General features: G+C 53.8%; 221 protein-coding genes, 4 tRNA genes and 3 pseudogenes (1 of these 228 cut by a window edge). 136 read left to right on the top strand and 92 right to left on the bottom strand.

The window, feature by feature from the left end; translation table 11 throughout:
* Window positions 1-195, top strand: partial view of a quaternary ammonium compound efflux SMR transporter SugE gene (gene sugE / locus O9K67_RS22435; protein WP_061498522.1) — the 3' portion only. 123 nt of this gene lie to the left of the window's left edge; only the last 195 of its 318 coding nucleotides appear in the window; its start codon lies off the left edge, out of view; the stop codon is at window positions 193-195.
* Here sugE and O9K67_RS22430 read toward each other — a convergent pair.
* The 5 genes from O9K67_RS22430 to frdA all read right to left on the bottom strand — a co-directional run bounded on the left by O9K67_RS22430 (window position 192) and on the right by frdA (window position 4,091).
* On the bottom strand, window positions 192-713 hold the full coding sequence (locus O9K67_RS22430; protein WP_061498519.1) for a lipocalin family protein: 522 nt from the start codon (window positions 711-713) through the stop codon (window positions 192-194). The genes sugE and O9K67_RS22430 overlap by 4 nt on opposite strands.
* A gap of 84 nt (window positions 714-797) precedes the next feature.
* Window positions 798-1,157, bottom strand: coding sequence for a fumarate reductase subunit FrdD (gene frdD / locus O9K67_RS22425; protein ID WP_061498516.1), 360 nt, complete (start codon window positions 1,155-1,157; stop codon window positions 798-800).
* Between the two features lie 10 nt (window positions 1,158-1,167).
* Window positions 1,168-1,563, bottom strand: coding sequence for a fumarate reductase subunit FrdC (frdC, locus tag O9K67_RS22420; RefSeq protein ID WP_061498513.1), 396 nt, complete (start codon window positions 1,561-1,563; stop codon window positions 1,168-1,170).
* 10 nt (window positions 1,564-1,573) lie between these two features.
* On the bottom strand, window positions 1,574-2,308 hold the full coding sequence (locus tag O9K67_RS22415; protein ID WP_061498510.1) for a succinate dehydrogenase/fumarate reductase iron-sulfur subunit: 735 nt from the start codon (window positions 2,306-2,308) through the stop codon (window positions 1,574-1,576).
* Window positions 2,301-4,091 (bottom strand): fumarate reductase (quinol) flavoprotein subunit, encoded by a 1,791-nt coding sequence (gene frdA / locus O9K67_RS22410; protein ID WP_061498508.1) that lies wholly within the window; start codon window positions 4,089-4,091, stop codon window positions 2,301-2,303. Before frdA ends, O9K67_RS22415 begins: the two co-directional genes overlap by 8 nt.
* A 306-nt stretch (window positions 4,092-4,397) precedes the next feature.
* Here frdA and epmA point away from each other — a divergent pair, with 306 nt between their 5' ends.
* Window positions 4,398-5,375: an elongation factor P--(R)-beta-lysine ligase gene (gene epmA / locus O9K67_RS22405; RefSeq protein ID WP_061498506.1), complete on the top strand. Its 978-nt coding sequence runs from the start codon at window positions 4,398-4,400 to the stop codon at window positions 5,373-5,375.
* Window positions 5,376-5,478: 103 nt separating this feature from the next.
* Window positions 5,479-5,817, top strand: a complete 339-nt coding sequence (locus O9K67_RS22400; protein WP_061498503.1) for a YjeO family protein — start codon at window positions 5,479-5,481, stop codon at window positions 5,815-5,817.
* Window positions 5,818-5,941: 124 nt separating this feature from the next.
* Here the strand turns inward: O9K67_RS22400 and mscM are convergent, their stop codons facing one another.
* The 3 genes from mscM to rsgA form a co-directional block, all read right to left on the bottom strand.
* Window positions 5,942-9,274, bottom strand: a complete 3,333-nt coding sequence (gene mscM / locus O9K67_RS22395) for a miniconductance mechanosensitive channel MscM (protein WP_061498501.1) — start codon at window positions 9,272-9,274, stop codon at window positions 5,942-5,944.
* A gap of 21 nt (window positions 9,275-9,295) precedes the next feature.
* Window positions 9,296-10,264: an archaetidylserine decarboxylase gene (gene asd / locus O9K67_RS22390; protein ID WP_061498499.1), complete on the bottom strand. Its 969-nt coding sequence runs from the start codon at window positions 10,262-10,264 to the stop codon at window positions 9,296-9,298.
* 101 nt (window positions 10,265-10,365) lie between these two features.
* Window positions 10,366-11,421 carry a small ribosomal subunit biogenesis GTPase RsgA gene (rsgA, locus tag O9K67_RS22385; protein WP_061498497.1) on the bottom strand — a complete coding sequence of 352 codons (1,056 nt, stop codon included), beginning with the start codon at window positions 11,419-11,421 and terminating at the stop codon, window positions 10,366-10,368.
* A gap of 94 nt (window positions 11,422-11,515) precedes the next feature.
* Here rsgA and orn point away from each other — a divergent pair, with 94 nt between their 5' ends.
* The 4 genes from orn to O9K67_RS22365 all read left to right on the top strand — a co-directional run bounded on the left by orn (window position 11,516) and on the right by O9K67_RS22365 (window position 12,676).
* Window positions 11,516-12,061, top strand: a complete 546-nt coding sequence (gene orn, locus O9K67_RS22380; protein ID WP_061498495.1) for an oligoribonuclease — start codon at window positions 11,516-11,518, stop codon at window positions 12,059-12,061.
* A gap of 251 nt (window positions 12,062-12,312) precedes the next feature.
* A tRNA-Gly gene (locus O9K67_RS22375) sits at window positions 12,313-12,388 on the top strand.
* Window positions 12,389-12,451: 63 nt separating this feature from the next.
* A tRNA-Gly gene (locus tag O9K67_RS22370) sits at window positions 12,452-12,527 on the top strand.
* A 73-nt stretch (window positions 12,528-12,600) separates the two neighbouring features.
* A tRNA-Gly gene (locus O9K67_RS22365) sits at window positions 12,601-12,676 on the top strand.
* 268 nt (window positions 12,677-12,944) lie between these two features.
* Here the strand turns inward: O9K67_RS22365 and queG are convergent.
* Entirely contained in the window at window positions 12,945-14,084 is a 1,140-nt protein-coding gene (gene queG, locus O9K67_RS22360; protein ID WP_061498492.1) for a tRNA epoxyqueuosine(34) reductase QueG, read from the bottom strand.
* Between queG and nnr the strand changes: the two are divergent.
* The 26 genes and pseudogenes from nnr (at window position 14,083) to O9K67_RS22230 (ending at window position 40,407) form a co-directional block, all read left to right on the top strand.
* A pseudogene (gene nnr / locus O9K67_RS22355) lies at window positions 14,083-15,610 on the top strand (bifunctional ADP-dependent NAD(P)H-hydrate dehydratase/NAD(P)H-hydrate epimerase). The gene queG and the pseudogene nnr overlap by 2 nt on opposite strands.
* Window positions 15,603-16,064, top strand: coding sequence for a tRNA (adenosine(37)-N6)-threonylcarbamoyltransferase complex ATPase subunit type 1 TsaE (gene tsaE, locus O9K67_RS22350; protein WP_061498475.1), 462 nt, complete (start codon window positions 15,603-15,605; stop codon window positions 16,062-16,064). Before nnr ends, tsaE begins: the two are co-directional and overlap by 8 nt.
* Window positions 16,065-16,080: 16 nt before the next feature.
* The gene (gene amiB / locus O9K67_RS22345) at window positions 16,081-17,421 is read left to right on the top strand and encodes an N-acetylmuramoyl-L-alanine amidase AmiB (protein ID WP_061498472.1); all 1,341 of its coding nucleotides are present in this window, start codon (window positions 16,081-16,083) and stop codon (window positions 17,419-17,421) included.
* A 10-nt stretch (window positions 17,422-17,431) separates the two neighbouring features.
* On the top strand, window positions 17,432-19,294 hold the full coding sequence (mutL, locus tag O9K67_RS22340; RefSeq protein WP_061498469.1) for a DNA mismatch repair endonuclease MutL: 1,863 nt from the start codon (window positions 17,432-17,434) through the stop codon (window positions 19,292-19,294).
* A complete protein-coding gene (gene miaA, locus O9K67_RS22335) occupies window positions 19,287-20,237 on the top strand; it encodes a tRNA (adenosine(37)-N6)-dimethylallyltransferase MiaA (protein WP_061500221.1) in 951 nt (316 codons plus the stop codon). Before mutL ends, miaA begins: the two co-directional genes overlap by 8 nt.
* Window positions 20,238-20,334: 97 nt before the next feature.
* Window positions 20,335-20,640, top strand: coding sequence for an RNA chaperone Hfq (gene hfq, locus O9K67_RS22330; RefSeq protein WP_061498466.1), 306 nt, complete (start codon window positions 20,335-20,337; stop codon window positions 20,638-20,640).
* A 74-nt stretch (window positions 20,641-20,714) separates the two neighbouring features.
* Window positions 20,715-21,995 (top strand): ribosome rescue GTPase HflX, encoded by a 1,281-nt coding sequence (gene hflX / locus O9K67_RS22325; protein WP_061500219.1) that lies wholly within the window; start codon window positions 20,715-20,717, stop codon window positions 21,993-21,995.
* A gap of 87 nt (window positions 21,996-22,082) precedes the next feature.
* Window positions 22,083-23,339, top strand: a complete 1,257-nt coding sequence (gene hflK / locus O9K67_RS22320) for an FtsH protease activity modulator HflK (protein WP_061498463.1) — start codon at window positions 22,083-22,085, stop codon at window positions 23,337-23,339.
* Between the two features lie 2 nt (window positions 23,340-23,341).
* Window positions 23,342-24,346, top strand: coding sequence for a protease modulator HflC (gene hflC, locus O9K67_RS22315; RefSeq protein WP_061498460.1), 1,005 nt, complete (start codon window positions 23,342-23,344; stop codon window positions 24,344-24,346).
* Window positions 24,347-24,424: 78 nt separating this feature from the next.
* Window positions 24,425-24,622 (top strand): DUF2065 domain-containing protein, encoded by a 198-nt coding sequence (locus O9K67_RS22310; protein ID WP_061498457.1) that lies wholly within the window; start codon window positions 24,425-24,427, stop codon window positions 24,620-24,622.
* A gap of 102 nt (window positions 24,623-24,724) precedes the next feature.
* On the top strand, window positions 24,725-26,023 hold the full coding sequence (gene purA, locus O9K67_RS22305; protein WP_061498454.1) for an adenylosuccinate synthase: 1,299 nt from the start codon (window positions 24,725-24,727) through the stop codon (window positions 26,021-26,023).
* A 151-nt stretch (window positions 26,024-26,174) separates the two neighbouring features.
* Window positions 26,175-26,600 carry a nitric oxide-sensing transcriptional repressor NsrR gene (gene nsrR, locus O9K67_RS22300; protein ID WP_061498452.1) on the top strand — a complete coding sequence of 142 codons (426 nt, stop codon included), beginning with the start codon at window positions 26,175-26,177 and terminating at the stop codon, window positions 26,598-26,600.
* Window positions 26,601-26,638: 38 nt separating this feature from the next.
* Complete coding sequence (rnr, locus tag O9K67_RS22295; RefSeq protein ID WP_061498449.1) at window positions 26,639-29,074, top strand: ribonuclease R; 2,436 nt, start codon at window positions 26,639-26,641, stop codon at window positions 29,072-29,074.
* Window positions 29,075-29,258: 184 nt separating this feature from the next.
* Window positions 29,259-30,275, top strand: coding sequence for a D-cysteate sulfo-lyase (gene cuyA, locus O9K67_RS22290; RefSeq protein WP_061498446.1), 1,017 nt, complete (start codon window positions 29,259-29,261; stop codon window positions 30,273-30,275).
* The gene (cuyB, locus tag O9K67_RS22285) at window positions 30,268-31,020 is read left to right on the top strand and encodes a cysteate racemase (protein WP_061498442.1); all 753 of its coding nucleotides are present in this window, start codon (window positions 30,268-30,270) and stop codon (window positions 31,018-31,020) included. Before cuyA ends, cuyB begins: the two co-directional genes overlap by 8 nt.
* A gap of 63 nt (window positions 31,021-31,083) precedes the next feature.
* A complete protein-coding gene (locus tag O9K67_RS22280) occupies window positions 31,084-32,091 on the top strand; it encodes a taurine ABC transporter substrate-binding protein (RefSeq protein WP_061498440.1) in 1,008 nt (335 codons plus the stop codon).
* On the top strand, window positions 32,088-32,858 hold the full coding sequence (locus O9K67_RS22275) for an ABC transporter permease (protein WP_061498437.1): 771 nt from the start codon (window positions 32,088-32,090) through the stop codon (window positions 32,856-32,858). The genes O9K67_RS22280 and O9K67_RS22275 overlap by 4 nt, the downstream gene beginning before the upstream one ends.
* Complete coding sequence (locus O9K67_RS22270) at window positions 32,858-33,637, top strand: ABC transporter ATP-binding protein (protein WP_061498434.1); 780 nt, start codon at window positions 32,858-32,860, stop codon at window positions 33,635-33,637. The genes O9K67_RS22275 and O9K67_RS22270 overlap by 1 nt, the downstream gene beginning before the upstream one ends.
* A gap of 107 nt (window positions 33,638-33,744) precedes the next feature.
* Window positions 33,745-34,479 carry a 23S rRNA (guanosine(2251)-2'-O)-methyltransferase RlmB gene (gene rlmB / locus O9K67_RS22265; RefSeq protein WP_061498431.1) on the top strand — a complete coding sequence of 245 codons (735 nt, stop codon included), beginning with the start codon at window positions 33,745-33,747 and terminating at the stop codon, window positions 34,477-34,479.
* 117 nt (window positions 34,480-34,596) lie between these two features.
* Window positions 34,597-34,998, top strand: coding sequence for a YjfI family protein (locus O9K67_RS22260; protein WP_061498428.1), 402 nt, complete (start codon window positions 34,597-34,599; stop codon window positions 34,996-34,998).
* A 19-nt stretch (window positions 34,999-35,017) separates the two neighbouring features.
* Window positions 35,018-35,716, top strand: coding sequence for a PspA/IM30 family protein (locus O9K67_RS22255; RefSeq protein ID WP_061498425.1), 699 nt, complete (start codon window positions 35,018-35,020; stop codon window positions 35,714-35,716).
* Window positions 35,716-36,375, top strand: a complete 660-nt coding sequence (locus tag O9K67_RS22250) for a DUF2491 family protein (RefSeq protein WP_061500216.1) — start codon at window positions 35,716-35,718, stop codon at window positions 36,373-36,375. Before O9K67_RS22255 ends, O9K67_RS22250 begins: the two co-directional genes overlap by 1 nt.
* Window positions 36,376-36,389: 14 nt before the next feature.
* The gene (locus O9K67_RS22245) at window positions 36,390-36,788 is read left to right on the top strand and encodes a DUF350 domain-containing protein (protein ID WP_061500214.1); all 399 of its coding nucleotides are present in this window, start codon (window positions 36,390-36,392) and stop codon (window positions 36,786-36,788) included.
* Window positions 36,789-36,798: 10 nt separating this feature from the next.
* A complete protein-coding gene (locus O9K67_RS22240; RefSeq protein ID WP_061498423.1) occupies window positions 36,799-37,434 on the top strand; it encodes a DUF1190 domain-containing protein in 636 nt (211 codons plus the stop codon).
* Window positions 37,435-37,436: 2 nt separating this feature from the next.
* Window positions 37,437-38,600 (top strand): glutathionylspermidine synthase family protein, encoded by a 1,164-nt coding sequence (locus O9K67_RS22235; RefSeq protein ID WP_061498411.1) that lies wholly within the window; start codon window positions 37,437-37,439, stop codon window positions 38,598-38,600.
* Between the two features lie 187 nt (window positions 38,601-38,787).
* On the top strand, window positions 38,788-40,407 hold the full coding sequence (locus tag O9K67_RS22230; protein WP_061498409.1) for an isovaleryl-CoA dehydrogenase: 1,620 nt from the start codon (window positions 38,788-38,790) through the stop codon (window positions 40,405-40,407).
* Here O9K67_RS22230 and O9K67_RS22225 read toward each other — a convergent pair.
* From O9K67_RS22225 to bsmA, 3 genes are all read right to left on the bottom strand, one after another.
* Window positions 40,404-42,338 (bottom strand): methyl-accepting chemotaxis protein, encoded by a 1,935-nt coding sequence (locus O9K67_RS22225; protein ID WP_061498406.1) that lies wholly within the window; start codon window positions 42,336-42,338, stop codon window positions 40,404-40,406. The two genes, O9K67_RS22230 and O9K67_RS22225, sit on opposite strands and share 4 nt — an antisense overlap.
* 168 nt (window positions 42,339-42,506) lie before the next feature.
* Window positions 42,507-42,794: a DUF1471 family protease activator YjfN gene (yjfN, locus tag O9K67_RS22220; RefSeq protein ID WP_061498404.1), complete on the bottom strand. Its 288-nt coding sequence runs from the start codon at window positions 42,792-42,794 to the stop codon at window positions 42,507-42,509.
* A gap of 124 nt (window positions 42,795-42,918) precedes the next feature.
* Window positions 42,919-43,248 (bottom strand): biofilm peroxide resistance protein BsmA, encoded by a 330-nt coding sequence (gene bsmA, locus O9K67_RS22215; protein ID WP_061498401.1) that lies wholly within the window; start codon window positions 43,246-43,248, stop codon window positions 42,919-42,921.
* Window positions 43,249-43,436: 188 nt separating this feature from the next.
* Between bsmA and yjfP the strand changes: the two genes are divergently transcribed.
* Window positions 43,437-44,186 carry an esterase gene (gene yjfP, locus O9K67_RS22210; protein WP_061498397.1) on the top strand — a complete coding sequence of 250 codons (750 nt, stop codon included), beginning with the start codon at window positions 43,437-43,439 and terminating at the stop codon, window positions 44,184-44,186.
* Window positions 44,187-44,269: 83 nt separating this feature from the next.
* On the opposite strand, the gene O9K67_RS22205 is transcribed toward yjfP, so the two are convergent.
* Window positions 44,270-45,463 carry an MFS transporter gene (locus tag O9K67_RS22205; RefSeq protein WP_061500211.1) on the bottom strand — a complete coding sequence of 398 codons (1,194 nt, stop codon included), beginning with the start codon at window positions 45,461-45,463 and terminating at the stop codon, window positions 44,270-44,272.
* Between the two features lie 153 nt (window positions 45,464-45,616).
* Window positions 45,617-45,889: a DUF1471 family protein YjfY gene (gene yjfY / locus O9K67_RS22200; RefSeq protein ID WP_061498394.1), complete on the bottom strand. Its 273-nt coding sequence runs from the start codon at window positions 45,887-45,889 to the stop codon at window positions 45,617-45,619.
* Window positions 45,890-46,232: 343 nt separating this feature from the next.
* On the opposite strand from yjfY, the gene rpsF reads away from it, so the two are divergent.
* The 5 genes from rpsF (at window position 46,233) to O9K67_RS22175 (ending at window position 48,755) form a co-directional block, all read left to right on the top strand.
* Complete coding sequence (rpsF, locus tag O9K67_RS22195) at window positions 46,233-46,628, top strand: 30S ribosomal protein S6 (protein ID WP_043955435.1); 396 nt, start codon at window positions 46,233-46,235, stop codon at window positions 46,626-46,628.
* Between the two features lie 6 nt (window positions 46,629-46,634).
* The gene (priB, locus tag O9K67_RS22190; protein WP_061498391.1) at window positions 46,635-46,949 is read left to right on the top strand and encodes a primosomal replication protein N; all 315 of its coding nucleotides are present in this window, start codon (window positions 46,635-46,637) and stop codon (window positions 46,947-46,949) included.
* Between the two features lie 4 nt (window positions 46,950-46,953).
* Entirely contained in the window at window positions 46,954-47,181 is a 228-nt protein-coding gene (gene rpsR, locus O9K67_RS22185; RefSeq protein WP_000135199.1) for a 30S ribosomal protein S18, read from the top strand.
* 41 nt (window positions 47,182-47,222) lie between these two features.
* The gene (gene rplI / locus O9K67_RS22180; protein WP_017459146.1) at window positions 47,223-47,672 is read left to right on the top strand and encodes a 50S ribosomal protein L9; all 450 of its coding nucleotides are present in this window, start codon (window positions 47,223-47,225) and stop codon (window positions 47,670-47,672) included.
* Window positions 47,673-47,825: 153 nt separating this feature from the next.
* Window positions 47,826-48,755 carry a DMT family transporter gene (locus O9K67_RS22175; protein WP_061498388.1) on the top strand — a complete coding sequence of 310 codons (930 nt, stop codon included), beginning with the start codon at window positions 47,826-47,828 and terminating at the stop codon, window positions 48,753-48,755.
* Between the two features lie 21 nt (window positions 48,756-48,776).
* Here O9K67_RS22175 and O9K67_RS22170 read toward each other — a convergent pair whose 3' ends face one another.
* Window positions 48,777-49,415, bottom strand: coding sequence for a LysM-like peptidoglycan-binding domain-containing protein (locus O9K67_RS22170; protein ID WP_061498385.1), 639 nt, complete (start codon window positions 49,413-49,415; stop codon window positions 48,777-48,779).
* A 264-nt stretch (window positions 49,416-49,679) separates the two neighbouring features.
* Between O9K67_RS22170 and fklB the strand changes: the two genes are divergently transcribed.
* Window positions 49,680-50,300 carry an FKBP-type peptidyl-prolyl cis-trans isomerase gene (gene fklB, locus O9K67_RS22165; protein WP_061498382.1) on the top strand — a complete coding sequence of 207 codons (621 nt, stop codon included), beginning with the start codon at window positions 49,680-49,682 and terminating at the stop codon, window positions 50,298-50,300.
* Window positions 50,301-50,601: 301 nt separating this feature from the next.
* On the top strand, window positions 50,602-52,014 hold the full coding sequence (gene cycA, locus O9K67_RS22160; protein ID WP_061498375.1) for a D-serine/D-alanine/glycine transporter: 1,413 nt from the start codon (window positions 50,602-50,604) through the stop codon (window positions 52,012-52,014).
* A gap of 58 nt (window positions 52,015-52,072) precedes the next feature.
* Here cycA and ytfE read toward each other — a convergent pair whose 3' ends face one another.
* Window positions 52,073-52,738 (bottom strand): iron-sulfur cluster repair protein YtfE, encoded by a 666-nt coding sequence (ytfE, locus tag O9K67_RS22155; RefSeq protein ID WP_061498372.1) that lies wholly within the window; start codon window positions 52,736-52,738, stop codon window positions 52,073-52,075.
* Window positions 52,739-53,011: 273 nt separating this feature from the next.
* Here ytfE and O9K67_RS22150 point away from each other — a divergent pair, with 273 nt between their 5' ends.
* The gene (locus O9K67_RS22150; RefSeq protein ID WP_061500208.1) at window positions 53,012-54,667 is read left to right on the top strand and encodes a methyl-accepting chemotaxis protein; all 1,656 of its coding nucleotides are present in this window, start codon (window positions 53,012-53,014) and stop codon (window positions 54,665-54,667) included.
* A 45-nt stretch (window positions 54,668-54,712) separates the two neighbouring features.
* On the opposite strand, the gene O9K67_RS22145 is transcribed toward O9K67_RS22150, so the two are convergent.
* The 3 genes from O9K67_RS22145 to O9K67_RS22135 form a co-directional block, all read right to left on the bottom strand.
* Window positions 54,713-55,681, bottom strand: a complete 969-nt coding sequence (locus O9K67_RS22145; protein WP_061498369.1) for a DMT family transporter — start codon at window positions 55,679-55,681, stop codon at window positions 54,713-54,715.
* A 75-nt stretch (window positions 55,682-55,756) separates the two neighbouring features.
* Window positions 55,757-56,581, bottom strand: coding sequence for an AraC family transcriptional regulator (locus O9K67_RS22140; protein ID WP_061498366.1), 825 nt, complete (start codon window positions 56,579-56,581; stop codon window positions 55,757-55,759).
* Window positions 56,582-56,664: 83 nt separating this feature from the next.
* The gene (locus O9K67_RS22135) at window positions 56,665-57,513 is read right to left on the bottom strand and encodes an SDR family oxidoreductase (protein WP_061498363.1); all 849 of its coding nucleotides are present in this window, start codon (window positions 57,511-57,513) and stop codon (window positions 56,665-56,667) included.
* A gap of 84 nt (window positions 57,514-57,597) precedes the next feature.
* Here O9K67_RS22135 and O9K67_RS22130 point away from each other — a divergent pair, with 84 nt between their 5' ends.
* Window positions 57,598-57,990, top strand: a complete 393-nt coding sequence (locus O9K67_RS22130) for a winged helix-turn-helix transcriptional regulator (protein WP_061498360.1) — start codon at window positions 57,598-57,600, stop codon at window positions 57,988-57,990.
* 67 nt (window positions 57,991-58,057) lie between these two features.
* Here O9K67_RS22130 and O9K67_RS22125 read toward each other — a convergent pair whose 3' ends face one another.
* Entirely contained in the window at window positions 58,058-60,001 is a 1,944-nt protein-coding gene (locus tag O9K67_RS22125; protein ID WP_088237279.1) for a bifunctional 2',3'-cyclic-nucleotide 2'-phosphodiesterase/3'-nucleotidase, read from the bottom strand.
* Between the two features lie 191 nt (window positions 60,002-60,192).
* On the opposite strand from O9K67_RS22125, the gene cysQ reads away from it, so the two are divergent.
* Window positions 60,193-60,933 carry a 3'(2'),5'-bisphosphate nucleotidase CysQ gene (gene cysQ / locus O9K67_RS22120; protein ID WP_061498356.1) on the top strand — a complete coding sequence of 247 codons (741 nt, stop codon included), beginning with the start codon at window positions 60,193-60,195 and terminating at the stop codon, window positions 60,931-60,933.
* Here cysQ and O9K67_RS22115 read toward each other — a convergent pair.
* On the bottom strand, window positions 60,923-61,480 hold the full coding sequence (locus O9K67_RS22115) for a YtfJ family protein (protein ID WP_061498354.1): 558 nt from the start codon (window positions 61,478-61,480) through the stop codon (window positions 60,923-60,925). The genes cysQ and O9K67_RS22115 overlap by 11 nt on opposite strands.
* Window positions 61,481-61,804: 324 nt before the next feature.
* Between O9K67_RS22115 and O9K67_RS22110 the strand changes: the two genes are divergently transcribed.
* Window positions 61,805-62,011: a DUF1107 domain-containing protein gene (locus tag O9K67_RS22110; protein ID WP_008501430.1), complete on the top strand. Its 207-nt coding sequence runs from the start codon at window positions 61,805-61,807 to the stop codon at window positions 62,009-62,011.
* Window positions 62,012-62,086: 75 nt separating this feature from the next.
* Here the strand turns inward: O9K67_RS22110 and O9K67_RS22105 are convergent, their stop codons facing one another.
* On the bottom strand, window positions 62,087-63,421 hold the full coding sequence (locus O9K67_RS22105; protein WP_061498351.1) for a hemolysin family protein: 1,335 nt from the start codon (window positions 63,419-63,421) through the stop codon (window positions 62,087-62,089).
* A gap of 180 nt (window positions 63,422-63,601) precedes the next feature.
* Window positions 63,602-64,246 (bottom strand): peptide-methionine (S)-S-oxide reductase MsrA, encoded by a 645-nt coding sequence (msrA, locus tag O9K67_RS22100; protein WP_061498348.1) that lies wholly within the window; start codon window positions 64,244-64,246, stop codon window positions 63,602-63,604.
* 245 nt (window positions 64,247-64,491) lie between these two features.
* On the opposite strand from msrA, the gene tamA reads away from it, so the two are divergent.
* The 3 genes from tamA to O9K67_RS22085 are packed head-to-tail and all read left to right on the top strand — an operon-like array spanning window position 64,492 to window position 70,348.
* A complete protein-coding gene (tamA, locus tag O9K67_RS22095; protein WP_061498345.1) occupies window positions 64,492-66,225 on the top strand; it encodes an autotransporter assembly complex protein TamA in 1,734 nt (577 codons plus the stop codon).
* Window positions 66,222-69,998: an autotransporter assembly complex protein TamB gene (gene tamB / locus O9K67_RS22090; RefSeq protein ID WP_061498343.1), complete on the top strand. Its 3,777-nt coding sequence runs from the start codon at window positions 66,222-66,224 to the stop codon at window positions 69,996-69,998. Before tamA ends, tamB begins: the two co-directional genes overlap by 4 nt.
* A 2-nt stretch (window positions 69,999-70,000) precedes the next feature.
* Window positions 70,001-70,348, top strand: coding sequence for a gamma-glutamylcyclotransferase family protein (locus O9K67_RS22085; protein WP_061498339.1), 348 nt, complete (start codon window positions 70,001-70,003; stop codon window positions 70,346-70,348).
* A gap of 165 nt (window positions 70,349-70,513) precedes the next feature.
* On the opposite strand, the gene ppa is transcribed toward O9K67_RS22085, so the two are convergent.
* The gene (ppa, locus tag O9K67_RS22080) at window positions 70,514-71,044 is read right to left on the bottom strand and encodes an inorganic diphosphatase (protein WP_061498336.1); all 531 of its coding nucleotides are present in this window, start codon (window positions 71,042-71,044) and stop codon (window positions 70,514-70,516) included.
* 400 nt (window positions 71,045-71,444) lie between these two features.
* Between ppa and ytfQ the strand changes: the two genes are divergently transcribed.
* The 5 genes from ytfQ to O9K67_RS22055 all read left to right on the top strand — a co-directional run bounded on the left by ytfQ (window position 71,445) and on the right by O9K67_RS22055 (window position 77,711).
* The gene (gene ytfQ, locus O9K67_RS22075) at window positions 71,445-72,401 is read left to right on the top strand and encodes a galactofuranose ABC transporter substrate-binding protein YtfQ (RefSeq protein WP_061498330.1); all 957 of its coding nucleotides are present in this window, start codon (window positions 71,445-71,447) and stop codon (window positions 72,399-72,401) included.
* Window positions 72,402-72,511: 110 nt separating this feature from the next.
* Entirely contained in the window at window positions 72,512-74,014 is a 1,503-nt protein-coding gene (gene ytfR / locus O9K67_RS22070; RefSeq protein ID WP_061498326.1) for a galactofuranose ABC transporter, ATP-binding protein YtfR, read from the top strand.
* Window positions 74,015-74,024: 10 nt separating this feature from the next.
* Window positions 74,025-75,050, top strand: coding sequence for a galactofuranose ABC transporter, ATP-binding protein YtfT (ytfT, locus tag O9K67_RS22065; protein WP_271044623.1), 1,026 nt, complete (start codon window positions 74,025-74,027; stop codon window positions 75,048-75,050).
* Window positions 75,037-76,035, top strand: coding sequence for a galactofuranose ABC transporter, permease protein YjfF (gene yjfF, locus O9K67_RS22060; protein WP_061498321.1), 999 nt, complete (start codon window positions 75,037-75,039; stop codon window positions 76,033-76,035). The genes ytfT and yjfF overlap by 14 nt, the downstream gene beginning before the upstream one ends.
* A 110-nt stretch (window positions 76,036-76,145) precedes the next feature.
* Window positions 76,146-77,711, top strand: a complete 1,566-nt coding sequence (locus O9K67_RS22055) for a methyl-accepting chemotaxis protein (RefSeq protein ID WP_061498318.1) — start codon at window positions 76,146-76,148, stop codon at window positions 77,709-77,711.
* Window positions 77,712-77,786: 75 nt separating this feature from the next.
* Here the strand turns inward: O9K67_RS22055 and fbp are convergent, their stop codons facing one another.
* A complete protein-coding gene (gene fbp, locus O9K67_RS22050) occupies window positions 77,787-78,785 on the bottom strand; it encodes a class 1 fructose-bisphosphatase (RefSeq protein ID WP_061498315.1) in 999 nt (332 codons plus the stop codon).
* Window positions 78,786-79,064: 279 nt separating this feature from the next.
* Here fbp and mpl point away from each other — a divergent pair, with 279 nt between their 5' ends.
* The gene (gene mpl / locus O9K67_RS22045; protein ID WP_061498312.1) at window positions 79,065-80,447 is read left to right on the top strand and encodes a UDP-N-acetylmuramate:L-alanyl-gamma-D-glutamyl-meso-diaminopimelate ligase; all 1,383 of its coding nucleotides are present in this window, start codon (window positions 79,065-79,067) and stop codon (window positions 80,445-80,447) included.
* Between the two features lie 62 nt (window positions 80,448-80,509).
* Here the strand turns inward: mpl and O9K67_RS22040 are convergent, their stop codons facing one another.
* Window positions 80,510-81,718 (bottom strand): aldose 1-epimerase family protein, encoded by a 1,209-nt coding sequence (locus O9K67_RS22040; RefSeq protein ID WP_061498310.1) that lies wholly within the window; start codon window positions 81,716-81,718, stop codon window positions 80,510-80,512.
* A 319-nt stretch (window positions 81,719-82,037) separates the two neighbouring features.
* The gene (gene yjgA, locus O9K67_RS22035; RefSeq protein ID WP_061498306.1) at window positions 82,038-82,592 is read right to left on the bottom strand and encodes a ribosome biogenesis factor YjgA; all 555 of its coding nucleotides are present in this window, start codon (window positions 82,590-82,592) and stop codon (window positions 82,038-82,040) included.
* Between the two features lie 95 nt (window positions 82,593-82,687).
* Here yjgA and pmbA point away from each other — a divergent pair, with 95 nt between their 5' ends.
* The 12 genes from pmbA to O9K67_RS21975 all read left to right on the top strand — a co-directional run bounded on the left by pmbA (window position 82,688) and on the right by O9K67_RS21975 (window position 93,403).
* The gene (pmbA, locus tag O9K67_RS22030; protein WP_061498303.1) at window positions 82,688-84,040 is read left to right on the top strand and encodes a metalloprotease PmbA; all 1,353 of its coding nucleotides are present in this window, start codon (window positions 82,688-82,690) and stop codon (window positions 84,038-84,040) included.
* 55 nt (window positions 84,041-84,095) lie between these two features.
* Window positions 84,096-84,482, top strand: a complete 387-nt coding sequence (gene cybC, locus O9K67_RS22025; RefSeq protein ID WP_061498298.1) for a cytochrome b562 — start codon at window positions 84,096-84,098, stop codon at window positions 84,480-84,482.
* A 288-nt stretch (window positions 84,483-84,770) separates the two neighbouring features.
* Window positions 84,771-85,106, top strand: a complete 336-nt coding sequence (locus tag O9K67_RS22020; protein ID WP_071890630.1) for a glycine dehydrogenase — start codon at window positions 84,771-84,773, stop codon at window positions 85,104-85,106.
* Window positions 85,107-85,116: 10 nt separating this feature from the next.
* Window positions 85,117-85,479, top strand: coding sequence for an SFCGS family glycine-rich protein (locus tag O9K67_RS22015; protein ID WP_061498291.1), 363 nt, complete (start codon window positions 85,117-85,119; stop codon window positions 85,477-85,479).
* 2 nt (window positions 85,480-85,481) lie between these two features.
* Complete coding sequence (locus O9K67_RS22010) at window positions 85,482-85,778, top strand: DUF4312 family protein (RefSeq protein ID WP_061498287.1); 297 nt, start codon at window positions 85,482-85,484, stop codon at window positions 85,776-85,778.
* A 50-nt stretch (window positions 85,779-85,828) separates the two neighbouring features.
* Complete coding sequence (locus O9K67_RS22005) at window positions 85,829-86,605, top strand: DUF4311 domain-containing protein (RefSeq protein WP_061498284.1); 777 nt, start codon at window positions 85,829-85,831, stop codon at window positions 86,603-86,605.
* Between the two features lie 9 nt (window positions 86,606-86,614).
* Complete coding sequence (locus O9K67_RS22000; RefSeq protein WP_061498282.1) at window positions 86,615-87,256, top strand: DUF4310 family protein; 642 nt, start codon at window positions 86,615-86,617, stop codon at window positions 87,254-87,256.
* A gap of 42 nt (window positions 87,257-87,298) precedes the next feature.
* A complete protein-coding gene (locus O9K67_RS21995; RefSeq protein ID WP_061498279.1) occupies window positions 87,299-88,432 on the top strand; it encodes an amidohydrolase/deacetylase family metallohydrolase in 1,134 nt (377 codons plus the stop codon).
* Complete coding sequence (locus tag O9K67_RS21990) at window positions 88,416-89,534, top strand: DgaE family pyridoxal phosphate-dependent ammonia lyase (protein WP_061498266.1); 1,119 nt, start codon at window positions 88,416-88,418, stop codon at window positions 89,532-89,534. Before O9K67_RS21995 ends, O9K67_RS21990 begins: the two co-directional genes overlap by 17 nt.
* Window positions 89,531-90,271 carry a 2-dehydro-3-deoxy-phosphogluconate aldolase gene (gene dagF / locus O9K67_RS21985; RefSeq protein ID WP_061498263.1) on the top strand — a complete coding sequence of 247 codons (741 nt, stop codon included), beginning with the start codon at window positions 89,531-89,533 and terminating at the stop codon, window positions 90,269-90,271. The genes O9K67_RS21990 and dagF overlap by 4 nt, the downstream gene beginning before the upstream one ends.
* A 57-nt stretch (window positions 90,272-90,328) precedes the next feature.
* The gene (locus tag O9K67_RS21980; protein WP_061498260.1) at window positions 90,329-91,477 is read left to right on the top strand and encodes a lactonase family protein; all 1,149 of its coding nucleotides are present in this window, start codon (window positions 90,329-90,331) and stop codon (window positions 91,475-91,477) included.
* A gap of 15 nt (window positions 91,478-91,492) precedes the next feature.
* Window positions 91,493-93,403, top strand: a complete 1,911-nt coding sequence (locus tag O9K67_RS21975; RefSeq protein ID WP_061498257.1) for a BglG family transcription antiterminator — start codon at window positions 91,493-91,495, stop codon at window positions 93,401-93,403.
* A gap of 165 nt (window positions 93,404-93,568) precedes the next feature.
* On the opposite strand, the gene nrdG is transcribed toward O9K67_RS21975, so the two are convergent.
* From nrdG to O9K67_RS24845, 6 genes are all read right to left on the bottom strand, one after another.
* Complete coding sequence (gene nrdG, locus O9K67_RS21970) at window positions 93,569-94,033, bottom strand: anaerobic ribonucleoside-triphosphate reductase-activating protein (RefSeq protein ID WP_061498254.1); 465 nt, start codon at window positions 94,031-94,033, stop codon at window positions 93,569-93,571.
* Window positions 94,034-94,211: 178 nt separating this feature from the next.
* Complete coding sequence (gene nrdD, locus O9K67_RS21965) at window positions 94,212-96,347, bottom strand: anaerobic ribonucleoside-triphosphate reductase (protein ID WP_061498251.1); 2,136 nt, start codon at window positions 96,345-96,347, stop codon at window positions 94,212-94,214.
* A gap of 378 nt (window positions 96,348-96,725) precedes the next feature.
* Window positions 96,726-98,381 carry an alpha,alpha-phosphotrehalase gene (gene treC / locus O9K67_RS21960; RefSeq protein WP_061498248.1) on the bottom strand — a complete coding sequence of 552 codons (1,656 nt, stop codon included), beginning with the start codon at window positions 98,379-98,381 and terminating at the stop codon, window positions 96,726-96,728.
* A gap of 46 nt (window positions 98,382-98,427) precedes the next feature.
* Complete coding sequence (treB, locus tag O9K67_RS21955; protein ID WP_061498232.1) at window positions 98,428-99,846, bottom strand: PTS trehalose transporter subunit IIBC; 1,419 nt, start codon at window positions 99,844-99,846, stop codon at window positions 98,428-98,430.
* 127 nt (window positions 99,847-99,973) lie between these two features.
* Window positions 99,974-100,921, bottom strand: coding sequence for a trehalose operon repressor TreR (gene treR, locus O9K67_RS21950; RefSeq protein WP_061498229.1), 948 nt, complete (start codon window positions 100,919-100,921; stop codon window positions 99,974-99,976).
* Window positions 100,922-101,099: 178 nt separating this feature from the next.
* Entirely contained in the window at window positions 101,100-101,222 is a 123-nt protein-coding gene (locus O9K67_RS24845; RefSeq protein ID WP_271044622.1) for a hypothetical protein, read from the bottom strand.
* Between the two features lie 95 nt (window positions 101,223-101,317).
* On the opposite strand from O9K67_RS24845, the gene mgtA reads away from it, so the two are divergent.
* The gene (gene mgtA / locus O9K67_RS21940; RefSeq protein ID WP_061498226.1) at window positions 101,318-104,026 is read left to right on the top strand and encodes a magnesium-translocating P-type ATPase; all 2,709 of its coding nucleotides are present in this window, start codon (window positions 101,318-101,320) and stop codon (window positions 104,024-104,026) included.
* A gap of 96 nt (window positions 104,027-104,122) precedes the next feature.
* On the opposite strand, the gene ridA is transcribed toward mgtA, so the two are convergent.
* The 4 genes and pseudogenes from ridA to pyrL all read right to left on the bottom strand — a co-directional run bounded on the left by ridA (window position 104,123) and on the right by pyrL (window position 106,133).
* A complete protein-coding gene (gene ridA / locus O9K67_RS21935) occupies window positions 104,123-104,509 on the bottom strand; it encodes a 2-iminobutanoate/2-iminopropanoate deaminase (RefSeq protein ID WP_061498224.1) in 387 nt (128 codons plus the stop codon).
* A 74-nt stretch (window positions 104,510-104,583) separates the two neighbouring features.
* Window positions 104,584-105,045 carry an aspartate carbamoyltransferase regulatory subunit gene (gene pyrI, locus O9K67_RS21930; protein ID WP_061498221.1) on the bottom strand — a complete coding sequence of 154 codons (462 nt, stop codon included), beginning with the start codon at window positions 105,043-105,045 and terminating at the stop codon, window positions 104,584-104,586.
* Window positions 105,046-105,058: 13 nt separating this feature from the next.
* Window positions 105,059-105,994: an aspartate carbamoyltransferase gene (pyrB, locus tag O9K67_RS21925; RefSeq protein WP_061498218.1), complete on the bottom strand. Its 936-nt coding sequence runs from the start codon at window positions 105,992-105,994 to the stop codon at window positions 105,059-105,061.
* Between the two features lie 35 nt (window positions 105,995-106,029).
* Window positions 106,030-106,133 (bottom strand): annotated as a pseudogene (pyrL, locus tag O9K67_RS21920) (pyr operon leader peptide).
* Here pyrL and O9K67_RS21915 point away from each other — a divergent pair.
* On the top strand, window positions 106,113-106,229 hold the full coding sequence (locus O9K67_RS21915) for a hypothetical protein (protein ID WP_088237430.1): 117 nt from the start codon (window positions 106,113-106,115) through the stop codon (window positions 106,227-106,229). The pseudogene pyrL and the gene O9K67_RS21915 sit on opposite strands and share 21 nt — an antisense overlap.
* Here O9K67_RS21915 and O9K67_RS21910 read toward each other — a convergent pair.
* The 5 genes from O9K67_RS21910 to arcA form a co-directional block, all read right to left on the bottom strand.
* A complete protein-coding gene (locus O9K67_RS21910) occupies window positions 106,203-106,712 on the bottom strand; it encodes an arginine repressor (RefSeq protein ID WP_061498215.1) in 510 nt (169 codons plus the stop codon). The two genes, O9K67_RS21915 and O9K67_RS21910, sit on opposite strands and share 27 nt — an antisense overlap.
* 75 nt (window positions 106,713-106,787) lie before the next feature.
* The gene (locus tag O9K67_RS21905) at window positions 106,788-108,191 is read right to left on the bottom strand and encodes a YfcC family protein (protein ID WP_061498212.1); all 1,404 of its coding nucleotides are present in this window, start codon (window positions 108,189-108,191) and stop codon (window positions 106,788-106,790) included.
* 47 nt (window positions 108,192-108,238) lie between these two features.
* Window positions 108,239-109,243, bottom strand: a complete 1,005-nt coding sequence (gene argF, locus O9K67_RS21900) for an ornithine carbamoyltransferase (RefSeq protein ID WP_061498209.1) — start codon at window positions 109,241-109,243, stop codon at window positions 108,239-108,241.
* A gap of 499 nt (window positions 109,244-109,742) precedes the next feature.
* Window positions 109,743-110,654 (bottom strand): carbamate kinase, encoded by a 912-nt coding sequence (gene arcC / locus O9K67_RS21895; RefSeq protein WP_061498203.1) that lies wholly within the window; start codon window positions 110,652-110,654, stop codon window positions 109,743-109,745.
* A gap of 10 nt (window positions 110,655-110,664) precedes the next feature.
* Complete coding sequence (gene arcA / locus O9K67_RS21890) at window positions 110,665-111,885, bottom strand: arginine deiminase (protein WP_061498200.1); 1,221 nt, start codon at window positions 111,883-111,885, stop codon at window positions 110,665-110,667.
* Between the two features lie 676 nt (window positions 111,886-112,561).
* On the opposite strand from arcA, the gene O9K67_RS21885 reads away from it, so the two are divergent.
* The gene (locus O9K67_RS21885; protein WP_061498197.1) at window positions 112,562-113,014 is read left to right on the top strand and encodes a YhcH/YjgK/YiaL family protein; all 453 of its coding nucleotides are present in this window, start codon (window positions 112,562-112,564) and stop codon (window positions 113,012-113,014) included.
* A 43-nt stretch (window positions 113,015-113,057) separates the two neighbouring features.
* Here O9K67_RS21885 and argF (O9K67_RS21880) read toward each other — a convergent pair whose 3' ends face one another.
* On the bottom strand, window positions 113,058-114,062 hold the full coding sequence (gene argF, locus O9K67_RS21880; RefSeq protein ID WP_061498194.1) for an ornithine carbamoyltransferase: 1,005 nt from the start codon (window positions 114,060-114,062) through the stop codon (window positions 113,058-113,060).
* Window positions 114,032-114,127 carry a putative translational regulatory protein ArgL gene (gene argL, locus O9K67_RS24790; protein ID WP_408612826.1) on the bottom strand — a complete coding sequence of 32 codons (96 nt, stop codon included), beginning with the start codon at window positions 114,125-114,127 and terminating at the stop codon, window positions 114,032-114,034. Before argL ends, argF (O9K67_RS21880) begins: the two co-directional genes overlap by 31 nt.
* A gap of 97 nt (window positions 114,128-114,224) precedes the next feature.
* On the opposite strand from argL, the gene rraB reads away from it, so the two are divergent.
* Window positions 114,225-114,650 (top strand): ribonuclease E inhibitor RraB, encoded by a 426-nt coding sequence (gene rraB, locus O9K67_RS21875; RefSeq protein ID WP_061498191.1) that lies wholly within the window; start codon window positions 114,225-114,227, stop codon window positions 114,648-114,650.
* A 44-nt stretch (window positions 114,651-114,694) separates the two neighbouring features.
* Window positions 114,695-115,453 carry a tRNA isopentenyl-2-thiomethyl-A-37 hydroxylase MiaE gene (gene miaE, locus O9K67_RS21870; RefSeq protein ID WP_061498187.1) on the top strand — a complete coding sequence of 253 codons (759 nt, stop codon included), beginning with the start codon at window positions 114,695-114,697 and terminating at the stop codon, window positions 115,451-115,453.
* 15 nt (window positions 115,454-115,468) lie between these two features.
* On the opposite strand, the gene O9K67_RS21865 is transcribed toward miaE, so the two are convergent.
* Complete coding sequence (locus O9K67_RS21865) at window positions 115,469-115,972, bottom strand: GNAT family N-acetyltransferase (RefSeq protein WP_061498183.1); 504 nt, start codon at window positions 115,970-115,972, stop codon at window positions 115,469-115,471.
* A gap of 191 nt (window positions 115,973-116,163) precedes the next feature.
* Here O9K67_RS21865 and O9K67_RS21860 point away from each other — a divergent pair, with 191 nt between their 5' ends.
* The gene (locus O9K67_RS21860) at window positions 116,164-117,366 is read left to right on the top strand and encodes a YjgN family protein (protein WP_061498176.1); all 1,203 of its coding nucleotides are present in this window, start codon (window positions 116,164-116,166) and stop codon (window positions 117,364-117,366) included.
* 94 nt (window positions 117,367-117,460) lie between these two features.
* On the opposite strand, the gene O9K67_RS21855 is transcribed toward O9K67_RS21860, so the two are convergent.
* From O9K67_RS21855 to pepA, 3 genes are all read right to left on the bottom strand, one after another.
* Complete coding sequence (locus O9K67_RS21855) at window positions 117,461-120,316, bottom strand: valine--tRNA ligase (RefSeq protein WP_061498173.1); 2,856 nt, start codon at window positions 120,314-120,316, stop codon at window positions 117,461-117,463.
* Window positions 120,316-120,759 (bottom strand): DNA polymerase III subunit chi, encoded by a 444-nt coding sequence (gene holC / locus O9K67_RS21850; RefSeq protein ID WP_061498170.1) that lies wholly within the window; start codon window positions 120,757-120,759, stop codon window positions 120,316-120,318. The genes O9K67_RS21855 and holC overlap by 1 nt, the downstream gene beginning before the upstream one ends.
* A gap of 126 nt (window positions 120,760-120,885) precedes the next feature.
* Window positions 120,886-122,397, bottom strand: a complete 1,512-nt coding sequence (pepA, locus tag O9K67_RS21845) for a leucyl aminopeptidase (protein WP_061498167.1) — start codon at window positions 122,395-122,397, stop codon at window positions 120,886-120,888.
* A 153-nt stretch (window positions 122,398-122,550) separates the two neighbouring features.
* On the opposite strand from pepA, the gene O9K67_RS21840 reads away from it, so the two are divergent.
* The 5 genes from O9K67_RS21840 (at window position 122,551) to O9K67_RS21820 (ending at window position 127,122) form a co-directional block, all read left to right on the top strand.
* The gene (locus tag O9K67_RS21840; RefSeq protein ID WP_216848985.1) at window positions 122,551-122,601 is read left to right on the top strand and encodes a hypothetical protein; all 51 of its coding nucleotides are present in this window, start codon (window positions 122,551-122,553) and stop codon (window positions 122,599-122,601) included.
* Window positions 122,602-122,664: 63 nt separating this feature from the next.
* A complete protein-coding gene (gene lptF, locus O9K67_RS21835; RefSeq protein WP_061498164.1) occupies window positions 122,665-123,765 on the top strand; it encodes an LPS export ABC transporter permease LptF in 1,101 nt (366 codons plus the stop codon).
* Window positions 123,765-124,847, top strand: coding sequence for an LPS export ABC transporter permease LptG (gene lptG, locus O9K67_RS21830; protein WP_061498162.1), 1,083 nt, complete (start codon window positions 123,765-123,767; stop codon window positions 124,845-124,847). Before lptF ends, lptG begins: the two co-directional genes overlap by 1 nt.
* A gap of 55 nt (window positions 124,848-124,902) precedes the next feature.
* On the top strand, window positions 124,903-125,394 hold the full coding sequence (locus O9K67_RS21825) for a hypothetical protein (protein ID WP_061498160.1): 492 nt from the start codon (window positions 124,903-124,905) through the stop codon (window positions 125,392-125,394).
* A gap of 87 nt (window positions 125,395-125,481) precedes the next feature.
* Window positions 125,482-127,122 carry a dihydroxyacetone kinase subunit DhaK gene (locus tag O9K67_RS21820; protein WP_061498157.1) on the top strand — a complete coding sequence of 547 codons (1,641 nt, stop codon included), beginning with the start codon at window positions 125,482-125,484 and terminating at the stop codon, window positions 127,120-127,122.
* An 89-nt stretch (window positions 127,123-127,211) separates the two neighbouring features.
* Here the strand turns inward: O9K67_RS21820 and ahr are convergent, their stop codons facing one another.
* Window positions 127,212-128,231, bottom strand: a complete 1,020-nt coding sequence (gene ahr, locus O9K67_RS21815) for an NADPH-dependent aldehyde reductase Ahr (RefSeq protein WP_061498152.1) — start codon at window positions 128,229-128,231, stop codon at window positions 127,212-127,214.
* A 237-nt stretch (window positions 128,232-128,468) separates the two neighbouring features.
* On the opposite strand from ahr, the gene O9K67_RS21810 reads away from it, so the two are divergent.
* The 18 genes from O9K67_RS21810 (at window position 128,469) to O9K67_RS21725 (ending at window position 141,472) form a co-directional block, all read left to right on the top strand.
* Window positions 128,469-128,918, top strand: a complete 450-nt coding sequence (locus tag O9K67_RS21810) for a lysozyme (RefSeq protein WP_061498149.1) — start codon at window positions 128,469-128,471, stop codon at window positions 128,916-128,918.
* 198 nt (window positions 128,919-129,116) lie between these two features.
* Window positions 129,117-129,201 (top strand) — tRNA-Leu (locus tag O9K67_RS21805).
* A 610-nt stretch (window positions 129,202-129,811) separates the two neighbouring features.
* Window positions 129,812-130,714, top strand: coding sequence for a DNA-methyltransferase (locus O9K67_RS21800; RefSeq protein WP_061498145.1), 903 nt, complete (start codon window positions 129,812-129,814; stop codon window positions 130,712-130,714).
* Complete coding sequence (locus O9K67_RS21795) at window positions 130,711-131,709, top strand: XcyI family restriction endonuclease (protein ID WP_061498142.1); 999 nt, start codon at window positions 130,711-130,713, stop codon at window positions 131,707-131,709. The genes O9K67_RS21800 and O9K67_RS21795 overlap by 4 nt, the downstream gene beginning before the upstream one ends.
* A 554-nt stretch (window positions 131,710-132,263) precedes the next feature.
* The gene (locus O9K67_RS21790; protein WP_061498139.1) at window positions 132,264-132,896 is read left to right on the top strand and encodes a recombinase family protein; all 633 of its coding nucleotides are present in this window, start codon (window positions 132,264-132,266) and stop codon (window positions 132,894-132,896) included.
* Between the two features lie 926 nt (window positions 132,897-133,822).
* Window positions 133,823-135,667, top strand: a complete 1,845-nt coding sequence (locus tag O9K67_RS21785; protein WP_038878490.1) for a DEAD/DEAH box helicase — start codon at window positions 133,823-133,825, stop codon at window positions 135,665-135,667.
* A gap of 45 nt (window positions 135,668-135,712) precedes the next feature.
* Window positions 135,713-136,147 (top strand): hypothetical protein, encoded by a 435-nt coding sequence (locus O9K67_RS21780; RefSeq protein ID WP_007870669.1) that lies wholly within the window; start codon window positions 135,713-135,715, stop codon window positions 136,145-136,147.
* On the top strand, window positions 136,140-136,346 hold the full coding sequence (locus tag O9K67_RS21775; protein ID WP_000167710.1) for a hypothetical protein: 207 nt from the start codon (window positions 136,140-136,142) through the stop codon (window positions 136,344-136,346). The genes O9K67_RS21780 and O9K67_RS21775 overlap by 8 nt, the downstream gene beginning before the upstream one ends.
* On the top strand, window positions 136,343-136,519 hold the full coding sequence (locus O9K67_RS21770) for a hypothetical protein (protein WP_168733723.1): 177 nt from the start codon (window positions 136,343-136,345) through the stop codon (window positions 136,517-136,519). Before O9K67_RS21775 ends, O9K67_RS21770 begins: the two co-directional genes overlap by 4 nt.
* Window positions 136,516-137,079 carry a hypothetical protein gene (locus tag O9K67_RS21765; protein ID WP_061498136.1) on the top strand — a complete coding sequence of 188 codons (564 nt, stop codon included), beginning with the start codon at window positions 136,516-136,518 and terminating at the stop codon, window positions 137,077-137,079. Before O9K67_RS21770 ends, O9K67_RS21765 begins: the two co-directional genes overlap by 4 nt.
* A 248-nt stretch (window positions 137,080-137,327) precedes the next feature.
* Window positions 137,328-137,567 carry a hypothetical protein gene (locus O9K67_RS21760; protein ID WP_000047583.1) on the top strand — a complete coding sequence of 80 codons (240 nt, stop codon included), beginning with the start codon at window positions 137,328-137,330 and terminating at the stop codon, window positions 137,565-137,567.
* Between the two features lie 3 nt (window positions 137,568-137,570).
* Window positions 137,571-138,251 carry a hypothetical protein gene (locus O9K67_RS21755; protein WP_061498130.1) on the top strand — a complete coding sequence of 227 codons (681 nt, stop codon included), beginning with the start codon at window positions 137,571-137,573 and terminating at the stop codon, window positions 138,249-138,251.
* Between the two features lie 159 nt (window positions 138,252-138,410).
* Window positions 138,411-138,758: a hypothetical protein gene (locus O9K67_RS21750; RefSeq protein ID WP_061498126.1), complete on the top strand. Its 348-nt coding sequence runs from the start codon at window positions 138,411-138,413 to the stop codon at window positions 138,756-138,758.
* A gap of 67 nt (window positions 138,759-138,825) precedes the next feature.
* A complete protein-coding gene (locus O9K67_RS21745) occupies window positions 138,826-139,821 on the top strand; it encodes a hypothetical protein (protein WP_061498123.1) in 996 nt (331 codons plus the stop codon).
* A 16-nt stretch (window positions 139,822-139,837) separates the two neighbouring features.
* Entirely contained in the window at window positions 139,838-140,347 is a 510-nt protein-coding gene (locus O9K67_RS21740; RefSeq protein WP_061498120.1) for an HNH endonuclease signature motif containing protein, read from the top strand.
* Between the two features lie 18 nt (window positions 140,348-140,365).
* Entirely contained in the window at window positions 140,366-140,791 is a 426-nt protein-coding gene (locus tag O9K67_RS21735) for a hypothetical protein (RefSeq protein WP_061498116.1), read from the top strand.
* Entirely contained in the window at window positions 140,775-141,074 is a 300-nt protein-coding gene (locus tag O9K67_RS21730; protein WP_061498114.1) for a hypothetical protein, read from the top strand. The genes O9K67_RS21735 and O9K67_RS21730 overlap by 17 nt, the downstream gene beginning before the upstream one ends.
* The gene (locus O9K67_RS21725; protein WP_061498111.1) at window positions 141,047-141,472 is read left to right on the top strand and encodes an endonuclease domain-containing protein; all 426 of its coding nucleotides are present in this window, start codon (window positions 141,047-141,049) and stop codon (window positions 141,470-141,472) included. The genes O9K67_RS21730 and O9K67_RS21725 overlap by 28 nt, the downstream gene beginning before the upstream one ends.
* Before the next feature lie 41 nt (window positions 141,473-141,513).
* Here the strand turns inward: O9K67_RS21725 and O9K67_RS21720 are convergent, their stop codons facing one another.
* Together O9K67_RS21720 and O9K67_RS21715 are read right to left on the bottom strand one after the other, a co-directional pair.
* Complete coding sequence (locus O9K67_RS21720) at window positions 141,514-142,416, bottom strand: AbiTii domain-containing protein (RefSeq protein ID WP_061498108.1); 903 nt, start codon at window positions 142,414-142,416, stop codon at window positions 141,514-141,516.
* Window positions 142,417-142,503: 87 nt separating this feature from the next.
* Window positions 142,504-143,715, bottom strand: a complete 1,212-nt coding sequence (locus tag O9K67_RS21715; protein ID WP_061498105.1) for a site-specific integrase — start codon at window positions 143,713-143,715, stop codon at window positions 142,504-142,506.
* A gap of 362 nt (window positions 143,716-144,077) precedes the next feature.
* Here O9K67_RS21715 and O9K67_RS21710 point away from each other — a divergent pair, with 362 nt between their 5' ends.
* The gene (locus O9K67_RS21710) at window positions 144,078-145,331 is read left to right on the top strand and encodes a tyrosine-type recombinase/integrase (protein WP_061498101.1); all 1,254 of its coding nucleotides are present in this window, start codon (window positions 144,078-144,080) and stop codon (window positions 145,329-145,331) included.
* Between the two features lie 365 nt (window positions 145,332-145,696).
* Here the strand turns inward: O9K67_RS21710 and O9K67_RS21705 are convergent, their stop codons facing one another.
* The 5 genes from O9K67_RS21705 to O9K67_RS21685 form a co-directional block, all read right to left on the bottom strand.
* Window positions 145,697-147,304 (bottom strand): type I restriction-modification system subunit M, encoded by a 1,608-nt coding sequence (locus O9K67_RS21705; RefSeq protein WP_061498098.1) that lies wholly within the window; start codon window positions 147,302-147,304, stop codon window positions 145,697-145,699.
* A complete protein-coding gene (locus O9K67_RS21700; protein ID WP_148654723.1) occupies window positions 147,301-148,551 on the bottom strand; it encodes an ATP-binding protein in 1,251 nt (416 codons plus the stop codon). Before O9K67_RS21700 ends, O9K67_RS21705 begins: the two co-directional genes overlap by 4 nt.
* Window positions 148,548-149,795, bottom strand: a complete 1,248-nt coding sequence (locus O9K67_RS21695) for a restriction endonuclease subunit S (RefSeq protein ID WP_061498095.1) — start codon at window positions 149,793-149,795, stop codon at window positions 148,548-148,550. Before O9K67_RS21695 ends, O9K67_RS21700 begins: the two co-directional genes overlap by 4 nt.
* 109 nt (window positions 149,796-149,904) lie before the next feature.
* Window positions 149,905-152,877, bottom strand: coding sequence for a type I restriction endonuclease subunit R (locus O9K67_RS21690; protein WP_061498090.1), 2,973 nt, complete (start codon window positions 152,875-152,877; stop codon window positions 149,905-149,907).
* 589 nt (window positions 152,878-153,466) lie between these two features.
* Window positions 153,467-154,087 carry a YagK/YfjJ domain-containing protein gene (locus tag O9K67_RS21685; RefSeq protein WP_061498086.1) on the bottom strand — a complete coding sequence of 207 codons (621 nt, stop codon included), beginning with the start codon at window positions 154,085-154,087 and terminating at the stop codon, window positions 153,467-153,469.
* Between the two features lie 806 nt (window positions 154,088-154,893).
* Between O9K67_RS21685 and O9K67_RS21680 the strand changes: the two genes are divergently transcribed.
* The 4 genes and pseudogenes from O9K67_RS21680 to O9K67_RS21665 all read left to right on the top strand — a co-directional run bounded on the left by O9K67_RS21680 (window position 154,894) and on the right by O9K67_RS21665 (window position 157,258).
* A protein-coding gene (locus tag O9K67_RS21680; protein ID WP_148654722.1) for an IS3 family transposase occupies window positions 154,894-156,014 on the top strand; the annotation gives its coding sequence in 2 pieces (ribosomal slippage) (window positions 154,894-155,152 and window positions 155,152-156,014; 1,122 coding nt in all).
* Window positions 156,015-156,043: 29 nt separating this feature from the next.
* Window positions 156,044-156,337: pseudogene (locus O9K67_RS21675) on the top strand (site-specific integrase); the annotation flags it as partial.
* A gap of 128 nt (window positions 156,338-156,465) precedes the next feature.
* The gene (locus O9K67_RS21670; RefSeq protein ID WP_061498079.1) at window positions 156,466-156,855 is read left to right on the top strand and encodes a polymorphic toxin type 44 domain-containing protein; all 390 of its coding nucleotides are present in this window, start codon (window positions 156,466-156,468) and stop codon (window positions 156,853-156,855) included.
* Entirely contained in the window at window positions 156,833-157,258 is a 426-nt protein-coding gene (locus O9K67_RS21665) for a hypothetical protein (RefSeq protein WP_061498076.1), read from the top strand. Before O9K67_RS21670 ends, O9K67_RS21665 begins: the two co-directional genes overlap by 23 nt.
* 39 nt (window positions 157,259-157,297) lie before the next feature.
* Here O9K67_RS21665 and O9K67_RS21660 read toward each other — a convergent pair.
* A protein-coding gene (locus O9K67_RS21660) for an IS3 family transposase (RefSeq protein ID WP_271044621.1) occupies window positions 157,298-158,433 on the bottom strand; the annotation gives its coding sequence in 2 pieces (ribosomal slippage) (window positions 157,298-158,187 and window positions 158,187-158,433; 1,137 coding nt in all).
* A 303-nt stretch (window positions 158,434-158,736) separates the two neighbouring features.
* Between O9K67_RS21660 and O9K67_RS21655 the strand changes: the two genes are divergently transcribed.
* Window positions 158,737-159,078, top strand: a complete 342-nt coding sequence (locus O9K67_RS21655; protein ID WP_061498073.1) for a hypothetical protein — start codon at window positions 158,737-158,739, stop codon at window positions 159,076-159,078.
* 7 nt (window positions 159,079-159,085) lie between these two features.
* The gene (locus O9K67_RS21650; RefSeq protein WP_148654721.1) at window positions 159,086-159,448 is read left to right on the top strand and encodes a DUF3592 domain-containing protein; all 363 of its coding nucleotides are present in this window, start codon (window positions 159,086-159,088) and stop codon (window positions 159,446-159,448) included.
* Window positions 159,449-159,545: 97 nt separating this feature from the next.
* On the opposite strand, the gene O9K67_RS21645 is transcribed toward O9K67_RS21650, so the two are convergent.
* A complete protein-coding gene (locus tag O9K67_RS21645; protein WP_271044620.1) occupies window positions 159,546-159,956 on the bottom strand; it encodes a hypothetical protein in 411 nt (136 codons plus the stop codon).
* Window positions 159,957-160,366: 410 nt separating this feature from the next.
* Between O9K67_RS21645 and mmuP the strand changes: the two genes are divergently transcribed.
* The 4 genes from mmuP (at window position 160,367) to O9K67_RS21625 (ending at window position 164,070) form a co-directional block, all read left to right on the top strand.
* Window positions 160,367-161,773 (top strand): S-methylmethionine permease, encoded by a 1,407-nt coding sequence (mmuP, locus tag O9K67_RS21640; RefSeq protein ID WP_061498064.1) that lies wholly within the window; start codon window positions 160,367-160,369, stop codon window positions 161,771-161,773.
* Window positions 161,760-162,704: a homocysteine S-methyltransferase gene (gene mmuM, locus O9K67_RS21635; RefSeq protein ID WP_061498062.1), complete on the top strand. Its 945-nt coding sequence runs from the start codon at window positions 161,760-161,762 to the stop codon at window positions 162,702-162,704. The genes mmuP and mmuM overlap by 14 nt, the downstream gene beginning before the upstream one ends.
* 433 nt (window positions 162,705-163,137) lie before the next feature.
* Window positions 163,138-163,680, top strand: a complete 543-nt coding sequence (locus O9K67_RS21630; RefSeq protein WP_061498060.1) for a hypothetical protein — start codon at window positions 163,138-163,140, stop codon at window positions 163,678-163,680.
* Between the two features lie 3 nt (window positions 163,681-163,683).
* Entirely contained in the window at window positions 163,684-164,070 is a 387-nt protein-coding gene (locus tag O9K67_RS21625) for a putative T6SS immunity periplasmic lipoprotein (RefSeq protein WP_061498059.1), read from the top strand.
* A 188-nt stretch (window positions 164,071-164,258) separates the two neighbouring features.
* Here the strand turns inward: O9K67_RS21625 and O9K67_RS21620 are convergent, their stop codons facing one another.
* Complete coding sequence (locus O9K67_RS21620) at window positions 164,259-164,963, bottom strand: hypothetical protein (RefSeq protein ID WP_061498057.1); 705 nt, start codon at window positions 164,961-164,963, stop codon at window positions 164,259-164,261.
* Window positions 164,964-165,264: 301 nt separating this feature from the next.
* Between O9K67_RS21620 and O9K67_RS21615 the strand changes: the two genes are divergently transcribed.
* The gene (locus O9K67_RS21615) at window positions 165,265-165,678 is read left to right on the top strand and encodes a T6SS amidase immunity protein Tai4 family protein (RefSeq protein ID WP_061498055.1); all 414 of its coding nucleotides are present in this window, start codon (window positions 165,265-165,267) and stop codon (window positions 165,676-165,678) included.
* A 121-nt stretch (window positions 165,679-165,799) separates the two neighbouring features.
* Window positions 165,800-166,420, top strand: coding sequence for a DapH/DapD/GlmU-related protein (locus O9K67_RS21610; RefSeq protein ID WP_061498053.1), 621 nt, complete (start codon window positions 165,800-165,802; stop codon window positions 166,418-166,420).
* A gap of 34 nt (window positions 166,421-166,454) precedes the next feature.
* Here O9K67_RS21610 and O9K67_RS21605 read toward each other — a convergent pair whose 3' ends face one another.
* From O9K67_RS21605 to O9K67_RS21590, 4 genes are all read right to left on the bottom strand, one after another.
* Entirely contained in the window at window positions 166,455-167,804 is a 1,350-nt protein-coding gene (locus tag O9K67_RS21605) for a GntP family permease (RefSeq protein ID WP_061498050.1), read from the bottom strand.
* Between the two features lie 111 nt (window positions 167,805-167,915).
* Window positions 167,916-169,883: a YjhG/YagF family D-xylonate dehydratase gene (locus tag O9K67_RS21600; protein ID WP_061498048.1), complete on the bottom strand. Its 1,968-nt coding sequence runs from the start codon at window positions 169,881-169,883 to the stop codon at window positions 167,916-167,918.
* Window positions 169,884-169,892: 9 nt separating this feature from the next.
* A complete protein-coding gene (locus O9K67_RS21595) occupies window positions 169,893-170,798 on the bottom strand; it encodes a dihydrodipicolinate synthase family protein (RefSeq protein ID WP_061498046.1) in 906 nt (301 codons plus the stop codon).
* 4 nt (window positions 170,799-170,802) lie between these two features.
* On the bottom strand, window positions 170,803-171,591 hold the full coding sequence (locus O9K67_RS21590) for an IclR family transcriptional regulator (RefSeq protein WP_061500206.1): 789 nt from the start codon (window positions 171,589-171,591) through the stop codon (window positions 170,803-170,805).
* Window positions 171,592-171,944: 353 nt separating this feature from the next.
* Here O9K67_RS21590 and O9K67_RS21585 point away from each other — a divergent pair, with 353 nt between their 5' ends.
* Window positions 171,945-172,274: a hypothetical protein gene (locus O9K67_RS21585; RefSeq protein WP_061498044.1), complete on the top strand. Its 330-nt coding sequence runs from the start codon at window positions 171,945-171,947 to the stop codon at window positions 172,272-172,274.
* A 64-nt stretch (window positions 172,275-172,338) separates the two neighbouring features.
* A complete protein-coding gene (locus tag O9K67_RS21580; protein WP_061498043.1) occupies window positions 172,339-173,148 on the top strand; it encodes a toll/interleukin-1 receptor domain-containing protein in 810 nt (269 codons plus the stop codon).
* Window positions 173,149-173,273: 125 nt separating this feature from the next.
* Here the strand turns inward: O9K67_RS21580 and O9K67_RS21575 are convergent, their stop codons facing one another.
* Window positions 173,274-173,822: a flavodoxin family protein gene (locus O9K67_RS21575; protein WP_061498041.1), complete on the bottom strand. Its 549-nt coding sequence runs from the start codon at window positions 173,820-173,822 to the stop codon at window positions 173,274-173,276.
* A gap of 26 nt (window positions 173,823-173,848) precedes the next feature.
* Complete coding sequence (locus tag O9K67_RS21570) at window positions 173,849-174,289, bottom strand: DoxX family protein (RefSeq protein ID WP_061498038.1); 441 nt, start codon at window positions 174,287-174,289, stop codon at window positions 173,849-173,851.
* A 164-nt stretch (window positions 174,290-174,453) separates the two neighbouring features.
* Here O9K67_RS21570 and O9K67_RS21565 point away from each other — a divergent pair, with 164 nt between their 5' ends.
* Window positions 174,454-174,852, top strand: a complete 399-nt coding sequence (locus O9K67_RS21565) for a winged helix-turn-helix transcriptional regulator (RefSeq protein ID WP_061498036.1) — start codon at window positions 174,454-174,456, stop codon at window positions 174,850-174,852.
* Window positions 174,853-174,880: 28 nt separating this feature from the next.
* Here O9K67_RS21565 and O9K67_RS21560 read toward each other — a convergent pair whose 3' ends face one another.
* Window positions 174,881-175,090, bottom strand: a complete 210-nt coding sequence (locus tag O9K67_RS21560; protein ID WP_408612878.1) for a zinc ribbon domain-containing protein — start codon at window positions 175,088-175,090, stop codon at window positions 174,881-174,883.
* Window positions 175,091-175,276: 186 nt separating this feature from the next.
* Here O9K67_RS21560 and O9K67_RS21555 point away from each other — a divergent pair, with 186 nt between their 5' ends.
* The gene (locus tag O9K67_RS21555) at window positions 175,277-176,314 is read left to right on the top strand and encodes a hypothetical protein (RefSeq protein ID WP_061498032.1); all 1,038 of its coding nucleotides are present in this window, start codon (window positions 175,277-175,279) and stop codon (window positions 176,312-176,314) included.
* A gap of 85 nt (window positions 176,315-176,399) precedes the next feature.
* The gene (locus O9K67_RS21550) at window positions 176,400-176,849 is read left to right on the top strand and encodes a hypothetical protein (RefSeq protein ID WP_082794187.1); all 450 of its coding nucleotides are present in this window, start codon (window positions 176,400-176,402) and stop codon (window positions 176,847-176,849) included.
* Between the two features lie 99 nt (window positions 176,850-176,948).
* Here the strand turns inward: O9K67_RS21550 and O9K67_RS21545 are convergent, their stop codons facing one another.
* From O9K67_RS21545 to O9K67_RS21520, 6 genes are all read right to left on the bottom strand, one after another.
* Window positions 176,949-178,271 (bottom strand): ABC transporter substrate-binding protein, encoded by a 1,323-nt coding sequence (locus O9K67_RS21545; RefSeq protein ID WP_061498030.1) that lies wholly within the window; start codon window positions 178,269-178,271, stop codon window positions 176,949-176,951.
* A complete protein-coding gene (locus tag O9K67_RS21540; protein ID WP_061498029.1) occupies window positions 178,264-179,337 on the bottom strand; it encodes an ABC transporter ATP-binding protein in 1,074 nt (357 codons plus the stop codon). Before O9K67_RS21540 ends, O9K67_RS21545 begins: the two co-directional genes overlap by 8 nt.
* A 4-nt stretch (window positions 179,338-179,341) precedes the next feature.
* Window positions 179,342-180,166 (bottom strand): phosphodiesterase, encoded by an 825-nt coding sequence (locus tag O9K67_RS21535; RefSeq protein ID WP_061498027.1) that lies wholly within the window; start codon window positions 180,164-180,166, stop codon window positions 179,342-179,344.
* An 11-nt stretch (window positions 180,167-180,177) separates the two neighbouring features.
* Complete coding sequence (locus O9K67_RS21530) at window positions 180,178-181,065, bottom strand: carbohydrate ABC transporter permease (RefSeq protein WP_061498025.1); 888 nt, start codon at window positions 181,063-181,065, stop codon at window positions 180,178-180,180.
* Window positions 181,055-181,927, bottom strand: a complete 873-nt coding sequence (locus O9K67_RS21525; RefSeq protein WP_061498023.1) for a carbohydrate ABC transporter permease — start codon at window positions 181,925-181,927, stop codon at window positions 181,055-181,057. Before O9K67_RS21525 ends, O9K67_RS21530 begins: the two co-directional genes overlap by 11 nt.
* Window positions 181,928-182,142: 215 nt before the next feature.
* Entirely contained in the window at window positions 182,143-184,302 is a 2,160-nt protein-coding gene (locus tag O9K67_RS21520) for a TonB-dependent siderophore receptor (RefSeq protein WP_061498021.1), read from the bottom strand.
* A gap of 402 nt (window positions 184,303-184,704) precedes the next feature.
* Between O9K67_RS21520 and O9K67_RS21515 the strand changes: the two genes are divergently transcribed.
* Genes O9K67_RS21515 through O9K67_RS21495 form a run of 5 tightly spaced genes read left to right on the top strand, consistent with a single transcriptional unit; the run spans window position 184,705 to window position 189,471 of the window.
* Window positions 184,705-185,532, top strand: coding sequence for an ABC transporter ATP-binding protein (locus tag O9K67_RS21515; RefSeq protein ID WP_061498020.1), 828 nt, complete (start codon window positions 184,705-184,707; stop codon window positions 185,530-185,532).
* Window positions 185,529-186,554 (top strand): FecCD family ABC transporter permease, encoded by a 1,026-nt coding sequence (locus O9K67_RS21510; RefSeq protein ID WP_061498017.1) that lies wholly within the window; start codon window positions 185,529-185,531, stop codon window positions 186,552-186,554. The genes O9K67_RS21515 and O9K67_RS21510 overlap by 4 nt, the downstream gene beginning before the upstream one ends.
* Window positions 186,551-187,603, top strand: a complete 1,053-nt coding sequence (locus O9K67_RS21505; protein WP_061498016.1) for a FecCD family ABC transporter permease — start codon at window positions 186,551-186,553, stop codon at window positions 187,601-187,603. Before O9K67_RS21510 ends, O9K67_RS21505 begins: the two co-directional genes overlap by 4 nt.
* Window positions 187,604-187,618: 15 nt before the next feature.
* Window positions 187,619-188,566 carry an iron-siderophore ABC transporter substrate-binding protein gene (locus O9K67_RS21500; RefSeq protein WP_061498014.1) on the top strand — a complete coding sequence of 316 codons (948 nt, stop codon included), beginning with the start codon at window positions 187,619-187,621 and terminating at the stop codon, window positions 188,564-188,566.
* Between the two features lie 11 nt (window positions 188,567-188,577).
* Entirely contained in the window at window positions 188,578-189,471 is an 894-nt protein-coding gene (locus O9K67_RS21495; protein ID WP_061498011.1) for a MurR/RpiR family transcriptional regulator, read from the top strand.
* Window positions 189,472-189,593: 122 nt separating this feature from the next.
* On the opposite strand, the gene O9K67_RS21485 is transcribed toward O9K67_RS21495, so the two are convergent.
* The 6 genes from O9K67_RS21485 to O9K67_RS21460 form a co-directional block, all read right to left on the bottom strand.
* Window positions 189,594-190,763: a multidrug effflux MFS transporter gene (locus O9K67_RS21485; protein ID WP_061498009.1), complete on the bottom strand. Its 1,170-nt coding sequence runs from the start codon at window positions 190,761-190,763 to the stop codon at window positions 189,594-189,596.
* 46 nt (window positions 190,764-190,809) lie between these two features.
* Window positions 190,810-192,174, bottom strand: a complete 1,365-nt coding sequence (locus O9K67_RS21480) for an efflux transporter outer membrane subunit (RefSeq protein WP_061498007.1) — start codon at window positions 192,172-192,174, stop codon at window positions 190,810-190,812.
* A 2-nt stretch (window positions 192,175-192,176) separates the two neighbouring features.
* Window positions 192,177-195,284, bottom strand: coding sequence for an efflux RND transporter permease subunit (locus tag O9K67_RS21475; RefSeq protein ID WP_061498005.1), 3,108 nt, complete (start codon window positions 195,282-195,284; stop codon window positions 192,177-192,179).
* Entirely contained in the window at window positions 195,284-196,405 is a 1,122-nt protein-coding gene (locus tag O9K67_RS21470; protein ID WP_061498002.1) for an efflux RND transporter periplasmic adaptor subunit, read from the bottom strand. The genes O9K67_RS21475 and O9K67_RS21470 overlap by 1 nt, the downstream gene beginning before the upstream one ends.
* Before the next feature lie 129 nt (window positions 196,406-196,534).
* Window positions 196,535-197,110 carry a TetR/AcrR family transcriptional regulator gene (locus O9K67_RS21465; protein WP_061498000.1) on the bottom strand — a complete coding sequence of 192 codons (576 nt, stop codon included), beginning with the start codon at window positions 197,108-197,110 and terminating at the stop codon, window positions 196,535-196,537.
* A gap of 263 nt (window positions 197,111-197,373) precedes the next feature.
* A complete protein-coding gene (locus tag O9K67_RS21460; RefSeq protein WP_061497998.1) occupies window positions 197,374-198,159 on the bottom strand; it encodes an NAD(P)H-dependent oxidoreductase in 786 nt (261 codons plus the stop codon).
* Window positions 198,160-198,246: 87 nt separating this feature from the next.
* Here O9K67_RS21460 and O9K67_RS21455 point away from each other — a divergent pair, with 87 nt between their 5' ends.
* The 4 genes from O9K67_RS21455 to O9K67_RS21440 all read left to right on the top strand — a co-directional run bounded on the left by O9K67_RS21455 (window position 198,247) and on the right by O9K67_RS21440 (window position 203,723).
* On the top strand, window positions 198,247-199,149 hold the full coding sequence (locus O9K67_RS21455; RefSeq protein ID WP_061497996.1) for a LysR family transcriptional regulator: 903 nt from the start codon (window positions 198,247-198,249) through the stop codon (window positions 199,147-199,149).
* A 137-nt stretch (window positions 199,150-199,286) separates the two neighbouring features.
* The gene (locus O9K67_RS21450; RefSeq protein ID WP_061497995.1) at window positions 199,287-200,240 is read left to right on the top strand and encodes a helix-turn-helix transcriptional regulator; all 954 of its coding nucleotides are present in this window, start codon (window positions 199,287-199,289) and stop codon (window positions 200,238-200,240) included.
* A gap of 150 nt (window positions 200,241-200,390) precedes the next feature.
* A complete protein-coding gene (gene foxA / locus O9K67_RS21445; protein ID WP_061497993.1) occupies window positions 200,391-202,481 on the top strand; it encodes a ferrioxamine B receptor FoxA in 2,091 nt (696 codons plus the stop codon).
* A gap of 312 nt (window positions 202,482-202,793) precedes the next feature.
* A complete protein-coding gene (locus tag O9K67_RS21440; protein WP_245191396.1) occupies window positions 202,794-203,723 on the top strand; it encodes a lysozyme inhibitor LprI family protein in 930 nt (309 codons plus the stop codon).
* Between the two features lie 28 nt (window positions 203,724-203,751).
* Here O9K67_RS21440 and murP read toward each other — a convergent pair whose 3' ends face one another.
* Both murP and murQ read right to left on the bottom strand, forming a co-directional pair.
* A complete protein-coding gene (murP, locus tag O9K67_RS21435; RefSeq protein WP_061497988.1) occupies window positions 203,752-205,191 on the bottom strand; it encodes a PTS N-acetylmuramic acid transporter subunit IIBC in 1,440 nt (479 codons plus the stop codon).
* Window positions 205,191-206,102: an N-acetylmuramic acid 6-phosphate etherase gene (gene murQ, locus O9K67_RS21430; protein WP_061497986.1), complete on the bottom strand. Its 912-nt coding sequence runs from the start codon at window positions 206,100-206,102 to the stop codon at window positions 205,191-205,193. The genes murP and murQ overlap by 1 nt, the downstream gene beginning before the upstream one ends.
* Window positions 206,103-206,566: 464 nt before the next feature.
* On the opposite strand from murQ, the gene O9K67_RS21425 reads away from it, so the two are divergent.
* Window positions 206,567-207,553: a sigma-54 interaction domain-containing protein gene (locus O9K67_RS21425; RefSeq protein WP_061497984.1), complete on the top strand. Its 987-nt coding sequence runs from the start codon at window positions 206,567-206,569 to the stop codon at window positions 207,551-207,553.
* Window positions 207,554-207,704: 151 nt separating this feature from the next.
* On the opposite strand, the gene O9K67_RS21420 is transcribed toward O9K67_RS21425, so the two are convergent.
* Together O9K67_RS21420 and O9K67_RS21415 are read right to left on the bottom strand one after the other, a co-directional pair.
* Complete coding sequence (locus tag O9K67_RS21420; RefSeq protein ID WP_061497982.1) at window positions 207,705-208,175, bottom strand: hypothetical protein; 471 nt, start codon at window positions 208,173-208,175, stop codon at window positions 207,705-207,707.
* Complete coding sequence (locus tag O9K67_RS21415; RefSeq protein ID WP_061497980.1) at window positions 208,147-209,088, bottom strand: transcriptional regulator; 942 nt, start codon at window positions 209,086-209,088, stop codon at window positions 208,147-208,149. Before O9K67_RS21415 ends, O9K67_RS21420 begins: the two co-directional genes overlap by 29 nt.
* A gap of 403 nt (window positions 209,089-209,491) precedes the next feature.
* Between O9K67_RS21415 and O9K67_RS21410 the strand changes: the two genes are divergently transcribed.
* Entirely contained in the window at window positions 209,492-210,190 is a 699-nt protein-coding gene (locus O9K67_RS21410; protein ID WP_061497978.1) for a sigma-70 family RNA polymerase sigma factor, read from the top strand.
* Window positions 210,191-210,205: 15 nt separating this feature from the next.
* On the opposite strand, the gene O9K67_RS21405 is transcribed toward O9K67_RS21410, so the two are convergent.
* A complete protein-coding gene (locus O9K67_RS21405; RefSeq protein WP_061497975.1) occupies window positions 210,206-211,621 on the bottom strand; it encodes an aminotransferase-like domain-containing protein in 1,416 nt (471 codons plus the stop codon).
* A 176-nt stretch (window positions 211,622-211,797) separates the two neighbouring features.
* On the opposite strand from O9K67_RS21405, the gene O9K67_RS21400 reads away from it, so the two are divergent.
* Both O9K67_RS21400 and O9K67_RS21395 read left to right on the top strand, forming a co-directional pair.
* On the top strand, window positions 211,798-211,962 hold the full coding sequence (locus O9K67_RS21400; protein ID WP_071890619.1) for a DUF1127 domain-containing protein: 165 nt from the start codon (window positions 211,798-211,800) through the stop codon (window positions 211,960-211,962).
* Between the two features lie 100 nt (window positions 211,963-212,062).
* Window positions 212,063-212,662, top strand: coding sequence for an ATP-dependent Clp protease proteolytic subunit (locus O9K67_RS21395; RefSeq protein WP_271044685.1), 600 nt, complete (start codon window positions 212,063-212,065; stop codon window positions 212,660-212,662).
* A gap of 59 nt (window positions 212,663-212,721) precedes the next feature.
* Here O9K67_RS21395 and O9K67_RS21390 read toward each other — a convergent pair whose 3' ends face one another.
* Window positions 212,722-213,858, bottom strand: coding sequence for a hypothetical protein (locus tag O9K67_RS21390; RefSeq protein ID WP_134318895.1), 1,137 nt, complete (start codon window positions 213,856-213,858; stop codon window positions 212,722-212,724).
* Between the two features lie 117 nt (window positions 213,859-213,975).
* Between O9K67_RS21390 and O9K67_RS21385 the strand changes: the two genes are divergently transcribed.
* The 5 genes from O9K67_RS21385 to O9K67_RS21365 all read left to right on the top strand — a co-directional run bounded on the left by O9K67_RS21385 (window position 213,976) and on the right by O9K67_RS21365 (window position 218,263).
* Window positions 213,976-215,046 (top strand): DUF1176 domain-containing protein, encoded by a 1,071-nt coding sequence (locus O9K67_RS21385; RefSeq protein ID WP_061497969.1) that lies wholly within the window; start codon window positions 213,976-213,978, stop codon window positions 215,044-215,046.
* 96 nt (window positions 215,047-215,142) lie between these two features.
* Window positions 215,143-215,559, top strand: a complete 417-nt coding sequence (locus O9K67_RS21380) for a FosA family fosfomycin resistance glutathione transferase (protein ID WP_061497967.1) — start codon at window positions 215,143-215,145, stop codon at window positions 215,557-215,559.
* 107 nt (window positions 215,560-215,666) lie between these two features.
* Window positions 215,667-216,134: a MarR family transcriptional regulator gene (locus O9K67_RS21375; RefSeq protein WP_061497965.1), complete on the top strand. Its 468-nt coding sequence runs from the start codon at window positions 215,667-215,669 to the stop codon at window positions 216,132-216,134.
* A 4-nt stretch (window positions 216,135-216,138) separates the two neighbouring features.
* Entirely contained in the window at window positions 216,139-217,206 is a 1,068-nt protein-coding gene (locus tag O9K67_RS21370; protein WP_061497963.1) for an HlyD family secretion protein, read from the top strand.
* The gene (locus O9K67_RS21365; RefSeq protein ID WP_061497961.1) at window positions 217,196-218,263 is read left to right on the top strand and encodes a DUF2955 domain-containing protein; all 1,068 of its coding nucleotides are present in this window, start codon (window positions 217,196-217,198) and stop codon (window positions 218,261-218,263) included. The genes O9K67_RS21370 and O9K67_RS21365 overlap by 11 nt, the downstream gene beginning before the upstream one ends.
* Before the next feature lie 47 nt (window positions 218,264-218,310).
* Here the strand turns inward: O9K67_RS21365 and O9K67_RS21360 are convergent, their stop codons facing one another.
* The 5 genes from O9K67_RS21360 to O9K67_RS21340 form a co-directional block, all read right to left on the bottom strand.
* Window positions 218,311-218,547: a DUF3343 domain-containing protein gene (locus O9K67_RS21360; protein WP_061497959.1), complete on the bottom strand. Its 237-nt coding sequence runs from the start codon at window positions 218,545-218,547 to the stop codon at window positions 218,311-218,313.
* On the bottom strand, window positions 218,540-219,310 hold the full coding sequence (gene yjiL, locus O9K67_RS21355; protein WP_061497956.1) for a putative 2-hydroxyacyl-CoA dehydratase activator YjiL: 771 nt from the start codon (window positions 219,308-219,310) through the stop codon (window positions 218,540-218,542). The genes O9K67_RS21360 and yjiL overlap by 8 nt, the downstream gene beginning before the upstream one ends.
* 9 nt (window positions 219,311-219,319) lie before the next feature.
* Window positions 219,320-220,471 carry a double-cubane-cluster-containing anaerobic reductase gene (locus tag O9K67_RS21350; RefSeq protein ID WP_061497954.1) on the bottom strand — a complete coding sequence of 384 codons (1,152 nt, stop codon included), beginning with the start codon at window positions 220,469-220,471 and terminating at the stop codon, window positions 219,320-219,322.
* 119 nt (window positions 220,472-220,590) lie between these two features.
* Window positions 220,591-220,830 carry a DUF2164 domain-containing protein gene (locus O9K67_RS21345; protein ID WP_061497952.1) on the bottom strand — a complete coding sequence of 80 codons (240 nt, stop codon included), beginning with the start codon at window positions 220,828-220,830 and terminating at the stop codon, window positions 220,591-220,593.
* 20 nt (window positions 220,831-220,850) lie between these two features.
* Window positions 220,851-222,131, bottom strand: coding sequence for a DUF445 domain-containing protein (locus O9K67_RS21340; protein ID WP_061497950.1), 1,281 nt, complete (start codon window positions 222,129-222,131; stop codon window positions 220,851-220,853).
* Between the two features lie 85 nt (window positions 222,132-222,216).
* Between O9K67_RS21340 and O9K67_RS21335 the strand changes: the two genes are divergently transcribed.
* Window positions 222,217-222,489: a type II toxin-antitoxin system RelB/DinJ family antitoxin gene (locus O9K67_RS21335; protein WP_061497949.1), complete on the top strand. Its 273-nt coding sequence runs from the start codon at window positions 222,217-222,219 to the stop codon at window positions 222,487-222,489.
* Window positions 222,473-222,781 carry a type II toxin-antitoxin system RelE/ParE family toxin gene (locus tag O9K67_RS21330; RefSeq protein ID WP_245191397.1) on the top strand — a complete coding sequence of 103 codons (309 nt, stop codon included), beginning with the start codon at window positions 222,473-222,475 and terminating at the stop codon, window positions 222,779-222,781. The genes O9K67_RS21335 and O9K67_RS21330 overlap by 17 nt, the downstream gene beginning before the upstream one ends.
* Before the next feature lie 5 nt (window positions 222,782-222,786).
* Here O9K67_RS21330 and O9K67_RS21325 read toward each other — a convergent pair whose 3' ends face one another.
* From O9K67_RS21325 to O9K67_RS21315, 3 genes are read right to left on the bottom strand one after another with little or no spacing between them, the layout of a single operon-like run.
* The gene (locus O9K67_RS21325; RefSeq protein ID WP_061497948.1) at window positions 222,787-223,410 is read right to left on the bottom strand and encodes a LysE family translocator; all 624 of its coding nucleotides are present in this window, start codon (window positions 223,408-223,410) and stop codon (window positions 222,787-222,789) included.
* A 49-nt stretch (window positions 223,411-223,459) separates the two neighbouring features.
* Window positions 223,460-224,230 (bottom strand): AraC family transcriptional regulator, encoded by a 771-nt coding sequence (locus O9K67_RS21320; RefSeq protein ID WP_061497947.1) that lies wholly within the window; start codon window positions 224,228-224,230, stop codon window positions 223,460-223,462.
* Window positions 224,231-224,272: 42 nt separating this feature from the next.
* Window positions 224,273-225,169, bottom strand: a complete 897-nt coding sequence (locus O9K67_RS21315) for a LysR substrate-binding domain-containing protein (protein ID WP_061497946.1) — start codon at window positions 225,167-225,169, stop codon at window positions 224,273-224,275.
* A 377-nt stretch (window positions 225,170-225,546) separates the two neighbouring features.
* Between O9K67_RS21315 and O9K67_RS21310 the strand changes: the two genes are divergently transcribed.
* From O9K67_RS21310 to O9K67_RS21300, 3 genes are read left to right on the top strand one after another with little or no spacing between them, the layout of a single operon-like run.
* The gene (locus O9K67_RS21310) at window positions 225,547-226,230 is read left to right on the top strand and encodes a nucleoside recognition domain-containing protein (RefSeq protein ID WP_061497944.1); all 684 of its coding nucleotides are present in this window, start codon (window positions 225,547-225,549) and stop codon (window positions 226,228-226,230) included.
* A complete protein-coding gene (locus tag O9K67_RS21305) occupies window positions 226,223-226,690 on the top strand; it encodes a YjiG family protein (protein WP_061497942.1) in 468 nt (155 codons plus the stop codon). The genes O9K67_RS21310 and O9K67_RS21305 overlap by 8 nt, the downstream gene beginning before the upstream one ends.
* A gap of 24 nt (window positions 226,691-226,714) precedes the next feature.
* Window positions 226,715-227,818 carry a M20 peptidase aminoacylase family protein gene (locus O9K67_RS21300; protein WP_061497940.1) on the top strand — a complete coding sequence of 368 codons (1,104 nt, stop codon included), beginning with the start codon at window positions 226,715-226,717 and terminating at the stop codon, window positions 227,816-227,818.
* The last annotated feature ends 283 nt before the right edge of the window (window positions 227,819-228,101 follow it).

Here is a 228,101-nt window from a genome sequence, read left to right as displayed (position 1 = left end):
AGTATTGTGCTGCTCTCATGGGCAATGAAAACGCTGCCAGTTGGTACAGCCTATGCTATCTGGACCGGAATAGGTGCCGTCGGTGCGGCGATTGCCGGCATCGTATTGCTTGGTGAATCAGCCAGTCTGGCGCGCGTTTTCAGTTTGTGTCTGATCGTGGCGGGGATTGTTGGTCTGAAACTCAGCGCTCATTAAGGCGCATGTTTAATCCAGAGTAATTTTTCTACGGCGAAACCCTGTCGCGACGCGATCTCCAGCATTTGCTGTTTAACCTTTGCGGGGAGGGATGGTGTGCGCGACAGGATCCACAGGTAGTCACGATCCGGTCCGCAGACCAGCGCATAGCGGTAATTATCATCCAGCGCGATAACATTGTAGCCGCCGTAGAAGGGGCCGAAGAAAGAGACTTTCAGCGCCGCAGTGCGTGGATTGCCGGTGAAATACGCCTCGCCCATTGATTGCTGCCACATGCCGCGATCCGGGTTATAGCCACGGTTTATGACGTTTAAGCCACCATCATCGCGCAGGCTGTACGTGGTGGTGACTTGCTCCAGACCGCTCTCGAAGCGGTGATCAAAACGGGCAATTTCGTACCATTTCCCCAGGTAGCGTTGCATATCAAAATTTTGAACAACCTTAACGCCCTCGGGAGGTGTGGGGGAACTACAGGCAGAGAGTAAAAACGCGGCTACAACAGCGAGGAGAAAACGCATAAGATTTTCCTTCCAGCATTTTCTTTCAGGTATAGACGCTGGGGGAAAATTTGCTCTCCTGCTTGCGCAGGAGAGCGACTGGCATCAAATAAAAATCACGCCGATCAAGGTGACCACGGTCAGAATGGCAGCAAGGCCGTAGAACACCCATTTACCGCTTGGTACGTGGATTTTTAAGTCATGCATCATATGGTGGATACGGTGCAAACCGCACCACACTGGCAATACAATCATTAAAAAGATAAAGGCGCGACCAACAAAGCTTTGCGCAAACGCCAGGACGCGCTCATAGCTCAGTGCTTCTGTGGGGTAGAGCCCCAGCGGCAGCAACACCCCCACCAGCAGGATAATCACCGGAGCAACAATCGCGCTCCACATACCGCCTGCGCCAAACAAGCCCCAGAATACGGGTTCGTCGGAACGTTTTGGATTCGGGTTAATCACCTTGGCCTCCTTACCAGAACAGTGCGACAAACAGGATCACGACAGTGACCACCGCTGTAACCGCCCAGAGCGTTTTAAGAACCGGCTCTGGCCCCATTTTTTCATCTTTCACGATGATGATCGTCGCTTTCGGTGCCAGCTCAAACCAGGTTTTCGTGTGCAGCAATGCAGCCGCCAGCGAAATCAGGTTAAGAACTACCACAATTGGGTTTTGCAGGAAGCCTACAAAACCGGTCCAGCTTTCCGGGCCATGTTTAAGGGCAAAGAGCCCGTAAATGAGCACAATGCTGAACCAGACTGCTGGCACTGCCGTTCCTTCACGCAGCATATAGAAGCGATAAAACGGCAGTTGTTTCCACCAGCTTGCGGGTACGGGACGAACCCAGGCTTTGCGTTTAGTCGTCATAATGCACTCCTTAGCGTGGTTTCAGAGTGGCGATAAGAAAGTCTTTCGAACTTTCCACCTTGCTCTGCTGAATAGCGGCAGCGGGATCGACATGCTTCGGACAAACTTCCGAGCAATAGCCGACAAAAGTGCAGCTCCACACGCCGTTCTGGCTGTTCAGTTGCCCCATACGCTCTGCTTTACCCTTATCGCGGTTGTCCAGATTGTAGCGATGCGCCAGCGTGATCGCCGCCGGGCCGATGAACTCAGGGTTCAGGCCAAACTGAGGACACGCGGCGTAGCACAAACCACAGTTGATGCAGCCAGAGAACTGGTGATATTTCGCCATTTGCGCCGGTGTCTGTTTCCCCGGACCCTGATCGGGCGTACGCGTATTGCCGATGACATAAGGCTTAATGGCTTCGAGGCTCTCGATAAAGTGGGTCATGTCGACCACCAGATCGCGCTCGATTGGGAAGTTCGCCAGCGCTTCCACCTTCATCCCTTTCTCGTAGTCGCGCAGGAAGGTCTTACAGGCCAGTTTGGGCACCTTGTTGACCATCATCCCGCATGAGCCGCAAATCGCCATACGGCACGACCAGCGATAGCTCAGGTCAGGCGCAAGGTTGTCTTTGATATAGCTCAGCGCGTCGAGCAGCGAGGTTGCTTCGTCGTAAGGCACATCGTAGAAGGCGCTGTGCGGTGCGTTGTCCACTTCCGGGTTATAGCGCACGATTTCGACTTTTAGATTTTTCATCTCAGCCATTGTTCGTCTCCTTCTTCTCGGTCGTTTCCGCCTCTGCGCCGTAAACACGTTTTGCTGGTGGCAGCGTGGTGATTTTCACGTCGCTGTATTCCAGCCGTGTTGCGCCGTCAGCGTCACGGAAGGCAAGAGTATGCTTGAGGAAGTTGACGTCATCGCGTTCAGTACAGCCTTCATCCAGACGTTGATGGGCACCGCGGGATTCTTTACGCGCCAGTGCGGAGTGCGCCATACATTCCGCCACGTTCAGACCGTGACCCAGTTCAATGGTGTAAAGCACATCCGTGTTGAAGACGCTGGAGGTATCGGTGATACGCACGCGTTTAAAGCGTTCCTGCAGCTCCGCCAGTTTATCCACGGTTTTCTGCATCAGCTCCGGCGTACGGTAGATACCGCAGCCTTCTTCCATGGATTCGCCCATCTCATCGCGGATTTTCGCCCAGCTTTCGTTACCCTGCTGGTTAACCAGCGCTTTCAGACGCTGTTCGACATCCGCCGCCTGCGCATTCAGCGCATCGTCATTTGCACGGCTTGCGGTAGCAGAACGTTCCATTGCGCGTTCACCGGCCAGGCGACCAAAGACCACCAGTTCCGCCAGTGAGTTCGAACCAAGGCGGTTGGCGCCGTGCAGGCCGACAGAAGAACACTCGCCCACCGCAAACAGCCCGGTGATACGGGATTCGCAGTTCTGGTCGGTTTCGATGCCGCCCATGGTGTAGTGTGCTGTTGGACGCACAGGAATCGGCTCTTTGATCGGATCGACCCCGACATAGGCTTTCGCCAGCTCGCAGATAAACGGCAGACGTTCCTTGATCTTTTTCTCGCCAAGATGACGCAGGTCGAGGTGCACCACATCGCCGCGCGGCGTGGAGATAGTGTTGCCTTTGCGCCATTCATGCCAGAAGGCTTGCGACACTTTATCGCGCGGGCCCAGCTCCATATATTTGTTTTTCGGTTCGCCCAACGGCGTTTCCGGCCCCATGCCGTAATCCTGCAAATAGCGGTAGCCGTTTTTGTTGACGAGGATCCCGCCTTCACCGCGGCAGCCTTCCGTCATCAGAATGCCGGAACCGGGCAGACCGGTCGGGTGATACTGCACAAATTCCATATCACGCAGCGGTACACCGTGCGCCAGCGCCATGCCCATACCGTCGCCGGTGACAATGCCGCCATTGGTGTTGTAACGGTATACGCGGCCCGCACCGCCCGTTGCCATTACCACGGCATTCGCACGGATTTGCACCAGGGTGCCTTCCATCATGTTCATCGCTACCAGGCCGCGAGCATGGTTGTCGTCGACCAGAATATCCAGCACAAAGTGTTCATCGAAGCGTTGGATTTGCGGAAACTGAAGGGAGGTTTGAAACAGCGTATGCAACATGTGGAAGCCGGTTTTATCGGCCGCGAACCAGGTGCGTTCGATCTTCATCCCGCCGAAGCGGCGCACGTTGACCGAACCGTCGGGACGGCGACTCCACGGACAACCCCATTGTTCAAGTTGGGTCATCTCTGTCGGGCAATGGTGCACAAAATAGTCGACGACATCCTGTTCGCAAAGCCAGTCACCGCCAGCAACGGTATCGTGGAAATGGTACTCGAAGCTGTCATGATCCTGGGCGACGGCGGCAGAGCCGCCTTCTGCAGCAACCGTATGGCTGCGCATGGGATAGACTTTTGAAATCAGTGCGATTTTAGCGTTAGGGTTGGCTTGCGCCGCAGCGATCGCGGTTCGTAATCCTGCTCCGCCTGCGCCAATCACAGCGATATCGGCTTGAAAGGTTTGCACGACATTCCTCCAGATTATTGTTGTTCCGCAACGATAAGCCTGAAGCGCTTGAGGTAGTTGCGGAAATGTTCCACTGCTCCTTTTTGGGTAAGCGCAGTATAACCGTAGGGATGGAAAGGAAATTTGATGTGTTCGATTTTTTTGCCGTTCTTTAGTGTGATGCATCATCGATATTGACAGATATCACCACATAAACGCCCCTCATTATTTATAGACGACATAAGTGAAAATTTTTTGTGCAAAATTTGTCTCTGCGGATCGATGCGGGTAGACTTCGTGCCCTTGTCTGAATTCGGAGAAAGCACCATGAGCGAGACGGCAACCTGGCAGCCGAGCGCATCCATCCCTAATCTATTGAAACGAGCAGCAATTATGGCTGAGATCCGGCGTTTCTTCGTCGATCGCGGCGTGCTCGAGGTGGAAACGCCCTGTATGAGCCAGGCAACGGTAACAGACATTCATCTGTTTCCGTTTGAAACCCGTTTTGTCGGACCGGGCCACTCTCAGGGGCTGAATCTCTATCTGATGACCAGCCCGGAATACCATATGAAGCGCTTGCTGGCTGCGGGTTGCGGGCCGGTATTCCAGTTGTGCAGAAGCTTTCGTAACGAAGAAATGGGGCGTCATCACAACCCGGAATTCACCATGCTTGAGTGGTATCGTCCGCATTACGATATGTACCGCTTAATGAATGAAGTGGATGATTTATTGCAGCAGGTGCTGGAGTGCCAGGCTGCGGAATCGATCTCTTATCAACAGGCGTTCCAGCGTTATCTGGACGTGGATCCACTCTCTGCCGATAAAACCCAACTGCGCGAAGTGGCGGCAAAGCTTGACCTGAGCAATATTGCCGACACGGAAGAAGACCGCGATACGCTGCTGCAACTGCTGTTTACAATGGGCGTGGAGCCGCAGATCGGTAAAGATCGTCCGACATTTGTTTACCACTTCCCGGCAAGTCAGGCTGCACTGGCGCAGATCAGTACCGAAGATCACCGCGTTGCTGAGCGTTTCGAGGTGTACTTCAAGGGAATTGAGCTGGCGAATGGTTTCCATGAACTCACCGACGCACGCGAGCAGCAGCAGCGTTTCGAGCAGGATAACCGCAAACGTGCGGCGCGTGGTCTGCCGCAGCAGCCGGTGGATGTGAATCTGCTGGAAGCACTGAAGGCGGGCCTGCCAGACTGTTCCGGCGTAGCGCTGGGCGTTGATCGTCTGGTAATGCTGGCGTTGCAGGCAGAAAGCCTGGCGGATGTTATTGCTTTTACCGTCGACCGGGCGTAACTGCTTTTTCGGGCCAGGGTTGAGAGATGCCTGTGTTCCCCTTGGCTTGCATTTATTCCCTTTAACATGGCGCTGAAAAGAGTGATATTCAGTGCTGGCTTCGATGGCGAGTGTTTCGGGGAATGAGGTGAGCAGAAAAGGGTGGATAGCTGGCTTAATCTGGTTCTGTTTCAGTATTGTCCTGATCCTGCTCTTATCCGTTCAGGATAAAGAGTGGCTTATTGACGGGAAAAATATAAAAAACATATGTGATTTAAAGGCATATGTCGAAAGTGAGGATATCCATGATGCCGGGATAGCCATTACGATCCCACTGTTTTTTCCGTTTGTTTATCTGTTAGTTTGGAAAAAACAGCATCATGGGTTCCTGTACCTGACTCTCTTCTCCATTTTTGCTTTCTGGTTGTGGCGTTTTTTCTTGCGTTATCAGTTTTGCCTGTAACCACCAGTCATCAATGTGATATCGCCGGGTGGAAGCGATAACCTTACCCGGCCTGGCAGGCACCTCGGGTGCCTGTTCTGCAAGCCGGGCAAGCATCGTGCCATCAGGCGCTGAATATTCTGCTCTACAAACTGCCCGCTGGCCTGCTGTTTTTACCTGCTGATGTCAGCGTACGCGCAGTGCGTTTACCGTCGAGACTTTCAAGGCGCATCTGGAACGGTGGGAACGGCAAATCAATGCCGTGCTCACGGAAGCCGGCCAGAATCAGCTGGTGGATTTCGTGGCGCAATGGCATACGGTGTCCCATCTCCGCAGCGTAAATACGCAGTTCAAACAGTTGCAGCCCTTGTTGCAGATCGACCAGGAACACTTCCGGTGCCGGGTTATCAATCACCAGCGAGCAGCGTGCGGCCGCAGTGTAAAGGATCTGCGTGACCTCTTCGCTGTTAGCATCCGCTGGCGCTGGAACCGTCAGCACCACGCGGGTCACAGAGTCCGACAGCGACCAGTTGATAAACTGCTCGGTGATAAAAGCCTTGTTCGGCACGATGATCTCTTTGCGATCCCAGTCGCTGATAGTCGTGGCGCGGGTGTTGATCTTTGTGATGCTACCGGTCAGATCGCGGATCGTCACGGTGTCGCCGATGCGGATCGGTTTTTCAAACAAAATGATCAAACCGGAGATAAAGTTGGCGAAGATCTCCTGCAAACCAAAGCCGAGACCGACACCCAGCGCTGCGACCAGCCACTGCAGTTTTGCCCACTCGATACCGATCATCGAGAAACCCACCAGCCCGCCAAACAGCATCAACAGATATTTGGTAATGGTGGTAATGGCATAACCGGTGCCAGGTGTGAGTTCAAGGTGCTGCAACAGCGCCAGTTCCAGCAACGCCGGGAGGTTACGCACCAGTTGTGTGGTAATGATAAACACCAGAATGGCAATCAGTACCGCGCCCAGCGTAATCGGCTCGAGACTTTCCACGCCTTGCACGGTCGAGGTCACGTCCCACAGCGTGATATTTTCAAGGAAGCCGAAAGCAGAATGAATTTCCGACCACAGCACTATGACCGACAGTAATGCGATCAGCATCAAAATAGAGCGCACCAGTCGCAAGGACTGCACGCTAATGGCATCAAGATCGACCTCTGCCTCATCGACATCGGCAACCCCTTCAGTGCTGGTCTGATGCGGCGGCTCATCTTCGCCGCGTGCACGCTGGGCGAGAATTTCCGCGCGGCGGTGACGGGCGCGTTCGAAGGCCAGGCGACGGCGCTGGATCAGCATCCAGCGACGGATGATGTGATAAACCACCAGCAGCAGGAACCAGATGGCAACGGAGGTTTCCAGTCTGGCCAACAGCGCCTGCGACGTGGCCAGATAGCCGATGGAGGCTGCGAGAATGGCAATCAACGGCGCACTCATCAGCAGGTTCCACAGCAGGCGGTTTGGCATATTGTCGCTGCTGCCAGCTTTATCCACGTACAACGGGATCCCGGCGCGTTTCAGGCTCAGTGTGACCAGCGCCAGTGCGCCGCAGATAAGAATAAAACAGAGCCTGCCCAGCGAACCGGAGAACTCCCGATCGTTGAGGTTATCAAACATGATCAGCGCCATGATCAACGGTACGATCAGGCCAATGCTCATCAGGTAATAACGCATACCGCGCGCGACGCGATTGCGCGGCCAGCCAAAGTGCGCGACGAACAAGCCGGTAGGGCGGGCAAAAGTGGCACAAATCATCACTACCCACAGCAATGGCACCGTCGCAGTTACGCCGTCGCCAACGGCGACGGCCAGGGGATAAGGCCAGGCTTCCTGTAGACCATAACCCAGCGTTGCCCATAGCACCGGCAAAGGCGAGGCGACGAGAATGGACCAGAACACTGTACGCATAGTGAGCCAGAAGTGATCCTGGGTGACTTTGCCCACACGGGCGCTGGAGCGCTCCAGGAAACGGGTAAAATGCCGGCGTGAGTAAATGCTGAATCCCACCAGTATCAAGGCACCAAACAGTGGGAACAACGTCTCTTTGCTGGTGAGCATCATCACGCTGGCCTTGCCTAACTGGCTGGCGGTATCCAGCGACAGCAGGCGGCGCAGATCCTGGACGATTTCAATCGGCCATGCGAAGGTGACCGGACTGACATCCGCCGTCCAGAACAGATAGCGGTGGGTCGCTTCGTTCACCTCTTTCAGCGCATCTTCCAACTGGCTATTAGAAACTTTCAGCTTGGTCAGCTCAAGGATCAGTGTATCGCCGCCCTGCAACAACGAATTCAACAGTTCGCGCTGAGTACGCAGCTGTGCTTCCAGAATACGATTCTGCTCGTTTGTGAGCGGTTGGCCGTCCGCCTGGCGAATTTGCCGTAGTTGTGGTTGCTTGTTCAGCAGATCCTCGTAACGCATGCGGTGCACGCGCAACTGCGCCATTTCGGTGTCCAGTTGCTGCGGTTTGGGCATTTCTGGTAAACGGGCAACCTGTGCGCGCAATGCTTCACCGAGCATATTTGATGCGCCCAGCCATTGGGATTGTTCACGCAGCGTATTGAGCGCCTGGCGCACCTGCAATGTCTGCCCGGTAGCCTGGCGCTGCTGAGACGCCACCAGATCCATGCGCTGCGCCTGTTGGTTAAGCGCCTGCGACAGCTCCCGGTTGATTCGGAACTGTTCAACGATACCGACAGGAAGATTATCGCTGTTCTCTGCCAGAAGTTCGGTGCTTTCCAGCGCCTGCTCTGCTTCACGCTGACGCTGGCTATTAAGCTGATTGCGCAAGGCTTGCAAATAAGTATCCAGTTGCTGGCTCTGTTTTTGCGCCAGCTCGGAACGCATGCGCGACAACTCCTGGCGGTTATTGGCCGACAGTTGCGCCAGTTCCAGTTCATCCACCAGCGCTTTCAGTTTCGCCGATTCTGCCTGTGCGCTGAGATTCTGCGCCTGCGCCAGCGGCGTTGTCGCATTTTGCGCCCCCAGGCGGCGTTCCACTTCGGTTACCTGCCGACGGGCGTCGGTTTGCTGCTGCGGAAGCTGGTTTAAGGAATCACTGATTTCCCGCGCACGCTCTTGTTCCTGCTGTGCCTGACGCGTTTTCTCCAGTAACTGGCTGCTGACTTGCAGGATCTCCTGGTTCAGCGCGTCACTGCTCATGCCCGCCGGGACGGATTTAGGCTCGTCGCGCAGGTTATCCAGTTGAGAACGCAGAGTGCGGGAAAGTTTAGGAAAATTATCAATAACGTGTTGGTATTGTTGAGCGCGCTCAAGTGAACCTTTACGTTCTTCGAGCGCGTTAAGTGCAGCCTGGAGCAGCTCCACGGTTTCAGCCTGGTCGGGCGTGTTCTTCGCCGCTTTGGCTTGCTCCAGTTCCTGCGTAATTTGTCTGGCATCGGGGGCCGATGCCGCCATGGCCCCCAGGCTGAGGCACCAGGCCATCAGAAATGTGATAATCAGGCGCACATCAGTCTTCCTGTTTGTGGATTAACCTTCGTCTTTCTTATCGTCTACCAGCGGGCTGGCGTCGTGTTCGGCGTTGATTTCCGCTTCCGACAAAGGGGCCTGTTCGGTTTCGACAGGGGCGAACGTTTCGGTGGACACCGCCAGCGGCTGACCGATTTTGGTGACCGACAGACTTTGCAACTGTTCTGCCAGTGCCACTTTGCCCGGCGCAAACAGGTTAATCACGGTGGAACCCAGTTTGAAGCGGCCCATTTCCTGGCCTTTCAGCAATGCGATGGCGCCTTCGCTTTCGCCAGCAGGCCAGGTCCAGCGCTTGATGATCCCTTCGCGCGGCGGCGTAATCGTACCGGCCCAAACGGTCTCAATGCTGCCGACAATGGTCGCGCCAACGAGAATTTGCGCCATCGGACCGAACTCGGTATCAAACAGGCAGATTACGCGTTCGTTACGGGCAAACAGGTTCGGCACGTTTTGCGCTGTCAGGTGGTTAACGGAGAAGAGATCGCCTGGGACGTAAATCATCTCGCGCAGAATACCGTTACACGGCATATGAACTCGGTGATAGTCGCGCGGAGAGAGATAGGTGGTGACAAAGCTGCCGTTACGGAACAGATCGGCCATCAGGTAGTTGCCTGCCAGCAGGGCTTCAAGGCTGTAGTTATGGCCTTTGGCCTGCAGGATCTTATCTTCTTCGATAGCGCCAAGCTGGCTCACCACGCCGTCTGCCGGCATCACCAGCACATTAGGATCGGTATTCAGCGGGCGAACGTCGTCGCGCAACGGGCGTACAAAAAAGTCATTAAAGGTGCGGTAGCTGGCGGTATCGGGCTTCTGCGCCTCTTTCATATCGACCTTGTAGTATTTCACAAACAGATCGATAACCAGTTTGGTCAGCCAGCCCGCGCGTTTGCTTGCGCCCCAGCCCGCCAGGCGAGTGAGCCACAGTTTCGGCAGAATGTATTGAAGCGAAAGTTTAAATGCGTTTAACAAGGTAGCCTCCAGGCCATTGTTTTTTGTCGTTCCTGATCCGCCGCCGGGCGCCGGATCCTTTTCTAAAAAGGGGACGATTTTAACGATGCATAGCTTAGTTGTCAGTCATCTGATTCAGAAAAGCTTTTACGCGTTTTTACCTGTGACATGCTTTCCAGGATGCGGTGATAATTTTCGAAACGGCTTTCAGCAATTTCGCCTTTTTCGACCGCTTCGCGAATGGCGCAACCCGGATCCGTATCATGTTTGCAATCCCGGTATTTGCACTGGCCCAGATAGTCATGGAATTCGACAAAACCGTTGAAAATTTGTTCCGATTCAAGGTGCCAGAGTCCAAATTCGCGAACGCCCGGAGAATCAATCACATCGCCGCCGTGCGGGAAGTGATAAAGACGTGCGGCTGTGGTGGTGTGTTGCCCGAGACCGGAGACGTCGGAAACGTCGTTGGTGAGGATCTGCTCCTCATGTAAACCGAGCAGTGTGTTAAGCAGGCTCGATTTCCCCACGCCGGACTGCCCGGCAAAGATGCTGATGCGGTTGGTCAGCGCCTCAATCAGCGGATTAAGCCCATTCTGTGCATGACTTGAGACCATGAGTACGCGATAGCCGATATTGCGGTAGATATCCATCTGCTCATTGACGAAATCCATGCCGTCCTCGTCCAACAGATCGATTTTGTTCAGCACGATCAGGGGCTCAACCTGTAAGGCTTCGCAGGCGACAAGGTATCGATCGATAATATTCAGCGACAGTTCTGGCAGGATCGCCGACACCACAACAATCTGATCAATATTGGCGGCGATGGGTTTTACGCCATCATAAAAATCGGGGCGCGTAAGCACCGTAGTGCGTGCGTGTACGGCTTCCACAATGCCTTTTACTGTAACGCCTTCCGCCGCTTCTTTGCCAGGACGCCAGACCACCCGGTCGCCGGTGACCAGTGAACGGATCGTGCGACGAATATTACAGCGATGCACTGCGCCGTCAGCGGATTCCACATCGGCGTGCATGCCAAAGCGGCTGATCACAACGCCTTCGGACGGATCGCCGAACAGGTTGTCATCATAGTCAGCTTTCTCCGTAGAGGTTTTCAGCCGGCGCTGGTGGTTCTCTTTAACGCGGCGTTGCTGCCCTTTGGAGAGTTTATTTTTACTCAATCGTGCTGGCTCCTGGTCGCCCTGGATGGGCAAAACAACTATGATACACGCAATTCTAGATGAATATAGTTACGCGAGAAGGGTGGAAAATAGCATGAGCGCAAATGAAAACAACCTCATTTGGATCGATCTGGAGATGACGGGGTTAGATCCCGAGCGCGATCGCATTATTGAAATCGCGACGCTGGTGACCGATGCAAACCTGAATATTCTGGCGGAAGGCCCGGTGATTGCAGTGCATCAAACCGACGCACAACTGGCATTAATGGATGACTGGAACGTACGCACCCATACCGGTAGCGGGTTAGTGGATCGTGTGAAGGCCAGTCAACTGGATGATCGCGCCGCGGAACTGGCCACTATTGCGTTCTTAAAAGAGTGGGTGCCAGCGGGAAAATCGCCCATTTGCGGCAACAGCATCGGCCAGGATCGACGTTTCCTGTTTAAGTACATGCCGGAGCTGGAGGCGTACTTCCATTATCGCTACCTGGACGTTAGCACGCTGAAAGAGCTGGCTCGTCGCTGGAAACCGGAAGTGCTGGAAGGACTGAAAAAACAGAATACACATCAGGCGCTGGACGATATTCGCGAATCCGTGGCTGAGTTGGCCTGGTATCGCGAACATTTTATTAAGTTGTAATGTTCATGCTTGCAGGGCCGTTTTTTTTGTTGGCCCTGCAAGCCAGTGCTGGCGTGGGTTTGCTGTAAAAGTGTGCGTTTTGTCGATTAAAGCAGCATTCAAACAAAAAAAGCGAAAATTTGCTTTCAGGGGCTTGCAGCAGGAAGGATTTCTCGTATAATGCGCCTCCCGTGAAGACACAGAAATGTGAAACACGGCATCACGAAATTTCAGTAAAAATGAGTTCTAACGTACTGAAAAATCGATGATAAGCGGGAATAGCTCAGTTGGTAGAGCACGACCTTGCCAAGGTCGGGGTCGCGAGTTCGAGTCTCGTTTCCCGCTCCAAAATTTGAAATGCACCATCCAAATTTACTGGTTCCGGCAATGAAGCTGAAACCGGATAAATATGCGGGAATAGCTCAGTTGGTAGAGCACGACCTTGCCAAGGTCGGGGTCGCGAGTTCGAGTCTCGTTTCCCGCTCCAAATTTGAAATGCCGAAAGGCACGCACCATCCAGATTTACTGGTTCCGGCAAGCAAGCTGGCCCAGATAAGTACGCGGGAATAGCTCAGTTGGTAGAGCACGACCTTGCCAAGGTCGGGGTCGCGAGTTCGAGTCTCGTTTCCCGCTCCAAATTTTCACATCAAATAATTATCCACAGCGGAAAGCTTCGCTGGGGACGTTTTTTATTTCCCTCAGGAAAGCGTTGTGAACAGACTTATCCACAGGGCCGCCTTTCATTCGCAACATAATAGTTACTTCGATGGGTGAATGAATTTTTTTTAACCCACTGTAAAATAAAAACAAAATAACATCGCAAATTGTTAATGTGATCACTTGACGAATTTGTGGTCATTGAATCGCAATGTGTTTTTTATTTTATTCACAAGCTGTGGATGGCTCAGGCGTCGCGCGGCAGACCTTTTTCCACCACTCTGACCAGCCGCTGCTGTTTCGGCATTTGTACCTCAACGCGGCAGGCGTTTCGCTTCTCTTTTTGCTGCGCAATCGCCCACTGTATGTGTTCATCAAGAAGTGGGTGCTCACCAAGACGCTGCTCCAGCGCCTGAATATTGGCTTCTTCCCATGGGGCATTTCCCAGGGCAACGGCAATATTACGCAGCCAGCGTAAATGACCAATGCGTCGAATAGCCGACCCTTCCGTCACTTTCAGAAAATGTGCCTCGTCCCAGGCGAACAGATCGATCAACGCGGGCGCATGCAGTGCTTTACGCGGGCTGAAATCGTCCTCCTTGGTCAGTTGCGAGTAGCGATTCCAGGGGCAAATGAGTTGACAATCATCGCAACCATAGATGCGATTGCCGATCAAGGGGCGCAATGCTTCCGGAATGGCACCTTCCAGCTCAATCGTGAGATAAGAGATACAGCGGCGGGCATCGACAGTATACGGCTCGACAATGGCGCCGGTAGGGCAAATCGTCATGCACGCCACGCAACGCCCACAGCCCTCTTCCACCGGTTTATCGACAGGCAGGGGTAAATCAATCAGCAATTCACCCAGAAAGAAAAATGAGCCCGCATCGCGGCTTAAGATAAGTGAGTGCTTACCTGTCCAGCCAAGCCCGGCTTTTTCTGCCAGAGGGCGCTCAAGAACAGGCGCGGAATCAACAAAAGGTCTAAAATTGAGCGAAGCACATTGCTGCGAAATAGTCTCGCCGAGCTTTTTGAGCCGGTTACGCAGCAGCTTATGATAATCGCGGCCCAGCGCATAACGGCTGACATAGCCGAGCGTTGGGTTTTTCAGCGTGCTGGCGAAAGCGGCGTTCGCAGGAAGGTAGTTCATGCGCACGCTGATTACGCGCAGCGTGCCGGGGAGAAGCTCGTGGGGGCGGGCGCGCATCATTCCGTGACGTGCCATCCACTCCATCTCGCCATGATATTGTTTATCCAGCCACGCCTGTAGCTTTGGTTCGCTGGCGCTGAGATCGGTATCGGTAATACCGACATGCTGAAAACCCAGTTCAGAGCCCCACTGTTTGATTTGTTGCGCTAAATAATTGAGATCGAGGGGCTGTGACATGACGGACCATAAAAATGAAGAAAATCGCAGCAAGTATACCACACTCCATCTGGCCTGCTGAGGACCTTAAACGCGCCGAAAAAGAGGCGGCGGACAGCTTCGGTATTACGCTTTATGAGCTGATGTTACGTGCTGGCGAGGCCGCTTTTACTGTGGCCCGGCAGCAGTATCCCGATACGCGTTGCTGGTTGGTGCTTTGTGGGCACGGCAATAACGGCGGCGATGGTTATGTGGTCGCCAGGCTTGCCGCCGCGGCGGGCATACAAGTGACATTGCTGGCGCTGGAGAGCAACAAACCACTACCGGAAGAGGCCGCGCAGGCGCGGGATGCCTGGCTTAATGCTGGCGGCGTGATCCATGCGCCGGACATTCTCTGGCCGGAACAGGTTGATTTAATTATCGATGGTCTGCTGGGAACCGGGCTTACCTGCGCGCCGCGCGACAATGTTGCCCAACTGATCGACCACGTAAACGCCCATCCGGCCCCCGTATTGGCGCTGGATATCCCCTCCGGGCTTAATGCTCAAACAGGTGCCGCGCCGGGCGCGGTGATTCATGCTCATCACACCCTCACCTTTATCGCGCTTAAACCTGGCTTATTGACGGGCAAAGCGCGGGATGTCGTAGGGCAACTTCATCATCATGCGCTGGGGCTGGAGTCCTGGTTAAACGGGCAAGAGACAGCATTAACCCGGTTTGATGCCAGCCAGCTTTGCCGCTGGTTTACGCCACGTCGCCCGACGTCACATAAAGGTGATCATGGGCGTCTGCTGATTATTGGCGGCGATCACGGTACCGCCGGAGCAATTCGTATGGCTGGCGAGGCAGCACTGCGCGCAGGCGCAGGCCTTGTGCGCGTGCTGACGCGCAGCGAAAATATTGCTCCGCTGCTAACCGCCCGCCCGGAATTGATGGTTCATGAACTGACCAGCGCCTCGATGGATGAGAGCCTGCAATGGGCGGATGTCGTGGTGATTGGTCCGGGACTTGGGCAGCAGGAGTGGGGCAAAAAAGCGCTACAAAAGGTAGAGAATTTCCGTAAACCGATGCTATGGGATGCGGATGCGTTGAACCTTCTGGCAATCAATCCCGATAAACGTCACAATCGCGTATTGACGCCGCATCCTGGTGAGGCTGCGCGTATGCTGAATTGCAGCGTGGCGGAGATCGAAAGCGATCGCTTGCTCGCCGCGCAGCGGCTGGTAAAACGTTATGCCGGTGTCGTTGTGCTGAAAGGCGCGGGTACCGTCATTGCAAATGCAGAGGGTGAAATGGGCATTGTCGATGCCGGTAACGCTGGTATGGCGAGCGGCGGCATGGGGGATGTTTTGTCCGGTATTATTGGCGCGCTACTCGGGCAGAAGTTGACGCCCTGGGATGCAGCCTGTGCGGGATGTGTTGCTCATGGCGCTGCGGCTGACAGGCTGGCGGCGCAATTCGGTATGCGCGGTATGCTGGCAACCGATCTTTTTACGGCGCTTTGGCGTGTTGTTAACCCGGATGTAGTTGATACAAAAGATGATTAATCGAGTTATTCCTTTACCTGATGAGCAAGCGACACTGGATCTCGGCACGCGTGTGGCGCAGGCCTGCACCGGTGCGACGGTGATTTATCTGTATGGCGATCTCGGCGCGGGTAAGACTACCTTCAGCCGGGGATTTTTACAGGCTCTTGGTCATCACGGGAATGTCAAAAGCCCGACCTATACCCTCGTTGAGCCGTACACGCTCGATTCGCTGACGGTGTACCACTTCGACCTGTATCGCCTTGCGGATCCGGAGGAACTGGAATTTATGGGCATCCGCGATTATTTTGCCAATGATGCCATTTGTCTGGTTGAGTGGCCGCAGCAAGGTGCGGGTGTACTGCCTGATCCGGATGTTGAAATCCATTTAGATTACCAGGCTCAGGGGCGTGAGGCGCGCATTCGCGCGGTATCCTCATCTGGCGATTCGTTACTGGCGCGTATGGCCGGTTGACAGGAAGGATAACGTGATGATCTCTCGCGTTAAAAGTTGGTTGGCGGCTGCGTTATTACTGCTTTGTACGCAGGCGGGGGCTGCAAGCCTGGCGGATATTCAGGTGTCCAACGGCGACAGCCAGGCGCGTATCACTTTCAGCTTTATGGGCGATCCTGAATATGCGTTTACGCAGCAGGATAAGCGCAGCGTCGCGCTGGATATCAAACAGACGGGCATTATCCAGGGTTTGCCGCTGCAGTTTAGCGGCAATAATCTGGTCAAAAGTATCCGTGCCGGGACGGCGAAAGATAATCAGTCGATCCGTCTGGTGGTGGATTTAACGCAAAATGGCAAAACCCGGGCGGTGAAACAGCAAAGCGGCGCGGGCTACAACGTGGTCTTTACGATTGATGCCGATGTGCCGCCACCGCCGCCACCGCCTAAAGCGGTGGTGCAGCGTAACGATACGCCGGTTTTTACCTCTCGCCCTGCGCAGCCTTCAACGCCTGCGCGCAATCCGTTTAAAGCGGAAAACGATCGCATTACTAGCGTGACCAGCAGTAATACGGTGACCCGCCCGGCGGTACAGACGCGCACTGCATCCGGTGACAAAGTGGTTATCGCCATTGATGCCGGACACGGTGGTCAGGATCCTGGTGCGATTGGCGCTGGCGGAACGCAAGAGAAAAACGTGACCATCTCCATCGCCCGTAAACTGCGCGCGTTGTTGAATGATGACCCGATGTTCAAACCGGTGATGACGCGCGACGGGGACTACTTTATTTCGGTGATGGGGCGTTCCGATGTGGCGCGTAAGCAGAATGCGAATTTCCTGGTTTCTATCCATGCGGACGCCGCACCAAATCGCGATGCAACCGGCGCGTCGGTATGGGTATTGTCAAACCGCCGAGCGAACAGCGAAATGGCGGGCTGGCTGGAGCAGCATGAGAAACAATCGGAACTGTTGGGCGGTGCAGGGGATGTGCTGGCCAATAGCCAGTCGGATCCCTACCTGAGCCAGGCGGTGCTGGATTTACAATTCGGCCATTCCCAGCGCGTCGGTTATGATGTCGCCACCAGTATGCTGGGTCAGCTTGAGCGTGTGGGTGCGTTACATAAGCGTCGCCCGGAACACGCAAGCTTAGGTGTGCTGCGCTCCCCGGATATCCCTTCTGTGCTGGTTGAAACGGGTTTTATCAGTAATTCTGCAGAAGAGCGATTGTTGGGAAGCGACAATTACCAACAACAGATCGCTGAAGCAATATACGGCGGTCTGCGTAACTATTTCCTCGCACATCCGTTGCAGTCTGCGCCACAAAGCGGAGGCGGGCAGACAGCCAGCGCCGCGGCACCTGCGAACGGTCTGCTTAACTAAGGATATTTTCATGCCGATACAGGTTCTGCCGCCGCAGCTTGCGAACCAAATCGCCGCTGGCGAAGTGGTGGAGCGCCCTGCGTCGGTAGTGAAAGAGCTGGTTGAAAACAGCCTTGATGCAGGCGCTACGCGAATCGATATCGATATTGAACGCGGCGGCGCCAAGCTTATCCGTATCCGCGACAACGGCAGCGGCATCAAGAAAGATGAACTGGCGCTAGCGCTGGCGCGCCACGCTACCAGTAAAATCGCCTCGCTGGACGATCTCGAAGCCATTATTAGCCTTGGCTTCCGTGGCGAAGCGCTGGCCAGTATCAGCTCTGTTTCCCGTTTAACGCTCACCTCCCGTACTGCTGAGCAGCAAGAAGCGTGGCAGGCTTACGCCGAAGGGCGTGATATGGCGGTGACGGTCAAACCCGCCGCGCACCCGGTGGGCACCACGCTGGAAGTGCTGGATCTGTTCTACAACACACCGGCGCGCCGTAAATTTATGCGCACGGAAAAAACCGAATTTAACCATATCGATGAGGTGATACGCCGCATTGCGCTGGCGCGTTTCGATGTCACCCTCAATTTGAGTCATAACGGCAAGCTGGTGCGCCAGTACCGCGCGGTCGCCGAAGGGGGGCAAAAAGAGCGCCGTCTTGGGGCGATTTGCGGTGCCGCCTTTCTTGAACACGCGCTGGCCATTGAGTGGCAGCACGGCGATTTATCCCTGCGCGGCTGGGTGGCGGACCCTAAACAGACCACGGCGGCTTTCGCTGAGATCCAGTACTGCTATGTGAACAGCCGAATGATGCGCGACCGGTTAATCAATCACGCCATCCGACAGGCCTGTGAAGATAAACTGGGTGCCGATCAGCAACCCGCTTTTGTGCTCTACCTGGACATCGATCCACATCAGGTGGATGTCAATGTGCACCCGGCGAAGCATGAAGTGCGTTTCCATCAATCGCGGCTGGTACATGACTTTATCTACCAGGGGGTGCTCAGCGTGCTGCAACAACAGTTCGACACCCCCTTGCCGCTAACGGATGAACCCGCCCCCCGCGCGTTACCAGAGAACCGAGTGGCAGCAGGGCGTAACCAATTCTCTCAACCGTTGGTCGCCCGTGAACCGGATGCTCCACGCATGCCAACCAGCGCTGCTCCGGCTTCCCGTAACAGCGGCAATACAGGCGCGACGCCCGGCTGGCCGCATGCACAACCGGGTTACCAAAAGCAGCAGGGCGCGCTGTATCGTCAGTTGCTGGATACGCCTGTTGTGGAGCGCAAAAGTGAAGCGCCACAGCCTGCAGCGCCCGCGCTGGAAGGGTACAGCCAGAGTTTTGGCCGCGTCTTAACGCTGATTGCGCCGCACTACGCACTGCTTGAGCGCAACGGGCAACTGGCATTGTTGGCGCTTCCCGTTGCGGAACGGTGGTTACGCCATGCACAGCTTTCTCCGGCCAATGCGCCGGCCTGCGGTCAACCGTTGTTGATTCCGGTGCGTTTAAAAATTTCTGCGCAAGAGCGCGCGGCGTTGAAACAGGCGCAGCCGGTGTTGGCAAAAATGGGCATTGAATTTGTACCGGATGGCCAGTACGTAACCATTCGTGCTGTGCCTTTACCCTTGCGCCAACAAAATTTACAAATCTTGATTCCCGAACTGATAGGCTACCTGGCGCAGCAGACAAGCATTGATGCGGCGAATATTGCCCAATGGCTGGCTCGTCATCTGGCGAGCGATCATCCGCAATGGAGTGTGGCGCAGGCGATTACCCTGCTGGCCGACGTCGAACGGCTTTGTCCGCATCTGGTGAAGTCCCCACCAGATGGTTTATTACAACCTGTTGATCTACAAACGGCGATGAACGCCCTGAATGATGAGTGAAGTGAGTAAGGCTGGCCTGCCTAAGGCTATTTTTCTGATGGGGCCGACGGCCTCGGGTAAAACGGCGTTAGCCATTGCGTTGCGTAAAGTTTTGCCTGTTGAGTTGATAAGCGTGGATTCTGCCCTTATCTATCAGGGCATGGATATCGGTACCGCAAAGCCGAATGCGGAAGAGTTACACGCCGCACCGCACCGGTTGTTGGATATTCTCGACCCGGCGCAGGCGTATTCCGCAGCGGATTTTCGCCGCGATGCGTTGGCGGAAATGCATGCGATCACCGAGGCAGGACGCATTCCGCTGCTGGTGGGCGGTACGATGCTCTACTTCAAGGCGCTGCTGGAGGGGTTATCACCCTTGCCATCAGCGGATGCAAAAGTCAGAGCGGACATTGAAAAACAAGCGGCAGAGCGTGGATGGGAAGCGTTGCACCAGCAGTTGCGGGAGATCGATCCGGTTGCTGCAGCACGGATTCATCCAAATGATCCGCAAAGGCTTTCCCGGGCACTGGAAGTTTTTTTCATTTCGGGTAAAACTTTAACAGATCTGACGCAAACGTCGGGAGACGCTCTGCCTTACCAGGTGCATCAGTTCGCCATCGCCCCGGCGAGCCGTGAACTGCTCCATCAACGCATTGAGCAGCGGTTTCATCAGATGTTGGCTTCAGGTTTTGAAGCAGAAGTGCGGGCGCTTTTTGCTCGCGGAGATTTGCATACGGAGATGCCTTCCATTCGTTGTGTGGGATACCGCCAGATGTGGTCGTATCTTGAAGGTGAGATTTCATACGATGAAATGGTTTATCGAGGTATTTGCGCCACGAGGCAGTTAGCCAAGCGACAGATGACATGGCTGCGCGGCTGGGATGGCGTTCACTGGTTAGAGAGTGAAAAGCCAGAAAAGTCTTACCAGGACGTGTTACAGGTTGTTCGTGCTATCGCAGGGTGAATGTGTACAATTAAGTCGTATCGTGCGCGAATTTTTTACGCAGTTTTCAGAGCCTTCGGGTTCTAAGTACAAAACAAGCATATAAGGAAAAGATAGAATGGCTAAGGGGCAATCTTTACAAGATCCGTTCCTGAACGCACTGCGTCGGGAACGTGTTCCAGTTTCAATTTATTTGGTGAATGGTATTAAGCTGCAAGGGCAAATTGAGTCTTTCGATCAGTTCGTGATCCTGTTGAAAAACACGGTCAGCCAGATGGTCTATAAGCACGCGATTTCTACTGTTGTTCCATCTCGTCCGGTTTCTCATCACAGCAACAATGCGGGCGGCGGTACCAACAGTAACTACCATCATGGTAGCAACGCGCAGGGCTCTGCACAGCAGGACGGCGAAGAAACCGAATAAGGTTTTTGCTGTTTATCTACATCGGGGAGCCAGAAGATCTGCGTTCCCCGCTGATCTTTTTTGAGGGTTTACGCTTGTTTGACCGTTATGAAGCCGGTGAGCAGGCGGTACTGGTACACATCTATTTTTCGCAAGACAAAGATATGGAAGACCTCCAGGAGTTTGAATCTCTGGTCTCTTCCGCCGGTGTCGAAGCAATGCAGGTGATTACCGGTAGCCGTAAAGCACCGCACCCTAAGTATTTCGTTGGCGAAGGTAAAGCAGTAGAAATTGCGGATGCCGTAAAAGCCGTGGGTGCCTCCGTTGTGCTCTTTGATCATGCGCTGACCCCTGCCCAGGAACGTAACCTGGAAAGACTGTGCGAGTGTCGTGTAATCGATCGCACCGGTCTGATTTTGGATATTTTTGCCCAGCGTGCTCGTACGCACGAGGGGAAATTGCAGGTTGAACTGGCGCAACTGCGCCACCTGGCGACGCGTCTGGTGCGTGGCTGGACCCACCTTGAGCGACAAAAAGGCGGGATTGGTTTGCGCGGTCCGGGTGAAACCCAGCTCGAAACCGACCGTCGTTTGTTGCGTAATCGTATTACCCAGATCCTGGCGCGCCTTGAGAAGGTTGAAAAGCAGCGTGAACAAGGGCGTCGCTCCCGCACGAAAGCCGATATTCCAACGGTTTCGCTGGTGGGTTATACCAACGCCGGCAAGTCGACGCTGTTTAACCAGATCACCGAAGCGCAGGTGTATGCGGCAGACCAACTGTTCGCAACGCTGGATCCCACGCTGCGTCGTATCGATGTAGCGGATGTCGGGGAAACGGTGCTGGCGGATACCGTAGGGTTTATCCGTCATCTGCCACACGATCTGGTGGCGGCATTTAAAGCGACCTTGCAGGAGACGCGTCAGGCGACGCTGCTGATGCATGTGATCGATGCTGCCGATCTCCGTGTGCAGGAAAACATTGACGCAGTGAATACGGTGCTTGAAGAAATTGAAGCGCACGAGATCCCGACGCTGTTGGTCATGAACAAGATCGATATGCTGGAAGAGTTCGAGCCGCGTATCGACAGGGATGAAGAGAATAAACCAATCCGCGTCTGGCTCTCTGCGCAGACCGGTGTTGGCGTACCACTGTTATTCCAGGCTTTGACGGAGCGTCTTGCCGGGGAAGTGGCGCAGCACACGCTGCGTTTGCCTCCGCAGGAAGGACGCCTGAGAAGTCGGTTTTATCAGCTTCAGGCAATAGAAAAAGAGTGGATGGAAGACGATGGCAGCGTAGGTATGCAGGTGCGTATGCCGATTGTTGACTGGCGTCGACTCTGTAAACAAGAACCGGCACTCGAAGAGTACGTCGTCTGACCGGCACAGGCCTGAAGATTTTTCCCCTTTGGGGGTGCCCGCCAGTTCGGGCATACACCGCACGATAGACATATATGGAGCACATACATGGCGTGGAATCAGCCCGGTAACAACGGACAAGACCGCGACCCGTGGGGAAGCAGCAAACCAGGCGGCAACTCTGAGGGAAATGGAAACAAAGGCGGTCGCGATCAGGGGCCACCTGATCTGGATGATATCTTCCGCAAACTGAGCAAAAAGCTCGGTGGCTTGGGCGGGGGTAAGAGCTCAGGCGGCGGCAATCCAGGTTCTTCTGGCCCGCGCAGTCATATGGGTGGGCGCGTTGTCGGCATCGTTGCCGCGGCCGCCGTGATTATCTGGGCTGCTACCGGGTTCTACACCATCAAAGAAGCGGAACGCGGCGTGGTTACCCGCTTTGGTAAGTTCAGCCACCTGGTGGAGCCGGGTCTGAACTGGAAGCCGACCTTTATTGATAATGTCACTGCCGTCAACGTCGAGTCCGTGCGTGAACTGGCCGCGTCCGGCGTTATGCTCACCTCTGATGAGAACGTGGTTCGCGTTGAGATGAACGTGCAATACCGCGTGACCGATCCGGAGCGTTACCTGTTCAGCGTGACCAGCGCCGACGACAGCCTGCGTCAGGCGACGGACAGCGCCCTGCGTGGTGTGATCGGTAAATACGTGATGGATCGCATTCTGACCGAAGGCCGTACCGTTATTCGTAGCGATACCCAGCGTGAGCTGGAAGAGACCATTCGTCCGTATAACATGGGTATCACCCTGCTGGACGTTAACTTCCAGGCCGCTCGTCCGCCGGAAGAGGTGAAAGCCGCGTTTGATGATGCTATCGCCGCCCGTGAAAACGAGCAGCAATATATTCGTGAAGCGGAAGCGTACACCAACGAAGTGCAGCCGCGTGCTAATGGTCAGGCGCAGCGTATCCTCGAAGAGGCGCGCGCTTATAAAACGCAGACCATTCTGGAAGCACAGGGTGAAGTGGCTCGCTTTGCGAAGCTGCTGCCGGAATACAAAGCCGCGCCGGAAATCACCCGCGAGCGTCTGTATATCGAGACCATGGAAAAAGTGCTGAGTCATACTCGCAAAGTGCTGGTGAACGATAAAGGTGGCAACCTGATGGTGCTGCCGCTGGACCAGATGCTGAAAGGTGGCAATGCGCCTGCGGCAAAGAGTGACAGCAGTGGCGCGAACAACTTGCTGCGCCTGCCGCCTGCGTCTAACTCTGGCAGCAGTGCGAACAGCGCCCCCGCAACGTCTGCGGGAGACATCATGGACCAACGCCGCGTTAACGCGCAGCGTAACGACTACCAGCGTCAGGGGGAATAACGATGCGTAAGTCAGTTATCGCGATCATCATCATCGTGCTGGTAGTGCTCTACACCTCCATTTTTGTGGTGAAAGAGGGTGAGCGCGGCATTTCACTGCGCTTTGGTAAAGTTCTGCGCGACGATGACAACAAACCGTTGGTGTTTGCGCCAGGCCTGCACTTCAAACTGCCATTTATTGAATCGGTTAAAATGCTGGATGCCCGTATCCAGACCATGGATAACCAGGCGGATCGCTTTGTCACTAAAGAGAAGAAAGATCTGATCGTCGACTCCTACATTAAGTGGCGCATCAGTGATTTCAGCCGCTACTATCTGGCGACCGGCGGCGGTGACGTCTCCCAGGCGGAAGTTCTGCTGAAACGTAAGTTCTCTGACCGTCTGCGTTCTGAAATCGGCCGTCTGGATGTGCGTGACATCGTGACCGACTCCCGTGGTCGTTTGACGCTGGAAGTGCGCGATGCGCTGAACTCCGGTTCCGCGGGTACTGAAGATGAAGTGTCGACCCCGGCGGCAGATGATGCGATTGCCAAGGCCGCTGAACGCGTCACCGAAGAAACGAACGGTAAAGTACCGGTCATTAACCCGAACAGTATGGCAGCGTTAGGTATTGAAGTGGTGGACGTGCGTATCAAGCAGATCAACCTGCCGACCGAAGTGTCCGAGGCGATTTACAACCGTATGCGCGCCGAGCGTGAAGCGGTAGCCCGTCGTCACCGTTCGCAAGGTCAGGAAGAGGCGGAAAAACTGCGCGCCACTGCGGATTACGAAGTGACCAAAACGTTGGCGGAATCTGAGCGTCAGGGGCGTATCCTGCGCGGTGAAGGCGATGCGGAAGCGGCGAAGCTGTTCGCCGATGCCTTTAGCCAGGATCCGGACTTTTATGCCTTTATCCGTAGCCTGCGCGCGTATGAAAGCAGCTTCGAGAGCAACCAGGATGTGATGGTGCTCAGCCCGGACAGCGATTTCTTCCGTTATATGAAGACACCGAGTTCCGCGACACGCTAAGATAGCGTCAGCGGTTTTCATGATAAAAAAACCACCGCCCGATTTAAGGCGGTGGTTTTCTTTTTGGAAGGATCAGAAATGAATTCAACAATATGGCTTGCCCTGGCGCTGGTACTGGTGTTTGAAGGCCTTGGTCCGATGTTCTATCCGCGCGCATGGCGTCGTATGATCGCCTCCCTGAGTTTGCTGCCGGATCATATTTTGCGTCGTTTTGGCGGTGGGCTTGTGGTTGCGGGAGTGGTTATCTACTACATGTTGAGGAAAACGATTGGCTGAAGCAAAAGCGGTTATTTTGCTGTCATTTTGCCCGGAAAAAGTGCTGAATCTGAAAAAAAGCGGTGGTAGAATCCATTTTTAAGCAAACGGTGATTTTGAAAAATGGGTAACAACGTCGTCGTACTGGGCACCCAATGGGGTGACGAAGGTAAAGGGAAGATTGTCGATCTTCTGACTGAACGGGCTAAATATGTTGTGCGCTACCAGGGCGGTCACAACGCAGGCCATACTCTCGTAATCAACGGTGAAAAAACCGTCCTCCATCTTATTCCATCAGGCATTCTTCGTGAAAACGTCACCAGCATCATCGGTAACGGTGTCGTGCTGTCTCCAGCTGCGCTGATGAAAGAGATGAAAGAACTGGAAGACCGTGGTATCCCGGTTCGTGAACGTCTGCTGCTGTCTGAAGCATGCCCGTTAATCCTCGATTATCACGTTGCGCTGGACGTTGCGCGTGAAAAAGCGCGTGGCGCGAAAGCCATCGGCACCACGGGCCGTGGTATCGGGCCAGCATACGAAGACAAAGTTGCCCGTCGCGGTCTGCGCGTTGGCGACCTGTTCGATAAAGCGACTTTCGCCGATAAACTGAAAGAAGTGATGGAATACCACAACTTCCAGTTAGTAAACTTCTACAAAGTGGAAGCGGTTGACTACCAGAAAGTGCTGGACGACGTGATGGCGATTGCTGACATCCTGACCGCTATGGTCGTCGATGTTTCCGATCTGCTGGATCAGGCACGCAAACGCGGCGACTTCGTGATGTTTGAAGGCGCACAGGGTACGCTGCTGGATATCGACCACGGTACTTATCCGTACGTCACCTCTTCTAACACTACCGCAGGCGGCGTCGCCACTGGTTCCGGCCTTGGCCCACGTTATGTTGATTACGTACTGGGTATTATCAAAGCTTACTCTACGCGTGTGGGTGCGGGTCCGTTCCCGACTGAACTGTTCGATGATATCGGCGAGTTCCTGTGCAAACAGGGTAACGAATATGGCGCGACCACAGGTCGTCGTCGTCGCACCGGTTGGCTGGACACCGTTGCGGTGCGCCGTGCGGTGCAGATCAACTCCCTGTCTGGCTTCTGCCTGACCAAGCTGGATGTGCTGGATGGTTTGAAAGAAGTGAAACTCTGCGTGGGCTACCGCATGCCGGACGGCCGCGAAGTGACCACTACGCCGCTGGCAGCAGACAACTGGGAAGGTATTGAGCCGATTTATGAATCAATGCCTGGCTGGTCTGAATCGACGTTTGGTGTGAAAGAGCGCAGCGGTTTGCCACAGGCAGCGCTGAACTACATCAAACGTATTGAAGAACTTACCGGTGTGCCGATCGATATTATCTCTACCGGGCCGGATCGTACGGAAACGATGATCCTGCGTGACCCGTTCGACGCATAATGCTGTTCCGGGGCGTGTTGATCGCGCCCCGTCTCCTCGCTTTTTTTACCCTTCTGTTCAAATAAATTAGCGGCCTGACAGCTGGCTGGTTTATCATCAATAGAGTTAATACCTGTGGGTATCTCACCCTTTCCCATTTATTGAGGTTGATGTGCAGTTAACAAGCTTTACCGATTACGGTTTACGCGCCCTGATTTACATGGCGTCGCTGCCGGAAGGACAAATGACCAACATTACTGAAGTAACGGAAACGTATGGTGTGTCCCGTAATCATATGGTTAAGATAATCAATCAACTCAGTCGTGAAGGCTATGTCGCGGCCGTCCGTGGGAAAAACGGTGGGATTCGCCTGGGCAAACCGGCGCAGGATATTCGTATTGGTGATGTTGTGCGCTCCCTCGAACCCCTTTCGCTGGTCAATTGCAGCAGTGAATTCTGCCATATCACCAGCGCCTGTCGCCTCAAAATGGCGCTTTCCAAAGCCGTGAAAAGTTTTCTCAAGGAGCTGGATAACTACACGCTTGCCGATTTGGTTGAAGAGAATCAACCGCTTTACAAATTATTGCTGGTGGAATGACGAAAATTACCGCCAGAGCTGACAACGGAGGAACCGCAATGTCACAAGATCCTTTCCTCGAACGCGAATCTGAAAAATACACCAACCCCATTCCCAGCCGCGAATTCATCCTCGATCACTTAGCAAAACGTGAAAAACCCGCCAGCCGGGACGAACTGGCCGTTGAGTTGAACATCGAAGGCGAAGAACAAAATGAAGCGCTACGCCGCCGTCTGCGTGCCATGGAGCGCGACGGACAATTGGTCTTTACCCGCCGCCAGTGCTATGCCTTACCGGAACGCCTGGACCTGCTGAAAGGCGTGGTCATTGGCCACCGCGACGGCTACGGCTTCTTGCGCGTAGAAGGGCGTAAAGACGATCTCTACCTCTCCAGCGAACAGATGAAAACCTGCATCCATGGCGATCAGGTGCTGGCACAACCGCTTGGCGCGGATCGCAAAGGTCGCCGCGAAGCGCGCATTGTACGTATCCTGGTGCCGAAAACCAGCCAGATTGTTGGCCGATACTTTACCGACGCAGGCGTGGGTTTTGTGGTGCCGGACGACAGCCGGTTGAGCTTTGATATCTTAATCCCCCCGGAAGAGATCATGGGCGCTCGCATGGGCTTCGTAGTGGTGGTGGAGCTGACGCAGCGACCGACCCGTCGCACCAAAGCGCTGGGGAAAATCGTCGAAGTGCTTGGCGATAATATGGGAACCGGTATGGCAGTGGATATGGCGCTGCGCACCCATGAAATTCCCTACCTGTGGCCGACAGAAGTTGAAAAAGAGATTGCCGGGCTGAAAGAGCAGGTGCCGGAAGAAGCAAAAGTGGGCCGCGTGGATTTACGCGATCTGCCGCTCGTTACCATCGACGGCGAAGATGCTCGCGACTTTGATGACGCCGTGTTCTGCGAGAAAAAACGTGGCGGTGGCTGGCGCTTATGGGTAGCAATTGCCGATGTGAGTTACTACGTGCGTCACGGCACCGCGCTGGACAACGAAGCACGCAACCGCGGCACGTCGGTCTACTTCCCGTCGCAAGTGGTGCCGATGCTGCCGGAAGTGCTCTCTAATGGTCTGTGCTCTCTGAACCCGCAGGTGGATCGGTTGTGTATGGTCTGCGAAATGACCATCTCAGCAAAAGGCCGTTTAACCGGCTTTAAATTCTACGAAGCGGTGATGAGTTCGCACGCGCGGCTGACCTATACCAAAGTGTGGCATATCCTGCAGGGCGATCAGGATCTGCGCGAGCAATATGCGCCGCTGGTGAAGCACATTGAAGAGCTGCATAACCTGTATAAAGTCCTCGACCAGGCGCGTGCAGAACGTGGCGGCATCTCGTTTGAGAGCGAAGAAGCGAAGTTTATCTTCAATGCTGAGCGTCGCATCGAACGCATTGAACAGACCCAGCGCAACGATGCGCACAAACTGATTGAAGAGTGCATGATCCTCGCCAATATCTCCGCCGCGCGCTTTGTGGAGAAAGCCAGCGAGCCTGCGCTGTTCCGTATTCACGATAAACCCTCTAACGACGCGATCACGGCGTTCCGCAGTGTGCTCGCTGAGCTCGGTCTGGAACTGCCTGGCGGCAACAAACCCGAGCCGCGCGACTATGCGGAGCTGCTGGAGTCGATTGCCGATCGCCCGGATCATGAGATGCTGCAAACCATGCTGCTGCGCTCTATGAAACAGGCGATCTACGATCCGGAAAACCGCGGCCACTTTGGGCTGGCGCTGCAATCCTACGCACACTTTACTTCACCGATTCGCCGTTACCCGGATCTGTCGTTGCACCGCGCCATTAAATATCTGCTGGCGAAAGAGCAGGGGCTGAAAGGCAACAGCACCGAAACCGGCGGCTGGCATTACAGCATGGAAGAGGTGCTGCAACTGGGCCAGCACTGTTCGATGACCGAACGTCGCGCTGATGAAGCCACGCGTGAAGTGTCGGACTGGCTGAAATGCGACTTTATGCAGGATCAGGTAGGCAACATCTTCCCGGGTGTGATCGCCAGCGTGACCGGCTTTGGTTTCTTTGTGCGCCTGGATGATCTCTTTATTGATGGTCTGGTGCATGTCTCTTCGCTGGATAATGACTACTATCGCTTTGACCAGATTGGTCAGCGTTTGATTGGCGAATCCGGCGGGCAGACTTACCGTTTGGGCGACCGCGTGCAGGTGAAAGTCGAAGCGGTCAATATGGACGAGCGTAAGATCGACTTCTCGCTGATCTCCAGCGAACGCGGTCCGCGCAATGTCGGTAAAACCGAGCGTGAACGCAGCAAGAAAGGCCCGGCAGGAAAAAAAGTCGCCGGGAAAAAACCGCCGCGCCGCCAGATGGGCAAAAAGGTGAACTTTGAGCCGGACAGCGCCTTCCGCGGCGAACCGGGGAAAGGCAAACCGAAAAAAGCCAAAAAACCGTCGGCGAAGACGCAAAAAATCGCCGCCGCCACCAAAGCAAAACGTGCGGCGAAAAAGAAAGTCGCGCAGTAATATTCCCGAACCCCTTCCTGTGAAGGGGTTTTTTTATGGTTAGTTATTTTCTGCAAATCGATATTTAGTATTTATCGTTAGCCTGCGCAGCCAGATGTATATAGTGAATACCCATCTCTTATTCACCGAATAAAAAACCGAAGCCTTTTCGCTTCGGCATATCTCTGTTTTGCAAGGAGCGATTATGCATCTGGCCCGTTTTCCCCGCCTGACATTAGGTCATTTTCCAACGCCGTTGGAACCTCTGAATAATTTAAGCGCGTTACTCGGTGGTCCCAAATTATGGATCAAACGCGACGACGCCACGGGTCTTGCGACCGGCGGCAATAAAACCCGCAAACTGGAGTTCTTACTGGCGGATGCGCTGGCATTAAACGCCGACGTCATCATTACCCAGGGGGCGACGCAATCAAACCATGTGCGCCAGACTATCGCCGGGGCGGCGAAACTCGGGTTACCGACCAAAGTGCTGTTGGAAAAGCGGGTAACGGATTTTGGTGAAGAGTATCAGCGTTCCGGCAACAACCTGCTGGACGACTTGCTCGGCGGCGAGATTGTCGCGCATCTGCCGGGCGGTACGGATATGCAGCAGGCCATGGAAGAGCTGGCGCAACAGTTGCGCGAGCAAGGGCACAACCCGTATGTCATTCCCGGTGGCGGTTCAAATCCAATCGGCGCGCTGGGCTATGTTGCCTGTGCGGAAGAGCTGCTTTTCCAGTCATCCCAGCTACGTTTGCGCATTGACAGCGTGGTGCATGCTACTGGCAGCACCGGTACACAAGCCGGGCTGGTGGCCGGGTTTAGCGCCACCAATAGCCAGGTGCCGGTACTGGGCATCAGCGTTCGCGCGCCGAAAGCGAAGCAGGAAGAGAATGTCTGGACGCTGGCATCACGTACTCGCGAACTGCTTGGCGTGAAGGGGGAACTGCCGCGCGAAGCGGTGGTGGCTAACAGCGATTACGTCGGCGATGGCTACGGTCTGCCAACAGAAAGCATGCTGGAAGCGCTGACGCTGTTTGCCCGTCATGAAGGTATTTTGCTTGATCCGGTCTACTCCGGAAAAGGCGCCGCCGGGCTTATTGATTTGATCCGTAAAGGCCACTTTAGTCGTGACGAAAACGTGGTGTTTATTCACACAGGCGGTTCGGCCGGATTATTTGGTTATCGTCAGGTGCTGGAGGCGCACGTCCGCCATGGCTAAGCCTTTTTTGCTTGGCGTGCTGGGCGGCATGGGGCCGCTTGCCACCCTGGATTTCCAGCATAAATTGCTGGATGCCACTCCCGCTGACAGCGATCAGCAGCAACTGCCATCGGTGGTCTGGAATGTGCCGCAGGTCGCCGACAGGCAAAAAGCCCTCGCCGGGTTGGGGCCATCGCCGTTGCCGCAATTACTGCTCGGTATCGAAAAGCTTAATCAGGCTGGTGTCAGCCATATTGTGATCCCCTGTAATACGGCGCATCACTGGTTTGATGAACTCAGTTACGCCAGCGCGGCACCGTTGCTGCATATTGTTGATGCCACCCTTGAAGGGCTGGTGGCGCTGCCGCAAAAACCACAGCGGGTAGGGCTGGTTGCCACACAAGGGACGCTGGATGCGGGTTGGTACCAGCGTGCGCTGGCGCAGAAGGGCATGGAGGTGTTGCTGCCTACCGCTGACGAGTTGCAGCAGTGGTTTGTGCCGGGCTGTTATGCGGTGAAGCGCGGTGCGTTGCCTGAAGGCGGCGAGTTGCTGAGTTTACAGGCGCAGGCACTTCTGGCTCGCGGTGCTGAGCAATTGCTACTGGCCTGTACCGAGGTGCCGCTTGCGCTGCGTGCGGTAGCTGCGCCGTTTCTTTCTCTGACCCACGATCCGGCGCAATTACTGGCGCAGCGCTGTGCGGAAATATGGCTTGAATATCGTCATTCTTATTTCCCGCATACCCAAAGCAATAATTGGAATAAATAAAAGAGCCGCCAGTGGATATAGTGATCCAGCGCTAATAATGTCGTCATTTAAAGGTTAAATAAAATGAAAAAAGGTCTCTGCTTATTATTGGCAGCGGGTAGCTTATGGGCCAGCACCAGCATCGCCGCCACGCCGACGGAAGTCCGTGTCGCGTATAGCGGCGGTTCACAAGTATTAATGCTGGCAAAAGCCGACGGCTCGCTGGATAAAGCCTTACACAGCCCGGTGAAATGGGTGCAATTTGCCTCTGGTGCCGATGCGTTAAATTATTTCGCCAGTAACGCTATCGATATTGCCAATTTCGGCTCCAGCCCGGCGACTGCGGGTATTGTACGAAAACTGCCGGTGGAAATTATCGGTGTATCGGGGGTGATTGCCAGTTATGAACGTTTAATTGGCAAAGATGGCATTAACACTATCCGTGATATTGAAGGTAAACGAGTGGCTTATCCGCCAAACTCCACTGCGCAATATGCGCTGGAAGCGGCGATAAGCGTTAACAAACTCGACCGCAGTAAAATAACGCTGTTGCCGCTGCGCCCGGCAGAGATGGTTGCGGCATGGAAACGCGGTGATATTGATGCCGGTTACGTTTGGGCACCGTTTGCCCAGGAACTGGAAGCTTCCGGTGGGCATCAGGTGTTCGCCACCAAAGATCTGCAAAAAGCGGGTTACCTGATTTACAACAACTATGTGGTGCGTAAAGCCTTCGCGGAGCAGTACCCGGACGCGGTGACGGCGTTCCTGCGTGTACATCAGCAGAAAGTGGATGAGTTCAAGAAAGATCCCGAACGTGCCGCTGCGATTGTCGCGAAAGAGGTGGGGGCACCAGTGACCACAGCCGCTAACACCCTCGGCGGGCTGGAATACCCGTCGCTGAGCGAACAAGGGACGGCAGCGTGGCTGGGTAACGGCACGCACACCTCCGACAGCGGTATTGGTAAAGCGTTGAGCAAGACCTCCGATTTCCTTGCCGGGATCGGTGAACTGCGTAAGCGCGATATCCCGGCCAACTGGGATGCGGCGATCGACTCCCGCTACATTCGCGATGCGGCGGCTACCGCGCAATGAAATTGAGTCAGCATATCGCTATCAGCGTGCTGTCGGTGGCGGTTTTCTTCATGCTCTGGCAAGTGGCGGCGACCCGGCAGTGGGTCGATCCACTGCTATTACCGTCATTGACCGACATTGGCCTCACGGCGGAAGAGCTGCTGGCGGACGGTTACCGTCAGGTGCCGCTGTGGCAGCATATTGTCGTAAGTCTGGCGCGTGCGCTGAGCGCTTTTGCCGTCGCCATTGCAATTGGTATTCCGTTAGGGCTGTTGATGGGGTTATCCGACGGTTTGTCCGCTGTGCTTAACCCCTTTGTGCAGTTTCTGCGGCCATTGCCGAAAATCGCCCTGATCCCGCTGGCGGTGGTATGGCTGGGGATTGGTGAAGCCTCGAAATTTTTCCTCATCTTTATCGCCACCTTCTTAAGCGTCGTGGTCGGCGCCAGCGCAGCGGTGGAGCGCATTGGCCGGGCGCGTATCCGCGTAGCGCAAACCCTCGGTGCATCCAGGAGGCAGATTTTCCTGCGTGTGGTACTGCCGGATGCGCTGCCGGAACTGTTTACCACCGTACGTCTGTCGATTGGCATCGGCTGGACCTCGCTGATTGCGGCCGAAATGGTGGCGGCCAGTTCTGGCCTGGGGTGGATGGTGATCAACGCCAGCTCTTATCTGCGCACCGACATTGTGATGCTCGGCATTTTGCTGCTGGGCGGCATTGGCTATTTACTGGATTTATTACTGCTGGGGCTGCAACGGTGGTTAGCGCCCTGGGCGGGGAAAGAGTGATGACGGCACATATCGCACTGGAAAATGTCTCCCTGACGTTTGCCGCTAAACCACAGCCGTTTACGGTGCTGGAAGATATTTCGCTGGCGTTGTCGCCAGGGGAATTTGTCGTGCTGCTTGGGCCATCTGGCTGTGGAAAATCCACCATCCTTAACCTGGTGGCGGGGTTTACAAAGCCAGACAGCGGGCAGGTGCTGGCGGGCGGTCAGACGGTGCAACAACCCGGCCCCTCGCGGGGGATGATTTTCCAGCAGCCGAACCTGTTTCCGTGGTTATCGGTGCTGGATAACGTCACCTTTGGCCCGCGGTTGGGAAAACATCACAAAGCGGAGGTGAACGCCCGGGCGCTGGAGTGGTTGGCGCGCGTTGGGCTCAAAGGGTTTGAACACCATGCACCATGGCAGCTTTCTGGCGGTATGAAACAGCGGGTGGCGCTGGCGCGCGCCTGGTTGCCCGGCCCGGATGTGCTGCTGCTGGATGAGCCGTTCGGCGCACTGGATGCACAAACGCGGCTGATGATGCAGGAGCTGCTGCGCGAAGCATGGCTGGAAACCCGTACCACGCTGCTGTTTGTGACCCATGATGTGGAAGAAGCGCTGTTTCTCGCCGACCGCATTCTGGTTATGTCGGCGCGGCCGGGCAAGATCGTTGAGGAAATTACGTTGCCGTTTGGCCGTGACCGTGACATTGAAACCCTTGTCGGACATCCTCAATACGGCGCTATCAAGCAGCATGTCCTGCACCGGGTCAGGCTGGAGGCGAAACGGCACCTGAGTTAGCGCGGGCGGGTGGTTCGTTCTGGGGCGTGTGTCGGGTATAATGGCGCCAGGTGATGACAATCACAGCCCAATAACGCGGCGCAAACCGCCCCAAATGAGTACCATCAATGAGTGAAATGATTTACGGCATCCACGCGGTGCAGGCCCTGTTGGAGCGCGCTCCGGAGCGTTTTCAGGACGTTTTTATTCTGAAAGGCCGCGAAGACAAACGTCTGCTGCCGCTGATCCACGCACTGGAAGCGCAAGGCGTGGTGATCCAGGTGGCGAGTCGCCAGTATCTGGATGAAAAAAGCGAAGGTGCGGTTCATCAGGGGATCATTGCACGCGTGAAACCGGGGCGTCAGTATCAGGAAAACGATCTGCCGGATCTGATCGCCAGTCTCGATCAGCCGTTCCTGTTGATCCTGGATGGCGTCACCGATCCGCATAACCTTGGCGCATGTTTGCGTAGCGCCGATGCGGCGGGTGTGCATGCGGTGATCGTGCCGAAAGACAAATCTGCTCAACTGAATGCTACCGCGAAAAAAGTCGCCTGTGGCGCGGCGGAAAGCGTACCGCTGATCCGCGTAACCAACCTTGCCCGCACGATGCGTCTGCTGCAGGAAGAGAATATCTGGATCGTAGGTACTGCCGGTGAAGCAGACCATACTCTGTTCCAGAGCAAAATGACTGGCCGTCTGGCGCTGGTGATGGGCGCTGAAGGCGAAGGTATGCGCCGCCTGACCCGCGAGCACTGCGATGAGCTGATCAGCATCCCGATGGCGGGAAGCGTTTCGTCGCTGAACGTCTCGGTCGCCACAGGCATCTGTCTGTTTGAAGCCGTGCGCCAACGCGGTTTGTAAGCGGCGAAGTACAGAGAAACCACCCTTATTCGGGTGGTTTTTTTTACCGTTAACGCTGGTACTATTCGCGGGCAGGTATTTCACCCTTATTGCGATGAAATGATCAGGATAGAAAAGATGGCATGGACTGTAGAAACACTGAGCGCAGCATTATTACAATCAGCAACGCTGGACGTAAATATTCAACGCGAAGCGGACGCTTTAATTCTGACGCTGGATGATTACGGCGACTTACAACTCAACGTGCTGCTGACCTCCCGGCAAATCATTATCGAAACCTATATTTGCCCGCTGAACGAAATTAAGCATCAGGATGCGTTTAATGCCTTCCTGCTGCGCAACCAAAAACTGTTACCGTTATCTTCTGTTGGCATCTCGCCTGTCGGCGGCGAAGAGTACTATGTCGCGTTCGGCGCACTGTCACTCAACTCGTCGATCGACGATATTCTGCTGGAAATCACCACGCTTGCTGAAAATGCGCTGGATCTCGCTGAATTAACAGATGATTTTACCCAATAACTGAGCTGGGAGTGATGGTATGGGAATTTTAAAAAGCCTCTTTACGCTGGGTAAATCGTTTATTGCTCAGGCGGAAGAGTCGATTGAAGAAACGCAGGGCGTACGCATGCTGGAACAGCATATTCGCGATGCGCGCACGGAACTGGATAAGGCAGGAAAATCCCGCGTTGACCTGCTGGCGCGCGTGAAACTGAGTAACGACAAGCTGGACGATCTGCGCGAGCGTAAAGCCAGTCTTGAGGCGCGTGCGCTGGAAGCGATGGCGAAAAATGTCGATGCGGCGCTGCTCAACGAGGTTGCAACGGAAATCGCCCGTCTGGAAAACGCCATTACTGCGGAAGAGCAGGTGCTGAGCAACCTTGAAACGTCACGCGATGCGGTTGAAAAAGCGGTCACGGCGACGGCGCAACGCATTGAGCAGTTTGAGCAGCAATTGGAAGTGATTAAAGCGACTGAAGCGATGCAGCGTGCGCAGCAGGCGGTGACGACGTCCACTGTTGGCGCATCTAACAATGTGGCGACGGCGGCAGAATCGCTAAAACGTCTGCAAACGCGTCAGGCTGAACGTCAGGCGCGACTGGATGCGGCCACCCAACTTGAAAAAGTGGCTGACGGGCGCGATCTGGATGAAAAACTCGCGCAGGCAGGCATTGGCGGCAGCGATAAAACCTCCGCGCAGGATGTACTGGCCCGACTGCAACAGCAACAAAAACAGTGATGCTCTCTTTTCTTAAAAACCTGCTGGGGCGGCCTGATGCGGCGGCCCCGGAAAGAGGTCCGCTTGGATTGCATCTGCACGCCGGGTTTACTATTGATACGCTGCTGTTTCGTTTGTGCGAAGAGGAATTGTTGGTCACGCTGCCCGGCGAAGAGTACACCATTGGCGCTTGCGGCAGCTTTGACCTGGGCGCAGGGTGCATGATCCACCGTTACTACACCACCGGCGATGAGTTCCTGCAAATCAGCACCTCTGGCGGTCTGGAAACCAGCAATATCGATGATATCAAGCTGTTCGTGTATGAAGAGAGCGCCGGTGTTTCCGGTGAGAAAACCTGGCGGGAGATGCTGAGCGCAAAAACCATGGGCAAGCCGTCGTTACGTTGGCGCGATTGCCTGTGGCAGCGCGTGTTTAATGCGGAAGAGCGCGCCGATATCGAGCCGATTTATACGCTGGAAACCGTCAACAACCCGGCTGGAGCATGCTGGGAAGTGCATAACTTTATGATGGCCTATCAGCGAGAAGTCACCGACGGTGTGTTTGAGTATCTCTTGCTGAACGGCGAAGAGACGTTTAATGAACAAAATCAGCCCGAGTGGATCTATTCGCGCGCGCTGGGTGTCGATATTCCCCTGACATCATTAAAGATCATAGGATAATTATGGGAACGGAAATTCATATTCTGGGTTCACTGCTGGCGTTTGGTTCGTATTTCTTTATTGGCATTGCCATGGTGCTCTTTTTTCTTTTTGTTTATACGCATATTACACCCCATGACGAATGGCGATTAATTAAAGAGAACAATATCGCCGCGTCGTTAGCATTCAGTGGTTCACTGTTGGGGTATATTATTCCTCTTTCCAGTGCAGCTATTAACTCTGTCAGCATTCCGGATTATTTAATTTGGGGCTTTATTGCACTGGTGGTGCAATTAATGGTCTACGGCGGTGTACGTCTGTATATGCCGAATCTGAGTGATAAAATTATTAACGGTAACACTGCCGCCGGGGTGTTTATGGGGGCGGCAGCGCTGGCGGGCGGAATTTTTAATGCCGCCTGCATGACATGGTAATGGACAAATCATGGCCAGAAAGAGAAAGACCCGGCAAAAAAATTATATTCTGTCGCCAGCGCAAAGCCGCAGCCAGCGCTCGCTTTTGTCACCGCCGAAAGAGCGTAAAAGCGGGCAATATCTGACACTGGCAATTATGGGCGGAGCCGCTTTCTTTGCGTTAAAAGGCTGCAGCGATCATAAAGATGATAACGATGGTGACGGCGTTTATTACACCTCCCAGCAGGATTGCGTCGACGACGGTAATACTGCGCAGGTGTGTAATGATGCGTGGAATAATGCGCGCATGAGCTTTGAGCAAGAAATCCCGACGAATATGTCGCAGCCCGCGTGCGTGCAGCAATATGATCATTGCTACTACGACAATATCGGTCAGCGCTGGATGCCAGTACTCAGCGGTTTTTTACTCAGTAAAGCCATCAGAAAAGACCGCGATGAGCAGTATAGCTACAGCAGCGGCGGCTCTATGTACTCTTCCCGCCCGGTGTGGCGTAACAGCGATGGCGACTATAGCTGGCGCTCCGGCGGCAGCACCAGTAATACCAGTGCGAGCAGCCACTATGGATACACCACCAAAAAGGCGACCACTTTTTCCCGTGGTGGTTTCGGGCGCTCCTCCAGCGCACGCGGAAGCTGGGGAGGATAACGATGCTACGACATGATGTTGCTGTTCGCCCCGGGCTTGAACGGATTGCTCGCGATCATGGTTTCGACTTCCATATTATTGATAACGAAATCTACTGGGACGAAAGTCGGGCGTACCGTTTTACGCTGCGGCAAATTGAGGAACAGATCGAAAAACCCACGGCAGAGTTGCATCAAATGTGCCTTGAAGTGGTGGATCGCGCCGTAGCCGATGAAGCTGTCCTGACACAGTTGGCCATCCCACCGCTCTACTGGGATGCCATTGCTGATAGCTGGCGCAGCCGCGATCCTTCGCTCTACGGGCGTATGGATTTTGTCTGGTGCGGCAAGGAGCCGGTGAAGTTGCTGGAATATAATGCCGACACGCCAACATCGCTGTACGAATCCGCTTATTTCCAGTGGCTCTGGATGGAAGATTCCCGGCGCAGCGGCGTTATCCCTCGCGATGCCGATCAGTACAATGCTATCCAGGATAAGCTGATCGCCCGTTTTGCTGAGATACAGGGGCGCCATCCGCTCTATTTTTGTTGCTGTAAAGATACTGAGGAAGATCGTGGAACGGTGCTTTATCTGGAGGATTGTGCGCGTCAGGCGGGTCTGGATACACGCTTTATCTACATCGACGATCTCGGGCTGGGTCTTGGCGGCGTGTTGACGGATCTGGATGACAATGTCATTCGTCAGGCCTTCAAGCTCTATCCGCTGGAATGGATGATGCGCGACGAGAACGGCCCCTTGCTATGTAAGCGCCGTGAGCAGTGGCTGGAGCCGCTATGGAAGAGCATTCTCAGCAATAAGGGGTTATTACCTCTGCTGTGGCGTTATTTCCCTCACCATCCCAACCTGCTGCCTGCGTGGTTTGATGGCGAAAAGCCGCTGCTGGCACCGGGTGCAAGCTATGTGCGTAAGCCGCTGTTTTCCCGCGAGGGGGGGAATGTCACCATCCTCGACGGTGCGCATAACGTCATTGATCACGAAGATGGCGATTATGGTAACGAGCCGATGATTTTCCAGGCTTTTCAGCCGCTACCGCGTTTTGGTGACAGCTACACATTGATTGGTAGTTGGGTGGTGGATGATGAAGCCGTTGGTATGGGCATCCGCGAAGACTGCTCGTTGATCACCAAAGATACCTCCCGTTTTATTCCGCATTATATCGCCGGGTAACTCCGCTTAGCTGCAGGCCCGGTGGCATCAGTGCAGCCGGGCGCATTGTGCTGGCACTCTTGCTGAATTATGTGAGTTGTTTCACGAATGTAGGGTGCAAAATCGTTGCCTTGTGACTCTACTCCCATGCAGTGTTTGCTCGGGCTGTCCATACTTATAGCGACTGCCACTGACGGAGGGACACAGCATGCAATGGCAAACGCATACGGTTTTCAATCAACCGACTCCCTTACATAACAGCAACTTATTCCTTTCTGACCGCGCACTGTATGATGCCGCGCTGCGCGAAGGCGCAGCATGGGATGCTGAACTGCTTGCCAGCATCGGCCAGCAGTTGGGCACGGCGGAGTCGCTCGAACTTGGACGACTGGCTAACGCCAATCCGCCGGAATTACTCCGCTACGACGCCACCGGCGCGCGACTCGACGATGTACGCTTTCACCCTGCCTGGCATTTGCTGATGCAGGGCATGTGCGCCAATCGTGTGCACAATCTGGCATGGGAAGAGGACGCACGCAGCGGATCGTTTGTCGCCCGTGCCGCGCGTTTTGTGCTGCATGCGCAGGTGGAATCCGGCACCCTTTGCCCCATCACCATGACGTTCGCTGCCATCCCCTTGCTGGTGCAGTCGCTACCAAAATCTTTTCACGGCTGGCTAAAACCGCTGCTCAGTGATCGTTACGATCCTCATCTGCTGCCTGGTGACCAGAAACGCGGATTGCTGATCGGCATGGGGATGACCGAGAAGCAGGGGGGATCAGATGTACTGAGTAACACCACCCGGGCAGAAAAGAGCGGTGATACGTACCGGCTGACCGGGCATAAATGGTTTTTCTCGGTTCCGCAAAGCGATGCGCACCTTGTACTGGCACAGGCAAAAGGCGGGCTCTCCTGCTTCTTTGTTCCCCGTTTTTTACCCGATGGTCAGCGCAACAACGTACGGCTGGAACGTCTGAAAGACAAACTCGGTAACCGTTCCAACGCCAGCAGCGAGGCTGAGTTTTACGATGCCAGCGGTTGGTTGCTGGGGGAAGAGGGTGAAGGGGTGCGGCAGATCCTGAAAATGGGCGGTCTGACGCGCCTTGACTGCGCGCTCGGTAGCCATGGTCTGATGCGTCGCGCGTTTTCCGTGGCGCTGTATCATGCCCATCAGCGGCAGGCATTCGGCAAAAACCTTGTCGATCAACCGATGATGCGGGAAGTACTCAGTCGTATGGCGCTACAACTGGAAGGGCAAACCGCCATGCTGTTTCGCCTGGCCCGCGCCTGGGACAACCGCGCGGATGAGCGGGAAGCATTGTGGGCACGGCTGTTTACGCCGGTGGCGAAATTCGCTGTCTGCAAAGCGGGTATTCCTTTTGTGGCTGAAGCGATGGAAGTGCTGGGCGGTATCGGTTACTGCGAAGAGAATGAACTGCCTCGCCTTTATCGCGAGATGCCGGTCAACAGCATCTGGGAGGGCTCCGGAAACGTCATGTGTCTGGACGTGCTGCGCGTGTTGGGTAAGCAACCGGGTGCGGTGGCGCTGCTGGTGGATGAGTTTGGCGCGGTGAAAGGCCAGGATCGTCACTTTGATCGTGCGTGGCGGCAACTGCAACAACGGTTGCGTAAACCGGATGAGGCTCAAGGGCGCGAAGTGGCGCAACAGCTGTGGTTACTGGGCGTCGGAGCGCAGATGCTGCAACACGCATCACCGCCGATGGCACAGGCGTGGTGTCGGCTGATGCTGGATACCCGCGGCGTGTCGCCAGTTGACGGGCAGGTACAAAACGACCTGCTGCTTCGCGCCACGGGTGGGGCCTGTTAGTCCATTTTCAAGCGGAACAGGCTCACCAGTTCCGTCAGATGCGCACCTTTTTCCCGCAACGTCCGGGCGGTTTCCTCACTTTGGGAAACCCGTCCGGCGTTGATGTGCGTGGCATCGCCGATATGTGTCATGGCCAGGTTCACCTGGTTGATACCTGCGGATTGTTCATGTGAGGCCTGGTTAATCTCATGCACAAGCTGATTGATATTGCCCATATGGCTGATGATCGACTGCATTGCCACACGTGTTGCCTCCGACTGCGCATGCCCTTCGCCCACTTTTTTCAGCGTATCGCCAATCAGCGCTTCAATCTCTTTTACCGCGTTGGCGCTGCGCGCGGCCAGCGCTCGCACTTCCTGCGCCACCACGGCGAACCCTTTGCCGTGTTCCCCTGCGCGGGCGGCTTCTACGGCGGCGTTCAGCGCCAGGATATTGGTCTGGAAGGCAATGGATTCAATCACATGGGTAATGTCGGCGATGCGCTGTGACGCGCCGCGAATGTCTTCCATGGTCGCGACCGAGTTATCCACGGTTTCGCCGCCTTTTTTCACTGCGTCGGTGGTTTCATTCACCAGATGCTGCGTTTGCTCCATATTGGCTGCATTCTGTTGCACCGTCGCAGTCAGTTGCTCAAGGCTGGCGGAGGTCTCCTCCACGCTGCTGGCCTGCTTGTTGATCTGCTCACTAATCTCACCGCTGTCAGCGGCCAATGCAGTGGTGCCGAGATTGATCTCTGCTGCGGACTCACGGACTTGTAACACGATTTTATGCAGACCGTCGCCGATGCCGTTGATCGCCGCAATCAATTGCCCCACTTCATCATGACGATCGACATTCAGCGTGGCGCGCAGATCGCCGTCGGCATAACGTTGAGCAAGATCGATCACACTGCGTAACGGGTGGGTCAGCCAGCGACGAATGATCACCACAAAGAGTGCGGCAAAGAGCAGCGAAATCACGACGCCCGCCAGCAGGAATTGATTACGCATGCGGGTCACATCACTCAGCAAGATCTCTTTATCGACTTCGCCGACCACCGTCCAGTTCCAACCGGGCAGGGCTGTGTAAGACATCATTAATGTACGGCCCGTGGCATCCTGGCGTGCCAGTGTGCCGCTGCTGTTTTTCAGCAGGGTTTGCAAATCCTTGTCGTCCCACTGCGGGCGTTTGCCTTCGTCGGTGTCGTGGAACAGATAATTACCGTAGTTCTTGCCTTCGTTACGGTCGATCACAAAGAAATGACCGCTGTCGCCCAGCTTACGGCCGAGAATCTTATTACGCATCACGTCCCAGGAGCGGGTAATATCCACGCCGACAAACAGGATCGCAATGGTGTTGCCGCTGGCATCTTTGACCGGTTGATACTGGGTGATATAGCGCTTACCGAATAACAGCGCCAGGCCACGATAAAGCTCACCTTGCATCAGCGACGCGAATGCCGGGCTGGCGGGATCCAGTTTGGTGCCAATCGCGCGATCGCCATTCTCTTTGCGCAGCGAGGTCGCGACACGTACAAAGTCATTACCGCTGCGTACAAACAGCGTGGCAATGGCGCCCGTACGGTTCAGGAAGTCATCAGGGATCGCGTTATTGTTGTGCAGTTCGGTGTCGCCGGCCTTAAGCAGTGGCACATCAATGCCATTGATTTCGCGGCGCTGTTGCGTATCGATACTCAGTGGCTGCGGCAGAAAACTGCTAAACAAGCGCGTGTAGCTTTCTACCTCTTCACTAAGACTGCTGTTGAACATTTCCACCATATCCACCACGCCGGTGGACTGGTTATGCAGGTCTTCCATAGCCAGCGTTTCCAGTTGTTGGCTGGCTTTATTGCTCATCAGAAAAGTGAATAAAAGGAAAAGCGTTGCAACGCTTGCGCCAGTCAGCAGCGACAATTTTGCACCAAGGCCGGTGCGATGAAAGAAGGCGCTCATAATTTGTCCGTTGATCTGTGGGTGAGGCTCCTTCAACGGCACAAAGCGGATAACATTTAGCACATCAATGTAACAAGATGTAACATTGCGATTTCTTTACAATAACATAATCTTAGGGAAGGCAGGGGAATAAAAAAAGCCACCTGATTTAGGTGGCTTTTTGGGGGTTCAGGCATACAGAATGGCCTGCACCCGCCAGTTGTCAACCTGTTGATCTTCCTGCATTCGGACGATGCGATACCAGGAGGCTCCTTGCTCATCCGCTTTTAAGGCGATAACACGCTCCACGTCTTGTAGGCTCCCTGAGACATTGTTGACGGAGATCAGGCCGATTTCATTCAGCCCCGTCACGCAGTCTGCGCTGGCGAACTCTGCGGGCTGCGCTGTTGTATTAAGCATCCCTGTAGAAAGCAACAGTGAGTTTAAGGCAAGAGATCGTTTCATAGTCAGCTCCATTTTACGTTACCCCGAGACATTGCAGGGCATTCCATCGCACAACGGATTCCATCTCATCCTATTGTGCACAGGAGAACATCAATGGACGCAAAGCAGTGTAAATATCCTGAAAATCAATGCCTCGCTACTGTCGGTACAACAGGGCGCGTCCGTACCAGCGGCCGGGAATGATGGTGTCATCCAGCATCTGAATAACGTAATAATTCGCGTCTGCGGCGGCGGCCTTGGCCTTGATTTCACGTTCCACATCCATAGGAGATCCCAATACGGCAGCGCTCACCGAGCCGATTTCCCGCAGGCCCTGCGTCTGGTTGCGACGAATTTCCTGCGGATGGTCGCTGACCGGCGGTGCGGGTTGCGGGTTGCCGTTCAGTACTGAACAGGCGCTTAACAAAAAAACAAGCAGTACCGGCAGCAAGACACGCACTGTTTTCTCCCTTCTCCTGATAGCCATAGTGTAGTTCCTGATAAATTTCCCTTAGAGGGGAATGTTCCCGAACTGTTAGCTCGAGCACTAATTTCGAATGAAAGTATCCAGAAAGCGTAACCTATCTCTCAACGTCGCTAAATCCATAGATGAATTCAGACTTGCACCGCGTGTTCGCGGGTGGCATACCTGCACTATAGATCAAGGAGAGTGCGATGATTGAGCTTCAGACTGAACAATTTGCCGACGTGGAAGCGCTCCATGCTTTTCCGGCGGGAAAACAGGCGCAGCCGCTTCCCTGTGTGGTTTTTTATCACGGTTTCACCTCATCAAAACTGGTCTACAGCTATTTTGCTGTGGCGCTGGCGCAGGCTGGTTTTCGCGTCATCATGCCGGATGCGCCGGACCACGGCGCACGGTTTAGCGGCGATGTGCAACATCGGCTTGGCCAGTTCTGGCAAATCCTCCGCGGCAATATTGAAGAGTTTGCTGCACTGCGGGATGCGCTGGAACACCGGAAACTGATTGAGGGGCAGCGGTTAGCGGTTGGTGGGGCATCCATGGGCGGTATGACGGCGCTGGGTATTATGACGCATCACCCGGAGGTGCGCTGTGTCGCGAGCCTGATGGGCTCTGGCTACTTTACAACGCTTGCGCGCACGCTATTTCCACCACTGGCGGTGACAGACTCCGCGCAGCAGCATGAGTTCGACGCGATTATCGCACCGCTTGCCCGGTGGGATGTCAGCACCCAGCTTGCACGCGTTGCGGATCGTCCGTTGCTGTTGTGGCATGGCGAACAGGATGACGTGGTTCCGGCGGCCGAATCTTTCCGTTTACAGCAAGCTTTACAAGATAACGGGCTCGACAATCATCTGACATATTTGTGGGAGAGTGGAGTAACGCATCGCATTACCCCGCAGGCGCTGGAGGCAACCGTCCGTTTTTTCCTTCGCCACCTCTAAACGCGCAGAATTTTAATGCGCACTACGGGCAGCGGTAAGCGCGTCTTTTCTCAGGCGTGGCGGGGTTTTCTCCCCCGCCGATATTACTGCGCTTGTGGAGGGCGTGGGGCGATTCGCATACTTATCAGGGCGAGGATGCAGATAAGCGCACCCGCCCAGAACGTTGACGCCGCGCCGTGTGTTTCCCAGAGAATACCTGCGCCAAGACTTGCCAGCAGCAGGGCGATGCCGCTGAGCAGGTTGAACATGCCAAAGGCTGTGCCGCGCAGTTCCGCCGGTGCGGTCTGCGCGACCATGGTTGCCAGCAGGCCCTGCGTCATCCCCATATGTACACCCCATAAGGCGATGCCGAGCAGCAGCATGCTCCAGTGTTGGCTGAGAGCCAGTGCAATGTCTGCGAGGATCAGCACCACTAACCCAACCTGCAATAAATGGCTGTGGCTGATGCGATCTGAGAGTTTGCCGAACGGATAGGCCGTCAGCGCGTAGACGAGGTTCATGACGACCATCACCAGCGGAATGGTTGCCAGCGGGATCGCCATCTGCTGGGCGCGCAGTACCAGAAACGCTTCGCTAAAACGGGCGAGAGTAAAAATAAAACCGAGCACTACCACCCACCAGTAGGCTTTGCTCAGGCGTTTAAGATTATCGCGCCGAATAGGATTAGTGCGTTTGTTGTCTATCGGCGCTTTCGGTTCGTGCAGGCCAAAAAACAGCAATGCGACGGCCATCACGCCGGGGATCACCGCAATCCAGAATACGGTCTGAAAGTCGTCATGCCACAGCAACATAAAGGCGACCGCCAGCAGGGGGCCCAGAAACGCGCCAACGGTATCCAACGACTGGCGTAAACCAAAAGCGGCACCGCGGATCTCCGCAGGCGTTACGTCGGCGACCAGTGCATCACGCGGCGCGCCACGGATCCCTTTGCCAAGGCGGTCTATCATTCGCGCGCCAAACGCCATGCCGGATGAAGAGGCCAGCGCGAACAGCGGTTTGCTCAACGCGCCCATGCCGTAGCCCAGTAGCGCCAACCCCTTGCGTTTACCAATATAGTCGCTAAGCACGCCGGAAAAGACTTTCACCATCAGCGCGGTGGCTTCCGCCAGTCCTTCAATAAGGCCGATAATCACTACGCTTGCGCCGAGTGTAGTCGCCATAAACAGCGGCAGTAAGCTGTGGATCATTTCTGATGAGATATCCATCAGCATACTGACACAGCCCAGCACCCAGACACCTTTCGGTATCTGGCGTAATGTTGCAAAACGCCTGAACATGTTTTTCCCCGCCATGCTTTCACAATGCAGTCAGAGGATTATTAAACCTGCCAGCAGCTGATTTGATAAGACAGAAAGGGAAATAATTGTTGTCAACAGCGGCCCCAGGGCTGGGGCCGCAATATCCAGAAAGGAAAATGGTTATCTGCGTGTTTAGCGGTAGATATACGCACTGGCATGCAGGTTGCCGTTGCTACCCGGTTCGTGGGTCAGCATCGGTCGGTAATATTTGGCGTTTTGCGCGTCCGTTTCGTCATTGAGAGCCTGGTCTGCTTCACTTTCGGTGGCGAAGTTATGATTAATATAGATAACGCCTAAGCTGTGCACATCGTCCATGTTGCGGGCCTGGTGATTGTCGAGTTTGATTGCTGCTGCTGCATTCAGGCTTAGTAGCAAAGTTGTAAGTAAAATAGCGATGTATTTCATGATATTACGCTCCAGTACGACGTGAGTTATTCGTTTTTGAACTTCTCTCCTCCTGTGTGGTGAGGCCTGATTAAAGTTTACGCGTTCGCCTGAAAACGTATCGCGACCATTTCTGATGCTGTCGTTCAAAAAATTGCCATATCAGGCTTGCTTTAATTTTAAGCGGCGCTGGCCAGTTCTCTTTGCGCTTAGTGCGAATTATTTGCTCAATGAACTTGAGTTTGGTGAGGGAGGTAAGTATTATGACGCGTCAATTTTTCAGCCGACCTTTAACACGTTCCTTGCCTCCCCGGGATTCGGCTGACCCAGACAGGAGGCTGAATAATCCGTAAGGAGCAATTCGATGCGTCATTACGAAATCGTTTTTATGGTCCATCCTGACCAGAGCGAACAGGTTCCGGGCATGATCGAGCGTTACACTGGTGCTATCACTGGTGCGCAAGGCACGATCCACCGTCTGGAAGACTGGGGCCGCCGTCAGCTGGCTTACCCGATCAACAAACTGCACAAAGCACACTACGTTCTGATGAACGTTGAAGCACCGCAGGAAGTTATCGATGAGCTGGAAACAAACTTCCGCTTCAACGATGCCGTTATCCGTAGCATGGTAATGCGTACTAAACACGCGGTTACCGAAGCATCTCCGATGGTTAAAGCGAAAGACGAGCGTCGTGAACGTCGCGATGATTTCGCAAACGAAACCGCAGATGATGCAGATGCTGGGGATTCTGAAGAGTAATCCTTGATGGTTAACCGTCTGGAGTTGTCCGGCACCGTGTGCAGGACGCCGCTTCGTAAGGTCAGCCCATCAGGAATTCCTCATTGCCAGTTCGTGCTTGAGCATCGTTCTGTGCAGGAGGAAGCCGGTTTTCACCGGCAGGCGTGGTGCCAAATGCCTGTAATAATCAGCGGGCAAGAGAACCAGGCCATTACTCACAGTATAACGGTCGGTAGCGCAGTAACCGTTCAGGGGTTCATCAGTTGCCACAAGGCAAAGAACGGCTTGAGCAAAATGGTTCTGCATGCCGAGCAGATTGAATTGATAGATTCTGGAGACTAGCCAAATGGCACGTTATTTCCGTCGTCGCAAGTTCTGCCGTTTCACCGCGGAAGGCGTTCAAGAGATCGACTATAAAGATATCGCTACGCTGAAAAACTACATCACCGAAAGCGGTAAGATTGTCCCGAGCCGTATCACCGGTACCCGTGCAAAATACCAGCGCCAGCTGGCTCGCGCTATCAAACGCGCTCGCTACCTGTCCCTGCTGCCGTACACTGATCGTCATCAGTAATCGGTCACGGTCCATTAATACGACTTTGAGAGGATAAGGTAATGCAAGTTATTCTGCTTGATAAAGTAGCAAACCTGGGTAGCCTGGGTGATCAGGTTAACGTTAAAGCGGGCTACGCTCGTAACTTCCTGGTACCGCAGGGTAAAGCTGTTCCGGCTACCAAGAAAAACGTTGAGTATTTCGAAGCACGTCGTGCTGAACTGGAAGCCAAACTGGCTGACGTTCTGGCGGCTGCTAACGCTCGTGCTGAAAGCATCAATGCACTGGGCAGCGTTACTATCGCGTCTAAATCTGGCGACGAAGGTAAACTGTTCGGTTCCATCGGTACTCGCGATATCGCTGACGCTGTAACTGCAGCTGGCGTTAAAGTGGCTAAGAGCGAAGTTCGTCTGCCGAACGGCGTTCTGCGTACTGTTGGCGAGCACGAAGTGGACTTCCAGGTTCACAGCGAAGTATTCGCTAAACTGACTGTAAACGTTGTTGCTGAGTAATTTTTTACTCTAAACAATGTTGAAACGCCGGCCTTGTGCCGGCGTTTTGCTTTTCTGCGCGACCAGGACAGGCCATTTCGCCGTGTAGGGTAGCTATTTCAGACGCATTCTCTGATAATAAATTGAAACGCAATTTTATTTCTGAGATTTGTCATGGACACTGCTTTACCCACGCCCCTCTTTGCCCGCCGGAATGTGGCTTATGCCTGCGCTACGCTCTGTTGCTTGCTCTGGGGCAGTTCTTACCCGGCCATAAAAAGCGGCTACGAACTTTTTCACATTGCCACCGATGATATCCCGTCAAAAGTCGTGTTCGCCGGGTATCGATTTTTATTTGCTGGCGCGCTATTGCTGCTGTTTGCGCTGGCGCAGCGTAAACCGATAGGCAGGCTGACGAGTGCCCAGTTTGGGCAACTGACGATACTGGGGTTGACCCAGACGACCCTGCAGTACACCTTTTTCTATATTGGTCTTGCTTTCACCACCGGCGTAAACGGTTCGATCATGAATGCGACTGGCACGTTCTTTAGCGTTCTGCTGGCCCATTTTATCTATCAGAATGACAAACTCAGTTTTAACAAAGCGCTGGGCTGTATTTTGGGCTTTGTGGGGGTCATGTTGGTTAACTTCCACAGTGGATTACGTGACTTTAGCTTTGCCTGGCACGGCGATGGATTCATTATCCTGGCGGCGTTCATCCTTTCTGCTGCCACACTGTACGGCAAACGTATTTCTCAGACGGTCGAGCCGACGGTAATGACCGGCTGGCAACTGGCTATCGGCGGTATCGCGCTGTTGGCGGGCGGGTATTTGTCGGGCGGTGGGTTGGGCGTGCCTGGCGTGGCGGCGGTGGCGATCCTCGGCTACCTGACTTTACTGTCGGCGATTGCATTTGCGTTATGGAGCATGTTGCTGAAAGTGAACCGCGTAAGCATGATTGCACCGTTTAACTTCGTGATACCGGTTGCTGGCACCGTGTTATCCGCCATTTTTCTCGGTGAGAATATTCTGGAACTCAAATACGCGATTGCACTGGTGCTGGTCTGTTCAGGGATCTGGTGGGTCAATAAACGCGCCGGGTAAAAACGCTACCCGGCGGTGAAGTTAGCGGGCGCGAATAAAACTGCCGTCCGACTGGCGGGTGAACAGCACCGACTGGCCGCCGGTCTCAATGGTCAGTCCGGTCACGACGCCGTTGGCGTTCTGGCGAATTTTCACCATCTGCCCGCTTTGCAATGTGCTGAGCGGTTTACCGTCACCCTCTACTTTTGCCATCGCATACACATCTGTTGGCGGCAAGTTATGGTCACGAAACAGTTGCGCCAGCGTTTTCCCTTCTTCAACGCGATACGCGCGCCACTGCTGCTCAATACCGCCAGACGACGCGACCGAACGGTTCGGGGTAGCGGTGGGTTGCTGTTGTTGAATGGGCTGTTGCTGTTGCGGCTCGCTAAAGGGAGCTGTTTGCTGTGGCTCACTGACCACTGGCGGCGGTGTTTGCTCTGGTGCGGTTTGTTGCGTCGTTGTTGATGAAGGCAACTCAATCTGCGCTTCGCGGGGAGCGGATGAGGTGACAGTGGTCGTCGTATCCGTTGCCGGGAGCAGGAAACCTATCACCACCAGTAAAGCGGCGAGGATCAGGCCTCGACGGTGCATTGGCGGGAGCGGGTCCATCAGGCGAAAATGGTCCGGGGCGTGCCAGATTTTCGCCAGTGAAGGTTTCAGTTCAAAGCGCCCGGGCATGGCTTTCCTCCTGCTCCGCGTCATGTAATGTCCTGTCTCGTTGAGTATATACACGTTATGCTTTTAGCGTTGTTTCTCCGGCGGATAACTGCCTGATTGATGGTGTAAAGCGGCTTCTTGCGACCACAAATCAGGATTTATCCTGGTTTCCGTTATTCTTTCCCTTTCTCCGCGATTTGTCATCTTTCCTGAGACAAAGTTGTACCCGGCACAGCGCGACTGTTATGCTGCGCGCTACCTTAAAAAGCGATGGAAGGAAAACCCATGACAACCCCAACTTTTGACACGATCGAAGCGCAAGCCAGCTATGGCATTGGTTTACAGGTAGGACAGCAGCTGAGCGAATCCGGGTTAGAGGGGCTGTTACCGGAAGCGCTGGTCGCGGGGATCGCGGACGCGCTGGCAGGCAAACAACCTGCCGTACCGGTTGATGTTGTACATCGCGCGCTGCGCGAAATTCACGAGCGTGCCGATGCGGTTCGTCGTTCACGTTTTGAAGAAATGGCGGCGGAAGGCGTGAAATATCTGGATGAAAACCGTGAGCGTGAAGGCGTGAACAGCACCGAATCTGGCCTGCAGTTCCGCGTGATCAACCAGGGCGAAGGTGCTATTCCGGCGCGTACTGACCGCGTTCGCGTGCACTACACCGGTAAACTCATCGATGGTACGGTATTCGACAGCTCCGTGGCGCGCGGCGAACCGGCTGAGTTTCCGGTCAACGGCGTGATTGCCGGTTGGATCGAAGCTCTGACGCTGATGCCGGTGGGTTCCAAATGGGAACTGACTATTCCGCACAACCTCGCGTATGGCGAGCGTGGCGCTGGCGCATCCATTCCGCCATTCAGTACGCTCATTTTCGACGTGGAACTGCTGGAAATTCTGTAATTTCCCGCATGAATACCTCTCTCCGTCAGGAGAGAGGGTGTCTGACTGCGCTGATCGTTCGTTAATAAAACTATTATCAATACATTATCTTGCAAACTGCGCAATCGGGTGTATTTTTGTGAACTATTTCGCATTAAGTAAGTGATATGACACTCACTTTAAACAAATATTTAACATTAGATTTAATTCAGAGTATTCATCCCGCCGATTCTTACCTAATATCGTTGCGTCCTGGAAAGGGCGGAACGCGCAGATAAAAAAGGCCAGCAGAGCCCCAACACAACACAGACAGGAACTAAACATGGTAGATCAGGTTAAAGTCGTGGCCGACGAACAGGCTCCGGCTGAACAGTCGCTACGGCGCAATCTTACTAACCGACATATCCAGCTCATCGCTATCGGCGGTGCTATCGGCACCGGGCTGTTTATGGGCTCCGGAAAAACCATCAGCCTCGCCGGTCCATCGATCATTTTTGTCTATATGATCATCGGCTTTATGCTGTTTTTCGTCATGCGTGCAATGGGCGAGTTGCTGCTGTCGAACCTCGAATACAAATCGTTTAGCGACTTCGCCGCCGACCTGCTGGGGCCGTGGGCGGGGTACTTCACCGGTTGGACGTACTGGTTTTGTTGGGTGGTAACCGGTATGGCGGACGTGGTGGCCATCACGGCATATGCGCAGTTCTGGTTCCCCGGTCTGTCAGACTGGGTGGCAGCGCTGGCGGTGGTGTTTGTACTGCTGAGCCTGAACCTCGCGACAGTGAAAATGTTTGGCGAGATGGAGTTCTGGTTCGCGATGATCAAAATCGTCGCCATTGTGGCGCTGATCATCGTGGGTGTGGTGATGGTGCTGATGCATTTCAAATCACCGGCCGGCGTAGAAGCCTCTTTTGCGCATCTGTGGAATGACGGTGGCTGGTTCCCGAAAGACATCAGCGGTTTCTTTGCCGGGTTCCAGATTGCCGTGTTCGCCTTTGTGGGGATTGAGTTGGTGGGCACAACGGCAGCGGAAACCAAAGATCCTGAAAAGTCTCTGCCGCGCGCCATTAACTCGATTCCGGTTCGCATCATTATGTTTTACGTGTTTGCGCTGATTGTGATCATGTCCGTTACGCCGTGGAGTTCCGTGGTACCGGATAAGAGCCCGTTTGTGGAGTTGTTTGTACTGGTGGGGATCCCGGCGGCGGCAAGCATCATTAACTTTGTGGTGCTGACCTCTGCGGCCTCTTCCGCCAACAGCGGCGTCTTTTCCACCAGCCGCATGCTGTTTGGCCTTGCGCAGGATGGCGTTGCGCCTAAATCGTTCGGCAAACTCTCTAAGCGTGCCGTTCCGGCGAAGGGGCTTACCTTCTCTTGCCTGTGCCTGCTTGGCGGCGTGGCGATACTGTATGTGAACCCGAGCGCGATTGCGGCGTTCACCATGATCACGACCGTGTCAGCGATCCTGTTTATGTTTGTCTGGACGATTATTCTTTGCTCGTATCTGGTCTACCGTAAGAAACGTCCGCACCTCCATGAGCAATCCATCTACAAAATGCCGCTGGGCAAGTTGATGTGCTGGGTGTGCATGGCCTTCTTTGTCTTTGTGCTGGCGTTGCTGACGCTGGAAACGGACACCCGACAGGCACTGCTGGTGACGCCTCTGTGGTTTGTGGTGCTGGGCGCAGGCTGGCTGTATGCCGGTAAAAAGCGTCTGGCTGACCGTCAGCCATAAAAAAAGAGCCGCAAAGCGGCTCTAAACTTCCATGAATCAAGGGCGCTCTCGGGCGCCTTTATTTTTCGCCTGCGAGGGCACGCGGGAACAGATTATTGTTTTCCAGACTGATGTGTTCCATCAGATCATCAATCAGCGTATTAATGCCGTTGTACATCGCTTTCCAGGTGGTGCAGGCTTCTGGTGGCGGCGTCACGTTGTGCGTGATGTGCTTGATCACGTCCAGTAACTCACCTGCTTCATCATGCTCGCTTTCCATCACGCTGATCGGGCCCATCGCCTGTGACCCCATGCCCTGTTTGATCATCGGGAAAAGAATTTGTTCTTCTTTCATCATATGGCTGGAGAGTTCCTGGTGCAGCATCGTCAGGTATTTGGTTAAACCGCGTGGCACGTTAGGTTTGTCAGCGTGAACGCGCTCCACTTTGGTGGCTTGCAGGATCAGTTCCGGCAGCTGTTCGCGGTGGCGATCGTGGTAACGCACAATGATGTGATCGATGATTTCCGCCAGTCCCGCTGTGCGCCAGTCTTTGTCTATTGGCTGTTCCGCCAGCTTCGCCAGCTCTGCTTCGATAACCTCAATATCCAGCTCTTTGCGGGCCGCTGAGCGTCCCAGCGTTTGCTTACCGCCACAGCAGTAATCCATATCGTATTTACGGAACAGAGCGGAGGCGCGGGGGATAGAGAGCGCCAGCTCACCCAGGGGTTGATCGCGGAAAGCCATAGCAGTTACCTCATCGTGATATTATAAGTTGTATTTTAAATGCATCTTTTAGGCGATGATATACCCCTTTCGGGGCAGCAGGAATGGCCTTATGCCTTTCACAGGCAAAAAACCGTGATATTCATCACAAAAATTCTTTCGAAGTTAACATGTTGAATACAGATGGTTTTTCTGGAAAGTTTCGGATAAGGGAATGTTGCAAGATTAAACAACTCTGTCGCACTGCCGATACAAACACCTCAGACAATATCCTGCACTTACTATAGGCCTATGATGTTTAAACGAATTAAAGTTATTACATTGTTAATCATGGTGTTACTCGTGCTTGGCGCCATGCAATTGATCTCTGCAGGCGTGTTTATCAGCGCGCTCAATAACGATAAAAACAACTTCACCGTTTCCCAGGTTTCCAGCCAGAACGTTTCTGAATTTACCGATGCCTGGATCAGCCTTAACCAGGCGCGCGTGACGCTGAACCGCGGCATGCTGCGTCTGCAAAGCAGCACTGCCAGCCAGATTAACGGCGGGCAGCTCAGTGAACTGGCAAACAATGCCACTGAACTGCTGAATCAGGCACAAAAGCATTTCGACAAATATAAAGCCATTCCGGAAACCCCGGGCCTCGACAAGAACCTGTCGAAAGATCTGGAAACCCAGTATGGCATCTACCATGCCACGCTGACGGAAATGAACCGTTTGCTGATGGCCGGCAAGCTGGAAGATATGTTCCGCCAGAATGCCGAGCAGAAGCAGACCGCGATGCAAAAAAGCTACCGCACATGGCGTGATGCACAGACGGTGCTGGCGAATGAAGGCATCGTCGAGAACGAACGTGATTACCAGCGCATTATGTGGATCATCGGGCTTGTCATGCTGGTGGTGCTGGCGGTGATCGTCATGAGCTGGATTGCGATGCAGCGCGTCCTGCTGAAACCGTTGCATGAAGTGATGGGACATATTCGTCATATCGCCACCGGTGACCTGACGCACAACATTAATGCCGATGGCAAAAATGAGATGGCGCTGCTGGCGAAAAACGTGCAGGAGATGCAGCAGTCACTGGTGAAAACGGTGAGTGTAGTGCGTGATGGCGCAGACACAATTTATACCGGGGCGGGCGAAATCTCTGCCGGTAGTAACGATCTCTCTTCCCGTACCGAACAGCAGGCCGCTTCTCTGGAAGAGACGGCGGCCAGCATGGAGCAGTTGACTGCGACGGTGAAACAAAACGCCGACAACGCTCGCCAGGCAACGCAACTGGCGCTGAATGCATCCGGTACCGCTAAAAAAGGCGGTCAGGTCGTGGACGGCGTGGTGCGTACGATGGATGAAATTGCCGCCAGTTCGAGCAAAATTGCGCAGATCACCAACGTGATTGATGGTATTGCCTTCCAGACCAATATCCTGGCGCTGAACGCCGCCGTAGAAGCCGCCCGTGCGGGTGAGCAGGGGCGTGGTTTTGCGGTCGTGGCTGGTGAAGTCCGTACACTGGCGCAGCGTAGCGCTCAGGCGGCGAAAGAGATCAAAGGCCTGATCGAAGATTCCGGCAGCCGCGTCGATGCGGGGGCGGCGCTGGTTCACCAGGCGGGTGAAACCATGGCTGAGATCGTCAGCGCGGTAACGCGTGTGACGGATATTATGGGGGAAATCTCCTCGGCGTCTGATGAGCAGAGCCGCGGGATTGACCAGGTGGGCCAGGCCGTTGCCGAGATGGATCGCGTGACGCAGCAGAATGCGTCGCTGGTGGAAGAGTCTGCCGCCGCCGCTGCCGCACTGGAAGAGCAGGCCGCGCGCCTGACCGAAACCGTGGCGGTATTTAAGGTCAACCGCACACAGCGTGCCAAAACCACCGCGCTGCGGTCACCCGCCAGCATGCCGACAGTGAAAGCGGCGGAAAGCTTCCATGAAGCGAACTGGGAAACCTTCTAAACCGCGTTAACCCGGCTTCACCAGCCGGGTAATCGTCCCACCGCGTTACGTGGCATCACTCAGTGACGTAACGCGGGTTGTCACCGGTTTTGATAACACCGCTGTTACCACGCCACCCACCAGCAAGATAATGCCGCAAAAGGTCAATAGCGGCGGCATACTCTGGCGCAGCAGGAAGGTATACAGCAACCCGGCAAGGGTTTCGAAAACAATCAGCGGGCCGACAATCACTGTCGGCAGCCTCTGGCAGGCGATGTTCCAGCACAGCGTGCCAACCCATGAGCAAAACACCGCAATCACACACATCAGGCCAATAAACACCCACGGACGCGGGCCGAAAGGCAGAGCAAAGTCCGGCTGTTGTGCGGAGAGCCACAGCGTGGCGGCAATATACCCAACCAGCGACACGGGCAGCGTTACCAGCGCTTGTGCAGTGGCCCACATCATCGGATTTTTATCCGGGTTTTCCCGCAGCCAGCGGGCATTACGTAATGCATACCATGCCCAGCAGGCGACCGACGTAAAGGCCAGCGCAATACCCGAACCGTAGCGCCAGGCGCTGAAATCGGGCAAACCGTGGCGCAGTTCAGCAATGTTTACGCACCCCAACCCCAGCGCAATGCACACCAGTGCAGGCGACAGACGCCGCCACGAAAGCTTACCGTCTCGCTGGCTATAGAGCAGATTGGCACACACCGGGATCACCACCGGCAGCGTGGCGATAATCATGGTGGAGACCGGCGCGCCGGTACGCTGGATAGCACTGGCCAGGCAGACGTAATAAATCAGGTTGCCCATGATTGTCAGCCACAACGCAGTGACCCAGTCGCTGCGCGTCAACTGGCGCAGGCGCACGCGGCCCAGCCAGGCCAGCGGCAGAGCAATCAGCCCCAATGCCAGGTAGCGCCCGGTTGATTGCAGTACCGCCGGGTAATCCGGCACAATCAGCGGCCCGACAAAAATCAGCCCCCAAAACAGCCCGGCAAGCAGGGCATACAACACGCCACTCATCATCTTCTCATCCATTTTTCTCTTGTTCAGAACCAGTGTAGGGAAGTGACAGGCAGGAATATTGTATGAGGTTGCGCATTAACGGCGCGCGACCTGTTTCTGGTAGCGCACCGGCGTAATGCCGTAACGATGGGTAAAGGCGCGGGTGAGATGCGACTGGTCGGTTAAACCGGTCGCCGCAGCGACATCGGCGGCGGGCATACCCTGCGAGAGAAATGCTTTGGCGCGCCACAGGCGGATCGCCATCAGCATTTGGTGCGGGGTGACGTGAAAATGGGCTTTGAACTGGCGCTGGAAGTGATACGGGCTGAGCGCGGCGACATTTGCCAGCGCATCCAGCGTCAGACTGTGCATATAGTTATCATGCAGGTAGTCGCGCACACGATCAAAACGGTGCGCCCCCTCAGCACGCTGCGGCGCATGATGTGCCAGTGGGCGGAAAGTGTCGATCAGATTCAGCAGGATCCCCTGTTGTGCCAGCGGATCGTCGGTATGCCAAAGCGTGTGGATCTGCGTGCAGATCAGCCGGGTACGCAAGGGATCGTGACGCGTCACATCGCTAAACCACCAGTGGCGGATGCCGGTAACCTGCTCCAGTAATGCTGGATCCAGATAGACCATGCGGTAACGCCAGCCGTCGGCGGTTTCCGCTTCGCCAGTATGCAGCTCATCGGGGTTCATGGTGACGACGGAGTTAGCCGGGGCGACATATTGCGTGCCGCGATAACGAAAACGCTCGGCCCCTGTTTCAATCGCGCCAATGCCGAAGGCTTCATGGGTGTGCGGTTCAAAGGCGTAACGGGAGATATGCGCGTGGTACAGCTCGACCCCTGGCAGTAAATCCAGATGACGAAAACGGGCGCAATCTCGCTTGTCGTTAAACTGTTCTGGTACGCCTTCCACTCCGGGTTCCTCCGCACAGGCCATCTCTCTATTATTAGGGATGACCTGGCGGGAGGCTACAAAAATTAACCAGTCTGTAACGTTTACAGCATGGCGTCGACGCTGTCGGCAATCGGTGTGGTCGGGCGACCAATCAGTTTGCTCAACGTTTTGCTGTCGTCAAACAGACCGCCTTTTGCTGCACCGGCATCGGAGTCCGCCAGCAGATTCGCAAACGCCTCCGGCAGGCCCACCTCTTTCAGTGCAGCGGCGAAATCGGCTTCACTCAGATTCTGATACACCACGTTTTTACCGCTCGCTTTGCTCAGCAGCGCCGCCAGTTCGCTTAACGTCCAGGCGGTATCGCCCGCCAGTTCGTAGATCTTGCCGGCATGGCCCTCTTCGCTGATCACGCGCGCCGCGGCGGCAGCATAATCCGCACGGGTTGCCGAGGCGATTTTGCCCTCTCCGGCCGCACCGATAAACACCCCGTGCGCCAGTGCAGCAGGCGCGCTGGCGAGGTAGTTTTCGCTGTACCAGCCATTACGCAGCAGCGCATAAGGAATGCCGGAATCAGCCAGCATCTTTTCAGTTTCGATGTGTTCAACATGCAGGCCTAGCGGGGAGGTATCCGCATGCAGCAGGCTGGTATAGGCGATAAATTTCACACCCGCTGCTTTGGCGGCATTGATCACATTACGGTGTTGTACGGCGCGCTGGCCGACTTCACTGCTGGAGATCAACAGCAGTTTATCTACGCCGACCAGCGCCTGAGTGAGCGCAGCCTGGTCGTTATAATCGGCCTGACGCACAAGGATGCCTTGTTGGCTGAGATAGTCGGCTTTCGCCGGGTTGCGAACAATCGCGACAATCTGTTTCGCCGCCACGGTTTTCAGCAGTTCTTCTACCACAAACTGGCCCAGTTGGCCGGTCGCGCCGGTAAGTGCGATCATGGGTATTCTCCTTCGATTTCGGTGAGTGTTGTGGTACGCTATCACCTTAGCTAACTTTTAGTAAGTACGTACAAAAAGGTAAGTATGAAAAAAGAATCTCTCCCCCTGACGCTGAGTGAGCAAGTGCGCAATGGCAACTTGTTTGCAGAGCAGTGTCCCTCCCGGGAAGTGCTCAAGCACGTGACCAGTCGCTGGGGTGTGTTGATCCTGATTGCGCTGCGCGATGGCACCCATCGTTTTAGCGATCTACGCCGCAAAATGGGCGGGGTCAGCGAGAAGATGCTGTCGCAGAGTTTGCAGTGGCTGGAACAGGATGGCTTTATCAACCGTGTCTCTTATCCGGTGGTGCCGCCGCATGTGGAGTATAGTCTGACCCCGCTTGGTGAGCAGGTGGGGGAGAAGGTTGCCGCGCTGGCGGACTGGATTGAACTGAATGTTCCACATGTGCTGGCGCACCATGCCCAACAGGTGGCGTAGCTGCGTGGATCGGATAAAACGGCCGCCACCATCCGGCCTGCGGTTCAGGCCGGACAGGGCACTGCTGTTATTGGCTTAAATTGACTTTATAGACAGCAAAACCGATCTCGTCATTTGCTACTTTTTCCATTGGATATTGCGCCTTGTCTTTGATAAACGCGGCGGCTTTATCCGTTGGCGCGGTTTCAAAACGGATATCCAGCTTACTGTCAGTATGAATGGGCGCCAGTCGCCAGTTATTATCCGCTGCCGGGTGGATTTCACCGGCGCGTTTGGATTCGTCACTGATCCACTTTGCCAGCACCGCACGGTTCTCGTCCGGCGAGGCGAACGCGATATGGCTATCGCCGGTTCCGGCAAACTTGCCGCCGTACGCGCGGTAGTTATTGGTCGCGACGAGGAAAACGGCGTTGGGATCGACAGGTTTGCCGTTGAATGTCAGATCCTTAATGCGTTCCGCCTGCGGATTGATGCTCTGGCATTCACCGTCATAGCGCGCCGGTTGCGTGACATCAATCTGGTAATTAACGCCGTCGATCACATCGAAGTTATAGGTCCGGAAACCGTCCCAGTTCAGCAGGCTTTGCGGCTTATCACTGTGCGGATCAATACGGTTAAACTGGCCTGCTGAGCACTCCAGCCACTCTTTCACCTCTTTACCGGTCGCTTTGACCACCACCAGTGTATTCGGGTAGAGATACAAATCTGCGGCGTTGCGGAACGTCAGTTGCCCTTTTTCCACTTCAACAAAACTGGCGGGATCGTTTTTACGTCCACCGGCTTTAAACGGTGCGGCGGCAGAGAGGACCGGCAGTTTCGCCAGATCCGGATCGCCCTGAATAAAGTGCTCAACATAGGCTTTCTGCGCATTGTTCACCACCTGCACGGTGGGATCGTCCTGCACCAGCGACAAATAGCTGTACATATTGTCGGCGGACTTGCCGATCGGTTTACCGACAAATTCGCGGGTGGCGTCATGATCGTGTTTCAGGATTGCCACCAGTTTGCTGTCTTCGCCGACCAACGCTTTTTTCGCCGCGGCATCGTAAATAGGCCGTGCTTCGGTTTTGGCGTCGGCAACCTGCCATTTACCGGCGTCATTGTTCATCACCAGATCGACGACCCCCAGATGATCGCCCCACATGCCAGGCATCACTGCCGGAATGCCGTTCAACGTGCCTTTGGTGATATCTGCGCCTTTAATGGCGGCAAACTCTTTACTTGGGAATACCGCGTGCGCATGACCAAACAGAATCGCATCGACGCCCGGTACCTGGCTGAGGTAGTAGACCGAGTTTTCCGCCATGGCCTGGTATGGTTCCGCCGACAAGCCTGAGTGGGCGACCACCACCACCAGATCTGCGCCTTTGGCACGCATCTCCGGTACATATTTACGGGCCGTTTCGGTGATGTCGTTGACGGTCACTTTGCCGCTCAGATTGGCTTTATCCCAGACCATGATTTGCGGAGGCACAAAACCGATATAGCCGATGCGCAGAGTATGTGCTTTGCCGTCTTTATCCTGAACCGCCGTCTCTTTAATCAGGTAGGGGGTGAATAACGGTTTTTTGCTTTTCGCATCAATGATATTGGCGTTTACGTAGGGGAATTTCGCCCCTGCGAGCGCTTTATGCAGGTAATCGAGACCGTAGTTGAATTCATGGTTACCCAGGTTGCCGACAGCGTAATCCAGGGTGTTCATTGCTTTATAGACCGGATGCACCTGACCCGCTTTCAGTCCCTTGGCCGCCATATAATCGCCGAGCGGGCTTCCCTGGATTAAGTCGCCGTTATCCACCAGCACGCTGTTTTTGACTTCCTGGCGGGCGGCGTTGATCAGGCTGGCGGTGCGCACCAGTCCGAATTTTTCCGTCGCACTGTCTTTGTAGTAATCAAAATCCATCATGTTGCTATGTAAATCAGTGGTTTCCAGGATCCGCAACTCCACCGTCGCGGCCTGGACGCTTGCCGCGATCAGCGTGGCAAGAAGCGTTACACTAAACTTAATCATCAGAGGCATCCTTTTTCGATCTGGGCCACAAAAGAAAGTGTTATGTACATTTTGTTGCTTACAGAATTGTGAATACTGCCATAAAAGCGGGTAAAGAAAACGCAATCACTATCACAGATGGCAGATTCCGGCGTGATGCGATATAAGTAAAACAACGAGTTACAAACCACTGAACAGACAAGAGGTGGATAATGTTAGATGCAATTTGCCGGCTCGCGCGGGAAGCGGGCGACGCCATTATGCAGGTTTACGATGGGCACAAACCGATGGATGTCACCAGTAAGGTGGATGACTCCCCGGTCACCGCAGCGGATATTGCGGCGCACCAGGTGATTGTGCGCGGCTTGCAGGCCTTGACGCCAGACATTCCAGTGTTGTCGGAAGAAGATCCACCGGGTTGGGAAACGCGCCAGACATGGCAGCGCTACTGGCTGGTGGATCCGCTGGATGGCACGAAAGAGTTCATTAAGCGTAACGGTGAGTTTACCGTGAATATCGCCCTGATTGACCAGGGTAAACCGGTCATGGGCGTGGTTTACGCACCGGTGCTGAAAGTGATGTATTACGCCGCTGACGGGAAAGCGTGGAAAGATGAAGCGGGCAATCACCATCAAATTCAGGTGCGCGACGCCCGGCCACCGCTGGTGGTCGTCAGCCGTTCTCATGCGGATGATGAACTGAAAGAGTACCTGCACCAGTTAGGTGAGCACCAGACCACGGCGATCGGCTCCTCGCTGAAATTCTGCCTGGTGGCGGAAGGTAAAGCTCAACTGTACCCGCGTTTCGGGCCGACTAACGTATGGGATACGGCCGCAGGTCACGCAGTTGCGGTGGCTGCCGGGGCGCACGTTAACGACTGGCAGGGGCGTTCGCTGGATTACACCCCCCGCGAGTCCTTCCTCAACCCCGGCTTCCGGGTTTTTATTTACTGAGCAGCGTGTGCAGCAGGGCAATGACCTGCTGCACTTCTTGCTGGCTCAGCCCGCCATCTTTTGCGTACGCCACGCGCCCGTCTTTATCAAGTACGACAATCGCCGAGCTTTCCTCTTCCAGTTGCCAGGCTTTACGCGCCACACCGTCACTATCAACAATGAATTGTGACCACGGGTAGAGTTTCTTATTGCTCTCGATGCTGCTGCGCACGAACATGGCGCTGCCGGGAATGGCGTCATCGGTATTGATGATGGTGGTGGTCTGGTAACGATCGTGCGGCAGGTTGGCGGTTTTGATGGCTTCAATCAGCGCGGCGTTCTTCTCTTTGGCAGAGGTCCGACCGGCAATATGTTGCACAACCCGCACTTTGCCAGGAAGCTGGGCGCTATTCCATTTTTTATAGCTAAACTTGTCATTATCCAGTATCAACTCCCCTCTGTCGGCTATGCCCACAGGCGGCACACGCTGGTTGTTTTCAAAGTTATGGGCTGAAGCAACCAGCGGCAGTAACAGGCATGTCGCTGCCAGAATCTTACGTAGGGTCATGGTTTTTCCTTGTGTTTATGCAGGTGATCCGACCACTTAAGTGGTCATTTTAATCATATGTGCGATCAATCCGTTTTTCCCGCAATCAGGATGCCAGTTTGCGTGTGGACGCACATATCCGCACAAAAATGTGGATTTATACTGCATAGCGAAACGCACTGAAAAGAAAATTCTGAATAATTGTCATCAAAAGGTAAATAAACTTATACACACTATGTATCAGTGCGGTTCTGAACTATAGTCACTGAGCATTAAATTTGCGCTCATCAACGCTGGTCCGATTGTGGTACCGCAAGGGCGTAATGCTTTACAGGAGATAAAAGAATGAAAATTTTCCAGCGTTACAATCCACTTCAGGTGGCCAAGTACGTGAAAATCCTGTTCCGTGGACGGTTGTATATCAAGGATGTTGGCGCTTTCGAGTTTGACAAAGGCAAGATCCTGGTCCCGAAAGTGAAAGACAAGCAGCACCTGTCTGTGATGTCTGAAGTCAACCGTCAGGTTATGCGTCTGCAAACTGAGATGGCTTAACCAGTCGTGCTATGCAGTAGTTTAAGTACTATAAAAAAACGGCCCCGATGGGGCCGTTGACATTTTAGCGACGCGTCACGCTGCACCTTTCTCTTCCGCATCCGGCAGCTTTGGCGTGAGCAGCGTTGTACGCGTGTCGACACGCGTCACCAGCAGCTGATCGATTCGGTAGTTATCAATATCCACCACCTCGAACTTATAGCCCGAGAACTTCACTGCATCGGTGCGTTTCGGGATTTTACGCAGCATAAACATCATAAAACCGCCGATGGTTTCATAGTTGCCCGACTGCGGGAACTCATCGATATCAAGCACGCGCATGACGTCGTCAATAGGTGTACCGCCGTCAATCAGCCATGAGTTTTCATCACGGGCGACGATCATCTCTTCCACCTGGCCGACCAGGTCGCCCATCAGCGTGGTCATCACATCGTTAAGGGTGATAACTCCCACCACCAGTGCGTATTCATTCATGATAACGGCGAAGTCTTCCCCGGCAGTTTTAAAGCTTTCCAGCGCTTCGGAGAGGGTCAGCGTGTCCGGCACAATCAACGTGTTGCGGATCTGCACGCCGCTGTTGAGCGCCATGCTCTGATTCGCCAGTACGCGGTTAAGCAGATCTTTCGAATCCACATAGCCAACAACGTGGTCGATATCGTCGTTACAGACCAGAAATTTCGAGTGCGGATGCTCCGCGACCTTGTTTTTCAGGCTCTGCTCATCTTCGTGTAGATCGAACCAAATCACGTTTTCACGGGAGGTCATGGAAGAAGGGACGGTGCGCGATTCCAGCTCAAACACGTTCTCGATCAGTTCATGTTCCTGCTTACGCAGCACGCCAGCCAGCGCGCCCGCTTCAACCACCGCGTAAATATCGTCAGAGGTGATGTCATCTTTACGCGCCATCGGCAGTTTAAAGATGCGGAAGATGACATTTGCCAGGCCGTTAAAGAACCAGACCAGCGGACGGAAAACGAATAAACAGAAGCGCATCGGGTTGATGATACGCAAAGCCACAGCTTCGGGCGCAATCATACCGATGCGTTTCGGCGTCAGATCGGCAAACAGGATGAACATCCCGGTGACCAGCGAGAAGGAGATGATAAAGCTGAGCTGTTCGGCAAGTTCCGGAGAAACCACCCTGACCAGCAAGCTGTAAAACGCCGGAGAGAAGGCGGCATCGCCGACGATACCGCCAAGAATGGCGACAGCGTTAAGACCGATTTGCACCACGGTAAAGAAGGTACCGGGGTTTTCCTGCATCTTCAGGATGCGTTGTGCATTGATGCTGCCTTCATCGGCCAGCAACTTAAGTTTAATTTTTCTCGATGCGGCAAGCGAGATCTCGGATAACGAGAAAAACGCACTTACTGCGATGAGACAGAGTATGACTAAAATACTGTTTAACATAATTTATCCAGCCATTGACCGGATCCTCGGAAGGGTTTTTGAATATCCATGTGGTAAACACAATGAAAGCCGGCCCGAAGCGGTGGACCGGCAATTTCGAGAGCTAGTATAGCGTAAGCGTGTTACAGGCTACCAGCGGCTTAGTTTTTGCCCATTTTTATGGCGTATTTCCGCAAAATATTAAGGGTTAAGCTGCGGCGGCAGACAAACGCCAATACCGCCGATGCCGCAGTAACCATAAGGGTTTTTATGCAGGTACTGCTGGTGATCATCTTCCGCATAGTAGAACGGCGTGGCGGTTTTGATTTCGGTCGTGACCTGGCGATCGTCTCCGGCGCTGCGCATCGCGGACTGAAAACGCTCAAGGCTGGCGTGGGCAGCGTCGTTTTGCTCCGGCGTCAGCGGGTAGATCGCCGAGCGGTACTGGGTGCCGTGGTCGTTACCCTGGCGCATGCCCTGTGCCGGATCGTGATTTTCCCAGAACACCTGCAGCAACTGTTCGTAACTCACCACCTTCGGATCGTACACCACGCGCACGGCTTCAGCGTGGCCGGTCTGCCCACTACACACTTCACGGTAGGTAGGATTCGGTGTAAAGCCGCCGGTATATCCTGCCGCGGTGCTGTACACGCCCGGTAATTGCCAGAACAGGCGTTCAACGCCCCAGAAACACCCCATGGCGAACAGGGCAATCTCCATGTTTTCCGGAACATGGGTCATTGAATGCCCGTTAACGGCATGTAAACTGGCGACTGGCATCGGTGTATTGCGTCCGGGTAATGCATCCGATTGAGAAACAAGCTCTTTTTTATCAAACAGACTCACGGTGGAACCTCCCGGCGGGTCAAATTGCGGTTAAGGTTGTAACGGTGCGCGTGTTTTAACACAATAAGCACCATAAACAGACTAAATTTAAACATAAGAAATTTTGGGGTAGTCGTCCGTTTTTCAACCCATATTTTGGGTTTTTATCGGCTTGTGTTCCGCCACATTAGGCGGAGCAGGGCTTAGCGCGGAGCTGCGCTTACGTTTCCTTCCAGGGGTGGGAACAAGGATATTCAGGAGAGAACGTGCCAAAAATCCGTCTTTTATGTTTTGCCGGTTTGTTGCTGGCGAGCGAAACGGCTTTCGCCGCCAATGTGCGATTGCAACTGGAGGGGCTGACCGGAGCGCTGCAAAAAAATGTGCGAGCCCAGTTATCGACGATCCAGAGTGATGAAGTTACGCCTGACAGACGTTTTCAGGCACGCGTGGATGACGCCATTCGCGAAGGATTAAAAGCGTTAGGCTATTACGAACCTACCATTGATTTTGAACTGCGCCCGCCGCCGGAAAAGGGGCGACAGGTGCTGATCGCGCGGGTTTCGCCAGGCGAACCTGTACGGATTGGCGGCACCGATGTGATCCTGCGCGGCGGCGCGCGTACTGACAGTGACTACCTCGATTTACTCAAAACACGCCCGGCCAACGGCACGGTGCTCAATCACAGCGACTATGACGGCTTTAAAAAAAGCCTCACTAACGTCGCGCTGCGTAAAGGCTACTTTGATAGCCAGTTCAATAAGAGCCAGTTGGGCATCGCCCTCGACAGGCATCAGGCATTCTGGGACATCGACTATGACAGCGGCCAGCGCTACCGGTTTGGCGCGGTAACATTTGAAGGGTCGCAAATCCGCGACGAGTATCTGCAACATCTGGTGCCTTTTCACCAGGGCGATTATTACCAGACCAAAGACCTGGCGGAACTGAACCGACGTCTGTCTGCTACCGGCTGGTTTAAATCGGTGGTGGTAGCGCCGGAGTTTGATAAAGCGCGGAAAACCAAAGTACTGCCGCTGAAGGGCGTGGTCTCGCCACGTACGGAAAACACCATTGAAACCGGGGTGGGGTACTCCACGGATGTGGGACCGCGTGTGAAAGCCACGTGGAAAAAGCCGTGGATGAACAGCTACGGTCACAGTCTGACTACCAGCATGAGCGTCTCCGCGCCAGAGCAGCAACTGGATTTCAGCTATAAGATGCCGCTGCTGAAAAATCCGCTTGAACAATACTACCTGGTGCAGGGCGGTTTTAAGCGCACTGACCTGAACGATACGCAAGCCGACTCCACAACACTGGCGCTTTCTCGCTACTGGGATCTCTCCAGTGGCTGGCAGCGCGCCATTAACCTGCGCTGGAGCCTTGACCACTTTACGCAAGCCAGCGTCACCAATACCACCATGTTGCTCTACCCAGGCGTGATGATCAGCCGCACCCGTTCTCGCGGTGGCCTGATGCCGACCTGGGGCGACTCTCAGCGCTATTCGGTGGATTATTCCAACACCGCATGGGGATCGGATGTCGACTTCCTCGTCATGCAGGCGCAAAACGTCTGGATCCGCACGCTCTACGATCGCCACCGTTTTGTGGTGCGCGGCAACCTGGGGTGGATCGAGACCGGCGACTTTGATCGTGTACCACCGGATCTGCGCTTCTTCGCCGGGGGCGATCGCAGCATCCGTGGTTACAAATACAAATCCATCGCGCCAAAAGATGATGATGGCAAGCTGATCGGTGCCTCAAAACTGGCGACTGGCTCGCTGGAGTATCAGTACAACGTCACCGGGAAATGGTGGGGCGCGGCGTTTATTGACAGCGGCGAAGCGGTCAGCGATATCCGCCGGAGCGACATTAAAACCGGCGCGGGTGTTGGCGTGCGCTGGCAATCGCCTGTCGGGCCAATCAAACTCGATTTCGCCGTTCCGGTCGGCGACAAAGAGGAACATGGGGTGCAGTTTTACATCGGTCTGGGGCCAGAATTATGAGTTTATGGAAGAAAATCAGCCTCGGCGTACTGATGTTTATTCTGCTGGTGCTGGGGACGGTCGCCTTTCTGGTGGGAACCACCAGCGGGCTTCATCTGCTGTTTAAGGCGGCGAACCGCTGGGTGCCGGGGCTGCACATTAGTCAGGTCACGGGCGGCTGGCGCGATCTGACGCTGAAAAATCTGCGTTACGAGCAGCCCGGTGTAGCGGTGAACGCCGGGGAGATCCACCTGGCAGTGAATCTGGGGTGTCTGCGTAGCAGTAGCTTGTGCATCAACGATCTGTCGTTGAAAGAGATCAACGTGGCGATCGACAGTAAAAAGATGCCGCCAGCCGCTCCTGTGCAGGAAGAGGAGAGCGGGCCGCTGAACCTCTCTACGCCGTACCCGATTACGCTCAGCCGGGTGGCGCTGAACAATGTAAATATCAACATTGACGATACGACCGTCTCGGTGATGAATTTCAGTTCCGGGCTGAGCTGGGAAGAGAAAAACCTGACGCTGAAGCCCACCTCATTGCAAGGGCTGCTGATTGCGCTGCCGAAAGTGGCGCAGGTGGCGCAGGAAGAGGTGGTTGAACCGAAAATCCACAATCCGCAGCCTCAGGAGAAGCCGCTCGGCGAAACGCTGAAAGCGCTGTTTGCCAAACCCCTGTTACCGGAAATGACCGATGTGCATTTGCCGCTCAATCTCAATATTGAGTCGTTTCGCGGCGAGCAACTGCGACTCACTGGCGACACGGATATTCTGGTGCGTAGCCTGCTGCTGAAAGTGAGCAGCCTTGACGGGCAAATGACACTTGATGCGCTGGATATCGACTCGAACCAGGGGCAGGTGAGCGCGACAGGCCGCGCACAGTTGCGTGATAACTGGCCGGTGGATTTTACGCTTAACAGCACGTTGAATGTGGATCCGCTAAAAGGCGAAAAAGTGAAGCTGCACGTTGGCGGTGACGTGCGCCAACAACTCAATATGGATGTGAACCTCTCCGGTCCGGTGGACGTGACGCTGCGGGCGCAAACGCAACTGGCGCAGGCCGGTTTGCCGCTGGAGGTTGCGGTGACCAGTAAGCAACTCTACTGGCCGTTTACCGGCGAGAAACAGTATCAGGCAGATGACGTCTCGCTGACGCTGACCGGCAAGATGACCGACTACACGCTGGCGTTCCGTACCGCGGTGAAAGGGCAGGATCTGCCACCCGCCACCATCCGGCTTGATGCAAAAGGCAATGAGCAGCAAATCAGCCTCGATAAGCTGACCCTCGCGGCGTTGGAAGGAACCACTGAGTTAACGGCGCTGCTGGACTGGCAGCAGGCGATCAGCTGGCGTGGCGAACTGGCGTTGAACGGGATTGATACGGCAAAAGCTTTTCCGGCATGGCCGTCAAAACTGAATGGCCTGATCAAAACGCGCGGTAGCCTGTACGGCGGTAGCTGGCAGTTGGATGTACCGGAGCTGAAGCTGAACGGTAATGTGAAAAACAACAAGGTGAAGGTCGACGGGCAACTGAAAGGCAATAGCTATTTACAGTGGACCATTCCCGGTTTGCATCTGGAGTTGGGGCGCAACAGTGCGGATATCAAAGGCGAACTGGGGGTAAAAGATCTCAATCTTGACGCCAATATTGATGCGCCAGGCCTGGATAACGCACTGCCAGGACTTGGGGGGACGGCCAAAGGCGTCGTGAAAATTCGCGGCACGGTCGATGCGCCGCAAGCGCTGGCGGACATCACGGCCAATAATCTGCGCTGGCAGGATCTTTCCGTTGCTCGCGTGCGGGTCGACGGGGATGTGAAATCCAGCGATCACATCGCCGGGAAGCTCACTGTGCGCGTGGAGCGTATTGCACAGCCGGGTGTCAACCTGGGCCTGGTAACGCTGGCGGCTGAAGGGAGCGAAAAACAACACACCTTACAGTTGCGTGTACAGGGGGAGCCGGTTTCCGGGCAACTGGATCTGGCGGGGAGTTTCGATCGCCAGGCGCAGCGCTGGAAAGGCTCGCTCAGTAATACGCGCTTTGCCACCCCGGTAGGGCCATGGTCGATCAACCGGCCGATTACCCTGGATTACCGGAACCAGGAGCAGAAAATTGCCATAGGCCAGCACTGCTGGCTTAACCCCAACGCCGAGCTTTGCGTGCCGCAACCGATTGATGCCGGCGCGGAAGGGCACGCGCTGGTGAACCTTAATCGTTTTGACCTGGCCATGCTGAAGCCTTTTATGCCGGAGACCACCCAGGCGAGCGGTGTGTTCAGTGGCAAAGCGGATGTGAGCTGGGACACGACAAAAGCCGGGCTGCCGCAGGGGCAGGTTACGCTTGTCGGGCGTAACGTGAAAGTGACGCAGGTGGTGAACGATGCGCCGTTGCCAGTAGCGTTTGATACCCTGAACCTGAACGCCCAACTGCGTAACGACCGCGCCGATCTCGGCTGGCTGATTCGGCTGACCAACAACGGGCAGTTTGATGGTCAGGTGCAGGTAACCGATCCGCAAGGGCGACGTAATCTGGGCGGCAACGTTAATATCCGCAACGTCTCGCTGGCGATGGCCAATGCCATCTTCAGCCGGGGTGAAAAGGCGGCGGGTACGCTGAACGCCAATTTGCGACTGGGCGGAAACGCGCAGAACCCGCAGTTGTTCGGGCAACTGGGATTGAACGGACTGGATGTCGAAGGCAACTTTATGCCGTTCGAGATGCAGCCCAGTCAGTTGGCGATCAATTTCAACGGTACACGCTCCGTGCTTCAGGGCGTGGTGCGCACCGGCCAGGGGCAGATTAACCTCAGCGGCGATGCAGACTGGACCCAGATGAACAACTGGCGCGCGCGGGTGGCGGCGAAGGGCAGTAAAGTGCGCATTACCGTACCGCCAATGGTGCGGCTGGATGTGTCGCCGGATGTGGTGTTTGAAGCCACACCCAGTCTGTTTACGCTTAACGGCAGTGTGGATGTGCCGTGGGCACGCATCGTGGTGCATGACGTGCCGGAAAGCGCGGTCGGCGTCTCTGGTGATGAGGTAATGCTTAACGATCAACTGAAACCTGAGAAACCGCAAAGCGCCTCGATCCCGATTAACAGTAATCTGGTTATCCACGTTGGCAACAATGTGCGTCTGAATGCGTTTGGCCTCAAAGCACGGCTGACCGGCGACCTGAAAGTGGCGCAGGATAAGCAAGGGTTGGGGCTTAACGGGCAGATCACGATCCCGGAAGGGCGTTTCCACGCTTATGGTCAGGATTTGATTGTGCGTAAAGGGGAACTGCTGTTCTCCGGTCCGCCGGACCAGCCCTTGCTGAATATTGAGGCGATCCGTAACCCGGATGCGACGGAAAATGATGTTATTGCCGGGGTTCGTGTGACCGGGACAGCCGATGAACCCAAAGCGGAGATCTTCTCCGATCCGGCGATGTCGCAGCAAGAAGCGCTCTCCTACCTGCTTCGTGGGCAGGGTCTGGACAGTGAACAGAGCGATAGCGCCGCAATGACCTCAATGCTTGTAGGCCTGGGGGTTGCACAAAGTGGGCAGGTTGTGGGTAAAATCGGCGAGACGTTTGGCGTAAGCAATCTGGCGCTGGATACTCAGGGGGTAGGCGATGCCTCCCAGGTAGTGGTCAGTGGCTACGTGCTGCCGGGTCTGCAGGTAAAATATGGCGTCGGAATTTTTGACTCACTGGCGACTCTCACGTTACGTTATCGCCTGATGCCTAAGCTGTATCTTGAAGCGGTGTCTGGCGTAGATCAGGCACTTGATTTGCTCTATCAGTTTGAGTTTTAGCAATGCGAATATTTGTCTACGGCAGTTTACGAAGCAAACAAGGCAACAGCCACTGGATGACCAATGCACAGTGGCTGGGGGATTTTTGCGTCGAAAATCATCAGCTGTTTAGTCTGGGGCATTACCCGGGTGCGGTACCGGGCGAAGGAAGCGTACAGGGCGAAGTGTATCGCATCGATGCGGCAACGCTCGGTGAGCTGGATGCACTGCGCACCGCTGGCGGCGAATATAAACGCCAGTTGATCCAGACGCCGTATGGCAGCGCCTGGATGTATGTGTATCAACGTTCGGTTGAAGGCAAGACTTTTATCGAAAGTGGTAACTGGCTCGACAGAGATAAGTACCAGTAATCGTTGTTCTCAGAGAACCGCGCCGCAGGGCGCGGTTTTTTTATGCGTGATTGCCCGCACCGATGTTCATCCGTAACGCTTTAGCTTCATGACATCAGGCCATGCTGGGGCGAAAAAAAACCTCTGCACCGCATAAACGGTCAGAGGTTTTTCAGAAAAAATGGATTACTTCTTCGCAGCGCGTTCGAAAGAGGCAACGATTTCCGCTTTAGCGGCTTCGGCGTTGTCCCAACCGTCAACTTTCACCCATTTGCCTTTTTCGAGGTCTTTGTAGTGCTCGAAGAAGTGGGTGATCTGTGCTTTCAGCAGTTCCGGCAGGTCGTTCACATCTTTGATGTGATCGTACTCTTTGCTCAGTTTGGTATGCGGAACGGCAACCAGTTTCGCATCTTCACCGGATTCGTCCGTCATTTTCAGCACGCCAACCGGGCGGCAACGAATCACAGAACCCGGCTGCAGCGGGTACGGGGTCGGAACCAGCACGTCTACCGGGTCACCATCCAGAGAGAGGGTGTGGTTGATGTAACCGTAGTTGCACGGGTAGAACATCGCGGTGGACATAAAGCGGTCAACAAACAGCGCGCCGCTGTCTTTGTCCACTTCGTATTTGATCGGATCTGCGTTAGCCGGAATTTCGATAACGACGTAGATATCTTCTGGCAGATCTTTACCCGCCGGAACGTTCAGTAAGCTCATGTTTGTTTCCTTTAAAATGTGTGGCAAACAAGTGCCGGGTATTATAGCCAACTGGTGGCGAATGTCTTCGCCTGTTTTAATTTCCTCACATTTTCTACACGGTTTTTAGCATCTTTTTGTGACCATTTTGTCCATAACTGTAGCAGCATACTGAATAATATTTTGTAAGCGATTACAGTGAAATCTTCGCTACGTTTCAGGGCAGTAAATTTCTGCAATTTCAATGGATAATTGAGGTGCGTTAAAACGCCCCTTTTCGCGCGCCAGATCGCAACTGCCTCACAACAATTCATTCACTTTTCCGATTTGTGATGTAACGCATTTTGTTACATTTCCGATTGTCTATAGTTTTCCCCGCAGGTGAAGTTGTAGCCAACAATAACCCTACGAGGATGCTCTTATGTGGAAGCGCTTACTTCTTGTCACAGCAGTTTCGGCAGCCATGTCGTCTATGGCGATGGCCGCCCCGTTAACCGTAGGATTTTCGCAGGTTGGATCCGAATCCGGCTGGCGAGCCGCTGAAACCAACGTTGCGAAAAGCGAAGCCAGCAAGCGCGGCATTACGCTGAAAATCGCTGACGGTCAGCAAAAACAGGAAAACCAGATCAAAGCGGTGCGTTCGTTCATCGCTCAGGGCGTGGATGCCATCTTTATCGCTCCGGTGGTGGCAACGGGCTGGGAACCGGTATTGAAAGAGGCGAAAGACGCACAGATTCCGGTTTTCCTTCTCGATCGCTCCATTGATGTGAAAGACAAATCGCTCTATATGACCACCGTCACCGCTGACAACGTGCTGGAAGGCAAGCTGATTGGCGACTGGCTGGTGAAAACCGTGGCCGGTAAACCTTGTAACGTCGTTGAACTGCAAGGCACCGTCGGCGCAAGCGTCGCGATCGATCGTAAGAAAGGTTTTGCGGAAGCCATCTCCAAAGCCTCTAACATCAAAATCATTCGCTCTCAGTCCGGTGACTTTACCCGCAGTAAAGGTAAAGAGGTGATGGAGAGCTTTATCAAGGCGGAAAACAACGGCAAAAACATCTGTATGGTTTACGCCCACAACGATGACATGGTGATCGGTGCGATTCAGGCGATTAAAGAAGCGGGCCTGAAACCGGGCAAAGACATTCTTACCGGTTCTATCGATGGTGTACCGGACATCTACAAAGCGATGATCGATGGTGAAGCTAACGCCAGCGTAGAGTTGACGCCGAACATGGCAGGCCCGGCATTCGATGCGCTGGAAAAATTCAAAAAAGATGGCACCCAGCCGCCGAAGCTGACCATTACCAAATCGACGCTCTATCTGCCAGACACGGCAAAAGAAGAGTTAGAGAAAAAGAAAAACATGGGTTACTAACCCGCTCTCCACCGAGGAGAGTTCTGATAACCCTCTCCCCGCCGGGGAGAGGGCAGGATGAGGGGAAAACCCTGTGATCGTCCGGGAAATACCGTGAAGTGGAGAGGACCATGACCGACGAAGCACACCAGGAGATTTTGCGAACCGAGGGCTTAAGTAAATTCTTTCCCGGCGTAAAAGCGCTTGATAACGTCGATTTTAGCCTGCGTCGCGGCGAAATCATGGCCTTACTCGGGGAGAACGGCGCGGGGAAATCCACGCTGATTAAGGCCCTGACCGGGGTCTACCACGCTGATAAAGGCACTATCTGGCTGGAAGGCCAGGAAATCCGCCCGAAAAATACCGCCCACGCTCAGCAACTGGGTATCGGGACGGTTTACCAGGAAGTCAATCTGCTGCCCAATATGTCGGTGGCGGATAATCTGTTTATTGGCCGCGAACCGCGGCGTTTTGGTTTGCTACGTCGCAAAGAGATGGAAACACGCGCCACTGCGTTGATGGAATCCTACGGTTTCTCGCTGGATGTGCGCGAGCCGCTCAACCGCTACTCCGTGGCGATGCAGCAGATTGTGGCAATCTGCCGTGCAATCGATCTGTCGGCGAAAGTGTTGATCCTCGACGAACCCACCGCCAGTCTCGACACGCAGGAAGTGGAAATGCTGTTTACCCTGATGCGCCAGCTCAGCGCCCAGGGCGTCAGCCTGATTTTTGTTACGCACTTTCTCGACCAGGTCTACGAAGTCAGCGACCGCATTACCGTACTGCGCAACGGTGGTTTTGTCGGTTGCCGTCCTACCAGTGAACTGCCGCAAATCGAGCTGGTGAAAATGATGCTGGGGCGTGAACTGGACAGCAACGCGCTGCAACGCGCCGGCCGCACGCTCCTGAGCGAAAAACCGGTAGCGGCGTTTGAGGGCTTTGGTAAGAAAGGTGTCATTTCCCCCTTTAATCTTGAGGTGCGCCCAGGCGAAATTGTCGGTCTGGCCGGGTTGCTCGGCTCCGGGCGTACCGAAACCGCCGAGGTCATCTTCGGCATCAAACCAGCCGACAGCGGGAGCGCCACCATCAAAGGCAAACCGCAAACGCTGCGCTCACCGCATCAGGCGTCGTGCCTGGGCATTGGTTTTTGCCCGGAAGATCGTAAAACGGACGGCATTATCGCCGCCGCATCGGTCCGGGAAAATATTGTGCTGGCGCTACAGGCGCAGCGCGGCTGGTTGCGTCCCATTGCCCGTAAAGAGCAGAACGCCATCGCCGAACGTTTTATTCGCCAGCTTGGCATTCGTACCCCCAGCGCCGAGCAGCCTATTGAGTTCCTCTCCGGGGGAAATCAGCAAAAAGTGTTGCTCTCACGCTGGCTGCTGACCCGACCGCAATTCCTGATCCTTGATGAGCCGACGCGCGGCATTGATGTTGGCGCTCACGCCGAGATCATTCGCCTGATCGAAACCCTGTGCGCCGATGGTCTGGCGCTGCTGGTGATATCGTCAGAACTGGAAGAGCTGGTGGGCTATGCGGATCGGGTGATTATCATGCGCGATCGCAAACAGGTGGCGGAGATCCCGCTCGCTGAACTGTCGGTCCCGGCGATCATGAATGCCATTGCGGCATAAGGAGTAGAGTGTGATGCCTCAATCTCTTGGGAAAACCGGGGCGCCCAGGCGGCGTGTTAACTGGCCAACCGGCACGCCGCAACTGATAGCCCTGCTGCTGGTGCTGTTGGTGGACAGCCTCGTCGCGCCCCATTTCTACCAGGTGGTACTGCAAGATGGTCGCCTGTTTGGTAGCCCTATTGATATTCTTAACCGCGCCGCGCCGGTCGCACTGCTGGCGATCGGCATGACACTGGTCATCGCGACGGGCGGGATTGACCTGTCCGTAGGCGCGGTGATGGCCATTGCAGGCGCAACAGCCGCGTCAATGACCGTCTCCGGACACAGCCTGCCAGTGGTGTTACTGGCCGCGCTGGGAACCGGCGTCCTGGCCGGTTTGTGGAACGGTATACTGGTGGCGGTGCTGAAAATTCAGCCTTTTGTCGCCACGCTAATCCTGATGGTCGCGGGACGTGGTGTGGCACAGTTGATTACCTCCGGACAAATCGTCACGTTTAACGCCCCGTCACTGGCCTGGCTCGGCAGTGGTTCCCTGCTGCTGTTTCCGACGCCGGTCATTATCGCGCTGGTCACGCTGTTGTTGTTCTGGTTGTTCACCCGCAAAACCGCGCTCGGTATGTTTATCGAAGCGGTGGGGATTAACATTCGCGCGGCGAAAAACGCCGGGGTGAATACCCGCACGGTAGTGATGCTGACCTATGTGCTGAGCGGTGTATGTGCGGCGATAGCCGGGGTGATTGTCACGGCGGACATTCGCGGTGCTGACGCCAACAACGCCGGGTTGTGGCTGGAACTGGATGCGATCCTCGCGGTGGTGATTGGCGGGGGATCATTAATGGGCGGGCGTTTTAACCTTGTGCTGTCGGTAGTCGGCGCATTGATTATTCAGGGGATGAATACCGGGATTCTGCTCTCCGGTTTCCAGCCAGAACTCAACCAGGTGGTGAAAGCGGTCGTGGTGATGTGCGTGTTGATTGTGCAGTCTCCGCGCTTTATCGCGATGATTAAAGGAGTGCGCGGTCATGATAAAACGTAACTTACCGCTGATGATCACGTTGGGCGTCTTCGTGCTCGGCTATCTCTACTGTCTGACGCAGTTTCCGGGGTTCGCCTCCACGCGTGTGATTTGCAACATACTGACAGATAACGCCTTTCTCGGCATTATCGCCGTGGGCATGACGTTTGTGATCCTCTCCGGCGGTATCGATTTGTCCGTCGGGTCGGTCATCGCCTTCACCGGCGTATTTCTGGCGAAAGCCATTGGCGACTGGGGCATCTCGCCGCTGATAGCTTTTCCGCTCATTTTGATTCTGGGCTGTGCGTTTGGCGCTTTTATGGGGTTGCTGATTGATGCGCTAAAAATTCCTGCTTTTATCATCACCCTTGCCGGGATGTTTTTCCTGCGCGGGGTCAGTTACCTGCTGTCGGAAGAGTCGATTCCTATCAACCACCCGGTTTACGACACGCTCTCAAGCCTGGCCTGGAGAATTCCCGGCGGCGGCCGACTGAGTGCCATGGGATTGTTGATGCTTGGCGTGGTAGTGATCGGCATTTTCGTCGCTCACCGTACCCGCTTCGGTAACCAGGTTTACGCCATTGGCGGCAATGCCACTTCGGCGAACCTGATGGGCATCTCCACTCGCAGCACTACCATTCGCATTTATATGCTCTCCACCGGTCTGGCAACACTGGCGGGCATTGTCTTCTCCATCTATACCCAGGCGGGCTACGCGCTGGCGGGTGTCGGCGTTGAGCTGGACGCCATTGCGTCGGTGGTGATTGGCGGCACGCTATTAAGCGGCGGTGTGGGGACGGTGCTGGGAACGTTGTTTGGTGTGGCGATTCAGGGGCTGATTCAAACCTATATCAACTTTGACGGCACGCTCAGCTCGTGGTGGACAAAAATTGCCATTGGCATTCTGTTGTTTATTTTTATCGCGTTGCAACGTGGACTTACCGTGCTGTGGGAGAACCGACAGAGCTCTCCTGTTACACGAGTTAGCACAAACGCTACAAAATAATAACACACTGAAATCTTTATTTTTTCCTAAAGTAATTCCGTTAGCAGTCGATAACTGACGAATGGGCTTAATTTACGCCAAAAAGTATCACTGCTACCGGAATTCACATCATGCTTAAAACGCTTTCGATCCGTACTGGTTTACTTTCGTTGTTGGCTGTTATGACTCTCCTCCTGCTGCTGGTGAGCGGCATTGGAGTGTATGCACTGAATAAAAGTTCCTCATCGCTGGAGCGTATCAGTCTGTTGCAGGGCGAGAAGATGGCGCGCCTGAGCGAAGGCTATACCCAGATCTTGCGCGCCCGTAATGAAGCAGGCCAGGCCGTGCGTATGATGGAAGTCGGCTTGCTGGATGACGCGGCAAAATCGGTCAAGATGATTAACGCCGAAATCACCGAAGGCGAAAAATCCCTCACCAGTGTGATCAACGCAGGCGTCGAGGATGAAAAAGGCGCAGCGCTGTTGGCGCAGGTAGCGAAAAGCTACGGCGACTACGTCAGTCAGGGTATTACGCCGATGCAGGATGCGCTGAACAAACAGAGCGCCGACACCTATTATGAGCTGCTGGAAAGCAAGCTGATCCCTATCTCCCGTCAGTTCGACACGGATATGCAGGCTTTCCAGGTCTGGGGCGAAGCGCGCGGCAAAGCGGAAGTGACCGCCGTTCAGAGCAGCAAAAACGTGGTTATGATGCTGATTATGGTCGTGGCGCTGTTGGTAGCGGGCATTATCGTGCTGGCCTGGCTGGCGCTGCGTCATATGCTGCTCAAACCCCTGGAAACCTCTATACAGCAGCTTGAGCATGTGGCCGCTGGTGATTTGACGTCGACGACCACCGGGGCTGCCAGCGTCGAGTTCAACCGGCTTAATGCCGCAATTGAAGAGATGCGCCAGTCACTGGTCGATTCGGTGACGCGTGTGCGCGACGCCAGTTCGCAAATTGATACCGGCAGTCGTGAACTGGCCGCTGGCAACGTCGATCTCTCCCAGCGAACCGAGTCCACCGCGACATCGCTTGAGCAGACCGCCGCCAGCATGGAGCAAATCACCGCCACGGTGAAACTGAATGCCGACAACGCGGAGCAGGCGCATAAACTGGCACAGACCGTCTCCGATACCGCCGATCGCGGCAGCGAAATGGTTTGCTATGTCATTGAAAAAATGCGTGACATTTCCGGAAGCTCCGATCGTATCGCTGATATTCTTAGCGTTATCGACGCCATCGCTTTCCAGACCAATATTCTTGCGCTGAACGCCGCTGTTGAAGCTGCTCGTGCCGGGGAGCAAGGCCGCGGTTTCGCCGTGGTCGCGGGTGAAGTGCGTAACCTTGCCAGCCGCAGCGCCGAATCGGCGAAGGAGATCCGCGCGCTGATCAGCAGTTCGCAGGCGCACGTGTCTGAAGGCAGCGATCTGGCGATGCAGGCTGGCGAAACAATGGACGAAATCGCAGAAGAAGTGTTGCGAATGACCAAACTGATGCGCGAAATCGCTAATGCATCGCAGGAACAGAGCCGCGGTATTGAGCAGGTCAATATTGCCGTCAGCCAGATGGATGAAACGGCACAACAAAATGCGGCGTTAGTACAACAATCTTCTGCAGCCACGCGTTCGCTTGAAGAACAATCACGTGAATTGTTGCAGGCGATGGCGTCGTTCCGCCTGCAACCTCAGGAATAGATCAGCAAAGAAAAACGCACATTTGTGCGCTAAAAAAAACGCCACATAACGTGGCGTTTTCTCTTCTTTCCGGCATTACGCGTCCGGGAATTCACGCATATAGCGTTCAACATCGTCCACCATATGCTCATTGCCGACGAAGAACGGACGGCGCTGGTGCAGGCTTTCCGGCTGAATGTCCAGAATACGTACTTTACCGTCGCTGGCTTTACCGCCCGCCTGCTCGGCGAGGAAGGCCATCGGGTTGCATTCGTACAGCAGACGCAGTTTCCCTTCCGGGTGGCTGGCGGTGCTTGGGTAGAGGTAAATCCCACCCTTCAGCAAGTTACGGTGGAAATCTGCCACCAGAGAACCGATATAGCGCGTGGTATAAGGGCGGTTTGTCGCCTTATCTTCTTCCTGACAGAACTTCAGGTATTTTTTCACGCCCAGCGGGAATTTGATGTAGTTGCCTTCGTTGATGGAGTACGTGTTGCCACGCTCCGGGAAGCGCATACGTTCCTGGCACAGGCAGAAGACGCCCAGCGACGGATCGTATGTGAAAGCGTGAACGCCGCAGCCCGTGGTGTAAACCAGCATGGTTGAAGAACCATACACCACGTAACCGGCGGCAACCTGTTTGTTGCCCGGCTGCAGGAAGTCTTCCATGGTGACCGGCGTGCCTACCGGCGTAATACGGCGGTAGATAGAGAAAATGGTCCCGACAGAGACGTTAACGTCGATGTTGGAAGAGCCATCCAGAGGATCCATCAGCACCACGTATTTGGCGTGCTCGCAACCTTCGAAAACGACAATTTCGTCTTCTTCTTCAGAGGCGATGCCTGCCACGATATCGCGGGCGCGGAGTGCAGCTTTCAGTTTTTCATTGGCGAACAGGTCGAGTTTTTGTTGCTCCTCACCCTGTACGTTTTCAGCACCGCTGGCACCCAGGATATCGACCAGACCGGCCTTATTGATATCGCGATGAATGATCTTGGCGCCCAGTTTTATTGCCGACAGCAAAGCAGTCAGTTCACCCGTTGCATGCGAGAACTCATGCTGCTTTTCGACAATAAATTCACCTAACGTTTTCATAACACTTTCCCTGCATTTTTAATATGGAGTAAAGCGATTGTAGCCTGTGGTTTTCAGGTTGCCTGGCACAGCAAGTTCCGGATATTAAACAGCTCGCACCGTAACAGCCAGAGCTTTCGCAAACGAAAACGCAGGATACGTACAACTATACTAACAAAGATTAAAAACTTCGCGCACAGGTGAATCGCGCCAGCTCTATACGGATTATCCTGAAATGCATTTCTCTGACGTTAAACATATGAGTAAAATGTGCGCCAGTTTAAGAAAGGATAACGACGTATGCGCATTCATATTTTGGGGATTTGCGGCACTTTTATGGGCGGGCTGGCCATGCTGGCGCGCTCGCTGGGTCATCAGGTTACGGGTTCGGATACCAATATTTATCCGCCGATGAGCACCTTGCTGGAAAAGGAAGGTATTGATCTCATTCAGGGCTATGACGCAAGTCAGCTCGATCCCGCGCCGGATTTGGTGATTGTTGGCAACGTGATGAAGCGCGGAAACCCGTGTGTGGAAGCGGTGCTGGAAAAAAACATTCCCTATATGTCCGGCCCGCAGTGGCTGCACGATTTTGTCCTGCGTGACCGCTGGGTTGTGGCGATTGCCGGAACGCACGGTAAAACGACCACCGCGGGCATGGCGACCTGGATCCTCGAAGCCTGTGGTTACAAACCCGGCTTTGTGATTGGCGGCGTACCGGGTAACTTCGACGTCTCCGCGCGTTTGGGCGACAGCCCGTTCTTCGTGATCGAAGCTGACGAGTATGACTGCGCCTTCTTCGACAAGCGTTCCAAATTTGTTCATTATTGCCCGCGTACGCTGGTGCTCAATAACCTTGAGTTTGACCATGCGGATATCTTCGACGACCTGAAAGCGATCCAGAAGCAGTTCCACCACCTGGTGCGTATTGTGCCGGGGCAGGGGAAAATTATCTGGCCGGAAAATGACATCAATCTGAAACAGACGATGGCAATGGGCTGCTGGAGCGAACAGGAACTGGTGGGCGAGCAGGGCCACTGGCAGGCGAAAAAACTGAACACCGATGCATCCAGTTGGGAAGTGTGGCTGGATAATGCATGCGTTGGCCAGGTGAACTGGGGGCTGGTTGGCGAGCACAACATGCACAATGGCCTGATGGCGATCGCAGCGGCGCGCCATGTCGGCGTCGCCCCGGCGGATGCGGCCAATGCGCTGGGTTCCTTTATTAACGCCCGTCGCCGCCTCGAACTGCGTGGCGAAGCTAACGGCGTAACGGTGTATGACGACTTTGCTCACCACCCGACGGCCATTCTCGCGACGCTGGCGGCATTGCGCAGTAAAGTCGGCGGCACCGCGAAGATCATTGCCGTGCTGGAACCGCGTTCGAACACCATGAAAATGGGGATCTGCAAAGACGACCTGGCACCCTCTTTAGGCCGCGCAGATGAAGTTTACCTGCTGCAACCGCAGCATATTCCATGGCAGGTTGCAGAAGTGGCCGATGCGTGCGTACAGCCTGCGCACTGGAGCGCGGATGTCGACGCGCTGGCAGACATGATTGTCAAAAGCGCACAGCCGGGCGATCATATTTTGGTCATGAGTAACGGCGGATTCGGCGGCATTCACCAGAAACTGCTGGATGGGCTGGCGAAAAAAGCGGAAATCGCAGCCGAAAACGCCTGACCCCGTCAGTGCAAAGAAAAACCGCGCCCGGTATCCCGGCGCGGTTTTTTTATGGCTGCGGTTTACTCTTTTGCCATAGGCGTTTCAATGGCTTGTGGGGCTTTGCTGCCCTGAATCTCTTTCACGCGTTTTTCCACATCCGCCACCTGGCTGCTGTTATGCAGTAAGGTATAGGTCAGATCAAAGCGTGTGCTCTGACCCGGTTGTAACTGTTTCACACGTTTTTGCTGGCGTTCAATGGTGACCGGGTAGGCGTAGCTGGTGCCGGGTTCGATGCCAGTGACGTAGCCCTGTTTTTCCGTATCGGTGTTTTTCCACATCGTCAGCACCGGCAGTTGTTCGGTGTTGTAACTGATGGAGACGCCTTTATCGCCCGCTTTATTCAGCAGGGCGGCGACAGTTTGTTTATTGGCGTCGGCCAGCGGTTTGATGTTAAACACCATTTCGTCGAAGCCCTTGGTTGGCCCGGCGTAGGTTTGCCACTCTTTCAGGCCCCCTTTAGCATAATCGTTGAACGGGCTGACATTTTCGTACGGCGTGATAAAGCGAGCGCCTTGCTCAAGGATCGGTTTGCCGAAGTTACTGTGATAGATGATCTGGTAGTCGTGGGGGTAATCCGCGTGGTTGGTCAGCACATCATGCAGGCTGAAGCTGTTGCTGCCCGGAATATAGCGCAGTTCCATTTCGGTTTGCAGATCGGCTTTTTTGAAGGTGCTCTCTTTCACCAGCCCACGAATGCGGATCTCATACGGTGCGGTATCGCTGACGTCCACCGATACCTGTGATGCTGGTGTATTGCCCACTTTGCCATGCAGTGTGTAAATCTGTCCGTCTGCGGTGACCGGGTGGCCGGTCCATTCGTAACCGCAGCGCACCACCATCTCGTTGAAACCTTCCAGCCAGCCAAGGCCGTTACGGCTTTCGAGGTTGATAAACGCCGGGTTCACCACCTCTTTAACCGGAGAATTCCACCCCATATGCACCCCGAAGCCGTCGGCATACAGCAGGTTCATGCCGCGAGTGGGGCTCAGGGCAATGGTGAGCCCGTTTTTGCTGGTGATCTTGATAACTTTACTGCCTTCCTGTTTGCCGCCGTGCAGTACGATTTGCTCAATGCTGAACTGCTGTCCTTTGACGTTCAGCTGATCGCTGCTGATCCGCCAGTTTCCTTGTTCAATGCCGCCTTCAGCACTTGTCAGCACCCAGGTTTTCGCCATCACAGGGCCAGAAATAAGCAGCGCCAGCGCGGAAAGCATTACGGTTTTTTTCATCATTTATTCCTTTTATGCTGAATCGATTATGTGTACCACGGCTGAAATCTACGTTTTGCGCTGATAAGAAAATGTGATCCGTTTCATCTGATGAAAATGAGCAGCAACAAGAGGTTAAATAGTAGGAATTGATCGCATTTATTTATGAAATGCAAAATATTGATAGGAAAAATTTGTGAGATGCGTTGATTTTAGCTTTAACGATTCAGCTAAATACTCAGTGCCGAAATAGTAGCAGTGCGCGGCGGTAAACCCATGGGATAAATAACGGGATACATAAAAGAAACCCTCCCGGTAGGGAGGGCTACATGTGCGGTTATCAGGCTTCGTTATTCTCAGCCAGTTCGCGCAGATACTGGAAGATCAACCGCGCGGACTTGGGCGGTTTGTTGCCTTCTTTCTCTTTTTGGGCGTTACGGATAAGTGAACGCAATTGCTGACGGTCGGCCTCCGGCCACAGATTCAGTACATCGGGTACAGCATCGTCACCTTCTTCAATCAGACGATCGCGCAAATGCTCCAGCTTGTGGAAGAACGCGACCTGCTGATTGTGACGGTTTTTCAGCTTATCCAGCGCCTGGCGGATAGGATCCACATCGCGTTGACGAAGCATTTTGCCAATCAACTGCAACTGACGGCGACGACCCTCTTTCTTAATGCGCTGCGCCAGTTCAATGGCATCGCGCAGATCCGGGTCGAGCGGGAGTTTATCCAGCGCGTTTTTACCCAGTTCTACCATTTCTGCACCAAGCTGCTTTAACTCTTCAGCATCGCGCTTAATTTCACTCTTACTGACCCAGATGATCTCATCATCTTCGTCTTCAATATCATCACCGGGCACGTCGTCGAGCCAGTCGTCGGGCTGCTTTGTCATCTCAGGCTCCTTAAAAAAAGAGGCTAATGTTACCAGTTAAGGCGCGCACTGAAAAACGGTTCTCTGTTAGACTTCAAAGATTCTCTCCCTTAATTATGGCATTGGCGATGAAAGTGATCACACAAGTTGCACAACAACGCAAAGTACTGGAAGACGCAGTTACCACGGCGCTGGAGCTGGCCTCCGGGAAGGCGGATGGTGCGGAAGTGGCTGTCAGTAAAACCACCGGCATCGGTGTCAGCACACGCTACGGCGAAGTGGAGAATGTTGAATTTAACAGTGATGGTGCACTGGGCATTACCGTCTATCACCAGAACCGCAAAGGCAGCGCGTCGTCTACCGATCTCAGCCCGGATGCCATTGCCCGTACGGTGCAGGCGGCGCTCGATATCGCCCGTTACACTTCGCCGGATCCTTACGCGGGCGTTGCAGATAAAGAGCTGCTGGCCTTCGATGCTCCGGATCTCGATCTGTTCCACCCGGCGGAAGTGACGCCGGATGAAGCCATCGAATGGGCTGCGCGTGCGGAACAAGCTGCGCTGAAAGCAGACAAACGTATCAACAATACCGAAGGTGGGAGCTTTAACAGCCACTATGGCATCAAAGTGTTCGGCAACAGCCACGGTATGCTGCAAAGTTACTGTTCCACCCGCCACTCCCTGTCGAGCTGCGTGATTGCTGAAGAAAATGGCGATATGGAGCGCGATTACGCCTACACCATCGGGCGTGATATCCGCGATCTGCACACGCCGGAATGGGTGGGTGAAGAGTGTGCGCGCCGTACTCTGTCTCGCCTGTCTCCGCGTAAGCTGTCGACCATGAAAGCACCGGTGATTTTTGCCAGCGAAGTCGCGACCGGGCTGTTTGGCCACCTGGTGGGCGCGATCGCTGGCGGCGCGGTGTACCGTAAATCCACCTTCCTGCTGGATTACCTGGGCAAACAGATCCTGCCAGAGTGGCTGACGATTGAAGAGCATCCGCACCTGCTGAAAGGCCTGGCTTCCACGCCGTTCGACAGCGAAGGGGTGCGCACCGAGCGTCGCGATATTATTAAAGACGGCGTGCTGACCCAGTGGCTGTTGACCAACTACTCTGCGCGCAAGCTGGGGCTGAAGAGTACCGGGCATGCGGGCGGCATTCATAACTGGCGGATCGCTGGGCGCGGTCTCAGTTTTGAGCAGATGCTGAAAGAGATGGGCACCGGTCTGGTGGTAACAGAATTGATGGGACAGGGCGTTAGTGGCATCACGGGCGATTACTCGCGCGGCGCTGCCGGTTTCTGGGTGGAAAACGGGGAAATCCAGTATCCGGTGAGCGAAATCACCATTGCCGGTAACCTGAAAGAGATGTGGCGCGATATTGTTACTGTCGGTGACGATATTGAACAACGCAGTAATATTCAGTGTGGTTCAGTGTTACTCCCGGAGATGAAAATCGCCGGACAATAACTCCGTGGCGCTAAGAGCTGCGCCTTCAGCGTGATAATAAAAAAGGAAGTGAGCAATGCGTAAAAACCTGTTAGCAATCCTGGCTGTGTCGTCGTTGTTTATGGGTTCGGCGGTGTTTGCCGCCGATCTTGAGGATGATATGGGCACCCTGAGCGATAACCTCAAAGTGGTGCAGAAAACCAATGATGCCACCGAGCTGAAAGGCGCATTAACCAATATGCGCACCGCCGCGCTGGATGCGCAAAAAGCTACCCCGCCGAAGCTGGAAGGGAAAGCGCCGGATAGCGCCGAGATGAAAGATTATCGTCACGGCTTTGATGTGCTGGTTGGGCAGATTGACGATGCGCTGAAACTGGCTAATGAAGGTAAAGTGAAAGAGGCGAAGGCGGCTGCTGAAGGTCTGGCTAACACCCGCAACACCTATCACAAGAAGTTCCGCTAAGCATACCCGGCGGGGCTGCGGCCCCGCTTTACCAATAAGTAAACCTTATTCATCTCACACTTTTCCCCTTCGGTTCGCCGTTTTTTTATTCTCATTTCCACACCGATTTCCGCAACTTTTCTGCATTCCTGTGACCGTTGCCCAGTCAAAAATCTTCAGTGACCCGATTTCTGTGGCGCAGATCACTAAGACCTTCCGCCTTTCCACTTCGAAGTGGAAAACTCCTCGCTACAAACTCTTAACCTGCAACGTTAGCTTTATTCCGAAGCCATGAGTGGGGTAAGACGAGTGAATAACGGAGCGGTAATGAACGACGCGGAGCAGGCAGCGCAAACGGCAACCCTCGCACAGCGCATGCTGACGAAGGTGTTTACCTTGTTAAGCGATCAAGGCATCACGCCGAATGCAGTACAGCAGCAGATGCTGACCTCGCATGTCCGGGCAATGGCGCACCGTTCCGTGACGGGCGAACCGCTGCCGGAAGTGGACGCCAGCCTGTTTGATGAAATTTCAGCCGGGTCGATGGACCTTGCCCGCGAGGTGGTGGCGGCATTCGGCAATTTACCGGAAGAAGAAGCCTGGCTGCTGTCGGTGCACTTCGAAGTGGCGAAAGACAACCTGTAAGGAGCGAAAGATGGAACAAATTACCGTAGTGATTGGCGATCGTCTGGGTAAAGGCCAGAAAGTGGCCGCAGGCGTCGAAAAAGCAGGCGGCCGCGCGGTGGTTGTACCGGGCGTGGCGGCGGATATGAAACTTGGCGACGTGATGAAAGCGGAAAACGCCACCTTCGGCATTTCATTTTGCGGCAGCGGTGGCGCAGGCGCCATCACCGCGCAAAACAAACATGGTTACAAAGCGAAATACGGCATGCGCTCCGTGGAAGAGGGCGTCACCGCCATCAACGAAGGCTGCAACGTGCTGGGATTCGGTTTTATGGACAAAGAAGAATTGGGCGAGCGCCTGGTGCAGGCGTGGCTGAAAAAATACGGCGCATAACCATGAAAGAACAGTTCACCACCACGGTCAGGGTTAACGGCAAGGGCGATGCGAAAAATCGCGCCTTCGCCGATGCGCTGAGCCACGTTCAGGCCGCGGTGATGAAAGCGTCGCCGCATATTTTACTGCGTATCGAGCCACAGGATGTGCAGGTTGTTCATGCGCAGGAAACGACGCGGAAAGAGGCCTTTTTGTTCCTCTTCCTGCGTCGGGAAAGACGCACCTACAGCGTGGAGCTGGATGTGACCGTCAACGTGACCGCCATCAATCTCGATAAAGTGGATTTCGTCACGAAATAACTCAATGCATACCCGTGAGTCCGTTCCATCGGGTAGAAGAGGGCAGACTGATGTTCTTAATCATACTAATAAAATCACTCATCATCGGCGGCCTGGTTGGCGTCGGCGTGGGTGCCGGGGCTGCACGCATGTTCCACGCGCCGACCACTCAGGGTATGGGCGCATTTCGTACTTTGGGGGAACTGAACTCTTGCGAAGGGGATCCGGCATCGCACTTCTCCTTTGGCTTAGGGTTCTTCTTTAACGCCTGGGCGTCATCCGTAGCTGCGGGTTCCTTTACCCAGGACGTTGACCACCGCATTATCCCCAACTGGGGCGCGGCGGCGCTGATGGTGAAAAACCGTAACGTCGGCGAAACCCTGCACGATCCGAAAAAGATGGCCATCGCCTGTGGGCTGATCGGCATGGTGGTGGTCACCTTCCTCAACCTGACGGCCTCTTCCGTACCGGCGGCGCTGCAAGTCACGGCGGTGAAAGTGTTGGTACCGGCAGCAAACTTACTGGTGAATACCGTGATGCCGGTGATCTTCTGGCTGGCGGCCATCGACGCCGGTAAAAAATCCGGTTTCTGGGCCACCGTTTTTGGCGGCGCGGCGCAGTTAATCATGGGTAACGCCGTTCCGGGGTTGGTGCTGGGTATTCTGATCGGTAAAGGCGTGGAAGAGAGTGGCTGGAACCGCGTTACCAAAGTAATGATGACCGCGATTGTCGCCCTGTTTGTCCTGAGCGGTTTCTTCCGCGGCTTCGATCTGAAAATGATTGAGTCCTTCCACCTGAGCGCGCCGAACTGGCTTGAGCTCATCCACAACTCGCTCAGCGGCAAATAAGGAAAGACGATGGAACAGAATAAAGGCTTTTGGTACGCCGACTGGTCATTCCCGATTTTCGTCGGCCTGCTCTCTTCCGGCGTCTTTGCCGGGACACATATGTACTACCTGTACGGCATCGGCGCGTTCAACGAAGTGGCGTTTGTCTCGATGCTGCGCTCCGGTATGGACACTGGCGTATACGGAGCGGTGGCGGCGTTTGGTGCCAGCTTCCTGTTTGCCCGCATTATTGAAGGTTCGCTGGTGGGGATTCTGGATATCGGCGGCGCGATCCAAACCGGTGTCGGGCTTGGCGTTCCGGCACTGCTGCTCGGCGCGGGCTTTGTCTTCCCGGTGGCGAACTTTGTTGCCTCGCTGGCAACCGGTCTGGTGATTGGGGTGTTGATTGGTTACCTGATTATCCTGGCGCGTAAGTTCACCATTAACCAGAGCGACTCCACTTACGGCGCAGACGTGATGATGGGGGCGGGTAATGCGTCGGGTCGCTTCCTTGGCCCGTTGATTATTCTCAGCGCCATGACGGCCTCGATTCCTATTGGCATCGGTTCACTGGTGGGCGCACTGCTGTTTTACCTCTGGCAAAAGCCGATCACCGGGGGCGCGATCCTGGGTGCGATGTTGCTGGGTGCCATCTTCCCGGTGGCCCTCTGATACCCGCGGGCGCTACGGCGCCCGTTACTTCTGGAGATACGCATGTTTGATTTACTCCTGCGCCGGGCACGTCTGGTTGACGATACGGTGACGGATATCGCCATCAGTGCGGGTAAAATCGCCGCGTTGGGTGATATCAGCGGCCCGGCGGTGAAATCTGTTGATTTACACGGTGAACATTATGTCAGCGCCGGGTGGATCGACTCCCACGTCCATTGCTACCCAAACTCGCCGATCTATCACGATCAGCCCGACAGTGTCGGGATCGCAACCGGGGTCACCACGGTGATCGATGCAGGCAGCACCGGTGCGGACGATATTGACGACTTTTATACCCTCACCCGCCAGGCAACCACGGAAGTCTATGCGCTGTTGAATATCTCCCGCGTGGGACTGATTGCACAAAATGAGCTGGCGAACCTGAATAATATCGATGCCAGCGCCGTACGTGATGCGGTGCAACGCCACCCGGATTTTATCGTTGGCCTGAAAGCGCGGATGAGCAGCAGCGTGGTGGGTGACAACGGCATTACACCGCTTGAACGCGCGAAAGCGATACAAAAAGAGAACGGTGATTTACCGCTGATGGTGCATATCGGTAACAACCCGCCGAACCTCGACGAGATTGCCGATCTGCTCACCTCCGGCGACATCATCACCCACTGCTATAACGGTAAACCGAACCGCATTCTGACCCCCGGCGGGGAGTTGCGCGCGTCCGTTGCCCGCGCGCTTCGCCGCGGTGTGCGGCTGGATGTCGGACACGGCAGCGCCAGTTTTAGCTTTACGGTGGCAAAACGTGCGATAGCGTTGGGCATTTTGCCGCAGACCATCAGTTCCGACATCTACTGCCGCAACCGCATTGACGGCCCGGTGCGCTCACTGGCGAACGTGATGTCCAAATTTCTCGCCATTGGCCTGTCGCTGCCGCAGGTGATTGCCTGTGTGACCGACCACGCCGCCGAGGGCCTGCGCCTGAAACAGAAAGGGCGACTGGCGGTCGGTTATGACGCCGATCTGACCATTTTCGACCTGAAGCGCCAGCCAGTGCTGTTTACCGATGCGGAACACGAAAGCTTACAGGCTGAACAGTTAATCACGCCGTTGGCCGCCATTCGTGCAGGCCATGGCTATATGACCGAACAGGGGAGTGCGGAACATGCCTTCGATTTATGATAAGTACCAATTAAAACAGGTGATTAATGCCTCCGGGCGCATGACGGCGCTCGGCGTCTCCACCCCGCGCCCGGAAGTGGTTGAGGCGGTCCTTAGCGGCATGAATCACTACTTCGAAATGAAAGATCTGGTGAACAAGACCGGGGAGTACATCGCGAATCTGCTGGAGGTTGAGGGCGCGACGGTGGTCTCTTGTGCTTCTGCCGGTATTGCACAGTCGGTGGCCGCTGTACTGGTGAAAGAGAGTGACTGGTTGCTGGAAAACCTGCACAGCACGGTGATTGAGAACAACGAAATCGTGCTGCCGCGCGGCCATAACGTCAACTTTGGCGCACCGGTCGGCACAATGGTGGCGTTGGGCGGCGGTAAGGTTGTGGAAGCCGGCTACGCCAACGAATGTTCCGCCGATCAACTGGCGGCGGCGATCTCCCCGCGCACGGCGGCGATCCTCTATATCAAGTCCCACCACTGCGTACAGAAAAGCATGCTCAGCGTTGAGCAGGCTGTCGTGGTGGCGCGTAAACACGATCTGCCGCTGATTGTCGATGCAGCGGCGGAAGAGGATTTGCAGTGCTACTACCGCGCTGGCGCCGATCTGGTTATCTACAGCGGCGCGAAGGCGATCGAGGGGCCAACCAGCGGGCTGGTGATCGGCAAAACGCAGTACGTCGAGTGGGTCAAACGCCAGACGGCGGGCATTGGTCGGGCGATGAAAGTGGGCAAAGAGGGCATTCTCGGACTGACCTGCGCCATTGAACACTACCTTAGCGCCCGGAAAGAGAGCGGTGCGGAAATGGTCGCCAAAATGACGCCGTTTATCGACCAGCTTAATACGCTGCCGGGCGTCAGCGCGCGCGTCGTGTGGGACAGCGCCGGGCGAGATATTGCCCGTAGCGAAATCAAGTTCGACGAAGCGATAACGGGTATCGCCACAGGTGATTTAGTCAGCGCCCTGAAACAGGGGGAATACGCCATTTACTTCCGTGGCTATAAAGCCAATGAAGGCATTATCGAGGCCGATGTCCGTAGCGTAACTGCCGACCAACTGGCGGTTGTGTATCGCCGCATCGCCGAAGAACTGAACAAGGAGCAACGCCCATGAAACTGACCCCCAATTTTTACCGTGACCGTGTGTGCCTGAATGTGCTGGCAGGCAGTAAAGATAACGCCAGCGCCATTTACGAGGCTGCAGAAGGCCATGTGCTGGTGGGCGTCCTGTCGAAAAACTACCCGGACGTTGCCACGGCGGTCGCCGATATGCGCGACTATGCAGCGCGTATTGATAACGCGCTCTCTGTCGGCCTGGGTGCGGGTGATCCGAACCAGTCCGCCATGGTCAGCGCCATCGCCCGTGAGGTGCAACCGCAGCATGTGAATCAGGTCTTTACCGGCGTGGCAACCAGCCGGGCGCTGCTGGGGCAGAGTGAGACGGTGGTAAACGGCCTGGTCTCGCCAACGGGAACGCCAGGGCTGGTGAAAATCTCCACCGGGCCGCTAAGCAGCCAGGCTGCGGACGGCGTTGTACCGATTGAGACGGCAATTGCACTGTTAAAAGATATGGGCGGCAGCTCGGTTAAATACTTCCCAATGGGCGGTTTGACGTGCCGTGACGAGTATCTGGCGGTGGCTGAAGCTTGTGCGCGTTACGATTTCTGGCTGGAGCCGACTGGCGGTATCGATTTGGACAATTTTGGTGAGATCCTGCAAATCGCACTGGAGGCGGGAGTGCGTAAAATTATCCCGCATGTTTACAGCTCAATCATCGATAAGGCGAGCGGCGACACGCGTCCGGCGGACGTTTGTCAACTGATGGCGATAACCCAAAAACTGGTGCAGTAAACGCACTCCCTCTCCCTGTTGTGAGGGAGCAACTCAACCGTTGTGTCAGGAGCCATTATGACGACTGTTCGTTATCTACTTGCCGCTTCACTCTCTCTGCTGGCGACCCACGTCATGGCACAAACCGAATACGCCTGGGTGGGAACGTACAACCCGAATGGTGAAGGGTTGTACCGTTTCACCGTCGATCCGCAATCGGGAGTGCTTGGCAATAAAACGCTGGTCAGCACATTGCCGAACGCGGCGCAACTGACCGTGGCGCGCGATGGCAAGACGCTCTATCTCGCCAGCGAAGTGGAGCAGAGCGCGGTTCAGGCGCTGCGTATTGGCAACAATGGCGAGCTGAGCGTGCTCAATCAAGTGGCGTCTGGCGGGGCCGGGCCGGTCTATCTGTCACTAACGCCGGATGGCCGTTTCTTGCTGGTGGCGAATTACGTCAGCGGTTCGATTGCCGTGTTGCCGGTTAACGATGATGGCAGCCTCGGGGAAGCGGTGGACAAGCGGCAGGATCAGGGGGAACCTGGCACGGCAAAACCGCAAGCGGCGGTGGAAGGTAGTTTTGCGATAAGCGATCACAATGGTCCCCATGCGCATATGATTGCCGCCGATCCGAGCGGGAAATTTGTCTTTTCCACCGATCTGGGGCTGGATCGCATTTACCAGTATAAGTTTGATGGCAAAACAGGCGCGTTAACACCTAATGATCCACCTTTTATCAGTGCCTCTTCCAAAGGAGCCGGTCCACGTCACTTTGTTTTCACGCTGCAAGGCGACGGCCTGTGGCTGATTAATGAAGAGTCGTCGACGCTGACGCACTACGCGCTGAATAAAACCACCGGCACATTACAGCAGGGGGAAACCATTTCTGCGCTGCCGAAAGACTACAAAGGCACCAGTTTTGCCGCGGGTCTGGTGTTAAGCGCCGATGGCAAACAGTTGTATGTTGCCAACCGGTTGCATAACAGCATTGGGCACTTTACGGTGAAAGCCGATGGTTCGCTCACGCATCAGGACGATGTGTGGACACGCGGTGATTATCCGCGCACGCTGACGTTGGCGGCGAATGGGCGCTGGCTCTATGTGCTGAATCAGCGCAGCGATAACATCACCCGCTTTCGCGTGGAACCCAACGGAAAACTGCAATTTGAGCCGGATTACACCCCGGTGGGCAGTCCATCTCAGATGGTCATTTCATCTCACCCTTAAAGCCTGGAGAGCGATGTGCGATTCCCGAACCAACGTTTAGCGCAACTGTTTACTATGCTGCAAAACGAAACGCTACCGCAGGATGAGCTGGCACAGCGCTTGTCTGTGTCGACGCGTACTGTTCGGGCCGATATCACTGCTCTCAACGCGTTGCTGTTGCAGCACGGTGCGCAATTTGTGCTGACGCGCGGCAGCGGTTATCAACTAAAAATCGATGACGCTGCCCGCTATCAGAGCTTGCAGGCCACCCGCCCGCGTGCGTTGCGTATTCCGCGCAGTGCTCCGGAGCGGGTGCACTATCTGGTGGTGCGTTTTCTCACCTCCGCGTTTTCCCTCAAACTGGAAGATCTGGCGGACGAATGGTTTGTCAGCCGCGCCACGCTGCAAAACGACATGACGGAAGTGCGCGAGTGGTTTTCCCGCTATCGCCTGACGCTGGAAACCCGCCCGCGTCATGGTATGAAACTGTTTGGCAGTGAAATGGCACTGCGCGCCTGCCTGACGGATTTACTGTGGGAGCTGGCGCAACAGAATGCACAGAACCCGCTGATCACCGAAGATGCGCTCAATCCAGGCGTGCCGGAAGCACTGGCGTCTGTTCTGCACGATTGTTTTAGTCGTTATCACATTCGCCTGACTGACGAAGGCGATCTGTTTATCCGCTTGTATTGCGCGGTTGCAGTACGCCGTATCAGCGAGGGCTATCCGCTGTCGGAATTTACCGCCGATGATGGGGATGAGAACGTGCGCGACGCCGCACGGGATATCTCAGCCGCATTGCAACAACTGGCGGGGAAACCGCTGGCGGCGGCGGAAGAGCACTGGCTGCGAGTGCATATCGCCGGGCGTCGCGTGCAGGAACTGGTACCCAGCGCCATCAGCGCCGATGATGATGAAACACTGGTGAATTACATTCTTGGCTATATCAATAGCCACTATAACTACAACCTGCAAAACGACACACAACTGCATGCGGACCTGCTGACGCATATCAAAACCATGATCACCCGCGTGCGCTACCAAATCATGATCCCCAACCCGCTGTTGGATAACATCAAGCAGCACTACCCCATGGCCTGGGACATGACGCTGGCGGCGGTCTCCAGTTGGGGGAAATACACACCGTATGTGATCAGCGAAAACGAGATCGGTTTTCTGGTGCTGCACATTGGCGTGGGGCTGGAGCGTCACTACAACATTGGTTACCAGCGGCAACCGCAGGTGTTGCTGGTGTGTGATGCCGGAAATGCAATGGCGCGCATGATTGAAGCCGTGCTGGGGCGGAAATACCCGCAAATTGTGGTTACCCGCACCGTGACGCTGCGTGATTACGAGCAGTGCGCCACTATTGCCGAAGATTTTGTGATTTCCACTGCGCGGGTCAGTGAAAAAGATAAACCGGTGGTCACTATTGCGCCGTTCCCCAGTGAGTATCAACTGGAGCAGATCGGCAAACTGGTGCTGGTGGACAGAACGCGCCCGTGGATGCTGGAAAAGTATTTTGATGCGCTCCATTTCCGCATTATCGACGGTGAGATGGATCAGCAAACGCTGTTTACCACCCTCTGTGACCAATTGCGTGATGAAGGTTTTGTCGACGCAGAATTTCTCGACTCGGTCATTGAACGTGAAGCGATTGTCAGCACCCTGCTGGGGGAAGGCATTGCTTTACCGCACGCCCTTGGGTTGCTGGCGAAAAAAACCGTGGTCTATACCGTGCTGGCCCCGCAGGGGATCCGCTGGGGAGACGACACCGCGCACGTCATTTTTTTACTGGCGATCAGCAAAAGCGAGTACGAAGAGGCGATGGCGATCTACGATATTTTCGTCACTTTCTTGCGCGAACGCGCCACCGCCAGGCTTTGTGCCTGTGCAGACTTTGCCACGTTCAAACGCGTAGCAATGGAATCGCTCAGCCGTTTTTAGAACCTGTTGGGGATGAACGATACCGCAACACGCTTATACCGTGGCGGGGGGGTTATTTAAAGGTGTATACGCAGCTGGCGTGACGGTTTGGTTTTTGCTGTAGCGGTGGGCAAACGAGAAAACGCGGCCGCTTACCGGAATGCCAGCAAGCGGCTGCCGCGCTGTTTAGCGCAAGTGATGGACGACCTGGTTGCTGCTGCCTCGCCAGATCAGCATCGGGTCTTTCAAATCCTGGACAAATTTTCCGTCCACCAACACGTTGATCTGTGCGACTACTTCACGCTGTGCGGCGTCGAGTTCGTCCATCTTGTAGCCCGTCCAGACCCAGATATCCTTACCGGGGCATTCGGCGCGAATGCGGGTGACCAGTTTTAAAATATCCGGCACGTTTTGCGGGTGCAGTGGATCGCCGCCGGAGAGTGAAATCCCCTGCCGTTTAATGCGGGTGTCGTTGAGATCCGCGATTATGCGCTCTTCCATTTCGGCCGTGAACGGCACGCCGGAGTTCAGCCGCCAGGTGCTTTTGTTGTAACAGCCGGGGCATTCATGCACGCAGCCGGCGACGAACAGTGTGCAGCGGGTGCCGGGACCGTTGACAATGTCGACTGGGTAATATTGGTGATAATTCATTTTCGCATCTCATCCGCTTATCAATTGACGCCATCGCTGCGTTGGCTGCTTGCGCGCGCCCGGGTCACTTACTGATGTAAAGTCCCCGGGACACACGCAATTGTCGCCTTGTTCTGACGTCAATTGCGTTGCGGATATATAGCAGATTGATAGCGCAGTGCCATCGGGCAAATAGACGTTAACCCATCTGCCCGTTGCCGAGGTGTTTGACGCGGCGTTTCACTTCTTCCTGCTTCCCGGCGTTAAACGGACGTGCGTCCGGGCTGCCAAGATAACCGCATACCCGACGGGTCACCGACACGCGGGTGGCATCGTGGTTGCCGCATTTCGGGCAGGTGAAGCCTTTACTGGTGCACTCAAACTCACCGGTAAAACCGCACTCGTAACACTCATCAATAGGCGTGTTGGTGCCGTAATACGGCACATGCTGGTAGCTGTAATCCCAGACATCTTCCAGTGCACGCAGGTTGTGCTGAATATTCGGGTATTCGCCATAACAAATGAAGCCCCCGCTGGCTAACGGCGGGTACGGCGCTTCGAAATCGATTTTGTCGTACGGGTTAACCTTTTTCTCAACGTCGAGATGGAAGCTGTTGGTGTAGTAACCTTTGTCTGTTACGCCTTCCACCACGCCAAATTCGGCGGTATCGATACGGCAGAAACGGTCGCACAGGTTTTCGCTTGGCGTGCTGTACAGGCTAAAGCCGTAACCCGTCTCTTCTTTCCACTCATCCACCGCTTTACGCAAGCGTTCAACAATTGCCACGCCTTTGGCACGCAGGGCTTCGCTGTCATAAATATGTTTATTGCCGAACAGCGCGTTAATGGTTTCGTGAATCCCGATATAACCCAGCGAAATAGAGGCGCGACCGTTTTTGAAGATCGGTGCGATATCGTCGTCCGCTTTCAGGCGCACGCCGCAGGCACCTTCCATATACAGAATGGGGGCCACGCGCGCTTTCACGCCTTCCAGGCGGGCAATACGCGTCATCAGCGCTTTGCGCGCCAATTGCAGACGGCTGTCCAGCAGTTTCCAGAACACGTCTTCATTGCCTTTCGCTTCCAGCGCAATGCGCGGCAGGTTAAGGCTGATCACGCCCAGGTTGTTACGCCCATCGTGGATCTGCTCACCGTTCTCTTCATACACGCCCAGGAAGCTGCGGCAGCCCATCGGGGTTTTGAACGAGCCAGTGACTTTGACCACCTGATCGTAGTTCAGGATGTCCGGGTACATACGTTTGCTGGCGCACTCCAGCGCAAGCTGTTTGATGTCGTAGTTCGGATCGTCGAACTTGTGGTTCAGGCCATCGCGAATCGCGAAAACCAGTTTCGGGAACACGGCGGTTTTGCGGTTTTTACCCAGACCGGCAATACGATTGCGGAGGATTGATTGCTGGATCAGGCGTGACTCCCAACTGGTGCCCAGGCCAAAACCGAAGGTGACGAACGGGGTCTGGCCGTTGGCGGTATGCAGCGTGTTGACTTCATATTCCAGCGACTGGAAGGCATCGTAACACTCTTTTTCGGTGCGGCTGTGGGCATAACCATCGGCATCCGGAATATTCCATTCGGTCGCCACTTTGCGATGTTTTTCGAAGCTGGCGGTCACGAACGGTGCCAGGACTTCATCAATACGGTTAATTGTCGTGCCGCCATAGATGTGGCTGGCGACCTGCGCGATGATCTGCGCAGTAACGGCGGTGGCGGTAGAAATCGATTTTGGCGGCTCGATTTCGGCATTGCCCATTTTAAACCCGTGCGTCAACATGCCTTTCAGATCGATCAGCATACAGTTGAACATCGGGAAGAACGGGGAGTAATCGAGATCGTGATAGTGGATCTCGCCGCGCTCGTGTGCCAGTACCACATCTCGCGGTAGTAGATGCTGACGGGCATAGTGTTTGGCCACGATACCCGCCAGCAGATCGCGTTGGGTGGGGATCACTTTACTGTCTTTGTTGGCGTTCTCGTTGAGCAGTGCTGAGTTGGTCTGCTCAACCAGCCCGCGAATATCCTGGTTCAGGCGGCCGCGTTTTTCCCGCGCGATATCGCGGTCATGGCGGTATTCAATATAGGCGCGCGCCAGTTGTTTATGTGGCCCGGACATAAGCTGGTTTTCGACGGCGGTCTGAATCTCGCTGATATCAACCTGCGAGCGGCCCTGCATCTGGTTGCTGATAACTTCTGCGACGGTGGCGCAATAGTCTGCGTCATCGACTCCCGCTGCTTTAGCTGCACGCAAAATCGCTTCTTTGATGCGCTCTGATTTGAAAGGGACTTTACAGCCATCTCGTTTCATCACATGCGGTGTCATGATCACTCCATTTTAGAAAACAGGTTATCCACAATAAAGGACGCGCTGACTGGCTGATTATTCATTACTAAAACCAATGGGTTCGTCCCGTTTCGGCCCGCGTTATCCACAGCATGCATTGCTGTCCAGGCGGTATGCTTGTGTAGATCGTAGTCGATTAATACAACATATAGGGCCGGCGTGCATTCTAATTTCTATATATAGTGATTTGCATCAAACATGTTTACGTTTTTATTGACTCAGAACAAAGTAAAAATCTGATAGCACAGAGGACGGGCGACCTGGCGGAGTGTAAATTTTTCAATTCTCATTTTGACTAAAAATTCAACAAAAACAGCAGGTTTATGCCTGCTGTTTTTCTGTGCGAAGGGACAAAAATTACTCTTGCAGCCACCATACGGCTTCAAATGGCCGTAAGGTCATGTCGACGGGACGGGAAGCGGTTTCGGCATAGTTACTTATCAGTACCCGCCAGTCGCCTGGCAAGGCACCGGGCCGCCATGACTGGCATTCATCGCTGAGATTGGCGATAACCAGTAGCGTCTGTCCTTGCCACTGGCGGCGATAACACCATAAATGCGCGTGTGCAGGCAGGAGATCCTGGTAATCCCCCCACGTTAACAACGGCAGGGTTTTACGCAGACGGATCAAAGTCTGATAGGTATAAAATACCGAATCTGCATCGCTGACGGCATTTTCCGCATTGATTTCCCGATAGTTATCACAAAGCCCGATCCACGGATCGCCGGTGGTGAAACCGGCATTTTTGCGGGCCGTCCACTGCATCGGTGTGCGGCTGTTGTCGCGGGATTTACTGGCAAGTATCGCCAGCAATTCATCGGGTTCACGCCCGGCAGTGCGTAACCCGGCAAACATATTGAGGCTTTCCACATCGCGGTAATCGGTAATGCGGGAAAAGTGCGGATTGGTCATGCCAATCTCTTCACCCTGGTAGATATACGGCGTGCCTTGCATACCGTGCAGCACCATGGCCAGCATTTTAGCCGATGGCACGCGCAAGGCCCCCTCATCGCCAAAGCGCGACACAATGCGCGGCTGATCGTGGTTACACCAGAACAGCGCGTTCCACGCAACGTTGTGCATCCCTTGTTGCCAGTGGCGGAACAGGGCTTTCAGCGCGCCATAATCGGGGCGCGCCAGCATCCATTTTTCCCCGTTGGGGTAGTCCACTTTCAGATGATGAAAATTAAAGGTCATCGACAGTTCGCGGCCATCCAGCGCCGCATAACGCTGGCAATGATCCAGTGATGTGGAGGACATTTCTCCGACCGTCATCAGCGCGCGCGGCTGAAAGACCTCCCGGCTCATCTCCTGCAAAAAAGCGTGAGCGCGCGGGCCATCGGTATAAAAACGGCGACCATCGCCCTGCTCATCGTCGGGGAAATCCTGCGCTTTGGAGATCAGATTCACCACATCCAGACGTAAACCGTCAACACCGCGATCTGCCCAGAACGTGCAGACTTTTTTCAGTTCATTGCGTACCGCCGGGTTTTCCCAGTTGAGATCCGCCTGTTCCGGGGCAAAAAGATGCAGGTAGTACTGACCGCTTTGACTGTGCCAGCGCCACGCGCCGCCGCCGAATTTTGAGCGCCAGTTATTGGGCGGCGTTTGGGGGACGCCATCACGCCAGATATAAAAAGAGCGGTAAGGGCTCGTGGGGTCCTGCGCTGCCTGGAACCAGGGGTGCTGCGTTGAGGTGTGGTTAAACACCATATCCAGCACCAGACGAATCCCGCGTTGATGAGCCTGCGCCACCAGTTCGTCAAAATCGTCCAGCGTGCCGTACAGAGGGTCAATGGCGGTGTAATTCGCCACGTCATAACCATTATCCACCTGCGGCGAAATATAAAACGGCGTCAGCCAGATGGCGTCTACACCGAGGGTTTGCAGATAGTCGAGTCGGGTGATGACGCCGCGCAAATCACCGGTGCCGTTGCCGGTCGTGTCCTGAAAGCTTTTGGGGTAGATCTGATAAATAACGCCGTTTTGCCACCAGTGGGGAAGGGTATTCATAACAATGTCCTGCGAAAAGGAAGGGGGCGCAACGGCGCCCCAAAAATTACACAATCTGCAATGTGCCGTGACGGAACTTACGCTGATAAATAAAGGAGGTCAGCGCCATGGGGATCATCACTGCGATAGCCATCGCCAGGGCGAAGACTTGCCAGAATGTCGGCTGAATAGAGAGGATCCCGGGTAAACCGCCGACGCCGATGCCATTCGCCATCACGCCATTCAGGCCGCACAGCAGCCCGGCGAGGCCGGAACCGATCATCGCGCACAGCATCGGGAAGCGGTATTTCAGGTTGATACCGTACATTGCCGGTTCCGTGACCCCCAGATAGGCGGAGATGGCAGCAGGAACGGAGATCTCGCGTTCATTCTGTTTACGGCTGGAAATAATGATGCCGACCACCGCCGAGGCTTGCGCAATATTGGAGAGGGCAATCAGCGGCCAGACTGGCGTTCCGCCCATGCTCTGGATCATCTGCATATCGATTGCCAGTGTGGTCTGGTGCACACCCGTGATCACCAGCGGCGCATAGAGGAAGCCAAACAGTGCCGCGCCGATAGGCGCAAAACTGCCGGTCATCAGATGACGCACGGCAAAGGCCACGCCATCACCAATCAGGCGACCAAACGGGCCAATCAAGGCGTGTGCAAGGAAGACGGCCAGGATCAGCGAACAGACCGGCACCACCACCAGATAGAGGTAATCCGGCACCAGACGTTTTAAACGGGTTTCGATCACGCCCAGCGCCAGCCCGGCCAGCAATGCCGGGATTACCTGCGCCTGATAACCCACTTTGGCGATGGTAAACAGGCCGAAGTTCCACACTTCCGGCGTTTGTGAGCCCAGCAGGTAGGCGTTCATTAACTGCGGGGAAACCAGCGTTACGCCCAGAACGATACCGAGGATCGGCGTGCCGCCCATTTTGCGTACCGCAGACCAGCAAATACCCACAGGCAGATAGAAGAAGATGGCTTCGCCAATTAACCACAGGAAGTCATAAATCGTCTTCAGCGCGGGTGACATCTGCGCCAGCGTCTGCCCGTTGCTCATGGGCACATCGCCAATCACGTTGCGAAAGCCAAGGATCAAACCGCCGCTGATCAGCGCAGGCAGCAGCGGAAAGAAGATCTCCGCGAAGTGCGAGATCAGGCGTTCGTGCCACTTCATATTCTGCCGTGCCGCCAGTTTAGCCTGCTCTTTATCGGCGTGGGCCAGCCCGGTGGCGACACGCAGCGCCTGATAGTAGTCGCCAACGTCGGTGCCGATCACCACCTGGAATTGCCCGGCGTTGGTGAAACAGCCTTTGACCATGGGTAACTGCTCAATAGCCTTCGGATCGGCAGCTGCCGGGTTGTTCAATACAAAGCGCAACCGCGTAATGCAGTGGCTGACGGTGGCGATGTTTTCCCGTCCGCCGACCCGCGCGATCAGTTGCTCGATGTCTGTTTGATTTACTTTGCTCATCATGGTGCCTCTGGGGGAGAAATGATGCGTAATGACCGGAGCAAAGCGTAACCGCGGGCAAAAAAATTGAAAATGGGAACGTTCCCGAAATTGGGCGAGGATCACAATAAACCGTTGGGAGGGGTGATCACACCAGGTGGGCGGGGATCACAATCTGTCGCGGATCAACGCGACCATTTACCTGATCGATCAACTGTGCGGCGGCCTTACGACCGGCTTCGGCATAGCCGGGATCGACGGTGATAATCTCCGGGTGCAGGAATTTCATTAACGGTGTGTTACCGACGCTGGCGAGTTGCAGGTTGTCGATGCGCTGCTCCTGCAGATATTTGCTGGCACCGAGTGCAAGGGTGTCTGTCGCGCAGAGCAGGGCGGTGGTCTGTGCGGTCAGCACGTGCGCCACATGTTCGTAACCCTGCTTCATGGCGAGGCCTGGCAGTACGGACAGCGGCTCCAGGTGATGCGTTTTACAAAACGCCAGGTACGCGTCGTGGCGGCGTTTGCCGGTGGTGATGTCGCTGTGCGGTACACCGATAAAGCTGATATGGCGATGCCCCTGTGCGTAGAGGTTCTCCATCAAGAGCTGAATAGCGCCTTCATCGTCATAACAGACGGAGGAAAAACCATCGGCATCGCGCGCCAGCAACACCAGCGAGGATTGCCAGGAGGCGAGCAGGGACTCTGTGACGCCGGTAAAACCGAACAGCACCACACCGTCGATATTGCGGCGGCTGAGCATCTGCAAATGCTCTTCTACCAGTTCCGGGGAGAACTGGCTCTCCATCATGATCGGATCGTACCCCTGCTCGTAAAACGCTGGCAGCATGGTCTGCACGGCAAGGTTTTCTGACAAGGAATCCAGACGGGAGACGATAATTGCCACCACTTTATCGCTCTGTCCGCGCATGGCGCGCGCCGAACGGGAAGGGGAAAAACCATGCTGATTGACGACGGCCTCAACCCGCTCGCGCGTACGCTGGCTTACGCCGCTTTCATTATTCAGCACGCGGGAGACGGTGGATTTACCCACCCCGCTTAAGCGCGCGATATCTTTAATGGTCAGCCGGTTTTGCATGCGTGAATCCCTCTCCGTTCTCAGGCGGTTTGCAGAATAAAGGAGTTTCGTCCTGGTTCCAACCGATCGGCAATGAGCAAAGTCTGGTTTACACGCTGCGTTGCTGCCTTTCAGCTATATGGATTGTTGTATGTATACGTTTCGTTTAATTCGACTGCGCTATGATACCGCACTGTAATCATTCACTCTTCACTACCTTACCGGAGGTCAGATGGATCCCGATCCCACCCCTCTCCCGCGACGGAGAAACAACCGGTAAGCCTGCTTTTGCTGCCTTACCGGATGCGTAAGGCAGCGACATTTTTTTTGTCCCTGCCAACCAGATGACACCTGCAGGCGTGGCTTTCCGTGCCTGCAACATAAGCACCCGCGTGATGCGGGGGCAAGGACACTGTTATGCTGAAAAACATTACCCGGCAGCTTTTCGCTCGCCTGAACCGCCATTTACCCCGCCGCCTGGTACAGCGCGATCCGCTGCCTGGCGCGCAACACATTGCGCATGGCGACATCCCCGCCTCATTAAGCGAACGCTGTCTGAACGTTGCCAACATGGAGCCTACGCTGCTGTGGCAAACGTTCGCCAGCCACCCGGAAGGGCTGAACCCGCAGGACGTTGAACTGGCCCGTCAAACGCACGGTGAAAACCTCATTCCGGCGCAGAAACCGTCGCCCTGGTGGGTGCACCTGTGGGTCTGCTATCGCAACCCGTTTAACCTGCTGCTCACCTGCCTGGGGGTGATCTCCTATGCCTCGGAGGATCTGTTTGCCGCCAGTGTGATTGCCTTGATGGTGGCGATATCGACGCTGCTGAATTTCCTGCAAGAGGCGCGCTCCACCAAAGCCGCGGATGCGTTGAAAGCGATGGTGAGCAATACCGCAACGGTATTACGGGTGGTTAATGAGAAAGGCGAAAACGGCTGGTGCGAGATCCCGATCGATCAACTGGTGCCCGGCGATATCGTAAAACTGGCAGCAGGCGACATGATCCCCGCCGATCTGCGTGTGATGCAGGCGCGGGATCTGTTTGTCGCACAGGCCTCGCTGACCGGCGAATCTCTGCCGGTTGAGAAAGTGGCCACGACGCGTCAGCAAGGGCAACAGAACCCGCTGGAATGCGACACACTGTGCTTTATGGGGACTAACGTCGTAAGCGGGACGGCGCAGGCGATGGTGATCGCCACTGGCGGTCACACCTGGTTCGGCCAACTGGCCGGACGGGTGAGCGAGCAGGAGAGTGAGCCGAACGCTTTCCAGAAAGGCATTGGCCGCGTCAGCATGCTGCTGATTCGCTTTATGATGGTGATGACGCCGATTGTGTTGCTGATCAATGGCTTTACGAAAGGCGACTGGTGGGAAGCTGCGCTGTTTGCCTTGTCCGTTGCTGTGGGTCTGACACCGGAAATGTTGCCGATGATCGTCACCTCAACGCTGGCGCGCGGTGCGGTGAAACTGTCGAAACAGAAAGTGATCGTCAAACATCTGGATGCGATCCAGAACTTCGGCGCGATGGACATCCTCTGCACCGATAAAACCGGCACGCTGACGCAGGATAAAATCGTGCTGGAAAATCATACGGATATCAGCGGCAAAAGCAGTGAACGGGTACTGCATAGCGCCTGGCTGAACAGCCATTACCAGACCGGGCTGAAAAATCTGCTGGATACCGCCGTACTGGAAGGCGTGGATGCGGATGCCGCACAAACGCTGGCCGCCGGCTGGCGCAAGGTGGACGAAATCCCCTTTGATTTCGAACGTCGCCGTATGTCGGTGGTGGTGGCGCAGCAGGCCGATGTGCATCAGCTGATTTGCAAAGGTGCGCTGGCGGAAATCCTCAGCGTCTGCTCCCAGGTGCGTTTTAACGGCGAGATTTTCCCGCTGGATGAGACCATGCTGCGGCGTATTGAACGTGTGACCAGCACCCTGAATCGCCAGGGATTGCGCGTGGTGGCCGTGGCGACGAAATACCTTCCGGCGCGCAGTGGTGATTACCAGCGTGCGGATGAGTCGGATCTGATCCTCGAAGGGTACATCGCTTTTCTTGATCCGCCGAAAGAGACCACGGCACCCGCGCTAAAAGCGCTGAAAGCCAGCGGCATCACCGTCAAAATCCTCACCGGCGACAGTGAGCTGGTGGCGGCGAAAGTGTGCCACGAAGTCGGGTTGGAGGTCGGCGATGCAGTGACCGGCAGTGAGATTGAGCACCTGGACGATGATGCGCTGGCACAACTGGCAAAACGCACGGCGCTGTTCGCACGCCTGACGCCGATGCACAAAGAGCGCATTGTCACCCTGCTGAAGCGTGAAGGGCATGTGGTGGGCTTTATGGGCGATGGCATTAACGACGCCCCAGCACTGCGCGCGGCGGATATTGGTATTTCCGTAGATGGTGCGGTGGATATTGCCCGTGAAGCGGCCGATATCATCTTGCTGGAAAAGAGCCTGATGGTACTGGAAGAGGGGGTCATTGAAGGGCGTCGTACCTTCGCCAATATGCTGAAATACATCAAAATGACGGCCAGTTCTAACTTCGGCAACGTCTTCAGCGTGCTGGTAGCGAGCGCGTTCCTGCCGTTTCTGCCCATGCTGCCGTTGCACTTGTTGATCCAGAACCTGCTGTACGATGTGTCGCAGGTGGCGATCCCGTTTGATAACGTTGACGACGAACAGATCGAAAAACCCCAGCGCTGGAATCCCGCCGATCTTGGGCGTTTTATGATCTTCTTTGGCCCGATCAGCTCCATTTTTGACATTCTGACGTTTTGTCTGATGTGGTGGGTCTTTAAAGCCAACGTGCCGGAAGCGCAAACCCTGTTCCAGTCTGGCTGGTTCGTGGAGGGCTTGCTGTCGCAAACGCTGATTGTGCATATGATCCGCACCCGCCGCGTGCCGTTTATTCAGAGCCGTGCGGCCTGGCCGTTAATTGCGATGACGTTGATGGTGATTTGTGTGGGGATTGTGCTGCCATTTTCGCCGCTGGCGGGTTACCTGCAATTGCAGCCGCTGCCGCTCTCTTACTTCCCGTGGCTGGTGGCGATTCTGGCAGGTTATATGACGCTGACACAGTGGGTGAAAGGGTTCTACAGCCGTCGCTACGGTTGGCAGTAATCAAACGTGGTGAGCCTGGTGGCGAACGGCCATCAGGCACCTTTGCTGCGCTTACCCGGCCAGACGCAGGCGTTTTACCGGGTAAGCGCGGGTCGCTTAGCGACGTACCGCGATCGCTTCGATCTCGATTTTTACATCTTTCGGCAGACGCGCCACTTCCACGCAGGAACGGGCCGGGAAGGTTGCGTTGTGCTCGGTAAAGAACGCTTCGTACGTCGCGTTTACTGTCGCGAAATCATTAAGATCTTTCACAAACACGGTGGTTTTGACGATGTCGCCTACTTTCAGACCTGCCGCTTCCACGATAGCTTTCACGTTGTCCAGCGACTGACGCGCTTGCGCGGCGATGTCGTCCGGAACGCTGCCAGTTTTCGGGTCGACCGGGATCTGACCGGAAGTAAGGAGCATATTGCCAAGATCAACAGCCTGTACGTAAGGGCCGATAGCTGCTGGTGCATTTTCCGTCGCGATAACTTTGGTCATAATAGTTCCTGAATGACTACGGTGATAAGGTTCCCCCACATTATAGGGAGGGGGAGGGGCTTTACCAACCGCAATTAGTTCGCCAGCACCACATGGTGCGAGAACTCTTTCTCACAATATTTGCACTTCAGGGCAATATCGTCAGCGCGCTGTTTCACCGCAAAGCTGGATGACACCGGCTCGGCATGGCTGATGCAGTTGCTGTTCGGGCAGACCAGCACGCCCACAATGTGCTCAGGCAAACTGGGGCGCGATTTACCCACCACTTCATAGTCGTCAATGCGGTTTACCGTGGCCTGCGGGGCATACAATGCCAGTTGGTTGACCTGCTCATCGGTCAGAAACGTGTTCTCGATCTTGATCAAATCTTTACGCCCCATCTCGCCGGAGGGCAGATTCAGACCAATAGTGATGCGCTGATCGGTTTCCGTCAGCTTGAACAGCGTCAGCAGTTTAAACCCGATGCGCGCCGGAATATGGTCAATCACGGTGCCGCATTTGATCGCTTCGACCTGCAGTTTATTATCGTGTGTCATTGTCGTGTTCCCCTTACAGAGCCAAATCGCGATTAAGTACCAGCGCCAGCAGCGCCTGGCGGGCGAAAATGCCGTTACCGGCCTGCTGGAAATACCAGGCATGCGGCGTTTTATCCACGTCGGTGGTGATCTCATCAACGCGCGGCAGCGGGTGCAGCACTTTCATATTGCTGCGCGCACTGGTCAAGTCGCTGGCGCGCAGAACGAATTGCGCTTTAACGTTGGCGTATTCCGACGGATCGAGGCGCTCTTTCTGTACGCGGGTCATATACAGAATATCGACTTCCGCCATCACCTCCTCAATGCTGGCGTGTACGCTCCAGGCCATGCCTTTTTCATCGAGCATATCGAGGATGTACTGCGGCATGGCCAGCGCGTCCGGAGCGATAAAGAAGAAACGGTTGCCGCTAAACTTCGCCAACGCCTGCGCCAGCGAGTGCACCGTGCGGCCATATTTCAGGTCGCCGACCATCGCGATATTGATATTTTCCAGCCGGCCCTGGGTTTCCTGAATGGTGAACAGATCGAGCAACGTTTGCGTCGGATGTTGGTTAGCGCCGTCGCCGGCATTCAGCACCGGCACGCCACCGGAGAACTCCGTGGCCAGCCGCGCGGCGCCTTCCTGCGGGTGGCGCATCACAATCGCATCAACATAGGTGCTGATAACCGAAATGGTGTCGGCCAGCGTTTCGCCTTTTTTACCCAGCGATGTGTTGCTGCTGTCTGAAAAGCCCACCACGCTCGCGCCGAGGCGATGCATGGACGTTTCAAACGAGAGACGCGTGCGGGTGGAGGCTTCAAAGAAGCAACTGGCGATCACCTTGTGTTTCAGCAGCTCCGGCTGAGGGGTTGCCTTCAGTCGCGCGGCGGTGGCGAGCACCAGTTCAAGTTCTTCCCGGCTGAGATCGTTTATGGAAATGATATGTTTCTGATATAGCGGATTAGCCATGGTTATCTCCTGACGACTGCGCAAAAAAAAGCCCCTCAATAGAGGGGCTGTGAATAGGATAAGCAACGGGAAAGGAAAACGGCAGGCCTGCGCCCTTTTTCAGACGCGGTAAGACAGTCTGTCGTACACACTGGACCATACTTCCTCCCGGCAAATTGTCCCGGATTATACGCAGCTGTTTTTGCGAATCAAGCGATTGATGCACATTTTACCCATGGCAAACGGTTCTATATGAATAATCATGCGATTTAAGCAGGTATTTAATCTGTTTATGCACCAGCGCAGTGCGTGCGACCTCACGCGGAGCCACCCAGACAATACTGCTTCCCGCCACCACGCCAAGCACCCCGGATAACTGGTGATAATCCAGAATACGCGCCACCGCGCGGCCGTACCCGGCAGCGGTGTGGATAAGGATAAATTCGCTGTTATGCTCCACGCTGACCACCATTTCCGAAATGGAACGGGCGGCGTCGGGCGCGGGGCGCGATTGCGGATTTACCGAATAAATTTTTTGTCCTTTGGCGTTGCGAATTTTGATGACGCCGAGCAACTTCAGCAGGCGGGAAACGGTAGACTGGCTGATACTGTCAAAGCCGTGATACTGAAGGTCACGGCGAATTTCCTCCTGGGAAAGGTAGCTTTTCTCGCTAATCAGACGCTGGCATACCTCCAGCTGTAGCTGCTCTTTCGCAGAATAATCTCCATATTCGTTCATGTTATTTTTCCCATTGATGTTGCCAAACCTGCCGTAAGCCGGATAAGCGACGCGTTATCCGGCATTCATTCACCCTTACAGCAGGGCTCCAAGGCTCAACGCCGCCATGATCAGAACAGTCAGGATCGCCAGCAGCGGCGCCACCCATTTCAGGTAACGCACATATGGAACATGCGCAATCGCCAGACCGCCCATCACCACCGCGGAGGTGGGCGTGACGAGGTTGACGATGCCGGATGCGGATTGATAGGCCGTCACCACCAGGTCGCGGTTGACGTTAGCGTAATCAGCGAGAGGCGCCATGATCGGCATCGTCAGAACCGCCAGCCCGGATGAAGAAGGCACAAGGAACGACAGCACCACTTCCAGCCAGTACATCACGTTGATAAACGCGATGGTGGATAACCCACTGACCATACCCTCGGCACTGTGTAAAATAGTGTGGGTAATCATCCCCTTATCCATGATCACCACAATACCGCGCGCGATGCCGATAATCAGTGCGACACCCAGCAGATCCCGTGCGCCGTTGATAAAGGTAGACGTCAGTTCCTCTTCGCTCATTCTGGCGATAAGCCCGATGATAATGGCACTGGCGAGAAACACCGCGGAGATTTCCGCCATCCACCAACCACGCACCGACACGCCATAAATCATGACCGCAAAGGCCACCACGAAGATAAGCAGGATCACTTTGCGCACCGGGGTAAACGCCAGCGTTTCCGCCGATTTATTGCCGAGAAAATACGCGCGATCTTCCTGCTGCTTATCTGCGAGAATCGAGAGCGCCGGGTTGGCTCGCACTTTGCGGGCGTAATGCATCACCCACGCCACGCAAATCATCCAGCCCACGACCAGAATCACCGCGCGCAGCATCATTCCGTGGGTAAAGGGGATCCCGGCGGCGTTGGCGGCGATCACCGTGGCGAAAGGGTTGATGGTGGAACCGAGCGTACCGATCCCCGCGCCGAGCAGGATCGTTGATGCGGCGACCAGTGGATCGAACCCGGCGGCCAGCATTACCGGCACCAGCAAGGTGTAGAACGGCAGGGACTCTTCCGCCATGCCATAAATGGTGCCGCCCGCGGCAAACAGCGCCATCAGGATCGGGATCATCCACTCTTCTCGCCCGCGTAGTCGCGTAGTGACGCGTTCAATACCCGCGTCGATCGCGCCGGTTTTGGTGACGATGCCAAGAAAGCCGCCGATGATCAGAATAAACAGCGCCACATCAATAGCACCCGCCTGGCCGCTCACCGGATCGTACAGGCCACTGATGGGGGCCATAATCACCGAAATAAGCCCCTGCGGGTGGGAGGCGACGTGGGCATAGGTACCGGCTATCGGCACCTCTTTGCCCAGAGCCGGATTGAGTGTCATTTGGTATTGACCGGCGGGGATCACCCAGCTCAGGGCGGCAACCACGGCGATCAGGAAAAAGAGAATGGTGTAAGCGGAAGGAAATTTGAACTTGCCCATGATGTTCTCCGTTACCCCGGCGCACCCTCGGCACGCCGGGGGAGTCGTTAGTCGCCGAGTGTCGCCACCATAACCGCCTTAATGGTGTGCATCCGGTTTTCTGCTTCGTCAAAGACGATAGAGTTGGCGGATTCGAAGACCTCTTCCGTGACTTCCAATCCTTTCAGGCCATAGGCCATCTCGATTTCGCTACCGACTTTGGTGTGCTCGTTATGGAAGGCGGGCAGACAGTGCATGAATTTGACATGCGGGTTGCCCGTGGCTTTCACGACCGCAGCGTTAACCTGATAGGGTTTCATCAGGCTGACGCGTTCTGACCAGGCTTCTTTCGGCTCGCCCATTGATACCCACACGTCTGTGTAGAGGAAATCGACACCGTGTACACCTTCGTCTACATCATCGGTGAGCGTGATGCGTGCTCCGGTTTGTTTAGCAATGTCGCGACAGCGGGCAACCAGTGTCTCTTCCGGCCAGAATGATTTTGGCGCGACCAGACGGATATCCATCCCCATTTTCGCTGCACCCACCATCAATGAGTTGCCCATGTTATTGCGTGCATCACCCAGATAGGCAAAGCTCAGGTCCGGCAGGGTTTTCCCTGGCGCATGCTCCAGCATGGTCATCAAATCCGCGAGGATCTGCGTGGGGTGAAACTCGTTGGTCAGCCCGTTCCAGACCGGCACGCCAGCGTACTGGCCCAGCTCCTCGACGATATCCTGCCCATAACCGCGGTATTCGATACCGTCATACATACGGCCCAGCACGCGCGCGGTGTCTTTCATCGACTCTTTGTGACCAATTTGCGAACCGCTTGGCCCGAGGTATGTTACCTGCGCCCCCTGGTCGAACGCGCCGACTTCAAATGCGCAGCGGGTGCGGGTGGAGGTTTTTTCAAAAATCAGTGCGATGTTTTTACCCACCAGCGTTTTCTTCTCGCGCCCGGCTTTTTTGTCGGCTTTCAGGGTGATTGCCAGATCGATCAGGTACTGGATTTCCGCCGGGGTGTAGTCCAGCAGTTTGAGAAAATTGCGGTTTTTCAGGTTGATAGTCATTGGGTAATCCTTTTTAAATGAAAGCGTTGTAGCCCCTCACCCTAACCCTCTCCCCTGAGGGGAGAGGGGACCGGTCCCGTTTCCTCTTCTCCATAGGGAGGTAAGGCGAGCTCTGTTTTCCCCTTCTCCCCGGAGGGAGAGGGACCGGTCCCGTTTCCTCTTCTCCATAGGGAGGTAAGGCGAGCTCTGTTTTCCCCTTCTCCCCGGAGGGAGAGGGGACCGGTCCCGTTTCCTCTTCTCCATAGGGAGGTAATGCGAGCTCTGTTTTCCCCTTCTCCCCCGGAGGGAGAGGGGACCGGTTCCGTTTCCTCTTCTCCATAGGGAGGTGAGGCGAGCTCTGTTTTCCCCTTCTCCCCGGAGGGAGAGGGGACCGGTCCCGTTTCTTCTTCTCCATAGGGAGGTAAGGCGGGCTCTGTTTTCCCCTTCCTTTTGGCGAGGTGAGACGAGCTCTGTTTTCCCCCTCTCCCCTCAGGGGAGAGGGTCGGGGTGAGGGGAAAAATCAGTGACGAATCAGCGTGCCCTTGTCTCCACTGAGGATGGACAACCCATCCGCCAGCGCGCCAATCCCGGCAATGCCGTTACAGGCTTCAACAAACTGGCTGCAGGCGGCGACTTTCGGCCCCATAGAACCCGCGTCAAACGACAGCCCTTGCAGGACTTCCGGCGATATCTGTGCCAATGGCCGCTGGGTCGGTTTACCCCAGTCGAGGTAAACGGCGTCTGCATCGGTGAGGATCAGCAGGGCATCGGCTTCTATCTGGCGGGCCAGCAGGGCGGCAGAGAGATCTTTATCGATGACGGCTTCAACGCCGTGATAGCCGTTGGCGTTTTCCACTACCGGTACACCGCCGCCGCCATTGCAAATCACCAGATGTTCGCGCTGGATCAACGCAGCAATCGCGTCGCTTTCAACAATGCGTTTGGGCTGCGGGGACGGGACAACGCGGCGGACGTAATGGCCGTCAGCCTTAAAGGTCCAGCCTTTTTCCTGTTGCAGGGCGGCAGCCTGCTCGTTGTTGTAGACCGGACCGATATACTTGGTCGGATGGCGGAACGCGGGATCGGCTGCGTCCACTTCCACCTGCGTGAGCAGGACGCTGACTTCGCGCTGGGGTAAGCGGTTTTTCAGCGCCTGTTGCAGCATGTAACCGATCATCCCCTGACTTTCCGCGCCGAGGATGTCGAGTGGGTAGGGAGTCACTTTGTCGTAGGCGCTGTTCTGCAACGCCAGCAGGCCGACCTGCGGCCCGTTGCCGTGGACCAGCACCACGTTCCACTGTTCCGTGAGCGCGGCAATGGTACGCGCAGCCAGATCGATATTCTGGCGCTGGATATCGGCTTCCAGCGGTTCGCCGCGTTTGAGTAGAGCATTGCCGCCAAGAGCGACAACCAGTGTGGGTTTCCTTTTCATGTTGGCTCCTTTAAATGCCATCTCGTTCCAGCGGACAGCTCATGCAGCGTGCACCGCCGCGTCCGCGTCCCAGTTCATCACCGGGGATCGGCAGCACAGTGATACCGGCCTTGTCATATTTTTCGTTGGTCCAAGTGTTGCGTTCGTAACCCACCACGACGCCAGGGCGCAGGGTCAGCACGTTATTGGCGTCGTTCCATTGCTCGCGTTCGGCTTCAAAGGCGTCGCCACCGGTGGTGATGAGGCGCACCTGATCAATGCCGAGCGCTTTTTCAATGGCATGCAACAGATCCTCTTCCTGGGTTCGTTGCAACCCGCCGCGCCCGTCCGGCGTCAGCGTCCAACACTGGGCGTCTTTGCGGACGACTTCGGGATAGACAGAGAAGGTGTCGACATCAATGTGCGTCATCACGGTATCGAGGTGCATGCAGGAGCGGTGTTTCGGCAATTCCACGGCGATCACGCGCTCTGCCTGGCGGTGTTTAAACAGGCTGTTGGCAAGGAACTCGACACCCTGCGGAGTGGTGCGTTCCGACATACCAATTAATACCGCACCGCGGCCAATCACTAATACGTCGCCGCCTTCGAGGGTGGCGTGATCATAATTAATATTCTCGTCGCCGAAGTATTTAATAAATTCCCCGTCGGCAAAAGCCGGGTGCCAGCGATATATTGCCCGCAGATTATTGGTCTCACGCTGGCGGGCTGGTTTGGCCATCGGATTAATCGAAACACCGTTATAAATCCAGCACGATGTGTCGCGGGTAAATAAGTGGTTGGGTAACGGCTTCATAATAAAATCATTGGCTGTATGGGTATCCACAACCATATTTTTAATAAATGCCGGGATTTCACCGTAGGTGAGTCCGCCGCTCAACCGGCGCGCCAGTTCGCGGTGCGGCATATCCGCCAGCCAGCCTCGTACATCGCTGGCAAAGGTGGGCCCGAGGCGATAATCGGAGATTTGCATCTCCAGCAACCAGGCTTTTGCTTCTGCAATATCAAGTGTTTGAGTCAAAAGGTCGGTCAACAGCAGGACTTCCACACCCTGTTCACGCAGCGTGTTTGCGAACACATCATGCTCCGCGCCCGCACGTTCAACCGATAACACATCATCAAATAACAACTCCTGACAATTTGAAGGGGTTAAGCGTTTCAGACTTAAATTTGGGCGGTGCAGCATAACGCTACGCAATTGACCAATTTCAGAACCGACGTAATGCTTTTCCATAATTATTCCTTTAACTGTTTTTTAAGAATAAAAAGGGGCGTGCCATGAACGCGATTTAATTTCATGGTGCGATAAGCTCAATTAATTTCATGGCTCATAGTAGGTGTCATTGGAATTAAAAATGTGAGCTGGTTCACGTCGAAATTGATATTGTCTGGCGAGTGTTCAAATGCATGATTCGCATCAGAGAACTGTTAATCAGCCTTATTACTAGGGTGAATGCCTACGCGTTAATGACTGTAATTATTCATGGTTGTTATAGATTTGTGTGGAATGATTGATTTTCTCTTTTTTGTAACGCATTGAATTCAATGCTTTTACTTTTCAATTCCGAATGGGTATGCATAAAAAAGAGGGAAATATTTCCTGAGGCGATTCAATTTAAAAATAATGCGTGAATTCAGGCGCGCAGAGTGGGAGGAATAAAGTGTGAAGCTCCCCCCTTTTTTTTAATAAACCATGCTTAATCAGTCACACAGCGCCTGCCGGATAACGTCTCTCGCTGGCTTTATGCATGATCTCTGCATAAATGCCGTCAGCGCCTTAACAGCTGTTTAACACCCGCTCCGATAACTATGCGCTGTCGCAAATCTCCTGCAAAAAAGGGTGGTATGGCAGTGGGAATTCTCGTATAACCATGTGAAATGAAACGCTGTTTTATATCGAGGATGTAATCATGATCGTTGGCAATATTCACAATGTACAAGCCTGGCTGCCGGAAACGTTGCGCCAGGCTATTGAACTGATTAAGCAGCATGTCACCGATGCCACGCCGATCGGCAAACATGAGATCGACGGCAGTCGCCTGTTTTACCTGGTATCGGAAGATATGACTCAGCCTTTTGCCGAGCGCCGTGCGGAGTATCACGCACGTTATCTGGATATTCAGATCGTTCTCAAAGGCCAGGAAGGCATGACCTTCAGTACGCAACCTGCGGGCGCGCCGGATACCGACTGGCTGGCGGATAAAGACATCGCCTTTTTACCGGAAGGCGTGCAGGAGAAGACGGTAGTGCTGAACGAAGGGGATTTTGTGGTGTTCTACCCTGGCGAAGTGCATAAGCCGCTGTGCGCGGTAAATGCCCCGGCACCGGTGCGTAAAGTGGTGGTTAAACTGCGGGTGGAATAAGAAAAGGCGCCCGGTCGCACAGTGCTGACCGGGCTGTATCGCGTTATTGACTCAGTGTCGCTACCATCACCGCTTTGATGGTGTGCATGCGGTTTTCCGCCTGATCAAACACAATGCTCGCCGGAGATTCAAACACCTCGTCAGTCACTTCCATTCCGCCGTGTAAACCAAACTCTTCCGCCATTTTTTTGCCAAGCGTGGTCTGATCGTCATGGAATGCAGGCAGGCAGTGCAGGAATTTCACCTGTGGGTTGCCGGTCAGCGACAGCATTTTGCTGTTAACCTGATACGGGCGCAACAGAGCGATACGTTCGGCCCACTTCTCTTTGGCTTCACCCATCGACAACCAGACATCGGTATAGATGAAATCAGCATCTTTTACGCCTGCGGCAATATCTTCCGTCAGCGTAATGTTTCCGCCGTTTTTCACCGCCAGCGCACGGCATTCCGTCACAAGGCTGGCGTTTGGCCAGCAGGCTTTCGGTGCAACCAGACGCAGATCGAGGCCCATCAACGCGGCGGCTTCCAGCATCGAGTTGCCCATGTTGTTGCGCGCGTCACCTGCATACACCAGCGTCATCTGGCTAAAAGCTTTGCCCGGCAGATGCTCACGCATGGTCAGCAGGTCCGCCAGCAGTTGTGTGGGGTGGAATTCGTCGGTTAAACCGTTCCACACCGGTACGCCTGCGTACTGCGCCAGCGTTTCTACAATCTCCTGACCGTAGCCGCGATACTGGATCCCGTCGTACATCCGGCCGAGCACGCGCGCGGTGTCTTTAATTGATTCTTTATGCCCGATTTGGCTGCCGCTGGAGCCGAGGTAAGTGACGCGAGCGCCCTGGTCAAATGCGGCAACTTCGAAAGAGCATCGTGTGCGGGTAGAGTCTTTTTCGAAGATGAGCGCGATGTTTTTGCCGGTAAGCTTCTGGACTTCCTGGCCTTTTTTCTTGTCGGCCTTCAGTTGCGAGGCGAGCTGCAGCAGGGAATGGATTTCAGCGGATGTAAAGTCGAGCAACTTCAAGAAATGTTTCTGATAAAACGTAGACATAATTTCCTCACATGGCTAAGGCCACTTATTGAATTAAAATTCAATTTATATGTATGAATATTCATTTGCAACCCCGAAGGAGAAATCTTTTCGGCAGAGAGTGGAGGCATTGGCGGCGGTGTGTGACAATAAGTGTATCTGCCACATTATGAGGAACGAGCCATGGCGAACCCGGAACACCTGGAAGAACAGCGCGAAGAGACGCGTTTGATTATTGAAGAATTGCTGGAAGATGGTAGCGATCCTGACGCGCTGTACACCATTGAGCATCACCTGTCGGCAGATGATTTCGAAACGCTGGAAAAGGTCGCTGTGGAAGCCTTCAAACTGGGTTACGAAGTGACCGAGCCGGAAGAGCTGGAGCTGGAAGAAGGCGATGTAGTGATCTGCTGCGACGTGCTGAGTGAAAGCGCACTGAATGCCGATCTGATTGACGCGCAGGTTGAGCAACTGCTGAACCTGGCGGAAAAATTTGAGGTTGAATACGACGGCTGGGGCACCTACTACGAAGATCCGAACGGCGAAGAGGGTGACGATGATGAAGATGAAGACTACATCGACGAAGACGATGACGGTGTACGTCACTGAGTGACCGTTGCGGCAGCGCCAGCTGCCGCAAGCAAGGAACAGCTATGGATTACCCGCAAATACTCTCCCCGGTTCGCGATTTTCTCCACTGCCCGACCCCACCATCCTGGATAGAGAAAGCCCGCGAACCGGCTATGTTGCCGCTCCTGCTGACCGATCATATGGTCTGTGAGCTGAAAGCGGCGCAAACCGCAATGCTGCTGGTGCGCAAATACGTAGCGGATAAACGCGGTTCTGATGCGCTGCTGGCGTGGCTCAAACCCTATGAAGAATTCACCTTTCGTGAAGGACCGGAGCCGGATTTTGTTGCGCTGCATAAGCAGATTGGCAAAAGCGCAATGCCGCAAACGGACGATAGCTGGGGGCAGGCGCTGATGAATAGCATGGTGTTGTTGATTAAAGAGGAACTGCACCATTTCTGGCAGGTGAGGGAAGCGATGCTGGCGCGCAACATCCCCTATGTCAAAATCACCGCCAGCCGTTATGCCAAAGGGATGCTGAAAGAGGTCCGCACACATGAGCCGCTGACGCTGATTGATAAGTTAATCTGCGGTGCCTATATCGAAGCACGTTCCTGCGAGCGGTTTGCTGCGCTGGCGCCATGGCTGGAAGAAGATTTACAGAAGTTCTATCTGTCGCTGCTGCGCTCCGAGGCGCGCCACTACCAGGATTATCTGACACTGGCACAGCAGGTATCACCCGTGGATATCACGCCGCGCGTTCGCCATTTTGGCGAGGTGGAAGCGGCGCTGATCTCAACGCCGGATACGGAGTTTCGTTTTCACAGCGGCGTGCCGGCGTAAAAACGCGCTGTAATATTACAGCGCTTTTAGCATGCGCACTTCACAGTCTACATGGCCGGTGCAGCCCAGCGGCCCGTCAATGTGCTCAAAGCCCAGGTGCTCATACAGACCAATGGCATCGGTAAGGAAAGCGGTGGTTTCCAGATAACAGCGGGTAAAACCCTGCGCGCGGGCGTGGTCGAGCGCCATTTGCGCCAGCTTTTTCGCCAGACCCTGGCCGCGAGCCCTGGGCAGGAAATACATTTTTTGCAGTTCGCAGATATCCGGTTCACTGCATTTTAGCGGCGCAACGCCGCCACCGCCGACGACATCGCCGTTTTGTTCCACTACCCAATATGCACAACCCGGGCGACTGTAGAGCTGATAAAGCTCGTCCAGTTCGGGGTCGGCGACGGTGTAGCCTTTATCGGCGGTGAGGCCATACTCCGCCGAAACCTGGCGGATCACCGATGCGATTGCTGCGTTATCTGTAGCAGCAATCCGGCGCATTTTCACCTCTACCGGAGCGGTCACATTCATTTCTGCACTCTGTTTTGGGGTTATGACGTGATCCTGCTTAATACCACCACAACGGCGTTCTGGCAAGACCAGGAATATTGGTCGCTATTATTTCGACTTTAAACTATTTAGACTTAAGAATGGACTTAACTCAACCGCAATATTGTTATGGTTGACTCTGTTTGTCTTGTTTTTTTACGATAAGGATTGTTATGACTTCCGAAACTCATGGTTCCGTAACGGCTCCCGTTCGCCATTTTCTCTTTCAGGGCAGTGGCAAAGGCTATTTCGCGGTATGGCTGGTGAATATTCTTCTTACCCTGATAACCGCAGGGTTATATTTACCCTGGGCATTAGTGCGTGCACGCCGTTATTTCTACGAGAATACTGAACTTGGCGGTGCGCGTTTTTCTTATCATGCCACTGGGCGTTCGATTTTTGTTGGCTGGCTCTGTCTGTTGGTGCTGTATGTGATTTTCCTGATAAACGTGGTGCACCAGAATGTTGGCCTGCAACTGTGCATGATTGGCTTATTCCTGATTTTCTTCCCGTGGCTGATTACTCAGGGGCTGCGCTATCAACTGCTGATGACGGAAATTAACGGTGTACGCTTCAACTTCTACGCCAGCCCGCTGCGCGCCTGGTGGGTGATGATGGGATGCCCGCTGCTGATTATTATCGCTTCAGTGGTGATCTTCTCCCTTTTTGCCTCTTCTGCTGTCAGTAGCGGTTCGTACGGCGCTATTTTCACTATGATTGGTATCGGTACGCTGGTATTAATGCTGGGGATCGCCATTATGCAGGGTGTATATACTGCGCAATGGTTTGGCATGCTGGTTAATAATCTGCAATACGGCAAACTGAAATTCGCCGGTGAATTTTCCGCGAAAAAATGCATCACGATTATTGTATTGTCGATGCTGTTGTTTGTGCCGTTTATCGCCGTTGTATTGTATATCATTATTCCGGCGTTCTTTATGATGACGCAGTATGCCTATGCGGCTGGCGATGACCCGGAACAGTTAGCACTGCTGATGGGACCGTTCTACGGAAAATTACTGTTCAGCTATCTGCTGTATATTGCCGGTGCGGTGGTTTGCTATATTTTCGCCTTTGTGAAGCTGCGTAATTACCTCTACAGCCAACTGTCGCTGGAAGGGGATATTCGTTTTTCTTCTACGGTGACCATCGGGCGCGTGTTCCTGATTTCCGTGACCAACCTGCTGGTGTGCTGCGTGACGCTGTTCCTGGCGTGGCCGTGGGCGAAAGTGCGCTTTACCCGCTATTTACTGGAAAATACGCACGTACACGGTGATCTGGAAGCGCTGCCGTTGGAAAAACACGACGTGCAACCGGCAAAAGATCCAGCGAATCTGCTGGCGCGTGGTTTGTCTTTCTATCCGGTAGTCTTTTAATCTGACCGCTTTTGCCGGATGACGCTCAATGTTTTATTCGGCCAGCCAATAAAAAAGCCGGGCATCAGAGCCCGGCTTTTTTTATGCAACGTGATTACAGCGCGGCGATAACGGCCTGCTGTTCAATCAGCTTCGCTTTCGCTTCCGCATAACCTTCCAGCTTCTCACGCTCTTTCGCAATCACCGCTTCCGGTGCGCGCGCGACAAAGCCTTCGTTACCGAGTTTGCTTTCGATACGCCCAATTTCCTGATCCACTTTAGCGACTTCTTTCGCCAGACGCGCCAGTTCGGCGTCTTTGTCGATAAGCCCCGCCATCGGGATCAGCAACTCTGCGCCGTCAACAATCTTGGTGACCGAAACCGGGCCTTTCTCGTCAGCAGACAGGATCGTAATGCTATCCAGGCGCGCCAGCGTTTGCAGGAAGCTCTGGTTATCGTTTACACGACGTTTTGCATCTTCGCTTGCGCTACGCAGCAACAGCTCCAGCGGTTTACCCGGAGAGATGTTCATTTCCGCACGGATGTTACGCACGGCAATGATCGCCTGCTTCAGCCATTCGGTGTCTGCCAGCGCGTTCTCATCTACCTGAGAGGCGTCATATGCCGGGAACGGTTGCAGCATGATGGTCTCGGCGGTGATGCCTTTCAGCACTTTCACACGCTGCCAGATGGTCTCGGTGATAAACGGAATGATCGGGTGCGCAAGACGCAGAAGACCTTCCAGCACGGTGACCAGCGTATTACGGGTGCCGCGCAATTCCGCTTCAGAGCCACCGTTCATGACCGGCTTGGTCAGCTCCAGATACCAGTCGCAGAACTGGTTCCAGGTGAACTCGTACAGGATGCCTGCCGCAATATCAAAGCGGAAGTTATCCAGCGCGTCGCGATAAGCCTTGATGGTCTGGTTGAACTCGGCGAGGATCCAGCGATCCGCCAGCGAGAGTACTTTTTCGCCGCCGTTGAAGCCGCAATCCTGATCTTCGGTGTTCATCAGCACAAAGCGGCTGGCATTCCACAGCTTGTTACAGAAGTTACGATAACCCTCCAGGCGCTTCATATCCCAGTTGATGTCGCGGCCGGTAGAGGCCAACGCCGCCAGGGTAAAGCGCAGGGCGTCGGTACCGTGCGGCTCAATGCCGTCCGGGAACTGTTTCTCGGTGCGTTTACGGATTTTTTCCGCCAGCTGCGGCTGCATCATGTTGCCGGTGCGTTTTTCCAGCAGATCCGCCAGCGAAATCCCGTCTACCATATCCAGCGGGTCAATCACGTTACCCTTGGATTTGGACATCTTCTGGCCTTCGTCATCACGAATCAGACCGGTCATATAGACGGTCTTAAACGGGACCTGCGGTTTGCCATCTTCGTCTTTGATAAAGTGCATGGTCATCATGATCATGCGCGCGATCCAGAAGAAGATAATGTCGAAGCCGCTGACCATCACGCTGGTCGGGTGGAACTGACGCAGTGCGTCGGTGTTTTCCGGCCAGCCGAGGGTGGAGAAAGTCCACAGCGCGGAGGAGAACCAGGTGTCCAGCACGTCTTCGTCCTGGCGCAGGGCGACATCGGCGGACAGGTTGTTTTCCTGACGCACTTCCTCTTCGCTGCGGCCGACGAAGACGTTGCCCTCGTTGTCGTACCAGGCCGGAATACGGTGGCCCCACCACAACTGGCGGGAGATACACCAGTCCTGAATGTCGCGCATCCAGGAGAAGTACATATTCTCGTACTGCTTCGGTACAAACTGGATATCGCCGTTTTCCACCGCTTCTACCGCCGGTTTCGCCAGTACGTCGGCACGGACGTACCACTGGTCGGTCAGCATCGGTTCAATAACCACGCCGCCGCGATCGCCGTACGGTACGGTCAGATCGTGCGGTTTAATCTCTTCCAGCAGGCCGAGCGCGTCTACCGCGGCGACCACCGCTTTACGCGCGGCAAAACGCTCCAGTTTCTGGAACTCCGCCGGGATGTCTGCCGGGTAAACGTCGGATTCGTTGCCGTTGGTGTCGTACACCTGCGCGCTTTCACGGATATCGCCGTCAAAGGTCAGGATATTGATCATCGGCAGCTTGTGACGACGACCAACTTCGTAGTCGTTAAAGTCGTGCGCCGGGGTGATTTTCACGCAGCCGGTGCCTTTTTCCATGTCGGCGTGTTCATCGCCAACGATCGGAATACGGCGGTTCACCAGCGGGAGCACCACAAATTTGCCGATCAGATCTTTATAACGCGGATCTTCCGGGTTTACCGCTACGCCGGTATCGCCGAGCAGCGTTTCCGGACGGGTGGTGGCGACCACCAGGTAATCTTTACCGTCGGCGGTTTTCGCGCCATCGGCCAGCGGGTAACGGATATGCCACATGGAGCCTTTCGACTCGCGGTTTTCCACTTCCAGATCGGAGATCGCCGTGCGCAGTTTCGGATCCCAGTTCACCAGGCGTTTGCCACGGTAGATCAGATCTTCTTTATACAGGCGGACGAACACCTCTTTCACTGCATTGGAGAGGCCTTCATCCATGGTGAAACGTTCGCGATCCCAGTCCACAGAGTTACCGAGACGGCGCATCTGGCGGGTAATGGTGCCGCCAGATTCAGCTTTCCACTGCCAGATTTTGTCGATAAAGGCGTCGCGGCCGTAGTCGTGGCGGGTTTTCCCTTCTTCCGCGGCAATTTTACGTTCAACCACCATCTGGGTGGCGATACCGGCATGGTCAGTCCCCGCCTGCCACAGGGTGTTTTTGCCCTGCATGCGCTGGTAACGGATCATGGTATCCATAATGGTTTGCTGGAAGGCGTGGCCCATATGCAAACTGCCGGTGACGTTCGGCGGTGGGATCATGATGCAGAAGCTTTCCTGGCTTTCATCACCGTTGGGTTTGAAATAGCCCTGCTTTTCCCACTGCTCGTACAGCGGCTGTTCGATATCTTTGGGGTTGTATGTCTTTTCCATTATTTCCAGGTTGCCGTGTTCAGGTTGAAACCGGCCACGCGGTAAGCTTTATAGCGTTCGCGCGCCAGTTGTTTCAGAGAGTCTTCGTAAGGGACGAAGTCTATCACTTCTGTGAAAGCGGTGGCAAAATCTGCAAATTCCACCCTCAGGCTGATCAGTACATCGCGTGGGCTGCTGCTGCGCTTTTGCGGCCAGGCCAGCTCAACCGGTGCACCACCGCGCGGACCTTCGCCCGACAGGTTGTGCGGCACGAAGCTTTCCGGCGGGCGCGCCCACAGGGCTTCATCCAGCCGGATAGCCTGTTGCTCATCGGCACAGGCGATCAACACGCGTTTGCCATTGCGCCAACGTTCTGCGGCAATCTCACACACCAGTTGTTCCACGGCGTTTAAGCCATCAACGGTGTTGTCGTTGTCCAGAAGATAGAACGTTGCAGTCTTCATAATATATGGGGTTTCTTGTGGTGGATTTAAATCTCATACCCTCACCCCGGCCCTCTCCTTAAGAGAGAGGGAGCGGTGATTCCCTCGCCCCTTTGGGGAGAGGGTTAGGGTGAGGGGGACTTTACATTACTCTTCGCCGTTAAACCCGGCGCGGTTCAGCAGGAACTGCGACAGCATTGCCACCGGGCGACCGGTCGCACCTTTGGCTTTACCGGAGCGCCATGCGGTACCGGCGATGTCCAGATGCGCCCAGTTATACTTGCGGGTAAAGCGCGACAGGAAGCACCCGGCAGTGATTGCACCGCCAGGACGGCCGCCAATGTTCGCCATATCCGCAAAGTTAGACTCCAGTTGCTCCTGGTATTCATCACCCAGCGGTAAACGCCATGCACGGTCGCCAGCTTGTTCAGAGGCGCCGATCAGCTCATGAGCCAGCGGGTTGTGGTTCGACAACAGACCCGTGATGTGGTGACCCAGCGCAATCACGCATGCGCCGGTCAGCGTAGCGACGTCAATCACCGCTTCCGGTTCGAAGCGTTCCACGTAGGTCAGCACGTCGCACAGCACCAGGCGGCCTTCCGCGTCAGTGTTCAATACTTCTACGGTCTGGCCGGACATGGTGGTCAGCACATCGCCAGGACGGTACGCGCGCCCGCCAGGCATATTTTCACAGCCCGCCAGTACGCCAATCACGTTGATCGGCAGTTGCAATTCGGCCACCATGCGCATCACGCCATAGACTGCCGCCGCGCCGCACATGTCGTATTTCATTTCGTCCATGCCTTCGGCAGGCTTGATCGAAATACCGCCGGAGTCGAAGGTCAGGCCCTTGCCGACCAGCACAATCGGGCGTGCCTCTTCAGACGGGTTGCCTTTGTATTCGATCACCGACATCAGCGATTCATTCTGTGAGCCCTGGCCCACCGCCAGGTAAGAGTGCATGCCCAGCTCGCGCATCTGCTGCTCGCCAATCACGCGAGTGACCACATTTTTACTGTAGGTGTCCGCCAGTTGGCGCGCCTGAGAAGCCAGATAACCGGCATTACAGATGTTGGGCGGCATATTGCCCAGATCTTTCGCGGCTTTAATGCCAGCAGCAATCGCCAGACCGTGCTGGATAGCGCGCTCGCCGCTGGTCAGCTCACGGCGGGTTGGCACGTTGAACACCATTTTACGCAGCGGGCGACGCGGTTCGCTTTTGTTGGTTTTCAGTTGGTCGAAGCTGTACAGCGTTTCTTTTGCTGTCTCTACCGCCTGGCGGACTTTCCAGTAGGTATTGCGGCCTTTAACATGCAGTTCGGTCAAAAAACAGACCGCCTCCATGGAACCTGTATCATTCAGGGTGTTGATGGTTTTCTGGATCACCTGCTTGTACTGACGCTCATCCAGTTCACGCTCTTTACCGCAGCCAATCAGCAAAATCCGCTCAGAGAGGACATTCGGCACGTGATGAAGCAACAACGTTTGGCCCGGCTTGCCTTCCAGCTCGCCGCGACGCAGCAGCGCGCTGATATAGCCGTCGCTGATCTTATCGAGTTGTTCGGCAATCGGAGAGAGTCGGCGCGGTTCAAAGACACCAACAACGATGCAGGCACTCCGCTGTTTCTCCGGGCTACCGCTTTTTACACTGAACTCCATGCACTACGCTCCTGAATCTTAAAGACAACAGCGGCGGCTACGGATAGAATTGCAAGCTTTCGTAACTCATGTCCGCTGTTGCGGTGACTTCGTGTTAATCTTAATGTTACTTCGGTTTCGGCACGTCAGAATCGGGTCTTACGCACGTATCCGCTGAGTATATTAATCTTAGCGATCATTTCGACGACTCAAGAGAATAAATGACGTTTAAGCCATGAAACAAGCGATTTTCCAGGAAAAAGACTGGTTTTTACGGGCGTAATTAAAGTGATAATCATAAGATATCTGGCGCGGGAGACGCTAAAAAGCCAGCTTGCGATCCTATTCATCCTGCTTTTGATTTTCTTTTGTCAAAAACTGGTCAAGATATTAGGCGCAGCGGCAGACGGTGAGATCCCCACCAACCTCGTGCTCTCGCTGCTGGGTTTGGGCGTGCCTGAGATGGCGCAGCTTATCCTGCCATTGAGCCTGTTCCTCGGCCTGCTCATGACGCTGGGCAAACTTTATACTGAAAGTGAAATCACGGTCATGCACGCCTGTGGCCTGAGCCGTGGCGTGCTGATAAAAGCGGCGATGATTCTGGCGCTGTTTACCGGCGCTATGGCTGCGGTGAACGTGATGTGGGCTGGCCCGTGGTCATCCCGCCATCAGGATCAGGTGCTGGCGGATGCCAAAGCCAACCCCGGTATGGCCGCGCTGGCGCAGGGGCAGTTCCAGCAAGCGACGGACGGCAACTCGGTGCTGTTTATTGAAGGCGTGGAAGGCAGTACGTTCCATAACGTGTTCCTTGCGCAAATCCGCCCGAAAGGCAACGCTCGCCCGTCGGTTGTGGTGGCGGACTCCGGCCACATTACACAGCATAAAGACGGTTCGCAGGTCGTCACGCTGAATACGGGGACGCGCTTTGAAGGCACGGCGATGCTGCGCGACTTCCGCATTACCGATTTCCAGAACTATCAGGCGATTATCGGCCACCAGACCGTTACGCTGGATCCTTCCGATACCGAACAGATGGATATGCGCACGCTGTTGAGCACGGATAACCCCCGCGCCAGCGCGGAGCTGCATTGGCGTTTAACGCTGGTGTTTACGGTCTTTATGATGGCGCTGATGGTGGTCCCGCTTAGCGTGGTCAACCCGCGTCAGGGGCGCGTGCTCTCCATGCTGCCCGCCATGTTGCTGTACCTGGTTTTCTTCCTGCTGCAAACTTCGCTGCGTTCGAATGGCGCGAAAGGCAAACTGGATCCAATGATCTGGATGTGGGGTGTTAACCTTGCTTATCTGGCGCTGGCGGTGGCGTTAAACATGTGGGATACGGTGCCGATGCGCCGGGTTCGCGCCCGTTTTGCCCGTAGAGGAGCGGTATAATGCAGGCTTTTGGCGTACTTGACCGCTATATCGGTAAAACCATTTTTACCACCATCATGATGACGTTATTCATGTTGGTGTCGCTCTCCGGCATCATCAAATTTGTCGATCAGCTCAAAAAAGCCGGGCAGGGCAGTTACGATGCGCTGGGCGCGGGGCTGTATACCCTCCTCAGCGTACCGAAAGATATTCAGGTCTTCTTCCCGATGGCGGCGCTGCTTGGCGCACTGCTGGGGCTTGGCATGCTGGCCCAGCGCAGTGAACTGGTGGTGATGCAGGCCTCCGGCTTCACCCGTATGCAGGTTGCCTTGTCGGTGATGAAAACCGCCATCCCACTGGTGTTGCTGACAATGGCGATTGGCGAGTGGGTCGCGCCGCAGGGTGAGCAAATGGCGCGTAACCAGCGTGCACAGTCGATGTATGGCGGCTCACTGCTTTCTACCCAGCAAGGCTTGTGGGCAAAAGACGGTAATGACTTTGTGTATATTGAGCGCGTGAAAGGCGACGATGAACTGGGCGGCGTGAGCATTTATGTGTTCAATAATCAGCGCCGTTTACAGTCTGTGCGTTATGCGGCATCGGCGAAGTTCGATACAGAACAGAAAATCTGGCGTTTGTCGCAGGTGGATGAGTCCAACCTCACCAATCCGAAGCAGGTGACCGGTACACAGACCGTGAGCAGCACCTGGAAAACCAACCTCACGCCGGACAAACTGGGCGTCGTGGCGCTGGATCCGGATGCACTGTCTATAAGCGGTCTGCACAATTATGTGAAGTACCTGAAGTCGAGTGGTCAGGACTCCGGGCGCTACCAGCTTAATATGTGGAGCAAAATCTTCCAGCCGCTTTCCGTGGCGGTGATGATGTTGATGGCGCTGTCGTTCATCTTCGGCCCGCTGCGCAGCGTGGCGATGGGCGTGCGTGTGGTGACGGGCATCAGTTTCGGCTTTGTCTTCTACGTGCTGGACAAGATTTTCGGCCCGCTGACGCTGGTTTACGGCATTCCCCCTGTGGTGGGCGCGTTGTTGCCCAGCGCCACATTCTTCTTGATCAGCTTGTGGCTGATGATGAGAAAAAGTTAATCAGTACATCAAGAGAGGCTGCGGCCTCTCTTTTTTTGGGTGCAAGGAGTCGCGCATGTTGCAGTGGGTTACCCGTACGGTTGTTCGTTTCTCTTCTATTTTCCTCTGCGGGATGCTGAGTTCGGTTCTTACGGTGGCGGTGATTGGCGCGCAGTGGTTTGCTTCGCTGGTTGGCGACAGTGTGGTGCTGGCAGTGGAAGTGCTGGTCACGCTGCTGGCATTGGGGCTGGTCAGTTGGCTGACCCGTCGCGCGGATGCGCTGGCGCGCGCCGTGGGGACTGTCCGGCCGGGTTCGCCGGAAGAGGTGCAGGCAGACCGGGTATTATCCCGCTTTGATACCGCTGAAAAAGCGCAGGAGTTCCAGTGCCTTATATTTCTCCCGCCCGCTATCGCCGGTTTTATTCTGCTGGATGAACGCCTTTCGCTCTATGTGCACGGCGGCCTGCTGATTCTGGCCATCGCCGGGGCCTTATGGCAGAGCCACCGTCTTGAGCACCTACGCCAATTACGCGGTTATACCACTGGCTTTGGGCGTACCGTACCGTAAGTCCTTCTCAGTAAAATCTGTTCTTAACGCGCTTCTTCGCACCAGAGGCTATGCTTTTGCATACCGTTTACCCATTAGTGGAAGACTATGTCCAGATTCTTTTTCAATGACCGCAAACAATTGGTCAATGACGCCATTGAAGGTTTAGTCATCTCAGCTCCGCACGGCAACCTCGTCCGACTTGATATCGATCCTGCCATTCGCATTGTCGCCCGCGCCGACTGGGATAAAAGCCGCGTGGCGGTGATTTCCGGCGGCGGTTCCGGACATGAACCGGCGCATGCCGGATTTGTCGGCAAAGGGATGCTGACGGCCGCCGTTTGCGGCGATGTGTTTGCCTCGCCCAGCGTCGACGCTGTACTGAATGCGATTGTCGCCGTCACCGGCGATCGCGGCTGTCTGCTGATTGTGAAGAACTACACCGGAGATCGGCTGAACTTCGGCCTGGCGGCTGAAAAAGCCAAACGCTACGGCCTGAAAGTGGAGATGGTGATTGTCGCTGACGACATCGCTCTGCCAGACAATAAACAGCCGCGCGGCATCGCCGGGACGGCGCTGGTGCATAAGATTGCGGGCTACGCCGCTGAGCACGGTAAGTCGCTCAGTGAAGTGCGTGATATCGCCCGCCAGGCTTGCGACAGTGTTTACAGTCTTGGCCTGGCAATGGAGACCTGCAACCTGCCGGGAAGCGACAGCGAAGAAGAGGAGCGCATTCAGCGCGGTAAAGTCGAACTGGGGCTGGGCATTCACGGTGAGCCGGGTGCCAGCGTGGTCGATACGCATAACAGCAAGGCGCTGATTGAGACGCTGGTGCAACCGCTCAAAGCGGCGGTGGGCGACGATCGCGTGGCGGTGCTGATCAACAACCTTGGCGGCGTGTCGGCGCTGGAGATGGCGTTGCTGACCAAAGAGCTGGCGCACTCGGCGCTGAAAGATCAAATTGCTTATCTGATCGGCCCCGCGCCGCTGGTCAGCTCGCTGGATATGAAAGGTTTTTCACTGTCGCTGCTGCGCCTGAACGGCGTGTTTGAGCAAGCAATTTGCGCCGATGTGCAGACGGTTGGCTGGCAGAAGCCGGTACCGTTCGCACCGATGAAAACGCAGCCGCATAGCGCCGTCTATACCGGGCTGGAGAGTGTACCGTCAGAGAACCCGCAGGTAAGGGCGCTGGTCAGCAGCGCGGCGCAGACGCTGATTGGCCTTGAGAACCGCCTTAACGCGCTGGATGCGAAAGTCGGAGACGGCGATACCGGCTCAACGTTCGCCGAAGGGGCGCGGGAGATCGTGCACCTGCTGGAGAGCGATGCGCTGCCGCTGAACAACACGGCGCAGTTGCTGCAACTGGTTGGCGAACGGCTGGCGACAGTGATGGGCGGTTCCAGCGGCGTGCTGATGTCGATTTTCTTCACGGCCGCAGGCCAGGCGGTGCACAACGGGACAGCGTTGTCGGATGCATTATTGCTCGGTCTGAAGCAGATGAAACATTATGGCGGGGCGGATCTCGGCGATCGGACGCTGATCGATGCGCTGCAACCGGCATTAGAAGCGCTGCGTGACAGCGGGCTGGATGCCGCCGTCACCGCTGCGAAAAACGGCGCTGCCAGCACCGCCACCATGCAAAAAGCGGGTGCCGGACGCTCGTCGTACGTCAACCGTGAAAATCTCGACGGCGTGAGCGATCCGGGTGCGGTTGCGATTGCCGAGGTGTTTGCCGCCATCGCGAAGTAACCCATCCGGATGGCGTTGCAGGCCCGGTAAGCGTGAACGCCACCGGGCCATGCGCCGAATAACGCGAGCGCATTCGGCCTGTTACGCTGTTAAAAATCCGCTTTTAATACCACGCGATAACGGGCTTTGCCGTCACGCACGTGCTGCAAGGCGTCATTAATTTGCGACATCGGGAACAGTTCGGTGGTCGGTGCCACTTTGGCGCGCCCGGCAAACTTCATCAGCTTACGCAACTCAAAGGGTGTGCCGGTGGCAGAACCGGAGACGCTGCGATCGCCTGCGATCAGGGTAAACGCCGGGACTTCCAGCGGCTTCAGCACCGCACCGACGGTGTGAAAATGCCCGCCATGGGTCAGCGCTTCAAAGTAAGGTTGCCAGTTCAGATCCACATTGACGGTGTTGATGATCAGATCAAACTGGCCAGCCAGCGCTTTCAGCGCGTCTGGATCGCGGCTGTTGACCACATTGTCTGCACCCATAATGCGCACTTCCGCCTCTTTCGACGGGTTAGAGCTGAACGCGGTCACCTCGCAGCCCATGGCGTGCAGCAGTTTGATGGCGATATGCCCCAGACCGCCAATACCGATCACCCCGACGCGGCTGGTGGCGGTGATGTGATGCATCAGCAGTGGTTTAAACACGGTGATACCTCCGCACAGCAGCGGCCCGGCGGTTTCGATATCGATGCTGTCCGGCAGGGGGATCACCCATTGCCAGTCGGCGCGGATCTTATCGGCAAAGCCGCCGCGATTGAGGATCGTCGGCACAGCGCCTTCTTTACAGTTGATGTGATCGCCGTTGATACAGGCATCGCAGTGCCCGCAGCTTCTGGCTGTCCAGCCGATACCTACACGCTGACCGACTTTTAAGCCTTTGTTTTGCGCAGCGCTACCCAGCTCCACGACCCGGCCAATCACTTCATGCCCGGCAACCAGCGGGTATTGGGAGAAGCCCCATTCGTTGTCGATCATCGACAAATCGGAATGGCAGATCCCGCAATAATCCACCTGCACTTCCACATCTTCCGCCGCCAGCGGGCCTGCGTCGTATTCCTGTAACTCCAGCGCAGCGCCGGCGTGTGGCGCGGCATAACTTTTAATGATGCTCATCATGGATTCCTTCGAGTTAGAGGGGGGACGCATGAAGTGTAGGGCATCTGGCGATCCCGTGGCAGCCTGTGCGCGCGCAGATAGCCCGTTTCGCCAAAACGATGCCCGCTGATGCACCGCCACCGCCCGTTTTTTCGGATTTTCCATAGGCCTATTTCGGCCTGTCGGCTGTGCAACAGAATGTGTCCGTACCATCCTCAAAGAGATGCCGTACACACCCTACAGGAGCAACGAAAAATGGCTGAACAACCGCAAAGCACCGGCGATGCCGGGGTGGCTTTAATCAAGTCTTTTGAAGGGCTCAGGCTTGAGAAATACCGGGATGCTGTGGGTAAATGGACCATCGGATATGGTCATTTGATCCTGCCGAACGAGAGTTTCCCCAGAGCGCTAACTGAGGCGGAGGCCGACGAGTTGCTGCGTGATGATCTTGGGATCACTGAACGCAGTATTCACCGGCTGGTGACAGTGGATTTAAATCAGAACCAGTTTGATGCGCTGGTGGCCTTTACCTTTAACCTTGGTGCCGGGAATTTGCAGACGTCCACGCTGCTCAAGCTGCTGAACCAGGGAGAGTATGCTCAGGCCGCCGATCAGTTCCCGCGCTGGAACAAAGCGGGCGGCAAAGTGCTGGCCGGACTGACCCGGCGACGCGAAGCAGAACGGGCGCTGTTTTTGAAAGCGTGAACGCGAACGACGTCTCATATATGCATTGTTCATTATGCGGCCTCATACACCTTATGAGGCCGATTGATTTCCCGTCCGGTTGCCAACAGACTGAGATGGCGCTGTTTTTTTCAGCACTTAGCGGCTTATGACAAGATCGTGACTTGCATAGCTGCCCGCGGCAGGTATAATCCAACACGTTTCCGCATCCCCTTCAGTGCCGAAGTGGCGAAATCGGTAGACGCAGTTGATTCAAAATCAACCGTAGAAATACGTGCCGGTTCGAGTCCGGCCTTCGGCACCAAGTCACTAAATTCCTTACAATACAGATAGTTAGACAATAAAATCTGTCTCTTTTGCCTGTAAGAAATGCTCTGTTATGTCCCTTGAAAAAGCCGCTGTGGTTGATAGTGGTAATTGGGATGTTAACTCATAGCGGCGTGTCGTTCCAAGCGTCAAACACGTACTGACTCAACTTGAAAGCTATGACGTAGCCACCGTCTCTAAACAATCCCACCACATTCATTTGTTCCACACTTAGCGCGGTGTCCCTTAATCGCCTGTCGTGATGATACGCAGTGGATAAACGAGCAAATGTTGGGAAGCCTAACCTGTCCGGGAAAGCGGCAGGCTCTGCCGTGGTGTTCGCCGTGCCATAAACGAACGGTACTCGATAAGAGAGCGAATGAGTGACATTTCTGACGATACGCCTACGGCGCAGTTTGTTTGGATACCCAACACGGCGCTTATGGCTAGCTATTGGTTGAATTTATATCTCCGCTGTACCTGTGGGGTAATGAAAACTTTTATGGGTGTGTTGTTGGCTCACCTATCGCGGTTTACACTACCGCCCAACATTGTATCGGCGATTACGGGCATAATGCTTGTTAGAATCATGTGTAAGAGGAATTGTTATGCCGCAGAAAAAGAGTAGCTTACCACCAACTGTTGAGAGGCTTCATCGCGCCGAACCTTTGGAGTTGGACGGTCCTACCCTTTTTGAGGGGGATGCTTTAACTGTATTGCGGAGACTTCCTAGTGGTTCGGTCCGTTGTGTTGTTACTTCTCCACCTTATTGGGGATTGCGTGACTACGGGATTGATGAACAGATTGGCTTAGAAAGTAGTATGCATCAGTTCATTAATCGCCTTGTGACCATTTTCGCCGAAGTAAAACGAGTTTTAAGTGATGATGGCACCCTTTGGCTTAACATCGGGGATGGTTACACAAGCGGTAATCGCGGTTACAGAGCACCAGATAAAAAGAACCCAGCCCGAGCTATGACTGTCCGGCCAGATACGCCCGAAGGATTGAAACCGAAGGATCTTATTGGTATCCCTTGGCGGCTTGCTTTTGCCCTACAAAATGATGGTTGGTATTTACGGAGTGATATTGTATGGAACAAGCCAAATGCTATGCCTGAAAGCGTGAAGGACCGTCCCACTCGCTCCCATGAGTTCTTATTCATGCTGACAAAATCTGAGAAATATTTTTATGATTGGCAGGCTGTGAGAGAACCAAGAGACAATGGTGGGCTAAGAAACCGTCGCACTGTTTGGAATGTTAATACGAAACCCTTCACAGGGGCACACTTTGCTACATTCCCACCTGATTTAATTCGGCCATGTATCCTTGCTTCAACTGAGCCGGGTGATTTTGTGTTAGATCCTTTCTTTGGCTCGGGTACTGTGGGGGTAGTCTGCCAAGATGAAGATCGACAATATGTTGGTATTGAGTTAAACCCTGAATATGTCGAGATTGCGGTTAATCGGTTGCAGGGTGATAAAACTAATGTGATAAGGATAGCGGCAGCATGACTGTAAAAATCACTTTCCCAGAACCGAAACAGCAGGTCGATTTTGCTTTAGCTTTAAAAAGATTTCGCGGTGTTTATCTTCAAAATGCGTTGTTAGAAACTGTGCGTAATATGGATATTGTCGCCCTTGATGCACAACTTGGTGAATATGTTCCCAAGGCGGATCTGGCAACCTTAGCCACATATGGGTTACGGGCCGAGCTTTTATTCCCTGTTCCCGCAGTGTTAGAAGCAAACCCTTATCTGTTGGGCTATTATCGTTTGCTAATGGGATATAGTCAGAAAGAATTTTATGGCAGAGATAAAGGGTTTGGTGTTGGTAGTTTCAAATCAATGGAAGTGAAGGGTGTTATTGGCAAACTGGCAAAACCCAAAATACCTGAATTATGTGCCGCTTTTTGCGGGGCTGCTTCTGCCCTTTTATCTGGAGTGGGGCCGTTACGCGTGAGCCGCGAATTGTTGGATGACCTGACTCTACTCACTGTGGGGCCGCAATTAAGAGGTGGGGCTAACAATCAACGCGGCACAAATGGTATTGTGTTAGTGTTTGAGATTATTCGAGAAATTGTTGCGCACGCTACCGCAGAGGTTCGAGAAAGTGCTATTGAAGTGAACAGTGCAACAGGTCGCCCGGTTCTCATAGAATTTGCAGCGGACCCAGACATAATCATCCGTGAAGAAATGACTCATCAGCATTACCGCAATGTCGTAGCTATTGAAGTTAAAAGCGGGACAGATGTTTCAAACATCCACAACCGTATTGGCGAAGCTGAAAAGAGCCACCAAAAAGCACGTGCTAGGGGTTATACAGAGTGCTGGACTGTGATTAATGTTTCGCGGTTGGATATGGTAAAAGCTCGTAGCGAATCCCCATCCACCGACCGCTTCTATTCTTTAACTGAACTCTCATTGCGCGAAGGGGAACAGTATGAAGACTTCAAAATGCGGGTTCTTTCTTTAACAGCAATTCCATCCGCACCGATTGCAACTAAGTAATAGCGTGAATGGCAAGTTATATAATAACAAACCTTGCCAAATGTGGCCTTTGTGGGGCTGGTGCTCACGAAGATAGGCATTCGTCCCAGAAGCGTGAACACTCCCCGTCTCAAGCCGCATTCTACCGTTAGCCTATAGCTGAATCCCCGGCTTGAAAAATTGCACGCTTATGGGTGCCCCTCCCTCGACGGTTAAGGCTTCAACTTCCCCCGTGCGCCTCTCCCAGCCGAAGGCTGGGCGGGCTGTATATCGATTTGCCTTCCTCTGTGGCGTTTATGACCCTGTTTCGCGTTCTGAGCGTGAGGCTGTGGGTTAGGGTTACTCTTCCCTTTAAACGCTAAATCACTCCTGAATCTCCACTGTTAAAGCACTTTGCGTTGATGCTGGGTGCTGCTCTTGCCTGCGCTTGTATCTGTCTCGTTTGGGTATACCTGATAAAGACATAGATACGCTGTCTCATTTGACTATCTATAAAACTCTATTGACTACACATTGTTGATGTGATCTCTTATAGATCTTGCTGTGGTATTTCATTGAGACTTAGGAGGGGAAGCATGGCACACAATGTGCTTATCTATTGCCGCGCCAGTACAGCAGAGCAACACGCAGACCGGGCGCTGGGCTTGCTGCGAGAGTTCGCCAGTGATCGGGGCTGGCCTGTACGGGCGGAGTACATCGAGAACGCCAGCGGTGCGAGGCTTGCTCGCCCTGAACTAATGCGCCTGCTGGATGATGCAGAGGCCGGAGAGGTCTTACTTGTCGAGAGCATCGACAGGCTAAGCCGCCTGACGCAAAAGGAATGGGCGACACTGAAACAGAGGATTCAGGATAAGGGGCTGGTTATCGTTGCCGTTGACCTGCCAACCTCGTGGCAACTACTGAACGATACTGCATCAGAGCTTACAGAGGGCATTCTGAGAGCTGTTAACGCAATGCTGATTGATATCCTCGCTACGATGGCACGAGTGGACTACGAGACACGCAGAGCACGCCAAGCGCAGGGCATCGAGCGTGCCAAAGCCGAGGGGAAATATAACGGGAAGTCTAAGGACGAGAGCGCCCGTGAAACTGTCCGCGCTATGCTTACCGTTGGGAATAAACCAGAGCACATCATGAAAGCTGCCGGGATAAGTCGTGCGACCTTCTACCGTATCAAGCGTGAGCTGGCCGCCAGCGTTACAGAGTGACAACCTACAGCCTGATTAGGTGCCAGCACTGGCCGTTACTGGGCTGTGGGTGATGGATGACCTACAGCTTTTGTATGTATATCAGAGAGTTATGTTATACGTTATGTCGTAATGCTATGATTCATAATGCATTTTCGTATTACTTGCGGCTCTTGATGCGAAGAGATGGCGGGGCTTTAGCCGTGCCAGACGATGAGCATCAAGATCAGATTGTGAATGTGATTCATCACTGAACAATTCGGGGGATGGGGAGGGAAGGGGATCAAGAGGTAATTGGTTACGTTAAGCCGCTGGGCTGCATCCTCTCTGTTCCCTGATTTACTTATTTCAGCGTACATGTGTACACTTAACCAATTATCTAGCCTCCCCTACTTACTTATCCTCCCCTCGGGAGGTACGCGCTGCACCTCGTTTACACGTCCCGTCCGCCTGCCGGAGACAGGGCTTCGCCCCTTCTCCAGACCTCTTCCCCTGCTGCGCTTCTCGCTGTGCTCCAGCCCGCTCCATCGCCTTTGGCTCATTCCCGACCTTCGCCCGCTGTGATGCTCAGCCCTCCACGCAACCGTGCTTGCCGGGCAGGCAACGCGGCGGGGAATAAGGTAGTAATAAAACCGACAAAGACCATAATTATGCTATTTTCTATTTAAATACAATGAGTTAAGTGATGAAAAGGTTATTTGATAGCTATTTCTGATCATAACTGACTGTATTTATTAATAAATTATAAAAGCATCTACACCGGAAAGCATAACGTAAATGACCAACTTTTGAGCTTCTAATCACCCTACTCGTCGTCTCTCTGCAATGCCCGCCGTGTCTGCGTTTCACCTAAATTAATGGATGAAAGTAACTGTACTGGACAAACAGAACACCGACGCGGTCAAGCTGCGCCCAGTTCTAACTTCACCTTCAATGGAGATCTTTATATGCCAACAGACTTACGCCGCCTGCTTGACCGGGCTGCCAATGTTGCACCACTGGACACAGCAATTGCAGATGCCCAGCAACTGGTTACAGATAAGATCGTTATCCCTCATTCCAAGCTATGCCCTGTCAAACAAAGACCTGTGAAGGCAGCACTTAACACTGATTCCGGGGAGTATTTCTACAATGCAGATGGCTCCGTTATGTCCTTTCGTGAGTGGAAAGAGGCGAACGGCATTGGCCGCAAGACACACGCCCGACGCGCTGATGCTGGACTTCGTCAGGTTATCCAGCCCGGCGATGCAACACACTGCCGACACGCTGAGATTGAGCAATGGCTGGACAAGAAGCCTGCTCGTTATGTTGAACCGCTACCGCCAGATTTTCCCGGTGTTCGCGTAGACGATGCCGCATTGAAGCCGCGCGAGCACGTTATACAGGAATCAACAACCGGACAGAATGCTTTTCTCAAAGCCTGCCGCGAGTTTCTTATTTGCGATGAGAAGACCATGCGTCGTATCAGTCGGGGCATGAGTAAACTGGAAGCGATGCGCAACGCAGATTTCAAACGCTACGGATACTCAGGGGAGTTTCGTCAATTGTGGTGTGGAGAGTCGAAGCCTACCGAAGATAGATTTAATAGCTCTAATCATCATTGTGACCCGAACGGCTTGGCTGCTTCGCCGTCTGTGCCGCCACTGAATACTGCGCCGTATGAGTTCCGCCCGCTGGCTCGCTGTGACCGAAACGCACGCGTTAGCCTGCTGCCACCTGATGGGCTGGAGTGGAGGCCGGGGCAGTTGTCTGTTGCTGATGCGATCTTTTCCCGTGGTGGTGATGTGCTGGCCGTTCTTCCTACGGGTTATGGCAAAAGTGCTGCCTTCACTTACCCATTGATTTATGAGTCCCGTGCTGGCGTTGGTCTGTCTGTAATCGTTGTTCCTACTAATACCCTTAAACGCCAGATTCTCCGACAGTTGCGGGAAGCGGGCGTTCACGCAGTGGCCTTTGGCGATAAGCTACCGAAGCACCGCAACGCGCAACAACTGGCGGGGCTGGCTGCCGGGGCGTTCCGTGTTGCTGTTGTTTCGCCTGAACATCTGGTTCCGTCGAATCAGGTTTTCGCGGCGCTAATGGCCTACGGTGTTGATCGTTTTATCATCGACGAAGCGCACACCGTTAAAGACTGGGATTTTCGGCCAGCTTACGAGGCAATGCAGCACTCGCTACAACATGCCTTTCCTTCGGCTCAGCGCTGCGTGTTTACGGCTACGCTACTACGTGAAAATGAGCGCGGTTTAATGGAGTCGCTGGGATGCCGTGGCGATTACGTTACATTCCGTGCTGATGTTGCTCGCGAGAATATCCAGTTGATTCCGGTCAGGCAGTGCCGCCAGCGATACCGCGCGGCTGTTGGTCTGGTCGAGGCTCTGCCGGAGGAAGAGAAAACGCTCATTCTCGTCAATGACCTTAAGACTTTGCGGGCGTACCTGAAACTCTTAGGCGACCGGGCGCGGTCATATCACTCGAAGACGATGCACCTGAGTAACGAAGAACGTCACGCAAACGCTGAGTGGTTTGCCACTACGCCGGGCGCAATTCTGGTTGCGACTAAAGCTTTCGGACTGGGGGCTGATGTTCCCGATATCCGTAACGTTATCGTGACTTACATTCCTGATGACCTGCCTGATCTCGTTCAGATGATTGGACGAGCCGGGCGCGATGGTCAACCTGCCCGAGCGTTTCTGCTGTGGTCATCGCTGGCGCTGGACGCTGCACCTGATGAGCTTGCTTACTTTTACCGCGCTGAAAACTGCAACTGGGATTACATCTCCCGCTTCCTCTGAGTTAACTGGCTCGCCTGTTTAAATTCTTTTCTGGAGAAAATTTGTATGTCTGATGAAACCGCGCTGCATCGCGCGGGGCGTTCTGACGCCCTGATTAATGCACAACTCGCCTTTGCCCTGAACGGATATTCATTTGACGGACTGGCGTCACGCCATGTTCACGCTCTTAACCGTGAGGCCATATTGCGCCGGGTAAGCTCGCCACTACAGCGGTATTGCCTGCTGAATGATTGCGAGCCGTGGGAATGCATCGCGGCGGTGTTGAACAGATTCCGACGCCGGGAGGATGGCTCTCGCGTTTGGCCGACCTACCGCATGGCTCGGGAGATCTTTAACGGAACTGTTCACCCGGATATTAAGACGCGCGATGAGATATTCCAGTCTGTACAACGCCGTCTCTTTTTACCAAAACCAGTACACGCCGAAGTAATTCAGTATCTGCGCGTAATGGGGCTGACAGGAGTTAATCCGCATGACTAAAACCGAGTTTGAAAATGAAACGTGGCGAATGAAAGGCTTGCTTCTTGGGGCGCTAATTCGCCGCCTTGAGGAAGACAAAGCTGGTGAGTCGCGCATGGCCGCAGCGGAGTTATCCAGTGCGGTCAACTTCCTTAAGGCCAATGCCGTAGAAGCGCCGGACACGTCATTTAACCGTGTATTTGAGGATGACGAGCAATGACACCCGCAGAGTTTAGAGCATGGTTTGCAAACCTGCCGCCGAACTACCAGAGCGCAGCACGAGCCATGTATGAAAGCGCCCGCAAGACGGGAACACATAGCGCTTCCAGCCTGTTACTCATTCGCTCGCTGATTGAAGATCAAATCAATTTCGATGGAGATTTTACTCTATGAGAGTTTTAAACCTGACCGATATCCAGCGCATTAATACCCTTGTGAAGCGCGACCTTCTCAATGTGGAGGAGGTTGTCGCTGCAACCGGATTCGACCCGGTAGATGTGGACGCGGTGCTGAGAGGCGTCTATGTCGACGATCTTGCCAGCCAGTGGAAGGACGACGCCGCTATCACACTGGAGGAATACAACGCTATCCGTAAGCGCTGGAAACCGGGGCGCGGTCACTGGGACACTGCACACGCTATTGCACGCGATTTTCTAATCCGGCCTGAAACTGTATTAGCTATCGCCCATTCCCGCTTTAGCAATGCCCACACCCACCCGATGCCGAAAGCTGTTAAAGCGAAGCCTGAGACGCCGCAGACGATGCGCCGCCTGTCTGGCGCTGATCTTGACGAAGCGCACAAGCTGGAGCGCTTTGGCTGGCCTGTTGCTGAGATTGCCGGAAAGCTTGAAATTCCAGTCGAAGCGGCTGCTCAAGCGCTGCGCCTGATGCGTAATCGCTGGAGCTATCCCGATATTTTAGAAGACGTTAACACGCGATACGGGGCTAAGTGATGGCAGAGGATAACGAACCACTGCATCCCGCAGTTAACCCTGATCTCTATGTGAATCTTGATGAACAACGCGAGGGATACGCGCCGATTGAATCACGGGGCTGGGGTGTGCTGACGCAGAACCTGACCGGGGAAGGGCGAACCGACTCCAGCCAAACGCTTAACCAGAATCGAAGACAACGCCCGCGCGGCTCTGTTGGTGAACGCCGTTGGCTTCGTAGGCATGGGTTACTTTAACGAGGAATTACCATGAGCAAAACCATTGTACTGTTGCCGCCCCGAAAGAATACCGACTGGGCTGCACAATTAAAGCTGATTTCTGAATCGCTTGAGGTGAGTCAGGCAGACCTTGCCCGCGCCTATCAGGTTGACCGTCAGGATATGGGGAAAGCGTATCACGGTGTACGCAAACTGCCGGAGCGATGTGTACCTGTTCATATGCTGCTGTTAGCGCAGGTTCACGACTTTAGAGCATTATCAGGAGAATAATTTATGTCTGATCAGAATGTTAATCCGTACCTTTCCGGTGCTGATGCTGCACCTCAGCAATCGCCATACATGGCCTCACCTGTGGGCGCTGACAATGGCGCATCTCGCTTTAGCGCTGTGCCTGCTGATGCTGATTTCCTCCGTACCCAGCCCGTTAATGGCAATGATGGCGGCCAATGGAATAATGGCAACATTGCTAATCAGCAAGACCAGAACGCGGACAGCGCCGGGGCGCAGGTGGGCGATACTATCCCCCTGATGGATGGAACAGCTATTGAGTACACCGCCGAGCTACAAGGTTTAATGGGGCAGTTTCACCAGTCCATAGAAAGCCAGCTAGGGCAGGGTACAGTTGACGCTATGTTGCAATTCGCTGGCACGCTCGATGCCGGGACTCAATCAACCCTTGAACGGATGGTTATGTCTGGCGACCCTGCACAGATGCAGCGGGCGGTTCAGTATCTGCAAGAGCGTATGGCTGGCGGTTCCATTACCGGTTACGTCCCGAACGGCCAGACCGCCGCGCAACCTGTCGGAATGTCTCATGCTGAGTTTATTGCAGCGTATGACCAGCTTTCGCAGTGGGCACAGCAATCAGGGTATGGCCCCGGCCATCGTCAGTACGACGAGCAATACCGCGCTCTGGTTGCGCAGCGCTCCGCTGGCAAACGTGCTGGCCGCTAAGCAATCGCCCGTCCTGTCTTCTCCGCGTCTTAACCTTACGTTTTAAAGCCTGAATCGCGTTGTACATCGCCAGATGTGCATTCGTACACCTGCGCCTGTAAAACGCGAAATTACCTCTCAAACACCACACATAAACCCACTTTGCATTGAGATCTGACAATGACCTTACTGACACCTGAAAACGTGGCAGCGGCTAGGGCTGCCCGTAGTGCGAGGATTGAACACTGGAAAGCCAACGCCAGCCAGCTTAAACAGGACTTTGCTGACGAAGCGCACTGGCGGCGGCTCGCCTCACTCTACGGCGTGCGTATGCCCTCGGCGTATGTTCCCGGCTCTGAGCTGCGATTGTTGCGCAGGGCGGCCAAACGCGCGGGCATCTCTGGTGCTGATATGCGCGATGCTTTTGGTGGGGGCGTTGCGCACCTGCACGAGCTTAATCCCCGCTGGCCTGCTTTCGCGCTTATCGGCCTGATTCTTGAGGTAGCTGCTGAAAAAGCTGCTGCCTGACCCGTCACATTCTCTTTTCCCATTTCTATAAATCGCGCTGGCTATCGCTGGCGCGGGAGCTATTCCTATGACTGACAATGTTTATACCCCTGATCAATTCCGCCCGCACTGGGGCGGTGTAGATGCTGACAACGACATTCACATTGAAGCGTATGACCGGGACGTTCAGACCCGTCTTGAGGCAAAGAGCGTCTTTCTGGCCGAGGGGTTGAGCACATACAAGCCGCTGAAAGCCAGCAACCAATACCGCATTGATCGCCTGAGTGGTGATCTTGAGGTGAAGGGCAGAACCGCAGGGCAATCGCTGGAGCCTACCGCTGTTAAGTCGGACAAGCTGATTATCTCTGTGGATACGCTGAGTTATATCCGCATCCCGATTGATTATCAGGATGACTGGACTGCACCCACCTTTCGCGCAGAGCTGAGCCGCAATATCGGCACTGCGCACGCTAAGTTCTACGACGAAGCGCATACCATCCAGTTAATCAAAGCGACTGACTTTGTACCGCCGCCGACACTGCAACCAACGTTTAACCCGCTTACGGATAACGTTGTCTCGCTCGACCTGACAGCGGGGAGCGCAGAGGACGCCGCAAACGAATTGGTTCACGCCGTCAAAGCGGCTGCTAATCGCTTCCTCACTGAGAAAGATATTCCGGTGGCCGAGCTGGTGCTTCTCATTGACCCTGCATGGTTCAGCATCCTGATGGAACATAAGAAGCTGATGAACGTCCGTTACAGCCGGGATAGTGGCAACGATTACGCATGGCGGCGCATCGGTTACGTGGCCGGGGTGAGAGTCATTGAGCTGAACAGCTACCCACAAGAGGCCATCACCGGGCATGAACTGGGCGCTGATTATGACGTTACCGCAGAGGAAGCGCTAACGCGGGCGACCCTGTTCCGGCCTGCATCTGTACTGGTGACAGTCGAAGCCCAAAGTATCACTAATCGCCAGTGGGATGATGAGCGCGAAATGACGATGGTGATGGACTCATATCGCCTGTTCAACGTTGGGCTGCGTCGCCCTGACTGCGTTATCAATTTCCGACAAGCTGTGTAACCGGAGGGGCTGAGTCATGGTTAATGATGCTTACGCCCCTGAGCTGTTGCGATCCCTTTTCCTGTATGACCCGGTGACAGGTCGCCTGCACCATAAAGCTAACCGACGCCGGGTTAAGGCTGGCTCCTATGCTGACTCCACCCGGCGAGCTGATGGCTATCGTCAAGTTGCCCTGCGACTCGATGGTAAACAGTATCAGCTTAAAGCCCATCGCGTGGTTTGGATTCTGGAGCATGGCTCTATTCCTGATGGTCTGCAAGTTGACCACATCAACGGTATCCGTGATGACAATCGCCTATGCAATCTGCGCTTGGTTACGCAGCGGGAAAACGACCAGAACCGACGCAAGGCAAGGGGGTGTAGCTGGAATAAGGGTTGTAGCAAATGGGAGGCTTACATACGCGTTGATGGTGTACTCCTTCACCTTGGCTTATTTACTACCGAAGCGGCGGCGCGTGCTGCCTATCTAAAAGCTAAAGCTAGATACCATCCCTCAACACCAGCCGATTTATTGCAGGTTGCCTAACCCTCGGAGGTTCCATTAATGACCGATGAAAAGCCAATTAAACCGCTGGCACGTGATGACCCACGCTGCCAGCGTTACGCCGAACTTTTGAAGCAGGCTGGCAGTATGATCATTCCCCGATTGCGTCCGGGCGATGCTAACAGTGTGATGAGCCAGCTTGCGACGATGCTCGGCGCACCTGTTCCGGTAGTCGGTGCTATGACGGAGCACGCCGCTGCATGGCGTGCCTGCCTGCTGGAGCAAGGGCTTGGCGATCTTCTGGATGGTATTAATAAGCAGGTGCTGACGGTCTTCTTTCTGCTCTGCTGGAGAGACAGCGCCTTACGAATGGCAGCTAAGCAAAAGGCACGGCTTACAGCGGCCAGCGAGGGTTTGACCATTGAGCAATACCGGGCAATGCACCCGGCTTACAGAGAGGATAAAGAAGATGATAACCACAATTAAATTAAGGTGGCGGTACATCGAGCCGCCGCCAATGACTGGCACACTTGCTGACCTGAAACAGTGGGTAATAGATACCGGAGAGCCTGAGCTTGAAGCTGAGTTTCGTAAGCTGCTGGGGCTAATGCGCCGCAATGGTATCAGTGACGAATGCGTTAATGCGTTGGCCGATGAGCTTTATGCTTTGGTACGCCAGCGCCAGTGCGAAGAATATGAAGCCTGCAAGCGGGCTTCATCTGACAATGGAGACTTTGAATCATGGTTACACGGACAGACCAGCTATTAAGAAAAGCTATGCGGGGCTATCTGGAACACCTTGGCAATATGCCACTGGCGGAACGGATTACAAACGCTGCTGCATTCGAAGATGTTTATCGCTCTCTGTTGAATGGTTCCGGGCGGCTGGAGCTGCGCCGCGCTGACGTGGCCGCTGTCCGTGTCTTCCTTTGGAATTATCAATACCGACGCTGTGCGGTGACAGGTAAGCCGCTGCGCCTTGCTTCTGCCGTGCTGGATCACTGCCACCGAACCGGGCGCGTGCGTGCTGTGGTTCATCGCTCTGCTAATGCGGCTGAGGGTGGGCGTTACATTGGGCGGACGTGTGGTGTTAGCGCTACGAATTTAAGGGCTATGATTGGCAGCTATCGCAAGCAATACACTGGTATTGGCGTGTTATATCCATAACTGCGGGGTAATAAAACCCCGCCGAAAAGTAGCGTAGCCACTCAAACAGGAATATTGTAGTAATGACAAATTGCATTAGTTAGTAGAGCTGGTGCAGCAGATGCCGCAATATTCAGCGTTCCCGCATATGCTTTACCAATCATATCACCAAGCCAACCTCCAAGTTTTCCGCCTAAATTATCCATAGTGGTAGGCACTGGAGATTCTTGTATAGCTTGATGAAGTGTTGTTATGTCTGCTTCTGAAACGCCCCACTCTTTTAGTTGTTTCTCCAGCGAATTAAAATCTCCTACTGTAATGGAGTTATTCTGGTTGATGTCCCCAGTATTCCCAGCACCAATACTGCCTGCATTATTAACTGCGCCATTAAAAATATTAGTATTGTTAACCGTCATAGGAGCTACCTCTTTTTCTGCCTGAGTGAACAATAACCCCTCACCCATAATCCCCTGTTTTTCTAATTCAAGTGACCAGTCAAGAATTTTGTTTCTTACAGTTGTGACTATGTGGGAACATTTTCCAGAACTAAAGAACCAGCATGTTTCAGGCCTTGAATCTTGGTTGTGATATAGCATTTCAGCCATTTCTAGTGGGATAGGGAGCCTTATATTTCCTTTTGTTCCCTCTGCTCGTATCATTGAGGCTATAGATTCCGTAAGTGTATAAGTAGTAAATTTACGCATAATTTTTGCGCTTATATTACCAAGATCAACTGGAATCCAGCCGTTAAAAGGGTTGTAGGCTTTTAACTGACCGTGCCCCGTCCTATATTCCGGGGCTGATGCAATCGTAGGATAGCCATTCAATTCATGCTCAATCCATCCTTTAACATCTTCCAGACCAAGCTTGACAGCTATCATTTTAGCTTTCATTAAAAGAGCAACAATATCAGTGTCGGGATCGCTTGCAAGAGCTTGAAGTTCAAGAACTGGTGAGTTAGCCATTTCAAGTCCTTAATGGTGTTTTGATAAGATATCTTACCCCTATCAAATTGCGCAGTCTAAGGTTGGTCGGTCAAACTCACCTGTACGTTATTTGCTTATTTCATCATTTGTGATTTGCTCGACATACTTCCTCGTCTCTACCGGGGAAGCTGCATTTTTTGAATATGTCTTAAAGCTTTCCGTACTTCCGCGCTCATGGCCGACCAGTAGCGCGATTCTATCCTCTGGCACTTGGGCGCGGTCGAGCTGTTGCACAAATGCATGGCGGAGTGAATGAAACACTTTTTTCTCTGCGGCAGGCTCGCCAAGAGCCTTACGCTTTGCCCGTGTGAATTGCTGCGTATGCCACGTTGAGCGCTTCCCATCCGCCCGGTCTGTAATTGACGCGTGATAGAACAGAAAGCCATTATGCGTGGTTTTGAGCAATGATTTCACGAGAGGGATTAGTTTGCTGTGTATTGGGACGATTCGCGCTGCGCTCTTGGTTTTCCCCTCGGTGATCTCAAAGCACAATACACCCTCGATAGTTTTAATGCTGCTTTCACGTAGCGTACATATCTCATTGATCCGCATACCGCTGTATGCACCAATAGCCGTTACCGCCTTCATCTCATCATCAAGCAAGGCATAGACCTTTGCCAGCTCTCCCGGTGCGAAGACTTCATAGCTGATCTTGCTGCTTTTTGCTTCGAGCGCATGGCCGCGCCAAGGATTGTCCTGTGGTGCATCGTGATAGCGATTGCGTGCCAGATCCCAAATCTGCGCCAGTGCGCTTATATAGTTCTGGATGGTTTGAGGCGCTCGCTCAGTTTTGAGCTTATCTAACCAGCCTGTAACTATGGTTCGGTTAATGTCCCGCAACTGAACATCTTTCTTTTTCAGGTGGGTTAACAACACCTCTACGGCTTTGTTGGTCTTGGAAAGCGTGGTTAGCTTTCTCTTCTCGCTGTATTGGAGAAGATACAGATCGCGCATTTTGAGTAGGGAAGGGCAAGCCTGAATCGACGTACCAAATGGCGCTGGGGTCTCCTTGGCGTACACACTGACACGGCGTAGCTCATCAATGATTTGATCGACGGATGAGCCGCCTTGCGGCTTTAGCAGATTCCGTAAGCGAGTCCATTCCAGAGCAATAGCATCTCGAAACAAACGCGCTTGACGTATGTCGCGTGTCCCTGTGCTTTTCATAAAGTAGCGCTTCCCTTGGAAAAGGTGGCGCATGTAGCTGGGAATAGCTATCCGCACGAGGTAATTCCCACAGGGATCTAAAACTAGATAACGATCTCTCTTGAAACTCATACAAACCCCGGTTATGTTGTCGGGGCTTTTTCATGGCTAAACAGTCTGTGAAATGTGCCGGGGTTATGAGCTTTAGTCTAGCTAGTTCAACGAGTTAACGATGCTTGTTGAAGTAAGTTAAGCCGCCTAAACCCGTGCCGGTTCGAGTCCGGCCTTCGGCACCATCGGAACATCAATAGACGTCAACGGACGTCTTTTTTTGTGCCTGAAATCCAGTATACGCAAGGCTTTCCTCGCTTTTTCACTCAACCTAAGTCAACCTGATTCAATCTACATCAACTTACTGATGTGGGTACAACTGCGGGTATATCCCGGTTCGATAATGTTTGTACCCACACAGAACCCTTGAAAGGATACTCATCATGGCTCTGAGTGATGTGAAGGTTCGTTCGGCAAAGCCTGAAGCAAAAGCCTACAAACTGACTGACGGTGATGGCATGGTTTTGCTGGTTCACCCTAACGGCTCCAAATACTGGCGACTGCGTTATCGCTTCGGTGGTAAAGAGAAGATGCTGGCGCTGGGGAAATACCCTGAAGTGTCGTTGGCGGATGCTCGGGCACGCCGGGATGAAGCCCGTAAGCTGTTAGCTAATGGTGTCGATCCCAGTGAGAACAAGAAAGCCGTTAAGGTAGAGCAGGAGCAAGAGGCGATAACGTTTGAAGTGGTAGCCAGAGACTGGCATGCCAGTAATCAGAAGTGGTCGGCAGCGCATAGTGCTCGTGTATTGAAAAGCCTCGAAGACAATTTATTTGCTTCAGTTGGGAAGCGAAATATCAAAGATATTGGTACTCGTGACTTACTGGTTCCAATTAAAGCAGTGGAAAAGTCAGGACGCCTTGAAGTGGCTGCGCGTCTTCAACAGCGAACAACGGCAATAATGCGCTTTGCAGTACAGAACGGCTTAATTGATTACAATCCTGCACAAGAGATCGCTGGTGCGATCGCAACAGCTAAACGAAAGCATCGCGCTGCGCTAGATCTCAACCGCATTCCTGAGTTACTTCATCGTATTGATCATTACTCCGGCAGGCCGTTAACCCGATTGGCTGTTGAACTCACTTTGTTGGTTTTTATCCGTTCAAGCGAGCTGCGTTTTGCCCGCTGGTCAGAAGTAGATTTTGATACTGCCATGTGGACAATCCCATGTGAGCGTGAACCGCTGGAAGGCGTTAAACATTCTCAGCGTGGTTCAAAGATGCGGACTCCCCATCTTGTTCCTTTGTCGCGGCAGGCTCTGGCTATTTTGGAAAAGATCAAAAGCATGAATGGGAACCGAGAGCTGATCTTCGTCGGCGATCACGATCCGCGTAAGCCGATGAGTGAGAACACGGTTAACAAGGCTTTGCGTGTGATGGGCTACGATACGAAGGTTGAGGTTTGCGGGCATGGTTTCAGGACTATGGCATGTAGTTCATTGATCGAATCGGGATTGTGGTCAAGGGATGCGGTAGAACGGCAGATGAGTCACCAGGAGCGTAACTCTGTACGAGCAGCTTATATCCACAAGGCGGAGCATCTGGGAGAGAGGAGGCTTATGTTGCAGTGGTGGGCTGATTATCTGGATGCCAATCGGGAGAAGGGAGTTAGTCCGTTTGATTTTGCTAAATTGAATTGAGACTGACTTTCATATTGTTAGGGGGCATTTGGTAAGCATTTTTGCCCAATTGTTCTCTAGATTACAAAGGCATTTGATTCATTATTGATCGTTGTCCCTGATATCTTTTTATGAGCTAACATTTGCCAACTACTAACTGTCTGTAAGGGCTATAAAAATAAAAACCGAGAAAGCAGGAACATCTCGTAGGAAACTGCATTGTGAGAAGCACCACTTGGTGAAATAAATTGCTCTCGAGAGATTTGAGCGGAGCCTGTTACCAGACTCCGCTTATCCGAATGTACAGGTAGGATGTGACTAAAAAACCGATTTTAGGACGTTCCGGTTATGTAGAGCCATAAATATTACACTATACCCGACTGCGATTACGGCAATAAGGGCAGACCCAGTTCTGCTAGGTACTGGTTATGTCGCTCCTTAATTGAAATGATCTTACCTTCGACGGCTAACAGGTCGGCATGTGAAGCGGTAAGATCTATTTCCTTCTCATCCTCAGCAGTACTAATGTAACGTGATACGTTCAAGTTGAACTCATGCTTCTCGATCTCTTCCATATCTACACGCCGCGAGTAACGTGGCTCTTCCTTACGGAATTGATAAGTGGTGATGATCTTGTCGATATGCTCATCTAATAGCTGGTTCTGACGCTTTCCTGGAGAGAAGTGCTCAGCTGCATTGATAAATAATACATCGTCAGGTTTTTTACACTTCTTTATCACCAGGATGCACACTGGGATACCGGTAGAGAAGAACAGATTAGCTGGTAATCCGATGACTGTGTCGATATGACCATCCTTAAGTAGCTTAGTGCGGATTCGTGCCTCGGCACCGCCACGGAACAATACGCCGTGAGGTAGGATAATCGCCATCACGCCGTCTTGTTTCAGGAAATGGAATCCATGCAGCAGGAAGGCGAAATCTGCCGCCGACTTAGGTGAAAGACCGTGGTTTTTGAATCGTGTGTCCTCGCCCAGCGCTTCACTCGGATCCCATCGGTAGCTAAATGGTGGGTTTGCCACCACTGCATCAAACTTCGGCATCTTGCCCGGATTGGTCTCACGCAGAATGTCCCAGTCATTAAGCAAAGTATCACCGTGGAAAATCTCAAACTCCGAATCCTTCACACCGTGTAGTAGCATGTTCATGCGCGCAAGGTTGTAGGTGGTGATGTTTTTTTCCTGACCGAAAATTTTATTGATCCCATGCTGACCCATTCGATGGCGCACATTTAGCAACAAAGAGCCAGAGCCGCAGGCAAAATCAAATACACTGTCAAGATGTGGGCGCTTGCCTGTGGCGGGTTCCTGCCCATCTAACGTGACGATTGCCGACAAAATGCTGGAAATTTGCTGAGGCGTGTAGAATTCACCAGCCTTCTTGCCTGAATCGGCTGCAAATTGGCCAATTAGATATTCATAGGCATCACCCAGGGTATCGCTGTCGGTGGAAAACTCGCGCAGTTCTTTAGCGATTTCGGCAATAACTTTGCACAATAAAGTATTACGCTCGATGTAGGTTTTGCCAAGTTTTTCTGAGGCTAGGTTAATCTCAGAAAATAATCCTCGGAATGTACTTGCGAAAGACTCTTCCTCAATATACTTAAACCCTTCCTGTAATGTGCTGAGTAATGTGGCATCTTGTATTCGTGCCATCTCAGCAATATTACCCCACAAGTAATCAGGTTTGATCACATAATGCACTTTACGGCGCATCTGTTGCTCAAACTCGGAGACATCTTCTAGGTTACTTTCGTACCAGCGTTGCAATGGTGTGAAAGTTGAATCCTCATTTTGCTGTGGGTAGTCTGACCCTAGCTCTTTTTGTGCGGCAGCCTCGTAGTTGTCCGACAAATAACGCAGGAACAAGAAAGCCAGCATATAGTCGCGAAAGTCGTCCGCATTCATTGCACCACGTAGTTTATTCGCAATAGCCCAAAGGGTTTTACCAAGTTTTTGCTTTTCAATATCTGTCATGTTATTTCCTGCTCTTTCTTTTCTAGAGCGACTTTTTGTGAAGTGATTTGCAAATTTCCATCAACTGATGCGCCTAAAATCTCCGGGAGAGCGAATTGAAATTCGGCTACAAAGTCTCTAAGAATTCGGCGAAACAATTCTTTTGTATCCTCACCCATTTGGGTTGGTTCATGTATGGCGTATTTACCATGGCTAAGAAGATTGAGTGCTCTATTATAGAGTATTCTGTCATCCTCATTATTAAGTGTCTTAAGGCAAAAAGAGATATTAGAGTGGCCGAAAAAAGAGGCTGTTTTCTCCATGATGCTACGCATCGCATTGAAGTGAAAAGTGTAGAGAGTACCTGAAGTGTGGAAAGCTGCACGCTGTAGTTCAGCAAGAGAAGCAACATGATGAAAAAAAGGCGTATCTTCTGTCGCACGCAATGTATATACTTCGCCGCCATTGGGACGGTGAAGGAAATAACGTTTGTGGGTCACTTTAGGCTCTCCCTCCTTTGATCTGCCAATCTCATTGCACATCACATTGAAGAAAAGAGCGTGATGGGAAGAAAAGATAATCTTAATTGGGGCAGACTCACCATTGCTGCCTTTCCTATTAGCTGCGCGCCGGAGAAGCTTGGCAAGATCGCAGGCAATGGCTACTGCGTTATTGTCGTCAAGGGAAGAAATAGGATCATCTATATAAAGGTATTTCACCCATTGGTAGGATTCATGTCCATCAAGCATACGTTCGCAAATAGCCATGAAAAGACACCAGACAAAAATATTTTGTTCACCCCTTGATATCTTGATGTTTTCTTCGTCACCTTTTCGAAAAGCTACCTGCCAATTTCCATAATCAATATCAAAATCAAAGTCGGCGTAATGGCTGACAAAACCAGCGATTGCTTCATCTAAAGCAAGCTCATCCATTGCTTTGAAGAACTTGGATTTATTGTTAAGCTGCAGATAGCGTACACTATCGCCATCCAAATCGTTTTCCCACGTAAATAGATCTTCCGTAAAGGCATTAAAATATAGAGTATCTGCTTTTCTCTCAGGGTTTTTCTTGGATTTCCGTTTTCCGGCATTCTTGAATTCCATAGAAAGCCGAGTTTTTCCGGTCCGGTTATAAGCATATATTAGGATTATGGTAGCCGGGCTCTTAATTATATTTTTCTGAGAAACGGTTTCCTTTTGATTCAGATCATCACGTAACCGGGTCACTACATTACGAAGGCTTTTGTAGGTTCGAATGCCACTCATATACTCACCTCAGCGAACTTAGGGAAGAGTTTTTGCATCAAGCCTTTCTTCCATGTCTTTAGAAGATAAACTTTGTGGCTTTGAGCCGCGATCAGGTCGTCAACGGAAGATAAACAATCGGCGATTTTCTGTTGTTCTTCTTGATCTTTGTCTTGGGGAATGACACATGGAACCTTCTCAAGACTCTCTATAGAAAGTCCTGGTTGGGCTTGTCCAGTGGCATAAGTATTCAAATTTAGGAATTTTAGGCAATAATAAAGCCAATCTGTACTTACTCCAGGTTTAGGCGTCGTTACAACTGCATGCTCGGTTGCATAAAAATTGCCATCAACAAGATTGACGTTCCCACATAAGGCACCTTGGCGGCCAATAAGTGAATACCTTCCTGACCGATTAAACTTCTTGGCATAACCACGTAGACCGTTACCACCATAGCAAGGGTAAAGGCCATCTGAAAATTCTTCTGAAAGATCGGCTGCAGCGATGAATTTCCCGGCTTGCATATGGCAAAGGTCGCCAAGCAATACCTGTCGCCACTCAGGATCTTTCTGAAACTTAGGAAACCGCAACCGTGCTATGGATTCGCCTTTGCGAGGAAAAAGCTGCTGCATCAAGCCATTTTTGTGAGTGTTGAGTCTATCCAGTTTGAGGGATTCGTTTGTAATAAGTTCATCAAGGGAAGACAAGCAGTCAGCGATCTTTTGTTGCTCTGCAAGGGATAGAGAACCACTAGGTAACGGTATTGGTATCGCCCTTATATCATCATCATTAACTTGTAGTGAGCCGTGAGCGCGAGCACCGATTGCGATACGATTTCTCAGCCAATTTCCATGCAGATTATTAAAAAAAAGTGCATCCAAAAAAGCAGGAATAACTAGCTTTTTATTTACGCGAAAACACGTAAATATGCTGTTCGGTACAGCAGCCCGTTCATCGCCGAGATAACAGGCAATAAAACCTTGCGGATATGCTTTTGTAGCACTTTTATTGTATGCGAAGTCATTCTTCTGCAGGATAATATAGTTTTTCAGAGAATTACCCGCAATGGTGCGACCAAGTTTCTCTTCCTGGCTAATAAGGCCAACCCCAGATGTAATTGTATAAGGCGTGCAGATAGTAGTACCAGCCCTTTCAGTTACAAATTGAGAGATTTCACCTAGTTCGATTGTGAACCATTCCCCCGCATTCCGAAATTCAGGAAATCTCAGCTGTGGCACTAGTGGATATTTTTGGTTTCCAGTCATACTACTTCTTCCTGTAGTACCATAAATAGACAGCGTGCGTTTTCATCGACAAAGTCGATAAGTGACCAGGAATCCATTTTCCGTAACCTTTGTACGAAATCTATACTTATCATCGTTCTTCCTCATAAGCCGCTAGACCAGCTATTTCTCGACCTTGCGAAAGTTTATGCAGTATTGGAGTTAATTCCTCCATAAGTGCCAACTCTTTCACTCTTCTGCTCTTCCAGTTGAGCCCTAACGGCTTCAGAAAGTCAGTGAGTTTTTCACCGTCGAAAATACATCGACGCATGATTTCATCTACAAACTCTTGAAGGGCATCGAGCGAAAGCCCGTGACGGTTGGCAATGTTGGCGAGTTCTCGTGTTTTTTTCTCTGCTTTGAATCTAGCAAAGCCATCACGTATTTGTTTTTCATTCAATGCCTCATCGGTTGGGAGACCTCGAATATACTCAGCAATCTCCTCACGCTCATCGATAAACTTGGCATCGGATTGGATCAGGCCGATGAGTTGCTCACGATTCATTGTGCTCTTGCCGGGTTTCTGTTGTGTCAGTTTTGCAATGAGATCCATTATATAATCGTAATCAATCACTGCGGAGGAGAAGAGAACAAACTCGAAATCAAGTTGTTGCACTTCAGATGGTGCTTGGTCACGATCTTGCTGTTCCTTTAGTTGTTTGGCCGTATCCAAGTATACGCCCTTGAACCCTTGCAACTGATCAGGTGGTACAATTTGCGCGATCAGTGTCTTTTGCTCATCGGTGAGATCTGTGTACTGATCAAGTTGCGTTTTTAAGCGCTGTACTTCCTTGAATAGGTTAACAAACTGTGCACGAGCCGCATCACCTCTAAGATTAGAAACCTCTTCCGGTGCATTAGCTAGGCCCTGTGAATGCATGTAATCTGCCAGCTTCTGGGTGGCGGTTTGTAGTGTGTCGATTACTTTGATAGCAGGATCTACGAGCCAGATTTCGCGAGGATTATCGATCTTCTCGCCGGAGAATAGTGCGATAGCCTCGTCTACTGACGTTTTCTGTTGGCGAAAATCAAGGATATTGCCGTAGGGCTTGCTGTCGTTAAGCACGCGATTGGTTCGCGAAAATGCTTGGATCAGACCATGGTGTTTGAGGTTCTTATCCACATAAAGCGTGTTGAGGTATTTGGAATCAAAGCCCGTGAGCAGCATGTCCACCACTATTGTGATGTCAATTTTTTGCGCAGCCGGAAAATCGACATTTGGATACTGTTGATCTTTGATGCGCTTTTGCACATCTTGATAGTACAGATCAAAAACGCTAATACGGTGGTTGGTGCCAAAGCGAATATTATAGTCTGTGATGATATTGTTGAGTGCTTCTTTCTTGCCTTCTGGATCCTGCTGATTGTCTTGCTTTTCCTGGGGCAGGTCTTCCTGAATCTGCTGTATATCCTTATTCCCCTCAGCTGGCGGTGAGAACACGCAAGCAATACTTAAAGGGCGAAAATCAGGGTCTTGCTCCGCTTGCTCACTTTGAATTCTTGTGAACAACTCGAAGTACTCGATGGCATCATTAATACTCGCAGTAGCCAGTATTGCGTTAAATTTGCGCTCATTAGTAGCTGCATCGTGCTTGGCCAGTATGGTCTTAATGACCTTAGTTTTGTCAATCCTTTCGCCGGGCTTGGGTGGCTTCTTGCCCTCGGGCTTGAAATGGTCCACATGAAAACGCAATACGTTGCGATCTTCGATAGCATGGGTGATGGTGTACTCATGCAGGCTGCGCTGAAACAAATCATCGGTCGTGCGGTAACTGGCCTTCTGATCTTCGATCTGCTGATTGTTGGCGTTTTGTTCAAAAATTGGTGTGCCTGTAAAGCCAAAGAGCTGGGCGTAGGGGAAAAAGTCCTTTATTGTTTTATGGTTATCACCAAATTGTGAGCGGTGGCATTCATCGAAGATAAATACTAAGCGAGCTTTGCGCAGTGGCTCTAGCCGCTCTTTGTAGTTACGTTTATTGGTACCGTCTAATGCCAAACCCAATTTCTGGATAGTGGTGACAATGACCTTGTCTGCATAATCGTCGGACAGCAAACGGCGCACCAATGTTTCGGTGTTAGTATTTTCCTCAACGCAGCCTTCCTGAAAACGGTTAAACTCTTCACGGGTCTGACGATCGAGGTCTTTTCGGTCTACCACGAACAGACATTTGTCTATGTCTGGATTGTCTTTGAGCAGGGTAGAGGCCTTAAAGGAGGTCAGAGTCTTGCCCGAGCCTGTGGTGTGCCAAATATACCCGTTGCCACAATTCTGGTTAATGCATTCGACAATGGCTTTGACCGCATAGATTTGATATGGCCGCATTATGAGCAGCTTCTGTTCGCTGGCTATAATAACCATATAGCGACTTATCATCTGACCCAAGGTACACTTTGCCAAAAACTTCTCAGCAAAACGGTCAAGCTGGGTGATTTTCTTATTGTCCTCGCTGGCAAACTGGTAGACAGGAAGGAAACGCTCGTCGGCATTAAAGCTGAAGTGTCGCTGGTTGTTGTTAGCGAAGTACCATGTATCGCTGCGGTTGCTGACGATAAAGAGCTGGATGAAACACAGCAGTGTTTTACCATAGCCATTGCTAGGCGCGTTTTTGTAATCCACGATCTGCTGCATGGCACGTCTCGGGCTTACGGCCAGCGTTTTAAGCTCAATCTGCACCATTGGTATACCGTTGATAAGCAGTATTACGTCGTAGCGATGATGGCTGTTATCGTTATTAATGCGTAACTGGTTGATTACTTCGAAGTCGTTTTTGCACCAGTCTCTAATGTTTACTAAGGTGTAGTTAAGCGGAGTACCATCGTCGCGCTCGAAACTGTTGATACTTCGCAGTATCTGGGCAGCGTTGTACACATCGGGCGTGATAATGCCATCGATCAGTCGCTGAAATTCGCTATCTGTCAGATGCACTCGGTTAAGTGCCTCGAATTTTTCACGAAAATTGGCTTTTAGCGTAGTAAGATCGCGGATATCGGGACGGTAGGTATATTTTAGGTCGCTGAGCTTAGCGATCAGGTCATTTTCGATCTGTTGTTCTGATGTTGCCATGAATCCTGCCCCAAATACCAAAAAAGTTATCCTAACTGTCACACAGATTTGTTAATGCCATTGTGTTTGAATGCCCTGAATTCTCTTTTTGACACCCTTCTATAATTATTACGCCACTACCCCCTTCAACTCGCCTACCTCGGACAACTGGAAGTTCCTTAGCCTCATACACGATTTGCGGAAATCTCTTACTCTCTCGAGCAGTAGACGGTGTCCTTGGGGACATACGGATGCCGGGCAACCTTTTCAACTGCAATCCACCGTTCTGAGTTTATGGGTGGGTAGTTGTTTTATCTGTTTGTGAGAGTCTTTTTGAGTCTATCATGGGTTTTACGCGTATGCATCTTCGCATAGCCGCAAGCTGCTTTGCGGTTGAGGTGTGACATGTTTAAGGAGACATAAAAGTCCCCGAACTGACTCAGCATTTTTATTTCTGAATGAGCCCTTTTTCCCCATAAAAACTGTTACTTTGGCTGTGTTATAAATCATCAGCTAAAGGTGCCAGCGTATTGTTGCCGAGAGATAATTTCCAGTTGCCCCTCTAGGTGACAGGCCTGGGGGCCATTTAACCACATCCCCGGCATGTGGTTTATTTCGTACTTCCACCGAATGAGCGTTCTTCCTTTCTGTATGCCTTCGTACGTTCTTTGGCAAAGTATTCCAGGTGGCTCCGTAACTTCAGTATCTGTTCCCCAAAGCGGTCCACCCGAAGACGCTCCAGATAATGCGGCGCATTGGTGAGGTTAACCAGCGTCCTGTACTCAGGGAATTCGAGCAGACCCAGCGCACTTAGCCAGGCCTCGCAGATGTAACTCCCCAGGTTATGGTCTTCTTTCGAATAATTCCCTAATCCATTAAACGTATCTTTGTTGACGAATATCGCCATGTGGTAGTGAGATTTACCGCTGGTTCCCACCTCACGTACCCAGACGTGTCTCAGGTCAGTTGGACAAACCTGATGACCTTCACGCTTACGTCGTTTCTGATGGGCTGTGAAACGAGCTCTCAGCGACCCAATTACTCGTTCCATCAATCCTGAACTAAGATCAGGGACGCAGGCAATACTGTCGCCTGTATCACGATGCTCAGGTAGCCTGAGTACGAAGATGAATACGGATGTCCTAGCGTGAGCTTTTGTCGCGAAGTTGATGATATCCGTAATACGATTCATATAACTCGTATTGATTTCCCCAAATTTACTGTTAGTCATAAGTATTACTCCTTTTGAGTCTGTTTCAGACGAGCGAAGTCCCTGCCAGAGCGAATGGCAGTAATGAATACATTGGTTGTTTGATATTTATGCCTTTCCTGGGTAGGGGGGGCGTTATTTTCCCGTTATTATCCCCTGGTAGTTATAACTTAAGAGTTAATATTGTTGTTTCTATTTGTGAGATGTGGCTCTCTTTTTGACATTTAACACATATCTTTTTGAATGTGTATTAAGGTATTTAAATTGAAATGATGCATGTGGATTGCATAAGCGGAATTATTACATGCACTCTGTTGATTTATATTTAATTAGTCAGTGTTGTGTGTTTCATACTAAAAACACATGAATTCCTGGAGATACATTTTAATCATTTTTCATATCTGCCTACATATCTGCCTACATATACCATTAGCTTGTTTACGTATGTTTATATGTATTTATATCTTAGGGTATTAGTCTCTTTACATATTATAATATATATACTGTACAACTGAATATAACTTATATACACAAAAGCCTTTCCACATGCGGGGCTTTATATTATAGGCGTTCAGAGTTTACTCCAGGGTTAGCAATTCAGAATATAAATAAAAATCTGATAATCAGGATATTCGGAAGTGCTCATGGACAACATCTGTTTTGTCCATTTATGCTTCTGCCAGGCCACCAGGAGCTAAGCCTTACTTCCACTATTTTCAGACATGCTCAGTTACCCCGGGAGTCTGCTATGCGCTGTGACCTGCTCCCCATTGATTAACACACGACGATGTTAGTAATGTCTTCATCAGCAACGTGAGGACATCCCCATGAAGAAGCGTTTTTCTGACGAACAGATCATCAGTATTCTCCGCGAGGCCGAGGCTGGCATTTCCGCCCGTGAGCTTTGCCGTAAGCATGCTATTTCTGACGCAACCTTTTACACCTGGCGTAAGAAGTTTGGTGGCATGGAAGTCCCTGAAGTAAAACGCCTTAAGTCGCTTGAAGAAGAGAACGCCCGTCTCAAGAAGTTGCTTGCAGAAGCTATGCTGGATAAGGAAGCATTACAGGTAGCGTTGGGCCGAAAGTACTGACGACAGACCACAAGCGGGAAGCTGTTGTAGTGATGTGTAAAGCGACGGGTCTGTCGCAACGTCGAGCCTGCAGGCTGACGGGTTTGTCCCTGTCGACCTGCCGCTATGAGGGGCAGCGTCCGGCGGTTGATGCGTATTTATCCGGGCGCATCACTCAGCTGGCGCTTGAGCGCCGGCGTTTTGGCTACCGTCGTATCTGGCAACTACTGCGACGAGAGGGTCTGCGTGTTAATCACAAGCGCGTGTACCGCCTTTATCATCTCAGCGGCCTGGGTGTTAAGCGCAGACGACGTCGTAAAGGCCTGGCAACAGAACGTCTTCCATTGCTCCTTCCTGCTGCTCCTAATCTGACGTGGTCGATGGATTTCATCATGGACGCACTGACTACCGGACGCAGGATCAAGTGCCTGACCTGCGTCGATGATTTCACGAAGGAATGTCTGACAGTCACTGCTGCCTTCGGTATATCAGGTATTCAGGTCACACGTATTCTGGACAGCATTGCGTTATTTCGTGGCTATCCGGCAACGATCAGAACAGATCAGGGACCAGAGTTTACCTGCCGGGCACTGGACCAGTGGGCCTTTGAGCATGGCGTTGAGCTTCAGCTTATTCAGCCGGGCAAGCCGACACAGAATGGGTTTATCGAAAGCTTTAATGGTCGATTTCGAGATGAATGTCTGAATGAGCACTGGTTCAGCGATATTGTTCACGCCAGAAAAATCATTAACGACTGGCGGCAGGACTATAACGAGTGTCGGCCTCATTCCTCACTGAATTATCTGACGCCAGCGGAGTTTGCAGCAGGCTGGCGAAATGGAAAAAACGAAGATAAACAAACCGATATTACTAACTGATTATTGTGGTTAATACTGGGGGCAGGTCAGCAGGGCGATTGAAATTAGAGAGAAACAGAAGCAAATCTTTCCATTCTTTTCGCCACTCAGTTTCGACTTTGCTCAAGGAGAAGGGCGTTAGCTCGGAATTACGAGCGCAGCTACTTGGGCATGTGCGCGGCGAAACGGAAACGGAGGTGCGATATAGTAAAGATCTCAAACCGATTCATATGATTGAAGTCGTCGAGAAAATTGATTTTTCGTTACCTGATATAGCGAAATTCAACATTCCTGACGGGCTGGATGCTGTCAGAGATGCCATTCGAAGAAAGAGAGATAAGTAAATAGAGTTCAAGTATGCATTAAACGATCTGTGTAGTATGAATAGTTTGATTTTTCAGATTATTACCTATTAGTGAAGTGTCGAGATACACATATCATTTTTGAGGGTTTATGCATAGAGGGATGAATAATGTCTTCAATACCTGTTGCCGGGCCGGGGATCGGTAACGTGCGCAACAATATGAAAGATGCTCGTAATCATGGTGAGCCAAGAGAGATGGCACTTCCATTAACCTATTATTGGTTTTACCAGAAAGTCCGCAATAAAGGTCCATGGGACTATAAGCAATTTGATCCCTATTGGGCCGAGTTCGGCAACTTCAATTTTGGTGCTGCTGGATATGCAGCTGGTATTCCGGCAAAAATTCTATTGATGGGTGCTGGCTGGGCGCAAAGTCGTGCCGGAACTTCAAGGCCAGAATGGAGTAGGTGGTATAAGGATGCACCTTACGGTGATGATCCACAGGATCAGTATTGGATAAGGGAAGGGGTCAAGTATGCCATTGAGAACGGCTATTAAGTGGTTTCATCGTGCACTGACAGCCATCTTACTGATCATTGTTACTGGTTTTGTGATGCTCAATTCAGGTGGTAATAACAGAGCAAAAGATAAACTGGTGAGTGCGCAACAAATTAGCGACAGCACCTGGCTTTATGTTACAGAAGATTCAGCTGGTGGGGCTACGGTGGCTGATTCTTATCGATATTACTTATCCGGGAAGCTGGAAGGTAATGTACCCGCCAGCCTTTCAAAACAGGCTCCATTCCTGGTTGCTGCGGGTAGTGCTGCGAATGTGAGTGCTGATGGGGATAACATCAATATTAAATACAGCGGCAAAGTTTTCTCATTCAGTAACTCCATCGTCTATGAGGCAAAGGGTGATACACATTTGCCGCACATTAATTTTCAGGCGAATAATTAGTGTGTGGACTGCCCCCACAACAGTAGACATTTCCTGTCCTCACGACGAGGCCTGTTCAAAGGTCTCCGGACTGACGCCGCCGAGGTGGCTGTGACGCCGGGCCCGGTTGTAGAACACTTCAATGTAATCGAAGATATCCGCCCGGGCCAGATCCCGGGTTTTATATATGCGTTTTCTGATCCGTTCTTTTTTCAGCGAACTGAAGAACGATTCGGCCACCGCATTATCCCAGCAGTTGCCACGCCGGCTCATGCTCGGCGCCAGGTTATTGGCCCGGCAGAAGCGCTGCCAGTCGTCACTGCCGTACTGGCTGCCCTGATCGCTATGTACGATAACCTCGCCGTCCGGTTTTCGACGCCACACGGCCATCATCAGAGCGTCCAGCGCGAGTTCGCGAGAGAGAGTGGGCTTCATCGACCAGCCAACCACGTTACGGGCGAAGAGATCGATAACCACCGCCAGATACAGCCAGCCCTGCCAGGTGCGGATATAAGTAATATCGGTGACCCAGACCTGATTGGCCCGGACAACGGTGAACTGCCGCTGCACGCGATTAGGGGCAACAACGGAAGGTCTGCCAGCGATACGACGCGGAGCTTTATAGCCGCGCATGGCTTTAATCCGGTTCAGTTGCATAATACGGCCCACCCGGTTTTTACCGCAGATTTCCCCGATTTCGTTCAGGTCGCCATGAACCCGGCGGTAACCGTATACGCCTCCGCTCAGTGAATAGGAGTCACGGATAAGCGCCAGCAGACGCTGGTTATCTTTATCCCGCGCGGAGACCGGGTTATGCAGCCACGCATAAAACCCGGCCCGGGCAACGCACAACACCCGACACATCGTCATGACACCCCATACAGTGCGGTGCTCATTGATAAAGCGGTACTTCAGTCGGGCTCCCTTGCAAAGTACCGCGCGGCCTTTTTCAGTATGTCTCGTTCTTCCTCAGTGCGCTTCAGTTGGGCCCTGAGCTTCAGGATCTCGCTTTTCGCTTCCAGTAAATCACGGGCATGCTGCTCGCTGTTATCGGGTTTAATAGCCCGTAACCACTTATAGAGACTGTGTGCTGAAACGCCCAGCCGGTCAGAAACTTCGGCGACGGAATAACCGCGTTCCGTTATCTGACGGACGGCTTCTTCCTTAAATTCAGGTGTAAATCGTGGTGTGCCCATACGCTCCTCCTATGCTCAAACTATAGGGCAGGATCGTCTATCGGGGCGGGGTCAGTCCAACTATAGGGCAGGATCGTCTATCGGGGCGGGGTCAGTCCAAACTATAGGGCAGGATCGTCTATCGGGGCGGGGTCAGTCCATCAACGGCTCGGAAGTGTCTGAATTATCCGTGGCGATTCAAATATGAACGTGACGAATGCGGTTACAAATATCACTAATAACGCTTTATTTATTATAAGTTGAGTGTTCACAATGACTTTTAAAAGCTTTTTTGCAAGTCTGTCAACCCTGGAGCTGGTATGTATGCTTTTTGGTATCGCAGCACCAATAGTTTGTATTCTTTTGATTTTTTTTACGTTTAGGGGCAACTCGACCAGCATCCGCGCAGCGACTATGTATCTGAAGCGCGATAAATGGCCTGGGGAGCTCCACAAATCCAGAGTTGAAGCATGGCAACAGACCAACACCATGTATGGAAATGACTACTTTTTCGACATTTTCTTCCATCTTGATGGTGTGCCGGAGCTTTACTCGGCTAAGGCCCTGATTATGCCTTCGCAAATGCATCTGTTACAAAAAGGATTACCTATTATTGTGAAAAAAGGGAAAAATAACCGCATGGCTGTAATGCAAATTGGGGAATAGTGAAGTCGTGGCAAATATTGCAATGTGGTTTCTCATTTTACTCTCCATAGCGATAGCGATCCTTGTGATTGTTGCTATGCGTAATACTGTCGTTTCTGAGCGTGAGAATGAACAAATAAAAAAGAAGGGCAACGAGGTCGTGGCTCTTATCACGCATTCCGAGCAAGATAACATTCAAAATGTTGAAGGGTGTCTTTCATTGCGTTTAACCATTCAGTTTATGGTTAATGAGAAGGAAATTAATGCAAAAAAAGATGTTATCGTCAAAATTTTTAATGCGGATGCATATCGGGTCGGGAAAAAAGTTACTATCCGTTACAGCGCAAATAATCCGGAGAAAATAGTTATCCTCGGGGATATCAAAAACTAAAATAGCGCCACACTCCGATCAAACTGGGAAATATACCGGAGTTCTATTACTGAGTGGCGCAGGGATTTTTGGGCAAGAAAACGGTTAATTTCACTCCCTACTTAGAACTCGAACGGGTGAGAGTCAGGGTGTGGTTCTCCGGATCTCTGAAAATTACGAAGTAGGGCGAAGGTTCTCCATCACGCTCCCACTGTTCTGTTGGTCCCTCTTGCTTCACTCTGATATACCCCAAAGAAGAAAGATAATCTCTGAGTGCTGCGATGCTAGCATTGGGTTCGTAAATGATGCTACTGTCATTTGGTTGCGTACCCTCCTGGGCCTTGAAGGCGAAGTGGTAATTTTTTGTAAGCTTCGGGGCATTACGTATCTCACGATCTGTATAGAGATAGTATGCCCAGAGATTTGAGCGGGTATAGCCTTCATGACGCTCAGCGACTTTCTGCATACTGCAGTCAATCAATATAAAGCCAGTGATGATAACCAGAAGTACTACCGCGGTTCTTTTCATTATTTTCATCGTCCAGTTACTCAATCGCAGCTAGTATGCCAGCAATTTTGTTAAGTGGGCGAGCGATAACATCATCAGGTGCTGATTTACCAGTATTTGGAAGGATCTAATATTTCTTTACGAGTGCTCAAATTAATTACCTCACATATCCTTGTGCAGAGAATTGGTTTATTTTTACTTAAGCGGCGCAGTAAGTAAATTAATCTGCATCCGATGCGGGGTTTTTAAGATTTTTATAATGATGTTCTATATAAGTGATAAATGAATGGCTTACATTCAGGCAAGTTAATCAATGAAATGCCTCCTTCCTTTTTTGTTGCTACCCGTTCATTCATCTGGCTTTTTGCTACCAATCACGATATAACAAATATCTATGGATGTTTAGATGTCTACACGTTTAGAAGGGTGATATGCAGACGCAACAGGAACCAGAAAAAGTACAGCTTAAGCGGACGATGAAAACCCGCCATCTGATCATGCTGTCGCTCGGCGGCGTGATTGGTACCGGGCTGTTTTTCAACACCGGTTATATCATTTCGACCACCGGGGCGGCGGGAACGCTGCTCGCTTACCTGATTGGCGCGCTGGTGGTCTGGCTGGTGATGCAGTGTCTGGGCGAACTCTCCGTGGCCATGCCGGAAACCGGCGCGTTTCACGTTTATGCCAGCCGTTACCTTGGCCCGGCGACCGGCTACACCGTCGCGTGGCTCTACTGGCTGACCTGGACGGTGGCGCTCGGCTCCAGCTTTACCGCCGCCGGGTTCTGCATGCAGTACTGGTTCCCGCAGGTCCCGGTATGGATATGGTGCGTGGTGTTCTGCGTGGTCATCTTTGGTCTGAATGTTATCTCTACCCGCTTTTTTGCCGAAGGTGAGTTCTGGTTCTCGCTGGTGAAAGTGGTCACCATCATTGTCTTTATTGTGCTGGGCGGCGCGGCGATCTTTGGCTTTATCCCCATGCAGGATGGCTCTCCCGCGCCGGGGTTATCGAACATTACGGTGGAAGGGTGGTTGCCGCACGGTGCGCTGCCGATCCTGATGACCATGGTCGCCGTTAACTTTGCGTTCTCTGGCACGGAACTGATTGGCATTGCGGCGGGGGAAACGGAAAACCCGCATAAAGCGATCCCGGTTGCCATTCGCAGCACCATTGCGCGGCTGGTGATCTTCTTTATTGGTACCGTGTGCGTGCTGGCGGCGCTAATCCCGATGCAGCAGGCCGGGGTAGAGAAAAGCCCGTTCGTGCTGGTGTTCGAAAAGGTGGGCATCCCGTATGCGGCGGACATCTTCAATTTCGTTATCCTGACGGCGATCCTCTCGGCGGCGAACTCGGGGTTGTATGCTTCCGGTCGTATGCTCTGGTCGCTGTCGAATGAAAACACGCTGCCGCGTTGCTTTGCTCGCGTCACGAAAAACGGTGTTCCGCTGACGGCATTGTCCGTGTCGATGCTCGGGGGTGTGCTGGCACTCTTCTCCAGCGTCGTCGCACCCGACACGGTGTTCGTTGCGCTGTCGGCGATCTCCGGCTTTGCGGTGGTGGCGGTGTGGATCAGCATCTGCGCCGCGCATTTTATGTTCCGCCGTCGCCATCTTCAGGCCGGAAAACCGCTGAGTGACTTGCAGTACCGCGCGCCCTGGTATCCGCTGGTGCCGGTGCTGGGTTTTGTGCTGTGCCTGGTCGCCTGCATCGGGCTGGCGTTTGATCCCAGCCAGAGAATCGCCCTCTATTGCGGGCTGCCGTTTGTCGCCCTGTGTTATGGTGCGTACTATCTGACCCGAACCCTGAAAACGCAGGAGCCTGAACATGTCGCAGAATAATCCGCTGAGCCACATCCTCGAAAAACAGCCGTTTATCGTGCTGGATGGGGCCATGGCGACGGAACTGGAAGCGCGCGGATGCAACCTCGCCGATAGCCTGTGGTCCGCCAAAGTGCTGATGGAAAACCCGGCGCTGATCCGCGAAGTACATCTCGACTATTTTCGTGCCGGGGCGCAGGTGGCGATTACCGCCAGCTACCAGGCCACACCCGCAGGCTTTGCTGCCCGTGGGCTGGATGAGGCGCAGTCGCTGGCGCTGATTGGTAAGAGCGTGGAGCTGGCGCGTAAGGCGCGCGAGGCGTTCCTCGCTGAAAAAAACAACGCGGGCACATTGCTGGTGGCCGGTTCCGTGGGGCCTTATGGCGCGTATCTGGCGGATGGTTCGGAATACCGTGGTGACTATGTGCGCAGCCATGAGGAATTTATCGCCTTTCATCGCCCGAGGGTGCAGGCGCTTCTGGATGCTGGTGCCGATCTGCTGGCTTGCGAAACGCTGCCGTCTTTTGCCGAAAGCAAAGCGCTGGCGGATTTGCTGAGCGAGTATCCCAGCGCCCGTGCCTGGTTCTCGTTTACCCTGCGCGACAGCGAGCATTTAAGCGATGGAACACCACTTCGCGAGGTGGTTAGCGTGCTGGCGGCCTATCCGCAGATTGTGGCGCTGGGCATCAACTGTGTTGCGCTGAAAGAGACTACCCCGGCGTTGAAACACCTGCAAAGCCTGACCGCGCTGCCGCTGGTGGTTTATCCCAACTCTGGTGAGCACTACGATGCCGTGACAAAAACGTGGTGCAGCCACGGTGACGCGAGTGAAACGCTGGCGGGCTGTTTGCCGCAATGGCTGGAGGCGGGCGCGAAGCTTATCGGCGGATGCTGCCGGACCACACCAAAAGATATCGCTGCGTTGAAAGCGGGATGGGAGAGCAAAGCGTAAAATGTTAGGCGCGTGATCTCAATGAACCCGGCGGTAGTGATAGCGCCGGGTATGCTCATGTGCAGGATTTATAATGAAGAGATTATGCTCCGCTTTCTCAGCGCGAGTTAATTGTTGTACCACAAGAGCAACTGCCATGGCATATCATCGGTGTGTTCAGGATAATGTCTGCCATTATCCTGATCTAAGGGCGAAAAATTGCCCGCAGTGACTCTACATCGCAGTTTTAAATTCGGTCGCGAAGTGACTTTATCGTTATTTGTGATGAGATGAATAATCGATATTTGTATGGTTTAATTCATATCATCTGTTTGCTTGTCTCTTCTATGAAAATAAAATCCGAATTTGTTATTTCTGCGTTTTCACACGGAAAAACAAAAATCCCTTTCCCCGATAATGGTGCGCAATAAAATGTGAACCAAAGGAAGGAACAATGACCACAGGAAGTGGAGAAGGGACTCTGCGGCTTATGACGCAGAGTGAGATTGTAATGGCGCGCCGGATTTATGGTGATTCGATTGTTTACAGCCGTGTCTGGGTACATTGTGACAGTTACTTACCTTTTGGCTGGCAACATCCAAAATTTGCGATGGCGCCAAATGGCGAACTTTGGTTCAGAAAAGAGCTCTATAAAGATGATTTTTCTGACATCAGCGTGGCTCTTATGGATAAGCATATATTTATTCATGAGTTAGGACACGTCTGGCAACATCAACATGGCCAGTGGGTACGTACACGAGGTTTGTTTAGCTGGGCGGCGAATTACTACTATAGGCTCGACAAGGAAAAACTTACAGACTACCCCCTTGAACAACAAGCATCTATCTTTGCCGATTACTGGTTAATTTTAGTCTATGGATTATCAACGTGGCTGGCGTTCCAACAACCTCGAGGTGGAGGTAAATATAGGGGAGATGATAATATCCACGACATTCCTGCATTGTATAAAAAGATCATCACCGGAAGAGGATCATGAGCAATGAAACCCTACCTGTTACTGAGCGCTGTTCTCTTGTTATCCGGTTGCCCGGGTTATTCTGATCGTATGGCGGATAGGGTTACTGCAAATGTGTCGCTCCGAAACGGGAGCATCTGTATTACATATCCCTCACAGTATGGCGATCGCATTATTGCTGCCGAGATATCCAGTGCTTCGGGCGAAACAGTAAACCACGCTTTCTATGAGAATCCCTTTATTCCTGATGGTGACCGTTGTCTGCCAACGTTGGGTTATGTGTTTAAATCGGGCATGAAGCATTCCGTTAATTACACGTTAGATAACACCCGATTCGATATGTGGAAAATAGTGACGGTAACGTTTGAGATCGATCCAGATGTACCGGGAAAAATCAGAATCGAACGATAAAAAAAGAAATGATGATAGTAATCAGAATAAGTGGACTGACTACGCAGAATATTGAAAAAGCGCCTTCACGCCAAAAGATATCGCTGCGTTGAAAGAATGGCGTGAGTCTTAAGAGTAACCTGCCGATAGCGGTCAATATTGCTGTACGTTGACCGCTATCGAAAAAAACTGAATACGCTGAGTATCTGTCAGTTAAATTTCACACTGTGTAATACCGTATCGATTTCATTTTTGCTGGCCTGGCTCGTGACGTTATAGGTAACGGTCAGCACAGCCGTTTTTTCCGCAAGCGGGAGCTGGTAGCTCTTCACCTCCCAGTCGTCATTGTCCAGGATACCTTTGCGATGAAACTCAGCAAGAAATGCGGGCGTGTTATTGACAGTGGATAATGAGCAGGTGACCGCGCTGGTGAGTGTGCTGTTGATCTTTTCCAGTGACGGCGTTAATGACGACGAGATCACTTCGCAAACATCGTCGATATTACTGCGGGTGAGGTGGAGTAAATCATCTTTTCCAAACGACTTATCCGTGAAAACCACTCTTACCGTCGCGGTGTTTAACTTGCCGTCTTTGTTTGCATTGGCGGAAAGCGAAATGGCTTTATCATCCCGGGAGATACCGGTTACAGACTCGCTGACTTTTTCAAGCTCTTTGGTTTGTTCTGCTGACATCAATACCCATGTTTCTGGCAGTTCAAGGCTCAGCCCGTAACCTGCCTGATGACGTTGGTAACCTTGATGAGGCGCATCAACGGCGGCGGCTGTCTGTGCGTGTGCTGCGTCTGTATTGGATGTTTCTTGTTTTGTTTTCTTGTCATCAGCGGCAAAGAAGAAAATAACGTTAACGACAATAACGAGTACTACCAGGAGCAAAAGCCCTTTTGTTTTGGTCATGACTATTCCATTTAATCGTACAGTGTTGTCCTGGCGGCATATCTTATAGGCTTACAGTTGGTGCGGCAATAAATGTATTTGTGGCATGTATATATATAGGCGCTGCCAATCATAAAATGTTATTTGCCCTGTGCAGATCTTTCATTCCTTAGTATTGGCTACAATTAAGTTGATTCTTAACCGAAATTCTTTGCCATTAAGAAACTCAATTCCAGCATCATGCTCAGTGCTACGACCACTGTTATTTCAATGAACCCGGTGTAAATTATAAAACTGAGCATGCCAACTTCTGGGCTTTACCATGAAAAAACTGTTTGTTGCGCTGCTGACGGTACTGTCGTTCAGCGCTGTTGCCGCTGACGCACAACGCCCTGATGCGGCGAGCCGTACTTATGCGCAAAATTATAAAGATGCTGCGTTAGCACTTTGTGTCGCAAAAGCGTATGCCAGTGAACCGGGAGCCAGTAAAGATGCTGCTGCCAGCGCCAGTGGTCTGGACAACTGGAGCGAATACGATGCGGAAAAAGGTGCGGGTAAGATGGGCGAGTTGGTTGATAAATATCTGGCCCGTGAATATCACTCCCATCAGGGGAACGACGTAAAACTGAACCTGATGAAATGCATCGATATGTATCACAGCGCCGGGCTTGAGCAGCAGGTCCGGGATTATGTTCCGCATCCGAAACGAAGCTGGATGCAGGACAACCCGAAGTAACGCTTATCTCTCAATGACATAAAGCCGCTTTGCTGCGGCTTTATTTACCCGCCACTTCCCGTCATTTTCCTTACACAGATCTCTCATACAGTAGCGCTATCTGTGATGAGGGGAGTAAGCGATGAAGCTCGTAAAATTAGCGGAAACCTGGATCGATCCGACGGTTCGCCTGCGCGAATGCAGGATCGGCCAACAGTGCGAAGTGCTCGCCAATAGCCTGATGGAGTACAGCATGCTGGGGGATTTCTCCTACTTGGGGGAGTACTGCACCGTAGCCGACGCGGAGATCGGTAAATTCACAGCAATTGCCAATAACGTACGCATTGGCGCGCCGAATCACCCGATGGAACGCCCGTCACAGCACCGCATTACCTATTGCCCGGAATACTACTCTGCCAGCGCCACGCGCGATCACGACTTCTTCGCCCGCCGTCGCGGCGACAGCGTCATTATTGGCAACGATGTATGGATCGGTCATGCGGCGATCGTATTACCTGGTGTCACTGTGGGCGACGGGGCTGTTATCGCCGCGGGTGCAGTGGTGAGCAAAGACGTTGCGCCGTACACCATTGTCGGCGGTGTACCGGCGAAAACTATTCGTTTGCGATTTTCCCCACAGGTTGCCCGTCAGTTGCAGCAAATCGCCTGGTGGAACTGGCCGCTCGAGACCATCATCGAGCGGCTGGCTGACTTTCAGGATGAACACATTGAGGTGTTTTGCGAAAAGTGGGGGAGCCAGTGAACCGTGCGGACGGTTCACTGAAGGTGAGTGATAATCAGATAACCATGCTGGCGAGCAGAATAAACAGCAATCCGGATATGGAGAGCAGTGTCGACATCAGCGTCCAGGAGAGTAATGTCTCTTTGGTGGTCAGCCCGAAGAAATCTTTAATCATCCAGAAGCTGGCATCATTGACATGAGAGCAAATGCAGGAACCTGCACCTGTCGCCAGCGTAATCAACGCGAGGTTGGTGTTTGGATGTGCAGCCAGTAGCGGGATGACCAGCCCTGCGGTAGAGATGGCCGCCACCGTTGCTGAACCCAGGCAAATCCTCAGGAAGGCGGCAACGCCCCAGGCCATCAGAATCGGGTTGATGTCCATTCCCGATACCAACGTGGAAATATACTGACCGACACCCGAGTCGATTAATACCTGTTTGAACGCGCCACCGCCGCCAATGATGAGCAGCAGACCGGCGATGCCGGCAATCGCCTTACCGCAGGAATCCATCAGTTCCGGGATGGTTTTTCCCCTGCCTACGCCCATTGTGTAGATGGCGAACAGCAGTGAAATCAGCATCGCAATGGTGGAGTTGCCTAAAAACAGCATGATATTAAAGAGCACACCTGGGTCGCCTGCATCTTTCGACCATGCCATCTGCATTATGGTCACCAGCGCCATCAAAATAACCGGCAACATGGCGGTTAAGAAGCTAATACCAAACCCTGGCATCTCGCTTTCACTAAAGGTGCGGGTTGCGCCAAGGGAAGCAATATTGCCCTCTTTTTTAAACGCTTCCGGGATCAGGCGCTGGCACACTTTATTCAGCAACGGTCCACAGAGAATAAAGCAGGGAATACCGACCGCAATGCCATAAATCAGCACCATGCCCACATCGGCACCATATTCTCTGGCGATCACCGTCGGGCCAGGATGGGGTGGCAGAAAACCGTGCGCCACTAACAGACCAGCCAGCATAGGCACGCACATATACATCGGCGAAATTTTGGCTTCGCGGGCGATGGCAAATAAAATGGGCACCAGCAGAATCAGCCCCACTTCAAAGAACAGCGCAATCCCGACGATAAACGCAGAACAGACGACGGCCCAGTCCAGCTTTTTCGCACCGAAATATTTCAACATTGTTAGCGCAATACGTTGCGCGCCCCCGGCATCGGCTAACAATCGGCCAAGCATAACGCCAAAGCCAAAGATCAGGCCGATATGGCCGAGCGTGCCGCCAAGCCCGGACTCAACTGAAGCGACAACTTTACTGAGTTGCATTCCACTGGCGATGGCGACGCCTATCGACACAATAATTAAAGAAACAAAGGTATTTAATTTAATTCTTATGGTTAAAAGCAGGAGTACAGCAATACCTGCCACAACGATAAATAGTGGCATAACGACCTCTCATTATTCAGGTAATAACCCACCATAATCCAGGCTGTCGCGATATTTTCGTCAACAGTCTGAATTATTTAGGGTGAAGATGTTCTTATCGGTTTATTGTTTTCAGGATTTATTTATAGCGCCTCGTAGAGCTTCATTTATTTTATCGACGTCGTAAATACATCCGCGCCAGGTTCCTCCACTCACCGCCTGAAGCATGGCCCAAAGTCGCGTGTCGTCTGGCAGTTCAGGATCTGGCATCAGATCCGGATGGCTACTTCTGGCATGTAAAATAACGCTGGCTTCCTCCCGTGATGGTAATTTTTTATCGGTGCTGCTACCTAAGAAATTGACTTCTCCCTGGAGTTGGCGGCAGTCAATTTTAATTTCTATCAGATCCCCGGTGCGTAATTTCCCGATTGCACCTCCCGCCAGCGCTTCTGGCCCAACATGGCCAATACAGGCACCGGTAGAAACCCCGGAGAAACGGGCATCCGTAATCAGTGATACATATTTACCGTAAGAGAGGTGTTTCAGTGCGCTGGTAACCTGATAGGTCTCTTCCATCCCGGTACCAGATGGGCCAACGCCAATGATCACCAGGATATCTCCGGCTTTAATTTTATCGTGCTTGATATCGTAAATGGCTGTTTTTTCGGACGTGTAAACTTTGGCTACGCCTTTGTGGTAATAGATCCCCTGTTCGTTAATGACCGAGGCATCAATAGCCGTCGATTTTATTACCGAACCCTCCGGCGCGATATTCCCTACCGGGAAGGTGATCGTGGAGGTTAAGCCACGTTCGTGCGCCTGTTGCGGTGACATGATCACCTCATCCGGTTCGACCTGTTCCTGCGCACGTAGCAGTGCTTTAAAGCGCTGCCGGCGTTCCGAGTGCTCCCACCAGTCGAGGTTTTCTTTCAGCGTACAGCCCGTGACGGTCATGACCTCTTCGTGCAGCAAACCCAGGTTACGCAGGTGCAACATCACTTCCGGTACACCGCCCGCCATAAAGGCATTCACGGTAGGGTGATAAACCGGCCCGTTTGGCAGCACGCTCACCAGTCGCGGCACCCGTTTATTAATGCGGGTCCAGTCCTCGACGGTTGGAATACGGCAACCGGCCTGGTGAGCAATGGCCGGGATATGCAACAGCAGGTTCGTGGAACCGCCAAATGCGGCATGCACCACCATGGCGTTTTCAATCGCTTCATCCGTGAGGATATCTTTGGTGGTGATGCCGCGTTGGCTCAGGTGCAGTGCAGCCCGCGCGGAGGCTCTGGCGATCTCTTGCCAGACAGGTTCGCCGGAAGGGGCCAGCGCGGAATGGGGAAGCGCGAGCCCAAGGCCTTCCGCCACGACCTGCGATGTCCCTGCAGTACCCAGAAACTGGCAGCCGCCACCGGAAGAGGCGCACGCCTGGCAGCCCGCACGACGTGCGGCCTGTAGCGACAGTTCTCCGTTGGCGAAGCGTGCGCCAATGGTCTGTACCTTACCGTTGTCCTCTCCATGACGGGCAGGCAAGGTCGCACCGCCGGGGATCAGTACCGTCGCTGTGTCGTGCTGGGACGCCAGTGCCATCATGGTTGCCGGCAGGCCTTTATCGCAGGTGGCCACGCCGATAACCGCTTTTGCGCCGGGCAAAGAACGGATCAGGCGGCGCATCACCATGGAGGCGTCATTCCGGTACGGCAGCGAATCAAACATCCCGGTTGTCCCCTGCGTGCGACCATCACAAGGGTCGGAGACATAGACGGCATAGGGCAGAGCGTTGTGCGTCTTGATCACCTCTGCCGCCGCCTTCATCTGTATATCCAGCTCGTAATGCCCCTGATGAAGTGCCAGCGCAACAGGTTTGCCGTCTGCGCCGCGTAGTCCACCCAGCGTGCTGAGCAGTAAAATACCGTCCCGATCCAGTTCATCGGGTGTCCAGCCCATGCCCGCATTCATGGTCATGCCAAAAATGTCGCCGCTGGGGCGGTTAATCAACATGTCAGGTGTGAGCGGCAGTTCACCCTGCGGCCCTGCGGCATGGGTTCTGACGCAATAAATATCCTGGCTGTTGTTATCTAAAATATCGCGAACCGACATGGTGCCCCCTTATGGTTGTAAAATTCCCTGCGCCATCAATAACGCATGAACTTTCTCTTTTGCCTCTTCCGATGCCTCTAAGATAGGTGGCAGGCAGTATGTCTCCACGGGCAACCCAACACATTGCATTGCGTACTTGATGAGGGAGACGAACGGCGTTTCCAGGGAATAAATCGACGGTAATTGCAGCAGTTTTTTATTCAGCATGGCGGCAGTGGCGAGATCGTCATTGCGCCAGGCGTTATAAATACCCACGGATAAGTCCGGCGCGAAATTGGCGCTGGCGGTAATCGCACCCGCACCGCCCAATAGCAGCGTATTCAGTAAGTGATCATCGTAGCCACAGAACACCGCGAACTCAGGACGCACGGCTTTGACAGTGTTGATCATTGCGCGCAAGTGACCCACGCTGTCGATGGTGTCTTTGATGCCGACGATGTTCTCATTTTGCAGCGCCAGCCGTTTGACGGTCTCCGGCGTTAAGTCCTGACCGGTCAGATCCGGAAAGTTATAAATGATCACTGGCAGACTGACACTGCGGGCGATTTGCTGGTAATAATCGTCCAGATTGCGCGGGGCGACTTTCCAGTAATAGGGGTTAATTGCGACGATGCCGTCGGCACCACTGGCCTCGGCGTGGCGCGCCAGCTTCACGGCTTCGTCCGTCGAAGGGGAGCCGACACCAATTAATACGGGGACCCGCCCGGCAACCACTGCGATAGCGTTTTCGGCGAAAGCCATCCGTTGACTGGCGTTCATCTGGCTGAATTCGCCGCCGGTGCCCAGATAAAAAAGTCCGTCCACGCCTTTTTTTATGAGAAAATCAGCAACCTGTTGCATCGCTGTTTTATCGATTGTCCCGTCGCGATGAAACGTGCTGGAGACTGGCGGAATAATTCCCCTGAATGTCTTCATTACTTCAGTTTCCTTTTCTTAAATATTCGTTGTCATTCCTGTATCCCAGTCCATATGATATTTGTCCGGCGCATTGCCGAAGCAATTCCAGATAACCGTCGATCTTATTACCCGAATAAACAATCGGGTCACCCGATAAGGAGATCGCATAGTTAACCCGGTTATACATATTAAATACCGGCATACTTAAACAGACGGCACCATAAGTTGACTCTTCATTGTCGATGGCCCATCCCCGTAGTCGCGTTTTCTGTAACTCCTCCAGAAACAGTTTCTTATCGGTAAACGTATTGCTGGTGTGTTTTTTCAGGGTTAACGCATTTAAAAAATAATCAATCTCTTCGCGGGGTTTCCATGCCAATAATGCCTTGCCCAGCGCGGTGATATGCAATTCCAGTTTTTTACCAATCCAGCTTTTGCGTGTGGGTACAGAACTCGGGCTTTCGACTTTGTCGAGGTAGATGGCTGAATAACTCTCCATCGCGCCTAAATGGCACACCAGCCCGCTTTTCATCGACAGTTCCTGCATGGGGCGTTTGGTCACTTCGAAAATATTTTTCCGGTGTAACGCCTGACAACCCAGTTCATAATTTTTAATCCCCAGCGCATACTGGTTACTCTCGTTTTTAACCAAAAAGCCACAATCCACCATCACATTTAATAAATTAAGCAAGCTGCTTTTGGGAAGCTGAAATTCTTTTAACAGTTCCATATAGCTCGCCACGCCAACATAGGCGATGTGAGTTAATATTTTTTCTGCGCGAATCAGCGAATTACACCCTTTTCCCGCCATCATTTTGCCCTCTTGCTGTTGATATAAAGTTTATCCATCCGGGAGGGTGGAAAATATATAGAGTTCAACAGGCTGAACCGGGATGAAGGAATGAAACGTGATCTAATACGCAGTTTGACAAATAGAGGGATGAGTGCGGTTGTGCGCAAAGGGCAACCAACATATCGATAAGCGCCACACCACGCCACAGGTCAAAAACGGTTGAGAATGGCCTTACCTGATAAACGGCCTGGAGGGAATGACCGTTTCTTCCGCCGTCATGAAAACGCAAAATGACAAGCCGTGTAACAATCTCGACTGTGGTTGCTGCAGGAATTTGCTACGCTGAATGATAAAAATTACGAGTGATCCCAATGAAAATACTGATCTTTATTCTTATCACTTTTGCTGCCGGGGCTGCATATGCCGACACGTACCAGCAAATCACCACCAGTAACAAACCGCGTACGTTGGTCACCGGGCCGGATACGTTCAAAAACCGTCTGCGCTACTGGTTTTTGATGGATGATGGCAACCCTTCCGTCTATGAAGTCGTGGAAAAAAACCGTAAGGGAGAGTGGGTGAATGTGGTGCATCCTGATCAGAATCCGGTACTGATCATCAAAGGCAATACACTGCGTATTGAACACCGCGACGGCAATAAGCTGATAAGCATGGAGCAATTCGCAAGAACCACGGATTGATGCGTTTTTACTGAGGGAATAGACTAACGTTATCCCTGACATTGTTTAAGAAAAGGAGGTTGAAATGAGTCATGACTTTTTATATATGTTCGAATGTGATTACAGTTCCAGAACGCAAGAGAAAAAGTTTATCAAAGATATCCTTAATCATTTCGATAAAGATTATGCGACTATGGTCGGCCTTGTCGTGAACAATAATCCATATTGCCTTTCATTTCATGTTGCCGTGAATTTGCAAAAGGATCCTGTGTATTTTGAGCAATGGCTTCGTGATAATTATCCTGAAAAAATAAAAAGACATAATATGTTCGTAAAGGATATTTTACCCTACAACGTAGTAACATTGCTTAATGCAGAAATGGTCGATCTTTTTATAACTGCAAATGGTGGTGGACACCCGTTTCTTTGGTCAGAAAGAGATGTTCTGGAAAAAGAATACCCTCAATATATCGATTTCAAGAAAAGAGAAGCAAAGGTTTTTTTAAGTCATTCATCATTAGACAAAAACAATATTGTTTTTCCTCTACACTCTTACTTACAGGCCAACGATGTTGCGACATGGCTTGATACTTATGAAATTGACTATGGTGATAATATCGTTCTTAAAGTTAATGAAGGCATAGATAAGGCTGATATTGGTCTGTTTATTTTAACGGATAATTTTTTTGCTAAACGCAGTGGTTGGCCCTTGGCTGAATTCACAACATTTTTTATGAGCTTAATGAATTCTGATAAGAAAATACTGATGATCGATGCCGGTGTGTCACCTGAGAACATGTTGCCGATGATGAAATCATATCGATATCTGCGTTGGGACAACGGTTCTGGATTGCCGGAAATAGCGAATGCGGTGAAAAGAATCATGGCTAAATGAGCAGAACTGTCTAATCAAAATATCGGTGTTGTCGGTTGATCGCATTTCTGCTGCTGGCGTTAAGGCCCGTATTGTTAAAATAAAGCCAGGTAACCCCGGCCTTATCATAATCAAGCAAGGCAAACTCAGTGAAAGCGACGGGTAATATCCGCAACGCGTTGACCGAATTTCACTGCGGTATCCAGGTCGCCGGAGGCGATTTGGTCGGCACCGGCATCAGACGGAGACTGTACCAGCAGGCCGACGGAGCCGCCAAGGTTGTTAATGTCCTGGCGCGTCGCGGCCAGCGTGTTAGCGGGCAGCAGGCCGAGGCTGACCCAGATGCCGCCATGCTGTGACGCCAGGGTTTGCAGGTATTGCAGCGAAACCTGTTTGTCACCATTCAGGCTGGCGCTGTTGCTGAAGCCGGCAAACACTTTGTCCTGCCAGGCGCGAGTGAACCAGGCTTTGGAGCTGGCGTCGGCGAACTTTTTAAACTGCCACGGCACGCCGCCCATATAGGTCGGGGCACCAAAAATGATCGCCTTCGCGTCATTCAGCGCCTGCCAGTCGCTCTCCTGAATGTCACCATTATTATCTACTGCAATAAGCTGTGCATTCGCGCCTTCGGCCACTTTTTCCGCTACGGCTTTGGTGTGCCCATAACCAGAATAATAAACCACAACAATTGACATATTTTTCTCCTGTTAATGAGAGATAACTAACGCCATTCTTTTTCTTTATCGGCAGACAGGGCATATTTCCCCGCGCCCAAAAACATAATGCTCAGGCCACCCAGGAAATAGAGCGCCTCACTTTCCAGACCCCACGCACCAACGTCGGTCAGGGTAAAGAATTTACCCATGCCCACCAGTAATGTGGCGACCAGAATATTAAATGCGTAAATAAACGCCGCCTGGCGGGTAAACAGCCCAATAATAATCAGTAGCGGAGTGATGATTTCACCAATAAATACGCCGTAAGCGATAAACCCAGGTAATCCCTTCGCCGCCAGCATACCGGCGATCCAGCTTACACCATGCTGCACTTTGGCAACGCCGTGGAATAGCATCAGCACGCCAAAGGTCAGGCGCAGCAACAGCTTGCCAAAATCCGGGTGCGAAGTGAGGCTAATAAATGCCTGATTTAACCGCGTAATCATCCTTTTTCCTTTCAATCCTGTAGGAGAATTTTTGCCATTTCTGGCACCTTAGTATCAAATAGAAACTTAGGTTTGAGTTATACACACCCCGCTGCGGTTGCGGAAGAAGGCACCCAAAGGTCACTACGTTTCCTTGAGGAAACCTACTACGAGAATTTGTCGTTATGATTAAGCCGTCCATTCCTTACGATATTTATGATAACCGCTGCCCCACGCGCGACATGCTGTCGCGTCTGGCGGATAAATGGGCACTGTTAGTGCTGGCGCGCCTGGAGAACGGGCCGATGCGTTTTAACGGTCTGAAGCGGGATATTCGGTTGATCACACAAAAGGTACTGACCCAGACACTGCGCAAGCTGGAGCGCGACGGCATTATTGCCCGTGAAGTGTTCTATACCGTGCCGGTATCGGTTGAGTACAGTCTCACACCTCTCGGGCGCACGCTGACGGAAACCGTCTCGGTGCTGGCTCACTGGGTTGAACACAATATGGATGCCGTACTGGCTGCGCAGGCGGCATATGACGAGGCCAATGCGCCGAAAATAAAGGAACCCACGGTGTAACGAGGGTTCCACAATCTCCAACAAATAGTTAAGCCCGATCGGCCCAGGCGGGCATCGACGTCAGATAACGAACGGCGCGTTTGCGCGCTTCTTCGTTGCCCACGTTTTGCCAGGAATCGAGAAACTGCGCGAGACCGGATACGGCCTCTTCCCAGGACTTCAGGTTACCTTCGCTGTCGGTGCAGTAAGCACAATAGTGGTCACTCGGGCCACGGGCATCGGGTGCGGAAAGTGGCATTCCGCAGGAGTGGCAGTACTGTTCTGGGTGTGGCATGGTGCGCTCCTTGTTTTTGGGTTGGACAATAAATATACAACTCCGGCGAAGAGCATGTTGTCCCTTCGATCAAATAACCAGATAATTTTTATGGTTATAAGGCAATCGCTGTTGCCGTACACTTTCCTCTCACATCGCAAGGAGAACGCAATGACTGAGTACTGGTGGAAGGATCTTCGCGATCGCGACGACAGCTGGCAAGGACTGGAACTGAGGGTGCGTGCGGGCGACGGTCAGGCCATGGAGATGCAGAGTGGACACAACGGCCGCATGGCGTTGCAGGTAAACGGTGAAACGTTGTTCTGGGCAACGATGCTGAAAGATCACGCTGGCGTCTGGTTGGTGTTTAACGGGGAGCATCCCGCCCAGGCGTTGTTGCTGCCTGCGGTGACATCTGCGGATGTGGAGAGCGCGAAACGGGCCGGAGAATCGAACTGGCAAAGTCACTGGTGCCGCTATTTTGCGCGGCAGTTAATGGAAGCCCCTACGCCACTGTTACCGCCCGGCCGCTGGTTGCTGCGACCGATGGAGCAGGTAAAGCCGACCGCGCCCTATATCGTCAATAAGCCCCTGCCATTTGAGCAGTGGCGCTTTCAGACCCCTGCCAGCAGTGCACAGATCAGCGTCAATTGGGCGCTTTACAGCGAAGATTTTCCCGATCTGCAAAACCCGGAAAGAGTCACCTTTGTCGACTGGTGGTGGGGCGGCCATCTGCTGCTTGCCCGCTATCCGGTTGAGGCCAACAGCGGGCGGGTAAAATGGTGGCGCAAGAAGTGCCGTGAGAACGCACTGCCGCCGGTTCTGGTGTGGTTTATCGCCGGGCTGGCTTCGTTTGTCATCCTCGATGGGCATGACCGTTTGCAGGCGGCAATACATGAAGGCACGCAACCGCAATTTCTCGTACTCAGTGAACTGAGCGAGCAGGTCTATACCCCGAATGAAGAGACGCGGGAGCGTGTTTTACACTCGCTGGCTATTCAGCAGGAGAAGTGTAAAAAAACCGGTGCGAATATTGATGCCATGAATCAGTCGCTGCTGAATTTGTACGATACCCGCTATCTTTATGCGCAAACTCATAGCCGTGCAGTGCTGGGGGATGGGAAAGGCTGGGAACGCGCGGTGACCGCTTATTTGCAGCGCCACCAGCTCAACGACTATCTGCCGAAGATCCTGGCGCGAGAGGAATAATGCCATTTGCCATCAAAAATGGTCATTAACGGGTTCAGGTGCGTTTAAAAGGGTAACAACATTCAAGGATGAAAAGGAATAGCTCATGCGCACTATCAGTAAACACGCTGCGTTAATGTTTAGCGTGCTGAAGTGGGGGATATTATTTGTTGTCTCATTGGGTCTCGTGCTGTTTTTTTTGCTTTGGCTGATGCTTTCCAGTCTGGGCGAAACCACGGTGTACACCGAACAAAATTTATGGGATTACCACACACTGACGCAGGATGCGATTGCGCACGCCCCAAGAATCAGCGCGAATTATCACTTTGAGTTCCACAATGGTGATGGTTACCCATCATCGAATAGCATCATTTTTGAGGATGCCCGCAACATTGAGGCATTGCGGGATTACGTGAAAAGTATGGGTTACCAGCGGGACCCAAGCCTGACATACGGTGCGGAGGAATGGCGCAAACCGGGCGTGCCGGGGGCAAACACGTTTTCAATCTATTATGACCCTAAAACCCGGCAAGCGACGCTAAGTATTTTCTTGTGAAGTTGGTAAGTGCTCACCGGAGTAGTAGCGTCTGCATATCATCAACCGTTTACAGCACTCAGCAACGTACCCCGCTTCCCTGCGGGGTAACGCGGCGTTTTATTTCACGGCCTGCAGCGCCGTTTTCTCAACATACGGTTTCATCAGCGTGTCGGCTTCTTTCTGCGCCGCCTCGGCGGCAGCTTCCGGGGTGACTTTCTCGTCGTTCACCACTGCCGCAAGCTGGTTTTCCATCGCTTTACGTACGGCCACCGTTTCATAGGTCGAATACCACGGGTGCGCATACTGCAACTGTTCCAGCGCGATAGCGGCGCGCGGATCCTGCTTCAGGTACGCCTTCATCTCCGGCGTATCGTACGAGGCTTTGCGCGGTGAGAAGTAGCCGGTGAAGCGGCTCCAGGAACCGTTCACTTCCGGGCTTACAAGATAGGTCAGGAACTGATAAGCCGCTTTTTTCTGTGCATCGGAAATGCCCTTAAAGCTCACCAGACTGGCACCGCCAATCGGTACGGCGCGTTGCTCCTGCGCGGGCATCATCGCCACGCCCAGTTCGAAATCCTTGGTGTTCTCACGCATAAAGCCTAGTGCACCGGTGCTCAGCATCGCCATCCCCAGTTTGCCGGAGAAGAACGCCGCGCTGATCTGCTTGGAGTTCAGCACACCGGAGGGCATCACTTTGTCTTTGTAGATCATGTCCTGCCAGAAATGCAGCGCACCGATAGTGGTCGGGGCGTTGTAATAGACTTCGCCTGGGTAGTTTTCGTTGAAATAGTTGCCGCCGTTGGCGCGAACCAGCGAAGAGAAGATCCAGCCGCCGTAATCGTCGTTGGTGGAGGGCAGCATAATGCCCCACTGGCCTTTGCTCTGGTCGGTCAGTTTTTTCGCGTCCTCGAGCAGCTCTTTCCAGTTCTGCGGCGGTTGTTTGATACCCGCCTGACCGAACATCGTTTTGTTGTAATACAGAATCGGCGTCGAGTTGTGGAACGGAATGGCGTAAGTCACGCCCATCACCTGCGCGTTTTTGTGCATGGCCGGCCAGAACGCATTTTGCAGGAAATCACCCGCTTTTTGGTCGCCGAATTTAAACAACTCGTCCATCGGCAGGATCTCATCTTTCAGCGCCAGGTCGGTGGTGAAGTTGGCGGACATGATCACCAGCGCGGGTGGCTGGCCCGCTTTCTGCGCGGATTCGGCTTTCATTTTGGTGGTGTCATAGTTGCCGGTAAAAATCCCGCGTACTTCCACTTCTTTTTGCGAGTCGTTAAAGGCGTTAATAATTCGCGTCATCTCCATGGTCAGTTTGCCGTCCACCGGGGCGGGAAACATAAAGTCGATTTTCTCCTGCGCCAGCGCAGTACCGCTTATCGCAAGGGTGATGCTGTAAGTAAGCGCTCGCAACGTCTTTGTCAGAGGCTTAGGCATGGTCTCTCTCCTGGTGTAAGTTAAGCCGCGTTTCGGCATTAAAAAGATGACAATCAAGGGGTGAAAAACCGACGCTGAGTGTGTCCCCTTTGTTGGGAACATCGCCCCGGTGTCGGCGGATATAGCGCAGGTTGCCGATCGGCGTGCTGACGTGAAGCTGATAGTCAGCGCCCATCAGCTCCCGCTGAATGACGGTAGCGGGCAATACCAGGTGGCCTTCTTCCGGCGCATCAGTAATGTGCTCCGGGCGGATGCCCAGCCATACGTTATGTAAATCAGCGGCATGTGCGGGAAGCGGCAGACGCTGTTCACCCAGAAGTACCTCTCCGTTTGCGCACGGCAGTGACAGCAGGTTCATCGCCGGTGAGCCAATAAACCCGGCGACAAACAGGTTCGCCGGATGGGCATACAGGTGTTCCGGGCGGCCAACTTGCTGCACGTGACCACCGTTCATCACCACAATGCGGTCGGCCATCGACATCGCTTCCGTCTGATCGTGCGTCACGTAAATGGTGCTGGTCTTTAGCTGCTGGTGCATCGCCATAATGCTGTCGCGTACTTCCGTACGCAGACGTGCATCGAGGTTGGAAAGCGGTTCATCCATTAAGAACAGCGTCGGATTGCGCACGATGGCGCGCGCCATGGCCACGCGCTGACGCTGGCCGCCGGAGAGTTTCGCCGGTTTGCGATCCAGCAGGCTGTCGAGCTGGAGCATCTGCGCCACGCGATCCAGTCGCGGCTGCCAGCTGGCTTTCTCTTCGTTGCGCACTTTCATACCGAAGGTGATGTTGTCGCGCACGGAAAGGTGCGGAAACAGAGCATAGTTCTGGAAGATCATCGCAAAGTTACGCTCACGGGGTGAACGCGCAGTGATCTCTTCGTCGCCCAGCCAGATAGCGCCTTCGCTGACACTCTCCAGCCCGGCGATCAGGCGTAGCAGGGTGCTTTTACCGCAGCCAGAGGGGCCAACCAGTACCACAAACTCACCGTCGTGGATATCCAGCGACAGTGCGCTCAGCGCGGCTTTGTCCTCGAATTGTTTACTGACGTTTTGCAGTTTTAACATGTGCTTAGCGCTCATCTACCGGGCAACTGATCTTCTCGTCATACAGCCACGGGCCTGCGTAATGCGACAGAGGATGCTGGTAGCTGACCCATTGATCGCCGATCTGGCGGTGCATCAGGCATGAAGCAGGCGACAGATCGTAATACGGGCGGGTATCTTCATGACAATAGGGTACCTGGTGTACGGTCGCCGGAACGGTGGCGATCGTTGCCTGGCGGTACTGGGTCAGAGTCAGACTGTGGTTATGACCGCAGAAAATGCGGATCAGCGACGGGAAGCGCTCCACCAGTTTCAGTAGCAGATGGCCGTTTTCACAGGCGATGCGATCCATCTGCGCGTTACCCAGCGGCAGCGGCGGGTGGTGCATAAACACGGCGGTGGGTTTGTCGCCGCCCGCGATTAACTGCGCTTCCAGCCAGTTCAGCGTCTCGCTGGTCAGCCAACCTTTTGACTCCCCGGCGAGGCTGGAATCAATAAACAGCAAGCGGGTAGCGAAGTCATCGATGGCGTAGTGCATATTCTGCGGGTCGCTACCAAGCTGCGGGCACAGCGGGTGCAGGTACTCCAGAAAGTGGGCTTTGTTATCGTGATTACCCGGAATAACAAACAGCGGGTAGTCGAGCCCGCCGAGGATCTGGCGCGCCACGCGGTACTCTTCCGGGCGGCCACAGTTCACGATATCGCCGCTGACGATAACCGCATCCGGGCGTTCGCGCAGGGCATTCAGTTGGCAGACCACGTCGGCATTGCCCGCGTTAATGTCGATAAAGCCATACAGCTTCTCGTTCTGACTGCGAAAATGGGTGTCGGAAATTTGCGCTAAAAACATCACTGCACTCCTTATTTAATGCCGGAGAAGCCAAAGCTCCGGAGAAACTGTTTTTGAAAAGCAATAAACGCCACCATCAGCGGCAGGCAAACCATTAACGTTCCGGCGCTGATCATGCCCCACTGACCGCCGGACTCGGCGCCCATGGCGAAAGAGACCAGCCCGACTGTCAGCACTTGTTTGTCCGGATCGTTGAGCATCATCAGCGGCCATAAATACTCGTTCCAGTGGTAGGTAATGCTGACGGTGGCAAAGGCCAGCACTGAGGGCCATGACATGGGCAACATCACGCGGAACAGCACTTGCCACCATCGACACCCCTCCATCAGCGCCGCTTCTTCAATCTCTTTCGGGATGGCGAGAAACGCCTGGCGCATCAGGAAGACGCCGAACGCGGAAGCGAAATAGGGCATCATCACGCCCGTCAGGGTGTTGAGCAGGCCGAAGGTTTTCAGCGTCAGCATGTTGGGGATCATCATCACCACCGGCATGATCATCAGCTGCACCAGGAACAGTACGAACAGGGTCTGCTTGCCGCGAAATTCATGGCAGGCAAAAACGTACCCGGCGGTGGTAATGGTGATGAGCTGCACCGCAAAGGTGCCGAAGGCGAAAATCAGCGTATTGGCGTACAGGCTTAGCCAGTTGGCGCTGGCCCACGCGTCGCGGAAGTTATCCAGCGTCAGCGGCAAGCGCGGCAGAATCGATGCCATCCCCTCGCCAAAGGTGGTGGCGCTGAAGGCGGAAGAGAGCATCCAGATAAACGGGCTGATCCACAGCAGTGCGAGGCAGATCATTAACGCCGCGAGGGTGATCGGGCGTGAGTGGCGCAGACGCAACCACAAAGGACGACTCACGGACGGTGCACGCGGGATGGCGGGTGAAATCTCAACGCTCATAATGTGCTCCTCTCTCAAGCAGTTTCAGGTTAACCAGCGAAAAGATGAACAGGCCCGCCAGCGTCAGGAAGGTCGCGGCGGAGGCTTTGCCAAGATCGTGCGTGTCCCAGGCGAGGTTCTGGATGTAATAGAGCAACACGGTGGTAGCGTTATCCGGCCCACCGCGCGTCATTACGGCCACGTGGTCGATCTGGGTGATGGAGTAAATCAGCGCCGTGGTGATGACAAAACTGATGGTCGGGCGCAGCAGCGGTAGGGTGACCTTGAAGAACACTTGCGTAGCGGTTGCGCCCTCCATCACTGCCGCTTCCCGGGTAGATGCCGGAATGCTTTGTAACCCGGCCAGAAAGAACAGCATGTAGTAGCCAGCAAACTTCCAGACGCCGATCAGCGCCAGGGCGAATAGCGCACTGTTGCTGCGTCCGAGCCAGTTGTTGTTCATCGGGCCAAAAATCTGTGCCAGATAGTGATCGAGCATGCCGAGGCCGGGCATAAAAATGAACAGCCACAACGCCGCGGCGCTGACCATCGGGATAATCATCGGGAAGAAGAAAGCGGTGCGCAGCCAGCGGTTTATGCGGTGGTTTTCCCACAATGCCACCGCCAGTAACAGCGCCAGCGTCACGCCTGGAATAACAGTCAGCAGGATGTAAATCAGGTTGTTGAACAGGGATTGCCAGAAAACGGTGTCTTCCAGCAGACGGGCGAAATTGCCCAGTCCGACATAGGGGGCGTTGTCGCTTGCCATACGGGTGTCGAACAGGCTGTCATACACCGAACGCAGCAGCGGAAACCAGGTGAACAGGGCCAGGAACAGCAGCGATGGCGACAGGATCAACCACGGAAGCCAGTATTTTCTCATAAGCGTTTCAAAGCAAATTTACGGGTTTTGAAAGCCAGAGAGTCTGTGAAAGTAATGCTGCAAAAGGATGGCGTAAAGGTGACTGTTTAATGAACAGGTGTTCATTGAGGGCGTGCGTCGGGAGGGGAAGCGAAGTTGCTATTGGGCAATCCGGTGCGCAGACAAAAAAGCCCCGCATCATGCGGGGCAATCTCTAACACGCTTCATGGGTGATATCAGAAATCCATCTTCACCGTAAATTGCACTTCGCGTGGGGCGCCAATCTGGTTACCCAGATTATTGGTGGCGATAGACGAGGTGTAGTAGGTCTTATCGAAGATGTTTTTCAGGTTGACCTGTAAGGTCACCGGGTATTGCAGCTTCATTTTGTAAGCGGCAAACGCATCGGCAACAACGTAGCCCGGCAGGTAGTAATCTGCGCCGTTGGTGGCTGAACGGCGGCTTACACCGTGGCCACCGCCACCAAAGGTCAACGTATTGCCGGCAAACACGTTATGAATGTCGTACGTCAGGAACAATGAACCGGTGTGGCGCGGAACGTTCGGCAGCGGTTTCCCGGCGTAATCCGGGTCTTCCAGCACTTTGGCTGCGGTGTAGCTGTAGCTGGCGATCACATTCATGTTCGGCGTCAGCGAACCGGCCAGATCCATTTCCACGCCCTGCGAGCGTACGCGACCGGCGGTTTTCGCTACCGTTTCATTACCCACGATCTCGCTATACAGCACGTTACGCTTATGGATATCAAATGCGGTGATATTGGCGGTAACACCGTCGAACAGATCAAATTTTGCGCCAACTTCGTAAGATGTTGATGTCTCCGGCGGCAGATCGCCGATATAGCTGGCAATAGACGACTGCGGCATAAACGCTTTCGCCACGTTGCCGAACAGCGAAACCGACGGCGTCAGCTTGTACACCAGACCGAATTTCGGCGTCCATTTCTCGTCGCTGCTGTCGGTGTTGACGTTGAACGGGCGGCCCTTGCCCGCATACTGCGTGTAGTACTGATAACGCATCCCGGCTACCGCTATCCATTTGTCCGTCAGGTACAGCGCATCCTGTGCATAGGCGGAGTAACTCTCCTGTTGAATGGTCTGATCGCTGTCGGACGCCGAAACCGATGTACACTTGCTGGCCTTGCCGTAGGTCGGGTTGTAGATATTGAAATCTTTGACATTTTTACAGCGGATCATGTCGGTACGCAGCAGATCGTAATATTCATACGATACCCCCGTCAGGATCTCATTGTAGAAGCCGCCGATATCCACATTCCCTTGCAGATCCGCCCGCGTGCTGTACATGCGCTGGGTTGAGCCCTGGGTTGCGTCCACGCGGCGGGTCAGGTTGCCGGTTTTTGCATCGTAGGCCATCACGCGCGACTGGTTATCGCTGTACTTATCCTGGCTGTAACCGTACTCGACTTTCCCGGTCCATGCGCTGTTGAAGCGGTACTCGGCATTTAATTGCGCGATATCGGATTCGCCATCGGTGATGTTAAAAGGTTCATCAAAACGGGTTTTCCTGTCGACATTCACTGCCTGTTTGGTGGTGAGATCGAAGAGGGTGCCGCGATCAAACGGTGTTTGATAATCGCGGTGTGAATACATCACGTTGACGGTGGCGTTATCACCAAACCAGGTCAGCGACGGCGCAATAAAAGTGCTCTTTTCCTTGCCGAAATTGCGCCAGTAATCCTCATTCTGGTACTCGCCAATCAGACGATACGCCAGCCGCGTTCCCTCAATCGGGCCGGTGACGTCAAACTGCCCGGTGCCGCCGCCAAAACTGGACGAAGTGGCGGAGATCGTGCCGCCAAAGGTAGTTTCCGGGCGTTTCGTGACAACATTGATAAGCCCGCCGGGATCGAGGATGCCATACAGCGTGGAAGCCGGGCCTTTCAGCACTTCCACACGCGATGTAGCGGCATTAAAGCTGCGTGGCACCACGGTGCGCAGGCCATTGGTCATAATGGAGCCGTCACGGTTGGCACCAAATCCCCGGCGGACAAACGCATCCTGCGTACCGCCGAGCGTGTTGGTCTGCACCACGTTACTGACGTTATACAGCGCTTCATCGAGGCTGGTTGCGTGTTGATCTTCCAGCACTTCATCGCTCACCGTGTTGACCACCTGCGGGATATCCAGCATCGGCATTGAGGTCAGCGTAGCGGTGGAGGTATTCAGCGGTTGGTAGCCGGATGTCGCCTGTTTATCGGCGGAAGAGGCATCTGCCAGCACCGTAAGCGTATCGCCGTCGCTGGTCTGATCGGTTTTGGTCGCCGCGTGTGTAAAAGGGGTGAAGACCGATCCCAAAACGATCGCGGAGAACAGCGCGCGACCTTTCGGCCCGGTAATACAACGAGTTAACTCAGCCATGTAATCTACTTTCCCGAAAGGATCCTGCGAGCCATGCAGGAGTGAACGTATTTTTAGTCATTGCTCTTTTGCACCTGTCTACCCGTTAGCCGCTGCTTCGGCGTCGGATATGTAATTGAGAATCATTCAATCATGGTGTTTTGTAGTAGTAAATGGAAAAAGTGAGAATTTCGCTACAGCACTTCGTTGCGCCAGATCAGCCGATTTAAAGCCACTTTGTTAATGTGTAACTAATTGAATATAAAAATATAATATTAAAAATGTCAGATGGGGTTCTGTTGTAGTGACAGCCCTGTAAACGTTGCGGGTTTATCTCCTTATCAGGCTTGACTACTACAGTGGCAAACGGCAATATCGAAAAGAGAATGATATTTATTTTTATTTGTAAGGGTAGCGCGCGTCATGCCACAGTCAGTGGAAAATCTAACCGCAGAGCAAGGGATCGTACTGGACGCGTTATCCGCGGGCTATCACCAACAGGTTATCGTCGACAATATCAGCCTGGCCCTCCCAGCCGGGAAGATGACCGTGCTGGTGGGGGCGAACGGTTCGGGCAAATCCACGCTGCTTGGCACGATTGCCCGCATGCTGAAACCGCTTGGCGGCAGCGTGCTGCTTGATGGCAAAGCCATTCATCAACAGCCAACCAAAGCCGTCTCCCGGCAGTTAGGTATTCTGCCGCAGTCGCCAATTGTGCCGGAAGGATTGACCGTGTTTGAGCTGGTGTCGCGCGGACGTTTTCCATGGCAGAGCTTTATGCGCCAGTGGTCGGAAGACGATGAGCTGGCAGTGCAGGAAGCGCTCAATCTTACCGGGACCGCCGGGTTTGCCCATCAACCCGTCGACAGCCTCTCCGGCGGGCAACGTCAGCGCTGCTGGATCGCGATGGCGCTGGCGCAGCAAACGCCGGTGATCCTGCTGGATGAACCCACCACCTTTCTCGATCTGCGCTACCAGGTAGAGATCCTCGAACTGCTGCATTCACTGACGCGCCATCATCACCGGACAGTCGTGGTGGTATTGCATGATCTTAATTTTGCAGTGAACTACGCCGACACGTTGGTGTTCCTCAAACAGGGGCGCTTACAGGGCGTGCTCCACGAAGGGGATCCCTGCACGCCAGAGCTGATCAAAAACGTCTTTGACGTTGACGTGCAGATGTCGGTGAACCCGCTAACTGGAAAACCCTTCTTTATGCCCTTCCGTAAACCTTATGGAGACGGCGCGTGAGCGCTGTGCCGCTTGTCGCCCGCCGCCGTGCCGGGCGTACGGGGATGACGTTTGTCGTGTTACTGCTGCTGTTGCTGGCGGCGGGTATTGCGCATTTGGGGCTGGGGGCGCGTTATATAGCGCCGCCTGCGGTTATCCGGGCGCTGGTGGATTTTGATGCCCGTAATTTCGATCATTGCGTGATCGTCAGTCTGCGCTTGTTGCGTCTGGTGGCAGCACTGTTTACCGGCGCGGCGCTGGGTGTCGCCGGGGCGCTGTTGCAGTCAGTGATCCGCAACCCATTGGGCGAACCGCATATCCTTGGCCTCAATGCTGGCGCGGCGCTGGCCGTGGTGGCGACCACTGCGCTGGGCGTCAGTCTTGGGGATTCCCCTTTCAGCCGCCCGCTGATTGCCGCAGGCGGTGCCGCGGCGCTCTTCTCGCTGGTGATGGCTCTCTCTGCGGCGGGGCGTGCGGGGTTTACGCCGATGAAAGTGACGCTCTGCGGCGTGGCGCTGTCAACGTTTGCCTCCTCCATAACTGCGGCGATCCTGATCTTTGATGAACAGACGTTGTTGAGCATGCGCACCTGGCTGGCGGGGGATCTCGCCGGGTTGAACTGGGCGTTGATTCAGCCTGCAGCTTTTGCTGCGCTGGCCGGGTTTGTGTTGGCTCTCTGGCTGTCGCCATCGCTGAATATGCTGGCGCTGGGCGATAGCATGGCGCGTGGCCTGGGGGTGTCGCTGGTGCGCACCCGCGTGCTGTCGCTGCTGGCTATTGCGCTGCTGTGCGGTGCGGCGGTGTCGGTAGCCGGTCCCATCGGTTTTATCGGTCTGGTGGTGCCTCATATGGTGCGTCGGTTTGCCGGGGACGATTTGCGCGCCGTGGTGCCGCTGTCGGCGCTGGGGGGCGCGTTACTGTTATTACTGGCGGATATCGCTGCCCGGATGTTGCTGTCACCGCAGGAACTGGCGACTGGCGTGATGACCGCGTTGGTCGGTGCGCCGCTGTTTATTGTGCTGGCGGCGAGGTTTTTTAAATGAAGGGAAGGCTTCACCACACCGGGTTGTATGGTGTGCGTATCGGCGGTTTTTCCCGTTTGTTACGCCCACACGCGCTGCGTTGGCTTGCCGGGCTTGGTGTTCTGGCGCTGGTGCTGCTGCTCTGTGGTGTCACGCAAGGTTCGTTGCCCGTGCCGGCATCGGCAATAGGTCGCGCGCTGTTTTACTCTGCAACGCTTAGCGCAGAGCAGCAGTATGTGGTGTGGGATATTCGTTTGCCTCGGGTGCTGATGGCGCTGTTGTGCGGCGCGATGCTCGGTATGGCAGGGGCAGCGATGCAGTCGATAACCCGCAACGGACTGGCGGATCCGGGGCTGATTGGCGTGAAAGAGGGGGCCAGCGTGGTGGTATTAACGCTGGTGCTTGCGTTCCCAGCGGTGGGGTTGGTGTGGCGTCCGCTGGCGGGTATGGCGGGCGGTCTGCTGGCGGCAGGACTGGTTATGGGACTGGCGAGGGATGTCTTGCGCCCGCGTTTTGTCTTGCTGGGGATTGGCGTCTCCTGGACCTTTGCTGCCGGTATCGGCGTGTTTATGACCACCGCCGATGTGCGCGATGTGCAAACCGCGATGATGTGGCTGGCGGGAAGTCTGCATGCCGCCACCTGGCCGCTGCTGGTGGTCGCGTTGTGCTGGGCGCTACCTGCAATAGTGATCCTGCTGTTAACGGCGCGCGCCGCTGATGTGGCGTTGCTGGGAAAGCAGGCGGCAACCGGTCTTGGCGTCCGCCTGACGCGACTTGAATTGCTACGCATTACTGCCCCGGTGTTGCTGACCGCTGCCACGGTTTCTTGCGTCGGCAGTATGGGATTTGTCGGCCTGATTGCCCCGCATATGGCGCGTTTTCTGCTACGCGGCGGCCAGCGCGCGTTGCTGTGGGGCAGCGCGATGCTGGGCGGGTTGCTGGTGTTGCTGGCGGATTTGCTCGGTCGGCTGGCCTTTGCGCCATTGCAAATTCCCGCCGGGATTGTGATTTCACTGGTCGGCGGACCATTTTTCCTGTTGCTGCTGTGGCAGCGGCGGGATCGTTTATAGATCCTGAGGAGCCGTATGCGCGTACTTTTTTCACTTTTGCTGCTGGTAGGGTTAAGCGTCAGCGCCGCACAACCCTCGCAGGCTTTTACCGACGATCTGGGCCGTGTGGTAACCGTGCCACTGCACCCAACGCGGATTGTTTCTTTGCACGATCTCGACATCACCATCCCGCTGATCGAACTGGGTGTCCCGCCGGTGGCCAGTCACGGGCGTACGCGGCCGGACGGAACGCATACGCTGCGCTCCAGTGCCATGTTGACCGGCGTCGACTTTGATAACGCTGACATAAAATTTATCGGCTCGACGGATATTGATATTGAAGCGGTTGCTGCGGCGAAGCCGGATTTGATCATTACCGAACCCAGCCGTAATACGCCGGTCGAGCAACTGGAGAAAATTGCCCCGACGGTGAGCATCGATCATCTTGAAGGCGGCGCGCCGCAGATTTACCGCAAACTGGCACAACTGACCGGCACGCAGGCCAGGCTGGCGATCCTTGAGCGTCGTTACCAGGCGCAGATCGCGGCGCTGAAACAAACCATCGATACCCGTAATATTACCGTGTCGGTTATCCAGGCGAATAACGGCAAAATCAATGCCATGCACAGTTACCACTCTCTGGGACGCGTATTGCGCGATGCCGGTTTCCGTTTCCCGCCGCTGATCGATAGCATCCCTGATGGCGGTCGCATTGACGTCAGTGCGGAGCGCCTGCCGGAGCTGGACGCGGATTTTGTGTTTGCCACCTGGCGCGGAGATACCGGCGGTAAACCGCAAGATGAGATTGCGGCGATGGATGCCGTGATGCCGGGCTGGTGCGATTTTCTTCATGCCTGCCGTAGTGGCCGCTATGTGCTGATCTCGCGTGAAGAGGCGATCTCCAACTCCTTTGCCTCGCTAAGCCTGATGGTGGCGCAGGTGCAGTCGCAGATTGCCGGGCGGCCACTGCCAGTGACGAAATAAGGGCAACCAGCATGCTGAACACCAAAAAAGCAAAAGGCCGCGTGGATGTCTACGGTGAGCGCTTTCGGGCGCGGGCGCATACGCTGTCGCCGCGCTTGCAGGCCGTCGCGCGTTATATCAATGAAAACCGGGAAGGGGTGCTGGAGCATACCGCCATTGAAATCGCGGCGGCGACGCAGACCTCCGATGCGACGGTGGTACGCGCGATTCAGGCGCTGGGTTTTGCCGGGCTGCGGGATTTAAAGCAGACGCTGGAGCACTGGTTTGGCCCGGCTATCTCATCCGCCGAGAAGATGACCACCACGGTAAATGCGCTCTCCTGTGATGTGAATTCCGGGATCGATTTTGTGCTGGAAGGGCATCAACACACCTGTGACATCCTCTCCGCGCCGGATAACCGCTACGCCATTGCTCAGGCTGTCGCCTTACTGGTTGAGGCGCGTCAGGTGGCGATTTTCGGTATCGGCGCATCGGGCATTCTGGCGGAATATAGCGCCCGGTTGTTCAGCCGTATCGGGCTGCCTGCCACGCCGCTTAACCGGACGGGGATCGCCTTGTCGGAGCAGCTCATCAACCTGCAACGCGGTGATGTGATGATCATGATGGCGCAGAAATCGGCGCATCGCGAAGGGTTAACCACCCTGAAAGAGACGCGGCGGCTGGGCATTCCGGTTATTTTACTGACCAATGCTGTGGATTCGCGCTTTAGCCAGGAGGCGGATGTGGTGATCCACGTGCCGCGTGGCGGCGAGAAGGGCAAAATTCCGCTGCACGGCACGGTATTGCTGTGCCTGGAGATGCTCATCCTGTCGGTGGCGTCCGCCACCTCACAACGGGCCATTAAAACGGTGAAACGCATTAATGAGTTTCACCGTGGGTTAAAACCGGGTGGAAAGAAGGGCTAGGTGCAGGAAATAAACATCAGCGGCGACAGGCCAAAACGTGTAGCTAATTTCTTGATGTGATTGATGTTGAGCTGTCGCTCGCCGTTCAACACTCTTGAGACCATGGATTTGCCACCAATTTATCATTGTCTCTGGCTACGCTGCCGCCCGCCAATATGGATCACCATTGCAGCGCTGTAAGCCAGCACAATGGCGATACTCATTTTCCACATTGCTTCACCACCGAGCCCGGAAAGCGGTGTGGCGATGCCGCCAAAAACAAACATCAACATCCCCAGCAGCGCCGAGGCGGTACCTGAATGGCGAGCATCGACGCTGTTCATCGCCGCCGAACCGGCAATGGTCGAAATACCGCTATTGACCGCAACGGTGAAAAACAGCCCCACCAGCGCCAGCACCGCCATATTGAGCCAGGCAAAAACGGCAGTCATCAACGCCAGCAGCACCGCCAGCGCCAGACCGTTTTTTAACAGCGTCACGCCGCTGATATGCCGCGCCAAACGGGCGAAAATCAACGCGGAAAGAATCATCCCCACGCCGTTAACGCCAAACACCAGGCTGAACTGGATTGGCGTCAGACCGTATTCGTTTTGCAGGACAAACGACGAGGAACCGATATACGAGAACAACCCGGCCAGCATAAACGCCTGTATAAAGCAGAAGGTGGAAAACTGCCTGTTTTTCAGCACGATGAGCGACGTTATCAGCAAACTTTCACTGTGGCTTCTCTCCTGCAAGGTCTCCGTTAGCAGCAGTGTGGCGCAGAGCACCAGTACCACGCCGATGATCGCCATGGTCCAGAACAGCGCGCGCCAGTGCAGCAACGACGTGATATACCCGCCGAGTATGGGAGAGACAATAGGGGCGATGCCGGTAATGGTCATCAGCAGGGCGAAAAACTGCGTCAGCTGCGTGCCTTGATACTTATCACGTGCAATGGCGCGGGAGAGGACGGAGCCGCCCGCGCCCGCAATCCCCTGAACAAAGCGCCAGAAAATCAATCCGTGTATAGCCTGTGTGCTGGCGCACAGTACCGACGACACGATAAACAGCAGCAGCGACAGCAACAGCGGGCGCTTGCGCCCCATCCTGTCACTTAGCGGGCCGAAAAAGAGCTGCCCAAGGCCCAGTCCAATCAATGACGCCGTCAGTGAGAGTTGGGTTAAGGTGTTGGTGGTGTCCATTTGCCGGGTAATATCCGGCAGGGCGGGCAGATAGAGGTCGGTGCAAATGGGCCCGATGGCCGTCAGCATGCCGAGTACGATGGCATACGCAGGGGATATCCGTGACATAACAAACTCCGAAAAGAGTGCGCCGGAAAAACCCGGCGCAAAACCATTAACGCACGCCGCCGCCCAGTGATTGCCAGAGGGTCACACGGTTTTCCAGATCGGTTTGCTGCAATGAAATCAGTGACGCCTGCGCCGTCCACAATGCGCGCTGTGCGGTCAGCACGGACAGGTAATCGCCGGTGCCGGCAGTGTACTGACGCCGGGCGATATCCAGCGATTTCTGCTCTGCCGCTGTGTACTGGCGCTGTGCATCAAGCTGTTCATTCAGCGTTTCACGACGGGCCAGCGCATCGGCAACATCTTTAAACGCGCTCTGAATGGTTTTCTCGTAAGTGGCGATCAACCCTTTCTTCTCCGCTTCCGCATAGCGCAGCTCTGCCGTATTTTTGCCGCCGGTAAACAGCGGCAGGGAGATGGACGGCGCAAATGACCATACTTTCATACCGTGGCTAAACAGGGAGGAGAGCGAGTCACTGCCCACGCCAGCGCTGGCGGTCAGTGAGATGGTCGGGAAGAAGTTTGCCCGAGCAGCGCCAATATTGGCATTGGCGCTCAGCAGATTGTGTTCCGCTTCCTGAATATCCGGGCGGCGTAGCAGAACGGAAGACGAGACGCCCGCGGGTGTCAGGGTGATGCTGTTATCCGCCAGGCTTTCCAGCGTTCCCGGCAGCAGTGAGTCTGCCACGGTGTCACCTGCCAGCAGATTGAGGGCGTTTTTATCCTGCGCCACTTGCGTCTGATAACTGGCGACGCTGGCGCGCGCCTGTTGGAATACCGCCATGGCATCGGCAATATCGCTCGCCGCTGCTACGCCAACCTGCTGTTTTCGTTTGACGATATTCAGCGAGTTTTGCGCACTTTCCATTGTCTGTTTGGCCAGCGCAAGATTACTGTTATCCGCCGCCAGGGTTATCCAGGCGGTGGTGATTTCCGCCACCAGACTGAGACGGGTGTTCTGCGCGGTATATTCACTGGCAAGCCAGGTTTCACGCTCAGCACGGGTCAGACTCTGGTTACGGCCGAACAGGTCCAGCTCAAAACTGGACACCGCGCCATCCGCTTCGGCGCTATTGGTCAGGCCGCTGGCAACAGTCCGGCTGCGGGTATTGCTCTGCTCGGCATTGACCGTCGGGAACAATGCTGAGCGGTCTTCCGCATACAGGGCGCGGGCTGCATCAATATCCGCAATCGCTTTTTGCACATCGCGGTTTTTGGTCAGCGAGTCGCTGACCACCTGTTTCAGGCGCTTATCGTTAACAATTTGCTGCCAGTCGGTGGCCACGGCTTGCGCCTGGCCGCTGCTCCCCGGTAGCGTCGCGGGGATCGGTGCCTGTGGGCGCTCATAGGTCGGGTCTAACGAGACGCAACCGGCGCTCAACAGGGCCAGAAAAAGAACACTGATACGCAACATAATTACTCCTGACGTGCGCGTTTACCGGCGAACAATTTTTTCACCAGTACAAAGAACAGAGGAACAAAGAAGATGGCCAGCAGCGTTGCCGTTAACGTCCCGCCGATAATGCCGGTGCCGATGGCGACGCGACTGTTTGCTCCGGCACCCGTCGCCACTGCCAGCGGCATCACCCCGGCGATAAACGCCAGCGAGGTCATCATGATCGGGCGCAGACGTGTACGTGCGGCGCGCAGTGCAGCGCGTGACAAGGAACTGCCTTGCTGCACCGCCGCTTCGGCGAACTCCACAATCAGGATGGCGTTTTTTGACGACAGGCCGATGGTGGTCAACAGTGCCACCTGGAAGTACACGTCGTTACTCAGTCCGCGCATCCACGCGGCAAGCGCAGCACCCAGCACACCCAGCGGGATCACCAGGATCACCGAAATCGGCACTGACCAGCTTTCATACAGTGCCGCCAGGCAGAGGAAGACCACCATAATCGAGATGGCGTACAGGCTCATGGCCTGGCCACTGGCGAGTTTTTCCTGCAATGAAAGACCGCTCCATGCCCAGGTTGTCCCCGCGGGCAAGCTGTCGGCCAGGTTTTCCATTTTGGTCATCGCCACGCCGGAGCTGAAGCCGGTAGCGTTTTCGCCCTGGATCTCATAGGCCGCTGAACCGTTGTAACGCACCAGCCTTTCCGGGCCGAACTCCCAGTGCGTGGTGGCGAAAGCAGAGAACGGCGTCATGTCATTGTTGCTGCCGCGAACATACCATTTATTGAGATCGGACGGTGCGGAGCGCGAGTCGCTGTCGCCCTGGATATAGACCTTTTTCACACGGCCACGGTCAGTAAAGTCATTCACGTAGGTGCCGCCCCAGGCGCTGGAGAGCGTATCGCTGACATCGCTCAGCGACAGGCCCAATGCCACGGCTTTATTGCTGTCGATATCCACCTGCAACTGCGGCATTTGCGGCAGGTCATTAGCGCGCACGGCGTGCAGTTCCACGCTCTGGTTCGCGCTGCCCAGCAACTGGTTACGGTACTTCAGCAACTGGTCACGATCGGTACCGCCGCTGGCCAGCAGTTCAAAGGTGAAACCGTTACTTTGACCCAGACCATCCACAGATGGCGGCGTCATGGCGAAGATGCTGGCATCGCGGATGCTGCTCAATTCGCGGCTGGCGCGTAACGCAATGGCCTGTGCGGTGTTTTCCGATCCCGCGCGCTGGGACCAGTTTTTCAACGAGACGAAGGCCATCCCGGCGTTCTGCCCGCTACCGCTGAAGCTAAAGCCGGTAACGGTAAAGATCGCTTCGGTGTTGGCTTTCTCTTTATTCAGGAACCAGTCGGTGACCTGGCTGGCGACCTCTTCAGTGCGGTTTGCCGTCGCGCCCGCTGGCAGAGTGAACTGCACCATGATTTCGCCCTGATCTTCCGTAGGCAGGAAGCTGCCGGGCAGTCGCCACATGACAAACGCCATTGCTGCGCAGAGTACCGCGTAAGTGCCAATGACCGTCACCGCGCGGCGCAAAACGTGCATAACACCGTGCTGGTATTGGTGTTCGGTATGGTTGTAGAAGCGGTTGAAGCCGCCAAAGAAACCTTTTTTATGCGGTACGCTGTGTTGCATCACTGCGCCGCACAGCGCGGGTGTCAGCGTCAGCGCCACCACCACTGACAGCGTCATCGCCGAGATGATGGTGACGGAGAACTGACGGTAAATCACCCCGGTCGAGCCGCCAAAGAAAGCCATCGGCAAGAATACAGCGGAGAGCACCAGCGCAATCGCAATCAGCGCGCCGGAGATTTCACCCATCGATTTGATGGTTGCTTCGCGGGCTGGCAGGCCTTCGTCGCGCATAATGCGCTCGACGTTTTCCACCACCACGATGGCGTCATCCACCAGGAGCCCTATCGCCAGCACCATGGCGAAAAGCGTCAGGGTGTTAATGGAGTAACCAAACAGCGCCAGCACGCCAAACGTACCCAGCAGCACCACCGGCACCGCCAGCGCCGGAATCAGCGTAGCGCGGATATTTTGCAGAAACAGGTACATCACGCAGACCACCAGCACGATGGCTTCGATCAGCGTTTTAACCACGTCTTCGACGGAGATTTTGATGAATTCCGTGCTGTCTTTCGGGTACGCCACGTCATAACCCTGCGGCATGCTATGGCGATACTCGGCGATTTTGTCCTTGACCCGCGTGGCGGTATCCAGCGCGTTAGCGCCCGGCGCCAGCATCACCGCCAGACCGGCCGCAGGGTGGCCGTTCAGTTTGGCAATGGCATTGTAGTCTTCACTGCCCATTTCGACGCGGGCGACATCTTTCACGCGCACTACCGCACCGCTGCTTTCACTCTTGATGATGATGTTCTGGAACTGCGCCACCGTTTGCAGGCGTGACTGGGCGCGTACGGTGGCGGTTAACTGCTGACTGCTGGACGATGGCAGTGCACCAATTTTACCGGCGGAGACCTGTACGTTCTGCGCTTCAATGGCGGACTGTACATCCGACGGCATCAGCGAGTAGGAGGCCAGTTTGTTCGGATCCATCCAGATGCGCATCGCGTATTCCGCGCCGAACACTTGCAGGCTACCGACGCCGTTCACGCGGGCCAGCGGATCCTGCATGTTACTGACCAGCCAGTCGGCAATGTCGGAACTGGTAGCACGATCGGTTTTATCGTACAACCCCATGATCAACAGGAAGTTGCTCTGGGATTTCACGACCGTCACTCCGGACTGGGTCACTTCGGTCGGCAAACGGGATTCCGCCTGCTGCACTTTGTTTTGCACCTGAACCTGGGCGGTATCCGGGTCGGTTCCCTGCTCAAAGGTAACGGTGATATCCACTTCGCCATCCGAACTGCTGGTGGAGGAGAAGTAGAGCAGGTTATCCAGCCCGGTGAGTTGCTGCTCGATCACCTGCGTGACGCTGTTTTCCAGCGTCTGCGCCGACGCACCGGTATAGGTGGCGCTGATTTTGATTGCTGGCGGCGCAACATCCGGATACTGCGCTACGGGCAGCGTGCGGATCGCCAGAATACCGGCCATCATGATCAGAATGGCGATCACCCAGGCAAAAACCGGGCGACGCACAAAGAAGCTGGAGAACATCAGGCTTTTCCTCCGTTCGCTTCCTGGACCTCAACGGCTTTTACCGTTGAGCCGGCGGCAACTTTATCGGTGCCTTCCACGATCAGCTTGTCACCGCTTTGCAGGCCGCTCACCACCAGCCATTTATTGCCGTAGGTGTCGCGGGTTTCGAGGGTGCGTTGTTCCACTTTGTTCTGTGCGTTGACCACCAGTGCGGTGGCGTTGCCTTTGGCGTCGCGAGTGACCCCTTGCTGTGGCGCGAGGATCGCGTTGTTCATCACCCCTTCTTCCACGCGAGCGCGAACAAACATCCCCGGCAGCAGTTGATGATGCGGGTTCGGGAACACAGCGCGCAGGGTGACGGAACCGGTCGCTTCATCAACGGCGACTTCGGTCAGCGCTAAACGCCCTTTTTCACTGTAGGTGCTGCCATCTTCCAGCGTTAACGTGACGCTCAGGGTATTGCTGTCGCTGGCGAGCGCTTGTCGGCGCAAACGCAGAAGATCAACGCTTGAGCGGGTGAGATCGACGTACATGCTGTCCAGCCCGCGCACGGTTGCCAGCGCCGTGGTTTGTTCCGCCGTTACCAGCGCGCCAGGCGTCACGGAAGAGATACCAATACGTCCGGCAATCGGTGAGGTGACGGTAGTCCAGTTCAGATTGATGCGTGCGGTTTCCAGTGCGGCTTTTTTCGAGGCCACGCTGGCGCGATCCTGTGCGCAGGTGGATTGCGCATCGTCGGCATCCTGGCGTGAAACACCATCCTCTTTCACCAATTGCGCGTAACGAGTCGCTTTCTGGCAGTCAGACGTTACCAGCGCTTGCGCTTGCTTCAGCGCAGCGTCGGCCTCATCAAACGCCGCGCGGTAGCTGGAAGGATCGATCTGGTAAAGCGCCTGCCCGGCCTTTACCGTATCGCCTTCCGTAAACAGGCGTTTCTGGATGATGCCGCCAACCTGCGGGCGGACTTCAGCGGACAACGAGGCAGATGTGCGGCCAGTCAACTGGCTGGCGATCGCGAGCGGCTGGCTTTTTAACGTCACTACGCCGACTTCCTGGACCGGTTGTTGTGCAGGCGGGGTGGCATTATCGCAACCAACTAGGGCGAGGGCGGCCACTAACGTTGTTTTTATTAACTTCATTTCTCTTTTTCCTGGCATGAGCGAAGCCTGCCCGTTTTTTTAAACAGGATAAGGCGCAGGCGGATGTGCTATATATTGGATATAGCAATATGTAGGGTAAGGTTTATATTCCCTTATTTTTTGAATTATTTATTTGTCTGCAAAAAGCATCGTGGAGATTTCCTGATACAACAATTGTAATTGCGTTGGGTCGCATTTTTGCGGTGTTAAACAGCGCAATGTGGTGCCTTCCATCAGTGCCGCCAGTAATTCCACGCAACAACGGATACGCTCTGTGCTCAGGTGCGGGTGTCGGCTTTGCATATAATTGCAGGCGTTTTCAAACATCCGTGCGTCGGCTTCGATCATCATGGCCTGAACCTGTGGATTGCGGGTCGCTTCTGCGGCCATCTCCAGCATCAGCGCATCATCATCCGGGCTCAAAGAGTGGCGCCAGGCCAGCGCTTCTGGCAGGTGGCTGGTCTCGGTCTTGTTTTCCATCTCCGCAATGCGGTAGTCGATGATGCGGCGGATCATCTCTTCAATGATCTCGTCCTTACTTGCGAAGTAACGGTAGATCTGCCCTACGCTAAGTTGCGCTTCGAGCGCGATTTGCGACATGCTGGCGGCATGAAAACCGCTGGTGCGAAAACGCCTGCGGGCAGCGGCAATGATCTCATCTTTGCGCTGCTGATGGCGCTGTTCCTGCGATGTTTTCGGCTGCATGTCGGATCCTCGTGAATTCGGTTTGAGAATGATCGTTCTCATCAGTAAATAGAGTAAACGAATTTATGTTTTACGAGTAAGTATTTTCTGCGCAAATAATGGCAATTTACAAAAATTGACGTTATGAAGAAATAATGAAGAAGTATGGAAAATTGCGCAGGAAAATAATAGCGAAATGCTGTGGAGTTAATTTGAAGGCATTGTGAGTTGTTGCAAATTAATTAAACCGGCGCAAGGTTATTACGCCAGTTTAATTAGGGATGTCACGCTTTGCTATGTTGATGAATAGCCAGACCTTGCTCGCCCGGCAGAATGTCTTCCCGCAGAGTTAACGCCGGGATGTCGTAATCGCCGCCGTTTTGCTGGCGAAATGGCAGCGGTGGTGTTTGCCACAGCGTATCCAGGCGTTCAGCCAGTTCGGCACAGTGTGCGGCATAGCGCGCTTCATCAATGCGGCTGCTGTGGTAAATCACCAGCGGTGGCAGCACCGTGAAGCCGGGGTAAAACAAGATGCCATGCTGGATCGGAAACAGGATATCGTTGATCGGACCATTGATGCCGCGCGGGCTGTAATGCGACGCCCAGCCGCCGGTGGTCACCAGCAACATTGCGCGCTTACCCGCAAGGCGACCTTCGCCGTAGCGATCCCCCCAATGGCTGTCGCTGTGTTCACCCACACCGTAGGCAAAACCACAGGCATAAACGCGATCCACCCACCCTTTCATAATGGCGGGCATGGAGAACCACCACAGCGGGAACTGAAAAATCACCGCATCGGCGCGTTGTAATTTCGCCTGCTCAGCGGCGATGTCCTCTGACTGTGTACCCTGTTCAAAGGCGTGTTTTGAATCGAGAGACGGGTGAAACACGTCGCCAATCGGGGCACTGCTGCTGTCGTTTTCGTCTAGCTGAGACTTCCATTGCATGGCATACAGGTCAGAGACCTCCACGCTGTGACCCGCACTCTCCAGATGCTGTACGGCAAACTCTTTCAGTGCCCCATTCAGGGAATGGGGCTGCGGATGGGCATAAACAATCAGTACGTTCATAACAACTCCCGGCAATAAGATTGAAGCTGCAGGGTAGGTGAGGCGGCGATATAGTAGAAATTAATTGCTGTTATCACAGGTATAGTTATGGTTAATCTTCATCGGCTGGATCTCAACCTGTTGCTGACGCTGGATGTGCTGCTCAGCGAGCATAATGTCACGCGTGCGGCACAGCGTTTGAATCTCTCTCAGCCCTCTGTCAGCGTACAGCTTGCGCGACTAAGGGAGATTTTTGACGATCCGTTGCTGCTACCTGGACCGCGCGGCATGCAACCCACGGCCAGAGCCGATGGTCTGCGTGAGCCGCTACGCCAGGCGCTGGATGCATTGCAACGCGCTGTTTCTCCGGTCAGTGAGTTCGACCCCGCTCAGGCGCAGGTGACCTGGCGCGTGGCGGCCACGGATTACACTGAAACGGCAGTGCTGCTGCCGTTGCTTGCCAGGCTGCGCGCCGCTGCACCGGCCAGCCGTCTGGCTATCTTTGAACTCAGTCCCGGACAGATCCAGCGCCAGGCGGAGCAGGGGGATATTGATCTCTTTTTCCATCTGCGCGATGGTTCGCCACCCGCTTTACACCAGCGATGGCTGTTTACCGAACGCTATGTCCTGGCGGGGCGCGTAAACCATCCGGCGCTACAGCGTCGGCCCACGCTTGAGCAGTTTTGCTCGCTCGAACATGTGATTGTGTCACCGGAGGGCGGCGGGTTTCGCGCGGCAACCGATCTGGCGCTGGCGCAGCGCGGACTGACGCGCAATGTGGTGCTGTCAGTGCCGCATTTCCTGTTTATGCTGGACGCACTGGCGCGAACCGATCTGGTGGCGGTGCTGCCGGAACGGCTGGTGGCGACGTCCGACGCATTAAGCGTGGTTGAACCGCCAGTTGAGCTGGCGGGCTTCGACATGCTGATGCTGTGGCATGAACGGCTGCACCGCGATCCGGGGCACAGATGGCTGCGCCAGCAGATCCTGACCTCGCTGGCTACCGGTTGAGCGTATTAAAATCCTATGATTCGCATGTGAGAATAATTCTCAATATTATTGAAGCGCTTCGGTGCCAATGGTAAGGTGTAAGCCATTTCGTCCCGCCCGGGACAAGGAAGGCGACAGGATCGCGACGGCTGCCGGCTATGCAAAAAACACACTTTTCGGTTGAAGACTTTATCGGGTTTGGCGAACGCTATGGCATCGATTATCGCTTCCCGGCGTTGTCCGGCGACAGTGCCTTTACTAAAGCGCAGCGGATGGTGATCCGCGGGGACGTGGAAGAGATGACACTCTCTTCTGGCCTCAATCTGACCCGTTCCGATATTCGCGTTCTTCAACCTTATGAAACCACATCGCTGCACAGTTGCCCGCTTTATATGCTGGTGGTGCTGGAAGGCTGTGTGATGCTGCGTCTTAACGGGCAGGAATTTGTGGTGCGCGCTGGCATGGCGTTTACCTCGCGCCTCAGCGAGCATCAGGTGATGAATGCCAGTCATCTGGCGGATTACCATTTGCGTACGCTGTCGCTGGGTGTCGATCCCGCCCGTTGCTTGCAGTCACCGTTGCTGATGGCGTTGTTGCAACAATGGGAAGCGGGCGGCGCGCCGACCTTCTTATGGCAGGTTCCGGCGTTTTTACTTTCGGGGCTGCACGCTGCGCAGCAGAGCGCCGGGCCTGGCCTGTCGCGTCAGTTGATGATGGAAGGGCTGATGTTGCAACTGCTGGGACAGGCGTTGTCTTGCCGCATGCAGGGCAGTGAAAAGCGTAGCGTCGCAACGTACAGTGAGCAGCACCGGCTGGAAAACGTGCGCCGCCTGCTCGAGCAAGAGCCGGAAAAAGCCTACACCCTTGATGCGCTGGCGCAGCTTGCGGCCATGAGCTCCAGCAGTTTGCGGGTGAAATTCCGCCAGGCTTATGGTCAGTCAGTGTTCGACTATCTGCGTGACTGTCGCCTTGAGCTGGCGCGCAGCTATCTGGCACAGGGATATAGTGTGCAGCAGGCCGCGTGGATGTCGGGTTATCAGCATGCCACCAACTTTTCAACCGCCTTTCGCCGTCGTTACGGCGTTGCACCCAGCGAAGTGCGCGTTTCCTGAACCCCTTCAGCTGATCGTGTAGATCCTCTTTTCTCTCCTGCAATAGGTTTCGTCACTGCGCATATGCGACTCGTCATTGCGCATAGCGAGGATGGAATCCAAAAAGGTAATAATTCTTATTTACAATAATAACGGCTTCTGGAGATTTTCATGTTCGCAAAAACGCGACTGGCGTTGATGATTGGCTGTATCACAGGTGGAATGAGCGGGTTGGCGGCGGCGGAAACCACAGCCACCCAGGATACTGTGGTGGTGACTTCGCAAATGCAGAGTGGCGCAACCAAGCTGGAAACGCCGGATATCGAAACGCCGCAGGCGGTTTCCATCGTGACGCGCCAGCAGTATGAAGAGCAGGGTGCTATTAACGTTCGCCAGGCAGTCAGCTACACGCCGGGCGTTTACAGCAACCAGATCGGCGCATCGAACCGTTTTGACTATATTGTGCTGCGTGGCTTCTCCGATGGCAGTCTGGATAATATCTATCTCGACGGTCTGAAGATGATGGGCGATAGCAATTCGCACAGTTCTCTGGTCATTGATCCCTGGTTCCTCGATAGCGTTGAAGTGGTGCGTGGCCCGGCATCGGTGCTTTATGGGCGCTCTTCGCCAGGCGGCATTGTGGCGCTGAACTCCCGTAAACCGTCGTTTGACCCCGGCGGTGAAGTTAAACTGTTTGCCGGTAACAATAACCAGCGCGGTGCCGCGTTTGATGTGACCGGCCCGGTGGATGACAGCGACCGCGTGGCGGTACGTTTAACCGGCATGACGCGCTATGCGGACTCCCAGTTTGATCACCTGAAAGAGCAGCGTTACGCCATCGCGCCCAGCCTGACATGGCGTATTACCGACAACACGCGTCTTGAACTGATGGCCTATCTGCATCGCGACCCCGAGGGCGGTAGCCACTCTGGCCTGCCTTATGAAGGCACAGTGGTTTCCCATGCCGGGCAGAAAATTTCCAATACCTTCTTCGAAGGGGAAGACAAATACGATAAGTATGATCGCCGGGAAAATATGGTTGGTTACAACGTCGAACATGCGTTCGACAGTGGCTGGTCCGTTCGCCAGAAACTGCGTTACCTCCGTACCAATGTCGATTTGAACCAGGTGTATGCCGCAGGCTGGCTAAACGACAGCGAACTGAATCGCGGCTATTCCGGCTCTGATGAATCGCTTTCGGCCATCACCCTGGATAACCAGATCGATGGCAGCATCGACACTGGCATGATCAACCACCGCGTGCTTTTGGGCGTTGATTATCAGCGTCGCAATAATGATGTTACGGCCTCTTACGGCAGTTTCCCGGCGATCGATGCCTTCAGCCCGGTCTATGGTGCCGATCCGTTGTCGATCACGGTCTACAGCCGCGAAAAGCATAAGCTGGAGCAAACCGGGATCTACGTGCAGGATCAAATGTCGCTGGACAGATGGCGGCTGACGCTGGGTGGTCGTCACGATCAGGTGAAGATCACGAACGTCAATAAGATCAATGACAGCAGCGATACGCTGGATCAAAACCACGTCAGTAGCCGTGCCGCGCTGATGTATCTGTTCGATAGCGGTTTTGCGCCGTACGTCAGCTACTCCACTGCGTTTACGCCAACCAGCTTTACTGATGAGTACGGCAAGATCCTCAAGCCGATGAAAGGGAAGCAGTGGGAGGCGGGGCTGAAGTTCCAGCCGGAAGGATCGCAGACGATGTACAGCGCATCGGTGTATCGGATTAATCAGGAAAATATTGCCACCAAAGTGGAGCCAACCGATCCGTATCGCTCGATTGGTGAAATCGAGTCTGAAGGTCTTGAACTGGAAGCGGTGGGGCAGTTGACGGATAACCTGAGATTGCAGGCGTCTTATACCTACAATGATATTCGCTACACCAGGAGCAGCGCGGAAGAGCAGGGCAAACGCGCCGTTTACGCGCCGCGCAATCAGGCCAGCGCCTGGCTGAGCTACGATGTGAAAACCGGCCCGTTAAAAGGTCTGACGGTGGGTTCCGGCGCGCGTTATGTGAATGGCATGACGTCCGATCGCCAGAATACGCACACGCTGCCTTCCTATACGCTGGTAGACATGGCAGTGGGTTACGATCTGGCGCAGGTGGGTCTGAAAGGATTGAGCGCGCAGGTCACAGTCAATAACCTGACGGACAAACGCTATATTGCCGCCTGTAATTCCCTCTCTTACTGCTATTTTGGCGCCGAGCGCAACATTGTGGGCAGTCTTTCCTACGCGTTTTGATACTTCTGCAGCCCGGTTTGCTACCGGGCTTTTCACAATCCGTTATTTTCTGCAGCCATGCTGCTTTCGGTAATATCGATTTTGAACGCCGATTTGTGATTTAAAAAAATAAAATAAGAATATAAGCGACACAAATTAAGGTCGACTTAACTAGTTTAATTTATTAATTTGCTTAACGATTTCTTAGTAAAAATCATCTATAATTCCCACACTGCGAATCGCTAACCTTGAAGAATATTTGCCATGGTTAATCGCCTTTTATTTGGTGGCCTTTTAATTTTATTAAACCTGTATGCCTGCAGCGCATGGGCGGTGAACTGCAGGCGTGCGGCAACACCACTGGAAAATACGATTTGCAATAATGACAATCTGCGCTGGCTCGACCAAACGCTGGATACTATCTATCGTTCAAGGTTGGATCATGACGATACCCGTTCAATACGCCAGCAATATGCTGCGTGGGAAGCCTCCCTGCAAACTTGCACAACGGATAACTGCATCCGCCGCGCTTATTACAAAGGCATCAATATGGTGTCAGACGTGAAAACGGATTTTACGTGGCAAGGGCAGTGGTGGAATATGCTCGCGCCCCATATGAGCGGCAGTGTGCTTCAGTTTAGCCGCAGCAGTGAATGGAGTATCGACACGGACATCCGCGTATGGGCCGGGGTTAACCGGCAAGAATTTACTGCTGAGGCACGTAAAGTCTACGGTATGGTACTGGTTGAAAATATTCACGATGTCAGCGACTGCTTAATCTTGATCATTCCCAAGCAGGATGGCGCTTTGCAGGTACACAGCAATGCAGAGTGGGGATGTCGGCTCATTATGCCCAACGGTGCGTTTATTGATGGGGTGTATCAGCCCGCAGAGAAGGATCCGCGTCCATCAGCGACGCTCTACTCGTTGGGGGTTCTCCCCACGGACGCGCTGGACCAGAAATTCCGTGCGCTGGTCGGGGAGGATTATCAGCAGTTTGTGGATACAGCCAATGTGTTTATCTACGAAAACGACCGGGACAATATGGGGGCGACGGTCGTCTCGATGTGGCTGCGCGGTGCGGCCAACCGACAAACCGCCATGATTATCTACACGCCACAGGGTGATATCTGGGCTGCACGCTTGTTTCCCCCTGCGCGACCGGGTGGAAAATTGCAACTGCATTACTTCACCACGCGGGAGGATAAAACTCAGGTGCCGCGTACACTGGATATCTGGAAAGAACGTTATCAGGATGAGTAAAACGCAGGGCGGCGCACCGCCCTGGCGATCAGTTCAAGTCCACTGCTTTGTGACCAAAGAACCAAGTGACGACAAAACCGCACACATACGAAACCGCCACGCCGGCTGCGTAGACCGCCATACCGGCGTAAATCCCCTGAGCTGACGTCATTAGCGGTAGGGCGACCAGACCGGACGGGCCAAACACAGTATTGAGGCCCACCGGCAACCCCAGCCATGCCACCAGGCCAATAAAGAAACCGCCGCATGCGCCACCAATACAGGCAGTAATGAACGGCTTAACACGCGGTAGCGTGACGGCGTAAATCAACGGTTCGCCAACGCCCAGAATGCCGGGAATGATCGCACCACGGATCTGGTTGCGGATAACAGAATGCGGCGGTGAACGGAAATAGAGCGCAAGCGCTGCGCCGACCTGACCACCCCCCGCCATAGCCAGGATCGGAAACAATGCGTTAAAGCCTTGCGCATCCATGAGCGCAAAATAGACCGGAATAAAGCCCTGATGTACGCCAAAAACCACGGCAATCAGGAACAGACCAGCCAGCACCGCACAGCCAAACGGGTTACCGTTCAGGTGCAGAAACAACCACGACATGCCCTTAAACAACTCACCGCCAATCGGCATTATCACTGTAAAGGCCAGCGCCCCGGTAATCAGCAGCGTCAGTAATGAGGTGAGGATCATGTCGAGGTTATCCGGCACGATTTTGCGTATTTGCCGTTCAATCCACGCGCCGAGGATGGCGGCGATCAAGACGCCAATAATATTGCCGCGCGGATCGATACTCATACCGAAGAAGTTATCGATACCGGAGAAATACCCACTGGTGGCCTGCGGGTTATAACCGAGTACAAACAGTGCAGCGATGATCGCGCCGTTAACGCCGCTGCCACCAAAGGCTTTCTGCGCGTTATAACCAATCAGGATCGGCAAAAATGTGAACAAGCCTTTGCCGAATATTTTCATATACCCCACCAGATGGCTGAGGGTTGCGCTCTTTTGCGCCGCGCCGCTCAGCAGACTTTGCTCGAGTAATGTGGCCACACCGAGCAGCATCCCGGCGGCGATAAAACCGGGGATCAGGGGGGTGAAAATCGTGGCGAATTTCGACAGGAACTGATGTACCGCGCTGGTCTGTTTTGCTTTCATCTGCTGTTTGGTGTCGCGCGCAACGCTTTGCAGTGTTGCGGCTTCGGCGGGGGCGTGTTCATGTCCAAGCAGCGTATTCAGGGTGTCTGCGGCGGTTTGTGCTTTCCCCGGACCGACAATAATTTGTAATTGATCATCACTGTTCACTACACCCAACACACCTGGCAGGGCTTTAAGGCTTTCATAGTCAACCTGCTCTTCATTGTTTAATGTCAGACGCAACCGTGTCATACAGTTGCCGCAGGTTTTAATGTTGTCTCTACCGCCGACCAACTCCACGATGTTCGCTATAAGCTGTCCCGTGATTTTCACCATCACTTTATCCCCGCATTAACCAGTGCCTGGCGGATAAAACCGCCGTTATCCTGGAGCAATTGTGTTGCTTGCGTAGCGCTGAGCTGGCCCAGAACCATGACGATCGCTGTTTTACAGTGGCCCTCACACGCTTTCAGCGCCAGAGAGGCCGTGTCTGCATCGCAGCCCGTTGCTTCCATCACAATATTGATCTGGCGTTGCACCAGCTTCAGGTTGGTGGCTTCCACATCGACCATCAGATTGCCGTAGACTTTACCGCTGCGGATCATGGCGCCGGTGGTGAGCATATTGAGCACCATTTTTTGTGCGGTGCCGGCTTTCATGCGCGAAGAGCCTGTGACTACCTCAGGGCCGACAATGGGTACAATGGCGATGTCGGCGATGCGGGCCATTTCGCTACCGTCATTGCAGGTCAGGGCGACCGTGGTTGCCGCAAGGCTTTTCGCATACTGCATGGCGGCGATCACATACGGTGTGCGGCCACTGGCGGCAATGCCAACCAGTACGTCATGTGCGTTGAAATTAAGCGCTTTCAGGTCATCGACGCCGAGTGTCAGACTGTCTTCAGCGTTTTCTACCGCCTGCAAAATGGCGCGATGCCCCCCGGCAATTAACCCTACCACTTGCTCACGCGGGGTGCCGTAGGTGGGGGGACATTCGCTGGCATCAAGGATCCCCAGCCGACCGGAAGTGCCTGCGCCACAGTAGATTAAGCGCCCGCCTTTGCGAAATGCCCCGACTATGGCATCGACCGCCCGGGTGATTGCCGGGATCACCTTTTCCACCGCCAGTGCCACTTTTTGGTCTTCAGCGTTGATTACCTTCAGCATCTCTTCGGTGGAGAGCATGTCAATATGGGCGCTCGCAGCGTTGCGACCTTCGGTGGTCAGTTTGGATAGATCAATGTTCATCAACGTCTCACTTAACTTTTCAGTGTGTACTTTGCCTGCCGCACTAATGGTGGCGCTGTATAAGGAATAATATATTATTAATAAGGATAAAAATAAGAATAATTTATTCAATCAGGCGGGTCAGCGCACTAAGTGTGATGGCGGTCAAATCATGTCTACGTAAAGGGCCGACAGAGTCGCACGGGAGGCCTGTGGCAGTGCGCGTTTTTCATTCTGAGCTGTCAGCAATGCACAGATAAGAAATTTATTAAATGATTATGTGTAATGGATGATTTTTTAAGTATCCATATGTTTTATATGGATTAATATTTTAATATTTAAGATTATTAAGACATTTTTTTCTCGAGCGGTATAATTCGTCGTGCTGAGATATAAGTCTTTTTTGCCCTATTCTGACTGACGGATAAAACGTCTGGCATGATAGGGCCTTTTTTTATATTTAACAGTTTCCTTGGTAAGTGCTAATGACGCATTTTATTGATTATGGCGGAAGTAAAGGGAATATATTTATTACTCACTCGGTTGCCAGCGAAAATGTTTTTTCATTAGCCCGCCGTCTTGCCAAATATCCAGTCCCGGTGTTGATTAGTGGTGAAACCGGAACCGGCAAAGAGTGCGTGGCCCGGTATATTCACGACAATGCTTATGCGCATGATGCACCTTATGTCGGCGTCAATTGTGCCGCCATCCCGGAAAATCTGCTGGAGGCGATGTTATTTGGCTATGAAAAAGGTGCCTTTACCGGGGCTGTGACCAGCCTTCCGGGAAAGTTTGAGCAAGCAAACGGCGGTACGTTGTTACTGGATGAAATCGGCGATATGTCGCCAGCGATGCAGGCAAAACTGCTGCGTGTCTTGCAGGAACAGGAGGTAGAACGACTCGGGAGTCGTCAATGCTTGCCGTTGAATATCCGCCTGATTGCGGCGACGAATAAAGATCTTCAGCGTGAAGTGGACGCAGGGCGTTTTCGCCAGGATCTGTTTTACCGCATTGCGGTGGTGCCGATCCACATTCCCCCGTTGCGGAGTCGCCCACAGGATATTCTGCCGATTGCCCGGTTTCTGCTGAACAAGTATCAGTCCTGTTTCCTGCGAAGGGTAAGTCTGAGTGATGAAGCCTGTCGGGCACTGCTGAATCATGACTGGCCTGGCAATATCCGCGAGCTGGAAAACGTGGTGAAGCGCGGTGTGATCCTTGCAGACGGCGACGAGATCAACGCCGCCGATCTGGGGCTGCCGACGCCCCACTCGCAGGCGAAACCGGGCGAAGCCATGATTTCTGATGTACGCCGGCACGGGCGCAATGCGGAGTATGACTACATCAGTGAAGTACTCAGGCAGCATCAGGGAAACAAAACCAAAACGGCTGCCGTTCTTGGCATTACTCCCCGTGCTCTGCGTTACCGCCTGGCGTCGATGCGTGAAAAAGACTCAGATACCTCGGGAAGGTAATCCGCAACATGAACCCATCGCGGATATATCAACGTGTATTGCCTGGCGCTTTTTTCTTTCTGTTTTTTGCCAGAAATAACAGTGAAACATACGGCACAATTATGGGCGTAAAAAAACCGGGAATCTGCGCTATCTGTTCATTGAACGTACGTTATCTGGCATCCAGCGGGTAGAGGAAAATGAGACCGTTTTGCATACTCACCAATGGGACGTTATCCGCCTCGTATTGCTGTATCCAGAAACCGCTGTGGGTTAGTAAATCCACATTCCCGTTAATCATGCGGCTATTCTGTGATGACATAAAATAGATAGGTGAGTAGCTGAAATAATAGGTTTGACCCTGCTGTCGGGTTCGCACAAAATTCCCTTTCAGGACGAACTGATTGTCATCAGGGCTGGTGATATTGCTCTGTATGGTATTTCCCTTCGTAGTCATGTGCGAGTCGTATAACTCCTTTTGGCGCAGCATCAGGTCATAGAAGCCAAACTGCGTAACTTCATCGACGTTTTGCTGTATGACCGCATTGGCGCGGTGTAATTGCGTACCTGATAGTGCGGCGAGAAGGGCTGTCAATATCAGCGCAACAGACTGTTTACGGCGTTTTGCAGGGAACCATTTCATTGAGCTTTCTCCGGGTTTCGCTGAGAATTAAGTTATTAAGCAGGGTGGCATTGGATCGCGAATGGTAGATCTGCATCGCCAATACTTTCTGCTGACAGATGTTATACAGGCGCAGGGTGTAATTCAGCGTCTGGTTTTCATCGTTATAATAAACGCTCATGTGAATTGATTTTGATTTAAGTTGTTGATTTATAGTGTAGTAAGTATCCCTTAATCGCAGGAAGGTTGTCTGTTGGAGGGGCTGATCGTTCTCGTGCCCGGGGACGGTAAAGATGCGGATATTGCTGTAAATATTTTTCGCTATTTCCCGCACTTCCGGTGCTTCACTGCGGGGAATAAAGGCGTAACCCAGTGCAGCGCTGCCCAGTGCAATAACCAGAAAAACCAGGACAACTTTCCATCGTTGTGCGCGTGACGGAAGCATCTGCGCCTCGCGTCGCACGGCAGGAGAAAGCGCATCAGGCAGCAGGGAATACGTATCCACCGGTTCATGTTCTATCGTATCCAAAGCCTCGTCGAACAGCACCTCTTCATCGTCCTGTGCGGGCAGCACATTGGTGAGATTGATCTCCTCTTCGTCTTTTTCCACCATCCGGCAATATTCCGCTTCCAGAACATATCCATGTTTCGGGATCGTGCGGATGATCCGTTGCTGCTTGCCGTCGTCCTCAAGTGCGGCGCGCAGTGCGTGAATGGCATTGGGCAGACTGTTATTGCCAATCACCCGGCGTTCCCAGACCAGCGTGGTCAGTTCCTCGCGCGTTAAAATTTTCCCGGCATTCTGTTGCAGGACATCAAGCAGTTTGAGCTGATAGGCGCCCAGGCGTTTTCGTTCTCCGGTCACTAAATGAAGAATAGATCCTGACGGGACATCAATCAGCCAGTTATTTATTGCACAATAATGTTTATTCATAAAATTGCATGGTGTTTTAACTGTCAGTCAGGGTTCGTTAGTACGATTGATGGTGGAGACCTGTCGGCATAAATAATGATTAATGCCGAAAGACGAATGGTTTTATTTCTCAATGCACTTAAGTGCTGTGTAACGAAATGCCGACACATGGTAAGCAGTTTAGTTTTTTCTTACTGTACATTTTTGCTCTCATTTCTTCCATAGCATGAATCGCAAAATATTTTTCGATAAACGTAGCGGCATTTTTGTTTCCGCAAAGATTTCCTTTCCGTGAATTTGTCGGAATTAAAACTTCCTCTTTTTTTCTTAATCTTTTGATTTTTAATATTTAAAACTCTGGCATGTGAGTTGCTTATTTCCGGCACTTATTAAAATGAAGGCTGGGCGAGTCAACAGGGAATTGATGAAGTATACAGATGCAAACATTTTAACCCCAACCGACGAAACGCGTTATCTCCGTGATTACTTACCGTTGGTGGGAAAAGTCGTCAGGCAGTTTGCCTGGCAAACCAGTGCCGTGCTGGATAAAGACGATATGCGGCAAATTGCGCTTATGGGGCTGCTCTCTTCTTTACGGCGCTACGGGCACCCGGACGATGGTTTTGCCGGCTATGCTATGCAACGCATACGCGGTGCCGTGCTGGATGAACTGCGCAAATTGGACTGGCGCCCCCGGCGATTGCGGCAACAAACGCACAAACTCAACGATGCGATACGCCTGTTGGCGAGTGAGCCTGGGAAAACACCATGTTTTACAGACGTTAGCTCACACCTTCGAATGACATTCGAATCCTGGCAGGCGTATTTGCAACTCTGTTCCGCTGGCGAACTGGAGAGTCTTGAAAATCTGCAAGAAAAGGATTCGTACCCCTCTTCGCTTGTCAGTCGCCCCCTTGAAGAGGAGATGCTGGTGGGGCGTATGTTACGGAGTGCGCTGGCGCAACTTGCTCCCCGTGAGCAAGCGATCTTCACGCTCTACTATCAGCATGAAATGAAACTGAAAGAGATCGGCCAACTGTTTGGGTTGACGGAGGCCAGACTGTGCCAACTTAATAAAGCTATTTCACGGAAGATCTACGCCGTTTTTACACAGGACACATAACCAAACGGCAAAATATTACGCCTCCAAGGCATTATGGATCGCCACGCCCAGGTGTTTGATGGCTTCACGGTTGGCTTCCGTCAGCGGCAGCGCACAGTTAAGTCGCAGGCAGTTACGATACTTACCGGAGGCAGAGAACAGTGAGCCTGGCGCAATCTGGACTTTTAACTGGCACAGGGCACGGGAAACACACACCATATCGACGGTCTCCGGTAATTCAACCCACAGCAGATAGCCCCCTTGTGGGCGGGTCACACAGATACCGCACGGGAAATACTGACGTACCCAGCAGGTATAGGTTTCGAGCTGATGCTGGTAGACCTGGCGCATGCGTCGTACATGGCGGTGATAATGGCCATCACGAATAAATGCCGCTACGGCCAGCTGTGTACCGGGCACGTTTGTGCCGATGGCAGCATATTTTTTATGCAATACCCGATCGAGATAACGCCCCGGTGCGATCCAGCCGACCCGTAGCCCTGGTGCAACAGTTTTGGTCACGGAGCTGCAAAACAGCACGCGGCCATCGATATCATAAGATTTAATGGTTGATGGTCGTGGATAATCAGTGGCCAGTTCGCCATAAATATCGTCTTCGAAAATCACAATGTCGTGGCGTTGCGCCAGCGACAGTACCGCCTTTTTGCGTGCCTCCGGCATGATAAACCCGAGCGGATTATTGCAGTTAGGCACCAGGATCACGCCCTTGATCGGCCACTGCTCCAGTGCCAGTTCCAGGGCTTCGATGCTGATCCCGGCATTGGGATCGGTCGGGATCTCAATCGCTTTAATGTCTAACCCACGCAGTAACTGCATGGTGCCGTAATAACAGGGAGATTCGACGGCAACAATGTCTCCCGGTTGGCAAACCGCCAGTAACGCCAGCGTGAGCGCGGCGTGGCAACCGCTGGCGATCACAATATCATCGGCGCTGAGCGACGTGCCGCCATCAAGCATCAGTCGGGCGATCTGTTCACGCAGTTCGCGGCGGCCGGGCAGCGTGTCATAACTCAGAACATCATGTAACTGGTGCTGTATGACGCGGTTCATTTCGCGCCATAGGTGTTTGAGCGTGGGCTGTGTGATATCCGGTGCGCCGCCGCCAAAAGGAATGATGGCCTTATCGGTGCGGGCATCAAGCAGCGTAAGCACTTCATCCCACTGGGTCACATCGACCGGGCGCTGCACCGGACGGGACATCGCGGGTACGGGCGGTTGCGCCTTACGCGGCGCGACGAAATAGCCAGAACGCGGTTGCGGGGTGATCAGTTGCAGGTTTTCCAGTACCTGGTAAGACTGCTGTACGGTGCTGATACTCACGCCGTGTTCCTGGCTCAGGCTTCGTACTGAAGGAAGTTTTTCTCCGGGGCGATAGAGCCCCTGCTCAATACGTTCCGCCAGCAGCGTGGCCAGATGTTGGTAGCGTGTCATGCTGTATCCTTTGATTCCACCATACAGATTTAAAAAGCAGTACAGATTTGGCCATTTTTCGCGATTCAGACACTGTTTTAAGCGATCTGTATGTTAAAGAAAAGTAATTTCTGAGTCTGTATTGTCACAGCCTTTCGCGGCGATGATAACGCTCTGTTCTGGTGAGGAGAGCGATAATGGAATTCTTTGAAAATCGACCGACGCGTCCGTGGATCGGGTTTGTTTTACTCTGGCGTAAATGGCAACACCTGCGGGAGCGCAGGCGCACGGCAAGGCTGTTGCGGGCACTCAGCGACGAGCAGTTAAAAGACCTGGGGTTGCGGCGTGAAGAGCTGTGGTAAGGACACTCTCGAGCGGAGATAACATCTTGTTATTTCCGCTCAACCTGCGTTGGGCTATGCTTAGCTCCATAACCTGAAGGGGAGAAAGCACATGCACGTTATGAATGGCAAAGACGAAGACGATAAAAAAGAGAACGAAACCGGCAACGCAACCCAGCTGATGCAGCAAAAACTGCTGGATTCCCGCTCTATTATCATCTCCGGTGAAATTAACCAGGCGCTGACGGAAAAAGTCGTCACGCAATTGTTGCTGTTACAGGGCATCAGCGATGCACCGATCAAAATTTACCTTAACAGTCAGGGTGGCCATGTCGAAGCGGCTGACACTATCCATGACATGATCAAATTTATCACCCCGGAAGTGCACATTATTGGCACCGGTTGGGTGGCCAGCGCCGGGATCACCATCCTGCTGGCGGCGAAAAAAGAGCATCGCTACTCGCTGCCGAATACCCGCTTTATGATCCATCAGCCGTTGGGTGGTGTGCGCGGTCAGGCGAGCGATATTGAGATTGAAGCCAAAGAGATCATCCGTACTCTGGAACGCGTTAACCGCATGATCGCCGATGCAACCGGCCAGCCAGTTGAGAAAGTGAAACAGGATACGGATCGTAACTACTGGATGAACACCAAAGAAGCGATTGATTACGGCATCGTTTCCCGCGTGGTGAAAACCTACGGTGAACTGAACCTCGATTAATCAGGCGCTGACGGGGAATAAAACCCACGTCCAGCCAGCATAAGTTGGCTGGACGTTGTTTATTGATCGCTCTGCGAGAACGTTTTCTGGTCTAAATCGAAATGCATATATTCCAGTGGCAGATGGTGTAGCGCCCGTAATCGCGCGATATAGGCATTATCTTCTGCCGTCGCCGGGGTAATTCCAACGATAACCATTTTTGTAATATGTATGCCGTTATCGTGCCAGTAGGCATATTCCAATAGCTGCCCGATGGCCTCACGGATGCAATAGGAAACGTGGGCATGGGTTTTTATTTCATAAAAAGAGTACGTGTTTTCATTTTCCTGCACAACAAGGTCGATGCGTGTCCCATACCCGGTATTTTGTTCCGTGCTTACCCGGTCTTCACCAACGTGCTGGCAGAGCGAAGTATATAATGCCTCTTGTATTGTATTGTGAATATAACTGATTTCTGCGCGATAACCACCGCCGCTGCGCTGGCCGCTCTCTGGTTTAGAGCGATGGCCTGCTTTAAAGTCGAACGCTGTTGCGCTGCGGGCTTGAAGAGGAAGCTCAACAAAATTAATGAGATTGTAATAATTTGATTTTACGGCCGGGTCAGTATGACTAAAAATATACGGCTCGCATAAGCGTAAGTTTTGCGGCTTAAACTTAATGGTAAAGAATTCGCTCTTGTCGATCGATCCTAATATATCGCCATCCACATCGACTTCGTTAAGCTGCGACTTCATTTCATCATACCAGCCATTATGCTGGTACTGTTTTACTATTCTGCGGGACTCCGCATGGGAAACCAGTTCAGCATTTAAAATCTCACCCAGCCAATAACGTGTATTGTTCCTTTTTTCATTTTTAATGGTGTATAAATTGATATCCATTACCTGACCATTGCGAACTAATCCTGCCAGGGATTGCAAATAGGCGTAATGATAGCCATCAATAAGTTTTTCCGTATCGAATAACCACTCTTCATGACCAAATCCATGCTGGTATTCGTAGCTACTGCTATTGATTGACTTTCCTTCCCGCCCGGACGGCGCACGCCAGTATTTGTCGTTCCAGCATATTCTTGAGAGCTTTTTCACTGTGAAAGTCCTTTTTGTTGCATTTATCATTGTTTTATAAAGGGTTATAAACCCTATCTTAGGACTCATGTCATCGGGGGAACAGCCACTATATGTTGCAGGTTTCATCTGTTCGCCCGTGATATGTGGACACGATCATCCTCCTGGCGCACAAGCGAAAAATACACTTCTCCCTGACACATAATTTCTGCACACTGTTTCCATTTCTCATTACGGAGTGATGGCATGAACAGCAGTATTAAGGCGACGCTGGTGATGGCAGCAGCGCTCAGTCTTCCCGCAATGGCGGAACACAGCGGCATCTCCTTTGAACATAAAGATTGGGAAGTGGTGTGTGACAACACGCTGACCTGCCGCGCGGCAGGCTATAGCGCTGAAGAAGAAGCCAGTGGCTCGGTGCTGATCACCCGTAAAGCCGGGCCAGATACCCCTGTTACGGTCGATGTGGTGCTGGCGGAGATGGAAGCCGATGAGGCAACGCCGCAGGCAAAACTGACGCTGTGGATCGACGGTAAATCACAAGGCGATGTCGCAGCGGAAGACAGCGACACCTGGCGATTATCGGACGAGCAGGCCAGCAACATGATTGCTGCCGTGAAAGGCAGTAGTAAGGTTGAGTTTACGGGCGGCGTGAAACCGTTTGTGCTGTCTGGCGAGGGGGCGTCCGCGGTGTTGCTGAAATTCGACGATGTGCAGGGGCGCGTCGGTACGCCCGGTGCATTGAGTAAAAAAGGGGATAAGGCAGAAAATAGCGTTGCAGCACCTGTTGCTGCGCCCGTTATCCAGGCAGTTGCCGTGGATGATGGTGAAGACCGCACGCTGAACGAGGCGGAAGTGAAAGCGCTGAAACCGCGCCTGCTGGCAACGTTATCTGGCGATAATGGGTGCGATCGTCTGTCATCACCGCAGGAAGCGACGGTCGAAGGAGATAACGATATTACCCTGACCCCGCTGGACAGTAAGCATGCGCTCATTTCCACCCTCTGCTGGCGCGCCGCGTACAACGAAGGTTATGGCTATTGGGTTATCGACAAGGCATTGAAAGGCAACCCGCAGCTGATCACCAACTCGGCATCGGACTATGCCGATGGCGCGATCTCGTTGGGCCAACGCGGTCGTGGGATTGGCGACTGTTGGGCGTCGGCGGAGTGGGTGTGGGACGGTGAAACGTTCCGTAAAAGCAGTGAGTCGACAACGGGCATGTGTCGCTATGTGCGCGCAGGCGGCACATGGGATCTGCCGGAGTTTGTTGCTGAGGTAAAAGAAGCAAACCAGGCAACGAAGCACGCTAATTGAGCCAGATGCTCTGAATGAAACACGGTAGCGACCAAACGCCCCGGTTTGGTCGCTGAGTATTAATTCTCACTGTCAACATTTGTGCCGGGAAAATCTATGTTAAACAGCCTCAATCACCTGACGTTGGCCGTCAGTGACCTGGACCGAAGCGTTGCGTTTTACCACGAATTGCTTGGCCTGAAACTGCATGCGCGCTGGGATAACGGTGCCTATCTCACCTGTGGTGAACTGTGGTTATGCCTCTCCGTGGACGCGCAGCGCACACCGATTTTGCCGCAGCACAGCGACTATACCCATTACGCATTCAGCATCAACGAGGGTGATTTCGCGGCCTTCGTTGCACGCCTGGAGCAAGCTGGCGTGGTGAGTTGGAAAGTGAATAAAAGTGAAGGCGACTCCTGGTACTTTCTCGATCCGGACGGGCATAAACTGGAAGCGCACGTGGGTAACCTGGCGCAGCGGCTGGCGGCCTGTCGCGAGAAACCGTACAAAGGGATGATGTTTTTTGATTGAAGAAAAGTGCGAATGACTTTCGCAATCCATGCTCTTTGCTCTCTCGTTTCTTGATACTTACCCTGATAACTATTAACTTACCCCTCCGTTGAATGGAGGGTGTCTCGATGACCGAAGATGTACTGTTTGCCCGTCGGCCGTTAGGGATGCGCATGGCGATGGTGGTGCGGCAGTGGCGCGCGACGATCGATCGCGCGCTGAATGACACAGGTATGACGCAGTCGAGCTGGACGGTGCTGATGCAGTTGCACCAGTTGGGCGACAATGTTTCGGTCAGTGAACTGGCGGAAGTGCAGGGCATTGAACTGCCGCCGCTGATGCGTACCCTCACACAACTGGAAAAACAGGGGCTGATTGCGCGTACGACATCGCCGTACGACAAACGCATTCGCCTGTTGGCGCTCACCGCCGACGGGCAACGCCTGCTGGAAAGGATCACGCAAGTGATCAACGCCTGCCAGGCGCGCGCCTCGGCCAATATCCCCGCTGCGGATCTGGCGGTATTTAGCGCGACTCTGAATCAAATCGCCTGTAATTTGCGCGTGATGCGCGAAGACGACACCCAAACCGAATAAGAAAATGATGACGCCAGAACAAAAGTTTGCCCGCTGGGTAAGGGTCAGTATTGCCTCTTTCCTGCTGATGTTTGTTTATTTTATCGTTGCGGATATCTGGATCCCGCTGACGCCTGACTCGACAGTGATGCGTGTCGTCACGCCGGTTTCTGCCAGGGTTTCCGGTTATGTAGCGCAGGTGTATGTACAAAACAATAGCCAGGTAAAAAAGGGCGACCTGCTGTTTGCGCTGGATCCCACGCCATTCCGTAACCAGATTGAGGCCAGTGAGATCGCGCTGGCGCAGGCGCGGTTGACCAACCAGCAACTGGATGCGCAGATCGTTGCCGCTCAGGCCAGCCTGAAGACCGCGCAGATCACCGCACAGAACGATCGCGTTACCTTTGAGCGCTATCAGAATCTGGGCGCGATGCACAATGTGTCTCAGTCCGACCTCGATAAAGTCCGCACGACCTGGCAGAGCAGCGTCCAGTCGGTGAACTCGCTCAATGCCAGGATTGATGAACTGACCATCGAGCGTGGTGAAAAGGATGATGCCCGTAACGTCACCCTGCAAAAATACCGTAATGCGTTGCAACAGTCGCAGCTCAACCTGAGCTGGACGCAGGTGAGGGCGGAAGTGGATGGCACGGTCAGCAACCTGCAACTGAGTCCGGGGTTCTATGCCTCTGCTGGCGGCGCAGCACTGGCGCTGGTGCATGAAAAAACGGACATTGTGGCGGACTTCCGCGAGAAGAGCCTGCGCCATACCCATACAGGCACCGACGCTGCAGTGGTGTTTGATGCGTTGCCGGGTCATGTGTTTAAGGCACATGTGACAAGCAGTGATGCCGGGGTTCTTGCTGGTCAGGAAGCGGTGAACGGTGAACTGTCCAAACCGGAAACCTCCAACCGTTGGGTGCGCGACGCGCAGCGTATGCGCATTCACGTGGCGCTGGACGAACCGTTGCCAAAGACGTTGCCGACCGGCGCACGCGCTACCGTGCAGTTGTATAACAGCGAGGGCTTTTTCGCACGGATCTTCTCTGGCCTGCAAATCCATCTGGTGAGCCTGCTGCACTATGTCTATTAATACGCTGGCGCGGGTTTTTACGCCGCATGGCAATATCGTTTACACCCCCAATGACTTTCGTCAAACCTTGCGCATTGTGTTTGCCGGGATGATCGCCCTGAGCGTGTCGAGCTTTTATAACACCCAGTACGGCGTGTTTTATGTGGTATACCCGGTGATGCTGTTATCGCTGGTGCCGGTATTTAATCGCCATGTGGCAAAGCAGTTTATCTTCAGCGCGGTACTGAACTGCATCGAAATGGTGTTTATTATCGGCTATTTGTCGCGTTGGCCGGTGATCATGACGCTGGTGGTATTCGCACTGTATGTGATGCGTTTTCGCTTTATGAGTAAAGGCGCGCTGTTCCTGTTCGGTTCGGCAGGCGTAGTGTGCCAGAGCACGATGCTCAACTTTATGAGCTACCCCGCCAGCGACTGGCACACGCTGCTGTTTTCCAATATCGAAGCCAGTGTGATGGCGGTGGCGCTGAGTGCGCTGATGAATTACCTGATCCCGGATGTGGAGCCGCGCACCCGCCCACCGTTGATCGAGAAAAACGCCGCCCGCGTGCGCCATGAATCCCTGCTTTCCGGAACGGTAGCAACGATGATTTTTGTTGTCTTCCAGGTAAGCGATCTGAGCGATTCCCTCTCCGCGCTGATGGCGGGGATCCTGATCCTCTTTCCCATGCATTATCGCGGATCGGTGCTGAGTTCATTGTGGCGCGTAGTGGGGGTGGTGCTCGCCTGTCTCTATATTCTGCTGGTGCAGTTGATCCTCTATAACCACAGCAGCCATATGCTGCTGATGATGCCGCTGATCGGTCTCGGACTGGCGTTTAGCGCGCGCTTGCACGTAATGGAAAAAGTCGGCGCTGGCGTCGGTTTTGCCAGTGTCACGACGATTGGCATTATGTTTGGTCAGAACTTGCACCCGGACACGGACCTGGTGTTCAGCGATTTATACCGCATCGTGTCTGTCACGGTGGCGCTGGTGGCGACGTTAACCATGGTGTGGTTGGTGCATTTGATGTTGAACCGCTTTGAAGCGACGCGGTTTGTGATTGAGGAGCAGTAGGCCGAAACAGCCCGATGGCACTGCGCGTACTGGGCCTCTGTTCGGATCTACGAAACCTGCACGAAATGCTCACCTTCGCAGCGATAAATTGCCTGCGTGACGTCGGGGATCATCCACTGCTCCACGTCGCTTGCGGTACTGTGAAAACGGATGCACAAACCGCAGCCGCCACGCAGAGTGCGTGGGATATCCTGTACGCGAAAGGGGATACCGGCGGCCTGCAACGCCTTGCGGGTTTGCAGCACACCGGGGGTGTTGTGGAACAGCAGCAGGTATTCAGCCATGGCGCTTTCTCTGCCGCTGGCCGATCAGCGCCGCCCCCACGGCACCGGCATATTGGGCGTCATCATGGGTAAACACCTCACTGTTCAGGTGCGATGCCAGCATGCGGCGAAAGGTGGTGCAGTGGCTGACACCGCCGGTAAATAACAAGGGGCCTTGTGTGGAAAGCCGGGCGATAAAATGGGCGCTGCGGCGCGCCATCGCATTGATTACTCCGGCGAGGATCGCCTCCGGTGCGATGCCCGCCGATCGCAGGCTGATCACTTCCGATTCGGCAAACACGGTGCACATGCTGGTGAGTGGATGCGGCTCGACGCCTTCGGTAATGTCATCAAGATGCTCAACCTGCGTACCCAGCGTGCGGGAGATGACATCGAGAAAACGCCCGGTACCGGCGGCACACTTATCATTCATCAGGAAATCAGTGAGATTGCCCTGCTCATCAAGCTGGATCACTTTGCTGTCCTGACCGCCGATGTCAATGACCGTACGTGCCTCGGGCAATAACAGCCGTGCGCCCAGCCCGTGGCAGGAGATTTCGGTGACCTGCTTGTCGGCGAAATCCACCAGTTGCCGTCCGTAGCCGGTTAGCGTTAGAAACGGAGGTTCAGCAAGCCCGGCGCGCAATGTCTCCCACGCTTCACCGATCGACGCAGCGGGGCGAAACGAGGTCGGGCAGAGGAAACGCCGTACGATGGTGTTGCCCTCCAGCAGAATACCTTTGGTGGTGGTCGAGCCGGAATCAATGCCTACGGTAAACGCCACGACCACTCCTTATAACATTTCAATAAATGCGGCAACGCGGGTGCTAAGTTGCCCGATGTCCGACGTCGAGTAATCCGTCTCAATAGCCATATATGGAATGTTGTGTTGTTGCCGCACATGGCGTTTGATGGCTAGGGACTCAACGGCGTAGGTGTGGCACGCCTGTAAAATGACATCAATTACGCCATCGGCCTGATACTCTTCCACCATCTGGCTGAGCAGTTTCAGGCGCTCATCGTTAGGCGAGATGCAGGAGCAACCGATCGCCAGGTACTTGTCGGTCAGCGCATCGTACACATCGCCGCTCTCGTCAACACAGCGTTCAGTGGCTTTCGCCCCGGTGCAGTTTTCGTAGCCCACCACCCAGCCGCCATTCTCTTCGATGGCGCGCACGACTTTCTCTGCCGCGCCGCCAATCGGGCAACCGGTGATCAAAATACGTGGGCGGGGATCCAGGCGTTTCCCGGCCAGCCATTCGTTGCGGATCCGTTCGGCCATGGTATTCAGCTCGTCGATCAGTGCTTCTTTGTCAAAGCGGAAGGTCGCGCCGTACACCACTTTCAGGATATCTGCACCGCTAAGTGCAGGCGGATTGAGCTGCCCCACGCGGTAGAAGTTTGCCAGCGCCTGGCGTTCACGGTTTTTCAGCGCAATGGCATCGCGCAGCGCTGCTTCGCTGATGGGCTGACCAAAACGGTGTTCGATCGCTTGTTGTAAGCGCAGGATCTCCGCTTTCCATAATGCCCGAGATGCAGCATCCGCCGCACTGTTCGGCAGTTGCATCACATGAACGGCTTTGAACGCTGCCATGTATTCGTACATTTTCTTTTTGCCGTCGCAGGTGGTTTCACCCACCACCAGATCGGAAAAGTAGAAGTAGGGGCATTTGTCGGTTTTGCCAAAGCCGTAGCTGCTTTTTATCAGCGGGCAGAGGTTACGCGGCAGATCTTTTTCCGCTTCTTCGATGGTTTCATCGTTGGTGGAACAGAGCGAGACCACTACGGCGCCTGCGGCCATCGCGATCTCTTGTGGCATAAAGGTGCAGTACGTGCCTACCAATGGGATGCCCTGCTCTTTCAGGTCCATCACGGTGAGAAAACCTTTCTGGCGGGCTTCGGAGAATTGTTCAAATACGTCCGGGAGTGCGGTGATAAGCGACATGATTTTCCTTCCCCGTGACACGGGAGATGTAAAAAATGGCCGCATTATAGTCATATAAAATGAAGGGGAATATTGATCTCCGGCGGCTGAAGCGCAGAAACGCTGAGAGTGAAACAGGCTCAGAGTATCTTCTTCAGATCCATCTCTTCCTGGATCCGTTCGCTGTAGAGCGCGTGCGTGCGAATCGCTTCCTCTATTCCTGCATTGTAAAAGGCGGGGCCAATCTGTTCGATGATAAAGTCGATAAAAAATTCCGCGTCAAACTGCCCCAGCTCCAGTTCGAAATGCGTTTCGCAGTACGCTTGCAATTTATTGCGTAATTGCTCACGCTCGCTGTGGGTGAGGGTAATGTCGGCCATGGCGTCTCCTTACAGAAGAATCAAAAAACGGTAATGTGCAGCAGCATGGGTAACTGTGAGAGCAGATAGAGGATCAGACCAATCGATCCACCGACCAGTGTGCCGTTGATGCGGATAAATTGCAGGTCTTTGCCTATATTCAGTTCGACCTGGCGCGACATGTCATGCGCGTCCCAGCTTTTCACCGTATCGCTAATATGGCGCGTCAGAAAGGCGGCGAAGTCCGGTGCGACCCGGTGCGCAGCCTGTTCAAGATGCTCATTCAGCGAGGCGCGCAGCGCACCATCCGCCAGCAGTGTTTCGCCAAACCATAACCCCGCGTCGGTAATGTGTTTTTTCATACGCGAATCGTCAGACTGCATGTCGGCTTTCATCCAGTTGCGCAGATCCGCCCACATTTCGCCCAGATAGCGATTAAAAGCCTCGTCGTTTTTCAGATAATCTTTGATGTTATCTGCCCGTTGCGCCATTTCCGGATCGGTTTTCAGATTGGCGATCAATTTCATCGTGGCCCGATCGAATGCCTGGCGAATCTGATGCGTACGGTCGGCGTTAATGTCGTCCAGCAGCGAGTTCACCGCGTCGGAAACCAGTTCCGCGCTTTGCTCACCGAGCCATTCGGTTGGCAGGATCTTCGCTTTTAACGGGTGATCGGTCTCCAGCCAGTGCACCACCTGGCGGGCAATAAAGGTGCGTGAGCTTTCACGCTGCAGCAGGGCAATTAACTGGGCTATCAGGCTATCCAGCAGCTTCTGATGGCGGTTGTTGCGCGTCAGACTTTCCAGTAACAGCGCACTGGTTTCCGTCAGATCGACTTTGTCGATGGCTTTATGCACTGCCCGGCGTAACAGGCGCTGAATACGGGTATCGTCGGCCATTTCCAGAAAGCCGCTCATCACTTGCAGTAAGTGTTGACCCACCCGTTGTGCGTTTTCCGGCTGGCTGAACCAGACGCCGATCAGCTGTGCAGGCTGATGACGATGGATCAACGCCACGAGTGACTGAGTATCAAGAAACTTTTCCTGTACAAACTGGCCGAGATTGTCGCCAATCCGATCTTTATTACGCGGGATAATGGCGGTATGGCTGGAAATAAACGGGATCGGCACGCGGCGAAACAGCGCCACTACCGCAAACCAGTCCGCCAGCGCGCCAACCATCGCTGCTTCGGCAATGGCTTTGACCCCGCTCACCCAGAAGTTGGGCGGCAGGAAAAGCGTGGTGACAAACGTTGCCGCTGCAACCAGCAACAGTGAGAGCGCCAGACGCTTGGCGCGCTTGAGTTCAGCTAATTTTTCCATGCGTTAAGCATAGAGCGAGACGAGGGGATGGTGCAAAGGTTGAATTTTGTAGCTACAATGTGGCTACAAAAATAAAGGAGGTTCTATGGATTCCGTTATCCGATCGCGTATCGACAGCGAACTGAAAGCGCGCGCCGGGCTGGTACTTGAGAGCTGTGGGCTCAACTGGAGCACGGCAATACGGCTGTTTGCTGAGCAAATCGTCAAAAGTGAGGGTATCCCGTTTGAGGTTACCCGCAAACCAACAGCACGCTTACGCAACGCGATGAGCGAAGCCAATGAGATCACCACACACCAGCATGGACGCTTTAATGGTGTTGAGCAGCTAATGGACAGCTTAAATGATGGGAAAGAGTAAACGCGCGCCACTTCCTTACCGTTCCGATTACACGAAAACATTTGTTAAAGCCTGGGCGCGTTACAACAAAGCGGGTCGCAGAGATATGCATGAAACGGCAGCAATTATGTCGATGGTGCTTTCTGGCAACCCGCTTCCGGCTCAATATAGCGATCATGCCTTAACCGGAAATATGCTCGGATTTCGTGAATTACATCTTGGTGGCGACTACTTATTGGTTTATCGCGTGGATGAGGCCAAACATCTGGTGGTGTTTACCGATTTGGGTACCCACGCTGAGCTCTTTGAGTAATTGCATTAGATGAATTTGCATAAAATCCACAGCCCAAACCCCATCAACACCACGCCCGCGATACGCTCTATCCAGTAAACGCTTCGGCGCAATCGGTTCTGTACTGCAGGTAGGCCGATAAGCGAGACGACGACTAAATCCCACAGCAGCACAACCATTATCATCCAGACGCCGCTGGCGGATTGCTGGAGTAGTGTCACGTCCGGCCCGAGAAGGGCGGTCATCAGCGCCAGGTAGAACAATGCATTTTTCGGATTGAGCAATGCCGAACCGAGGCCGAGCAGACACTGTTTGCCGATGGACGGACAGCGTTGCTGCGTTTCATCAAGCGTAAGGGCTTGTGGGCGGCTGCGTACTAACTGGCAACCTATCCATAGCAGATAAAGCGCGCCGAGCAACGCAATGGCGGTGAAGAGTACGGTGAAACGGCGTAACGCGCTCGCGCCGATAATCACCAGCAAAATATAGAGCGCGTTGCCGGAAGCAATCCCCACGCAAAGCCCGGCGCTGCCACGCAACCGGTAGCGAATGGCATAGCCCACCAGCAGGAAGAAATCCGGGCCCGGGCTAAGCAGGGCGACAAAATGCGCCAGCGCCAGTGAGGGAAACGCGGAAGGAAAAATGTCCATAGTGACCTCGGCAGTAAAAAACTGCGGTCACCTTAGCGGCATCGTGACGCTATTTATTGTCGGATATTGATCGGCCGATCGCGTACTGGCGCGGCGTGGCGGCGGTATAACTGACAAAGGTCCGGTGAAAATGGCTCTGATCGGCAAATCCGCTCTGATAGCCTACATCGGCCAGATTATCGCCGGCACGCAGGCGACTTTTGGCAAACTCCACGCGGGCGCTATTTAAAAAACAGCCTGGCGTTAGCCCGGTGTCCTGTTTAAAGGTGCGGATCAGCGTCTCTTTGCGCAGAGATAAAACGTGCGCCAGTTCATCCAGCGTCGGCGGTTGCTGTAAGTTGCTGAGCAGCGCGTCCTGCAACTGCTGACTGGTAGGGCGAAGTTGTGCCGGGTGCTGTGATGGGCAGGTGAGGGCGGTGAGCAAACGGGCGATAGCCGCGGGCAATGGGCCGGTTTGCCCGCTTTCGATTAACGAGACAATGTGCAGGTATTGCTGAAACAGTCGTGGATTGCGGATCACCTGCTGCGCACTGGTTGTCTGCGGCAGATAAAGCATATGGTAACTGCGTGACTGACCAGGTAACGGGTTACAGCTATGTGGCGTTAGCGGAGGAATCACGATCATATCGCCGGGCATCAGCAGGTATTCCCGTTCGTTACAGATGCAACGGGTTTGCCCCTCAACAATCGCGCCGATCGACAGTTCTGCATGGCGGTGGCGCTTATAGGCTTGCTGGCTGCGCCAGGTACTACGCAGTTCGACGCCTGGCAAGGTTTCCGGGCGGCAAAATGATTGCTCTATATCGCGCGTTATCGACATGGTTTGCCTCGTTAAGGTCGGTCTCTGGTATATCACACCCCGCTATTTATCGCGAAAGGCATTATGCAACAGCCGCCACATATGGTGGGCCGCAGGCGTAAAGCGTCGATCGGAGTTGCGCAGCAAATGGCACTGAGCGCTGCTGGCAATCGGGTGATCAAGCGGTACCGCCACTAACGTGCCCTGGCGAATCGGATCGGCGGCGGCGTACGCGGTCATAAACGAAATCCCCAGTCCAGCCTGGCTTAGCCCCATGGCAGTGGAGAACTGGTTGCAGCGATACGCCGGGTGAAATTGCAAGCCCTGGGTTTTAAACATCGCATTCATATGCCGTTGCAGGCCGAAATTTTCCGTCAGCGCAATGAGTTGATGCTGAGTCAATTCTTCAATAGTAATGCTCTTCCGTTGGGCGATAGGGTGTTGCGGCGAGACGACGGCACAAATCAGCCCCCATTGAAAGCTGTGGCGCTTGAGTTCCGGGGAGCCAATCGGGCCAAAGGCCAGCGCCATATCCGCATCGCCGCTGACTATGTCGTTGAGCATTTCCTGCATGCTGCCTACCACAATGTCGACAAAAACCTGCGGGTACGACTGCGCAAACTCGCGCATTACCCCTTCGATAAACGCGGTGATAAGCCCGCCGCCAATACGAACCGATATCGTGCCGCCGCGCATATGGCGCAGATCTTTCAGTTGGCTTTCCAGCTTTTCGCGCCGCTGGCGGCTGGCGAAGTAATCCTCAGCAAGCAGACGCCCGGCTTCAGTAAGCACCACGTTACGCCCGCGCCGTTCCAGTAAGGGGAGCTGTAATGCGCGCTCCAGTTGCGCAATCTGGCGGCTCACCACCGATGGGTTAACGCCAAGAATGTCCGCCGCGCGGCGGATGCCGCCCTGGTTGCCCACTTCATACAGATAACCGACCTGTTTGTCCTGAAACATCCGCCACATTCCTTCTTAACTGTTGACCTGAGAGCAACAATAACATCTTAACGCGGATATTTATCATCCGGATTGAATAGTGATAATCAAATTAACCGCCAGGTTTCAGAGGAAAACAGATACGAAAAATTAAAAGAGGCTTTTTGCACCAAAAGGGTGCCCAATGACGGTGAGAGATTATTTTATTAGGGTGGTTTCAGAAGTTAATTAAATAATTTTTCAGTAATTTTGCTTTTTATTCTCTGTATTTCGCGGGAAGGTTATTTATTGCGTAAAAAATCGCGGTAAAAGATTTTTATTTTATCATCGACCTGTTCAGGCATGGATCCTGCTTAGTAATAGAACATTGTCATCTGATTATTTTAAAGAGAGATGTTATGAGCGAATCGAAAACGCTGGAGCAACCCGCGAAAGCGCACGCGGATGAGTGGAAAGTCGGGCCTGGCGCCTGGATCTCCCTGGTGATTGTTCTGCTGGTTTTTTCCGGCTTCTTTTTCAAGGTTGAGGGTATGGCGTGGCTGGGAGCGTTTGACTTCACTACGCTGGGCGGCGCCTTTGGCACCATGAAGTCGCCGGAGACCAGCACCTTTATTGGCAGCGGCGGCATTAGTGCAAAAGCCGGCTTTCTGTTTGCGCTGTCGCTGGTACCAACGGTGATGCTGGCGCTGGGGCTGTTGGAGATTTTTACCCACTATGGCGCGATACGCGCAGCGCATAAGCTACTGACGCCATTGCTTAAACCGCTGCTCGGTATTCCGGGTTATACCGGGTTGGCGCTGATCACCGATCTGCAAAGTACCGATGCCGGGGCGGCATTAACCAAAGAGTTGTACGACAGCGAGAAAATTACCCGTAAAGATGTGGTGATTATGGGGGCGTGGCAATATTCCGGTGCCGGATTAATCAATAACTATTTCTCTATTGGTTCGGCAATGTTCGCCTCGCTGACTATCCCGATTATTATTCCGCTGGTGTTGATGTTTGTGCTGAAGTTTGTTGGCGCAGCCGTGGTTCGCCTGGCATTAAATACTGTCTATAAGAGGGATTTCGACCATGAGTAATACCGCCAAAGTCTCCGGTAATCCGTTCGATATTTTCGTTATCGGCGCGCGAAAAGGTTTTAATATCGCCATCAATAACCTGATGCCGAATGTATTAATGGCCTATGTGATCGCTGAAATGCTCAATTTATTGGGTGTGATGCAGATTATTGGTCATATTTGCGCACCGGTTATGGGGCTGTTCGGCCTGCCGGGCGAAGCCATTACCGTGTTGCTCACCGCCTGGCTCTCCTCCTCCGCAGGCACAGGCGTGGCGGTCAGCCTGCTGAGCAAAGGCCAGCTTGATGTCGGGCAAATAACCATTCTTGCACCCGCCATCTTTTTAATGGGTTCGCAGCTACAGTATATGGGCCGCCTGTTGGGCGTGGCCGATGTACCGAAGAAGTACTGGCCGTTACTGATGGCCGTCAGCATTCTTAACGCGGTTATTTCTATGCTGATAATGCGCGTTATTGCCTGAGTGAAGCACACCAAGGAGTAAGACGTGTCACGTACACTAGAGCACTTTAATTACCTGCATCAGATCCCAGAACTTGGGTTCGAAGAGTATAAAACCTCTGCTTATATCGCCGGGGTACTGGAGGCGGCGGGCTACCAGGTTACGCGCCAGATCAATAACACTACCGGCATCGTCGCCGTGCTGGACAGTGGCAAACCCGGACCGACTCTGGCGTTGCGCGCCGATATGGATGCACTCGGGCATATCATTGAGGGTCAACACGTTGCGCGCCACACCTGTGGTCACGATGGGCATTCTTCTGTGGTGCTGACGACGGCGCAGGAAGTGATGGCTGAAGGCGTAGTGAAAAAGGGCAAACTGAAGTTTATCTTCCAGCCCGCTGAAGAGCTGGGCACCGGGGCGATTGCCCTGACCGAAGGCGGCGTGCTGGACGATGTGGACATGTTGCTTGGTTTCCACCTGCGCCCGCTGGAAGAGTGTCCGATGGGCCAGGCCGTTCCGGCGATGTACTATTCTGCGTCCGCCACCGTTGAGGTGATGTTTCACGGCAAAGCAGCGCATGCTGCGCGCCCGCATTTGGGGGTGAACGCACTGGATGCCGCTGCGCACGCGGTGCAGGCGGTTAACGGTATTCACCTTGCGCCATCGCTCACCTGGAGCGCGAAAGCCACACGTTTTCTTTGCGATGCCGGAGTCACTAACTCCATTCCGGACAAAGCGCAGGTGTGTTGGGATCTACGCGCGGCAGAAAATGAGGCCATGGATGCACTGAAACCGCAGGTATTGCGTGCTATTGAAAGCAGTGCCGCGGCTTATGGTGCGCGTGCTGAAATCCGCGTTCTTAAGGAGATGCCTGCGGCGATCATTGATGATGAGGCAACTGACGTGGTTTCCCGCGCGATCCGCAGTGTGTTTGGCGACACCGGGCTGACCGCACCGAAATCGACGCCGGGTAGTGAGGATTTCTTCCACTACCTGCGCTTGCGCCCACAGGTGAAAGGTGGTTTCTGGGGGCTGGGCGCGAACCTGACGCCGGGGCTGCATCACCCGGAAATGCACTTTGACCGCGAAGCGTTAGCGCTCGGCGTGAAAGTATTTAAAGCCTGCGTGCAGGATGTGCTGGGCTGATACTCACTGCTTCCCATTGCTGCGGGTGGTAATCGTATTGTTGCCCGCAGTAGTTTCCACTGAATTGCCAGGTTTACACTTTGTTCTCCCCTCACCCTAACCCTCTCCCCATAGGGGAGAGGGGATCGTACGGTTCAGCGTTATTGTCCGGTTTCCCTTCCCATAGGGAGAGGGGATCGTACGGTTCAGCGTTATTGCCCGGTTGTCCTTCCCATAGGGAGAGGGGATCGTACGGTTCAGCGTTATTGTCCGGTTGTCCTTCCCATAGGGGGGGAGGGGATCG

This window comes from Kosakonia oryzendophytica (assembly GCF_027886705.1).
Lineage (GTDB): Bacteria > Pseudomonadota > Gammaproteobacteria > Enterobacterales > Enterobacteriaceae > Kosakonia > Kosakonia oryzendophytica.
The sequence above is the reverse complement of the archived record's forward strand: the minus strand, read 5'-3'. Positions and strand labels throughout refer to the sequence as shown.

Excerpts from the sequence above, each read along its gene's own strand:
- O9K67_RS22310 (WP_061498457.1), top strand. The coding sequence starts at position 24,425 with ATGAATTCAACAATATGGCTTGCCCTGGCGCTGGTACTGGTGTTTGAA.
- O9K67_RS21770 (WP_168733723.1), top strand. The coding sequence starts at position 136,343 with ATGACACCCGCAGAGTTTAGAGCATGGTTTGCAAACCTGCCGCCGAAC.
- O9K67_RS21565 (WP_061498036.1), top strand. The coding sequence starts at position 174,454 with ATGATTAAGCCGTCCATTCCTTACGATATTTATGATAACCGCTGCCCC.
- O9K67_RS22235 (WP_061498411.1), top strand. The coding sequence starts at position 37,437 with ATGCTACGACATGATGTTGCTGTTCGCCCCGGGCTTGAACGGATTGCT.
- O9K67_RS21315 (WP_061497946.1), bottom strand. The coding sequence starts at position 225,169 with ATGTTTCAGGACAAACAGGTCGGTTATCTGTATGAAGTGGGCAACCAG.
- O9K67_RS21755 (WP_061498130.1), top strand. The coding sequence starts at position 137,571 with ATGTCTGATCAGAATGTTAATCCGTACCTTTCCGGTGCTGATGCTGCA.
- O9K67_RS21330 (WP_245191397.1), top strand. The coding sequence starts at position 222,473 with ATGATGGGAAAGAGTAAACGCGCGCCACTTCCTTACCGTTCCGATTAC.
- mmuM (WP_061498062.1), top strand. The coding sequence starts at position 161,760 with ATGTCGCAGAATAATCCGCTGAGCCACATCCTCGAAAAACAGCCGTTT.
- O9K67_RS22145 (WP_061498369.1), bottom strand. The coding sequence starts at position 55,681 with ATGATGAGTGGCGTGTTGTATGCCCTGCTTGCCGGGCTGTTTTGGGGG.
- O9K67_RS21415 (WP_061497980.1), bottom strand. The coding sequence starts at position 209,088 with ATGAATAAACATTATTGTGCAATAAATAACTGGCTGATTGATGTCCCG.
- O9K67_RS22125 (WP_088237279.1), bottom strand. The coding sequence starts at position 60,001 with ATGATTAAGTTTAGTGTAACGCTTCTTGCCACGCTGATCGCGGCAAGC.
- O9K67_RS21655 (WP_061498073.1), top strand. The coding sequence starts at position 158,737 with ATGCTTTTTGGTATCGCAGCACCAATAGTTTGTATTCTTTTGATTTTT.
- O9K67_RS21420 (WP_061497982.1), bottom strand. The coding sequence starts at position 208,175 with ATGAAATGGTTCCCTGCAAAACGCCGTAAACAGTCTGTTGCGCTGATA.
- O9K67_RS21695 (WP_061498095.1), bottom strand. The coding sequence starts at position 149,795 with ATGACTGGAAACCAAAAATATCCACTAGTGCCACAGCTGAGATTTCCT.
- bsmA (WP_061498401.1), bottom strand. The coding sequence starts at position 43,248 with ATGGCTATCAGGAGAAGGGAGAAAACAGTGCGTGTCTTGCTGCCGGTA.
- O9K67_RS22415 (WP_061498510.1), bottom strand. The coding sequence starts at position 2,308 with ATGGCTGAGATGAAAAATCTAAAAGTCGAAATCGTGCGCTATAACCCG.
- tsaE (WP_061498475.1), top strand. The coding sequence starts at position 15,603 with ATGATTAATCGAGTTATTCCTTTACCTGATGAGCAAGCGACACTGGAT.
- O9K67_RS21865 (WP_061498183.1), bottom strand. The coding sequence starts at position 115,972 with ATGAATGTGACCGCTCCGGTAGAGGTGAAAATGCGCCGGATTGCTGCT.
- pyrB (WP_061498218.1), bottom strand. The coding sequence starts at position 105,994 with ATGGCTAATCCGCTATATCAGAAACATATCATTTCCATAAACGATCTC.
- frdC (WP_061498513.1), bottom strand. The coding sequence starts at position 1,563 with ATGACGACTAAACGCAAAGCCTGGGTTCGTCCCGTACCCGCAAGCTGG.
- yjgA (WP_061498306.1), bottom strand. The coding sequence starts at position 82,592 with ATGACAAAGCAGCCCGACGACTGGCTCGACGACGTGCCCGGTGATGAT.
- O9K67_RS21795 (WP_061498142.1), top strand. The coding sequence starts at position 130,711 with ATGACTGTAAAAATCACTTTCCCAGAACCGAAACAGCAGGTCGATTTT.
- O9K67_RS21705 (WP_061498098.1), bottom strand. The coding sequence starts at position 147,304 with ATGACAGATATTGAAAAGCAAAAACTTGGTAAAACCCTTTGGGCTATT.
- O9K67_RS21810 (WP_061498149.1), top strand. The coding sequence starts at position 128,469 with ATGGCTGAACAACCGCAAAGCACCGGCGATGCCGGGGTGGCTTTAATC.
- O9K67_RS21555 (WP_061498032.1), top strand. The coding sequence starts at position 175,277 with ATGACTGAGTACTGGTGGAAGGATCTTCGCGATCGCGACGACAGCTGG.
- O9K67_RS22275 (WP_061498437.1), top strand. The coding sequence starts at position 32,088 with ATGAAATTGAGTCAGCATATCGCTATCAGCGTGCTGTCGGTGGCGGTT.
- dagF (WP_061498263.1), top strand. The coding sequence starts at position 89,531 with ATGAAACTGACCCCCAATTTTTACCGTGACCGTGTGTGCCTGAATGTG.
- cuyB (WP_061498442.1), top strand. The coding sequence starts at position 30,268 with ATGGCTAAGCCTTTTTTGCTTGGCGTGCTGGGCGGCATGGGGCCGCTT.
- O9K67_RS21620 (WP_061498057.1), bottom strand. The coding sequence starts at position 164,963 with ATGACCAAAACAAAAGGGCTTTTGCTCCTGGTAGTACTCGTTATTGTC.
- treC (WP_061498248.1), bottom strand. The coding sequence starts at position 98,381 with ATGAATACCCTTCCCCACTGGTGGCAAAACGGCGTTATTTATCAGATC.
- O9K67_RS21525 (WP_061498023.1), bottom strand. The coding sequence starts at position 181,927 with ATGAGAAAATACTGGCTTCCGTGGTTGATCCTGTCGCCATCGCTGCTG.
- yjfN (WP_061498404.1), bottom strand. The coding sequence starts at position 42,794 with ATGGAGCTGACTATGAAACGATCTCTTGCCTTAAACTCACTGTTGCTT.
- O9K67_RS22010 (WP_061498287.1), top strand. The coding sequence starts at position 85,482 with ATGAAAGAACAGTTCACCACCACGGTCAGGGTTAACGGCAAGGGCGAT.
- O9K67_RS22400 (WP_061498503.1), top strand. The coding sequence starts at position 5,479 with ATGGCGAGTGTTTCGGGGAATGAGGTGAGCAGAAAAGGGTGGATAGCT.
- O9K67_RS21580 (WP_061498043.1), top strand. The coding sequence starts at position 172,339 with ATGAGTCATGACTTTTTATATATGTTCGAATGTGATTACAGTTCCAGA.
- O9K67_RS22040 (WP_061498310.1), bottom strand. The coding sequence starts at position 81,718 with ATGAAAAAAACCGTAATGCTTTCCGCGCTGGCGCTGCTTATTTCTGGC.
- O9K67_RS21360 (WP_061497959.1), bottom strand. The coding sequence starts at position 218,547 with ATGGCTGAATACCTGCTGCTGTTCCACAACACCCCCGGTGTGCTGCAA.
- O9K67_RS21905 (WP_061498212.1), bottom strand. The coding sequence starts at position 108,191 with ATGGGCAAGTTCAAATTTCCTTCCGCTTACACCATTCTCTTTTTCCTG.
- arcA (WP_061498200.1), bottom strand. The coding sequence starts at position 111,885 with ATGGAAAAGCATTACGTCGGTTCTGAAATTGGTCAATTGCGTAGCGTT.
- foxA (WP_061497993.1), top strand. The coding sequence starts at position 200,391 with ATGTTCGCAAAAACGCGACTGGCGTTGATGATTGGCTGTATCACAGGT.
- nrdG (WP_061498254.1), bottom strand. The coding sequence starts at position 94,033 with ATGAATTATCACCAATATTACCCAGTCGACATTGTCAACGGTCCCGGC.
- O9K67_RS21530 (WP_061498025.1), bottom strand. The coding sequence starts at position 181,065 with ATGAGCGTTGAGATTTCACCCGCCATCCCGCGTGCACCGTCCGTGAGT.
- treR (WP_061498229.1), bottom strand. The coding sequence starts at position 100,921 with ATGCAAAACCGGCTGACCATTAAAGATATCGCGCGCTTAAGCGGGGTG.
- amiB (WP_061498472.1), top strand. The coding sequence starts at position 16,081 with ATGATCTCTCGCGTTAAAAGTTGGTTGGCGGCTGCGTTATTACTGCTT.
- queG (WP_061498492.1), bottom strand. The coding sequence starts at position 14,084 with ATGTCACAGCCCCTCGATCTCAATTATTTAGCGCAACAAATCAAACAG.
- O9K67_RS21365 (WP_061497961.1), top strand. The coding sequence starts at position 217,196 with ATGTCTATTAATACGCTGGCGCGGGTTTTTACGCCGCATGGCAATATC.
- O9K67_RS21625 (WP_061498059.1), top strand. The coding sequence starts at position 163,684 with ATGAAACCCTACCTGTTACTGAGCGCTGTTCTCTTGTTATCCGGTTGC.
- O9K67_RS21535 (WP_061498027.1), bottom strand. The coding sequence starts at position 180,166 with ATGTTTTTAGCGCAAATTTCCGACACCCATTTTCGCAGTCAGAACGAG.
- O9K67_RS21750 (WP_061498126.1), top strand. The coding sequence starts at position 138,411 with ATGACCTTACTGACACCTGAAAACGTGGCAGCGGCTAGGGCTGCCCGT.
- O9K67_RS21370 (WP_061497963.1), top strand. The coding sequence starts at position 216,139 with ATGATGACGCCAGAACAAAAGTTTGCCCGCTGGGTAAGGGTCAGTATT.
- O9K67_RS21765 (WP_061498136.1), top strand. The coding sequence starts at position 136,516 with ATGAGAGTTTTAAACCTGACCGATATCCAGCGCATTAATACCCTTGTG.
- O9K67_RS21595 (WP_061498046.1), bottom strand. The coding sequence starts at position 170,798 with ATGAAGACATTCAGGGGAATTATTCCGCCAGTCTCCAGCACGTTTCAT.
- O9K67_RS21725 (WP_061498111.1), top strand. The coding sequence starts at position 141,047 with ATGGTTACACGGACAGACCAGCTATTAAGAAAAGCTATGCGGGGCTAT.
- O9K67_RS21545 (WP_061498030.1), bottom strand. The coding sequence starts at position 178,271 with ATGCCTAAGCCTCTGACAAAGACGTTGCGAGCGCTTACTTACAGCATC.
- O9K67_RS21380 (WP_061497967.1), top strand. The coding sequence starts at position 215,143 with ATGTTAAACAGCCTCAATCACCTGACGTTGGCCGTCAGTGACCTGGAC.
- mgtA (WP_061498226.1), top strand. The coding sequence starts at position 101,318 with ATGCTGAAAAACATTACCCGGCAGCTTTTCGCTCGCCTGAACCGCCAT.
- miaE (WP_061498187.1), top strand. The coding sequence starts at position 114,695 with ATGGATTACCCGCAAATACTCTCCCCGGTTCGCGATTTTCTCCACTGC.
- O9K67_RS21780 (WP_007870669.1), top strand. The coding sequence starts at position 135,713 with ATGTCTGATGAAACCGCGCTGCATCGCGCGGGGCGTTCTGACGCCCTG.
- O9K67_RS21310 (WP_061497944.1), top strand. The coding sequence starts at position 225,547 with ATGAGCGAATCGAAAACGCTGGAGCAACCCGCGAAAGCGCACGCGGAT.
- O9K67_RS22260 (WP_061498428.1), top strand. The coding sequence starts at position 34,597 with ATGGCATGGACTGTAGAAACACTGAGCGCAGCATTATTACAATCAGCA.
- rplI (WP_017459146.1), top strand. The coding sequence starts at position 47,223 with ATGCAAGTTATTCTGCTTGATAAAGTAGCAAACCTGGGTAGCCTGGGT.
- O9K67_RS21485 (WP_061498009.1), bottom strand. The coding sequence starts at position 190,763 with ATGTCACGGATATCCCCTGCGTATGCCATCGTACTCGGCATGCTGACG.
- O9K67_RS21505 (WP_061498016.1), top strand. The coding sequence starts at position 186,551 with ATGAAGGGAAGGCTTCACCACACCGGGTTGTATGGTGTGCGTATCGGC.
- O9K67_RS22230 (WP_061498409.1), top strand. The coding sequence starts at position 38,788 with ATGCAATGGCAAACGCATACGGTTTTCAATCAACCGACTCCCTTACAT.
- argF (WP_061498194.1), bottom strand. The coding sequence starts at position 114,062 with ATGTCTACGTTTTATCAGAAACATTTCTTGAAGTTGCTCGACTTTACA.
- orn (WP_061498495.1), top strand. The coding sequence starts at position 11,516 with ATGAGCGCAAATGAAAACAACCTCATTTGGATCGATCTGGAGATGACG.
- O9K67_RS21685 (WP_061498086.1), bottom strand. The coding sequence starts at position 154,087 with ATGACTAACAGTAAATTTGGGGAAATCAATACGAGTTATATGAATCGT.
- O9K67_RS21730 (WP_061498114.1), top strand. The coding sequence starts at position 140,775 with ATGATAACCACAATTAAATTAAGGTGGCGGTACATCGAGCCGCCGCCA.
- ridA (WP_061498224.1), bottom strand. The coding sequence starts at position 104,509 with ATGACCAAAGTTATCGCGACGGAAAATGCACCAGCAGCTATCGGCCCT.
- O9K67_RS22115 (WP_061498354.1), bottom strand. The coding sequence starts at position 61,480 with ATGACCCTACGTAAGATTCTGGCAGCGACATGCCTGTTACTGCCGCTG.
- O9K67_RS21465 (WP_061498000.1), bottom strand. The coding sequence starts at position 197,110 with ATGCAGCCGAAAACATCGCAGGAACAGCGCCATCAGCAGCGCAAAGAT.
- O9K67_RS21350 (WP_061497954.1), bottom strand. The coding sequence starts at position 220,471 with ATGTCGCTTATCACCGCACTCCCGGACGTATTTGAACAATTCTCCGAA.
- O9K67_RS21715 (WP_061498105.1), bottom strand. The coding sequence starts at position 143,715 with ATGAGTTTCAAGAGAGATCGTTATCTAGTTTTAGATCCCTGTGGGAAT.
- O9K67_RS21560 (WP_408612878.1), bottom strand. The coding sequence starts at position 175,090 with ATGCCACTTTCCGCACCCGATGCCCGTGGCCCGAGTGACCACTATTGT.
- ytfR (WP_061498326.1), top strand. The coding sequence starts at position 72,512 with ATGACCGACGAAGCACACCAGGAGATTTTGCGAACCGAGGGCTTAAGT.
- O9K67_RS21480 (WP_061498007.1), bottom strand. The coding sequence starts at position 192,174 with ATGTTGCGTATCAGTGTTCTTTTTCTGGCCCTGTTGAGCGCCGGTTGC.
- miaA (WP_061500221.1), top strand. The coding sequence starts at position 19,287 with ATGAGTGAAGTGAGTAAGGCTGGCCTGCCTAAGGCTATTTTTCTGATG.
- yjfY (WP_061498394.1), bottom strand. The coding sequence starts at position 45,889 with ATGAAATACATCGCTATTTTACTTACAACTTTGCTACTAAGCCTGAAT.
- O9K67_RS22105 (WP_061498351.1), bottom strand. The coding sequence starts at position 63,421 with ATGTTAAACAGTATTTTAGTCATACTCTGTCTCATCGCAGTAAGTGCG.
- pyrI (WP_061498221.1), bottom strand. The coding sequence starts at position 105,045 with ATGACACACGATAATAAACTGCAGGTCGAAGCGATCAAATGCGGCACC.
- O9K67_RS21825 (WP_061498160.1), top strand. The coding sequence starts at position 124,903 with ATGTTGCAGTGGGTTACCCGTACGGTTGTTCGTTTCTCTTCTATTTTC.
- rlmB (WP_061498431.1), top strand. The coding sequence starts at position 33,745 with ATGAGTGAAATGATTTACGGCATCCACGCGGTGCAGGCCCTGTTGGAG.
- O9K67_RS21690 (WP_061498090.1), bottom strand. The coding sequence starts at position 152,877 with ATGGCAACATCAGAACAACAGATCGAAAATGACCTGATCGCTAAGCTC.
- O9K67_RS21590 (WP_061500206.1), bottom strand. The coding sequence starts at position 171,591 with ATGGCGGGAAAAGGGTGTAATTCGCTGATTCGCGCAGAAAAAATATTA.
- O9K67_RS21405 (WP_061497975.1), bottom strand. The coding sequence starts at position 211,621 with ATGACACGCTACCAACATCTGGCCACGCTGCTGGCGGAACGTATTGAG.
- O9K67_RS22255 (WP_061498425.1), top strand. The coding sequence starts at position 35,018 with ATGGGAATTTTAAAAAGCCTCTTTACGCTGGGTAAATCGTTTATTGCT.
- mpl (WP_061498312.1), top strand. The coding sequence starts at position 79,065 with ATGCGCATTCATATTTTGGGGATTTGCGGCACTTTTATGGGCGGGCTG.
- O9K67_RS21885 (WP_061498197.1), top strand. The coding sequence starts at position 112,562 with ATGATCGTTGGCAATATTCACAATGTACAAGCCTGGCTGCCGGAAACG.
- cuyA (WP_061498446.1), top strand. The coding sequence starts at position 29,259 with ATGCATCTGGCCCGTTTTCCCCGCCTGACATTAGGTCATTTTCCAACG.
- pepA (WP_061498167.1), bottom strand. The coding sequence starts at position 122,397 with ATGGAGTTCAGTGTAAAAAGCGGTAGCCCGGAGAAACAGCGGAGTGCC.
- rraB (WP_061498191.1), top strand. The coding sequence starts at position 114,225 with ATGGCGAACCCGGAACACCTGGAAGAACAGCGCGAAGAGACGCGTTTG.
- O9K67_RS21645 (WP_271044620.1), bottom strand. The coding sequence starts at position 159,956 with ATGAAAAGAACCGCGGTAGTACTTCTGGTTATCATCACTGGCTTTATA.
- O9K67_RS22085 (WP_061498339.1), top strand. The coding sequence starts at position 70,001 with ATGCGAATATTTGTCTACGGCAGTTTACGAAGCAAACAAGGCAACAGC.
- O9K67_RS21470 (WP_061498002.1), bottom strand. The coding sequence starts at position 196,405 with ATGAAGTTAATAAAAACAACGTTAGTGGCCGCCCTCGCCCTAGTTGGT.
- ppa (WP_061498336.1), bottom strand. The coding sequence starts at position 71,044 with ATGAGCTTACTGAACGTTCCGGCGGGTAAAGATCTGCCAGAAGATATC.
- treB (WP_061498232.1), bottom strand. The coding sequence starts at position 99,846 with ATGAGCAAAGTAAATCAAACAGACATCGAGCAACTGATCGCGCGGGTC.
- O9K67_RS21585 (WP_061498044.1), top strand. The coding sequence starts at position 171,945 with ATGAAAATACTGATCTTTATTCTTATCACTTTTGCTGCCGGGGCTGCA.
- priB (WP_061498391.1), top strand. The coding sequence starts at position 46,635 with ATGGTTAACCGTCTGGAGTTGTCCGGCACCGTGTGCAGGACGCCGCTT.
- O9K67_RS22270 (WP_061498434.1), top strand. The coding sequence starts at position 32,858 with ATGACGGCACATATCGCACTGGAAAATGTCTCCCTGACGTTTGCCGCT.
- O9K67_RS21450 (WP_061497995.1), top strand. The coding sequence starts at position 199,287 with ATGCAAAAAACACACTTTTCGGTTGAAGACTTTATCGGGTTTGGCGAA.
- tamB (WP_061498343.1), top strand. The coding sequence starts at position 66,222 with ATGAGTTTATGGAAGAAAATCAGCCTCGGCGTACTGATGTTTATTCTG.
- rpsF (WP_043955435.1), top strand. The coding sequence starts at position 46,233 with ATGCGTCATTACGAAATCGTTTTTATGGTCCATCCTGACCAGAGCGAA.
- O9K67_RS21630 (WP_061498060.1), top strand. The coding sequence starts at position 163,138 with ATGACCACAGGAAGTGGAGAAGGGACTCTGCGGCTTATGACGCAGAGT.
- O9K67_RS24845 (WP_271044622.1), bottom strand. The coding sequence starts at position 101,222 with ATGTCGCTGCCTTACGCATCCGGTAAGGCAGCAAAAGCAGGCTTACCG.
- rpsR (WP_000135199.1), top strand. The coding sequence starts at position 46,954 with ATGGCACGTTATTTCCGTCGTCGCAAGTTCTGCCGTTTCACCGCGGAA.
- O9K67_RS22170 (WP_061498385.1), bottom strand. The coding sequence starts at position 49,415 with ATGCCCGGGCGCTTTGAACTGAAACCTTCACTGGCGAAAATCTGGCAC.
- pmbA (WP_061498303.1), top strand. The coding sequence starts at position 82,688 with ATGGCATTGGCGATGAAAGTGATCACACAAGTTGCACAACAACGCAAA.
- O9K67_RS22280 (WP_061498440.1), top strand. The coding sequence starts at position 31,084 with ATGAAAAAAGGTCTCTGCTTATTATTGGCAGCGGGTAGCTTATGGGCC.
- O9K67_RS21910 (WP_061498215.1), bottom strand. The coding sequence starts at position 106,712 with ATGAACGAATATGGAGATTATTCTGCGAAAGAGCAGCTACAGCTGGAG.
- O9K67_RS21775 (WP_000167710.1), top strand. The coding sequence starts at position 136,140 with ATGACTAAAACCGAGTTTGAAAATGAAACGTGGCGAATGAAAGGCTTG.
- O9K67_RS21860 (WP_061498176.1), top strand. The coding sequence starts at position 116,164 with ATGACTTCCGAAACTCATGGTTCCGTAACGGCTCCCGTTCGCCATTTT.
- O9K67_RS21570 (WP_061498038.1), bottom strand. The coding sequence starts at position 174,289 with ATGATTACGCGGTTAAATCAGGCATTTATTAGCCTCACTTCGCACCCG.
- O9K67_RS21980 (WP_061498260.1), top strand. The coding sequence starts at position 90,329 with ATGACGACTGTTCGTTATCTACTTGCCGCTTCACTCTCTCTGCTGGCG.
- O9K67_RS22135 (WP_061498363.1), bottom strand. The coding sequence starts at position 57,513 with ATGATCGCACTTACCGGCGCGACCGGCCAACTGGGCCAGTTTGTGGTA.
- O9K67_RS21305 (WP_061497942.1), top strand. The coding sequence starts at position 226,223 with ATGAGTAATACCGCCAAAGTCTCCGGTAATCCGTTCGATATTTTCGTT.
- O9K67_RS22430 (WP_061498519.1), bottom strand. The coding sequence starts at position 713 with ATGCGTTTTCTCCTCGCTGTTGTAGCCGCGTTTTTACTCTCTGCCTGT.
- O9K67_RS21855 (WP_061498173.1), bottom strand. The coding sequence starts at position 120,316 with ATGGAAAAGACATACAACCCCAAAGATATCGAACAGCCGCTGTACGAG.
- mmuP (WP_061498064.1), top strand. The coding sequence starts at position 160,367 with ATGCAGACGCAACAGGAACCAGAAAAAGTACAGCTTAAGCGGACGATG.
- fklB (WP_061498382.1), top strand. The coding sequence starts at position 49,680 with ATGACAACCCCAACTTTTGACACGATCGAAGCGCAAGCCAGCTATGGC.
- hfq (WP_061498466.1), top strand. The coding sequence starts at position 20,335 with ATGGCTAAGGGGCAATCTTTACAAGATCCGTTCCTGAACGCACTGCGT.
- O9K67_RS22150 (WP_061500208.1), top strand. The coding sequence starts at position 53,012 with ATGTTTAAACGAATTAAAGTTATTACATTGTTAATCATGGTGTTACTC.
- murP (WP_061497988.1), bottom strand. The coding sequence starts at position 205,191 with ATGGTGAAAATCACGGGACAGCTTATAGCGAACATCGTGGAGTTGGTC.
- O9K67_RS21740 (WP_061498120.1), top strand. The coding sequence starts at position 139,838 with ATGGTTAATGATGCTTACGCCCCTGAGCTGTTGCGATCCCTTTTCCTG.
- O9K67_RS21790 (WP_061498139.1), top strand. The coding sequence starts at position 132,264 with ATGGCACACAATGTGCTTATCTATTGCCGCGCCAGTACAGCAGAGCAA.
- O9K67_RS21760 (WP_000047583.1), top strand. The coding sequence starts at position 137,328 with ATGAGCAAAACCATTGTACTGTTGCCGCCCCGAAAGAATACCGACTGG.
- ytfE (WP_061498372.1), bottom strand. The coding sequence starts at position 52,738 with ATGGCTTTCCGCGATCAACCCCTGGGTGAGCTGGCGCTCTCTATCCCC.
- O9K67_RS21735 (WP_061498116.1), top strand. The coding sequence starts at position 140,366 with ATGACCGATGAAAAGCCAATTAAACCGCTGGCACGTGATGACCCACGC.
- mutL (WP_061498469.1), top strand. The coding sequence starts at position 17,432 with ATGCCGATACAGGTTCTGCCGCCGCAGCTTGCGAACCAAATCGCCGCT.
- O9K67_RS21710 (WP_061498101.1), top strand. The coding sequence starts at position 144,078 with ATGGCTCTGAGTGATGTGAAGGTTCGTTCGGCAAAGCCTGAAGCAAAA.
- ahr (WP_061498152.1), bottom strand. The coding sequence starts at position 128,231 with ATGAGCATCATTAAAAGTTATGCCGCGCCACACGCCGGCGCTGCGCTG.
- hflC (WP_061498460.1), top strand. The coding sequence starts at position 23,342 with ATGCGTAAGTCAGTTATCGCGATCATCATCATCGTGCTGGTAGTGCTC.
- O9K67_RS21820 (WP_061498157.1), top strand. The coding sequence starts at position 125,482 with ATGTCCAGATTCTTTTTCAATGACCGCAAACAATTGGTCAATGACGCC.
- O9K67_RS21520 (WP_061498021.1), bottom strand. The coding sequence starts at position 184,302 with ATGGCTGAGTTAACTCGTTGTATTACCGGGCCGAAAGGTCGCGCGCTG.
- cycA (WP_061498375.1), top strand. The coding sequence starts at position 50,602 with ATGGTAGATCAGGTTAAAGTCGTGGCCGACGAACAGGCTCCGGCTGAA.
- O9K67_RS22225 (WP_061498406.1), bottom strand. The coding sequence starts at position 42,338 with ATGAGCGCCTTCTTTCATCGCACCGGCCTTGGTGCAAAATTGTCGCTG.
- O9K67_RS22015 (WP_061498291.1), top strand. The coding sequence starts at position 85,117 with ATGGAACAAATTACCGTAGTGATTGGCGATCGTCTGGGTAAAGGCCAG.
- O9K67_RS21670 (WP_061498079.1), top strand. The coding sequence starts at position 156,466 with ATGTCTTCAATACCTGTTGCCGGGCCGGGGATCGGTAACGTGCGCAAC.
- O9K67_RS21345 (WP_061497952.1), bottom strand. The coding sequence starts at position 220,830 with ATGGCCGACATTACCCTCACCCACAGCGAGCGTGAGCAATTACGCAAT.
- nrdD (WP_061498251.1), bottom strand. The coding sequence starts at position 96,347 with ATGACACCGCATGTGATGAAACGAGATGGCTGTAAAGTCCCTTTCAAA.
- O9K67_RS21610 (WP_061498053.1), top strand. The coding sequence starts at position 165,800 with ATGAAGCTCGTAAAATTAGCGGAAACCTGGATCGATCCGACGGTTCGC.
- O9K67_RS21495 (WP_061498011.1), top strand. The coding sequence starts at position 188,578 with ATGCTGAACACCAAAAAAGCAAAAGGCCGCGTGGATGTCTACGGTGAG.
- lptG (WP_061498162.1), top strand. The coding sequence starts at position 123,765 with ATGCAGGCTTTTGGCGTACTTGACCGCTATATCGGTAAAACCATTTTT.
- O9K67_RS21320 (WP_061497947.1), bottom strand. The coding sequence starts at position 224,230 with ATGTCGATAACGCGCGATATAGAGCAATCATTTTGCCGCCCGGAAACC.
- hflK (WP_061498463.1), top strand. The coding sequence starts at position 22,083 with ATGGCGTGGAATCAGCCCGGTAACAACGGACAAGACCGCGACCCGTGG.
- O9K67_RS22240 (WP_061498423.1), top strand. The coding sequence starts at position 36,799 with ATGGCCAGAAAGAGAAAGACCCGGCAAAAAAATTATATTCTGTCGCCA.
- O9K67_RS21400 (WP_071890619.1), top strand. The coding sequence starts at position 211,798 with ATGGAATTCTTTGAAAATCGACCGACGCGTCCGTGGATCGGGTTTGTT.
- O9K67_RS21550 (WP_082794187.1), top strand. The coding sequence starts at position 176,400 with ATGCGCACTATCAGTAAACACGCTGCGTTAATGTTTAGCGTGCTGAAG.
- cysQ (WP_061498356.1), top strand. The coding sequence starts at position 60,193 with ATGTTAGATGCAATTTGCCGGCTCGCGCGGGAAGCGGGCGACGCCATT.
- fbp (WP_061498315.1), bottom strand. The coding sequence starts at position 78,785 with ATGAAAACGTTAGGTGAATTTATTGTCGAAAAGCAGCATGAGTTCTCG.
- yjfP (WP_061498397.1), top strand. The coding sequence starts at position 43,437 with ATGATTGAGCTTCAGACTGAACAATTTGCCGACGTGGAAGCGCTCCAT.
- rnr (WP_061498449.1), top strand. The coding sequence starts at position 26,639 with ATGTCACAAGATCCTTTCCTCGAACGCGAATCTGAAAAATACACCAAC.
- O9K67_RS21540 (WP_061498029.1), bottom strand. The coding sequence starts at position 179,337 with ATGTTAAAACTGCAAAACGTCAGTAAACAATTCGAGGACAAAGCCGCG.
- epmA (WP_061498506.1), top strand. The coding sequence starts at position 4,398 with ATGAGCGAGACGGCAACCTGGCAGCCGAGCGCATCCATCCCTAATCTA.
- O9K67_RS21700 (WP_148654723.1), bottom strand. The coding sequence starts at position 148,551 with ATGAGTGGCATTCGAACCTACAAAAGCCTTCGTAATGTAGTGACCCGG.
- O9K67_RS21745 (WP_061498123.1), top strand. The coding sequence starts at position 138,826 with ATGACTGACAATGTTTATACCCCTGATCAATTCCGCCCGCACTGGGGC.
- arcC (WP_061498203.1), bottom strand. The coding sequence starts at position 110,654 with ATGAAAAGGAAACCCACACTGGTTGTCGCTCTTGGCGGCAATGCTCTA.
- O9K67_RS21460 (WP_061497998.1), bottom strand. The coding sequence starts at position 198,159 with ATGAACGTACTGATTGTTTATGCCCATCCGCAGCCCCATTCCCTGAAT.
- O9K67_RS21475 (WP_061498005.1), bottom strand. The coding sequence starts at position 195,284 with ATGTTCTCCAGCTTCTTTGTGCGTCGCCCGGTTTTTGCCTGGGTGATC.
- O9K67_RS21665 (WP_061498076.1), top strand. The coding sequence starts at position 156,833 with ATGCCATTGAGAACGGCTATTAAGTGGTTTCATCGTGCACTGACAGCC.
- O9K67_RS21990 (WP_061498266.1), top strand. The coding sequence starts at position 88,416 with ATGCCTTCGATTTATGATAAGTACCAATTAAAACAGGTGATTAATGCC.
- O9K67_RS21605 (WP_061498050.1), bottom strand. The coding sequence starts at position 167,804 with ATGCCACTATTTATCGTTGTGGCAGGTATTGCTGTACTCCTGCTTTTA.
- O9K67_RS22175 (WP_061498388.1), top strand. The coding sequence starts at position 47,826 with ATGGACACTGCTTTACCCACGCCCCTCTTTGCCCGCCGGAATGTGGCT.
- holC (WP_061498170.1), bottom strand. The coding sequence starts at position 120,759 with ATGAAGACTGCAACGTTCTATCTTCTGGACAACGACAACACCGTTGAT.
- O9K67_RS21575 (WP_061498041.1), bottom strand. The coding sequence starts at position 173,822 with ATGTCAATTGTTGTGGTTTATTATTCTGGTTATGGGCACACCAAAGCC.
- O9K67_RS21720 (WP_061498108.1), bottom strand. The coding sequence starts at position 142,416 with ATGGCTAACTCACCAGTTCTTGAACTTCAAGCTCTTGCAAGCGATCCC.
- O9K67_RS21500 (WP_061498014.1), top strand. The coding sequence starts at position 187,619 with ATGCGCGTACTTTTTTCACTTTTGCTGCTGGTAGGGTTAAGCGTCAGC.
- yjfF (WP_061498321.1), top strand. The coding sequence starts at position 75,037 with ATGATAAAACGTAACTTACCGCTGATGATCACGTTGGGCGTCTTCGTG.
- ytfQ (WP_061498330.1), top strand. The coding sequence starts at position 71,445 with ATGTGGAAGCGCTTACTTCTTGTCACAGCAGTTTCGGCAGCCATGTCG.
- O9K67_RS22250 (WP_061500216.1), top strand. The coding sequence starts at position 35,716 with ATGCTCTCTTTTCTTAAAAACCTGCTGGGGCGGCCTGATGCGGCGGCC.
- O9K67_RS21785 (WP_038878490.1), top strand. The coding sequence starts at position 133,823 with ATGCCAACAGACTTACGCCGCCTGCTTGACCGGGCTGCCAATGTTGCA.
- O9K67_RS22055 (WP_061498318.1), top strand. The coding sequence starts at position 76,146 with ATGCTTAAAACGCTTTCGATCCGTACTGGTTTACTTTCGTTGTTGGCT.
- O9K67_RS21335 (WP_061497949.1), top strand. The coding sequence starts at position 222,217 with ATGGATTCCGTTATCCGATCGCGTATCGACAGCGAACTGAAAGCGCGC.
- O9K67_RS21410 (WP_061497978.1), top strand. The coding sequence starts at position 209,492 with ATGAAGTATACAGATGCAAACATTTTAACCCCAACCGACGAAACGCGT.
- argF (WP_061498209.1), bottom strand. The coding sequence starts at position 109,243 with ATGACTATCAACCTGAAAAACCGCAATTTTCTCAAACTGCTGGACTAC.
- purA (WP_061498454.1), top strand. The coding sequence starts at position 24,725 with ATGGGTAACAACGTCGTCGTACTGGGCACCCAATGGGGTGACGAAGGT.
- O9K67_RS21615 (WP_061498055.1), top strand. The coding sequence starts at position 165,265 with ATGAAAAAACTGTTTGTTGCGCTGCTGACGGTACTGTCGTTCAGCGCT.
- O9K67_RS21515 (WP_061498020.1), top strand. The coding sequence starts at position 184,705 with ATGCCACAGTCAGTGGAAAATCTAACCGCAGAGCAAGGGATCGTACTG.
- argL (WP_408612826.1), bottom strand. The coding sequence starts at position 114,127 with ATGAATATTCATACATATAAATTGAATTTTAATTCAATAAGTGGCCTT.
- cybC (WP_061498298.1), top strand. The coding sequence starts at position 84,096 with ATGCGTAAAAACCTGTTAGCAATCCTGGCTGTGTCGTCGTTGTTTATG.
- O9K67_RS22205 (WP_061500211.1), bottom strand. The coding sequence starts at position 45,463 with ATGTTCAGGCGTTTTGCAACATTACGCCAGATACCGAAAGGTGTCTGG.
- O9K67_RS21395 (WP_271044685.1), top strand. The coding sequence starts at position 212,063 with ATGAATGGCAAAGACGAAGACGATAAAAAAGAGAACGAAACCGGCAAC.
- O9K67_RS21600 (WP_061498048.1), bottom strand. The coding sequence starts at position 169,883 with ATGTCGGTTCGCGATATTTTAGATAACAACAGCCAGGATATTTATTGC.
- O9K67_RS21325 (WP_061497948.1), bottom strand. The coding sequence starts at position 223,410 with ATGGACATTTTTCCTTCCGCGTTTCCCTCACTGGCGCTGGCGCATTTT.
- O9K67_RS21375 (WP_061497965.1), top strand. The coding sequence starts at position 215,667 with ATGACCGAAGATGTACTGTTTGCCCGTCGGCCGTTAGGGATGCGCATG.
- O9K67_RS21390 (WP_134318895.1), bottom strand. The coding sequence starts at position 213,858 with ATGAAACCTGCAACATATAGTGGCTGTTCCCCCGATGACATGAGTCCT.
- O9K67_RS22000 (WP_061498282.1), top strand. The coding sequence starts at position 86,615 with ATGGAACAGAATAAAGGCTTTTGGTACGCCGACTGGTCATTCCCGATT.
- O9K67_RS21385 (WP_061497969.1), top strand. The coding sequence starts at position 213,976 with ATGAACAGCAGTATTAAGGCGACGCTGGTGATGGCAGCAGCGCTCAGT.
- O9K67_RS21995 (WP_061498279.1), top strand. The coding sequence starts at position 87,299 with ATGTTTGATTTACTCCTGCGCCGGGCACGTCTGGTTGACGATACGGTG.
- O9K67_RS21425 (WP_061497984.1), top strand. The coding sequence starts at position 206,567 with ATGACGCATTTTATTGATTATGGCGGAAGTAAAGGGAATATATTTATT.
- O9K67_RS21455 (WP_061497996.1), top strand. The coding sequence starts at position 198,247 with ATGGTTAATCTTCATCGGCTGGATCTCAACCTGTTGCTGACGCTGGAT.
- O9K67_RS22130 (WP_061498360.1), top strand. The coding sequence starts at position 57,598 with ATGAAAAAAGAATCTCTCCCCCTGACGCTGAGTGAGCAAGTGCGCAAT.
- O9K67_RS22005 (WP_061498284.1), top strand. The coding sequence starts at position 85,829 with ATGTTCTTAATCATACTAATAAAATCACTCATCATCGGCGGCCTGGTT.
- O9K67_RS21340 (WP_061497950.1), bottom strand. The coding sequence starts at position 222,131 with ATGGAAAAATTAGCTGAACTCAAGCGCGCCAAGCGTCTGGCGCTCTCA.
- O9K67_RS21800 (WP_061498145.1), top strand. The coding sequence starts at position 129,812 with ATGCCGCAGAAAAAGAGTAGCTTACCACCAACTGTTGAGAGGCTTCAT.
- O9K67_RS22110 (WP_008501430.1), top strand. The coding sequence starts at position 61,805 with ATGAAAATTTTCCAGCGTTACAATCCACTTCAGGTGGCCAAGTACGTG.
- murQ (WP_061497986.1), bottom strand. The coding sequence starts at position 206,102 with ATGAACATTGATCTATCCAAACTGACCACCGAAGGTCGCAACGCTGCG.